This is a genomic window from Streptomyces sp. NPDC055400 (genome assembly GCF_053644375.1).
The window spans coordinates 341,728-570,636 of the sequence record NZ_JBSHLM010000004.1 but is presented as its reverse complement, the minus strand read 5'-3'; the positions used below and the strand labels follow the sequence as shown (position 1 = coordinate 570,636).

Annotated in this window: 192 protein-coding genes, 5 tRNA genes and 3 pseudogenes (2 of these 200 cut by a window edge); 79 read left to right on the top strand and 121 right to left on the bottom strand. The window is 70.9% G+C overall.

Annotated features, from left to right (window positions below):
* The 3 genes from ACWIGU_RS13835 to hrcA all read right to left on the bottom strand — a co-directional run.
* A protein-coding gene (locus ACWIGU_RS13835; protein ID WP_454400457.1) for a nitronate monooxygenase crosses the window boundary here: on the bottom strand, nucleotides 1-699 show its 5' portion. Its footprint begins 375 nt before the window's first position; only the first 699 of its 1,074 coding nucleotides appear in the window; it begins with the start codon at nucleotides 697-699; its stop codon lies off the left edge, out of view.
* A gap of 112 nt (nucleotides 700-811) precedes the next feature.
* Nucleotides 812-1,948, bottom strand: a complete 1,137-nt coding sequence (dnaJ, locus tag ACWIGU_RS13830; protein WP_100594253.1) for a molecular chaperone DnaJ — start codon at nucleotides 1,946-1,948, stop codon at nucleotides 812-814.
* On the bottom strand, nucleotides 1,949-2,965 hold the full coding sequence (gene hrcA, locus ACWIGU_RS13825; protein ID WP_266564353.1) for a heat-inducible transcriptional repressor HrcA: 1,017 nt from the start codon (nucleotides 2,963-2,965) through the stop codon (nucleotides 1,949-1,951).
* Between the two features lie 121 nt (nucleotides 2,966-3,086).
* On the opposite strand from hrcA, the gene ACWIGU_RS13820 reads away from it, so the two are divergent.
* Together ACWIGU_RS13820 and ACWIGU_RS13815 are read left to right on the top strand one after the other, a co-directional pair.
* Nucleotides 3,087-3,818 (top strand): MBL fold metallo-hydrolase, encoded by a 732-nt coding sequence (locus tag ACWIGU_RS13820; protein WP_454400455.1) that lies wholly within the window; start codon nucleotides 3,087-3,089, stop codon nucleotides 3,816-3,818.
* A gap of 34 nt (nucleotides 3,819-3,852) precedes the next feature.
* A complete protein-coding gene (locus ACWIGU_RS13815; RefSeq protein WP_454400453.1) occupies nucleotides 3,853-4,725 on the top strand; it encodes a DUF3097 domain-containing protein in 873 nt (290 codons plus the stop codon).
* A 13-nt stretch (nucleotides 4,726-4,738) separates the two neighbouring features.
* On the opposite strand, the gene hemW is transcribed toward ACWIGU_RS13815, so the two are convergent.
* Both hemW and ACWIGU_RS13805 read right to left on the bottom strand, forming a co-directional pair.
* Complete coding sequence (gene hemW / locus ACWIGU_RS13810; RefSeq protein ID WP_453775392.1) at nucleotides 4,739-5,971, bottom strand: radical SAM family heme chaperone HemW; 1,233 nt, start codon at nucleotides 5,969-5,971, stop codon at nucleotides 4,739-4,741.
* 54 nt (nucleotides 5,972-6,025) lie between these two features.
* Complete coding sequence (locus ACWIGU_RS13805; protein WP_454400450.1) at nucleotides 6,026-7,978, bottom strand: SpoIIE family protein phosphatase; 1,953 nt, start codon at nucleotides 7,976-7,978, stop codon at nucleotides 6,026-6,028.
* A 102-nt stretch (nucleotides 7,979-8,080) separates the two neighbouring features.
* Here ACWIGU_RS13805 and ACWIGU_RS13800 point away from each other — a divergent pair, with 102 nt between their 5' ends.
* A complete protein-coding gene (locus tag ACWIGU_RS13800) occupies nucleotides 8,081-8,380 on the top strand; it encodes a hypothetical protein (RefSeq protein ID WP_454400448.1) in 300 nt (99 codons plus the stop codon).
* A 144-nt stretch (nucleotides 8,381-8,524) separates the two neighbouring features.
* Nucleotides 8,525-8,739: pseudogene (locus tag ACWIGU_RS13795) on the top strand (response regulator); the annotation flags it as partial.
* 256 nt (nucleotides 8,740-8,995) lie between these two features.
* Here the strand turns inward: ACWIGU_RS13795 and ACWIGU_RS13790 are convergent.
* Both ACWIGU_RS13790 and lepA read right to left on the bottom strand, forming a co-directional pair.
* Complete coding sequence (locus ACWIGU_RS13790) at nucleotides 8,996-10,885, bottom strand: AMP-dependent synthetase/ligase (protein WP_454400446.1); 1,890 nt, start codon at nucleotides 10,883-10,885, stop codon at nucleotides 8,996-8,998.
* A gap of 261 nt (nucleotides 10,886-11,146) precedes the next feature.
* Nucleotides 11,147-13,006, bottom strand: coding sequence for a translation elongation factor 4 (lepA, locus tag ACWIGU_RS13785; RefSeq protein ID WP_454400444.1), 1,860 nt, complete (start codon nucleotides 13,004-13,006; stop codon nucleotides 11,147-11,149).
* A 220-nt stretch (nucleotides 13,007-13,226) separates the two neighbouring features.
* On the opposite strand from lepA, the gene rpsT reads away from it, so the two are divergent.
* On the top strand, nucleotides 13,227-13,493 hold the full coding sequence (rpsT, locus tag ACWIGU_RS13780) for a 30S ribosomal protein S20 (protein ID WP_100594244.1): 267 nt from the start codon (nucleotides 13,227-13,229) through the stop codon (nucleotides 13,491-13,493).
* 302 nt (nucleotides 13,494-13,795) lie between these two features.
* Here rpsT and holA read toward each other — a convergent pair whose 3' ends face one another.
* The gene (gene holA / locus ACWIGU_RS13775; RefSeq protein ID WP_116513029.1) at nucleotides 13,796-14,782 is read right to left on the bottom strand and encodes a DNA polymerase III subunit delta; all 987 of its coding nucleotides are present in this window, start codon (nucleotides 14,780-14,782) and stop codon (nucleotides 13,796-13,798) included.
* A gap of 57 nt (nucleotides 14,783-14,839) precedes the next feature.
* Here holA and ACWIGU_RS13770 point away from each other — a divergent pair, with 57 nt between their 5' ends.
* On the top strand, nucleotides 14,840-15,085 hold the full coding sequence (locus ACWIGU_RS13770) for a hypothetical protein (protein ID WP_454400441.1): 246 nt from the start codon (nucleotides 14,840-14,842) through the stop codon (nucleotides 15,083-15,085).
* 99 nt (nucleotides 15,086-15,184) lie between these two features.
* Here the strand turns inward: ACWIGU_RS13770 and ACWIGU_RS13765 are convergent, their stop codons facing one another.
* From ACWIGU_RS13765 to leuS, 6 genes are all read right to left on the bottom strand, one after another.
* Complete coding sequence (locus ACWIGU_RS13765) at nucleotides 15,185-16,066, bottom strand: YceI family protein (RefSeq protein WP_454400440.1); 882 nt, start codon at nucleotides 16,064-16,066, stop codon at nucleotides 15,185-15,187.
* 222 nt (nucleotides 16,067-16,288) lie between these two features.
* Entirely contained in the window at nucleotides 16,289-18,955 is a 2,667-nt protein-coding gene (locus tag ACWIGU_RS13760) for a ComEC/Rec2 family competence protein (protein WP_454400438.1), read from the bottom strand.
* Nucleotides 18,952-20,181, bottom strand: a complete 1,230-nt coding sequence (locus ACWIGU_RS13755; RefSeq protein WP_454400437.1) for a helix-hairpin-helix domain-containing protein — start codon at nucleotides 20,179-20,181, stop codon at nucleotides 18,952-18,954. The genes ACWIGU_RS13760 and ACWIGU_RS13755 overlap by 4 nt, the downstream gene beginning before the upstream one ends.
* Before the next feature lie 130 nt (nucleotides 20,182-20,311).
* Nucleotides 20,312-21,157 (bottom strand): DegV family protein, encoded by an 846-nt coding sequence (locus ACWIGU_RS13750; protein WP_454400435.1) that lies wholly within the window; start codon nucleotides 21,155-21,157, stop codon nucleotides 20,312-20,314.
* A gap of 63 nt (nucleotides 21,158-21,220) precedes the next feature.
* A complete protein-coding gene (locus tag ACWIGU_RS13745) occupies nucleotides 21,221-21,967 on the bottom strand; it encodes a hypothetical protein (protein WP_454400434.1) in 747 nt (248 codons plus the stop codon).
* Between the two features lie 133 nt (nucleotides 21,968-22,100).
* On the bottom strand, nucleotides 22,101-25,001 hold the full coding sequence (gene leuS, locus ACWIGU_RS13740) for a leucine--tRNA ligase (RefSeq protein ID WP_454400432.1): 2,901 nt from the start codon (nucleotides 24,999-25,001) through the stop codon (nucleotides 22,101-22,103).
* Nucleotides 25,002-25,429: 428 nt separating this feature from the next.
* Here leuS and ACWIGU_RS13735 point away from each other — a divergent pair, with 428 nt between their 5' ends.
* Both ACWIGU_RS13735 and ACWIGU_RS13730 read left to right on the top strand, forming a co-directional pair.
* Nucleotides 25,430-26,743 (top strand): cytochrome b/b6 domain-containing protein, encoded by a 1,314-nt coding sequence (locus tag ACWIGU_RS13735; protein ID WP_454400430.1) that lies wholly within the window; start codon nucleotides 25,430-25,432, stop codon nucleotides 26,741-26,743.
* Entirely contained in the window at nucleotides 26,740-28,329 is a 1,590-nt protein-coding gene (locus ACWIGU_RS13730; RefSeq protein WP_454400428.1) for an NADH-ubiquinone oxidoreductase-F iron-sulfur binding region domain-containing protein, read from the top strand. Before ACWIGU_RS13735 ends, ACWIGU_RS13730 begins: the two co-directional genes overlap by 4 nt.
* A gap of 76 nt (nucleotides 28,330-28,405) precedes the next feature.
* On the opposite strand, the gene ACWIGU_RS13725 is transcribed toward ACWIGU_RS13730, so the two are convergent.
* The 9 genes from ACWIGU_RS13725 to ACWIGU_RS13685 all read right to left on the bottom strand — a co-directional run bounded on the left by ACWIGU_RS13725 (nucleotide 28,406) and on the right by ACWIGU_RS13685 (nucleotide 33,746).
* A tRNA-Ala gene (locus tag ACWIGU_RS13725) sits at nucleotides 28,406-28,478 on the bottom strand.
* 135 nt (nucleotides 28,479-28,613) lie between these two features.
* Nucleotides 28,614-28,847, bottom strand: a complete 234-nt coding sequence (locus tag ACWIGU_RS13720; RefSeq protein WP_127831505.1) for a hypothetical protein — start codon at nucleotides 28,845-28,847, stop codon at nucleotides 28,614-28,616.
* 562 nt (nucleotides 28,848-29,409) lie between these two features.
* Nucleotides 29,410-29,482: transfer RNA gene (locus tag ACWIGU_RS13715), tRNA-Ala, on the bottom strand.
* A gap of 97 nt (nucleotides 29,483-29,579) precedes the next feature.
* Nucleotides 29,580-30,257 carry a histidine phosphatase family protein gene (locus tag ACWIGU_RS13710; protein WP_454400426.1) on the bottom strand — a complete coding sequence of 226 codons (678 nt, stop codon included), beginning with the start codon at nucleotides 30,255-30,257 and terminating at the stop codon, nucleotides 29,580-29,582.
* A complete protein-coding gene (gene rsfS, locus ACWIGU_RS13705) occupies nucleotides 30,254-30,712 on the bottom strand; it encodes a ribosome silencing factor (RefSeq protein ID WP_356278657.1) in 459 nt (152 codons plus the stop codon). The genes ACWIGU_RS13710 and rsfS overlap by 4 nt, the downstream gene beginning before the upstream one ends.
* Before the next feature lie 124 nt (nucleotides 30,713-30,836).
* Nucleotides 30,837-32,537 (bottom strand): LytR C-terminal domain-containing protein, encoded by a 1,701-nt coding sequence (locus ACWIGU_RS13700; protein WP_454400424.1) that lies wholly within the window; start codon nucleotides 32,535-32,537, stop codon nucleotides 30,837-30,839.
* A 16-nt stretch (nucleotides 32,538-32,553) separates the two neighbouring features.
* Complete coding sequence (gene nadD / locus ACWIGU_RS13695; RefSeq protein ID WP_454400422.1) at nucleotides 32,554-33,216, bottom strand: nicotinate-nucleotide adenylyltransferase; 663 nt, start codon at nucleotides 33,214-33,216, stop codon at nucleotides 32,554-32,556.
* 47 nt (nucleotides 33,217-33,263) lie between these two features.
* Nucleotides 33,264-33,428, bottom strand: coding sequence for a hypothetical protein (locus ACWIGU_RS13690; protein WP_199841792.1), 165 nt, complete (start codon nucleotides 33,426-33,428; stop codon nucleotides 33,264-33,266).
* A 153-nt stretch (nucleotides 33,429-33,581) separates the two neighbouring features.
* Complete coding sequence (locus ACWIGU_RS13685) at nucleotides 33,582-33,746, bottom strand: hypothetical protein (protein ID WP_199841791.1); 165 nt, start codon at nucleotides 33,744-33,746, stop codon at nucleotides 33,582-33,584.
* A gap of 107 nt (nucleotides 33,747-33,853) precedes the next feature.
* Here ACWIGU_RS13685 and ACWIGU_RS13680 point away from each other — a divergent pair, with 107 nt between their 5' ends.
* Nucleotides 33,854-34,942 carry a M48 family metallopeptidase gene (locus ACWIGU_RS13680; protein WP_454400419.1) on the top strand — a complete coding sequence of 363 codons (1,089 nt, stop codon included), beginning with the start codon at nucleotides 33,854-33,856 and terminating at the stop codon, nucleotides 34,940-34,942.
* An 11-nt stretch (nucleotides 34,943-34,953) separates the two neighbouring features.
* Here ACWIGU_RS13680 and ACWIGU_RS13675 read toward each other — a convergent pair whose 3' ends face one another.
* The 5 genes from ACWIGU_RS13675 to proB all read right to left on the bottom strand — a co-directional run bounded on the left by ACWIGU_RS13675 (nucleotide 34,954) and on the right by proB (nucleotide 39,883).
* On the bottom strand, nucleotides 34,954-36,027 hold the full coding sequence (locus ACWIGU_RS13675) for an SCO2583 family membrane protein (protein ID WP_454400417.1): 1,074 nt from the start codon (nucleotides 36,025-36,027) through the stop codon (nucleotides 34,954-34,956).
* A 101-nt stretch (nucleotides 36,028-36,128) separates the two neighbouring features.
* Nucleotides 36,129-36,716 carry an SCO2584 family spore wall biosynthesis protein gene (locus ACWIGU_RS13670; protein WP_356278673.1) on the bottom strand — a complete coding sequence of 196 codons (588 nt, stop codon included), beginning with the start codon at nucleotides 36,714-36,716 and terminating at the stop codon, nucleotides 36,129-36,131.
* 78 nt (nucleotides 36,717-36,794) lie between these two features.
* On the bottom strand, nucleotides 36,795-38,078 hold the full coding sequence (locus tag ACWIGU_RS13665) for a glutamate-5-semialdehyde dehydrogenase (RefSeq protein ID WP_454400415.1): 1,284 nt from the start codon (nucleotides 38,076-38,078) through the stop codon (nucleotides 36,795-36,797).
* Nucleotides 38,079-38,140: 62 nt separating this feature from the next.
* The gene (locus tag ACWIGU_RS13660) at nucleotides 38,141-38,602 is read right to left on the bottom strand and encodes a hypothetical protein (RefSeq protein ID WP_454400413.1); all 462 of its coding nucleotides are present in this window, start codon (nucleotides 38,600-38,602) and stop codon (nucleotides 38,141-38,143) included.
* Nucleotides 38,603-38,776: 174 nt separating this feature from the next.
* On the bottom strand, nucleotides 38,777-39,883 hold the full coding sequence (proB, locus tag ACWIGU_RS13655) for a glutamate 5-kinase (RefSeq protein WP_454400570.1): 1,107 nt from the start codon (nucleotides 39,881-39,883) through the stop codon (nucleotides 38,777-38,779).
* 370 nt (nucleotides 39,884-40,253) lie between these two features.
* Here proB and ACWIGU_RS13650 point away from each other — a divergent pair, with 370 nt between their 5' ends.
* A complete protein-coding gene (locus tag ACWIGU_RS13650; RefSeq protein WP_454400411.1) occupies nucleotides 40,254-42,341 on the top strand; it encodes a hypothetical protein in 2,088 nt (695 codons plus the stop codon).
* 180 nt (nucleotides 42,342-42,521) lie between these two features.
* Here the strand turns inward: ACWIGU_RS13650 and obgE are convergent, their stop codons facing one another.
* The 7 genes from obgE to ACWIGU_RS13615 form a co-directional block, all read right to left on the bottom strand.
* Nucleotides 42,522-43,958 (bottom strand): GTPase ObgE, encoded by a 1,437-nt coding sequence (gene obgE / locus ACWIGU_RS13645; protein WP_454400409.1) that lies wholly within the window; start codon nucleotides 43,956-43,958, stop codon nucleotides 42,522-42,524.
* 192 nt (nucleotides 43,959-44,150) lie between these two features.
* Nucleotides 44,151-44,405, bottom strand: a complete 255-nt coding sequence (gene rpmA / locus ACWIGU_RS13640) for a 50S ribosomal protein L27 (RefSeq protein WP_100594223.1) — start codon at nucleotides 44,403-44,405, stop codon at nucleotides 44,151-44,153.
* Nucleotides 44,406-44,419: 14 nt separating this feature from the next.
* Nucleotides 44,420-44,740, bottom strand: coding sequence for a 50S ribosomal protein L21 (rplU, locus tag ACWIGU_RS13635; RefSeq protein ID WP_055566950.1), 321 nt, complete (start codon nucleotides 44,738-44,740; stop codon nucleotides 44,420-44,422).
* Between the two features lie 215 nt (nucleotides 44,741-44,955).
* Complete coding sequence (locus tag ACWIGU_RS13630; RefSeq protein ID WP_454400406.1) at nucleotides 44,956-46,308, bottom strand: phospholipase D-like domain-containing protein; 1,353 nt, start codon at nucleotides 46,306-46,308, stop codon at nucleotides 44,956-44,958.
* Nucleotides 46,309-46,527: 219 nt separating this feature from the next.
* Complete coding sequence (locus ACWIGU_RS13625) at nucleotides 46,528-50,403, bottom strand: Rne/Rng family ribonuclease (RefSeq protein ID WP_454400404.1); 3,876 nt, start codon at nucleotides 50,401-50,403, stop codon at nucleotides 46,528-46,530.
* 237 nt (nucleotides 50,404-50,640) lie between these two features.
* The gene (locus ACWIGU_RS13620; protein ID WP_454400402.1) at nucleotides 50,641-51,447 is read right to left on the bottom strand and encodes a TIGR03936 family radical SAM-associated protein; all 807 of its coding nucleotides are present in this window, start codon (nucleotides 51,445-51,447) and stop codon (nucleotides 50,641-50,643) included.
* 46 nt (nucleotides 51,448-51,493) lie between these two features.
* Nucleotides 51,494-53,230, bottom strand: coding sequence for a hypothetical protein (locus ACWIGU_RS13615; protein WP_454400400.1), 1,737 nt, complete (start codon nucleotides 53,228-53,230; stop codon nucleotides 51,494-51,496).
* Nucleotides 53,231-53,334: 104 nt separating this feature from the next.
* On the opposite strand from ACWIGU_RS13615, the gene ACWIGU_RS13610 reads away from it, so the two are divergent.
* Entirely contained in the window at nucleotides 53,335-56,466 is a 3,132-nt protein-coding gene (locus tag ACWIGU_RS13610; protein WP_454400398.1) for a phosphocholine-specific phospholipase C, read from the top strand.
* Between the two features lie 64 nt (nucleotides 56,467-56,530).
* Here the strand turns inward: ACWIGU_RS13610 and ACWIGU_RS13605 are convergent, their stop codons facing one another.
* The 10 genes from ACWIGU_RS13605 to folC form a co-directional block, all read right to left on the bottom strand.
* A complete protein-coding gene (locus ACWIGU_RS13605; RefSeq protein ID WP_227294644.1) occupies nucleotides 56,531-58,465 on the bottom strand; it encodes a TIGR03960 family B12-binding radical SAM protein in 1,935 nt (644 codons plus the stop codon).
* Nucleotides 58,466-58,514: 49 nt separating this feature from the next.
* Entirely contained in the window at nucleotides 58,515-60,011 is a 1,497-nt protein-coding gene (locus ACWIGU_RS13600) for a CYTH and CHAD domain-containing protein (RefSeq protein ID WP_454400396.1), read from the bottom strand.
* Nucleotides 60,012-60,083: 72 nt separating this feature from the next.
* Entirely contained in the window at nucleotides 60,084-61,280 is a 1,197-nt protein-coding gene (gene rodA, locus ACWIGU_RS13595) for a rod shape-determining protein RodA (RefSeq protein ID WP_454400394.1), read from the bottom strand.
* A 5-nt stretch (nucleotides 61,281-61,285) separates the two neighbouring features.
* On the bottom strand, nucleotides 61,286-63,466 hold the full coding sequence (gene mrdA, locus ACWIGU_RS13590) for a penicillin-binding protein 2 (protein WP_454400392.1): 2,181 nt from the start codon (nucleotides 63,464-63,466) through the stop codon (nucleotides 61,286-61,288).
* A 45-nt stretch (nucleotides 63,467-63,511) separates the two neighbouring features.
* Complete coding sequence (gene mreD / locus ACWIGU_RS13585; RefSeq protein WP_454400390.1) at nucleotides 63,512-64,186, bottom strand: rod shape-determining protein MreD; 675 nt, start codon at nucleotides 64,184-64,186, stop codon at nucleotides 63,512-63,514.
* A gap of 12 nt (nucleotides 64,187-64,198) precedes the next feature.
* On the bottom strand, nucleotides 64,199-65,143 hold the full coding sequence (mreC, locus tag ACWIGU_RS13580; RefSeq protein ID WP_454400388.1) for a rod shape-determining protein MreC: 945 nt from the start codon (nucleotides 65,141-65,143) through the stop codon (nucleotides 64,199-64,201).
* A 144-nt stretch (nucleotides 65,144-65,287) separates the two neighbouring features.
* Nucleotides 65,288-66,307, bottom strand: coding sequence for a rod shape-determining protein (locus ACWIGU_RS13575; RefSeq protein WP_059131610.1), 1,020 nt, complete (start codon nucleotides 66,305-66,307; stop codon nucleotides 65,288-65,290).
* A 315-nt stretch (nucleotides 66,308-66,622) separates the two neighbouring features.
* Complete coding sequence (gene ndk / locus ACWIGU_RS13570; RefSeq protein ID WP_100594213.1) at nucleotides 66,623-67,036, bottom strand: nucleoside-diphosphate kinase; 414 nt, start codon at nucleotides 67,034-67,036, stop codon at nucleotides 66,623-66,625.
* Nucleotides 67,037-67,085: 49 nt separating this feature from the next.
* Nucleotides 67,086-67,439: a DUF4233 domain-containing protein gene (locus tag ACWIGU_RS13565; protein ID WP_454400385.1), complete on the bottom strand. Its 354-nt coding sequence runs from the start codon at nucleotides 67,437-67,439 to the stop codon at nucleotides 67,086-67,088.
* A gap of 6 nt (nucleotides 67,440-67,445) precedes the next feature.
* Entirely contained in the window at nucleotides 67,446-68,957 is a 1,512-nt protein-coding gene (gene folC, locus ACWIGU_RS13560; RefSeq protein ID WP_454400383.1) for a bifunctional tetrahydrofolate synthase/dihydrofolate synthase, read from the bottom strand.
* A gap of 133 nt (nucleotides 68,958-69,090) precedes the next feature.
* Here folC and ACWIGU_RS13555 point away from each other — a divergent pair, with 133 nt between their 5' ends.
* Both ACWIGU_RS13555 and ACWIGU_RS13550 read left to right on the top strand, forming a co-directional pair.
* Entirely contained in the window at nucleotides 69,091-70,089 is a 999-nt protein-coding gene (locus ACWIGU_RS13555) for a rod shape-determining protein (RefSeq protein WP_454400568.1), read from the top strand.
* Between the two features lie 117 nt (nucleotides 70,090-70,206).
* Nucleotides 70,207-70,851: a hypothetical protein gene (locus ACWIGU_RS13550; RefSeq protein WP_454400381.1), complete on the top strand. Its 645-nt coding sequence runs from the start codon at nucleotides 70,207-70,209 to the stop codon at nucleotides 70,849-70,851.
* A gap of 108 nt (nucleotides 70,852-70,959) precedes the next feature.
* On the opposite strand, the gene ACWIGU_RS13545 is transcribed toward ACWIGU_RS13550, so the two are convergent.
* Nucleotides 70,960-73,590 carry a valine--tRNA ligase gene (locus ACWIGU_RS13545; protein WP_454400379.1) on the bottom strand — a complete coding sequence of 877 codons (2,631 nt, stop codon included), beginning with the start codon at nucleotides 73,588-73,590 and terminating at the stop codon, nucleotides 70,960-70,962.
* A 186-nt stretch (nucleotides 73,591-73,776) separates the two neighbouring features.
* On the opposite strand from ACWIGU_RS13545, the gene ACWIGU_RS13540 reads away from it, so the two are divergent.
* Both ACWIGU_RS13540 and ACWIGU_RS13535 read left to right on the top strand, forming a co-directional pair.
* The gene (locus ACWIGU_RS13540) at nucleotides 73,777-74,739 is read left to right on the top strand and encodes a hypothetical protein (RefSeq protein WP_454400377.1); all 963 of its coding nucleotides are present in this window, start codon (nucleotides 73,777-73,779) and stop codon (nucleotides 74,737-74,739) included.
* 162 nt (nucleotides 74,740-74,901) lie between these two features.
* Nucleotides 74,902-75,354 (top strand): hypothetical protein, encoded by a 453-nt coding sequence (locus tag ACWIGU_RS13535; protein WP_454400375.1) that lies wholly within the window; start codon nucleotides 74,902-74,904, stop codon nucleotides 75,352-75,354.
* Nucleotides 75,355-75,429: 75 nt separating this feature from the next.
* On the opposite strand, the gene clpX is transcribed toward ACWIGU_RS13535, so the two are convergent.
* The 5 genes from clpX to ACWIGU_RS13510 all read right to left on the bottom strand — a co-directional run bounded on the left by clpX (nucleotide 75,430) and on the right by ACWIGU_RS13510 (nucleotide 80,152).
* A complete protein-coding gene (gene clpX / locus ACWIGU_RS13530) occupies nucleotides 75,430-76,716 on the bottom strand; it encodes an ATP-dependent Clp protease ATP-binding subunit ClpX (RefSeq protein WP_266564255.1) in 1,287 nt (428 codons plus the stop codon).
* Nucleotides 76,717-76,871: 155 nt separating this feature from the next.
* Nucleotides 76,872-77,531, bottom strand: a complete 660-nt coding sequence (locus tag ACWIGU_RS13525) for an ATP-dependent Clp protease proteolytic subunit (protein WP_454400373.1) — start codon at nucleotides 77,529-77,531, stop codon at nucleotides 76,872-76,874.
* Nucleotides 77,532-77,583: 52 nt separating this feature from the next.
* Nucleotides 77,584-78,192: an ATP-dependent Clp protease proteolytic subunit gene (locus ACWIGU_RS13520; protein WP_116513663.1), complete on the bottom strand. Its 609-nt coding sequence runs from the start codon at nucleotides 78,190-78,192 to the stop codon at nucleotides 77,584-77,586.
* 343 nt (nucleotides 78,193-78,535) lie between these two features.
* A complete protein-coding gene (gene tig, locus ACWIGU_RS13515) occupies nucleotides 78,536-79,924 on the bottom strand; it encodes a trigger factor (RefSeq protein WP_454400371.1) in 1,389 nt (462 codons plus the stop codon).
* Between the two features lie 151 nt (nucleotides 79,925-80,075).
* Nucleotides 80,076-80,152 (bottom strand) — tRNA-Pro (locus ACWIGU_RS13510).
* A 141-nt stretch (nucleotides 80,153-80,293) separates the two neighbouring features.
* Here ACWIGU_RS13510 and ACWIGU_RS13505 point away from each other — a divergent pair.
* Nucleotides 80,294-80,364 (top strand) — tRNA-Gly (locus tag ACWIGU_RS13505).
* Nucleotides 80,365-80,441: 77 nt separating this feature from the next.
* Here ACWIGU_RS13505 and ACWIGU_RS13500 read toward each other — a convergent pair.
* Nucleotides 80,442-80,636, bottom strand: a complete 195-nt coding sequence (locus ACWIGU_RS13500) for a hypothetical protein (RefSeq protein ID WP_100594330.1) — start codon at nucleotides 80,634-80,636, stop codon at nucleotides 80,442-80,444.
* Between the two features lie 535 nt (nucleotides 80,637-81,171).
* On the opposite strand from ACWIGU_RS13500, the gene ACWIGU_RS13495 reads away from it, so the two are divergent.
* Nucleotides 81,172-82,320, top strand: coding sequence for an acyltransferase family protein (locus ACWIGU_RS13495; protein WP_454400369.1), 1,149 nt, complete (start codon nucleotides 81,172-81,174; stop codon nucleotides 82,318-82,320).
* Nucleotides 82,321-82,416: 96 nt separating this feature from the next.
* On the opposite strand, the gene ACWIGU_RS13490 is transcribed toward ACWIGU_RS13495, so the two are convergent.
* Nucleotides 82,417-82,863 (bottom strand): HD domain-containing protein, encoded by a 447-nt coding sequence (locus ACWIGU_RS13490; protein WP_454400367.1) that lies wholly within the window; start codon nucleotides 82,861-82,863, stop codon nucleotides 82,417-82,419.
* 227 nt (nucleotides 82,864-83,090) lie between these two features.
* On the opposite strand from ACWIGU_RS13490, the gene ACWIGU_RS13485 reads away from it, so the two are divergent.
* Nucleotides 83,091-84,275: a cation:proton antiporter gene (locus ACWIGU_RS13485; protein WP_454400366.1), complete on the top strand. Its 1,185-nt coding sequence runs from the start codon at nucleotides 83,091-83,093 to the stop codon at nucleotides 84,273-84,275.
* Between the two features lie 163 nt (nucleotides 84,276-84,438).
* On the opposite strand, the gene ACWIGU_RS13480 is transcribed toward ACWIGU_RS13485, so the two are convergent.
* Nucleotides 84,439-85,587, bottom strand: coding sequence for a PP2C family protein-serine/threonine phosphatase (locus tag ACWIGU_RS13480; RefSeq protein WP_454400364.1), 1,149 nt, complete (start codon nucleotides 85,585-85,587; stop codon nucleotides 84,439-84,441).
* A 138-nt stretch (nucleotides 85,588-85,725) separates the two neighbouring features.
* On the opposite strand from ACWIGU_RS13480, the gene ACWIGU_RS13475 reads away from it, so the two are divergent.
* The gene (locus ACWIGU_RS13475; RefSeq protein WP_454400362.1) at nucleotides 85,726-86,964 is read left to right on the top strand and encodes a GNAT family N-acetyltransferase; all 1,239 of its coding nucleotides are present in this window, start codon (nucleotides 85,726-85,728) and stop codon (nucleotides 86,962-86,964) included.
* 25 nt (nucleotides 86,965-86,989) lie between these two features.
* On the opposite strand, the gene ACWIGU_RS13470 is transcribed toward ACWIGU_RS13475, so the two are convergent.
* Both ACWIGU_RS13470 and ACWIGU_RS13465 read right to left on the bottom strand, forming a co-directional pair.
* Complete coding sequence (locus ACWIGU_RS13470) at nucleotides 86,990-87,802, bottom strand: Fpg/Nei family DNA glycosylase (RefSeq protein WP_454400360.1); 813 nt, start codon at nucleotides 87,800-87,802, stop codon at nucleotides 86,990-86,992.
* 141 nt (nucleotides 87,803-87,943) lie between these two features.
* A complete protein-coding gene (locus ACWIGU_RS13465; protein WP_454400358.1) occupies nucleotides 87,944-88,429 on the bottom strand; it encodes a ribose-5-phosphate isomerase in 486 nt (161 codons plus the stop codon).
* A 174-nt stretch (nucleotides 88,430-88,603) separates the two neighbouring features.
* Here ACWIGU_RS13465 and ACWIGU_RS13460 point away from each other — a divergent pair, with 174 nt between their 5' ends.
* Both ACWIGU_RS13460 and ACWIGU_RS13455 read left to right on the top strand, forming a co-directional pair.
* On the top strand, nucleotides 88,604-90,067 hold the full coding sequence (locus ACWIGU_RS13460) for an amino acid permease (protein ID WP_454400356.1): 1,464 nt from the start codon (nucleotides 88,604-88,606) through the stop codon (nucleotides 90,065-90,067).
* A gap of 217 nt (nucleotides 90,068-90,284) precedes the next feature.
* A complete protein-coding gene (locus tag ACWIGU_RS13455; RefSeq protein ID WP_454400354.1) occupies nucleotides 90,285-90,500 on the top strand; it encodes a hypothetical protein in 216 nt (71 codons plus the stop codon).
* A gap of 7 nt (nucleotides 90,501-90,507) precedes the next feature.
* Here ACWIGU_RS13455 and ACWIGU_RS13450 read toward each other — a convergent pair whose 3' ends face one another.
* Nucleotides 90,508-91,086 (bottom strand): biotin transporter BioY, encoded by a 579-nt coding sequence (locus ACWIGU_RS13450; protein ID WP_454400352.1) that lies wholly within the window; start codon nucleotides 91,084-91,086, stop codon nucleotides 90,508-90,510.
* A 265-nt stretch (nucleotides 91,087-91,351) separates the two neighbouring features.
* On the opposite strand from ACWIGU_RS13450, the gene ACWIGU_RS13445 reads away from it, so the two are divergent.
* The 4 genes from ACWIGU_RS13445 to ACWIGU_RS13430 all read left to right on the top strand — a co-directional run bounded on the left by ACWIGU_RS13445 (nucleotide 91,352) and on the right by ACWIGU_RS13430 (nucleotide 95,400).
* Nucleotides 91,352-92,725: an amino acid permease gene (locus ACWIGU_RS13445; RefSeq protein WP_454400350.1), complete on the top strand. Its 1,374-nt coding sequence runs from the start codon at nucleotides 91,352-91,354 to the stop codon at nucleotides 92,723-92,725.
* A gap of 115 nt (nucleotides 92,726-92,840) precedes the next feature.
* Nucleotides 92,841-94,265 (top strand): amino acid permease, encoded by a 1,425-nt coding sequence (locus ACWIGU_RS13440; protein ID WP_454400349.1) that lies wholly within the window; start codon nucleotides 92,841-92,843, stop codon nucleotides 94,263-94,265.
* A gap of 143 nt (nucleotides 94,266-94,408) precedes the next feature.
* Nucleotides 94,409-95,050 (top strand): superoxide dismutase, encoded by a 642-nt coding sequence (locus ACWIGU_RS13435; RefSeq protein WP_454400347.1) that lies wholly within the window; start codon nucleotides 94,409-94,411, stop codon nucleotides 95,048-95,050.
* Nucleotides 95,051-95,181: 131 nt separating this feature from the next.
* Nucleotides 95,182-95,400, top strand: a complete 219-nt coding sequence (locus ACWIGU_RS13430; protein WP_454400345.1) for a hypothetical protein — start codon at nucleotides 95,182-95,184, stop codon at nucleotides 95,398-95,400.
* Nucleotides 95,401-95,403: 3 nt separating this feature from the next.
* Here the strand turns inward: ACWIGU_RS13430 and ACWIGU_RS13425 are convergent, their stop codons facing one another.
* Nucleotides 95,404-96,036 carry a mycothiol-dependent nitroreductase Rv2466c family protein gene (locus ACWIGU_RS13425; protein WP_454400344.1) on the bottom strand — a complete coding sequence of 211 codons (633 nt, stop codon included), beginning with the start codon at nucleotides 96,034-96,036 and terminating at the stop codon, nucleotides 95,404-95,406.
* A gap of 153 nt (nucleotides 96,037-96,189) precedes the next feature.
* Between ACWIGU_RS13425 and pepN (ACWIGU_RS13420) the strand changes: the two genes are divergently transcribed.
* Nucleotides 96,190-98,817, top strand: coding sequence for an aminopeptidase N (gene pepN, locus ACWIGU_RS13420; RefSeq protein WP_454400342.1), 2,628 nt, complete (start codon nucleotides 96,190-96,192; stop codon nucleotides 98,815-98,817).
* Between the two features lie 189 nt (nucleotides 98,818-99,006).
* Nucleotides 99,007-100,137, top strand: coding sequence for a hypothetical protein (locus ACWIGU_RS13415; protein WP_454400340.1), 1,131 nt, complete (start codon nucleotides 99,007-99,009; stop codon nucleotides 100,135-100,137).
* Nucleotides 100,138-100,163: 26 nt separating this feature from the next.
* Here the strand turns inward: ACWIGU_RS13415 and ACWIGU_RS13410 are convergent, their stop codons facing one another.
* The 3 genes from ACWIGU_RS13410 to ACWIGU_RS13400 all read right to left on the bottom strand — a co-directional run bounded on the left by ACWIGU_RS13410 (nucleotide 100,164) and on the right by ACWIGU_RS13400 (nucleotide 103,944).
* On the bottom strand, nucleotides 100,164-101,318 hold the full coding sequence (locus tag ACWIGU_RS13410; RefSeq protein WP_454400338.1) for a serine hydrolase domain-containing protein: 1,155 nt from the start codon (nucleotides 101,316-101,318) through the stop codon (nucleotides 100,164-100,166).
* Nucleotides 101,319-101,463: 145 nt separating this feature from the next.
* Nucleotides 101,464-103,275 carry a TIGR03767 family metallophosphoesterase gene (locus tag ACWIGU_RS13405; RefSeq protein ID WP_454400336.1) on the bottom strand — a complete coding sequence of 604 codons (1,812 nt, stop codon included), beginning with the start codon at nucleotides 103,273-103,275 and terminating at the stop codon, nucleotides 101,464-101,466.
* Nucleotides 103,276-103,488: 213 nt separating this feature from the next.
* Nucleotides 103,489-103,944, bottom strand: coding sequence for an NUDIX hydrolase (locus tag ACWIGU_RS13400; protein ID WP_454400334.1), 456 nt, complete (start codon nucleotides 103,942-103,944; stop codon nucleotides 103,489-103,491).
* Between the two features lie 276 nt (nucleotides 103,945-104,220).
* Between ACWIGU_RS13400 and ACWIGU_RS13395 the strand changes: the two genes are divergently transcribed.
* Nucleotides 104,221-107,538, top strand: coding sequence for a S8 family serine peptidase (locus tag ACWIGU_RS13395; protein ID WP_454400332.1), 3,318 nt, complete (start codon nucleotides 104,221-104,223; stop codon nucleotides 107,536-107,538).
* A 73-nt stretch (nucleotides 107,539-107,611) separates the two neighbouring features.
* Here ACWIGU_RS13395 and ACWIGU_RS13390 read toward each other — a convergent pair whose 3' ends face one another.
* Together ACWIGU_RS13390 and ACWIGU_RS13385 are read right to left on the bottom strand one after the other, a co-directional pair.
* A complete protein-coding gene (locus ACWIGU_RS13390; protein ID WP_454400330.1) occupies nucleotides 107,612-108,334 on the bottom strand; it encodes a hypothetical protein in 723 nt (240 codons plus the stop codon).
* Between the two features lies 1 nt (nucleotide 108,335).
* Nucleotides 108,336-108,857, bottom strand: coding sequence for a sigma-70 family RNA polymerase sigma factor (locus ACWIGU_RS13385; protein ID WP_454400328.1), 522 nt, complete (start codon nucleotides 108,855-108,857; stop codon nucleotides 108,336-108,338).
* A gap of 195 nt (nucleotides 108,858-109,052) precedes the next feature.
* On the opposite strand from ACWIGU_RS13385, the gene ACWIGU_RS13380 reads away from it, so the two are divergent.
* Nucleotides 109,053-110,069: an aspartate-semialdehyde dehydrogenase gene (locus tag ACWIGU_RS13380; protein WP_454400326.1), complete on the top strand. Its 1,017-nt coding sequence runs from the start codon at nucleotides 109,053-109,055 to the stop codon at nucleotides 110,067-110,069.
* Between the two features lie 29 nt (nucleotides 110,070-110,098).
* Here ACWIGU_RS13380 and ACWIGU_RS13375 read toward each other — a convergent pair whose 3' ends face one another.
* Nucleotides 110,099-110,611, bottom strand: coding sequence for a DUF1203 domain-containing protein (locus tag ACWIGU_RS13375; protein ID WP_454400324.1), 513 nt, complete (start codon nucleotides 110,609-110,611; stop codon nucleotides 110,099-110,101).
* Nucleotides 110,612-110,735: 124 nt separating this feature from the next.
* Here ACWIGU_RS13375 and pepN (ACWIGU_RS13370) point away from each other — a divergent pair, with 124 nt between their 5' ends.
* On the top strand, nucleotides 110,736-113,306 hold the full coding sequence (gene pepN, locus ACWIGU_RS13370; RefSeq protein ID WP_454400322.1) for an aminopeptidase N: 2,571 nt from the start codon (nucleotides 110,736-110,738) through the stop codon (nucleotides 113,304-113,306).
* Nucleotides 113,307-113,379: 73 nt separating this feature from the next.
* On the opposite strand, the gene alc is transcribed toward pepN (ACWIGU_RS13370), so the two are convergent.
* From alc to ACWIGU_RS13350, 4 genes are all read right to left on the bottom strand, one after another.
* Nucleotides 113,380-114,528, bottom strand: a complete 1,149-nt coding sequence (gene alc, locus ACWIGU_RS13365) for an allantoicase (protein WP_454400320.1) — start codon at nucleotides 114,526-114,528, stop codon at nucleotides 113,380-113,382.
* 89 nt (nucleotides 114,529-114,617) lie between these two features.
* On the bottom strand, nucleotides 114,618-115,523 hold the full coding sequence (locus tag ACWIGU_RS13360; protein ID WP_454400318.1) for a LysR family transcriptional regulator: 906 nt from the start codon (nucleotides 115,521-115,523) through the stop codon (nucleotides 114,618-114,620).
* Between the two features lie 91 nt (nucleotides 115,524-115,614).
* On the bottom strand, nucleotides 115,615-116,556 hold the full coding sequence (locus ACWIGU_RS13355; protein ID WP_454400316.1) for a DMT family transporter: 942 nt from the start codon (nucleotides 116,554-116,556) through the stop codon (nucleotides 115,615-115,617).
* Nucleotides 116,557-116,596: 40 nt separating this feature from the next.
* Complete coding sequence (locus ACWIGU_RS13350; RefSeq protein ID WP_454400314.1) at nucleotides 116,597-117,583, bottom strand: EamA family transporter; 987 nt, start codon at nucleotides 117,581-117,583, stop codon at nucleotides 116,597-116,599.
* Nucleotides 117,584-117,753: 170 nt separating this feature from the next.
* On the opposite strand from ACWIGU_RS13350, the gene ACWIGU_RS13345 reads away from it, so the two are divergent.
* Nucleotides 117,754-118,254: a MarR family winged helix-turn-helix transcriptional regulator gene (locus ACWIGU_RS13345; protein WP_454400312.1), complete on the top strand. Its 501-nt coding sequence runs from the start codon at nucleotides 117,754-117,756 to the stop codon at nucleotides 118,252-118,254.
* 40 nt (nucleotides 118,255-118,294) lie between these two features.
* Here ACWIGU_RS13345 and ACWIGU_RS13340 read toward each other — a convergent pair whose 3' ends face one another.
* Nucleotides 118,295-119,755 carry an FAD-dependent monooxygenase gene (locus ACWIGU_RS13340; RefSeq protein WP_454400310.1) on the bottom strand — a complete coding sequence of 487 codons (1,461 nt, stop codon included), beginning with the start codon at nucleotides 119,753-119,755 and terminating at the stop codon, nucleotides 118,295-118,297.
* Between the two features lie 137 nt (nucleotides 119,756-119,892).
* On the opposite strand from ACWIGU_RS13340, the gene ACWIGU_RS13335 reads away from it, so the two are divergent.
* Complete coding sequence (locus ACWIGU_RS13335) at nucleotides 119,893-120,465, top strand: TetR/AcrR family transcriptional regulator (RefSeq protein WP_356278827.1); 573 nt, start codon at nucleotides 119,893-119,895, stop codon at nucleotides 120,463-120,465.
* A gap of 134 nt (nucleotides 120,466-120,599) precedes the next feature.
* Here ACWIGU_RS13335 and ACWIGU_RS13330 read toward each other — a convergent pair whose 3' ends face one another.
* From ACWIGU_RS13330 to ACWIGU_RS13320, 3 genes are read right to left on the bottom strand one after another with little or no spacing between them, the layout of a single operon-like run.
* Nucleotides 120,600-120,839, bottom strand: coding sequence for a hypothetical protein (locus tag ACWIGU_RS13330; RefSeq protein WP_100594172.1), 240 nt, complete (start codon nucleotides 120,837-120,839; stop codon nucleotides 120,600-120,602).
* Between the two features lie 20 nt (nucleotides 120,840-120,859).
* Nucleotides 120,860-122,959, bottom strand: coding sequence for a 4-alpha-glucanotransferase (malQ, locus tag ACWIGU_RS13325; RefSeq protein WP_454400308.1), 2,100 nt, complete (start codon nucleotides 122,957-122,959; stop codon nucleotides 120,860-120,862).
* Nucleotides 122,960-123,205, bottom strand: a complete 246-nt coding sequence (locus ACWIGU_RS13320; RefSeq protein ID WP_356278834.1) for a hypothetical protein — start codon at nucleotides 123,203-123,205, stop codon at nucleotides 122,960-122,962.
* 319 nt (nucleotides 123,206-123,524) lie between these two features.
* On the opposite strand from ACWIGU_RS13320, the gene ACWIGU_RS13315 reads away from it, so the two are divergent.
* The 4 genes from ACWIGU_RS13315 (at nucleotide 123,525) to ACWIGU_RS13300 (ending at nucleotide 129,273) form a co-directional block, all read left to right on the top strand.
* A complete protein-coding gene (locus ACWIGU_RS13315; protein WP_454400305.1) occupies nucleotides 123,525-126,500 on the top strand; it encodes a beta-N-acetylglucosaminidase domain-containing protein in 2,976 nt (991 codons plus the stop codon).
* Between the two features lie 97 nt (nucleotides 126,501-126,597).
* The gene (locus tag ACWIGU_RS13310) at nucleotides 126,598-127,164 is read left to right on the top strand and encodes a PadR family transcriptional regulator (RefSeq protein ID WP_454400303.1); all 567 of its coding nucleotides are present in this window, start codon (nucleotides 126,598-126,600) and stop codon (nucleotides 127,162-127,164) included.
* Nucleotides 127,161-127,895 (top strand): ABC transporter ATP-binding protein, encoded by a 735-nt coding sequence (locus ACWIGU_RS13305; RefSeq protein ID WP_454400301.1) that lies wholly within the window; start codon nucleotides 127,161-127,163, stop codon nucleotides 127,893-127,895. Before ACWIGU_RS13310 ends, ACWIGU_RS13305 begins: the two co-directional genes overlap by 4 nt.
* The gene (locus ACWIGU_RS13300) at nucleotides 127,885-129,273 is read left to right on the top strand and encodes an FtsX-like permease family protein (RefSeq protein ID WP_454400299.1); all 1,389 of its coding nucleotides are present in this window, start codon (nucleotides 127,885-127,887) and stop codon (nucleotides 129,271-129,273) included. Before ACWIGU_RS13305 ends, ACWIGU_RS13300 begins: the two co-directional genes overlap by 11 nt.
* A gap of 109 nt (nucleotides 129,274-129,382) precedes the next feature.
* Here the strand turns inward: ACWIGU_RS13300 and ACWIGU_RS13295 are convergent, their stop codons facing one another.
* On the bottom strand, nucleotides 129,383-129,562 hold the full coding sequence (locus tag ACWIGU_RS13295) for a DUF397 domain-containing protein (RefSeq protein WP_454400297.1): 180 nt from the start codon (nucleotides 129,560-129,562) through the stop codon (nucleotides 129,383-129,385).
* Between the two features lie 3 nt (nucleotides 129,563-129,565).
* On the bottom strand, nucleotides 129,566-130,444 hold the full coding sequence (locus tag ACWIGU_RS13290; RefSeq protein ID WP_454400295.1) for a helix-turn-helix domain-containing protein: 879 nt from the start codon (nucleotides 130,442-130,444) through the stop codon (nucleotides 129,566-129,568).
* Between the two features lie 219 nt (nucleotides 130,445-130,663).
* Between ACWIGU_RS13290 and ACWIGU_RS13285 the strand changes: the two genes are divergently transcribed.
* The 3 genes from ACWIGU_RS13285 to ACWIGU_RS13275 all read left to right on the top strand — a co-directional run bounded on the left by ACWIGU_RS13285 (nucleotide 130,664) and on the right by ACWIGU_RS13275 (nucleotide 131,791).
* Nucleotides 130,664-131,131, top strand: a complete 468-nt coding sequence (locus ACWIGU_RS13285; protein ID WP_454400294.1) for an ATP-binding protein — start codon at nucleotides 130,664-130,666, stop codon at nucleotides 131,129-131,131.
* A gap of 62 nt (nucleotides 131,132-131,193) precedes the next feature.
* The gene (locus tag ACWIGU_RS13280; RefSeq protein WP_454400292.1) at nucleotides 131,194-131,547 is read left to right on the top strand and encodes a hypothetical protein; all 354 of its coding nucleotides are present in this window, start codon (nucleotides 131,194-131,196) and stop codon (nucleotides 131,545-131,547) included.
* On the top strand, nucleotides 131,540-131,791 hold the full coding sequence (locus ACWIGU_RS13275; RefSeq protein ID WP_454400290.1) for a hypothetical protein: 252 nt from the start codon (nucleotides 131,540-131,542) through the stop codon (nucleotides 131,789-131,791). The genes ACWIGU_RS13280 and ACWIGU_RS13275 overlap by 8 nt, the downstream gene beginning before the upstream one ends.
* Before the next feature lie 46 nt (nucleotides 131,792-131,837).
* Here ACWIGU_RS13275 and ACWIGU_RS13270 read toward each other — a convergent pair whose 3' ends face one another.
* Complete coding sequence (locus ACWIGU_RS13270; protein WP_454400288.1) at nucleotides 131,838-132,899, bottom strand: mechanosensitive ion channel family protein; 1,062 nt, start codon at nucleotides 132,897-132,899, stop codon at nucleotides 131,838-131,840.
* Between the two features lie 259 nt (nucleotides 132,900-133,158).
* Between ACWIGU_RS13270 and ACWIGU_RS13265 the strand changes: the two genes are divergently transcribed.
* The 17 genes and pseudogenes from ACWIGU_RS13265 to ACWIGU_RS13185 all read left to right on the top strand — a co-directional run bounded on the left by ACWIGU_RS13265 (nucleotide 133,159) and on the right by ACWIGU_RS13185 (nucleotide 152,928).
* Complete coding sequence (locus ACWIGU_RS13265; protein ID WP_100594167.1) at nucleotides 133,159-133,695, top strand: HNH endonuclease; 537 nt, start codon at nucleotides 133,159-133,161, stop codon at nucleotides 133,693-133,695.
* A gap of 220 nt (nucleotides 133,696-133,915) precedes the next feature.
* A complete protein-coding gene (locus ACWIGU_RS13260; protein WP_454400285.1) occupies nucleotides 133,916-135,094 on the top strand; it encodes an ROK family transcriptional regulator in 1,179 nt (392 codons plus the stop codon).
* Between the two features lie 71 nt (nucleotides 135,095-135,165).
* A complete protein-coding gene (locus tag ACWIGU_RS13255) occupies nucleotides 135,166-136,503 on the top strand; it encodes an ABC transporter substrate-binding protein (RefSeq protein WP_454400283.1) in 1,338 nt (445 codons plus the stop codon).
* A 17-nt stretch (nucleotides 136,504-136,520) separates the two neighbouring features.
* Nucleotides 136,521-137,456, top strand: a complete 936-nt coding sequence (locus tag ACWIGU_RS13250; protein WP_454400281.1) for a carbohydrate ABC transporter permease — start codon at nucleotides 136,521-136,523, stop codon at nucleotides 137,454-137,456.
* A gap of 5 nt (nucleotides 137,457-137,461) precedes the next feature.
* A complete protein-coding gene (locus ACWIGU_RS13245; protein WP_454400279.1) occupies nucleotides 137,462-138,373 on the top strand; it encodes a carbohydrate ABC transporter permease in 912 nt (303 codons plus the stop codon).
* A gap of 8 nt (nucleotides 138,374-138,381) precedes the next feature.
* Entirely contained in the window at nucleotides 138,382-139,647 is a 1,266-nt protein-coding gene (locus ACWIGU_RS13240; RefSeq protein ID WP_454400277.1) for a 6-phospho-beta-glucosidase, read from the top strand.
* Complete coding sequence (locus ACWIGU_RS13235) at nucleotides 139,638-140,630, top strand: N-acetylglucosamine kinase (protein ID WP_454400275.1); 993 nt, start codon at nucleotides 139,638-139,640, stop codon at nucleotides 140,628-140,630. Before ACWIGU_RS13240 ends, ACWIGU_RS13235 begins: the two co-directional genes overlap by 10 nt.
* A gap of 231 nt (nucleotides 140,631-140,861) precedes the next feature.
* Nucleotides 140,862-141,233 (top strand): annotated as a pseudogene (locus ACWIGU_RS13230) (DUF3995 domain-containing protein); the annotation flags it as partial.
* A complete protein-coding gene (locus tag ACWIGU_RS13225) occupies nucleotides 141,223-141,735 on the top strand; it encodes an RNA polymerase sigma factor (RefSeq protein ID WP_454400273.1) in 513 nt (170 codons plus the stop codon). The pseudogene ACWIGU_RS13230 and the gene ACWIGU_RS13225, both read left to right, overlap by 11 nt.
* Nucleotides 141,732-142,199: a hypothetical protein gene (locus tag ACWIGU_RS13220; protein WP_454400271.1), complete on the top strand. Its 468-nt coding sequence runs from the start codon at nucleotides 141,732-141,734 to the stop codon at nucleotides 142,197-142,199. The genes ACWIGU_RS13225 and ACWIGU_RS13220 overlap by 4 nt, the downstream gene beginning before the upstream one ends.
* A gap of 237 nt (nucleotides 142,200-142,436) precedes the next feature.
* Nucleotides 142,437-143,879, top strand: coding sequence for a hypothetical protein (locus ACWIGU_RS13215; RefSeq protein ID WP_454400269.1), 1,443 nt, complete (start codon nucleotides 142,437-142,439; stop codon nucleotides 143,877-143,879).
* A gap of 17 nt (nucleotides 143,880-143,896) precedes the next feature.
* On the top strand, nucleotides 143,897-144,901 hold the full coding sequence (locus tag ACWIGU_RS13210) for a glutamate ABC transporter substrate-binding protein (protein ID WP_454400267.1): 1,005 nt from the start codon (nucleotides 143,897-143,899) through the stop codon (nucleotides 144,899-144,901).
* Between the two features lie 83 nt (nucleotides 144,902-144,984).
* Nucleotides 144,985-146,301 (top strand): hypothetical protein, encoded by a 1,317-nt coding sequence (locus ACWIGU_RS13205; protein WP_454400266.1) that lies wholly within the window; start codon nucleotides 144,985-144,987, stop codon nucleotides 146,299-146,301.
* The gene (locus tag ACWIGU_RS13200; protein ID WP_454400264.1) at nucleotides 146,298-148,856 is read left to right on the top strand and encodes a tetratricopeptide repeat protein; all 2,559 of its coding nucleotides are present in this window, start codon (nucleotides 146,298-146,300) and stop codon (nucleotides 148,854-148,856) included. The genes ACWIGU_RS13205 and ACWIGU_RS13200 overlap by 4 nt, the downstream gene beginning before the upstream one ends.
* A 1-nt stretch (nucleotide 148,857) precedes the next feature.
* Complete coding sequence (locus tag ACWIGU_RS13195; protein ID WP_454400262.1) at nucleotides 148,858-150,186, top strand: PP2C family serine/threonine-protein phosphatase; 1,329 nt, start codon at nucleotides 148,858-148,860, stop codon at nucleotides 150,184-150,186.
* 80 nt (nucleotides 150,187-150,266) lie between these two features.
* Nucleotides 150,267-151,619, top strand: a complete 1,353-nt coding sequence (locus tag ACWIGU_RS13190) for a vWA domain-containing protein (protein ID WP_454400260.1) — start codon at nucleotides 150,267-150,269, stop codon at nucleotides 151,617-151,619.
* Between the two features lie 34 nt (nucleotides 151,620-151,653).
* Nucleotides 151,654-152,928 (top strand): FHA domain-containing protein, encoded by a 1,275-nt coding sequence (locus tag ACWIGU_RS13185; protein WP_454400258.1) that lies wholly within the window; start codon nucleotides 151,654-151,656, stop codon nucleotides 152,926-152,928.
* A gap of 11 nt (nucleotides 152,929-152,939) precedes the next feature.
* On the opposite strand, the gene ACWIGU_RS13180 is transcribed toward ACWIGU_RS13185, so the two are convergent.
* Nucleotides 152,940-153,926 (bottom strand): methyltransferase domain-containing protein, encoded by a 987-nt coding sequence (locus tag ACWIGU_RS13180; RefSeq protein WP_454400256.1) that lies wholly within the window; start codon nucleotides 153,924-153,926, stop codon nucleotides 152,940-152,942.
* Between the two features lie 232 nt (nucleotides 153,927-154,158).
* Here ACWIGU_RS13180 and ACWIGU_RS13175 point away from each other — a divergent pair, with 232 nt between their 5' ends.
* The 4 genes from ACWIGU_RS13175 (at nucleotide 154,159) to ACWIGU_RS13160 (ending at nucleotide 161,915) form a co-directional block, all read left to right on the top strand.
* Nucleotides 154,159-154,563, top strand: coding sequence for a globin (locus ACWIGU_RS13175; protein WP_326775709.1), 405 nt, complete (start codon nucleotides 154,159-154,161; stop codon nucleotides 154,561-154,563).
* Nucleotides 154,564-154,734: 171 nt separating this feature from the next.
* The gene (locus ACWIGU_RS13170) at nucleotides 154,735-158,091 is read left to right on the top strand and encodes an FtsX-like permease family protein (protein WP_454400254.1); all 3,357 of its coding nucleotides are present in this window, start codon (nucleotides 154,735-154,737) and stop codon (nucleotides 158,089-158,091) included.
* Nucleotide 158,092: 1 nt separating this feature from the next.
* Nucleotides 158,093-160,867, top strand: a complete 2,775-nt coding sequence (locus tag ACWIGU_RS13165; RefSeq protein ID WP_454400252.1) for an FtsX-like permease family protein — start codon at nucleotides 158,093-158,095, stop codon at nucleotides 160,865-160,867.
* Nucleotides 160,868-160,958: 91 nt separating this feature from the next.
* Nucleotides 160,959-161,915, top strand: coding sequence for an ABC transporter ATP-binding protein (locus tag ACWIGU_RS13160; protein ID WP_454400250.1), 957 nt, complete (start codon nucleotides 160,959-160,961; stop codon nucleotides 161,913-161,915).
* A 40-nt stretch (nucleotides 161,916-161,955) separates the two neighbouring features.
* Here the strand turns inward: ACWIGU_RS13160 and ACWIGU_RS13155 are convergent, their stop codons facing one another.
* The 10 genes and pseudogenes from ACWIGU_RS13155 to ACWIGU_RS13110 all read right to left on the bottom strand — a co-directional run bounded on the left by ACWIGU_RS13155 (nucleotide 161,956) and on the right by ACWIGU_RS13110 (nucleotide 173,794).
* The gene (locus tag ACWIGU_RS13155; protein ID WP_454400248.1) at nucleotides 161,956-162,630 is read right to left on the bottom strand and encodes a hypothetical protein; all 675 of its coding nucleotides are present in this window, start codon (nucleotides 162,628-162,630) and stop codon (nucleotides 161,956-161,958) included.
* The gene (locus tag ACWIGU_RS13150) at nucleotides 162,627-163,067 is read right to left on the bottom strand and encodes an acyl-CoA thioesterase (RefSeq protein WP_100594323.1); all 441 of its coding nucleotides are present in this window, start codon (nucleotides 163,065-163,067) and stop codon (nucleotides 162,627-162,629) included. The genes ACWIGU_RS13155 and ACWIGU_RS13150 overlap by 4 nt, the downstream gene beginning before the upstream one ends.
* Nucleotides 163,067-164,731 carry an energy-dependent translational throttle protein EttA gene (gene ettA, locus ACWIGU_RS13145; protein WP_454400246.1) on the bottom strand — a complete coding sequence of 555 codons (1,665 nt, stop codon included), beginning with the start codon at nucleotides 164,729-164,731 and terminating at the stop codon, nucleotides 163,067-163,069. The genes ACWIGU_RS13150 and ettA overlap by 1 nt, the downstream gene beginning before the upstream one ends.
* Nucleotides 164,732-164,970: 239 nt before the next feature.
* Entirely contained in the window at nucleotides 164,971-165,474 is a 504-nt protein-coding gene (locus tag ACWIGU_RS13140; protein WP_454400244.1) for a hypothetical protein, read from the bottom strand.
* Between the two features lie 121 nt (nucleotides 165,475-165,595).
* Nucleotides 165,596-166,279: pseudogene (locus ACWIGU_RS13135) on the bottom strand (GntR family transcriptional regulator); the annotation flags it as partial.
* A 44-nt stretch (nucleotides 166,280-166,323) separates the two neighbouring features.
* Nucleotides 166,324-167,580 carry a Na/Pi symporter gene (locus tag ACWIGU_RS13130; protein WP_454400242.1) on the bottom strand — a complete coding sequence of 419 codons (1,257 nt, stop codon included), beginning with the start codon at nucleotides 167,578-167,580 and terminating at the stop codon, nucleotides 166,324-166,326.
* A 296-nt stretch (nucleotides 167,581-167,876) separates the two neighbouring features.
* Nucleotides 167,877-169,292: a Cys-Gln thioester bond-forming surface protein gene (locus ACWIGU_RS13125; RefSeq protein ID WP_454400240.1), complete on the bottom strand. Its 1,416-nt coding sequence runs from the start codon at nucleotides 169,290-169,292 to the stop codon at nucleotides 167,877-167,879.
* Between the two features lie 322 nt (nucleotides 169,293-169,614).
* Nucleotides 169,615-170,112 carry a single-stranded DNA-binding protein gene (locus ACWIGU_RS13120; protein WP_454400238.1) on the bottom strand — a complete coding sequence of 166 codons (498 nt, stop codon included), beginning with the start codon at nucleotides 170,110-170,112 and terminating at the stop codon, nucleotides 169,615-169,617.
* Nucleotides 170,113-170,309: 197 nt separating this feature from the next.
* Complete coding sequence (locus ACWIGU_RS13115; protein WP_454400236.1) at nucleotides 170,310-172,136, bottom strand: GTPase; 1,827 nt, start codon at nucleotides 172,134-172,136, stop codon at nucleotides 170,310-170,312.
* Nucleotides 172,137-172,141: 5 nt separating this feature from the next.
* On the bottom strand, nucleotides 172,142-173,794 hold the full coding sequence (locus tag ACWIGU_RS13110; protein WP_454400234.1) for a dynamin family protein: 1,653 nt from the start codon (nucleotides 173,792-173,794) through the stop codon (nucleotides 172,142-172,144).
* A gap of 277 nt (nucleotides 173,795-174,071) precedes the next feature.
* On the opposite strand from ACWIGU_RS13110, the gene ACWIGU_RS13105 reads away from it, so the two are divergent.
* A tRNA-Arg gene (locus ACWIGU_RS13105) sits at nucleotides 174,072-174,144 on the top strand.
* A gap of 83 nt (nucleotides 174,145-174,227) precedes the next feature.
* Here the strand turns inward: ACWIGU_RS13105 and ACWIGU_RS13100 are convergent.
* The 3 genes from ACWIGU_RS13100 to leuC all read right to left on the bottom strand — a co-directional run bounded on the left by ACWIGU_RS13100 (nucleotide 174,228) and on the right by leuC (nucleotide 177,415).
* Entirely contained in the window at nucleotides 174,228-174,719 is a 492-nt protein-coding gene (locus ACWIGU_RS13100) for a recombinase family protein (protein ID WP_454400232.1), read from the bottom strand.
* Nucleotides 174,720-175,369: 650 nt separating this feature from the next.
* Complete coding sequence (leuD, locus tag ACWIGU_RS13095) at nucleotides 175,370-175,969, bottom strand: 3-isopropylmalate dehydratase small subunit (protein ID WP_454400230.1); 600 nt, start codon at nucleotides 175,967-175,969, stop codon at nucleotides 175,370-175,372.
* A gap of 48 nt (nucleotides 175,970-176,017) precedes the next feature.
* Nucleotides 176,018-177,415, bottom strand: coding sequence for a 3-isopropylmalate dehydratase large subunit (gene leuC / locus ACWIGU_RS13090; RefSeq protein ID WP_454400228.1), 1,398 nt, complete (start codon nucleotides 177,413-177,415; stop codon nucleotides 176,018-176,020).
* Between the two features lie 214 nt (nucleotides 177,416-177,629).
* Between leuC and ACWIGU_RS13085 the strand changes: the two genes are divergently transcribed.
* Both ACWIGU_RS13085 and ACWIGU_RS13080 read left to right on the top strand, forming a co-directional pair.
* Complete coding sequence (locus ACWIGU_RS13085) at nucleotides 177,630-179,057, top strand: MFS transporter (RefSeq protein WP_454400226.1); 1,428 nt, start codon at nucleotides 177,630-177,632, stop codon at nucleotides 179,055-179,057.
* Between the two features lie 48 nt (nucleotides 179,058-179,105).
* Nucleotides 179,106-180,326: an MFS transporter gene (locus ACWIGU_RS13080; RefSeq protein WP_454400224.1), complete on the top strand. Its 1,221-nt coding sequence runs from the start codon at nucleotides 179,106-179,108 to the stop codon at nucleotides 180,324-180,326.
* 102 nt (nucleotides 180,327-180,428) lie between these two features.
* Here ACWIGU_RS13080 and ACWIGU_RS13075 read toward each other — a convergent pair whose 3' ends face one another.
* The 4 genes from ACWIGU_RS13075 to ACWIGU_RS13060 all read right to left on the bottom strand — a co-directional run bounded on the left by ACWIGU_RS13075 (nucleotide 180,429) and on the right by ACWIGU_RS13060 (nucleotide 183,996).
* Nucleotides 180,429-180,728, bottom strand: coding sequence for a YciI family protein (locus tag ACWIGU_RS13075; RefSeq protein WP_454400222.1), 300 nt, complete (start codon nucleotides 180,726-180,728; stop codon nucleotides 180,429-180,431).
* 93 nt (nucleotides 180,729-180,821) lie between these two features.
* Nucleotides 180,822-181,817, bottom strand: coding sequence for a class I SAM-dependent methyltransferase (locus tag ACWIGU_RS13070; protein WP_454400220.1), 996 nt, complete (start codon nucleotides 181,815-181,817; stop codon nucleotides 180,822-180,824).
* A 365-nt stretch (nucleotides 181,818-182,182) separates the two neighbouring features.
* Nucleotides 182,183-182,899 carry a response regulator gene (locus ACWIGU_RS13065; RefSeq protein WP_454400218.1) on the bottom strand — a complete coding sequence of 239 codons (717 nt, stop codon included), beginning with the start codon at nucleotides 182,897-182,899 and terminating at the stop codon, nucleotides 182,183-182,185.
* Nucleotides 182,896-183,996 (bottom strand): sensor histidine kinase, encoded by a 1,101-nt coding sequence (locus ACWIGU_RS13060; RefSeq protein ID WP_454400216.1) that lies wholly within the window; start codon nucleotides 183,994-183,996, stop codon nucleotides 182,896-182,898. Before ACWIGU_RS13060 ends, ACWIGU_RS13065 begins: the two co-directional genes overlap by 4 nt.
* Nucleotides 183,997-184,268: 272 nt before the next feature.
* On the opposite strand from ACWIGU_RS13060, the gene ACWIGU_RS13055 reads away from it, so the two are divergent.
* The gene (locus ACWIGU_RS13055; RefSeq protein ID WP_454400214.1) at nucleotides 184,269-185,084 is read left to right on the top strand and encodes an AfsR/SARP family transcriptional regulator; all 816 of its coding nucleotides are present in this window, start codon (nucleotides 184,269-184,271) and stop codon (nucleotides 185,082-185,084) included.
* A gap of 35 nt (nucleotides 185,085-185,119) precedes the next feature.
* Here ACWIGU_RS13055 and fabG read toward each other — a convergent pair whose 3' ends face one another.
* Both fabG and ACWIGU_RS13045 read right to left on the bottom strand, forming a co-directional pair.
* The gene (gene fabG, locus ACWIGU_RS13050; protein ID WP_454400212.1) at nucleotides 185,120-185,824 is read right to left on the bottom strand and encodes a 3-oxoacyl-ACP reductase FabG; all 705 of its coding nucleotides are present in this window, start codon (nucleotides 185,822-185,824) and stop codon (nucleotides 185,120-185,122) included.
* Nucleotides 185,825-185,887: 63 nt separating this feature from the next.
* A complete protein-coding gene (locus ACWIGU_RS13045) occupies nucleotides 185,888-186,946 on the bottom strand; it encodes a 3-oxoacyl-[acyl-carrier-protein] synthase III C-terminal domain-containing protein (protein ID WP_454400210.1) in 1,059 nt (352 codons plus the stop codon).
* A 221-nt stretch (nucleotides 186,947-187,167) separates the two neighbouring features.
* Between ACWIGU_RS13045 and ACWIGU_RS13040 the strand changes: the two genes are divergently transcribed.
* From ACWIGU_RS13040 to ACWIGU_RS13015, 6 genes are read left to right on the top strand one after another with little or no spacing between them, the layout of a single operon-like run.
* Nucleotides 187,168-187,440 carry an acyl carrier protein gene (locus ACWIGU_RS13040; protein WP_454400208.1) on the top strand — a complete coding sequence of 91 codons (273 nt, stop codon included), beginning with the start codon at nucleotides 187,168-187,170 and terminating at the stop codon, nucleotides 187,438-187,440.
* On the top strand, nucleotides 187,433-188,659 hold the full coding sequence (locus tag ACWIGU_RS13035; RefSeq protein WP_454400206.1) for a beta-ketoacyl-[acyl-carrier-protein] synthase family protein: 1,227 nt from the start codon (nucleotides 187,433-187,435) through the stop codon (nucleotides 188,657-188,659). Before ACWIGU_RS13040 ends, ACWIGU_RS13035 begins: the two co-directional genes overlap by 8 nt.
* Entirely contained in the window at nucleotides 188,656-189,867 is a 1,212-nt protein-coding gene (locus ACWIGU_RS13030) for a beta-ketoacyl synthase N-terminal-like domain-containing protein (RefSeq protein ID WP_454400204.1), read from the top strand. Before ACWIGU_RS13035 ends, ACWIGU_RS13030 begins: the two co-directional genes overlap by 4 nt.
* A 57-nt stretch (nucleotides 189,868-189,924) precedes the next feature.
* Nucleotides 189,925-190,905: an AfsA-related hotdog domain-containing protein gene (locus ACWIGU_RS13025; protein ID WP_454400202.1), complete on the top strand. Its 981-nt coding sequence runs from the start codon at nucleotides 189,925-189,927 to the stop codon at nucleotides 190,903-190,905.
* A gap of 23 nt (nucleotides 190,906-190,928) precedes the next feature.
* Entirely contained in the window at nucleotides 190,929-191,588 is a 660-nt protein-coding gene (locus ACWIGU_RS13020) for an HAD family hydrolase (RefSeq protein WP_454400200.1), read from the top strand.
* A 20-nt stretch (nucleotides 191,589-191,608) separates the two neighbouring features.
* Entirely contained in the window at nucleotides 191,609-192,823 is a 1,215-nt protein-coding gene (locus ACWIGU_RS13015; protein WP_454400198.1) for a cytochrome P450, read from the top strand.
* Here the strand turns inward: ACWIGU_RS13015 and ACWIGU_RS13010 are convergent.
* Complete coding sequence (locus tag ACWIGU_RS13010) at nucleotides 192,803-193,135, bottom strand: ArsR/SmtB family transcription factor (protein ID WP_454400196.1); 333 nt, start codon at nucleotides 193,133-193,135, stop codon at nucleotides 192,803-192,805. The genes ACWIGU_RS13015 and ACWIGU_RS13010 overlap by 21 nt on opposite strands.
* 143 nt (nucleotides 193,136-193,278) lie before the next feature.
* On the opposite strand from ACWIGU_RS13010, the gene ACWIGU_RS13005 reads away from it, so the two are divergent.
* The 4 genes from ACWIGU_RS13005 (at nucleotide 193,279) to ACWIGU_RS12990 (ending at nucleotide 196,794) form a co-directional block, all read left to right on the top strand.
* Nucleotides 193,279-194,877, top strand: a complete 1,599-nt coding sequence (locus tag ACWIGU_RS13005) for an MFS transporter (RefSeq protein WP_454400194.1) — start codon at nucleotides 193,279-193,281, stop codon at nucleotides 194,875-194,877.
* A complete protein-coding gene (locus ACWIGU_RS13000; protein ID WP_454400192.1) occupies nucleotides 194,874-195,089 on the top strand; it encodes a LexA family protein in 216 nt (71 codons plus the stop codon). The genes ACWIGU_RS13005 and ACWIGU_RS13000 overlap by 4 nt, the downstream gene beginning before the upstream one ends.
* A gap of 107 nt (nucleotides 195,090-195,196) precedes the next feature.
* Nucleotides 195,197-195,853: a 4'-phosphopantetheinyl transferase family protein gene (locus ACWIGU_RS12995; RefSeq protein ID WP_454400190.1), complete on the top strand. Its 657-nt coding sequence runs from the start codon at nucleotides 195,197-195,199 to the stop codon at nucleotides 195,851-195,853.
* A 50-nt stretch (nucleotides 195,854-195,903) separates the two neighbouring features.
* A complete protein-coding gene (locus ACWIGU_RS12990; protein ID WP_454400188.1) occupies nucleotides 195,904-196,794 on the top strand; it encodes a UbiA family prenyltransferase in 891 nt (296 codons plus the stop codon).
* 5 nt (nucleotides 196,795-196,799) lie between these two features.
* On the opposite strand, the gene ACWIGU_RS12985 is transcribed toward ACWIGU_RS12990, so the two are convergent.
* The 11 genes from ACWIGU_RS12985 to ACWIGU_RS12935 form a co-directional block, all read right to left on the bottom strand.
* Complete coding sequence (locus ACWIGU_RS12985) at nucleotides 196,800-197,108, bottom strand: Dabb family protein (protein ID WP_454400186.1); 309 nt, start codon at nucleotides 197,106-197,108, stop codon at nucleotides 196,800-196,802.
* Nucleotides 197,109-197,149: 41 nt separating this feature from the next.
* The gene (locus tag ACWIGU_RS12980; RefSeq protein WP_454400184.1) at nucleotides 197,150-197,821 is read right to left on the bottom strand and encodes a hypothetical protein; all 672 of its coding nucleotides are present in this window, start codon (nucleotides 197,819-197,821) and stop codon (nucleotides 197,150-197,152) included.
* A gap of 45 nt (nucleotides 197,822-197,866) precedes the next feature.
* Nucleotides 197,867-198,688, bottom strand: a complete 822-nt coding sequence (locus ACWIGU_RS12975) for a thioesterase II family protein (RefSeq protein WP_454400182.1) — start codon at nucleotides 198,686-198,688, stop codon at nucleotides 197,867-197,869.
* On the bottom strand, nucleotides 198,685-199,737 hold the full coding sequence (locus tag ACWIGU_RS12970; protein ID WP_454400180.1) for an acyl-CoA dehydrogenase family protein: 1,053 nt from the start codon (nucleotides 199,735-199,737) through the stop codon (nucleotides 198,685-198,687). The genes ACWIGU_RS12975 and ACWIGU_RS12970 overlap by 4 nt, the downstream gene beginning before the upstream one ends.
* A gap of 22 nt (nucleotides 199,738-199,759) precedes the next feature.
* Nucleotides 199,760-200,860, bottom strand: a complete 1,101-nt coding sequence (locus tag ACWIGU_RS12965) for an acyl-CoA dehydrogenase family protein (protein WP_454400178.1) — start codon at nucleotides 200,858-200,860, stop codon at nucleotides 199,760-199,762.
* Nucleotides 200,850-202,475 (bottom strand): amino acid adenylation domain-containing protein, encoded by a 1,626-nt coding sequence (locus ACWIGU_RS12960; protein ID WP_454400176.1) that lies wholly within the window; start codon nucleotides 202,473-202,475, stop codon nucleotides 200,850-200,852. Before ACWIGU_RS12960 ends, ACWIGU_RS12965 begins: the two co-directional genes overlap by 11 nt.
* Nucleotides 202,472-202,717 carry an acyl carrier protein gene (locus ACWIGU_RS12955; protein WP_454400174.1) on the bottom strand — a complete coding sequence of 82 codons (246 nt, stop codon included), beginning with the start codon at nucleotides 202,715-202,717 and terminating at the stop codon, nucleotides 202,472-202,474. Before ACWIGU_RS12955 ends, ACWIGU_RS12960 begins: the two co-directional genes overlap by 4 nt.
* A gap of 44 nt (nucleotides 202,718-202,761) precedes the next feature.
* Nucleotides 202,762-203,763 carry an iron-containing redox enzyme family protein gene (locus tag ACWIGU_RS12950; RefSeq protein WP_454400172.1) on the bottom strand — a complete coding sequence of 334 codons (1,002 nt, stop codon included), beginning with the start codon at nucleotides 203,761-203,763 and terminating at the stop codon, nucleotides 202,762-202,764.
* A gap of 243 nt (nucleotides 203,764-204,006) precedes the next feature.
* Nucleotides 204,007-204,234, bottom strand: a complete 228-nt coding sequence (locus ACWIGU_RS12945; RefSeq protein WP_454400170.1) for a hypothetical protein — start codon at nucleotides 204,232-204,234, stop codon at nucleotides 204,007-204,009.
* Complete coding sequence (locus ACWIGU_RS12940; RefSeq protein ID WP_454400168.1) at nucleotides 204,231-204,689, bottom strand: helix-turn-helix domain-containing protein; 459 nt, start codon at nucleotides 204,687-204,689, stop codon at nucleotides 204,231-204,233. The genes ACWIGU_RS12945 and ACWIGU_RS12940 overlap by 4 nt, the downstream gene beginning before the upstream one ends.
* A gap of 78 nt (nucleotides 204,690-204,767) precedes the next feature.
* Nucleotides 204,768-205,574 (bottom strand): pyridoxal-phosphate dependent enzyme, encoded by an 807-nt coding sequence (locus ACWIGU_RS12935; RefSeq protein WP_454400166.1) that lies wholly within the window; start codon nucleotides 205,572-205,574, stop codon nucleotides 204,768-204,770.
* Between the two features lie 451 nt (nucleotides 205,575-206,025).
* Here ACWIGU_RS12935 and ACWIGU_RS12930 point away from each other — a divergent pair, with 451 nt between their 5' ends.
* Nucleotides 206,026-206,253 carry a tautomerase family protein gene (locus tag ACWIGU_RS12930; RefSeq protein WP_454400164.1) on the top strand — a complete coding sequence of 76 codons (228 nt, stop codon included), beginning with the start codon at nucleotides 206,026-206,028 and terminating at the stop codon, nucleotides 206,251-206,253.
* Between the two features lie 56 nt (nucleotides 206,254-206,309).
* Complete coding sequence (locus tag ACWIGU_RS12925; RefSeq protein WP_454400162.1) at nucleotides 206,310-206,795, top strand: RidA family protein; 486 nt, start codon at nucleotides 206,310-206,312, stop codon at nucleotides 206,793-206,795.
* A gap of 456 nt (nucleotides 206,796-207,251) precedes the next feature.
* Here the strand turns inward: ACWIGU_RS12925 and ACWIGU_RS12920 are convergent, their stop codons facing one another.
* The 3 genes from ACWIGU_RS12920 to ACWIGU_RS12910 form a co-directional block, all read right to left on the bottom strand.
* Nucleotides 207,252-207,461: a hypothetical protein gene (locus ACWIGU_RS12920; RefSeq protein WP_454400160.1), complete on the bottom strand. Its 210-nt coding sequence runs from the start codon at nucleotides 207,459-207,461 to the stop codon at nucleotides 207,252-207,254.
* Nucleotides 207,462-207,606: 145 nt separating this feature from the next.
* Complete coding sequence (locus tag ACWIGU_RS12915) at nucleotides 207,607-209,565, bottom strand: AMP-dependent synthetase/ligase (RefSeq protein ID WP_454400158.1); 1,959 nt, start codon at nucleotides 209,563-209,565, stop codon at nucleotides 207,607-207,609.
* A gap of 156 nt (nucleotides 209,566-209,721) precedes the next feature.
* A complete protein-coding gene (locus ACWIGU_RS12910; RefSeq protein WP_454400565.1) occupies nucleotides 209,722-210,315 on the bottom strand; it encodes a TetR/AcrR family transcriptional regulator in 594 nt (197 codons plus the stop codon).
* 218 nt (nucleotides 210,316-210,533) lie between these two features.
* On the opposite strand from ACWIGU_RS12910, the gene ACWIGU_RS12905 reads away from it, so the two are divergent.
* Nucleotides 210,534-211,013: an SCP2 sterol-binding domain-containing protein gene (locus ACWIGU_RS12905; protein WP_454400156.1), complete on the top strand. Its 480-nt coding sequence runs from the start codon at nucleotides 210,534-210,536 to the stop codon at nucleotides 211,011-211,013.
* A 23-nt stretch (nucleotides 211,014-211,036) separates the two neighbouring features.
* A complete protein-coding gene (locus ACWIGU_RS12900) occupies nucleotides 211,037-211,999 on the top strand; it encodes an aldo/keto reductase (RefSeq protein ID WP_454400154.1) in 963 nt (320 codons plus the stop codon).
* 27 nt (nucleotides 212,000-212,026) lie between these two features.
* Here ACWIGU_RS12900 and ACWIGU_RS12895 read toward each other — a convergent pair whose 3' ends face one another.
* From ACWIGU_RS12895 to iolC, 11 genes are all read right to left on the bottom strand, one after another.
* Nucleotides 212,027-213,763: an ABC transporter ATP-binding protein gene (locus tag ACWIGU_RS12895; RefSeq protein ID WP_454400152.1), complete on the bottom strand. Its 1,737-nt coding sequence runs from the start codon at nucleotides 213,761-213,763 to the stop codon at nucleotides 212,027-212,029.
* A 133-nt stretch (nucleotides 213,764-213,896) separates the two neighbouring features.
* Entirely contained in the window at nucleotides 213,897-214,037 is a 141-nt protein-coding gene (locus ACWIGU_RS12890) for a hypothetical protein (protein WP_356273370.1), read from the bottom strand.
* A gap of 473 nt (nucleotides 214,038-214,510) precedes the next feature.
* Entirely contained in the window at nucleotides 214,511-215,743 is a 1,233-nt protein-coding gene (locus ACWIGU_RS12885; RefSeq protein WP_454400150.1) for an RNA-guided endonuclease InsQ/TnpB family protein, read from the bottom strand.
* Nucleotides 215,744-216,090: 347 nt separating this feature from the next.
* Nucleotides 216,091-216,963, bottom strand: coding sequence for an ABC transporter permease (locus ACWIGU_RS12880; protein ID WP_454400148.1), 873 nt, complete (start codon nucleotides 216,961-216,963; stop codon nucleotides 216,091-216,093).
* Nucleotides 216,960-219,737, bottom strand: coding sequence for an alpha/beta fold hydrolase (locus ACWIGU_RS12875; protein WP_454400146.1), 2,778 nt, complete (start codon nucleotides 219,735-219,737; stop codon nucleotides 216,960-216,962). The genes ACWIGU_RS12880 and ACWIGU_RS12875 overlap by 4 nt, the downstream gene beginning before the upstream one ends.
* 244 nt (nucleotides 219,738-219,981) lie before the next feature.
* Nucleotides 219,982-221,400: an APC family permease gene (locus ACWIGU_RS12870; RefSeq protein ID WP_454400144.1), complete on the bottom strand. Its 1,419-nt coding sequence runs from the start codon at nucleotides 221,398-221,400 to the stop codon at nucleotides 219,982-219,984.
* A gap of 484 nt (nucleotides 221,401-221,884) precedes the next feature.
* Entirely contained in the window at nucleotides 221,885-223,396 is a 1,512-nt protein-coding gene (gene mmsA, locus ACWIGU_RS12865; RefSeq protein WP_454400142.1) for a CoA-acylating methylmalonate-semialdehyde dehydrogenase, read from the bottom strand.
* A gap of 61 nt (nucleotides 223,397-223,457) precedes the next feature.
* Nucleotides 223,458-225,323, bottom strand: a complete 1,866-nt coding sequence (iolD, locus tag ACWIGU_RS12860; RefSeq protein ID WP_454400140.1) for a 3D-(3,5/4)-trihydroxycyclohexane-1,2-dione acylhydrolase (decyclizing) — start codon at nucleotides 225,321-225,323, stop codon at nucleotides 223,458-223,460.
* Entirely contained in the window at nucleotides 225,320-226,129 is an 810-nt protein-coding gene (iolB, locus tag ACWIGU_RS12855) for a 5-deoxy-glucuronate isomerase (RefSeq protein WP_454400563.1), read from the bottom strand. The genes iolD and iolB overlap by 4 nt, the downstream gene beginning before the upstream one ends.
* A 30-nt stretch (nucleotides 226,130-226,159) precedes the next feature.
* Nucleotides 226,160-227,053, bottom strand: a complete 894-nt coding sequence (locus ACWIGU_RS12850) for a Cgl0159 family (beta/alpha)8-fold protein (protein ID WP_454400138.1) — start codon at nucleotides 227,051-227,053, stop codon at nucleotides 226,160-226,162.
* A gap of 62 nt (nucleotides 227,054-227,115) precedes the next feature.
* Nucleotides 227,116-228,099, bottom strand: a complete 984-nt coding sequence (gene iolC / locus ACWIGU_RS12845; protein ID WP_454400136.1) for a 5-dehydro-2-deoxygluconokinase — start codon at nucleotides 228,097-228,099, stop codon at nucleotides 227,116-227,118.
* 142 nt (nucleotides 228,100-228,241) lie between these two features.
* On the opposite strand from iolC, the gene ACWIGU_RS12840 reads away from it, so the two are divergent.
* Nucleotides 228,242-228,909 carry the 5' portion of a sugar phosphate isomerase/epimerase family protein gene (locus ACWIGU_RS12840; protein ID WP_454400134.1) on the top strand. The gene runs 235 nt beyond the window's last position, so the window shows 668 of its 903 coding nt (coding positions 1-668); it begins with the start codon at nucleotides 228,242-228,244; its stop codon lies beyond the right edge, outside the window.

Sequence of the window (228,909 nt, the reverse complement as noted above, 5' to 3'; positions counted from 1 at the left end):
GGCGTCGGCGCCCGCGGCGAGCACGGCGGCGAGCTGTCCGCCGCGCATGAGTCCGCCGGTGGCGATGATCGGGATCTGTACGGCCTCGCGGACCTGGGCGATCAGCGCGATGAGTCCGATGCCGGATCCGTCGGCCTCCGGGTTGTCCCGGTGGGTGCCCTGGTGGCCGCCCGCCTCGATGCCCTGGACACACAGCGCGTCGGCACCGGCCCGCTGGGCGGCCTGCGCCTCCTCCGCGGTGGTCACGGTGACGGCGGTGAGGGTGCCGACGCGGGCGAGGGAGTCGAGGACGTCGCGGCCCGGGCAGCCGAAGGTGAAGGTGACGACCGGTACCGGGTCGTCGAGGAGGATCGCGAGCTTCGCGTCGAAGCCGTCGTCGAGGCCGCAGTCCGGGTCCCCGAGCTTCGTCTCGTACCAGGCGGCCTCACCGGCGAGCTGGCTGGCGTAGACGGCGACGGCCGCGGGGTCCGCGTACTCGGACTGCGGCATGAAGAGATTGACGCCGAACGGCTGGTTGGTCAGCCCCCGTACCTGCTTGATCTCCTGGTACATCCCGTCGGCGGTCTTGTACCCGGCGGCGAGGAATCCGAGCCCGCCGGCCTCCGACACGGCGGCGGCGAGCTGCGGACAGGAGGCACCGCCCGCCATGGGTGCCTGCACGATCGGATAGTGACAGAGATCGGTCAGCGTGGGGGACATGACCGCATCGTGCCACGTCCCCCGCATCGGACCGAATCGGCCATCACGCGTGGCATGTGCCACGCGTGATGCGGGGGACGTGGTCCCTGCTTCTTGTGTACGCCGGGCTCGGTCAGCGCCCGTTGAACGCGTCCTTCAACCGCGAGAACAGCCCCTGCTGCCCGGGCTGGAACTGCCCCGTGGGCCGCTCCTCGCCGCGCAGCTTCGACAGCTCACGCAGTACCCGCTCCTGCTCCGGGTCCAGCTTGGTCGGCGTCAGGACCTCGACGTGCACGATGAGGTCACCGCGGCCGCCGCCGCGCAGGTGCGTGATGCCGCGCCCGTGCAGCGGGACCGACTGGCCGGACTGCGTGCCCGGCCGGATGTCGATCTCCTCCAGGCCGTCGAGCGTCTCCAGCGGCACCTTGGTGCCGAGCGCCGCGGCCGTCATCGGGATGGTGACGGTGCAGTGCAGATCGTCGCCGCGCCGCTGGAAGACAGGGTGCGCCAGCTCGTGGATCTCGACGTACAGGTCACCGGCGGGGCCGCCGCCGGGGCCGACCTCGCCCTCGCCCGCGAGCTGGATCCGCGTGCCGTTGTCGACGCCGGCCGGGATCTTCACCGTGAGCGTGCGCCGCGAGCGGATGCGGCCGTCACCGGCGCACTCCGGGCACGGCGTCGGCACGACGGTGCCGAAGCCCTGGCACTGCGGGCACGGCCGCGACGTCATGACCTGGCCGAGGAAGGACCGCGTGACCTGGGACACCTCGCCGCGACCGCGGCACATGTCACAGGTCTGCGCGGACGTACCCGGCGCGGCACCCTCGCCGCTGCAGGTCGTACAGACGATGGCCGTGTCGACCTGAATGTCCTTGGTGGTCCCGAAGGCGGCCTCGTCCAGCTCGATCTCGAGCCGGATCATGGCGTCCTGGCCGCGGCGTGTACGCGACCGGGGACCACGCTGGGACGCCGTTCCGAAGAACGCGTCCATGATGTCGGAGAAGTTCCCGAAGCCACCGGCGCCGAAGCCGCCGGCCCCGCCTCCGCCCGCCTGCGAGAGGGGGTCGCCGCCGAGGTCGTAGACCTGCTTCTTCTGCGGGTCCGACAACACCTCGTAGGCGGCGTTGATCTCCTTGAACCGCTCCTGTGTCTTCGGGTCCGGATTCACGTCCGGGTGAAGCTCACGGGCCAGCCTGCGGAAGGCCTTCTTGATCTCGTCCTGGGAGGCGTCGCGGCGCACGCCGAGTACGGCGTAGTAGTCCGTGGCCACTTACGACTCCGCCAGGATCTGTCCGACGTAACGTGCCACTGCGCGTACTGCTCCCATCGTTCCCGGGTAATCCATGCGGGTCGGTCCGACCACGCCGAGTTTGGCGACTGCCTCGCTGCCCGAACCGTAGCCGACCGAGACCACGGAGGTGGAGCTGAGTCCCTCATGGGCGTTCTCGTGACCGATCCGTACGGCCATGCCCGAATCGTTAACCTCACCAAGGAGCTTGAGGAGCACGACCTGCTCCTCGAGGGCCTCGAGGACGGGCCGGATGGTGAGGGGAAAGTCATGTCCGAAGCGGGTGAGATTGGCGGTGCCGCCGATCATCAGACGCTCCTCGGTCTCCTCGACGAGCGTCTCCAGGAGAGTGGAGAGCACCGTCGCGACCGTGCCGCGGTCCTCCGCGTCGAAGGACTCCGGCAGGTCCTGCACCAGCTGCGGGACGTCCGCGAAGCGGCGTCCCGCGACCCGGCTGTTGAGCCGGGCCCGCAGATCGGCGAGAGAGGTCTCGCCGAACGGCGCCGGGCAGTCGATCATCCGCTGCTCGACGCGGCCCGTGTCCGTGATCAGTACGAGCATCAGACGGGCGGCGGCGAGCGAGAGCAGCTCCACATGGCGCACGGTGGACCGCGTCAGGGACGGGTACTGCACCACGGCGACCTGCCGTGTCAGCTGCGCGAGCAGCCGCACGGTCCGGCCGACGACGTCGTCGAGGTCGACGGCGCCGTCGAGGAAGTTCTGGATGGCGCGGCGCTCGGGCCCCGTCATCGGCTTGACCGCCGTCAGCTTGTCCACGAACAGGCGGTACCCCTTGTCGGTGGGGATCCGCCCGGCGCTCGTGTGGGGCTGGGCGATGAAGCCCTCCTCCTCGAGCGCCGCCATGTCGTTGCGCACCGTCGCCGGTGAGACGCCGAGGCTGTGCCGCTCGGTGAGCGCCTTGGAGCCGACCGGCTCCTCGGTCCCCACGTAGTCCTGGACGATGGCGCGCAGCACTTCGAGCCTGCGTTCGCTGAGCATTCGCGCACACCTCCAGCTGTGTCGTCCGCGGCTGGCACTCGGTGCGGCCGAGTGCCAATGGTCTCCGGGTCAGTGTACGGCCGGTGGGTACGGGCCCGGCAAGGGCGCTAGCGTCGGACCCATGGACGACCTGGACTGGAATGAGGTGGGCTGGGAGGAGCTGTCCGCCCGGGCGGGGCGGATCCGGCTGCCGGGCTGGGACTGCACGACGGGCCTTGTGGTGGGCGACGGGGCGGCGTTGCTGATCGACACGGGTTCATCACTTCGTGAGGGTTCGGCGCTGCGGGCGGACACCCGGCGCCTCATCGGCCCGCACGCGCGCGTGACGCATATCGCGCTGACGCACCCCCATTTCGACCATGTTCTGGGCACGGCGGCGTTCGCCGGTGTCGAGGTGTACGGCGCCGCGGGCATCGACACGGTGTTCACGCGGGGCCGCGACGAACTGCGGGCGTCCGCGGTCGCGCACGGCGTGCCGCACGAGGAGGCGGCCGACGCGGTGGACGTGCTCGTCGTGCCGCACCACCGGGTGTGCGGGGAGTGGACGCTCGATCTGGGCGGCGGGCTCCAGGTGCTGCTCGCGAACGTGGGCCCGGCGCACAGCGGGCACGACCTGGCGGTCCTGGTGCCGGGCACGCCCGAGGTCGTCTTCTGCGGTGACCTGGTCGAGGAGTCGGGCGAGCCGCAGGCGGGCCGTGACGCGGTGCCGTCCCGCTGGCCGGCCGCTCTGGGCCGGCTGCTGGAACTGGGCGGTGAAGACGCCGTGTACGTTCCCGGGCACGGAGCCGCGGTGAATGCGGAGTTTGTCCGGGCGCAGCGTGCCGCGCTGGCGGCGCGTTTCGGCGTGTCGTAACCGCACGGCAGTTCGTACTCCTATCGTCTGCACCATGCTCCCACCCGTCTCCCGCCACCGCCCTTCCAACGAGGGCCCTTCGGGCCCGCGGCACCGTCCGTACTCCCCCGACTTCACCCCGCCGTGGAAGAAGCAGCAGGCCGCGCCCGAAGTGGCGGCGGACGTGGATCTCGTGGTCGAGGAGGTCACGACCGGGTTCTGCGGGGCGGTCGTCCGCTGCGAGAAGACGGCCCAGGGCCCGACGGTGACCCTGGAGGACCGCTTCGGCAAGCATCGGGTGTTCCCCATGGACCCGCGCGGCTTCCTGCTCGAAGGCCGGGTCGTCACCCTCGTGCGCCCCGTGGCCGCGGCGCCCGTACGTCCCGCGCGCACGGCCTCCGGGTCGGTCGCCGTCCCCGGGGCGCGGGCGCGGGTCGCGCGGGCCGGGCGCATCTATGTGGAGGGCCGGCACGACGCGGAGCTGGTGGAGCGGGTCTGGGGCGACGACCTGCGCATCGAGGGCGTGGTCGTGGAGTACCTGGAGGGCGTCGACGACCTGCCCGCGATCGTCGCCGCATTCGCTCCCGGGCCGGACGCGCGGCTCGGCGTCCTCGTCGACCATCTGGTGCCCGGCTCGAAGGAGTCACGGATCGCGGCGCAGGTCACCGGCGAGCACGCGCTGGTCGTCGGCCACCCCTACATCGACGTGTGGGAGGCCGTGAAGCCGTCGGCCGTGGGCATCCGGGCGTGGCCCCGGGTGCCGCGCGGCCAGGACTGGAAGACGGGCGTGTGCCGGGCGCTCGGCTGGCCGGAGAACACCGGCGCGGCCTGGCAGCACATCCTGTCGCGGGTACACAGCTACCGCGACCTGGAGCCCGAACTCCTGGGCAGGGTCGAGGAGTTGATCGACTTCGTGACGCTGCCCTGACGGCTGCGCGGGCTCAGTCGACGAGGTCGCGGACGACCGCGTCGGCGAGGAGCCGGCCGCGCAGGGTGAGGACGGCGCGGCCGGACTCGTACGGGGCCGCTTCGAGCAGGCCGTCGGACAGGGCCCGGCCCGCGGCGGCGCGGCCCGCGGGCTTCAGGAGCGACAACGGGCAGCCCTCCAGGAGGCGCAGCTCCAGCAGAATGCGCTCGACGCGCCGGTCCTCGTCCGAGAGGAGCTCGCGGCCGGCGCCGGGCGAACGTCCCTCGGCGAGGCGCCCGGCGTAGGCGCCCGGGTGCTTCACGTTCCACCAGCGCACCCCGCCGACGTGGCTGTGCGCGCCGGGGCCCGCGCCCCACCAGTCGGCGCCGCGCCAGTACAGCTCGTTGTGCAGGCAGCGCCCGGCGTCGGTGGTGGCCCAGTTCGACACCTCGTACCAGTCGAAGCCCGCACCGCCGAGGACCTCGTCCGCGATCAGGTAGCGGTCCGCGTGGACGTCGTCGTCCGTCATCGGGACCTCGCCGCGGCGGATGCGCCGGGCGAGCTGGGTGCCCTCCTCGACGATCAGCGCGTACGCCGACACATGGTCGGGTCCGGCGCCGATGGCCGCCTCCAGGGAGGCCCGCCAGTCGTCGTCGCTCTCGCCGGGGGTGCCGTAGATCAGGTCGAGGTTGACGTGGTCGAAGCCCGCGGCGCGCGCCTCGGCGACGCAGGCCTCGGGGCGGCCGGGGGTGTGGGTGCGGTCGAGGATCTTCAGGACGTGCTGCCTGGCGCTCTGCATGCCGAAGGAGATGCGATTGAAGCCGCCCTCGCGGAGGGTCTCCAGGTAGGCGGGGCCGACGGACTCGGGGTTGGCCTCCGTCGTCACCTCGGCGTCGGGCGCGAGTCCGAACTCGTCACGGATCGCCCCGAGCATGCGCACGAGGTCGTCGGCCGCGAGGAGCGTCGGGGTCCCGCCGCCGACGAAGACGGTCCGCACCTGGCGCGGGTCGTCGCCGAGGACCTTGCGGGCGAGACGGACCTCGTCGACGAGGGTGTCCGCGTAGTTGTCGCGCGAGGCGAGCACACCGCCGGAGCCGCGCAGCTCGGTCGCGGTGTACGTGTTGAAGTCGCAGTAGCCGCAGCGCGTGGCGCAGTACGGGACATGCAGATAGAACCCGAGGGGCCGCTCCGCCGCCCCGGCCAGGGCGGAGGCGGGCAACGCGCCGTCGTCGGGGACGGGCTCACCGTCGGGAAGTGCGGAAGGCATGGACCTATTGTCCCGCAGTCGCGAGGTGGTCCCGCCGGCCGCGGCCGTGAGGACCTACCGGGCCTGCAGTACCAGCAGTGCCAGGTCGTCGTCCGGTGGGCTCTCGGAGAATTCGTGGACCAGGCGTCTGATCCGTTCGGCGAGCAGAGGTGCGGTGAGGCCCGTGCAGCCGGCGAGGGCGTGGGAGAGGCCGTCGCCGTCGTCGAACTGGCGGTGCCCGTCCCGGCGCTCCGTCACTCCGTCCGTGACGCACAGGAGGGTGTCGCCGTCGTGGAGGACGAGGCTCTCGCTGGTGTAGCCGGGATCGTCGACGACGCCGAGGAGCACCTGGGGCTCGGCGGCGCACTCGACCAGGCCGTCGGGCCGCAGCAGGAGCGGCAGCGGGTGTCCGGCACAGGCCAGGGTGCAGCGCATCCCGTCCTCGGTGGGCACCAGCTCCCCGTAGAGCAAGGAGAGGAAGCGGGGCGCGCCCTCGGGTGCGAGGCCCTGGCCGCCCGCGGCGGCGAGCGCGCGGGCAGCCGCGTCGGCCGCCTCCGTGGCGTCGTCGAGGAGGAGCCGGTTGAGCCGGTCGAGGACCTCGGCGACCTGGTACCCCTCGCGGGCGAGCAGCCGCAGCCAGGGCCGGGCGAGGCCGATGACGACGGCTGCCTCGGGGCCCTTTCCCTGGACGTCGCCGAGCGCGAAGCACCAGCGGCCGTCACCGGCGGGGAACACGTCGTAGAAGTCGCCGCCGGGGCCGCCCGCGTCGCGCGGCTCGTACACGAGCGCGGACTCGATGCCGGGGATCTGCGCGACGGCGGAAGGCAGCAGTCCGCGCTGGAGGATGCGGCTGATGGTGGCCTGCCGGGTGTAGCGGCGGGCCGCGCTGACGGCGAGGGCGACGCGGCGGGCGAAGTCCTCGACGAGGCCCGTGACCTCGTCGGGGAAGCGCGTCAGGCCGGCCCGTCCGATGAGGAGGGTGCCCACCGCGCGACCGCCCGCGCTGAGGCGGTAGGCGAGCGCGGCGCCCGTCGGGTCGCCGCCGAGGCTCTCGAAGGGCCACGGCACGGGGACGGCCGCGCTGCGCGCCGCGTCGGTGGGCTGCGGCGGGTCCTTCTCCAGGATGTTGCGGAGCTCCTCCATGCGGTTCTCGCTGGTGTGCCAGACGCGGGCGAGGCGGGGCGTGGCGAGGGCGTCGGTGCCGCGGCCCGCGCGGTCGGCGGCGCCCCGGTCGGGCCTGCCGTCCTCGTCGTCGAGCCAGACGGCGCACCAGTCGGCCATGCGCGGCACCAGCATCTGTCCGGCGAGTGAGGCGACCTGGTCCTCGTCGAGCTGTCCGGCGAGCAGGTCGGAGGCCTCGGCGAGGAAGGAGAGCGCGCCGCGGTTGACCCAGTCCTGGTCGTGGGGGAAGCGGCGCGGCGTGGGAGCCAGTAATTCCGCGGCGCGCAGCCCGCGCTGAAAGGTTCTTGCGCCGGGGTACGCCTCGGGGTCGCCGCCGCGCCGGTCGGCTTCGTCGACGGGGAGGCGGGCCCAGACGGTCTTGGTGCCGGGCTGGTACGTGATGCCCCAGGCGTCGGAGAGAGAGGCCACGAGGCGCAGCCCGCGCCCGCACTCGGGGGTGTCGGGGCCCATGTCGATGCGGTCGCTGCGGACGGCGCGGGCGGGGTGATGGTCGGAGACCTCGATGACGAGGGCGGCGGGCGCGCACGCGCCGTCCGGGTCGTCGGGGTGCCCGGTTTCGAGGCGGCACAGCAGCTCGACATTGGTGCCGGCGTGGACCACGGCGTTCGTGACGAGTTCGCTGAGTACGACCACGGCGTCGTCGGCGAGCCGGTCGCCGCCGCCGGACGTGGCGGCCAGGCCGAGCTCGGCCCAGTCGGCGAGAACACCCCGCACGAAGCGGCGCGCCGCAGCCGGGGCCATCGGGTTTCCGGGCAGCGAGGTCCGCACGACGGCCGGTGCTCCCGGGGGACGGGAGGGCTCGTCGGTGGCGTACGTGGTCTCCCGTTGCAGCGGAATGGACCCCACGGTGCGGCTCCTGTGCAGTTCGGGCAATGACGCCTCAGGCGACACGGACAGAGTGACAGACCGGCCCCGCCCATAAGCACCGAGTTACCGAAGTGGGCCACCATGAGCGAGAACAGTGCTACGCGCGTTCAGGATCCGGGCCGGATCCAGGCCACCGAACTGCATGCGTTTCTGCCCGCGTTGACGTCGGCGCGGGACGGCGACTTCGCCAAGGCCCCATGGCGCTGCGGGGGGATGCCCGGCTTCAAGACCAGGCGTGCGGCGAGCCCAGGCCTGCACCGCACCACGCGTGGCTTCGGTCTCGAAGGCGGCCGCCTGCACCTGGCGGGCGGCCTCGTGCGGAGCGTCGTGTGGTCGCCGGCGGGGACCCCCGCTGGGCCGGTCTTCCGATCGTGGCGCTGACCGCGAGGGCGATGCCCGGCGACCGGGAGAAGTCCATCGCGCGGGGCGCCGACGACTACGTACCGAATCCGGTGGACGTGGACCAGTTGCTCTGGCTTCGCTCGACGAGCCGCTCGTGCGGGCGTGTTCGGGCATGTTCGGGCGCTTCGGGCGCGTTCGGGCGAGGAAGCGATGAAGGCGCTACCGCGCGGGCGGTTCGCCGTCGTCCTTCCTCCTAGGCATCCGGATGCCGGGCATGGACGGCTTCGAGACCGCGGCGAACATCAAGCGGCTCGACCCGGACGAAGGACGTGCCCGTCATCATCCTGACGGGCACGGGCACGGGCACGGACGCGGACACGGACACGGGCTGCGCGTTCCACCGCGAGCAGCGCCAGTTCGATGCGCCGACTTCACGAATGGAGTCGCTCGCGCGCCACTTGGCTCAGGACGCCCACCCCGACGCGAGCGACCTGAGCCGCCCACATCACAGAGAGGAAGGAGACGCCGCGCAACATGAGGCGTCCCTGAACGGGCGCGGGGCTGTGTCTGTACGCGGCTCCGCCGAGCGGGCGCGATCAGCCACAGACTCCCCGCACCCGCCCCACCGAGCAGAGACCGGCAGACGAAAAGCGCTCACGCCTCGCGAGAGCCGGCGTACATCTCGTCGATCAGGTGCCCGTACTCACGCTCGACGACCGGCCGCTTCAGCTTCAGGCTCGGGGTCAGCTCGCCATGCTCGATGTCGAGGTCGCGCGGCAGGAGCTTGAACTTCTTGATGGTCTGCCACTTCTGGAGGCCGAGGTTGAGCTCCTTGACGTAGCCCTCGACCAGTTCGACCGTGGCGGGGGCCGCGACCACATCGGCGTACGACTTGCCCTCCAGGCCGTTGTCCTTGGCCCACTCCAGGATGGACGGCTCGTCGAGAGCGATGAGCGCCGTGCAGAAGTTCCGGTCGGCGCCGTGCACCAGGATGTTCGAGACGTACGGGCAGACGGCCTTGAACTGGCCCTCCACCTCGGCGGGCGCGACGTACTTGCCGCCCGACGTCTTGATCAGGTCCTTCTTACGGTCGGTGATCTTGAGGTAGCCGTCGGGCGACAGCTCACCGATGTCGCCGGTGTGGAACCAACCGTCGGACTCCAGGACCTCGGCCGTCTTCTCGGGCAGCCCGTGGTAGCCCTGCATGACGCCGGGGCCGCGCAGCAGGATCTCGCCGTCGTCCGCGATCCGCACCTCCGTGCCGGGCACCGGCTTGCCGACGGTGCCGGTGCGGTACGCCTCGCCGGGGTTGACGAAAGACGCGGCGGAGGTCTCCGTGAGGCCGTAGCCCTCGAGGATGTGCACGCCCGCACCGGCGAAGAAGTAGCCGATCTCGGGGGCGAGCGCCGCCGAGCCGGAGACGCAGGCACGCAGCCGGCCGCCGAACGCCTCGCGCAGCTTGGAGTAGACGAGCGCGTCGGCGACCTTGTGCTTGGCGCCGAGCGAGAACGGCACGCTGGCCGTCCCGGTCCTGCGGAAGTTGTCCTGGCTGACCTTCGCGTACTCGCGCGCGACCTCGGCCGCCCACTGGAAGATCTTGTACTTGGCGCCGCCGCCGGCCCGCGCCTTGGCCGCGACCCCGTTGTAGACCTTCTCGAAGATGCGCGGCACCGCGGCCATGTAGGTCGGCTGCACGACGGGCAGGTTCTCGATGATCTTGTCCACGCGGCCGTCGACGGCGGTGACGTGCCCGACCTCGATCTGCCCGGAGGTGAGGACCTTGCCGAAGACGTGCGCGAGGGGCAGCCACAGGTACTGCACGTCGTCCGGGCCGACCAGGCCGGTCGAGGCGATGGCCTTCGCCATGTACGACCAGTTGTCCTGCGGGAGGCGCACGCCCTTGGGCCGGCCGGTGGTGCCGGAGGTGTAGATCAGGGTCGCCAGCTGGTCCGCGGTGATCGCGCCGACCTTTTCCTTGATCAGGTCCGGGTGCTTCTCCAGGTGGGCGGCGCCGCGCTTCTCCAGGTCGGCGAGCGTGAGCACCCAGCCCTCGGGGTCCGCGGCGTCCGGCTCGACCCCGGCCTCGTCGATGACGACGACATGCGCGAGGTCGGGCAGGTCGGCCCGGCGCTCGCGGGCCTTGGCCAGCTGGGCCGCGTCCTCGGCGATCAGGACCTTGCTGTCCGAGTCCGCGAGGATGAACCCCGACTCCTCGGCGTTGGTCTGCGGGTACACGGTGGTCGTGGCGGCGCCCGCGCACAGGATGCCGAGGTCGGCCAGGATCCACTCGACCCGCGTGGAGGAGGCGAGCGCGACCCGCTCCTCCGGCTGGACGCCGAGCTCGATGAGGCCGGCCGCGATGGCGTAGACCCGCGTCGAGGCCTGCCCCCAGCTCAGCGATTTCCACTCCTCGGGGCCCTCACCGGAGGCCGATGGCACCGGGTACCGGTAGGCCTCGGTATCGGGCGTGGCCGCCACGCGCTCCAGGAAGAGGGCCGCCACGGACGGCGGACGGTTCTCGATCAGGGTCTGTGTGTCGCTCACGACGTCCTCCGGGGGCCCGCGGCAGTGCGGCGAGACTGGGCGCGGCTGGCTGTTGGCGGCTGTTGTTTAACTGGCGAGTAACTACCGAGCAGTGATCAGAGTAGAGCGCAGTCGCCCGGCGCGTAAGGGGCCGCAGCCTGTCACTTCTTGTCAACAGCCGCTGTACACACAGCCCCCACAAAAGGCCCGCACAACAATGCCGGGAAATCAAGAGGCCCGCCGCACTGACGCGCGACGGGCCCCGGACTGCTGTGACGCGGCCTACTTCTTCTTCGAGCCGCTGTCGTCGCTGGAGAGCACGGCGATGAAGGCTTCCTGCGGCACCTCGACGGAGCCGACCATCTTCATGCGCTTCTTGCCCTCCTTCTGCTTCTCGAGCAGCTTGCGCTTACGGGAGATGTCACCGCCGTAGCACTTGGCGAGGACGTCCTTGCGGATCGCGCGGATCGTCTCGCGGGCGATGACCCGGGAGCCGATGGCGGCCTGGATCGGCACCTCGAAGGCCTGCCGCGGGATGAGCTCGCGCAGCTTGGCGACCAGCCGCACGCCGTACGCGTACGCCGCGTCCTTGTGCGTGACCGCGGAGAAGGCGTCGACCTTGTCGCCGTGCAGCAGGATGTCGACCTTGACCAGGCTGGAGTCCTGCTCGCCGGTGGGCTCGTAGTCCAGGGACGCGTAGCCGCGCGTCTTGGACTTCAGCTGGTCGAAGAAGTCGAAGACGATCTCCGCGAGCGGCAGCGTGTAGCGGATCTCGACGCGGTCCTCGGAGAGGTAGTCCATGCCGAGCAGCGTGCCGCGGCGGGTCTGGCAGAGCTCCATGATCGAGCCGATGAACTCGCTGGGGGCGAGGATCGTGGCCCGTACGACGGGTTCGAAGACCTTGTCGATCTTGCCTTCGGGGAACTCGCTCGGGTTGGTGACCGTGTGCTCGGTGCCGTCCTCCATGGCCACGCGGTAGACCACGTTGGGCGCGGTGGCGATGAGGTCGAGCCCGAACTCGCGCTCGAGGCGCTCACGGATCACGTCGAGGTGGAGCAGGCCGAGGAAGCCGACGCGGAAGCCGAAGCCGAGCGCGGCCGAGGTCTCCGGCTCGTAGACGAGCGCGGCGTCGTTGAGCTGCAGCTTGTCGAGGGCCTCGCGCAGGTCCGGGTACTCCGAGCCGTCCAGCGGATAGAGGCCCGAGAAGACCATCGGCTTCGGGTCCTTGTAGCCGCCGAGCGCCACGGTGGCGCCGTTGTGCAGGGAGGTGATCGTGTCACCGACCTTGGACTGACGGACGTCCTTCACGCCGGTGATGATGTAGCCCACCTCACCGACGCCGATGCCGTCGGCCGAGGTCATCTCCGGCGAGGAGACCCCGATCTCCAGGAGCTCGTGGGTGGCGCCGGTGGACATCATCCGGATCCGCTCACGCTTGTTGAGTTGGCCGTCGACGACTCGTACGTACGTCACGACGCCGCGGTAGGAGTCGTACACGGAGTCGAAGATCATCGCGCGGGCGGGCGCGTCGGCGACGCCGACCGGGGCCGGGATCTCGGCGACGACCTTGTCGAGCAGCGCCTCGACGCCCATGCCGGTCTTCGCGGAGACCTTCAGCACGTCCTCCGGCTCGCAGCCGATGAGGTTCGCGAGCTCCTCGGAGAACTTCTCGGGCTGGGCGGCCGGCAGGTCGATCTTGTTGAGAACCGGGATGATCTTGAGGTCGTTCTCCATCGCCAGATAGAGGTTGGCGAGAGTCTGCGCCTCGATGCCCTGGGCCGCGTCGACGAGCAGGACCGTGCCCTCACAGGCCGCGAGGGACCGCGAGACCTCGTACGTGAAGTCCACGTGCCCCGGGGTGTCGATCATGTTGAGGATGTGGGTTTTGCCCGGGTCCTCGCTCGGGGCCCAGGGCAGTCGCACCGCCTGGGACTTGATCGTGATGCCGCGCTCGCGCTCGATGTCCATCCGGTCGAGGTACTGAGCACGCATCTGCCGCTGCTCGACCACACCGGTCAGCTGGAGCATCCGGTCGGCGAGCGTGGACTTGCCGTGGTCGATGTGCGCGATGATGCAGAAATTGCGGATCAGAGCCGGGGCAGTACGGCTCGGCTCGGGCACATTGTTAGGGGTCGCGGGCACGCAGGGTCCTGTCTCTTGAGGCGCCTGTCGCCTCGGGTCGGATCTATACGTAGGTTCCATCGTCCCACGGACGCGGGGCTGCGCCCGGTTTGGGCCGCTCGGAGCACGGCTGGTAACGTTGACAGCTGTGTCTCATGCCCTCTCGGCGCGAGGCACCTCAAGAGAAATCACCGGCGCGTGGGCGTGAGCTCGCGTGCCTGAACCTGAAAAGGCTCATTTCGTGGCGAACATCAAGTCCCAGATCAAGCGGATCAAGACCAACGAGAAGGCCCGTCAGCGCAACAAGGCTGTCAAGTCCTCCCTCAAGACCGCGATCCGCAAGGCCCGCGAGGCCGTTGCCGCGGGTGACACCCAGAAGGCCGAGGAGCTGACGCGCGAGGCTTCGCGCAAGCTCGACAAGGCCGTCTCCAAGGGCGTCATCCACAAGAACCAGGCCGCCAACAAGAAGTCGGCGCTTGCTTCCAAGGCTTCCTCCCTCAAGGGCTGAGTACCCACTCCCTCACGGGACGGGCACTCCTTTGATGTGATCGCCGGACGGACCCGAGCGGGCCCTCTCTCTCCGCTCCCGGCCGGCACCCCGGATCTGCACGCGACTGCGTTCGCCACGCGGGTGCGGATCCATCGAGCTTGAACCTGAGACCCCGCACGGCTGTCCTTCCCCAGGATGGCTGGGCGGGGTTTTGGCATGTGTGGGGCTTGCGTCGCATGGCATGGCGGCGCAAGTCCCGCGTGGGCCGGGGGCCTGCGGGTGTGGGGCGGGGGTATGGGGCGGCGGTGTGGCTGTGTGGCTCAGCCGCGGCGGGAGCGGGCGGCCCTTGCGATGGTGACCACGGCCTTCTCGAGGGCGTACTCGGGATCGTCCCCGCCGCCCTTGACGCCCGCGTCGGCCTCGGCGACGGCCCGCAGCGCGACGGCCACACCGTCCGGCGTCCAGCCGCGCATCTGCTGGCGCACCCGGTCGATCTTCCACGGCGGCATCCCCAGCTCCCGGGCGAGATCAGCGGGCCGGCCGCCGCGTGCCGACGAGAGCTTGCCGATGGCGCGGACCCCCTGGGCGAGCGCGCTGGTGATCAGCACGGGCGCCACCCCGGTCGACAACGACCACCGCAGCGCCTCCAGCGCCTCCGCGGCGCGGCCCTCGACGGCCCGGTCGGCGACGGTGAAGCTGGAGGCCTCCGCCCGGCCCGTGTAGTACCGGGCGACGACCGCCTCGTCGATGGTGCCCTCGACGTCCGCGCCGAGCTGCGTGACAGCGGACGCCAGCTCCCGCAGGTCACTGCCGATCGAGTCGACCAGGGCCTGGCACGCCTCCGGCGTCGCGGAACGGCCGATCGCCCGGAATTCGCTGCGCACGAACGCCAGCCGGTCCGCGGGCTTGGTCATCTTGGGGCAGGCGACCTCGCGGGCCCCCGCCTTGCGGGCCGCGTCGAGCAGCCCCTTGCCCTTGGCGCCGCCCGCGTGCAGCAGCACCAGCGTGATCTCCTCGGCGGGCGCCGCGAAGTAGCCCTTCACGTCCTTGATCGTGTCGGCCGAGAGGTCCTGCGCATTGCGTACGACCACGACCTTGCGCTCGGCGAAGAGCGACGGGCTGGTCAGCTCGGCGAGCGTGCCGGGCTGAAGCTGGTCGGACGTGAGGTCACGCACATCCGTGTCCGCGTCGGCGGCACGAGCGGCAGCCACCACCTGCTGCACGGCGCGGTCGAGCAGCAGGTCCTCCTGCCCCACGGCGAGGGTGACAGGGGCGAGCACGTCGTCTGTTGCAGTCTTCCTGGCCATCGCGGTCAAGCATCCCACGCGGCACTGACAACGCCCGCCGTGCCGGAGAATGGCCGGGTGACCGACGCGCGACATGTACTGGTGCTGCCCGACCGCGACGCCGCGGAGGAGGTGGCCGAGGAGCTTCCCGACCGGTTCGGCGTCACCGAGGAGCCCCAGCTCGTACGCGACGCGCTGGCCGGTGAGGACGACGCCGAGGACGCCCAGTGGCTCGTGGTGATCGAGGACCCTACCGGCCGCCTCGACCCCGCCTCACTCGACGCGTTCGCCGCGGAGCACGAGGGCTGGCTCGAGGCGCCTTAGCCGCGGCGACATCGGGGCGGCGGCAACTGGTCGGCGGTATCGGGGCGGCGGTTGAGGGCCGACCTTCGAGGGCCGGCCGTCGCGGATGCCGCGGGGGCGTCAGCCCTTCGGGACGATCTGGATGTCGAGCTCGATCTTCACGCTGGAGCCGACCGCCGCGATCCCGCGGGCCAGCATCGTCTGCCAGTTGACCGTGAAGTCGTCGCGGTGCAGCTCCGTGGTGGCGCGGCAGGCGGCGCGGGTCTCCCCCTCCATGCCGTTGCCCAGGCCCAGATACTCCGCGTCGAACGTGACCGTGCGGGTCACACCGTGCAGCGAGAGCGCGCCGGTGATCGCCCAGCGGCTGCCGCCCCTGTGCACGAACCGTTCGCTGTAGAACTCGAGCGTCGGGAACTGGTCCACGTCGAGAAAGTCGGCCGACCTGAGGTGGTCGTCGCGCATCTTCACGTTCGTGTCGATGGACGACGCATCGATCACCACATGCATCGCGGACTGCTCGACCCGCTCGGCGATGCGCAGCGCGCCCGCGAACGTGTTGAACCGGCCGTGGATCCGCGCCAGTCCGATGTGCCGCGCCGTGAACCCGACCGACGAGTGCATCGCCTCGATCTCCCAGTCCCCGGCGTCGGGCAGCGCCGGCGGCTGGGCGACCTGGAGCATGACGTCGCCGAGTGAGGAGTGCGCGCTCTCGCCGACCGAAGCGCTTCCCCGGTACGGCGTGTAGCCCTCCGCCGTGACCGCGAGCCGGTAGTCACCGGCGGGCACGGCCGCGACGAACGAGCCGAACGGGTCGGCCCCACCACTCACGACCGTGCGCCCCATGGCGTCGCTCACCGCGAACTCGGCGCCGCGCACCGGCTCGTTGACGGGGTCGAGCACCCGGCAGCTGACGAATCCCGCACCGGGCGGCACGCTCATCTCCGCGAGGGGGCTCGTTCGTTGAGCCCGGTTCGTACGGTTTCCCAGCCAGCGGCCGACCATGCGCGAGACACCCCAGTGAAGCTTGAGACCACCATCAACGAAGATGCATTCGACCATCGTTGTGGCATTCGGGGCAACACAGGCCCACATCGCGGGAATACCAGAGACTGTTACCGCCTGTACAGAGATGCCTGAATTAGCCATTCCGCTTACCGTTTCGCCAGCTCGGAGGCATTTCTACCGGCCGGTAATGCCGCGGGAGCCGCAGGGGCCCGGCACCTGTCACGACCCACCCGTCACCACACCCAGCCCCGCCCCCTCCCCCGCCCCCTCCCCCGACGCCTTCCCGGAACGGACCGAACCGGGTCTGTCCTGCCCCGATCCGGTGACCGCCAACGCCCCGTCCCGGTCCGTCCGCAGGACCGCCGCTCCACCGGCCCGCAACTCCGCGACCGTGCGCGCCGACGGATGCCCGTACGGGTTGCCCTCGCCGCACGAAATCAGGGCGAGACGGGGCGCGACCCGCCGAAGGAGTACCGGATCCTGGTAGGCCGAGCCGTGGTGGGCGACCTTGAGAACGTCCACGGGTGGCAGGGCCGCCGCCACGGGGGATCTCAACAGGGCGCGCTGTGCCGGTGGTTCGAGGTCACCCAGGAGCAGCAGGGTGAGGCCCGCGGTGCGGACCAGCAGGGTGACGCTCGCGTCGTTCGGGCCGTCCGGGTCGGGAGCGGGTCGCGGCGGCGGCCACAGCACCTGCCATGCGAGCCGGCCCGTCCGCCGCTGCTCCCCCGCGACGGCCCGGGTCATCGTGATGTGCCGAGCGTCCGCCAATCCCCGAACGAAACGCGCCTGTTCCGGCGGCTCGTCGAACCCTGTCGTCTCGATCGCCCCCACCTCGCGCCCCCGCAGCACCCCGGGCAGACCCGCGACATGGTCCGCGTGAAAGTGGGTCAGCAGGACGAGCGGGACCCGGGTGATCCCGAGCGAGCGCAGACAACGGTCGACCAGCACCGGATCCGGCCCCGCGTCGACCACCACCCCGGCCCCCGCGCCCGCCGCGAGCACCAGCGCGTCCCCCTGCCCGACATCGCACATCACCATCCTCCATCCCGGCGGGGGCCACCCCGTGATCACCCGGGTCAGCGGCCTCGGCTGCATGACCACGAGGATCAGGAGCAGCACACATATCCCCATGACCCATGGGGACTTGAGCACCCGGCGGCCCACGAGGACCACGCCCAGGGTGACCACGGCGAGCAGCAGCCCGCCGCTCGGGCCCCCGGGCCAGTCCACGCCTCCGCCGGGCAGTGCGGCCCCCGCGCGTGCGATGTCCGCGATCCATCCGGCGGGCCAGCTCGCGCACCAGGCGAAGACTTTCGCGACCGGCATCGCCAGCGGGGCGGCGGCCAGGGCGGCGAACCCCAGCACCGTCGCCGGCGCGACCGCGAACTCCGCGAGCAGATTGCACGGCACCGCCACCAGGCTCACCCGGGACGCGATGACCACGACCACCGGCGCACACACGGCCTGCGCCGTCCCGGCCGCCGCGAGCGCCTCCGCCAGGCGCGGCGGACATCTCCGCCGCCGCAGTGCCGCACTCCAGCGCGGGGCGAGGGTCAGCAGCGCGCCGGTGGCCAGGACGGACAGCAGGAACCCGTAACTCCGGGCCAGCCAGGGGTCGTACAGCACCAGCAGCAGTACGACCGTGGCCAGTGCCGGGATCAGGGACCTGCGTCTCCCGGTGCCGATGGCGAGCAGTACGACGAGCCCGCAGGCCGCCGCCCTGAGCACGCTCGGCTCCGGCCTGCACACGATCACGAAGCCGAGCGTGAGCGCGCCGCCGAGCAGAGCGGTCGCCCGCAACGGGATCCCGAGCCTCGGGGCGAGGCCACGGCGCTCCGCCCGGTGCGCGGTGCCGGGCGGACCGATCAGCAGAGCGAGCAGGATCGTGAAGTTCGCCCCGCTGACCGCCGTCAGGTGCAAGAGGTCAGTGGCCTCGAATGCCTCGTGCAGCTCGGGCGGGACACGGGACGTGTCCCCGACCACGAGCCCGGGAAGCAACGCGCGGGCATCCGCCGGCAGCCCCTCGGTCGCTTCCCGCAGCCCGCCCCTCAGCTTCCCCGCGAACCGCTGAGCCGTGGAGGGGGCGCCGACGATCCGAGGGCTCTCGTCGCGTCCGACGCGGAGCACGGCCGCGACCCGGCCGCCGCCGGCCGACGCGGGCGCCAGCCCTCCGTGCACAGCCAGCCGCGTGCTGGGCAGGAGTGCCAGCCACGGCGTCCTCCCCGGGGCGGCGCGGTCCACGTCGACGAGGACCAGAACCGGCGTACGCACCCGCGTCCCGGCGCCCGAGGCCCCGCCCCGCCCCGCGTCGCCGACTCTCAGCACATCGGCGGCGATGACGACGGACGAGGGTGTCGCGTGGTCCCCCTTGACGCGAGGACGCGTCAGCCGCGGGTCGGCCGTCACCTCCAACTCGACCGTCGCCCGGGCGAATTGCCGGGCAAGCCCGGGAACGGGACCGCGCGTCAGATCCGCACCGTGCAGCGCGGCCGAGGCCCCGGACGCGGCGACGCAGAGCAGCACGGCGGCCACAGACATACGAGGCCAGGGCGAGAACACTCCGCGGGGACGGCGGGGTGGCGGGGGCCGTAAGTCCGGGGACGGGGGCGCGGGCGGTAGTGGCGCTGGGGATCCCGGCTGGGAGGGTGACTCCGTCCTCCCCTGCCGCCCCCGTGTCGCCCCTCCCAGTAACAACACTCCCGCCACCGCCGCGCAGGTCAGCGCCAGGGCCGTCACCCACGCCGCCGGAGCGTCCAGCGTCACCGCTGCCGTGGCCCATGCCGCGAGCGCCGGAGGGACGAGACGGAGATCCGCCGGGCCCTCCTGCCGGGGGTCGGCGTCACCCGAAGCGGGGTCCGAGGGCGGTGCAACTCCCGTGCCGTTCATGGCCGTACGAGATTCTGGAGGTCGGAGAAACGACGGTCACCGATGCCGTTGACCTCGCGCAGTTCATCGACGGAACGGAAACCCCCGTGCTCGGTGCGGTAGTCGATGATGTGCTGGGCCAGCACGGGCCCGACGCCCGGCAGCGTGTCGAGCTGCTCTGCGGTGGCGGTGTTGAGGCCGATCGGCCCCGCCGCGGCCCCGGTTCCGGCACCCGTCCCGGCAGCACTCGCCGAACCCGCAGAACCGCCCGAGCCGGTCCCTCCGGGTGCCGCCGGTACACCCACGACCACCTGCTCGCCGTCCACCAGCAGTCGCGCCCGGTTGATTCCCGCGGGGTCCACCCCCGGACGGATTCCTCCGGCGGCGCGCAACGCGTCGGCGACCCTGGATCCGGCCGGCAGCCGATGGATCCCGGGACTGCGCACCTTCCCGCTGACGTCCACGACGATCCCCGCCGCGGCCGCCCCGGCCGGCCCGTCCGTCCCGCCCGCAGCCGACGCCCCGGCCGGGGCGGGCGCCGACGGCCCGGCGTCCGGCTCCCGAACGGCGTCGAGCTGACCCGCCGCCCCGTCGGGCGCCGCCGATCGCACGACCTCGGGCGCGCTCACCGGCTGAGCCCGTCCGGTCCAGAAGTGGTGCACGGCGAAGCCCGCCGCCGCGACCAGGACCACGACCAGCGCGATCACGCTCCGCCGCTCGAGCCCGCACCGCGTCTGCATCCACAGCGGCAGCCGCTCCCGCACGGCAGGCCCGGCCCGCTCCCGCCACGAGGGCGTATCCCTCTCGGCCTCGCCCGCCGGTTCGTCCCGCTCCTCCGCGAACTCCCCCGGCGCCACACCCACCTCCGGGACGCCGCCGTCGTCGGAATCGGCATCGGCATCGGCATCCGCCCGAGCCCACCGAGGAGGACGTGAGGACACCGTCCCGGCCCACCGTGGAAGAGATGGCCGCACCCGCTCAGGCGGATCCGGCGAACTCGGCACACCCGGTGGACCGGGCGAAAGACTCGGCGCGCCGGACCAACCCGGCGGCCCACCCCGCCCCTCCGCGAACAACGCCTCCGCCCGCAGCCTCAACGCCTCGGCCGACGCCTGCCGATAGCGCCGCCGCACACGCCTACGCCGCTGCCACGTCCCCGACGCTCCACCCGGCGCCACATCACCGGCAGCCGCCTCAAGCGTCTCCGAACGTACTGCTGTCTCTGAAAGTGCTGATCCAAGTGCCATGCCACGAACGCTAGGCACTCCGCCGAATCCGCGGTGATCTTGCTCAATTCCCGGGGACAACCCACCAGTTGTGGATAACCCCGTCACCCACAAGAACCCCCGGGCTCAGGGCGACGCACCTCGAGGCACCTCACCGAGGCGAAACAACCGCCCCCAGCAACCCGGGCCCCGTGTGCGCCCCGATGACCGCGCCGACCTCGCTGACATGCAGGTCCAAGAGCCCCGGCACCCGCTCCCGCAGCTTCTCCGCGAACGTCGCCGCCCTGTCCGGCGCGGCGAGATGGTGCACCGCGATGTCGACCTCGCTCGTGCCCGCGCGCTCGGCGACGATCTCCTGGAGCCGGGCGATCGCCTTCGACGAGGTACGCACCTTCTCGAGCAGCTCGATACGACCGCCTTCGAGCTGCAACAGCGGTTTCACGGCGAGCGCCGAGCCGAGGAGGGCCTGGGCGGCGCCGATACGGCCACCGCGGCGGAGGTAGTCCAGGGTGTCGACGTAGAAGTACGCGGACGTGGCGGCGGCCCGCTTCTCCGCCGCGGTCACGGCCTCGTCGACCGTGCCGCCGCCGTCGGCCACCTCGGCGGCGGTGAGCGCGCAGAAACCGAGGGCCATCGCGACCATGCCGGTGTCCACGACTCTGACCTGCACCGGCGCCTCGCGCGCGGCGAGTACTGCGGCGTCGTAGGTACCGGAGAGTTCGGACGACAGATGGAGCGAGACGACGCTGGTCGCGCCCTCTTCGGCCAGCTTGCGATAAGTGGCGGCGAAGATCTCGGGGCTCGGCCGGGACGTGGTCACCGGCCGGCGCTTCTGCAGGGCTTCGGCAAGTGAGCGGGTGGAGATCTCGGCGCCCTCTTCGTGGGCCCGGTCGCCAAGGACCACGGTCAGGGGGACCGCGATGATGCCGTGGCGCTCCATCGTCCGCTGCGGCAGGTAGGCCGTTGAATCCGTGACGATCGCGACATGGCGGGACATGAGCTGGAGATTACCTGCCCGGGCCGGTGGACGGCAGCCCGGCCCCGGTGGCCCTTTCACGCGTCAAGTCGTGCTCTCCGGGCGGGCTTTCTTCTGCCAAGGATAGGTGGGGCGCGGGTCGGTGGGCGAGAGCGCCGGCCGGCCGGGCGCCTCGGCCTGTCCGTCCTGTGGAGTCCCTGGCCAGGTCTGATGCGCGGCGGGACGCTCCGGGACCGGGGCCTCGGGCCACGAGGGCGGCGTCTGCGCGGGCCCGGGGGACGGTTCGGTCGTCCAGTGCCGCAGGGCTCCCGCCTCGATGTCGATCTGGGCGCTCAGGGAATCCAGGCCGTCGTCGGCGATCCGGTGGGCGCGGTCCCTGGCCGCCCGGCGCAGGGAGTCGGCCGACGCGGTGATCTGCTCCGTCCGCTTGCGCAGATCGGGCAGGAGCTCGGCGAGATGCGCCTTGTCCGGCTCGGCCTCGAGGCGCTTGAGGTCGTCGTCCAGCTCGTGGCCGTACACGCTGAGCCGGCCGAAGAGGTCCAGCGACTCCTTGAGCGAGGCGTCCTCGGCCACGCGCGCGTGAAGCGCGTCCTGAGTGGACCTCATCGACGTACGCAGCTTGAGCCGCAGTTGCGCGAGCTCGCCTGCAGCGCCCGGCTGCACGAACGTCCGCGCCTTGAGCGTCGTGTCCTCGACGGACCGGCGGGCCTGCGCGACCGTGCGGTCCACTCCCCGCTTGGCGGCGCCGACGACCTTCACCGTCACATACGCGCCCAGGGCCAGGAACAGTACGAACATGAGCGCCACGATCGCGATCACGGCCTCTCCCATGACGCTCCTCCCGACAAGGTCGGCGGTCCGTCCGCCTCTTCCACCGTAAACGGAAAACGCAGGTTGGAGGTTCCAGCGGAACCCCCAACCTGCCCGTAGGGAACAACCCTGATCCGCCTGGACGGAGTGGCTGTCACGCAGGAACGATGTTCACCAGCTTCGGCGCCCGCACGATGACCTTGCGGATGCCGGCGCCGTCCAGCGCGGCGACGACCCGCTCGTCGGCCAGGGCCACCGTCTCCAGCTCCTCGTCGGAGATCGACGGGGACACCTCCAGGCGCGCCTTGACCTTGCCCTTGATCTGCACGACGCAGGTCACGGACTCGTCCACGACATACGCGGGGTCGGCGACGGGGAAGTCCTGGTGGACGACGGAGTCGGTGTGGCCCAGCTTGCGCCACAGCTCCTCGGCGATGTGCGGGGCCAGCGGCGCGACCAGCAGCACCAGGCGCTCGGCCACGCTGCGCGACAGCGGGCCGCCCACCTTGGTCAGGTGGTTGTTCAGCTCGGTGACCTTGGCGATGGCGGTGTTGAACCGCATGCCCTCCAGGTCCTGGCGGACGCCGTCGATCGCCTTGTGCAGGGCGCGCAGCGTGGTCCCGTCGATGGCGGAGTCCTCGGTGTCGACGACGGTGACCTCGCCGCTCGCCTCGTCGACGATGTTGCGCCACAGGCGCTGCAGCAGACGGAACTGGCCCACCACCGCGCGCGTGTCCCACGGGCGCGAGACGTCCAGGGGGCCCATCGCCATCTCGTACAGGCGCAGGGTGTCCGCGCCGTACTCGGCGCAGATCTCGTCCGGCGTGACGGCGTTCTTCAGGGACTTGCCCATCTTGCCCAGCAGGCGGGAGACCTTCTCGCCCTCGAAGTAGTACGCGCCGTCGCGCTCCTCGACCTCGGCGGCGGGCACCGCGATGCCGCGGCTGTCGCGGTACACGTAGGCCTGGATCATGCCCTGGTTGTACAGCTTGTGGAACGGCTCGGCCGACGAGATGTGGCCCAGGTCGAACAGCATCTTCGACCAGAAGCGGGCGTACAGCAGGTGCAGCACGGCGTGTTCGGCGCCGCCCACGTACAGGTCGACGCCACCGGTCGGCTGGCCCTCGCGAGGGCCCATCCAGTACTGCTCGATGGCCGGGTCGACCAGCTTCTCGCTGTTGCGCGGGTCCAGGTAACGCAGCTCGTACCAGCAGGAACCCGCCCAGTTGGGCATGGTGTTGGTCTCGCGGCGGTACTTTCGCGGACCAGCGCCGTCGCCCAGGTCCAGCGTGACGTGGACCCAGTCGTCGTTGCGGGACAGCGGGGTCTCGGGCTGGGTGTCGGCGTCGTCCGCGTCGAACGTACGGGGGCTGTAGTCGTCGACCTCCGGCAGCTCCAGCGGCAGCATCGACTCGGGCAGCGAGTGGGCGACGCCGTCCTCGTCGTAGACGATCGGGAAGGGCTCGCCCCAGTAGCGCTGGCGGCTGAACAGCCAGTCGCGCAGGCGGAAGTTGACCGTGCCGCGGCCGATGCCGGTGCGCTCCAGCCACTCCGTCATGCGCGCCTTGGCGTCGGTGACGCCCACGCCGTCCACGGAGATCTGGTCGCTCGCGGAGTTGACCAGCCGCGCGTCGTACGAGGCGAACGCGTCGTCCCACGTGGAGGTGTCGGTGCCGCGGTCGTCCGAGGGCTCCACGACGCAGCGCATCGGCAGCTCGAAGGCGCGCGCGAACGCGAAGTCGCGGGTGTCGTGCGCGGGGACGGCCATGATCGCGCCGGTGCCGTAGCCCATCAGGACGTAGTCGGCGATGAAGACGGGGACCTGCTCGCCGCTGACCGGGTTGGCCGCGTACGCGCCGGTGAAGACGCCGGTCTTGTCCTTGGCCTCGGCCTGGCGCTCGACGTCGGACTTCGAGGCGGCCTGCTTGCGGTAGGCGGCGACGGCCTGGGCGGGGGTCGCGTGGCCGCCCGTCCAGACGTCGTGGGTGCCCTCGGGCCATGCGGCGGGGACGATCCGGTCCACCAGGTCGTGCTCGGGCGCCAGGACCATGTACGTGGCGCCGAACAGGGTGTCCTGACGGGTGGTGAAGACGGTGATGGCCTCGTCGCCGACGGGGAAGTCGACGCGGGCGCCCTCGGAGCGGCCGATCCAGTTCCGCTGCTGCAGCTTGATCGCCTCGGGCCAGTCCAGGGCGTCCAGGTCGTCCAGCAGGCGGTCCGCGTAGGCGGTGATGCGCATGTTCCACTGGCGCAGCTTGGCCTTGAAGACAGGGTAGTTGCCGCGCTCGGAGCGGCCGTCGGCGGTGACCTCCTCGTTGGCCAGGACGGTGCCCAGGCCGGGGCACCAGTTGACGGGCGCCTCGGAGGCGTACGCCAGCCGGTACTCGCTCAGCACGTCGGCCCGCTCGGCCGCGTTCAGCTCGTGCCACGCGCGCGTGGAGTCCGGTACGGCGCGCTCACCGCTCTCGAACTGCGCGATCAGCTGGTCGATCGGACGGGCCTTCTTCGCCTCGTCGTCGTACCAGGAGTTGAAGATCTGGACGAAGATCCACTGGGTCCACTTGTAGTACTCGGGGTCGATCGTGGCGAACGACCGGCGCTTGTCGTGACCCAGGCCCAGCCGGCGCAGCTGGGACTTCATGTTGACCATGTTGGCTTCGGTGGACGTGCGCGGGTGGGTGCCCGTCTGCACGGCGTACTGCTCGGCGGGCAGGCCGAAGGCGTCGAAGCCCAGGGTGTGCAGGACGTTGTGCCCGTTCATGCGCTGGAAGCGCGCGAAGACGTCCGTGGCGATGTAGCCCAGCGGGTGGCCGACGTGCAGGCCCGCACCCGAGGGGTACGGGAACATGTCCATGACGAACTTCTTGGGCCGGGCGGCCATCGCCCGGTCCGCCTCGGTGTCCCCCGCCAGGTCACCGCTCGGGTTCGGCGCCTCGTACGTGCCGTCGGCGTCCCAGAAGTCCTGCCAGCGTGCCTCGATGTCGGCGGCCATGGCCGCCGTGTAGCGGTGCGGCGCGGCCACCTCGGAAGCGGCAGCGGAATTCGTCTCGCTCATGATCCTCAAAGCTCCATCGATCGTCTCTGCTTACGGAACTGACCGCGCTGGCCAAACAAAAATGCCCCTCGCACAGGAGGGGGCGCCGCGCCGATTCCGATCCGCGATTCGTCAGCGGTCGGGACTGATCAGCGCGGCTCGCTAAGCAGAAGGCGTACGGCACGCATGGCGTCAGGGTACCGCAGGGCCCACACGGGCCGCGACGGGCTTCCCGGGGAGCCCCGCGCAGGGCGCGGGCGGTCCACGGGAAGCCTTCGGAAGGTGCATGGGCCAAGGGTTACTCCGCGTACCGACCTCTATCGGGGCAACACAAAGTCCACACCTCCGATAGATAACAACGAGATAACTCAAACCCCGTACTGGCCGGTATGGGTCGACCTAGAGTGCGGCAGCGGGACCACTTTGCCGAACCATTCGGAGTCGCCCCCATGAACCCTCCACTGAACTCCCCGTTGAACTCCCCGACGAACGGGCAGCCGCTGAATCCGTTCCCTCAGCGTGGAAATACCCAGCGCCCCCGGCGCAGGATCCGCCCGTCCCCCGCGCCCGGCCGGGCGACCCGAGGGGCCCTGTGCGCGGCGGCACTGCTGCTGATACCCCTCGTGGTCCTCGTCGGGAGCGACGCCTTCCGCGCCGCGCTCGACTTCACCACCGGGGTGCTGTCCCTGGTCTCCCTGACGGCGTCCGTCGTCTGGGGCCTGGTCGCCTCCGACCGGCTGTTCCTGACCTCGCGCCAGCGCCTGCTCTCCCAGGGCGTGCACCGGGCCACGGCGGTCGCCTCGATCGGCTTCCTGCTCCTGCACGTCACCGTCAAGCTGGCCCTCGACCATGTGTCCGTGGTCGGCGCGCTGATCCCCTTCGGGCTCGGCGTGACCGGCAGCGCGGGCCTGATCGGCCTCGGCTCGCTCGCCGGGCTCCTGATGGTCACCACCGGCGTCACCGGCGCCCTGCGCAAGGCCTTCGCGTCCCCCGCCCAGATCGCCTCCCGCTGGCGCGCCCTGCACATGCTGGCCTACCCCGCCTGGTGCTCCGCGCTGATCCACGGTCTGTACGCGGGCCGGCAGCCGAAGACGTACGTAGTTGTCCTGTACTGCCTGTGCCTGGTCGCGGTGGGCGGTGCGGTCGCCCTGCGCGCGGCGCCGGGACCGGTCAAGCGCAAGGTCGCCGCCCGCGTCCTCGCGCTCCTCGACGGCGACGGCAGAACGCAGGGCACCCGCCGCAGGGACGTCACCCCGTCCCCGCTGCCCGGCGGCGCCGGCCGCCCCGCACCGTCCAACGCCCGCTTCGACGTGAACCGCGAGCCCCCGCCGCGGCCGCGCGAAAGTCCGCGCCCCATGCCGTCCCCCGGCATTCCACCGCTCCACGAGGCTCCGGCGCGCCCCGCGTTCGAGCCTCGCCCCGCCACCGCGGGCATCGGCTTCTCGGCCGCCTACCGCGCGGTCTCGGCCCCGGTGGACCCGCTCTTCGGCGCCCCGCCCCCCGGGGAGCCCCTGACCCTCCTGGACCTCCAGCCCACCGAGTCCCTCCCGTTCGTCGACCCCGAGCCCCCCGAGCGCTGGCCGGCCCCGTCCCCGCCGCCCCCCGCCCCGGCACCCCCCTCGGCGTACGACCCCACTCTCGACACCCCCTACGGCGGCATCCCGAGCTACGGGGAAGAGTCCGCCACCGAAACGCTGCCCGGCCCGTTCCAGGCCCCCGCCGCGGGCGAGCCCTGGAACACGCCGCCCGGAGGCCTTCAGTGAACACCGCGCTGCCCGACGTCCCCGAAGTCCGCGTCGTCGGTCTCCCCCAGCTCACCTCGGGCTTCGACCTGGTCGAGCGACTCGACCTCGACATGCATCTGAAAGTGCACGGCCCGCTCGAACCGATGGGCGGTGAGCAACTGGCCGCGCTGGCCGGGCAGATATCACTGCGCGGCCGCGGCGGCGCCGGCTTCCCCTTCGCCAAGAAGCTGCGCGCCGTCGCCCAGTCCGCGATCCGCCGCGGGGTGCGCCCCGTCGTCGTGGTCAACGGCAGCGAGGACGAACCCGCCTGCCGCAAGGACACGGTCCTGATCAACCGCGCCCCGCACCTCATCCTCGACGGCGCGCTCCTGGTCGCCGAGGCGCTCGGCGCCCGCACCCTCGTGGTGGGCCTGACCCGCGACTCCACCGAGGCGTCCATGCAGGCCGCGCTCCTCGAAAGGGGCCTGTCCAACCGCCGTGGCGCCCCGCTGCGCGCGCGTGTGCAGCGCAACCCCGTACGCATGGTCACCGGGGAGTCCTCCGCGCTGATCCGCTCGGCGGACGGCGGGCCCCCGGTGCCTCCGGGCCGCAAGGTGCGCGCCTCGGACTCCGGGGTGGGCGGCGCGCCCACCCTGCTGTCGAACGCCGAGACGTTCGCCCAGCTCGCCGTGGCGGCCCGCACCGGACCCGAGCGCTACTGCCGCACGGGCCTGCGCGACGAGCCCGGCACGATCCTGCTGACCCTCTCCGGAGCCGTCGCCCGCCCGATGGTCCTCGAAGTCCCCGCGGGGGTTCCCCTGCGGTACGTGCTCCAGCTCGCGGGCGCCCCGCCGATGCCCCAGGGCGTGCTCACGGGCGGCTACCACGGCAAGTGGCTCGACGCCTTCACGGCGCAGGAGGCGGTGGTCTCCCGCGCCTCCCTGGAGGCCGCCGGGGGCGCGCTCGGCGCGGGCGCAATCCTGCCGATCGGACCGGACACCTGCCCGCTCGGCGAGGCGCTCCGGGTGGCGCAGTGGCTGGCCTCGGAGAGCGCGGGCCAGTGCGGTCCCTGCTATCTGGGTCTGCCGGCGGCTGCGCGCGGCCTGGAGGACGTACTGAACGGCGGCGGCCCCACCGCCCTCGAAGCCCTCCAGCAGGTCACCAGGGCGGTGAAGCGGCGCGGCGCGTGCAAGCACCCGGACGGTTCGGCGGCGTTCCTGGAGTCGACGATCTCGGCGTTCACGGACGACCTCGCCGCGCACGTCCTGGGCGGCGGCTGCGGGCGCCCGGTGCAGGGCGTGCTGCCGCTGCACACGGAGGCGCCGCAGGGCGAGTCCCCCAGCGGCCGGCGGCTCGCGGTGGACTGGACGCTGTGCGAGGGCCACGGCCTGTGCGCGGACATCGTCCCGGAGCTGATCCAGCTGGGCCCGGACGGCTATCCCTCGGTGGCGGAGGCCCCGGTGGCGCGCTATTCGGAGGCGCGCGCCGTACGGGCCGTGCGCCGGTGCCCCGCGCTGGCGCTGCGTATCGAGGAGGACCCGGCAGCGGCTCCGGCCCGCCCGGCCCTGCCGCCCGCGCTCCCGCCGGGCCGCGGACGCAGGGCCCTGGGCAGCGGGCGCGGCTGACGCCCGCGGGACTGGGTGACGGCATACGAAAGCGGGCCACCCTGTTCGGGTGGCCCGCCTTCATGTCCATCTGCTGTGGAGCTAAGGAGAATTGAACTCCTGACCTCCTGCATGCCATGCAGGCGCTCTACCAACTGAGCTATAGCCCCTCGTGTCCATCCGGCGGAGCCGCATGTTCACCGTGTCGCCCGGTTTCCCCGGCGGCGACGCCAACATTACCGGGCACCCGGTGCATCACCAAATCGTTTCCATCTTGGTCCGATTTGCCCGAATTTAAGGCATCCTCAGGCCGTGGCGAACGAATAGAACCGCTTGAGCGTGCAGTGCTCGTCGAGCAGCCGGCCGTAGATCGGCTCGCCCTCCAGTTCCCGATACGTCTCGATCGGGTCGCCTTTTATGATCAGCGCCCGCGCGCACTCCTCGCACCAGTACTGGTAGTCGGGGTTGACCGGCTCCATGTCCCTGACGATGGGCGTGCCGCTGCCGCACCAGTCGCACTTCCTCCTGTGTGACCCCATGTCGATCCGCTCAGCTCCAGCTGTGGCCGCAGGCCGTGCACACGTACGAGATCCCGCCGTTGTCGCCGAGCATCTGCGCGACGTGGAGGGAGCCGCAGGACGGACAGTCGAGGAAAGAGAAAGCAGAGAAAGCAGACAGACAAGACGCAGAAGACGCAGAAGAGGAGGGGGAAGGAACGTGCTGCCCGGAATGGGCTGCTTCGGCCGGTCTCACTGTCACGCCGAGGGGGCGGTCGGCCGCCTCGGTGATGCGCGCGGGCATCGCGTTCTCCCTCCCGTCGGGCCGACTTCGTCGATCGGACGCGGCCCTCTACCGGCCGTCCGATTCTGCCACGGCCGGAGCGTCACGGTCAGCGACGCATGAGTACCGGTCCGGACACGGCGCCGAGTTCGCCCGCTCCGGCCAGCACTTACGCACACACCGACACACGAGGACCACATCCGCAGACCTGTACGCCCCCGGGACACCAAGCGCCTCAAGGCAGTTGGAAAGAGTGTCCCGGGTAACAAAAAATCCCGCCCTTACCCGGGCGGGATCTTCGTGAAGCGGACGCTTCGACTGTGGAGCTAAGGAGAATTGAACTCCTGACCTCCTGCATGCCATGCAGGCGCTCTACCAACTGAGCTATAGCCCCTTGCGTTCTCCCCGCTCTGCGCGGCTGCGAACAAGAAGAACTTTAGCCTGCGACCTGCCGGAAAGTGAAATCCGGCCGTCCGGCCCCCGTCGGGGGCTCAGTCGTCGTCGCCGAGCACCGGCTCCGGGAGCGTGCCCGCGTTGTGCTCGAGCAGCCGCCAGCCGCGTGCGCCCTGGCCGAGGACGGACCAGCAGCAGTTGGAGAGGCCGCCGAGGCTTTCCCAGTGGTGGGACTCGAGACCCAGGAGGCGCCCGATGGTGGTGCGGATCGTGCCGCCGTGGCTGACCACGACGAGCGTGCCGTCCTGCGGCAGCTTCTCCGCGTGAGCGAGCACGACGGGAGCGGCCCGGTCGGCGACCTCCGTCTCGAGCTCGCCGCCGCCGCGGCGCACCGGCTCGCCGCGCTTCCACGCGGCGTACTGGTTGCCGTAACGGGCGATGATCTCGTCGTGCGTGAGGCCCTGCCACTCACCGGCGTAGGTCTCGCGCAGGCCCTCGTCGCGCGTGACGTCGAGGCCCGTGAGCGCGGCCAGCTCGGCGGCCGTGGCGGAGGCCCTGCTGAGGTCGGACGCGACGATGGCGGCCGGCTTCAGCGAGGCGAGCAGCCGGGCGGCCCGGCGGGCCTGGGCGACGCCGGTCTCGGTCAGGCCGATGTCCGTGGAGCCCTGGAAGCGGCGCTCCAGGTTCCAGGCGGTCTGGCCGTGGCGCCACAGGATGACGCGCCGTCCCTGGCCCGGTCCCCCGGCCCGTCCGGCGCCGGCCCCCGCGGCGGTCAACGCAGCTCTCCGCCCAGCTCGCGAAGCTCCTCGGCCTCCTCCGCGGCCTGCGTCGCCCGGGCGTGCTCCGCCGCCTTGCCGCGGGTGGCCTTGGCGTCCGCGGGAAGCTCCAGCTCGGGGCAGTCCTTCCACAGGCGTTCGAGGGCGTAGAAGACGCGCTCCTCGCTGTGCTGGACGTGGACGACGATGTCGACGTAGTCGAGGAGGATCCAGCGGGCGTCGCGGTCGCCCTCGCGGCGGACCGGCTTGGCGCCGAGCTCCTTGTTCAGGCGCTCCTCGATCTCGTCGACGATCGACTTGACCTGGCGGTCGTTGGGCGCGGAGGCCAGCAGGAAGGCGTCGGTGATCGACAGCACATCGCTGACGTCGTACGCGATGATGTCGTGCGCGAGCTTGTCGGCAGCCGCCTGTGCGGCGGTGGTGATGAGCTCGATGGAGCGGTCAGTGGCGGTCACTACAAGGCTTTCCGTCGGCGGGCAGTAATCCCTTGAAGGGATACCCCAAGGGTCTCACGGACCGCCGACGGCCCTTACTGGATTGCCCGGCCGGGGAGCCACGCCCCCGCGACCGGGCGCGCGCCTACTGTCCGCCCGTGTAGTTCTGCCCGAGGACCACGGACACGTCCGCGTTCGCCACGGTCCTCCCCTTGCGCACCGCGCTCGTCGGCAGGCCCAGGGTCTTGGCGACCTCGACGGCGTCCTGCTTGCGGTCGTCGTCCTGGTACGTGACCTGCGACGCGGCCTGGGCCGTGGTGCCCGTCCCGGCGTCGACGAAGGTGTAGCCGCCGTTGACCAGCGCGACCCTGGCCTTCTCGGTGCGGGTCTTCACGCCCGTGGCGTTCTTGATGCCGACGCGTACGGAGGCGTCCTTGCCGGGGTTCTTCACCGTGCCGCCGAGGACGTCCTTGACGACGCTGCCGGTGGCCTGCTCGGAGAGGGTGCCGTCCTGCTGCACGGGCAGGAGCGCGGTCTTGTAGTCGCCGCCCTTGGCCCGGTCGGCGAGCTTGGCGAGGAACGCGCCGAGATCCTTCTCGCCCAGCGAGGGGTCGAGGATCTGGGCGAGGGACTGGACGGTGACGGTGGCGGCGTGCGGGTCGGACGACAGCTTGCGCAGCACGCCCTGCATGACCTGGCCGAACCGCATGAGCTGCGCGGTGTCGGATTCGCCGGGCGCGCGGTAGGTGGCGTACGCGACGGCCATGGGGCCGCTCAGCGTCTGCTGCTTCCCCTTCTTGACCAGGGGGGACGTCGCCTTCTTCCCGTCCTTGCCGGACTTGGCGGCCGGGTCGGGGACATCCGCGTTCGTGTCGATGTCGATGTTGCCGACGAGTTCGACGAGGTTGTTGAGGTACGGGGTGTCGAGCCGCCACGTGCCCTCGACGTCCGTGCCGAGGACCGTGTCGATGGCGTCGCGCGTGCCGGAGGACCCGTCGCCGCCGACGGACTTGCCGAGCGTCGTCGCGCTGCCCTCGTCGTCCGTCAGGGCAAGGGAGTTGGGGAGCAGGACGGTGGTGCCCTGCTTGGTGGTGGTGTTGTTGACGAGCAGCGCGGTGGAGGTGCCGCCGCCCTTGGTGTTGTGCATGTGGACGACGATCACGTCGCGGTTCTGCGGGCCCGCGGTGTCGGCGGCACCCTTGCCGGAGTCCTTGGAGCCGAAGCCGGGCAGCTTGCCCGCGTACCAGAGGTAGCCGACGCCGCCGGTCACACAGAGCACGAGGACGACGACGAGGGCGACGATCCGGCTGCGGCCGCGGCGGCGGGCCTCCTCGCGGCGCTCGGTGCGCGACTCGGTGAACTTCAGCCAGTCGATGACGTCTTCGGAGTTCTCGTCCGGCTCCTCGACGAAGGAGAACTGCTCGGTCCGGTACTCGGGCGCCCCGTCACGCCGGTCGCGCGCGGCGGGCTCGGTCCGGGGAGCGGCCTGCGCCGGGATGTGGGCGGTCGCGGTCTGCTCCTCGACCCGCTGCTGCTGCCCGGTTCCCGCGGCGGTCCCGTAGGGGTCGTAGGAAGGGGGCGGTCCCTGCTGAGCGGGCGCACCCGCCCCGTAGGGGTCGTACGTGTCGTACGAGGGCACCGGCGGCTGCTGGCCGGTGGCATACGGGTCGTAGCCGTAGCCCTGGTCCTGGGACGCTCGCGGATACTCGTACTGCGCAGGCTGCTGGGGCACCTGCCGGTACACGGGCTGCCCGTACTCGTCGTAGCCGACGAGCTCGTACTGGTCGGACGTGTTGGACGCGTCCCCCGAGTAACTGCCCGAGTAACCGTCGTATCGGTCGTTCACCGGTGCCCCTCTCGGCTCACTCGCCGCGGTACAGCTCGCGCTTGTCGATGTAGCGCACCACACCGTCCGGGACCATGTACCAGACGGGGGCACCCTTGGCGACCCTCGCACGGCAGTCCGTGGACGAGATGGCGAGGGCCGGCACCTCGACGAGCGAGACACCGCCCTCCGGCAGACCGGGGTCGGTCAGCGGGTGGCCCGGCCGGGTGACCCCGATGAAGTGCGCAAGGGAGAACAGTTCTTCCGTGTACCGCCAGGTGAGGATCTGACCCAGGGCGTCGGCGCCGGTGATGAAGAAGAGGTCCGAGTCCGGATTGAGCGCGCGCAGATCGCGCAGTGTGTCCGTGGTGTACGTCGGCCCGCCGCGGTCGATGTCGATGCGGCTCACCGAGAACTGCGGGTTCTCGGCGGTCGCGATGACCGTCATCAGATAGCGGTCCTCGGCCGGCGTGACCGCGCGGTCCGTCTTCTGCCACGGCTGCCCGGTGGGTACGAACACGACCTCGTCGAGGTGGAACTGCGCGGCGACCTCGCTGGCCGCCACCAGGTGTCCGTGGTGGATCGGGTCAAACGTTCCGCCCATGACGCCGAGACGCCGCTTGGCGGTACTGATCCGGGCCCGGTCCGGGCCGCCGGCCGGGCCGTTCACCGGGCCGGTAGGCATGTCCTGCTCTCCCATGCGTGCAGAGCCTACTGGCCCGGTCGGGGTGCCTTCGCCGTCAGGGCCTAGCGGTCCCGGTTGAAGCGGGTGACGATCCACAGCATCAGCAGCAGCAGGAACAGGGCGCCGCCGCCGGTGAGGTAGGGGCTGAGGCTCGGGTGGTTGCCGCCGTGCTCGCCGCCCTCGGCGGCGAGGGTGGCCAGCTGGGCAGCGGTGCTGTGGAGGCTCATCGTCAGCAGGACCTATCCGGGTGAGACGGGATGGGGAGTCGGGATCTGGGTGGTGACATGAGGTCTGGATAAAGACTTCCCGCTCATCGTATGCGGGGCTGTCCTCGGCGATCACGCCGACTCTGCCGTACGCGCGTCCGTCCCGCAGCCGTGTCAGTCGTCGCGCTTGTAGCCGCGCAGCAGGAACCAGCCCAGGAACACGCTGCCGAGGAAGCCCACGACGATGACGATGCGCAGCAGATTGCCCGCACCCTGCTGGTCGGAGGCTGCGGCGCTGACCGCCTGGGTGAGCCAGGCTGCGTCGGGTGTGTGCTCCATGGTGTTTCGCTCCTTCAGTGTGCTGCCCCGCCACGGTATCTCCGCCTACTGTGGAGACCTCCTCGGGGGCACAACCGAACACGACGGCACACGAACATGGGGGACGCATGCCCGACGTCAACGACGGCAACGACGGCCAGCGCGAGCACGTACCGAGCAGGCAGCGGCGGCGCTTCGAGGGGATCTCCTCGCGGGCGTACGAGCACCCGGCGGACCGTTCGGCCCTGGTGGCGCTGCGCAAGCTCACCGGTTTCGACACGGTGTTCAAGGCGCTCAGCGGGCTGCTGCCCGAGCGCAGTCTGCGCCTGCTGTTCCTGTCGGACTCGGTCCGGGTCTCCGACGACCAGTTCGCGCACCTCAACGACATGCTGCGGGACGCCTGTTACATCCTGGACCTGGAGAAGGTCCCGCCGATGTACGTCAACCAGGACCCCCAGCCGAACGCGATGTGCATCGGCCTGGACGAGCCGATCATCGTCGTCACGACCGGCCTGGTGGAGCTGCTCGACGAGGAGGAGATGCGGGCGGTCGTCGGCCACGAGGTGGGCCACGCGCTGTCCGGCCACTCGGTCTACCGGACGATACTGCTGTTCCTGACCAGCCTGGCGCTCCGCGTCGCGTGGATCCCGCTCGGCAACCTCGCGATCATGACGATCGTCACCGCGCTGCGCGAGTGGTTCCGCAAGTCGGAGCTGTCGGCGGACCGCGCCGGCCTGCTGGTCGGCCAGGACCTCAACGCCTCGATGCGCGGCCTGATGAAGATCGCGGGCGGCAACCATCTGCACGAGATGAACGTGGACGCGTTCCTCAAGCAGGCCGAGGAGTACGAGGCCGGGGGCGACCTGCGCGACTCCGTGCTGAAGATCCTCAATGTGCTGCCGCGTACGCACCCCTTCACCACGGTCCGCGCGGCCGAGCTGAAGAAGTGGGCCGCGACCCGCGACTACCAGCGGATCATGGACGGCCACTACCCGCGCCGCACCGAGGACAAGGACACCTCGGTCACCGACTCGTTCCGCCAGTCGGCCTCGCACTACGCGGACAACATGCGCAAATCCAAGGACCCGCTGATGAAGCTGGTCACGGACATCGCGGGCGGCGCGGGCGACCTGGGCGGCAAGCTGCGCGGGAAGTTCGGCGGCGGCGACGGCGGCGCGAACACCGGCAACCACGGGACGTCACAGGACGGCGAGTAGGTCCGCGGGGCTCAGAGCGAAGGCTGGGCGCCCGGCGCGAGGGCACCGCACAGTGCGGCGGTGCCGCCCGTGGCGTACGGGTCGGTGCCGGCCGGGCCGCCCTCCTTCGGCGCCTGCCCCGCGAGCAGCGGGTGCAGATGGGCGGCCGAGTCGACGGAGCAGGACAGCGGCCCGGCCTGCGTGTAGCTGACGACCACCTCGGCCTGGTGCATGCGCAGGTCGTCACGGTCGAAGCGGAAGTGCAGCTCGCGGCGGACGGTGAACAGGGACGCCTTCGCGTCGGAACCGGCGCCGGCCGGGCGCAGCGCGTAGACGAAGGTGTGGTCGGAGACGACCTCGAGGGTGTCCGCGTCGGACTCCGTGGCGCGCAGGGTGCCCTGGACGCGGATCCCGGTGTCGGCGAGCTCGGCCTGCTTCGGGTCGAAGCGGACGAGCCAGCCGGTGGCCTCGTGCCGTCCGTCGGCGGCGGGCCGGTCGAAGCTCCGGTCGAACTGGTCGAGCTGCTGCGGGTCGAGCAGGATCCGCACGGGCCGCACGGCCTTCCCGGTGAGCACGTCGGGGTCGAGCGAGGACTCGACGAGATAGTCCTTGACGGTGGTCAGTGCGGCGTAGACCTGGCTCTCGGAGAAGTGCGAAGTGTGCTGATCCGGGGGCAGGTTGATGCCTTCGGCGGCCGTCCTGAACTCGGCGGCGGGGCTGTGCTCGTAGAGCTGGGACACCGAGGCGGCGCCGGGCACCTTGCCCTGCGGCGAGAGCGGGATGACGGTCATCCGCAGCGGTTCGGGCCGGCGGGCAGTGGCGGGGCTCTGGTACGGGTTGCGTACGCCCATGTAGATCGCGGTGCCGAACGCGACAACGATCAGGATGACGAGGATGACGGCCTGCCGGGTGAAGCCGCGGCGCAGTCCGGGGCGCCGGCGTACGGCGGGCGCGTGGTCGGTGATGCGCTCCTGCGCGGAGAACTCCTGGAGCCGGGCAGCGCGGATGAACGACTCGTCGAAGACGACGGATCGGTACTCGTCCTCACCACCACCGCCGGGAGCGCTCTCGGGGGTCCCCTCCGGTGGGTCTCCTGGCTCGCCCATACCTTCAGGGTAGGTCTGCCGGGGGTCCGGTAAACGCCCTGGTACACGACAACTTCCGACAGGTTCTCAACCCTGTGCTCACGGGGTGTACCCGTCCGTGGTCAGGGGGTCCGCGGGGTCGCGGGGACCGGTGGCTGGGAGTAGTCGGCCGAGGCGCTGGGGGCGGTCGGGAAGCCCTTCTCCAGCTCGGTCGTCGCGGGCGGCGGGACCCGGTCCTGGCGGCCGCCCGACGAGGCGCCGCGGTAGACGGCGGTGAAGGCGAGCGCGACCATGCCGATGCCCATGACGAGGGCGAGCAGCCAGGCGACGGGGCGGCGCCAGCGCACCTTCGCGGCGCCGGGGCGCGGGTAGCCGTCCTCGTCGACATCGGGGTCGTAGAGGTCGTCCACGTCCGGGCCGTGGGCGTAGCCGCCTCGCGGGTCGGGGCCGTACCCGTCGTCGTAGAGGTCGTCGTCGACCGCGGAGCCACGTGTGCGGGCCCTTCGTGCCTCGGCTTCCTGGGCCTCGGCGCGCGCCTGCGCCGCGGCGAGCAGCCGCTCGACCGCGGTGGGTTCATGGACCTCGGCGGCTTTCACGAAGTCCTCGTCGAAGACCACGGAGGCGAACTCTTCGTCCGCACCCCCGCGGTCGCGGTCGTCGTCGGGCTCCCAGCCGTCAGGGAACGGCGTGCCCCCCACGTCCTCCGGCACGCGTCCAGAGTAGACCTGGGGGGTCGTTTTGGGCAGTCGGTGCGGGAATTCCCCTTGTTCCCGTCCGCATGCCCGCGACTACCGGGTGTGGCCGTCGCCGGTGACGATGTACTTGGTGCTCGTGAGCTCCGGAAGGCCCATGGGGCCCCGGGCGTGGAGCTTCTGGGTGGAGATGCCGATCTCGGCGCCGAAGCCGAACTGGCCGCCGTCGGTGAAGCGCGTCGAGGCGTTCACGGCCACCGTGGTGGAGTCGACCAGTTGGGTGAAGCGGCGGGCCGCCTGCTGCGAGGTGGTGACGATGGCCTCGGTGTGACCGGAGGACCAGAGGCGGATGTGCTCCACGGCGGCGTCCAGGGAGTGCACGACGGCGGCCGCGATGTCGTACGAGAGGTATTCGGTCTCCCAGTCCTCGGGGGTCGCCTCGACGACGGTGGCCTTGGAGCCCTCGGCGTACGCGAGGACGCGCTCGTCGGCGTGCACGGTGACGCCGGCCTCGGCGAGGGCCGCAAGGGCGCGGGGCACGAAGGCGTCGGCGATGTCCTGGTGGACGAGGAGGGTCTCGGCGGCGTTGCAGACGCTGGGGCGCTGCGCCTTGGAATTGATCAGGATGTCGACGGCCATGTCGAGGTCCGCGTGGGCGTCGACGTAGACGTGGCAGTTGCCGGTGCCGGTCTCGATGACGGGGACGATCGAGTTCTCGACGACGTTCTTGATGAGGGAGGCTCCGCCGCGCGGGATGAGGACGTCGACCAGGCCGCGCGCCCGCATCAGCTCGTTGACGGAGTCGCGGCTCTCCCCGGGCACGAGCTGGATGGCGTCGGCGGGCAGCCCGGAGCCGCCGACCGCGTCGCGCAGCACCCGCACGAGGGCGGTGTTGGACTCGTACGCGGACGAACTTCCGCGCAGGAGAACGGCGTTGCCCGACTTCAGGCAGAGGGCGGCGGCGTCCACGGTCACGTTCGGGCGGGCCTCGTAGATGATGCCGACGACGCCGAGCGGGACGCGGACCTGGCGCAGGTCGATGCCGTTCGGGAGGGTGTTGCCGCGGACGACCGTGCCGACCGGGTCGGGCAGGGCGACGACGTCGCGCACGTCGGCGGCGATGGCGCGGACCCGCTCGGGCGTGAGCGTGAGGCGGTCGATGACCGACTCGCCGGTGCCGGCCTCGCGGGCGCGGGCGACGTCCTTGGCGTTCGCCTCGACGATCTCCGCCGTGCGCACTTCGAGGGCGTCGGCGATCGCGGCGAGAGCGTCGTCCTTCGCGGCCCGCGGCAGCGGGGCGATCGCGCCGGCCGCGGACCGGGCGCGGTAGGCGGCCTGGGTGACGGGGGTCATCGAGTCGTACGGCGAGAGCGAGGTCATATCGGCAGGGTAATGGGCGCGCGAGGGCTGTCCGGCGGCTGTTCCGAACCCTGAGATGTGACCTAAAACGGGTGTACGCCGACCGGGGTGGCCGGCAGGGGTCCGTATCCCTCGGCTATGCGCTGGTGGTACGTGTCGCGGTCGATGACCTCGAGGCCGACGATCTCCCACGGCGGGAGCTGGGAACTCTGGCGGTGCTCGCCCCACAGGCGCAGCGCCACGGCGGCCGCGTCGTGCAGGTCGCGGGCCTCTTCCCAGTAGCGGATCTCAGCGTGGTCGACGGCGTACCGGCTCGTCAGCAGAAAGGGGTGGTCGTGCGCCAGCTGTTCGAGTCCCCGCCGAAGCTCGGCGAGGGGCGCGTCGGCGCCGGAGACGCTGAGAGTGACATGCCAGAGGCGGGGGCCTTCCTCCGTCACGGCGCTCTCCTCCTGCCCGCTGCCCTGGTACGACTCGCCGGCCGCGACGCTGGTCAGTGCCCGCTCCGCCGACCCTCGGGACGTCGCCCCCGGGCGCGCTCGTCTCACGACGGCCTCCTTTGCGCAATGGTCGTGCGGAACTTCCTGTAACAGAGTTGAGCAGGCCAAGCGCCCTCGTGGGGCGGTTTTGGGGAAGGTCCCCCGCGGGAGGCCCGGCTTTCGGCCGTTTACACGGTTTACGCCCGGTGCGGACGCCGGATCTTCACGCATGCGCCGGGGCGGTCAGGGGTGCAGCAGCACCAGATCGTCCCGGTGGACGACCTCACGCTCGTACGCGGGACCGAGCTCGCGAGCCAGCTCGCGGGTGGAGCGGCCGATCAGCTGCGGGATCTCCTTGGCGTCGAAGTTCACCAGGCCGCGCGCGATCGCCCGCCCCGTGGTGTCGCGCAGCTCGACGGGGTCGCCCGCGCCGAACTCACCCTCGACGGCCGCGATGCCCGCGGGAAGGAGCGACTTGCGGCCCTCGACGACGGCCTTCACCGCCCCGTCGTCGAGCACGAGCGCACCCTGCGGGGTGGAGGCGTGCTGGAGCCACAGGAGGCGGTCGGCGCTGCGCCGGCCCGTGCGGTGGAAGTACGTGCCGGTGTCGCGGGCGGCGAGCGCGTCGGCGGCGTGCACCGCGCTGGTGAGGACGACGGGGATGCCCGCGGCGGCGGCGATCCCGGCCGCCTCGACCTTGGTGACCATGCCGCCGGTGCCGACGCCCGCCTTGCCCGCGCTGCCGATCTTGACGTGCGCGATGTCGGCGGGGCCGCGGACCTCGGAGATCCGCGAGCTGCCGGGCGCGGCGGGGTCGCCGTCGTAGAGGCCGTCGACGTCCGAGAGGAGGACGAGGAGGTCGGCGTGGACGAGGTGGGCGACGAGGGCGGCGAGCCGGTCGTTGTCGCCGAAGCGGATCTCGTCCGTCGCCACGGTGTCGTTCTCGTTCACGACGGGCAGAGCGCCCATCGCGAGGAGCTGGTCGAGGGTGCGCGACGCGTTGCGGTGGTGGGCACGGCGGGCCATGTCGTCGCTGGTGAGCAGGACCTGGCCGACGCGGACGCCGTAGCGCGCGAAGGAGGCGGTGTAGCGGGCCACCAGGAGGCCCTGGCCGACGCTGGCGGCCGCCTGCTGGCGGGCGAGGTCCTTGGGGCGGCGGCGCAGGCCGAGCGGCGCGAGCCCGGCGGCGATGGCGCCGGACGAGACGAGCACGATCTCCGTCTCACCGCCGCTGCGGGACTTGGCGAGCACGTCGACGAGAGCGTCGACCCGGTCGGCGTCGAGGCCGCCCTCGGCGGTGGTGAGCGAGGAGGATCCGACCTTGACCACGATCCTGCGGGCTTCCGCCACGCCCTGCCTCATGTCCTGCCCTGCCGCTGACACGTGCGTTTCCCCATCAGTGCTCACCGGCCGTGGGCCTCGTCCCGGCCACGGCCCTGATCCTGCAATCTACGTGAGCGGCACGGCGCGGCGCCTCCGGGTTCCGAGGGGCGGACGGCAGGCTCACGCCAGAGGAATTCCGCCGGAGGCCGCGGAAGGAATCGTTGCCCAGAGCCCTTGGGGGCTTTGCCCCTTTATCCGGTGATTGCTGTCACGAAGGATTGCTAGCGAGGGCGCGAAAGTCATACGGTCAGTGGTCGGCCTTCGTCGAAGAATGCCGCGCACCCCCCGCACATCTTTCCCCCCGCCATCCGATCCCCCCTGCCAGGAGCCCCGCCCAGTGCCCTCCGCCGGCCTTGCCTCCCGCCGCGTCGTGCAGCTCTCAGCGCTCTTCGCGATGTTCGCGCTCTACACGGCCCAGCTCGTCAGCGCGCTGATCCCGTACGTCCCGGTGTTCGTCGCCGCGAGCGCCGCGGGTCTCGCGCTCGACACGTATCTCCAGTACAAGCAGCCCGGCCTGCTCTCCCTCCTCGGCAAGATCCGCTTCGATGTCACCGTCCGGCAGCTGCTGCGCGACATGCTGATCCTGGTCGGTCTCCTGCGCATCGACGGCATCGAGCCGCTGGCCGAGCAGTCACCCCTCACCATCGCGCTGCTCGCCTTCTACGCCCTGCACTTCGTGTGCCAGGCCGTGGCCGTCCTGGTGCGCCGCACGCGCGCGCTGCCCATCGTGACGCGGAACATCGACGCGTCGGAGCTGCGGCTGTCCGCGGCCCCGCCGCGCATCCTGGCCCGCCGCCAGGGTCACCGCCTGCTCGGCTTCGCCGCCCCCGGCACCGTCGGCCTGCTGATCACGGCGGCCACCACCGACGCCCTCTGGGGCATCATCGGCCTCGGTGTCTCGATCGTGCTGCTCGGCGGCGGCACGCTCTATCTAGCGACCTGGCTGCTCCCGAAGAAGCGCGCCCTGAGCGAGCAGAAGGTCATGGCCTGGCTCGACCGCTGGCTGGCCGACTACAAGCCGACCGTCGCGATGTACTTCTCGGGCGGCACGTCGTCCGCGTACCAGGCGAACATGTGGCTCTCCACGCTCTCCGAGGTCGACGGCAAGCCGCTGATCGTGCTGCGCGAGCGGTTCATGGTCCAGAAGATCGACGCGACCGACGTGCCGATCATCTGCTTCCCGAAGGTCGCCACGATGTTCTCCCTGGAGAACTCGACGCTGAAGATGGTGCTGCACCCGGCGAACGCCGCGAAGACCTCCCAGGTCCTGCGCATCCCGACGATCAAGCACGCGTTCATCAACCACGGCGAGAGCGACAAGCTGTCCTCCTGCAACCCGTACGCGAAGGCGTACGACGAGGTGTGGGTGGCCGGGCCCGCGGCCCGCGAGCGCTACCAGCTCGCCGACATCGGCGTCGAGGACAAGGACGTCGTGGAGGTGGGCCGCCCGCAGCTGTCGCCCATCAAGCGCTCCACCGGCGCGCCGCAGGGCACGTACACGACGGTCCTCTACGCCCCCACGTGGGAGGGCTGGGACGGCAACCCGGGCAACACGTCGGTGCTTCTCGCCGGCGAGAACATCGTCAAGCACCTGCTCGCCGACGACTCCGTGCGCCTCCTCTACAAGCCGCACCCGATGACCGGCTCGGTCGACCCGCGCGCGGGCGCCGCGAACGAGCGCATCAAGGCGATGGTCCGCGAGGCGGCCGCGAAGCGCTCCGGCGCGCGGCCCGGCGCCGAGGCCGCCGCCGAGCTGGTGCGCCGTGCGGCGGAGCTGGACGAGCTGACGTCGACCGCGTTCCGCTCCAGCGCGGACGAGATGGAGCGCATGCTGCTCCAGGGCACGCCCGACGGGGGCCGGCAGGCCGCCGTCGCCGAGGCGACCGCCGCGTGGGAGGCCGCGTACTGGGCGTCCTTCCCGGAGTGGGAGCACCTGGTCATCACGGACGCCCGTCCGGCGATCTTCACCTGCTTCAACCAGGCCGACGTCCTCATCAGCGACGTCTCCTCGGTCGTCTCGGACTGGCTGACGAGCGAGAAGCCGTACGCCGTCGCGAACACCTCCGGCATGACCGAGGGCGATTTCCGCGCCGGATTCCCGACGGTCAGCGCGGCGACGATCCTGACGCCCGCGGCAACGGAGGTACCCGCCCTTCTGGCGGCCGTACGCGCCCCGGAGACGGATTCCCACGCGGAGGCCCGCGCGGAGCTCAAGGAGCACCTCCTGGGCCCCTCGGACCCGCCCTCCCTGGACCGCTTCAACGACGCGGTGCGCGCGCTGTGCGACCGGGCCGACGAGCGGCGCGTGCGCATGGAGTCCCGCCTCGCGATGGAGATCCCCGGCCAGCGCGGCACGGACACGGCCGACGAGTTCGCCGAGACCCTGGAATCGGAGCCGGAGTCGGGCGACACGGTCACTGCGTAGCGCTCCGCGCGCAGGCTGAGCATGGGGAAGGCCCCCGGGAGATTCTCCCGGGGGCCTTCCCCATGCTCAGGTGTCCAGACTGCTCAGGTGTCCAGACTGCTCAGGTGTCCTGACTGCTCAGGTGTCCAGAATGCCCAGCTCTTCAGCTGCTCAGCTGCTCAGAACAAGGTGCTGCTGCGACTAGAACGGCTTGAACTCGTCGTACTCCTGCTCCGCGTCATCCCGCTCCGCCTGCTTGTCGCGGCGGCGCTGGGCAGCCGGGCGGGTCTCCTCCATGCGGTGGTCCTCGCCTCGGCGGCCGAGCATCTCGGCGCCTGCCATGACCGTGGGCTCCCAGTCGAAGACGACCGCGTTGTCCTCGGGGCCGATGGCCACGCCGTCGCCCGCGACCGCGCCGGCCTTCATCAGGGAGTCCTCGACGCCGAGGCGGTTGAGGCGGTCGGCGAGGTAGCCGACGGCCTCGTCGTTGTTGAAGTCGGTCTGGCGCACCCAGCGCTCCGGCTTCTCGCCGCGCACGCGGAAGAGGCCGTCCTCCTCCTGCACGACCGTGAAGCCCGAGTCGTCGACCGCCTTCGGACGGATGACGATGCGGGTCGCCTCCTCCTTGGGCTTGGCGGCACGCGCCGAGGCGACCATCTCGGCGAGGGCGAAGGACAGCTCCTTGAGGCCCTTGTGGGCCACGGCCGACACCTCGTAGACCCGGTAGCCGCGGGCCTCCAGGTCGGGGCGGACCAGGTCCGCGAGGTCCTGGCCGTCCGGCACGTCGACCTTGTTGAGGACGACGAGGCGCGGACGGTTGTCGAGGCCGCCGTACTGCTTGAGCTCCTCCTCGATGATGTCGAGGTCGGAGACCGGGTCACGGTCCGCTTCGAGGGTGGCCGTGTCGAGTACGTGGACCAGGACCGAGCAGCGCTCGACATGGCGCAGAAACTCAAGGCCGAGGCCCTTGCCCTGGCTGGCGCCCGGGATGAGGCCCGGCACGTCGGCGATGGTGTAGACGGTCGAGCCGGCCGTCACCACGCCGAGGTTCGGGACGAGCGTCGTGAACGGGTAGTCGGCGATCTTCGGCTTCGCGGCCGACAGGACCGAGATGAGGGACGACTTTCCGGCGCTCGGGTAGCCGACGAGCGCGACGTCCGCGACCGTCTTGAGCTCGAGGACGATGTCCTGGAGGTCACCGGACACACCGAGGAGCGCGAAGCCGGGCGCCTTGCGGCGGGCCGAGGCCAGCGCCGCGTTGCCGAGGCCGCCGCGGCCGCCCTGGGCGGCGACGTACGTGGTGCCCTGGCCGACCAGGTCGGCCAGCACGTTGCCCGCCTTGTCGAGGATGACGGTGCCGTCCGGCACGGGCAGGACGAGGTCCTGGCCGTCCTTGCCGGAGCGGTTGCCGCCCTCGCCGGGCTTGCCGTTCGTGGCCTTGCGGTGAGGTGAGTGGTGGTAGTCGAGGAGCGTCGTCACCGCCTGGTCCACGACCAGGATGACGTCGCCGCCACGGCCGCCGTTGCCGCCGTCCGGGCCGCCGAGCGGCTTGAACTTCTCACGGTGAACGGAGGCACAGCCGTGGCCTCCGTTACCCGCGGCGACATGCAGTTCGACGCGGTCCACGAAGGTGGTCATGGTTCAGTGCCTCCTGGGGGTTCCCCCGGCGAAAGGCCGGAGGAGTACGAAATGTCTTTGCTCTGCGTTCATTGGAAACACACGAAGGGCGGACCTGCTTCCCGATCCGGAAGCCGAAGCTTCTGGCCGGGCAAGCAAGGTCCGCCCTCGCGAAAACGCTCTACGGAGCCTGAGTCCTAGGAACTAGGGGTTTCAGGCGACCGGAACGATGTTCACGACCTTGCGGCCGCGGTGCGTACCGAACTCCACCGCACCGGCGTTCAGCGCGAACAGAGTGTCGTCGCCACCGCGACCGACGCCCGTGCCGGGGTGGAAGTGGGTGCCGCGCTGGCGGACCAGGATCTCACCGGCGTTGACGGTCTGACCGCCGAAGCGCTTCACACCGAGCCGCTGAGCATTGGAATCGCGCCCGTTCCGAGTGGACGATGCGCCCTTCTTGTGTGCCATCTTGTCTCAGTCCCTTACTTCGCAGCCGTCGGGATACCGGTGATCTTGATCGCCGTGTACTGCTGACGGTGACCCTGACGACGGCGGTAGCCGGTCTTGTTCTTGTACCGAAGGATGTCGATCTTGGCACCCTTGTGGTGGTCCACGACCTCGGCCTGCACCTTGATGCCGGCCAGCACCCACGGGTCGCTGGTCACAGCGTCGCCGTCGACAACGAGCAGCGTAGAGAGCTCTACGGTGTCGCCAACCTTGGCAGTGGAAATCTTGTCAACCTCAACGATGTCGTCGACAGCAACCTTGTGCTGGCGACCACCGCTGCGCACGATGGCGTACACGCGGATCTCTCTTTCGCTCGGAACGAACCCCCTGAAGCCAGCCGCTCACACGTGCCCGAGGGCTCATGATGTTCCGGATTGGACGAGCGGCCTCCCCCGGCGGACCGGGAGGTGAGGTGCTCAGGGGTGCGGCGCTCAACAGACGCCGACGGTCAAGGTTACGGGTCACCCGCCGAAAGGGTCAAACCAGCCCCCTTCCGCCGGGTGCGCGCGGGCTACGCGGGCGGCTTCTCACCGTCCTGCGGCAGCGGCTTCACGCCCTTGCACAGGTCCGTGGCGTCGGCCGTGCCGGGCCAGGCGACGTTCCACACGCGGTTGAAGTGGTCGCGGTAGGCGTCCTGCACGGAGTCGTCGTCGACCTTGACGATCGCCTCGTCGTTCTCGCGCAGCGCGGGGCCCGTGTAGTTCTGGGACCCGGTGAAGGTGATCTTGTTCCGCTTGCCGTCGTACATGCCGTCCACCAGAAGGTACTTCGAGTGGATGATGTACGGCGTCGTGAGCTTCTTGCCGGGGTTCAGCGGGTCCCGGTCGTCGTTGAGGCAGCGCAGCGAGGGCCCGCCGCTGGTGTGCAGCGCCTCCCACGTCCCCTTGGTGCCGCCCAGGCTCTTGGCGCTGTCGGTCTCCGCGTACATGAGGCTGACGGAGCAGCCCTGCTTCTTCAGCGAGACCAGCTTGTCGGCGATCTGCTTGCGGGTGACCTTGAAGATCGCGGCCCGGATGACGGTCTTCTTCGCGACGCCGGTCACCGGGTCCTTGTAGGAGCACGCGACGTTGTTGAGGACCGAGTACATCGTGTCGGACTCGTTGACCGTGCCGGCCCGCGGGAAGAAATACGCCTTGTACAGACCGTTGCTGACGGTGCGGTAGTCCCACGTCGACCAGCTCTTGCCGGTCATGTCCGTGAAGTAGTCCGAGTACGCCTCGTACATGACGCCGTTGTTCGGCAGCAGCAGCGCGTCGTTGTAGAACTTCGTGTGCGCCGACGGCGTCGAGTTCGACGTGGTCTGCACGACGACGTTCGTGGCGCCCTCGACCGCGGAGAACAGCCAGAACTTGTTGTGCATGATCGACTGGCCGTACTTGGGGTCGCCCAGGCAGGACTTGTGCGCCGGGCAGAGCGTCACGAAGGACGGGCTCGTCCGGCTGGTGCCCAGGGCGGCCTTCAGCGAGGCGTACGAGGTGTTGGTGGGACGGTCGCTGACGCTGGACTCGTCGAGCAGTATCTGCACGTTGACGCCGCGGTTCTTGGCCGCGACGAGCGCGTCGACGACCGACTGCTCCCACACGTGGTAGACCGCGACCTTGATCACCGAACCGGGCAGCGCCGCGTTCGTCAGCTGGATCAGCCTGGTGCGGATCGCGTACTGCTGCTCCGTCGTGCCGTGCGGGTCGTTGAAGATCGGCCCCTCGGTCCACGTCGGGGTTTCCGCTGCGGCGGTTCCCGTGGACGCGGTGGCCTGGATCCCGGCCGCCGAGAGGACCGTGGCGAGCGCCACGACCTGTCTGGCGCCCTTGACCGGCTTCACGGCACGGTGACGGCCCGTGCCTCTCAGGCGCGCGTGCGCCATTGGTACCCCTCCCCTGTTTCACGGGCCCGCGTGTCCTCCCCGACGCGCGGTCGCGTAATCGTTCCTGTTCACTCGTGCGACTCCATGAGTTTTACAGGTAGTTGACCGGCCTCCAAGAGGCAGGGGGCGGCTCAGTGGTGTGGCGTGACCCGTGACATGCCGACGCCCCCGTGCCGCAGGTGCGGAACGGGGGCGTCGGATCCGGATCTACCGCGCTGCTCAGGCCTCGTCGGCCGCGGCGGAGACGGACGGCTGAGCCTGCTGCTCGGCCGCCACGGTCTTCTTCGCGGCCGTCTTCTTGGCGGCGGTCTTGGTCGCCGCCTTCTTGGCCGTCGTCTTCTTCGCGGCCGTCTTCTTGGCCGCGGTCTTCTTGGTGGCGGCCTTCTTCGCCGTCGCCTTCTTGGCCGTCTTACGGGCCGCCTTCTTGGCGGCGGGCGCCTCCTCGGCGGCCTCGGGCTCGGCCTGCTCCGGCTCGGCCTGCGCCTCCGTGGCCGACGGGACGACCATGACGGCCGCCTCCTCGGACGCGGTCGGCGCGGTGGCCTTGCGCACGGCGCGGCGTCGCGGGCGGGCCGGAGCCGCGCTCTCGACGGGCGCCTCGGCCTCAGCGGCCTCGGGCTCGGCCTTCTCCTCGGCCACGACGGGCTCCGGCTCGGGCTTGGCGGGCGCCGTGACGGTCACCTCGGCCTCGGCGGCGGCGTTCGGCGAACCGGCCGGGGCCGTCGCCTTACGGGTCGCCCGACGGCGCGTACGGCCCTTGGGAGCGGCTTCCTCGACCGGGGCGGGCTCGGCCACGACCGGCTCGGCCACGACGGGCTCGGCCTCGAACTGCGGGGCCTCCACCTGGGGAGCCTCCGCCTTGGCGGTCTCCTTCGGGGCGGCCTCGCCCTTGGGCGCGCCGGCCGGAGCCGACACCCTGCGGGTCGCACGGCGGCGCGAACGGCCACCACGGGCCGCGGCCTCCGCCTCGGCGGGGCTGCTGTACAGCTCCTCGTCGGGCACGAACTCGGGCTCGGCCAGGGCGACCGGCGCCGCGACCTCGGCGGCGACCTCTTCCTCGGTCTCCACCTCCGTCTCGGGCGCCGCCAGCTCGTGCTCGTGCGGGTGCTCCGCGCCGTTGCCGCCACGGCCGCGCTTCTTGCGCTTGCCGCCGCCACCGGCGGACGCGGGCTGCTCCAGGTGGACGATGACGCCACGGCCGTTGCAGTGGACGCAGGTCTCGGAGAAGGACTCCAGGAGGCCCTGGCCCACGCGCTTACGGGTCATCTGGACCAGGCCCAGCGAGGTGACCTCGGCCACCTGGTGCTTGGTCCGGTCACGGCCCAGGCACTCGAGGAGCCGGCGCAGGACCAGGTCCCTGTTGGACTCCAGGACCATGTCGATGAAGTCGATGACGACGATGCCACCGAGGTCGCGCAGGCGCAGCTGGCGCACGATCTCCTCGGCCGCTTCGAGGTTGTTCCTCGTCACGGTCTCTTCGAGGTTGCCGCCCTGGCCGGTGAACTTGCCGGTGTTGACGTCGACGACGATCATCGCCTCGGTCTTGTCGATCACCAGCGAGCCGCCGCTGGGCAGCCAGACCTTGCGGTCGAGCGCCTTGGCGAGCTGCTCGTCGATCCGGTACGTCGCGAAGACGTCGACCTCGGAGGTCCACTTCGAGAGGCGGTCGGACAGGTCGGGCGCCACGTGGTTGACGTAGCCGTGGATGGTCCCCCACGCCTCGTCACCGCTGACGATGACCTTGGAGAAGTCCTCGTTGAAGATGTCGCGCACGACGCGGACGGTCATGTCCGGCTCGCCGTACAGCAGGCTCGGCGAGCTCGTCGAGATCTGCTTCGACTTCTTCTGGATCTCCTCCCACTGGGCCTGCAGACGCTCGACGTCGCGGCTCAGCTCCTCCTCGCTCGCGCCCTCGGCGGCGGTGCGCACGATGACGCCCGCGTCCTCGGGGACGATCTTCTTGAGGATGGTCTTCAGACGCGCACGCTCGGTGTCGGGCAGCTTGCGGCTGATGCCGGTCATCGACCCCTCGGGGACGTAGACCAGGTAGCGGCCGGGCAGCGAGACCTGGCTGGTCAGGCGGGCGCCCTTGTGGCCGATCGGGTCCTTCGTGACCTGTACGAGGACGGACTGGCCGGACTTGAGGGCGGTCTCGATGCGGCGCGGCCCGTTGGCCATGCCGAGCGCCTCGAAGTTGACCTCACCGGCGTACAGCACCGCGTTGCGGCCCTTGCCGATGTCGATGAAGGCGGCCTCCATGGACGGCAGCACGTTCTGGACCTTGCCCAGGTACACGTTGCCGACGTACGAGGTCGCCTGCTCCTTGTTCACGTAGTGCTCGACGAGGATGTCGTCCTCGAGCACGCCGATCTGGGTGCGCTCGCCGTGCTGGCGGACGACCATCACACGCTCGACGGCCTCGCGGCGGGCCAGGAACTCGGCCTCGGTGATGATCGGCACACGACGGCGGCCCTGCTCGCGGCCCTCGCGGCGGCGCTGCTTCTTCGCCTCGAGACGCGTCGAGCCCTTGATGGACTGCACCTCGTCGGCGCCGGTACCGCGCTCCTCCTGCTTGCGGGGCTCGCGGACCTTCACGACCGTGCGCTCGGGGTCGCTGTCGCCCGGCTCGCCGTCGGTGGAGGAGTCACCCGCGCGACGGCGACGGCGACGGCGGCGACGGCTGCTGCTGGAGCCGGACGGGCCGGACTCCTCGTGCTCCTCGTGCTCGTCGGCCTCGTCGGCCTCCTCGCCCTCGTCGGCGTGCTCGGCGCCCTCGTCGGTGTGCTCGGCCTCTTCGTCGGTGTGTTCGTCGGACTCGGCGTCCGCGGCGTCACCACGACGGCGACGGCGGCCACCGCGGCGCCGGCGGCGCGTGGGGCGGTCGCCCTGCTCGTCGTGGTCCTCGTGGTCCTGGTCACCCTCGTCGGCGCCCTCGGGTTCCTCGGCCTCGGCGGGCTCCTCGGCGGCGGCGGGCCGCTGCGGCTCGGCGGCCTGGGCGGCGGGCTGCTCCTCAGCGGCGCGGCCACGGCGACGGCGCCGGCGCGGCGTCTCCTCCGCGACCACGTCGGCCACGGTCACGGCCTCGACGGGAGCCTCGGCCTCGGCCGGCTCCTCCTCCACCGCGGCCTCGGCGGCTGCCGCCGCGGCGGCGCGCTCCGGGGTCTGGAACATCGGCTCGGCGAAGACCGGCGCCTGGAAGACGGCGACGGACGGCCGCGCGGGACGGCGCGAACCCTTCGTGCCCTTGGTCTCGTCGGCGGCGGGCTCGGCGGCGGCGCGCGTGGCGGCCTTCCTGGCGGAGCGCTGCGCAGGCTCGGAGAAACCGACCGCGGCCTTGCGGGTGGCACGGCGACGGGGGCGGCGCCCGCCTTCGGCGTCCTCCTCGGCTGCCGCGGGGGCCTCCGTCTTGGGAGCCTCGGCCTTGGCGGGAGTCTCCGCCTTGGGAGCCTCAGCCGCGGCGGGCTCGGCGGCGGCCACGGGCTCGGCCTGCTCGGGCGCCCCGGCGGGGGCGGTGGAGCGGCGCGTGGCGCGGCGACGGGTGCGCCCGGCGGGCGCGGCCTCCGGCTCGGCGGGGGTCTCTTCCGCGGCCACGGCGGGCGCGGCGGCGGGCTCGGTCACGGCGGGAGCCTCGGCCTGCTCGGGGGTACCGGCGGGGGCGGAGACGCGGCGCGTGGCGCGGCGACGGGTGCGCCCGGCGGGCGCGGCCTCCGGCTCGGGGGCGGTCTCTTCTGCGGCGACGGCGGGCGCGGCGGCAGCGGGCTCGGCCTCGGCGCTCTCGGCTGCGTCGGAAGTCTTGGGTGCGCCGGCGGGCGCGGAGGCGCGGCGGGTGGCGCGCCGGCGCGGGCGCCCGGCGGGTGCGGCGTCCTGCGCGGGGGCCTCGGCGGCCGCGCCTGCCTCGGTCTCTTCGGCCTCGTCGGCGACGGGGTCGGCGGCGGCCGTCACGGCCTGGGCGGTGTCAGCGGCGGCACCCGTGGGCGGGCCCGCGGGGCGCGAGGCCGCACGACGCCGACGGCGCGGCGGCAGGGTGTCGCTGGGGCTGTTGTTGTCGGTTCCCCCGGACGAAGACGTCTCAGTGGGTTCGGTCGGCTCAAGCATGCGGGTGGATCTCCCGTCAGGCTCCCGGGCGCCGCGCCTGGTCCGGTGACGTCCGCGGCTCGCGCGTTCATGCGCGGTGCCGCCGTCCGGGGCGCGGGCGCCGCACGGGAGCTCTCTGTCTGTTCTCGCCGGTTCCGTACGCCATGTGTGCGTACGGCCTGGCGAAAGTCCTTGGGTTCGTGCGCTGCCCGACCCAGGTGGCTCCCGAGTACGAGGGCGGCGCTTCGACGACCGTCCTTACGCGGAACCTGGCACCGGCGCCGTCGCGGCGGCAGCTGCGGCGCTCCCCCCGCTTGCGGGAGGTGCGGCCTCGACTGCCTCGCGGTCGGGCGCGAGCGGGTCGGTCACCGTGCCGGTCTCTTCATCGAAAAGCCCCTGCGCCAGCCTGGTCACCGCTGCGGGGACCGGCGGCGCCAGGTCGGCCACAGCTCGGAGACCGGACAGGACGTCGTCGGGTCGAACGGCAGGCGTCACGTGCCGAACAACCAGGCGCAGTATCGCACAGGCCTTGTCGGTCGGCCTATCAGCCCGGTCTTCGTGCGCCTGCGGGACCTCGGCGGCCTCGAGGCTCACGACGGCGGCGCGGGCGTCGAACGTCCGCATCCCGTTCTTGGTCCTTCGCTGGACCTCGACGGCCTCCGCCGCGACGAACGCGTCCGCGGCGGCCTCGGCCTCAGCGGCCTCGACGCCGTCGAGCCGCAGCTCCCAGACGGATGCGGTGAGCCGGTCGGCGAGGCCCGAGGTGCGGGACTCGACGGCCTCGATGATGTCGAGCCCCGTGGGGAGCGACTCGTCGAGAAGCTCGCGCAGCCTTTCCGGATCGCGCGCTTCGGTGAGCGCGATCTCCAGATACTCGGCTTCGCTGCCCGTGCCGGTGGGTGCGGCATTGGCGTACGACACCTTCGGGTGCGGCGTGAACCCCGCCGAGTACGCCATGGGCACCTCGGCGCGGCGCAGCGCACGCTCGAAGGCGCGCTGGAAGTCACGGTGGCTGGTGAACCGGAGGCGGCCGCGCTTGGTGTAGCGCAGTCGGATGCGCTGCACCGCGGGTGCGGGCGGCGGGCCTTCGGGCTGTCGCTTGCCCAGTGTTCTAGTCCTTCGTGAGTGCGGTCGTACTGCTACCTAGAGTACGTGCCTGAGACGCGCCAGGTTCCCGCCGGTCCTTGACCAGCGCTTGAGGCTCCGCCCGTTTTGCTCCGAAGAGGGCCCTGCGGACGTCGGCCCTGGCCTGGCGCACGCTCTCCCGCGCCGCCGCGAGGGCCTGGCGGGCGGCGACTCCCGCGTCCTTGACCGCCCGGGCCGCGGGCCGCCATACGGAGTCCCGTACGAGGTGTCCCAGCGGGGTGCACACAGTGCGGTACGCCCAGCGCACCGGGTCGACGAAGATCCACCGCAGGAGCCGGCCGAGGAGCCGGCCGACGGCCCGGGAAATGTGTCCGGCGACACGCCACGCGTGGCTGAGCGCGTCACCGGTCTCCCGTACGAGGACGAAGACGGCGCGCCCGACGGGCACGAGAACCCGGCGCCAGAGAGCGACGGCGGGCACGACGAAGATCCACCGTACGAGGGTGACGACGACGGCCCGGATCCCGCGCCCGAACCGTGCGACGCAGGCCCACACGCCACGCGCGAGCCACGCGAGCCCTGACCAGACGCCCCGGCCGAGCCACGCCGGCCCCGCGCCGAGCGCTCGGCCGGCGAGGGCGAGACGGTCCCCAACCAGCTTGAGCAGAAGGGCGGTTGCGCGTCCGGCGGGTGCGAGCACGCGGGTGTGGAGCCAGACCCAGGGCCAGACGGAGAGGGCCTTGGCGAGCCAGATCACGGCGGTCGCCGTGCCGCGCGCGAGGAGAGCGATGCCGCGGCCGAGCGGGGTCAGGGCGTGTGCGTAAAGCCACACCGCGGGGGCTACGACGAGGGCGCGCAGCAGTGCGGTGACTCCTGCTCCCAGGGCGCGGCCCGCCGCGGCGAGGCCGCGCGCCAGCCGGGCGATACAGCCGCCGAGAGGTATGAGCACGCGCGCGTACAGCCACGCCCACGGCCGGACGAGGAGCGCGCGCAGCAGCCACACACCGCCCACGCGCAGACCGCGCCCGACCGCGGTGAGCCCGGCCCGGACTGCGGAGGCGAGATGTGCGATGCCCCGGCCCAGCGAGGCGAGCCCCGCCCCGACCACCCGCACCAGCCACGCGATCCCCCGGCCCACGAAAGCGAGCCCCGCCCACACCCCCCGCCCCAGCCACGCGATCCCGTGCCCGGCAGGTGTCATTACCCGGAGGTACCACCAGGCGACCGAGGCGACGACGCCCTTCCACCACACCCACAGCGCGACGGCCCGCACCCCACGCCCGACCGGCGCGAGGACGTAGCGCCACAGCGCGGCCCACGGCCACACGAACAGCGCCTTGCCGAGCCACGCCAGCGCAACGGTGATCCCCCGGCCGACCGGAACCAGCACACGCCTCCACAACGCCACCCACGGCCACACCAACAGCGCCCCGCCGAGCCACATCAGCGCGGCGCCCACGCCCCGTGCCACCGGGGCGAGTACGCGTCGCCACAGCCACACCCACGGGACCACGAACAACGCGCGGGCCAGTGGGACGAGGCCGCGACGCCAGACAACACGACCGCCGGCGGCGACCGCGTCCCAAGCCAGGCGGATCGGTACGACGAGGACCAGGACGACGATGCGCACCGGGATGCGGATCGCGGCCACGAGGCAGCCCTCGGGCGGGCGTTCAGCGGTCGCGTGCTCCGCTGGCGTCGGATGCTTCTCCCAGTCCATGCCTTCACAGACGCCGGAGCGCGGCATACGGATCCGCGACATGGGAACTTCACGCACACCTCTGGCCACGGTCACTTCTGTCTCGTATTCATAACGGGTCTGGGCCAAACAGGCCGCGTACAGAAGGACGTTGGAGGACACCCCCGATGAGCACGAGCTCGCCGCACCCCGAGGACAGACCCGAGATCTCCCGCCGCACCCTCATCGGCGGCGCCGCGGCCGCCGGAGTGCTGGCCGCGCTGCCGCTGAGCCTGCGCACCGCGCTCGCCGCGCCGGGCAGGCCCGGCAAGCTGGAGGACATCCAGCACGTCGTGGTGTTCATGCAGGAGAACCGGTCGTTCGACCACTACTTCGGCACGATGCAGGGGATACGGGGGTTCGGTGACCGCGCCGCCGTGCGCGGGATCAACGGCAAGCCCGTGTTCCACCAGCCCGACCCGTCGCGCCCGGAGGGCTGGCTCGCGCCGTTCGCGATGAACGCCGCGCACACCAGCGCGTACCAGCAGGGCGCCGCCGCCTTCGGGTTCGGCGACTCGATGAACGCCCGCAACGACGGCATAGCCGACGGCTACGTCACCCGGCGCGGCAGCGGCTGGCTCGGCCAGGGCTACTACGAACCCGCCGACATGCCCTTCTACAACGCGCTCGCCTCGGTCTTCACCATCTGCGACCACTACTACTGCTCGACCGAGACCAGCACCAACCCCAACCGCGAGCACCTGATGACCGGCACCAGCGGCGGCACGGTGCGCGACATCGCCGTCACCGACAACCAGGAACCCGGCTTCGAGTGGACGACCTACGCGGAGCGCCTCGAAGCGGCGGGCGTCAGCTGGAAGACGTACCAGGCGCAGGAGAACTTCGACGACAACGCGCTCGCCTGGTTCAACACCTTCCGCGCCGCCCAGCCCGGTGAGGCGCTGTACGAGAAGGGCATGAAGAAGGTCGGCAACCCGGCGCAGACGAACGACCCGTGGGCGATGGCTGACGCGCTGGTCGCCGCGTTCGCGGAGGACGTGAAGAACGACGCGCTGCCGCAGGTCTCCTGGCTCGTCGCGCCGGCCGCCCTGTCCGAGCACGCCAGCTACGCGCCGCCGCACGGCGAGGATCTGACGGCGCGTCTGCTGTCCGCGCTCGCCGACAACCCCGAGGTCTTCGCCAAGACCGCGTTCATCCTGAACTACGACGAGCACGGCGGCTTCTACGACCACCTGCTCGCGCCCGTGCCGCCGGTCGCCGAGGGCCGCGGCCGGTCGACCGTGACGCCCGACGGCGAGGTCGTGGTGCGGGTCAGCAAGGGCAGCTCGTCCTTCTACCGGCCCGTCAACCAGCAGGGCCAGTACCGCGTGAAGGGTGCCGACGGGTCGCTGACCTGGTCCGACACGCTGCCCGCCGGTGAGACGAAGGCGGCGGGGCCCTTCCCGCTCGGGCTCGGCATGCGCGTACCGATGATCGTCGTGTCGCCGTGGACGCGCGGCGGCGCCGTGGCGTCGACGGTGTGCGACCACACGTCCGTCATCCAGTTCCTGGAGAAGCGCTTCGGGGTGCACGAGCCCAACATCAGCCCCTGGCGCCGCGAGGTCACCGGCGACCTCACCGACGTCTTCGACTTCTCCGGCAAGAACCCGTCGTGGCCCACGCTGCCCGACACCAGCGGCAACCGCCAGAAGGTCACCGACACCGGCAAGCTGCCCGCGCCCACCGTGCCGAGGCCCCAGCTCCTGCCCGAGCAGCAGCGCGGCAGCCGCACCGCCCGCCCCACCCCGTACGACCTGCGGGTCACGCCCCGCGTGCGCGGTGGCAAGGTCACCCTGGACCTCGCCAACCACGGCCGCCAGGGCGCCGTACTCGCGGTGTACCCCGAGCCCGGCATCGCGCCCAAGCACTACACGCTGAGCCCTCAGTCGAAGCTCTCCGACGTGTGGAGCCCCGGCGACAACGGCTACGACCTGCACGTCCACGGGCCGAACGGCGCCCTGTGGCAGCTGCGCGGCGACGCGGCGGGCTCGTACGAGGCGCACCTGGACCTCGCCGACGACGGCCGCGACGCCGACGTCGAGCTCACCAACCACACCCGCACCGCCCGCACGTTCCTCGTCGGTGACCTGGCCTACGGCGGCGGCACCCGCGAGTTCCGCGTCGGCGCGGGCGCGCACCGCACCGTCCGGATCCGCGTGCCGCGCGAGGGCTGGTACGACGTGGCCGTCACCGTCCGCGACGAGCCCGGCTTCCTGAGCCGGTACGCGGGCCGGGTCCCCGGCAGGCTCGAAGGCGTCACCGACCCCGCGATGGGGCTGCCCGACGCGCTCGGCGTCACGGTGTCCCTGGAGGCGGCGTCGGCCACGATCGACGAGGCGATCCTGGTCCCCGGCAAGGCCGCCCGCGTGCGCGCACGGTTCGACGCGACGACCGCCGTGTCCGCGATCGAGGCGCACCCGGTGGTGCCCAAGGGCTGGGCGGTGAAGGCGGTTTCGGCGCCGCCGTCCTCGCTCGCGGCGGGCGCGACGGCGACCGCCGAGTGGGAGGTGCAGGTCCCCGGCGAGCTGTCGGGCACGGCCGCGTACCGGCTGCTGGTGACGGCGCGGGGCCGGTCCGGCGAGCGGTTCGTCCTGGCCGACGGCGAGGTCTCGGCGCGTACCGCCCCGTCCATGGCGGGCCATCTGCTCGGCGAGGACTTCGAGTCGGTGGCGGACGCGCTGGAGCCGGTGTCGGGCGTTGTCGGCTGGACGGCGAAGGCCCCGAAGGGCTGGTCCGTGGTGAACGCGGCCGGTATGCCGCAGGGCACCGCCCGCCTCCAGGGCTGGACGTTCCACACCAAGCGGGCCTGGTCACCGGCGGGTCAGGACCGGGGCGGCTTCGGCCGCGCGCTCGGCGTCGTCGCGGTCGCCGACCCGGACGACTGGGACGACACGGGATCGCCGTCGACGAAGGGCACGTTCGACTCGACGCTGGTCTCCCCCGCGGTCCCGGTCCCGTCCGGCACGTCGAAGCTGTACGTGGCCTTCGACTCGCACTACCGCCAGGAGGCCCCGCAGAAGGCGGCGGTGACGGCGGTCTTCGACACGGGCGAACAGACGCGTCTCCTCTACTACAGCGCCGACGCGACGGGCAACGACAACGCGGGCCACGACGCCGAGAACACCTTCGTGACGAAGGAACTCGCGGTGCCGGCGGGCGCGAAGTCGGTCACCCTGAAGTTCCGCATGTACGACGCGGGCAACAACTGGTACTGGGCGGTCGACCACGTCCGCATGGACGACAAGCCGATCACGGCGTGACATGAGCGAGGGGCCGGGACACCGCCATCGGCGTCCCGGCCCCTCGACTCGCGCTGTTCGTAAGCTACTTGACCACGGTCAGCGGCAGCAGCTTCTTGCCCGTCGGGCCGACCTGAATGTGCGTGTCCATCTGCGGGCACACCCCACAGTCGAAGCACGGAGTCCAGCGGCAGTCCTCGACCTCGGTTTCGTCGAGCGAGTCCTGCCAGTCCTCCCAGAGCCAGTCCTTGTCGAGGCCCGAGTCCAGGTGGTCCCAGGGCAGGACCTCCTCGTACGTGCGCTCACGCGTCGTGTACCAGTCGACGTCCACGCCGAACTCGGGCAGCGTCTTCTCGGCGCAGGCCATCCAGCGGTCGTAGCTGAAGTGCTCGCGCCAGCCGTCGAAGCGGCCGCCGTCCTCGTAGACCGCGCGGATGACGGAGCCGATGCGGCGGTCACCGCGGGAGAGCAGGCCCTCGACGATGCCGGGCTTGCCGTCGTGGTAGCGGAAGCCGATGGAGCGGCCGTACTTCTTGTCGCCGCGGATCTTGTCGCGGAGCTTCTCCAGGCGGGCGTCCGTCTCGGCGGACGACAGCTGCGGGGCCCACTGGAACGGCGTGTGCGGCTTGGGCACGAAGCCGCCGATGGAGACCGTGCAGCGGATGTCGTTCTGGCCGGAGACCTCGCGGCCCTTCTGGATCACGTTCATCGCCATGTCGGCGATCTGGAGGACGTCCTCGTCGGTCTCTGTGGGCAGGCCGCACATGAAGTACAGCTTCACCTGACGCCAGCCGTTGCCGTACGCCGTGGCGACGGTCCGGATGAGGTCCTCTTCCGAGACCATCTTGTTGATGACCTTGCGCATGCGCTCGGAGCCGCCCTCGGGGGCGAAGGTGAGGCCGGAGCGGCGGCCGTTGCGCGTGAGCTCGTTCGCCAGGTCGACGTTGAACGCGTCCACGCGGGTGGACGGCAGCGACAGGCCGATCTTGTCCTCGGTGTACCGGTCGGCGAGGCCCTTCGCGATGTCACCGATCTCGGAGTGGTCCGCGGAGGAGAGCGAGAGCAGGCCGACCTCCTCGAAGCCGGTCGCCTTGAGACCCTTCTCGACCATGTCGCCGATGCCGGTGATGCTTCGCTCCCGCACGGGGCGCGTGATCATGCCGGCCTGGCAGAAACGGCAGCCGCGGGTGCAGCCGCGGAAGATCTCGACGGACATCCGCTCGTGGACGGTCTCGGCGAGCGGGACGAGGGGCTGCTTCGGGTACGGCCACTCGTCGAGGTCCATGACGGTGTGCTTGCTGACGCGCCACGGCACGCCGGACCTGTTCGGCACGACGCGGCCGATGCGGCCGTCCGGCAGGTACTCGACGTCGTAGAACCCGGGGACGTAGACGCCGCCCGTCTTCGCGAGGCGGAACAGCACCTCCTCGCGGCCGCCGGGGCACCCCTCGGCCTTCCAGGCGCGGATGATCTCCGTCATGTCGAGGACGGCCTGCTCGCCGTCACCGATGACGGCGCAGTCGATGAACTCGGCGATCGGCTCGGGGTTGAAGGCCGCGTGGCCGCCCGCGAGGACGATCGGGTCGTCGATCGTGCGGTCCTTGGCCGCCAGCGGGATGCCGGCGAGATCCAGGGCCGTGAGCATGTTCGTGTAGCCGAGCTCGGTGGAGAAGGAGAGCCCGAACACGTCGAACGCCTTGAGCGGCCGGTGCGAGTCCACGGTGAACTGCGGCACCTTGTGCTCGCGCATCAGCGCTTCCATGTCCGGCCACACGCTGTACGTGCGCTCGGCGAGGACGCCCTCGCGCTCGTTCAGCACCTCGTAGAGGATCATGACGCCCTGGTTCGGGAGCCCGACCTCGTAGGCGTCCGGGTACATCAGCGCCCAGCGGACGTCGGAGCTCTCCCACGGCTTGACGGTGGAATTGAGCTCACCGCCCACGTACTGGATCGGCTTCTGCACATGCGGGAGCAAAGCTTCGAGCTGTGGAAAAACCGACTCTGCGGCTTCGGCAGGCATACCCGGGACCTTCGTGAGCTGACAGGGATGACTGTCAAGCGTAACTCGGTCAGGAGACAGCCTTCGCCCACAGCGGCGGCAGCTCCGCCTCGGCCCGCTCGGCGAGCGCCTCCTCGCGGCCGTACAGCAGCCCGTATGTGAAGGAGCTCTCCCCCGCCGCGTGGGCCTGCGCCGCCACGTCGCGCAGCGCCTCGCGCGCCATCACGCTGTCCTGGTGCTCGCCGAGCAGGGTCTGGAGCGCCTTCGCGTGCTTGCCGACGTCCTTCGCCCGGTCGCCGAGCGCGGGCTCCGCGACCTCGGCCGCGTACCGGGTGCGCTTGGCGGCCTTGCGGGCGCTGTGCAGGGCGAGGTCGCGGGCCGGTCCGGGATCCTCGGCGAGTGCCTCCTCGACGTGTCCCGCGAGCCGCTTGTAGTCCCGCAGCACGGCCTTGGCCAGGGCGTTCTTCGGCTGCTTGGCCCGCAGCGGGGGCGCGTCGACGAGAGTGTCGAGGGCGGCGAGGAGCGCGAGGTAGCGCTTGCCGTCGAGAACGGCGATCAGATGGCGGCGTGATCCGGAGCGCCGGGCCCGCGACCAGGTGCGCAGCCGGGTGCGGACGGGGCCGGTGGACAGCTCGCGCGGCAGTTCGTCGAGGGCCGCGGTCAGCCGCTCGGTCAGGACTTCCTGGTCGCGGTCGAGACCGAGTTCACCGGCGAGCCACTTCAGCTCGTCGCCGATCGGATCCGTCACGGCCCGGTCGAGGATCTTGCCGTACGAGCGCAGCGCGCTGCGCAGCCGGCGCGTGGCCACGCGCATCTGGTGCACCGAATCGGGCAGGTCGCGCCGGACGGCGGGGTCGAGGTCGACGATCGCGTCGCGCTGGGCCCTGAGGTAGGCGAGGACGTGGTCGGCGGAGGTCTCGGGGTCGTCTGCGGGCCGGGACGGGCGCGGGCCGATGCCGGTCTCCGTGAGGGCCCGCGCGAGCTTCGACGGGGAGGCCGAGCGGCTCGCCCCGGCCTTGCGGAGCTTCTTCTCGACCTTGCCGAGGAACGCCGGGTCGCCGTCGTCCGCCAGCTCGACCTCGATCTCGGTCCAGGAGGTGGTGCCTGTCCCGCCGGTGAGCCGCTCGGCCCGTACGCCGTCGACGCTGACCTCGGCGAGGAGCGCGCCGTCGGCGTCGGTGAGTTCGTGGATGTCGCGCGAGGAGCGCAGCCGCATCAGGGGTACGAGATCGGCCTCGCGCACCCGGGAGCGCACGAGGCCGGTGAGGTCGCGGGGCACGTCGTCGGAGAGGGGGGCCCGGATCTCGTCCCGTACCCCCTCGGCGAGGGAGACGGGGAGTTTGAGGTGCCAGCCCGCGTCGGCGCCGCCGGTGCGGCGCCGCAGGGTGATCGCGGCGGCCGCGAGGCGCTGGTCGGCCGTGTCGTAGTAGACGGCGTCAAGGTCGACGACGCCTTTGTCGATGACGGCGAAGACCCCGGCGACACGGCTCAGATCCGGCAGCCCGAAACCGTCGCCGGCCACCGGCGCCTCGTACTTACGCTCGATCTCGCGCTTCGTCTCCGCCATGAACTGAATTTAGTCGCGAATCCGGATTCTGGGCAGACCCAGTGGCAGACCTCCGGCAAACCGGGCGCTTCCCTACGCCGACATGGGCCTTTGGACGCGGATCGACTGCAGCAGTCCGATCGCCACCCAGACGGCGAACATGGACGATCCTCCGTATGACACGAACGGCAGGGGCAGGCCCGCCACCGGCATGATGCCGAGCGTCATGCCGATGTTCTCGAAGGCCTGGAAGGCGAACCAGGCGATGATCCCGGCGGCGACGATCGTGCCGTAGAGCTCGGTGGTCTCGCGGGCGATGCGACAGGCGCGCCACAGGACGACGGCGAGCAGCAGCACGATGAGTCCGGCGCCGACGAAGCCGAGTTCCTCGCCGGCCACGGTGAACACGAAGTCGGTCTGCTGCTCGGGGACGAACTGGCCGGTGGTCTGGGAGCCGTGGAAGAGGCCCGCGCCGGTGAGGCCGCCGGAGCCGATCGCGATGCGGGCCTGGTTGGTGTTGTAGCCGACGCCGGCCGGGTCGAGGGCCGGGTTGGCGAACGCGGCGAAGCGGTTGATCTGGTACTCGTCGAGGATGTGCAGCCGCCAGACGGAGATCGCGCCGAGCACACCTGCGCCGAGCAGGCCGAACACCCATCGGTTGGAGGCGCCGGAGGCGAGCAGCACACCGAGCACGATGACGGCCGCGACCATGATCGTGCCGAGGTCGGGCATGAGCAGCACGACGAGCATCGGGACGGCAGCGAGGCCCAGCGCCTGCAGTACCGTGCGGTGGTCGGGGTACTGCTTGTCGCCCGCGTCGACCCGTGAGGCCAGCAGCATCGCCATGCCCAGGATGATCGTGATCTTGGCGAACTCGGCGGGCTGGAGCGACACTCCGCCCGCGGACAGCCAGTTGCGCTGTCCGTTGATCGTGTCGCCGAGCGGGGTCAGCACCAGCAGCATCAGGAAGATCGAGGCGCCGTAGAGGATCGGCACGGCCGTGCGCAGGGTGCGGTGGCCGAGCCAGATCGTGCCGATCATCAGGGCCAAGCCGATGCCGGTGTTCATGAGGTGCCGGATCAGGAAGAAGTACGGGTCGCCCTGGTTGATCACGGTGCGGTTGCGGGTCGCCGAGTAGACGAGCGCCGAGCCGATGAGGGACAGGGCGAGCGACGACAGGAGGATCGGCCAGTCGAGGCGGCGCATCACCGAGTCCCTGGCCATGAGCCGGGACAGGGTGGAGCGCTCGGGTCCGTATCCGGAGACGGAGAAGCCGTTGGTGCCGGCCATGGTCGTCAGTCCCGCCTTCCGGTCACGGGCGTGCCGAAGACCGCGGCCAGCTCCTGCGTGGGGGACGGGCTCGGCTCGGCGGGCTCATAGGGCTTGATGGTCGGCGCGTCGATCGAACCGTCCGGCCGGATCTTCGGCAGGTTCTTCTCCGGCGAGGGCAGCAGGGCCTTCTTCTTGTCGATCGTGCCGTCGGCGGAGACGCCGTACAGCGCGTTGTAGATCTTGCGGACGGCCTCACCGGAGGCTCCGGAGCCCGTACCGGCCTGGGAGATCGTCATGATGACCGAGTAGTCCTTGGAGTACGTGGCCAGCCATGACGTGGTCTGCTTGCCGTAGACCTCGGCGGTGCCGGTCTTGGCGTGCAGCGGGATCTTGTCCTGGGGCCAGCCGCCGAACTTCCATGCGGCGGTACCGCGGGTGACGACGCCGGCGAGGGCGGCGTCCATGCCCTTGTGGGTCGCCTTGGTGATCGGGAGCTTGGCCTTGACCTGGGGCTTGATCTCCCTGACCGTCTTGCCGTCGGCGCTGATGATCGCCTTGCCGATGGTCGGGACGTACTCGGTGCCGCCGTTGGCGAGGGCCCCGTAGATCATGGCCTGCTGGATCGGCGTGACGAGGGTGTCGCCCTGGCCGATGGAGTAGTTGATCGAGTCGCCCTCGCGCATCTTGTTGCCCTCGAGGCAGTTCTCGTAGGCGATCTTCTCGACGTAGCTGCCGTCCTTCTTGCCGGTCTTGCACCAGCTGTCCTTGTTGGCCTCCCAGAAGGATTTCTTCCACCGGCGGTCGGGGACGCGGCCCGTGACCTCGTTGGGAAGGTCGACGCCGGTGGTCTTGCCGAGGCCGAACTGGTGGGCGGCCTTGTAGAAGTAGTCCTTGGGGGTCCCCTTCGGGTTGATGCCGCCGTCCTTCTTCCACTCCCGGTCGGCGAGGCCGTAGAAGACGGTGTCGCAGGAGACTTCCAGCGCGCGGCCGAGAGAGATGGGGCCGAAGCTCTCCCCCTCGAAGTTCTTGAAAACCTGGCCGCCGACCGAGTAGGAGCTGGTGCAGGGGTAGCCGCCGTCCCACTTGTAGCCGGCTTCGGCCGCGGCGGCCGTGGAGACCACCTTGAACGTCGAACCGGGCGCGGACTGACCCTGAATGGCCCTGTTGAGCAGCGGGTAGTCGGAGTTCTTGCCGGTGAGCCGCTTGTAGTCCTTGGCGGAGATGCCGCCGACCCAGGCGTTCGGGTCGTACGACGGTGCGGACGCCATGGAGACGATCCGGCCGGTCTTGGCCTCCATGACGATGACCGCGCCGGAGTCGGCCTTGTAGTTCTCGCCGGTGATCTTGTCGAACTGCTGGCGGGCCGCCTTCATCGCCTCGTTCAGCTCGCGCTCGGCGACGCCCTGCACGCGCGCGTCGATCGAGGTGACGACATTGGCCCCGGGTTCGGCCTTGTCGCTCTTGGCGCGGCCGATGACCCGGCCGAGGTTGTCGACCTCGTAGCGGGTGACGCCGGCCTTGCCGCGCAACTCCTTGTCGTAGGTGCGCTCGAGGCCTGAGCGGCCGACCTGGTCGGAGCGCAGATACGGCGACGAGGTGTCCTTGGCCTTCTCGATCTCGGCGTCGGTGACGGGCGAGAGGTAGCCGAGGACCTGCGCGGTGTTGGCGCCGCCCGGTCCGGCGTAGCGGCGTACGGCCTCGGGTTCGGCGGTGATGCCGGGGAAGTCCTCGGAGCGTTCGCGGATCTGGAGGGCCTGCTTGGGCGTGGCCTCGTCCGTGATCGGGATGGGCTGGTAGGGCGAGCCGTTCCAGCAGGGCTGCGGCGTCTTGGCGTCGCAGAGGCGGACCTTCTCGGCGACGTCCTTGGGCTTCATGCCGAGCACGTCGGCGAGTTTGGCGAGGACGGCCTTGCCGTCGTCGGGCATCTTCATCAGATCCGTGCGGGACGCGGAGACGACGAGGCGGGTCTCGTTGTCGGCGATCGGCACGCCGCGGGCGTCGAGGATGGAGCCGCGCGCCGCGGGGCTGACGACCTGCTGGACGTGGTTGCCGGAGGCCTCCTTGGCGTACTCGGCTCCGTTGCGGATCTGGAGGTACCAGAGGCGGCCGCCGAGGGTGAGCAGGAGGGACAGGACCAGGATCTGGAGGACGACGAGCCGGATCTGGACGCGTGGGGTCCGCCCGGTCTCGGGAATGTTGGTCATGCTGCTCCCCCTCTCAGTGCGTGTACGTGGTGACGTGCGCGGCGGTCACAGTCGCTTGACCCCCTTGATGCGGCCGGCCCGCGCGGTGCGCGCCCTGGCGGTCTTCAGGCGGATTCCGCTGCGCTGGCTGCCGATGCGCAGGCCCGTGCCGGAGGAGAGCCAGCCGGCGGTGACGTCGGTCGTCTTGCCGGCGCCGGGCGAGGAATCGGCGAGCGGATCGTTCTCGGCGCGTCTGGCCAGGGCGATGATGAGCGGGACGGTGAACGGCGCGAGGAGCAGATCGTAGAGCGCGGCCGTGAACAGCAGGCTGCCGATGCCCACATGGCGGGCGGCGGTGTCACCGACGAGGGCTCCGACGCCCGCGTAGAGCAGGGTCGAGCCGATGGCCGCGGCGACGACCGTGATCATCGGGCCGGACGCGGACCTGAGCTGGCCCTTGTCGGGCTTGGCGAGGCCGACGAGGTAGCCGACGACGCACAGGACGAGGGCGTAGCGCCCCGCCGCGTGGTCGGCGGGCGGTGCGAAGTCGGAGAGCAGGCCCGCGCCGAACCCGACGAACGCGCCTCCGACATGGCCGTACACGAGGGCGAGGCCGACGACGGTCAGGAGCACGAGGTCCGGTACGGCGCCGGGCAGTTGGAGACGGGCGAGTACGCACACCTGGACCACCAGGGCGACGATCACCAGGGGGGTGGCGAGCAGCAACCGGTTGAAGCGCATGGGATCCAGCTCCTACTGGTCGATGCCGTCGGTGCCCGCCGCGGGCCCGGACGGCGTGGCCGTGACGGTCACGGTGGGCGTCGGCTTGGGCTTCTCCGGCTTGGGTGGCAGCACCTCGTCGCGCGGATCGGTGCGCGGAGCCTGGACGACCACGCCGACGACGTCGAGCTTGGTGAACCCGACGTACGGCTGCACGTAGACGGTCCGGGTCAGGTCGCCGCCGGCCGGGTCGACGCGTACCACGCGCCCCACGGGCACCCCCGGCACGAACGGCTTGTCGGCCTCGGACCCGAAGGTCACGAGGCGGTCACCCTTCTTGATCTTGGCCTTGCCGTTGAGGAGCTGGACGCGCAGCGGCCGGTCGCCCTGCCCGGAGGCGAAGCCGAGCTCGTCGGTGCGCTCCATCCGGGTGCCGACGGTGAAGTCGGGGTCGTTGGCGAGCAGGACGGTCGCGGTGTTCGGTCCGACGGTCGTGACACGGCCGACGAGTCCGTCGCCGTTCAGTACGGTCATGTCGCGCTTGAGGCCGTCGTCGGCGCCGGCGTCGATGGTGACGGTCCAGGAGAAGCCCTGGGCGGCTCCTATGGCGATGATCTGGGCCCCCTTGATGCCGTACTGGCCGGCGCCGGCCGTCTTCAGCATGGAGTCGAGCTGGCGGACCTTGCTGCGGTTGCGGTCGTCGCTGCCGAGCTTCGCCTTCAAGGCCGCGTTCTCGCGCTCCAGTTCGCTGACGCGGTTGTGCCGCTCACCGGAGTCCTTGACGGCAGCTATGGCGTTGCCGATCGGGTCGACTGCGCTGGAGACGCCGTTCTCCACGGGGCCGAAGACCGTGGCGGCGGCCCGGCGGGCACCGTCGACCGGCGAGTCCTCCCCACCGCGGATGTCCACCGTGATCAGTGCGAACGCGATGGCGATCAGCAGCACCAGGAGCAGCCGGCTCTCTCGTGTGTCCCTCACGTGCGGCGGCCGTGCCTTCCTCAATCGGATTCTGCGGAACCCTGAGGTACCGCAGGTTATGGGGAATTCTTACGCCTTGCCTATATATCAACGATCCGCCGTACGAAGTGGCAGGCACTCGTACGGCGGACCTCTCGCGTCAGGTCATCTGCGCGGCTGGGCGTCCAGCACCTGCTGGAGCGCCTCGAACTCCTCGACGCACTTGCCGGAACCGAGCGCCACGCTGTCGAGCGGGTCCTCGGCGATGTGGATCGGCATGCCGGTCTCACGGCGCAGCCGCTCGTCGAGACCGCGCAGCAGGGCGCCGCCGCCCGTGAGCACGATGCCCCGGTCCATGACGTCGCCCGACAGCTCGGGCGGGCACTTGTCCAGCGTCGTCTTGACGGCGTCGACGATCGCGTTGACCGGCTCCTCGATCGCCTTGCGCACCTCGGCGGCCGAGATGACGACGGTCTTCGGAAGTCCGGACACGAGGTCGCGCCCGCGGATTTCGGTGTGTTCGTCGGAGTCGAGGTCGTACGCGGAGCCAATCGTGATCTTGATCTGCTCGGCAGTCCGCTCACCAAGAAGCAGCGAGTACTCCTTCTTGATGTGCTGGATGATCGCGTTGTCCAGCTCGTCCCCGGCGACCCGGATGGACTGTGCTGTGACGATTCCGCCGAGCGAGATCACCGCGACCTCGGTGGTACCGCCGCCGATGTCGACCACCATGTTGCCCGTGGCCTCGTGGACCGGGAGGCCGGAGCCGATGGCCGCGGCCATGGGCTCCTCGATGATGTGCACCTGGCGGGCACCGGCCTGCGAGGAGGCCTCGATGACCGCGCGGCGCTCGACTCCGGTGATGCCGGAGGGCACACACACCACGACACGGGGACGAGCGAGGTAGCGCCGCTTGTGGATCTTCAGGATGAAGTAGCGGAGCATGCGCTCGGTGATCTCGAAGTCGGCGATCACGCCGTCCTTCAGCGGTCGCACGGCGACGATGTTGCCGGGCGTGCGGCCGATCATCTTCTTGGCTTCGGCACCGACGGCGAGGATGCCGCCGGTGTTGGTGTTGATCGCGACGACGGACGGCTCGTTGAGTACGATCCCGCGACCCCTGACGTACACCAGCGTGTTGGCGGTCCCGAGGTCGACAGCCATGTCACGGCCGATGAACGACATTGAGTTCCCCATCAGGATTCGTCTGGCCTTCCCAAGTGGAGCGTTTGATGGCTTGTTAGGTAGGCGAGGTGGGTGCGAGTGGCGTGGAGGCTTACATCGTAGTCTCGCCTGCACGAACACGGCGCGAGGGTCTTCGCCATTGTCAGCAGATGAATCCCCGCTCCGCTAATGGGGACGTGCCGACGGAGTGTTGCGTTCCCCCAATGGGGGCGCATATGCCAAAAGGCGGCCGAATTTCTCCGGCCGCCCCTGTTCAGCAGCGCTCCGTGACTGACGCAGTGTCAGAAAAAGAACTTTACGGTCTCACGGACCGGACTACACCTGTCCAGGGAAGAAGATCTTCAGCTCGCGCTCGGCCGACTCCTCCGAGTCCGAGGCGTGGATCAGGTTCTCACGCACGATGGTGCCGAAGTCGCCGCGGATGGAACCGGGAGCGGCGGCGATCGGGTCGGTCGGGCCGGCCAGCTGACGCACACCCTCGATGACCCGCTCGCCCTCGACGACGAGAGCGACCACGGGCCCGGACGCCATGAAGGCGACCAGCGGCTCGTAGAAGGGCTTGCCCTTGTGCTCGCCGTAGTGCTGCTCCAGGGTGTCCTGGTCCAGGTTCCGCAGCTCCAGCGCGCTGATCGTCCAGCCGGCCTTGCGCTCGATGCGGCCGATGATCTCGCCGACGAGTCCGCGGCGGACGGCGTCGGGCTTGAGAAGGACAAGGGTGCGCTGACTCATGGTGCGGCTCCAAAATCTTCGTGGGATGCCCGCACGATACCGGGCACGGCTACGCGGCGTTACTTCCGGCCTCGGCCTGGGCGGCCCACCGCGCCTTGGCCTCGTCGATCTTGCGCCCGAAGTGAACGGAGGCCCACCACAGTCCGGCGAAGCAGAGACCCAGGATGAACATCATCGGCACGACGAACCCGCTGGCGACGAGCGCCGCCTGGAGCACCCACCCCAGCTCGATGCCGCCGCGCCGCCCGAGCGCCCCGCACAGCAGCACGGACAGCAGCATGGCGACCCCGCACACGCCCCATACGACGCCGCCCGACAGATCGGGGTCCTTCATGGCGACGAGCCCGGCGAAGCCGATGACGAAGAACTCACCGATCAGGGTCGATGAACACAGCACGCGCACAGCGGATCAGCCCTTCCCCAACAGCAGCCGGGCCTCGCCGACAGTGATCACGGAGCCGGTGACGAGCACGCCGCCGCCGGAGAACTCGCCCTCTTCCTCGGCCAGCGTGATGGCGGCCTCGAGAGCGTCGTCGAGGCGGGGCTCGACCTGCACGCGCTCGTCCCCGAAGACCTCGACCGCGATGGCGGCGAGCTCGTCGGCGTCCATCGCGCGGTGGCTGGAGTTCTGGGTGACGACGACCTCGGCGAAGATCGGCTCGAAGGCCTCGAGCACCCCGCGCACGTTCTTGTCGCCGCTCGCTCCCACGACGCCCACCAGCCGGCTGAAGTCGAAGACCTCGCTGATGGCCTCGGCGGTGACGCGGGCGCCGGAGGGGTTGTGCGCGGCGTCGAGCACCACGGTGGGCGAACGCCTCACGACCTCCAGCCGGCCGGGCGAGGTGGCACCGGCGAAGGCCTGGCGGACGGTGTCCACGTCGAGGAGACGGGCCTGCTCGGACCCGATCCCGAAGAAGGCCTCGACGGCGGCCAGCGCGACGGCCGCGTTGTGCGCCTGGTGGGCACCGTGCAGCGGAAGGAAGATCCCGTCGTACTCGCCGCCGAGCCCGCGCAGGGTCAGCAGCTGCCCGCCCACGGCGACCTGGCGGGAGACGACGCCGAACTCGAGCCCTTCGCGGGCCACGGTCGCGTCCACGTCGACGGCCTTCTTCAGGAGCACCTGGGCAGCGTCGACGGGCTGCTGCGCCATGATCACCGTGGCGCCCTGCTTGATGATCCCGGCCTTCTCCTGAGCGATCTCACCCGGGGTGGAGCCCAGACGGTCCGTGTGATCCAGATCGATGGGCGTCACGACGGCCACCGACGCGTCGATCACATTGGTGGCGTCCCAGCTGCCGCCCATCCCGACCTCGACGACGGCGGCATCGACCGGTGCGTCGGCGAAGGCGGCGTACGCCATCCCCGTGAGCACCTCGAAAAAGGAAAGCCGGAATTCCTCTTTCTGGTCGACCATCTCCACATACGGGGCGATGTCCCGATAGGTCTCGATGAACCGCTCGTAGTCGATCGGCGCGCCGTCGAGACTGATGCGCTCCGTGATCGACTGAACGTGCGGCGACGTATAACGCCCCGTACGCAACTCGAATGCGCCGAGAAGTGCCTCGATCATGCGGGCCGTGGACGTCTTGCCGTTCGTCCCCGTGATGTGGATCGAGGGATAGGCGCGCTGCGGGTCGCCGAGCACGTCCATCAGAGCGGCGATGCGCGAGACGGACGGCTCCAGCTTGGTCTCGCCCCACCGCCCCGCGAGCTCGGTCTCGACCTCTCGCAGGGCCTCGGCCACCTCGGGGTCCTGCGGCCGCGCGGGCACGCCGTCCCCCTGCGGAGCACCCCCCTGCGTGCGGAGGGTACGGCTGCCGGCCTCGATCAGTGCCAGATCGGGGTCACGCTCGGTCTCGGCATCCACGATGTCGTCGAAGCCGTCGGATTCGCCGCTGTCGCGCGGGGGGAGCTCACTCACACCAGCCAGTCTACGGAGAACCACCGGCACGGCCCGGCCCGCACCCCACCTGGCAGCTCAGGGACCTTCGGCCCGTCCGTTTCAGGACCTTGATCCCTCCGGACCACAGCATCACCCTGCAAACTTGGCGATCATGGACATAGGCATCGATCTCGGCACCGCCAACACACTTCTCTACGTACGCGGCAAGGGGATCGTGCTCAATGAGCCCTCAGTGGTGGCGCTGAAACAGAACAAGACGACCGTCGCCGTGGGCACGGAGGCCAAGGAGACGCTCGGCCGGACCCCGGGCTCCATCACCGCGGTCCGCCCCCTTCGCGACGGTGTGATCAGCGACTACGAGGCGGCGGAGGAGATGCTCCGCCACTTCGTCCGCAAGGCGGTCCCGGGCCGCCGCCCCAGGACCCGCATGGTCATCTGTGTCCCCAGCGGAGTCACCCCGGTGGAGCGCCGTGCGATCGTCCACGCGGCACAGCGAGCCGGGGCCCGGGCGGTCCACGTCATCGAGGAGCCCATGGCAGCGGCGATCGGCGCGGGCCTCCCGGTGGCCGAGGCGCGCGGCTCGATGGTGGTGGACATCGGCGGGGGCACCACGGAGGTCGCGGTGATCTCGCTGGGCGGCATCGTCACCGCACAGTCCCTACGGGTCGGGGGCGACCGCATGGACGACGCGATCACGGCCCACGTGCGCAAGGAACACGGCCTGCTGATCGGCGAACGCACCGCGGAGGCGGTCAAACTGGCCATCGGCTCCGCGGCCCCGGCCGAGGAACTCTCCGAAACGGGCACCTTCACGGTGCGAGGCCGCCGGCGGCTGGAAGGCCTCCCCCACACCGCGAAGCTCACCGCCCAGGAGATCCGGGAAGCCCTCGACTCTCCCGTCGAGGCGATCGTCTCGGCACTCAGGGCGACGCTCGAGGAGTGCCCGCCGGAGCTCTCCGGTGACGTCATGGAGCACGGCATCGTGCTGACGGGCGGCGGCGCGCTGCTTCCCGGCCTGGACCTGCGCATGGCTCAGGCCACGGGCATCCCGGTCTTCCCGGCCGAGGCCCCGCTGGACAGCGTGGCGCTGGGCTGCGGCAAGTGCGTGGAGGACTTCGACTCGCTCGAGCGCCTGCTCACGGCGGCGTGAGCGGCCCGAACGGAACGGTGTGCGGGGGCCACGAAGAGCTGACCCGAACCGGGGACGCCGGGAGACCCCCCGGCGCGGTGCGCCCCCGCCCCCGTACGGAGAAGGTCCAATCGCACCATGTGGTACGCACACAACCCCGGCCGACGCGCACTCCAACTCCTGGGCGACGGCGCCGCCCTGCTGTGGATTGCGCTGTGGGCAGCGGCGGCGCTGGCGGCGCACCGGCTGGCACAGCTGGCCTCCCAGCCGGCCCAGCACCGCCCCCGTATCCCGCTCCTCGGCAGCTCGGTGGACGGAGCGTTGCGGGGCGTGGCCCACGCGGGCGACAGGATCGTGGACGCGGCACCGGCCCCGCAGGGCCCGGCGGCCGCACAGGCGCTCGCGGTCCTGGGCGCGGTGGCGCTCTTCGTGATCCCGGTGGGCCTGATGCTCACGGTGTGGCTGCCCCGCCGCATCCGCTGGACGCGCCAGGCCGCGGCAGCGCAGGAGCTGGCCTCGACGGAGGACGGCCGTGAACTGCTGGCGCTGAGAGCGCTGTTGCGCCCGCTGGACGAACTGGCGGCGACGGCGGAACTGCTCCCGGCCGCCATCGGCGGAACCCCGGACCAAGACCCTGACCTGGACCCGGACCTGGATCCGGACCTGGACGTCCCCCCGGACCCCGGTCCCGGCTGCCTCGCGAAGGGCTGGCGGGAGGCGGACCCTGTGGTGCTGGACGCGTTGGCGCACGCGGAGCTGCAGCGCCTGGGGCTGCGTGCATAAAGCCCCTGGCACCCAGAGAATCGCGAAGGCCCCCCGGAACCAAGAGGATCCCGGGGGGCCTTCACCACGCATCAGGCACGTCGGACGCGCCAGGGCACGTCACACGCGTCAGGCCTGAGGCAACCGCTCCAACTGCTGCTGGATACGGGCGATGTCCTCGTCCGCCTTGGCGAGGCGCCCACGGATCTTGTCGACGACGGCGTCCGGTGCCTTCGCGAGGAACGCCTCGTTGCCGAGCTTGCCCGTGGCCTGGGCCTTCTCCTTCTCGGCGGCGGCCAGATCCTTGGCGAGGCGCTTCCGCTCGGCCGCCACGTCGATCGTGCCGGACAGGTCGAGCGCGACCTGCGCACCGGCGACCGGCAAAGTCGCGGTGGCCGAGAACGCGTCGCCCTCGGGCTGCAGCCGCAGAAGCTGCCGGATGGCCGCCTCGTGCGGGGCGAGCGCGGTCCCGCCGAGGTCGAGCCGGGCCGGCACGCGCTGACCGGGCTGCAGGCCCTGGTCTGCACGGAAGCGCCGGACCTCGGTGATGACCTGCTGAAGCGTCTCGATCTCGCTCTCGGCGGCGGCGTCACGGAAGCCACTGTCCTTGGGCCACTCGGCGATCACGAGCGTCTCGCCACCCGTCAGTGTCGTCCACAGCGTCTCAGTGACGAACGGGACGATCGGGTGCAGCAGACGCAGCGTCACATCGAGGACCTCGCCGAGGACTCGGCCCGAGACCTTCGCCTGCTCGCCGCCCTCGAAGAACGTCGTCTTCGACAGCTCGACGTACCAGTCGAAGACCTCGTCCCACGCGAAGTGGTAGAGGGCGTCGGAGAGCTTGGCGAACTGGAAGTCGTCGTAGAAGGCGTCGACTTCGGCGACGGTCTTGTTGAGCCGGGACAGGATCCAGCGGTCGGTCGCCGTCATCTCCTCCGGCGCCGGCAGCGGGCCCTCGACGGTCGCGCCGTTCATCAGCGCGAAGCGCGTCGCGTTCCAGATCTTGTTGGCGAAGTTACGAGAGGCCTTGACCCAGTCCTCGCCGATCGGCACGTCGGCACCCGGGTTGGCGCCGGTGGCCAGGGTGAAGCGCACGGCGTCGGAGCCGTACGCGTCCATCCAGTCGATCGGGTCGACCGCGTTCGGGTTCGACTTCGACATCTTCTTGCCGAACTCGTCGCGGACGAGACCGGTGAGGGCGACGGTCTTGAACGGGACCTGGTCCTCCATGGCGTACAGGCCGAACATCATCATCCGGACGACCCAGAAGAAGATGATGTCGTGGCCGGTCAGCAGGACGTCGGTCGAGTAGAACTTCTCGAGGTCCGGGGTCTTCTCCGGCCAGCCGAGCGTGGAGAACGGCCACAGGCCGGACGAGAACCAGGTGTCGAGGACGTCCTCGTCCTGGGTCCAGCCCTCGGCCTCCGTGCCGGGGATCGGGTCGTCGGGGCCGACGCACACGACTTCGCCGTTCGGCCCGTACCAGACGGGGATCCGGTGGCCCCACCACAACTGGCGTGAGATGCACCAGTCGTTGAGGTTGTCGACCCAGTCGAAGTAGCGCTTCTCCATGTCCTTCGGGTGGAGCGCGACGCGCCCGTCGCGGACCGCGTCACCGGCGGCCTGGGCGAGCGTGTCGACCTTGACCCACCACTGCAGCGACAGGCGCGGCTCGACGGTGGTCTTGCAGCGCGAGCAGTGTCCGACGGAGTGGACGTACGGGCGCTTCTCTGCGACGACGCGGCCCTGCTCGCGCAGGGCGGCGACGATCGCGGAGCGCGCCTCGAAGCGGTCGAGGCCCTGGAAGGGACCGTGCACGGTGATGACACCGCGCTCGTCCATGATCGTCATGGACTCCAGGCCGTGCCGCTGGCCGATCGCGAAGTCGTTCGGGTCGTGCGCGGGCGTCACCTTGACGGCGCCGGTGCCGAACTCGGGGTCGACGTGCGTGTCGGCGACGACCGGGATGGTCCGGTCGGTGAGCGGCAGCTTGATGTGCCTGCCGATCAGGTGCGCGTACCGCTCGTCGTCGGGGTGCACGGCGACGGCGGTGTCACCGAGCATCGTCTCGACGCGGGTCGTGGCGACGACCACCGTCTCGTCACCCTCGCCGTACTTCAGCGAGACGAGCTCGCCGTCGTCGTCCTGGTAGTCGACCTCGATGTCCGAGATCGCCGTCAGGCAGCGCGGGCACCAGTTGATGATGCGCTCGGCGCGGTAGATGAGCCCGTCGTCGTACAGGTTCTTGAAGATGGTCTGGACGGCCTTCGACAGGCCCTCGTCCATGGTGAAGCGCTCACGCGACCAGTCGAGGCCCGCGCCGAGGCGCCGCAGCTGGCCGAGGATCCGGCCGCCGTACTCGTCCTTCCACTGCCACACGCGGTCGGTGAACGCCTCGCGGCCCAGGTCCTGGCGGGACTTGCCCTCCTCGGCGAGCTGCTGCTCGACCTTGTTCTGGGTCGCGATGCCGGCGTGGTCCATGCCGGGCAGCCACAGCGTCTCGTAGCCCTGCATGCGCTTGCGGCGCGTGAGGGCGTCCATGAGCGTGACCTGGAAGGCGTGGCCCAGGTGGAGCGCGCCCGTGACGTTCGGCGGGGGGATGACGATCGTGTACGGCTCCTTCTCGCTGTTCGCGTCAGCGGTGAAGTAACCCCGGTCTACCCAGCGCTCGTACAGCGCCCCCTCTACCTCGGCCGGCGCGTACTGGGTCGGCAGTTCGGTGGTGGGCGCTGGATTCTGCTGCTGAGTGTTCTCGGTCACGGGCCCAGTTTAGGGGCGCGGCAGGGGTGCCCCGAAACCGGATTCCCGTGCGACGCGGCGGCTGCCCCGGCCGTCTGGAACAACCTTTCAACAACATGGCACCGATCCGCCCCCGGGTTCCCCACACACGGTCACCTTCCGCCAGGATGTTCGGAACGCATAAGCATCGGGAGGGGAACCCCAGAAATGAGCTACAACCAGCCGGGCCCGTACGGCGGGCAGCAGCCTCAGCAGCCCGGACCCTACGGCCAGCAGCAGCCGGGCCCCTACGGCCAGCAGCCCCCGGCCGCGCCCCAGCCCGGCTACGGCTACCCGCAGCAGGCCCCGCAGGGCGTGCCGCCGCAGCAGCCCCCGTACGGCCAGCCGCAGCAGCCGTACGGCCAGCCTGGCGGCTACAGCCAGCCCCAGCAGCCGGGCCCCTACGGCCAGCAGCCCCAGGCCCCCTACGGGCAGGTCCCTCCGCCCCCGCCCGGTGGCGGCAAGAAGAAGACGGGCCTGATCATCGGCGCGGTGGCCGTGGTCGCGGCGATCGGCGTGGGCGCGTACTTCATGTTCGGCGGGGGCGGCTCGTCCGTGGCGGACGACGGCCCGCACAAGCTGACGACGCCGGCGACGGTGCTCACGGAATACAAGAAGTCCACGACCGACAGCCAGGACGGCCTCAGCGACAACGACGTCAAGGACGCCGAGAAGAACGGTGTCAAGAACGCGAAGGCCGTCAACGCGGCCTATCAGTCCGCCGATGGGTCTAACCCCCTCGCCGGCAAGTTCCTAAAGTTCATGGGCGTCTATGGCCAGATCGATGACCCGGAGAGTGTCGTCGACTCGATGTTCACCAAGATGAAGGAGCAGTCGACCGCCGACAGCTCGTCCACCGGTGAGCTGACCGGCAGCCCGCAGAGTTTCGACGCCGACGGCGCAGTGGTCAAATGCCAGGAGACCCGCGTCAAGAACGAACAGGGCGACGGCACCTCCGCCTCCGGACCCAAGGAGATTCGGATGCCGCTGTGCATCTGGGGCGACCACAGCACGGTCGGCGTGGTCATCCCGGTCGACATGGCTCTCGCCGCGACGGGCAAGAGCCCGGACCTGAAAGCCGCGGCAGATAAGACCACCAAGCTGCGCGCGGAGGTCCGAGTCAAGGCCTGATGCCACCGGTCGTACCCGAAGCCGCCGACGCAACGCCGATCCGCAGGCTGTGTCACAGCTCACTCCCAATCGAAAGTAAGTGCGCCTTCCGACCTCGCGATGCATGATCACTCAGGGTAATCCCACCTATCGGCCAGCGATTTGCCCAAGTGAAAGGTGAGCATGCGACACAAATACAGATTCTCGGCGCTCCTCTGCTCGGCGGTCGCTGTCGCCGCCATTCCATTGGCAGCAGGACCGGCTGCCGCCGCGGAAGCTGACAGCTCGTGCGCCCTGAAGCACCCCATCCTGGGCCCGATCCCCGTCGTCGGGGAAGTGCGCGCCTCCTGGAACTGGGCCGGCCCCGACTCATTGGCGTCTGTGCACCTGGAAGCCGAGGACACGAAGACGGACAGCGCGCACCCCGTCGTCCGCTTGGTGACTGAGAGGCGAGGCGGAGACATTCACTACTGGTCCTGGCACCACAACACGAAGGGCTCCAACACCACGGACGCGTGGAATACCAGCGCCTCTGACACCGCGGGCATCACCCGCGCGTGGATCCAGGGCGGCCTCTTCGACGGCTCGGATCTACTCTCGACCTGCACAGGAACGAAGAAGGTCAACCCGGACTAGTCACAGCTCTGCCGCACAGACGAGCGGTGCCCGGCACACTTCTGTGCCGGGCACCGCTCGTGAACGTTCCGCCGCCTACGCCGACTTCTGTTCGCCGCTGCCCGAGCCACGGGCGTCCCGCGGAATCAGCGTCGGGTTCACGTTCGAGTGGACGGCCTCTGCCGTGATGACGACGCGGGCCACGTCCTTGCGGGAGGGGACCTCGTACATCACGGACTGGAGGACTTCCTCCATGATCGCGCGCAGGCCGCGCGCGCCGGTGCGGCGCAGGATGGCCTGGTCGGCGATGGCCTCCAGGGCCTCGCGCTCGAAGTCCAGCTCCACGCCGTCGAGTTCGAAGAGGCGCTGGTACTGCTTCACCAGGGCGTTGCGCGGCTCCAGGAGGATCTGGAGGAGCGCCTCGCGGTCCAGGTTGTGGACCGAGGTGATGACGGGGAGACGGCCGATGAACTCGGGGATCATCCCGAACTTCACCAGGTCCTCCGGCATGACCTCCTGGAACTGGTCCTTCTCCTCCAGCTCGCGCTTGGAGTGGATCGTCGCGCCGAAGCCGATGCCCTTGGCACCCGCCCGCGACTCGATGATCTTCTCCAGGCCGGCGAACGCGCCGCCCACGATGAACAGCACGTTGGTCGTGTCGATCTGGATGAACTCCTGATGGGGGTGCTTGCGGCCGCCCTGGGGCGGGACGGAAGCCGTGGTCCCTTCGAGGATCTTGAGCAGGGCCTGCTGGACGCCCTCACCGGACACGTCGCGCGTGATCGACGGGTTCTCGCTCTTACGGGCGACCTTGTCGATCTCGTCGATGTAGATGATCCCGGTCTCGGCCTTCTTGACGTCGTAGTCGGCCGCCTGGATCAGCTTCAGGAGGATGTTCTCGACGTCCTCGCCCACATAGCCGGCCTCCGTGAGCGCCGTCGCGTCGGCGATGGCGAACGGAACGTTCAGCATGCGGGCCAGGGTCTGGGCCAGGAGCGTCTTGCCCGAGCCCGTGGGGCCCAGGAGCAGGATGTTGGACTTCGACAGCTCGATCGCGTCGTCGCGTCCCTGGGCTCCGCCGTTCTCACCGGCCTGGACCCGCTTGTAATGGTTGTACACAGCGACCGAGAGGGCTTTCTTCGCGGCCTCCTGGCCGACGACATAGCCCTCGAGGAACTCGTAGATCTCGCGAGGCTTGGGAAGTTCTTCCCAGCGGACCTCGCTCGTCTCCGCGAGCTCTTCCTCGATGATCTCGTTGCAGAGGTCGATGCACTCGTCGCAGATGTACACACCGGGGCCTGCGATGAGCTTCTTGACCTGCTTCTGGCTCTTTCCGCAGAACGAGCACTTGAGCAGATCGCCGCCGTCACCGATGCGTGCCACGAGGTGCTTCCCCTTCGCCTGGGAGACGCTCGCGTAAGCGGCTCCTGGTGCCTGTATCCGACGGTACCTTGCCGGGCCCCCCGTTCGGGCCCCCCTTGGCACGGTTCACTTTGACGTGAACCGTGCCAAGGAGCGGCAGACGATACAGCGCTGCGTCACGCGACCGCGGAGTTGTTCATCTTCCGGGTGGAGATGATCTGGTCGATCAGGCCGTACGCCAGGGCGTCCTCGGCCGTGAGGATCTTGTCGCGCTCGATGTCGTCGCGGATCTTCTCGATCGGCGTCGTGGAATGCTTGGCCAGCATCTCCTCGAGCTGCTCACGCATCCGGAGGATCTCGTTCGCGGCGATCTCCAGGTCGGAGAGCTGCTCACGGCCGGTGCCGCCGGAGGGCTGGTGGATCAGGACGCGGGCGTTCGGCAGCGCCATGCGCTTGCCCGGCGTACCGGCGGCGAGGAGCACGGCGGCCGCGGAGGACGCCTGGCCCATGCAGACCGTCTGGATGTCCGGCTTCACGAACTGCATCGTGTCGTAGATGGCCGTGAGGGCCGTGAACGAGCCGCCGGGGCTGTTGATGTAGATGGAGATGTCACGGTCCGGGTCCATCGACTCAAGGCACAGGAGCTGCGCCATGACGTCGTTGGCGGACGCGTCGTCGATCTGCACGCCGAGGAAGATCACGCGCTCCTCGAAGAGCTTCGCGTACGGGTCGTACTCACGCACGCCCTGCGAGGTGCGCTCGACGAAGCGCGGGATCACGTAGCGGTTGTCGACCTGCGGGCCGGTGTACAGACCGCTGCCGGGGATGTTGTTCATGGTCGGTGTTCCGTCCTGGTGAGGTGGGCTGGGATGACCGCGTAACCGGGGATCAGGCCCCGGTGCCGCCGCCGCCCGGAACACCCGTAGCGGCACTGATGATCTCGTCGATGAGGCCGTACTCCTTGGCCTCTTCGGCGGTGTACCAGCGGTCGCGGTCACCGTCACGGATGATCGTCTCGACGGTCTGCCCGGAGTGCCGGGCCGTGATCTCCGCCATGCGCTTCTTCGTACGCAGCAGGTACTCGGCCTGGATCTTGACGTCCGAAGCCGTACCTCCGATGCCGGCGGAGCCCTGGTGCATCAGGATGTCCGTGTTCGGAAGGGCGAAGCGCTTGCCCGGGGTGCCGCCGGTCAGCAGGAACTGGCCCATGGAGGCGGCCATGCCCATGCCGATGGTGACGACGTCGTTCTGGATGTACTGCATGGTGTCGTAGACCGCCATGCCGGCCGTCACAGAACCACCGGGGCTGTTGATGTAGAGGTAGATGTCCTTGTCCTGGTCGGCAGCGGCCAGGAGGAGCATCTGGGCAGTGATCTTGTTGGCGATCTCGTCGTCGACCTGCTGGCCTAGGAAGATGATGCGGTCGTTGAGCAGTCGGCTGTAGACCTGGTCGCCGAGGCCACCACCGAGGGACGGCTCACCGGCGGCGGAAGGCATCAGATTCGTCACGTATCCACCTGCTCGTCTCTGACGGCAACGCGCCGTCTCGCGTCTTATCCGGAGGGCCGGGGAACCGCACCTGCACACCGCCCTTCGGCGGCGGCCGCGGGGACTCATCTGCCCTCGTATTCATGGACCCTAACGCGCGGGTCCCTTCGGTGAATCCCGCAAGGGGAACTGTTCGCTGTGAGCGCATGTCGCGCCCCGTCAGGGGCGCGCGGAACCGCGCGCGAGCCCTCCGCCGGGCAGTACCGGGACCCAGGCGGGAAAGGGGCGGGCCCCCAGGGTGCCGCGAGGCGGCGTCCTGGGGGCCCGTGAAGCGTGCGGAGCCGGGATCGGCTCAGGCCTCGTTCTTCTCCTCGGCGTCGGCGGAGGCGTCCGCCTCGACGGTCTCGCCGGCGGCAGCCGACTCGTCCTCGTCGTCCTCGAGGTCGACGATCTCGCCGTTCGTGTCCTTGACCGTGGCGGCCTCGACGACGACCGCGAGGGCCTTGCCGCGGGCGACCTCGCCGACCAGCATCGGGACCTGGCCGCCTTCGACGACAGCCTGGGCGAACTGGTCGGGGGACATGCCGGAGGACTGCGCGCGCCGCATGAGGTGCTCGGTGAGCTCCTCCTGGTTGACGTTCAGCTTCTCCTTGTTGACGAGCTCGTCGAGGACGAACTGCGTCTTGATGCCCTTGACGGCCTGCTCGGCGGTCTCGGCGTCGAACTCCTCGACCGTCTTGCCCTGGATCTCGAGGTACTTCTCGAGGTCGAGGCCCATCTGGCCGAGCTGGTGGTGCTCGAGGTTGTGCTTGCGGGTCTTGACCTCGTCCTCGAGCAGCTTCTCGGGAACGGGGACCTCGACCAGCTCGAGCAGCTTCTCCAGGACGCGCTCCTGGGCCTGCGTGGCCTGGTCGTACTGCTTCATGTTCTCGAGGCGCTTGCGGCTGTCGGCCCGCAGCTCGTCGAGGGTGTCGAACTCGGAGGACAGCTGCGCGAAGTCGTCGTCCAGGGACGGCAGTTCACGAGCGGCGACCTGGGTGACCTTGACGGTGACCTCGGCCTCCTTGCCCTCGGCGGAGCCGCCCTTGAGCTCGGAGGTGAAGGTGGCCTCGCCACCGGCCTCCAGGCCCTTCACGGCCTCGTCGATGCCCTCGAGGAGCTCGCCCGAGCCGATCGTGTACGAGACGCCGGACGCGATGCCGTCCTCGAGCACCTCGCCGTCGACCTTGGCCTCGAGGTCGATCGTGACGACGTCGCCGTCCTCGGCGGCCCGCTCGACCGGGGAGGTGGAGGCGAAGCGCTCACGGAGCTGCTCCACCGACTTGTCGACGTCCTCGTCGCTGACCTCGATGGCGTCGACCTCGACCTCGATGCCGGAGTAGTCCGGAATCTCGATCTCGGGACGGATGTCGACCTCGGCGGTGAAGTTCAGCGTCTCGCCGTCCTTCAGCTCCGTGATGTCGACCTCGGGCTGGCCCAGCACGTTGAGCTCGGCCTCGTTGACCGCTTCGGTGTAGAACTTCGGAAGCGCGTCGTTGACGGCCTCCTCAAGCACGGCACCGCGGCCGAACCGCTGGTCGATGACGCGGGCAGGGATCTTGCCCTTGCGGAAGCCCTTCACCGTGACCTGCTGGTTGATCTTCTTGTACGCCGCGTCGAGGCTGTCCTTGAGCTCCTCGAAGGGCACCTCGATGCTGAGCCGAACCCGGGTCGGGTTCAGGGTCTCCACGGCGCTCTTCACGGTTCGGTCTCCTTGGGGGCTGACTTCTGGGTTCCTGCCCGGTTAAGAGACACACGGGCACGCAGCTTGCATAGTAACGGCAAGCCGGAGCCGTCCCACAACGCGATCTTGAGGAGGCGTTCAACCGCTTGAGACGCTGCTGTTGCGACGCTGGTCGGGGTGGCGGGATTTGAACCCACGGCCTTCCGCTCCCAAAGCGGACGCGCTACCAAGCTGCGCCACACCCCGTCGGTGCGACACGTAGGGTACATGCACGCGGCCGGTGCGGCTCCCGCATTACGAGCGGTGTGAATGCGGTGTGCGGCGAGGGTCCGGGACCCGCTACGATGCTTCCCGTTGCCGCGGTCACCGACCTGCGGCGCGAACGGTGCGGGCGTAGCTCAATGGTAGAGCCCTAGTCTTCCAAACTAGCTACGCGGGTTCGATTCCCGTCGCCCGCTCTTGTGACCCCGGGCCCGGTTCTCATGAACCGGGCCCGGGGTTTTTCACGTCCTGGGCCGGACAGACTCCCGAGCGGTCAGAACTGGATCGAGTTGATCGTGTCCGCTATCGAGTTCAGGAACCTCTGGATGTCGTCGGCCATTCCGGTCGAGGCCAGGAAGAACCCGAACAGGACCGCCACTACGGCAGGTCCGGCCTTGATCGACCCTCCCCGGATCAGCACCACGAGAATGATCGCCAACAGCAGTACCACTGACAGCGAAATGGCCACACTGATCACACCCTAGGTCGGTCCGCTCTCCCGGCCCGGGGGGTACGACCCCGCACACCCCCGCCAGAACCATCGTGCCACCAACACGGCCCCCGTATGCGGCGGGTGACGCATCGTCGGCCACTCCCCTGCGGCGGCGCGCCGGCCCCGCACCCGTGGGGCACATGATCAGCGCGTGTTCCCCGGGCAATTTCGCGGGTCCCCGTGGCCGGTAATTCGGCCTGATCGTTTCCATGCACACACAGCACGTCCACATCGTGGGCACGCGGGATCACGCATGCGTCGTTCGCCGTTAATTCGAATTGTCGCTGGGGCCACATCCGAGGTGGTCGAGTGCGGCCGATATGCACTATTTAATCAGGATGAGAGTGGTCATAACGGACTCATCTGGATGCCTCCCGAAGTCCCGCCGGAAGACCTGCGAAAACTTCGCCATCGCTATGCCGACTTCTCCGAATCGGGGGTACTCGCGCGGTAAGGAGGATTTGGCGTGAGGGTTTTACGAAATACCGCGGGCGCCGCTAGGGTGCCTCAGATGTTCCGCGCTGCCCCCACCCGAGCCCCGCTCCCTGCGGCACAGACGGCCCCCGCCCATCAGCCACCGAATACGGCAGCCGCTCCCCCCACACCGGCCGCCAAGCCCGCGAAACAGCGGGACGCGTTCTTCGACAACGCCAAGTACCTGGCCATCGTGCTGGTCGCGATGGGCCACTCCTGGGAACCGCTGACGGATCACAGCCGCGTCGCCGAGGCGCTCTACATGACCGTCTACACGTTCCACATGCCGGCGTTCATCGTGATCTCCGGCTACTTCTCCCGCAGCTTCGACATGCGGCCCGACCGGCTCCGGCGGCTCATCACCGGGGTCGCGGTGCCGTACGTGATCTTCGAGGTCGCGTACACCTTCTTCAAGCGCTGGGCGGACGACGATCCGACGCAGCCCTTCAGCCTGCTCGACCCCTGGTACCTGACCTGGTTCCTGGTCGCCCTGTTCGTGTGGCGGCTCACCACCCCGCTGTGGAAGATCGTCCGCTGGCCGGTGCCGCTCGCGGTCGCCATCGCCGTACTCGCCTCCGTCTCCCCCGACATCGGCGACGACCTCGACCTCCAGCGCGTCCTGCAGTTCCTCCCCTTCTTCGTGGTCGGCCTGTTCCTGAAGCCCGAGCACTTCCAGCTGGTGCGCCGGCGTGAGGTGCGCATCCTGTCCGTGCCGATCTTCGCGGCGGCCCTGGTGCTGGCCTACTGGGCCGCTCCGCGGATGACGTCGGCGTGGTTCTACCACCGCGACAGCGCGCAGGAGCTGGGCGCGCCGTGGTGGGCCGGTGCCGTGATGACGTTCGCTCTCTTCGGCTGCTCCGTCGTCCTCACCGCATGCTTCTTCGCGTGGGTGCCACGGCGGAAGATGTGGTTCACCGTGCTGGGCGCGGGGACGCTGTACGGCTACCTGCTGCACGGCTTCATCGCGAAGGGCTCGCGGTTCTGGGGCTGGTTCGACGACTACCCCTGGCTGCACACGCCGCTGGGCGAGGTGTTCGTGACGGTCGTCGCGGCCTCCCTGATCACGGCCCTGTGCACTCCCCCGGTCCAGCGCATGTTCCGGTTCGCGATGGAGCCGAAGATGGAGTGGGCGTTCAAGAAGGACGCGGCCGAGGTGGCGCGGGACCGTGGGCGGGTCCGCGCCTGAGGGTGCCGTCGCCGTTTGCCGGGTGCGCGGGTGCGGGTGGCGGGTGCGTGAGGGCTTGTCGCGCGGTTCCCCGCGCCCCCTATAGGGGCGCGTTGCCTACGGGGTCTCGTTGATACCCAGCAGGGCCCTCATCCTCGCGTATTTCCTTGTCAGGCGGTCTCTCGTCGGTGCGTCCAGAGCCGCCAGGCGGGCGGGGTCGGCGTTGTGGGCCAGGTCCGACTGCTTCACCAGCAGCGCGCCAGGAGTGGCCAGAATTCGTTGCGCGTAGGCCTCTTGAGGCTCTCCGGGGCGCTTGGTGAGGGCGAGGACGACGGCCTTCGTGCGGTCCGTGAGGTCCGCCGCGGCCAGCCACTGCGGCGACAGCGCGTCGTCCTCGATCGCGTCGTGCAGCCAGGCCGCCGCGATCTGCTCGTCGTCGCCGCCCCGGGCGCGCACACCTTCGGCGACCGCCTCCAGATGTTCCGCGTAGGGGCGTCCGGCCTTGTCCGTCTGGGTGACGTGGGCCCCGCGTGCCAGGGCCTCCACCTCGGCGAGGGTCAGCATGCGGCCGACCCTACGGCCTGCGCGGGCCGCTTTGATCGAGAGGCCTTGCCCACCATGCGGGCCGCCGGCGGAACGGGGGTGGAGAGAACCCCACTCCGGGCCACGGAAATGGTTTGGTAAGCTAACTATTGACGCGTTCTTGACTCCCTCTTGACCTGAACCGGCCATCTGACCAAGCCAAGAACGGAAGGAACGGACCCATCGGACATGCAGACACCTTGATAGCCATGGGCGGCGCCTTTCTCGCCGCCGCCGTCCTCGCCCGCCTCGGCGGACGCATCGGACTCCCCACCATCCCCCTGTTCATCCTGGCCGGGATCCTCCTCGGCCCGCACACACCCGGCATCGTGCTCGTCGCCGACCCGCACGACCTGGAGATGCTCTCCGCGCTCGGCCTGGTCCTGCTGCTCTTCTACCTCGGCCTCGAATTCCATCTGGACGACCTCAAGACCGGCGGCCGGAAAATGGCCGTCGCCGGCGGCACGTACCTCGCGCTGAACGTCGGCGCGGGCCTCGGCTTCGGATTCGCCCTCGGCTGGGGCACCTCCGAGGCTCTGGTCCTCGCCGGGGTCCTCGGCATCTCCTCGTCGGCGATCGTCACGAAGGTCCTGGTCGACACCGGCCGCCTCGGAAATCCGGAGACCAGGCCGATCCTCGGGATCATCGTCGTCGAGGACGTCTTCCTGGCCCTCTACCTGGCCGCGCTCCAGCCGATCCTGTCCGGCGCGGACAGTCTCGCGTCGGCGGTCATGGACGGCGGCAAGGCGTTCGGCTTCCTCCTGCTGCTCGCGCTCGCGGCGCGCTTCGGCACCCGCATCGTGGGCCGCCTCTTCAACACCAAGGACGACGAGCTCCTCGTCATCTCCTTCCTCGGCGCGGCCGTGTTCGTCGCCGGGGTCTCCGAGTGGTTCGGGGTCGCGGACGCGATCGGCGCGTTCATGGTCGGCCTGATGCTCGGCTCCACCACGTCGGGCGAGCGCATCCGCAAGCTCGTGCACCCCCTGCGGGACGCGTTCGGCGCGATCTTCTTCTTCGCGTTCGGCCTCTCCATCGACCCGGGCGACCTGCCGACGGTGCTGTGGCCGGTCCTCGCGGCCGTCGCGGTGACGCTGGTGATGAACGTGCTCGCGGGACTCGGGGCGGCGCGCGTGTACGGGTTCGGGCCGGGCCCCGCCGCGAACATCTCCACGACGCTGCTCGCCCGGGGCGAGTTCGCCCTGATCCTCGCCACGATGGCGGCGGGCGCGGGCCTGGACGAGCGGCTGTCGCCGTTCATCGCGGGTTACGTACTGCTGCTGGCCGTCCTCGGACCGATGGCGGCGGGCCGCTCGGAGTGGCTCGCGCGGGTCCTTCCAGGGGGGCGCGGGTGCCGGTCTTCGGTGGCTGGTCGCGCAGTTCCCCGCGCCCCTTAGGCATGCGGCTTCGCCGCAGCCTCATCAGCGCCTCTGAGAGGGCGCACGAAGTGCGCATCTCAGGGGCGCGGGGAACTGCGCGACCGGCCAGGACGTATGCCGCACCCGGCAACGAACCGTCACCCGGCAGAAGAGAACCCGTGTCCCGCGCCCCCGCGGAGCGTCACGCGTCTCGGCAGATCAGCAGGAGCGCCCTGTCGTCGTTGACGTCCTTGGCCACCGCTTCGATGAGGTGCCAGGCCGCGCCGTGGAACCCGCCCGAGACATAGCGGTCCGCCTCGCCGGTGAGGCGGTCGATGCCCTCGGCGATGTCCCGGTCGGACGTCTCGACCAGGCCGTCCGTGAAGAGCATCAGGACGTCGCCGGGGCGAAGGGAGCCCTTTATGGAGTCGAACTGGGCGCCGTCGTAGACACCGAGGAGCGGTCCTTCGGCGGCCTTCTCCTCCCAGCGGCCGCTGCCCGCGCTGAGCTGGAGGCCCGGCGGGTGCCCCGCGGAGAAGAGTTCGTAGTCGCCCGACTCCAGGTCGAGGACGAGGTGGATGGACGTGGCGAAGCCCTCGTCCCAGTCCTGACGCAGCAGATAGCCGTTGGCCGCAGGCAGGAAGTCGTGCGGCGGCAGGGAGCCGAGGAGCCCGCCGAAGGCTCCGGACAGGAGCAGGGCCCTGGACCCCGCGTCCATGCCCTTGCCCGATACGTCGGTGAGGACCGCCTCCAGGGTGCGGCCGCCGTTCGTACGGGCCGCGACCACGAAGTCGCCCGAGAAGGACTGGCCGCCGGCCGGACGCAGCGCCATCTCGCGGTGCCAGGCCTTGGGCAGCTGCGGCAGCTTGCTCTGTACGCGGATGCGTTCGCGCAGGTCGAACAGCATCGTGCCGCCGCGCCGCCAGGGCACGCCGACCCGGCTGCGGAACTGGGCGATGAGCAGCCCGAAGAAACCGCAGGCCGCCACGACCAGGACAGTGCCCGGGGTGACCCGGGCGGCGCCCTCCGAGTACGGGCCGAGCCTGACGGACTCCACGATGAGCGCCGCCGCGGCGGCCGCGTACAGGCCGAGGAGGCTGGCCGGGCGCAGCAGCAGTCCGCCCGCCACGATCGGCAGGACGAGCGCCGTCGGGGAACACCAGACCGAGTTGAGGAGGGTGCCGCAGGCGATGAACGGGACCGTGAGGAGCAGGCCCACCAGGGCGACCCAGTCGGAACCGTCGCCGCGGAAGTAGTCGACACCCGATCTGCGCAGGCCGATGCGGGCCCGGTGCAGTCTCATCTTCATCCGGGCCGGAAACGTCTCGGCTTGCGCGCGTCGTCGTGCCATTGCTCGTGGACCTTATCCATCGGCCCAGGGGCTTCGCACGGGAGGTCCCACTTGTCCCTCTTCCAGGCACCTTCCGGCACCTTCCGCGGGCGGGGAAAATCTCTCGCTTCGCCCGCGGTGTCCTGGTAGGGATGCCCTATGACGATGGACGTACGGGTGCTGCGCCAGAACGACTGGCACGAGTGGTACGCGAAGCTGGAGCTGGCCTTCGGAGGGGTCCCCGAAGCGCCCGAGGAACGCGCGCTGTGGGACGACCTCACCGAGTTCGACCGGTCCATCGGCGTCTGGGACGGCGACCGGTGCGTGGGGACGGCGGGGGCGTTCACGTTCGGGGTGACGGTGCCGGGCGGGGCCCGGGTCCCGGCGGCGGGCGTCACGATGGTGTCCGTCGCGGCGACGGACAGGCGGCGCGGGGTCCTGACGTCGATGATGCGGCGCCAGCTCGACGACGTACGGTCCTGGGGCGAGCCGCTCGCCGTGCTCACCGCGTCCGAGCCCGCGATCTACGGCCGGTTCGGGTACGGGATCGGGACGCGGCAGGCGAGCGTGGAGATCGACTCGACGCGGGTGCGGATCAACGCTCCGGAGGGGACGGACGACGTACGGCTGCGGTTCGCCGACGTCGCCGAGGCCGCCGCCGCGTGCGAGGCCGTGTACGTGCGGACGATCGGCACCCGGCCCGGCATGCTCGCCCGCAGTCCCGGCTGGGAGCGGCTGCCGCTGCTCGACGCGCCGTCGGAGCGCGAGGGCGCGTCGCCGATGCAGTGCGTGATGGCCGAGCGTGACGGCGAGACGGTCGGCTACGTCCGCTTCCACAACAAGCCCGAGTGGGACGCGGCCGGGCCCAAGGGCCGGATCACGCTGCGGAACATCGACGCGCTCGACCCGGCGGCGTACGCGGCGCTGTGGCGCTTCCTCCTGGACATCGACCTGACGTCGACCGTCCAGGCGCGCAACCGGCCGGTGGACGATCCGCTGTTCTCCCTGGTCAGCGACATCCGGCGGTGCCAGGTGCGGCTGCGGGACTCCCTGCACGTACGGCTCGTGGACCTCGGCGTCGCGCTGGAGGCCCGCACGTATCAGGCGCCGGTCGACGTCGTCCTGGACGTGACGGACGAGTTCTGTCCGTGGAACGCGGGGCGGTGGCGGCTGACCGGGGACGCCAAGGGCGCGTCCTGCAAGCGCACGGGGGACAGCGAGGACACAGCCGATCTCGCCCTGTCCGTACGGGAGTTGGCGGCGGCCTACCTCGGCGACACGTCGCTGGCGTCGCTGGCGGCGGCCGGGCGGGTGCGGGAGCTGCGTCCTGGCGCGGTCGACGAGGCGGCACTCGCGTTCGGGTCTGTCGTGGCGCCCTGGCTGCCGCACGGCTTCTGAGCGGGCAGCGTGTGGCGGGCGCCGGTCAGCGGGGCGGCTGGCACCCCGGGCACCAGAAGAGGTTGCGGGCCGCGAGTGACGCCGTGCGGATCTCCGTGCCGCACAGATGGCACGGCATCGTGGCCCGCCGGTAGACGTACACCTCGCCGCCGTGGTCGTCCACGCGCGGCGGGCGGCCCATCGCCTCGGGGGTGTGCTCAGGGCGGACGGTGTCGATGCGGTTGTGCCGGACGCCCTCGCGCATCAGCGCCACCAGGTCCGTCCAGATCGCCGTCCACTCGTCGGGCGTGAGGTCCTTGCCCGGGGTGTACGGGTCGATGCCGTGCCGGAAGAGGACCTCCGCGCGGTAGACATTGCCGACGCCGCCGATGATCTTCTGGTCCATGAGCAGTGCGGCGACGGTGGTGCGACTGCGGGAGATGCGGCGCCAGGCGCGGTCCGGGTCGTCGCCGTTCCTGAGCGGGTCGGGGCCGAGGCGGTCGTGTATCGCCTGCTTCTCGGCGTCCGTGATCAGGGCGCAGGTCGTGGGGCCGCGCAGGTCGGAGTAGTGCGTGTCGCTCAGCAGGCGCAGCCGGACGGTGTCCGTGGGGGGCGGGGCCGGGGTCTCTCCGAGGGTGTACTTGCCGAAGAGGCCCAGGTGGATGTGGATCCAGCCGGTTTCCGCGAAGCCCAGGAAGAGGTGCTTGGCGTGGGCGTCCGCTTCGTCGAGGACCAGGCCGTCCAGGAGTGCGGCGCTGTCGGAGAACTTGCCCTGCGGGCTGCGGACGCGTACCGGCCGGCCGGCGAAGCGCTCCAAGTGGTCCTGGGCCAGGCGGTGGATGGTGTGGCCCTCTGGCACGGGTCTTTTTCTCCTGGAGTTGGTGGGGGCGGGTGTGGGGGATTTTCTCCCCCGGCCCGCCCCTTCCCGAAAGTCCTGGGGCTCCGCCCCAGACCCCGCTCCTCGAACGCCGGAGAGGCTAGGGGTGCTCGAGGGGCTGAATCAGCCCTGCGGGTGGTGGGCCGGGATTGCGGGGAGTTCGCCGGTCTCCTCGTAGCGCGACAGCATGTCGATGCGGCGCGTGTGACGCTCCTCGCCCGAGTACGGGGTGGAGAGGAAGATCTCGACGAACTTCGTCGCCTCTTCCTGCGTGTGCATGCGGCCACCGATGGAGACCACGTTCGCGTCGTTGTGCTCGCGGCCGAGCGCGGCGGTCTGCTCGCTCCAGGCGAGGGCCGCACGGACGCCCTTCACCTTGTTCGCGGCGATCTGCTCGCCGTTGCCCGAGCCGCCGATCACGATGCCGAGGGCATCCGGGTCCGCCGCCGTGCGCTCCGCGGCGCGGAGGCAGAACGGAGGGTAGTCGTCCTGGGCGTCATAGATGTGGGGCCCGCAGTCGACGGGCTCGTGGCCGTGGGCCTTGAGCCATTCGACCAGGTGGTTCTTGAGTTCGTAGCCGGCATGATCCGAGCCGAGGTACACGCGCATGGGTCCGAGTGTGGCACGTCCCACCCGGACACGGCGCGGTCGGGTCGGTGTCGCCGTTCGTTTACGGGCAAACCTCTCGGAGGCGAAAATCACGATACGGAGTCAGGCCTTCCGTCCGGTACGTCCCTGGGTTTGAATGCGTGGGCTCGTGACCCGAGACTTAAGGATTCGTCCATGACCTCGCAACCCTCCCTTGCGAAGGCCGACCAGGCGCCCCACAATCCTGGAGATTCACAGCCTGACAACGGTCAGACCGGAAATAACGGTCCCGACCAGCTGAAGGCCGGCCTCAAGAACCGACACCTGTCGATGATCGCCATCGGCGGCGTGATCGGCGCCGGCCTCTTCGTCGGCTCCGGCTCGGGCATCGCCAAGGCCGGACCCGCCATCCTCATCTCGTACGCCCTCGTCGGCCTGATGGTCGTCATGGTGATGCGGATGCTCGGCGAGATGGCCGCCGCACGGCCGTCGTCCGGCTCCTTCTCCGCTTACGCCGACCGGGCGCTCGGCCGCTGGGCGGGCTTCTCCATCGGCTGGCTGTACTGGTTCTTCTGGGTCGTCGTCCTCGCGGTCGAGGCCACCGCCGGCGCGGTGATCCTCAACGGCTGGGTACCGGCCGTGCCGCAGTGGGGCTGGGCCCTGATCGTGATGGTCGTCCTCACCGCGACGAACCTGGCCTCGGTCGCCTCGTACGGCGAGTTCGAGTTCTGGTTCGCCGGCATCAAGGTCGTCGCGATCGGCGGGTTCGTGATCATCGGCCTGCTCGCCGTGTTCGGCGTGCTGCCGGGCTCGGACAACCCGGGTGCAGGGTTCGCGCACCTGACGGACGCGGGCGGGTTCATGCCCAACGGCGCCGGGTCGATCCTCACCGGCGTCCTCATGGTCGTCTTCTCCTTCATGGGCAGCGAGATCGTCACGCTGGCCGCCGGCGAGTCCGAGGACCCGCAGCGTGCCGTCACCAAGGCCACGAACAGCGTGATCTGGCGTATCGGCGTCTTCTACCTCGGCTCGATCTTCATCGTCCTGACGCTGCTGCCGTGGAACGACAAGTCGATCGCCAAGGACGGCTCGTACGTCGCGGCCCTGAACTCGATCGGCATCCCCCACGCCGGTCAGGTCATGAACGTCATCGTGCTGACGGCCGTGCTGTCCTGCCTGAACTCCGGGCTCTACACCGCTTCCCGCATGGCGTTCTCGCTCGGCCAGCGCGGTGACGCGCCCAAGGCGTTCGCGAAGACGAGCAGGAACGGTGTGCCGCAGGCCGCGATCCTCGGATCCGTCGTCTTCGGCTTCGTCGCCGTCTGGTTCAACTACCAGTGGCCGGACACCGTCTTCAACTTCCTGCTGAACTCCTCCGGCGCCGTCGCCCTCTTCGTCTGGCTCGTCATCTGCTTCACGCAGCTGAAGATGCGCGGCATCATCCTGCGCGAGCAGCCCGAGAAGCTCATCGTGAAGATGTGGCTCTTCCCGTATCTGACGTGGGCCACGATCGCGATGATCTCGTTCGTGCTCGTCTACATGCTCACCGACGACGCGGGCCGCGAGCAGGTCGTCCTGTCGCTGCTCGTGGCGGCCCTGGTGGTCGGTTTCGCGCTCGTGCGCGAGCAGGTGCAGAAGCGGAAGAAGGTCTCCGCCTGACCCTTCCGGGAGCTCCCGGAACCGGTTTCGCCCAGCGGCCCGACGTCATCCATGCGGCAGCCTCCGCCGATGACGTCGAGGCCGCTGTCGCGTACCCGGCCGGTGCAGGACTGCCGCTCGGCGTGCGGGCCACGCGGCACGGGCTGCCCGGCGGCTTCGAGGGCGGCGTGCCTCTCGCCACGCGGTGCACGGACGAGGTCGTGGTGGATGCGGCACGGTGCGCGTCTTCGCGGGGACCCGCTGGGACCGGGTCGTAGAGGCGGCCGCCCCGCACGGGCTCGCCCCGCAGCGGATGGGCCGGTCCCCGAACTTCGCGTTCGGCCGCGGCGACCGTACCGAAGGGCTGTACGACGTACAGACGCGGAAGAGGCCCGCCGATGTGAAGGCCGCGTACGGCCCGGCGAACCTCTTCCGGAGGAACTACACCCTCTGACTCGGGGCTACTTGTCGGCGAACTTCCAGGCGGTGGGCAGCACGCCCATCGCCAGGGCCGCCTTCACCGCGTCGCCGATGAGGAACGGCGTGAGGCCCGCGGCGACCGCCTGCGTGAGGGTCATGCCGGTCGCGGCGGCAAGGTACGGCACGCCGACCGCGTAGATGAGCGCGGAGCCGAGGACCATCGTGCCCGCGGTGCGCAGGACCGAGCGGTCGCCGCCGCGCCGGGCGAGCGCGCCCACGACGGTGGAGGCGAGCAGCATGCCGATGACGTAGCCGAAGGAGGCGCCGCCCGCACCGGAGGTGCCCTGGGCGAACCACGGCATGCCGGCCATGCCGACGAGTGCGTACACGGCGAGGGAGAGGAAGCCGCGGCGGGCGCCGAGCGCGGTGCCGACGAGGAGCGCGGCGAAGGTCTGCCCGGTGACCGGGACCGGGGAGCCCGGCACGGGCACGGCGATCTGGGCCGCGATGCCGGTGAGGGCGGCGCCGCCGAGCACGAGCGCGATGTCGCGGGTGCGCGAGGCGGGCAGCAGGTCGGCCAGGACCTTGCCGGGGCGGGTGGAGACGGCAGCCGTACTCATCGGGACTCCGCGGGGGTGAGGGCAGGTTGGGACACCGTGACGCTATCCCAGGCGCTGATCCCCGATCACGGTCACTGCTCGACAAAGGGGGACGGCGGGTGTTGGTGGGCTCTCCACAAAGGGCGTTACCCATGCGCGACTTGGGGTGATGCTCGTCACTGGGGCTGGCGCCGAATCGGCCTGTTTTGCGCCCGAGGCCGGCCGCCGGGGAGACTGTAGGTTCCTGCCAAACCCGCGCGAGCCCCGAAAGCAGTCTGAACCCCCCATGCACGACCAGCTCCCGTCCGAACCCGAACCGCTCGGAGGCGGACTCAAGCAGCGGCATCTGACGATGCTGGGCCTCGGCGGCGTCATCGGGGCGGGGCTCTTCGTCGGCTCGGGCGCCGGGATCGCGGTCGCGGGGCCCGGCATCGTCGTCTCGTATCTGATCGCGGGCACACTCGCGATGTGCGTGATGCGGATGCTGGGCGAGATGTCGGCGGCGATGCCCGCCTCGGGGTCGTTCTCCGTGCACGCGGAGCGGGCGCTCGGCCGCTGGGCCGGGTTCAGCGTCGGCTGGCTCTACTGGTTCCTGCTCGTCGTCGTCCTCGCCGTGGAGGCGACGGGCGCGGCGCAGATCGCCAACGGCTGGGCGCCGGGCGTGCCTCAGTGGGCCTGGGTGCTGGTGTTCATGCTGGTCTTCACCGGGGCGAACCTGGCGGCCGTGAAGAACTTCGGCGAGTTCGAGTTCTGGTTCGCCGCCCTGAAGGTGTTCGCGATCGTGGCGTTCCTGATCCTCGGCACGCTCGCGGTCTTCGGGCTCCTGCCGGACACTGACCCGGTCGGCTTCACCAACCTCACCGGACAGGGCGGCTTCCTGCCGCACGGCTGGCGGGGCGTCATCTCCGGTGTGCTCGCCGTCGTGTTCGCTTTCGGCGGCCTGGAGGTCGTCACGATCGCTGCCGCCGAGTCCGACGACCCTGTGCGCGCGGTCTCGCGGGCGGTGCGCAGCGCGGTGTTCCGCATCCTGTTCTTCTACGTCGGCTCGATGCTCGTCATCGTGACGGTGCTGCCGTGGACGGCGCAGAAGGCGGGCATCAGCCCGTACGTCACCGTGCTCGACGCGATCGGGGTGCCGTCCGCGGGCCAGATCATGAACATCGTGGTGTTCGTGGCGCTGCTCTCGGCGCTCAACGCGAACCTCTACGGCTCCTCGCGCATGGTCTTCTCGCTGGCCGAGCGCGGAGAGGCGCCCCGCGCGCTGCTGAAGGTGAGCGGCGGGGGCGTGCCGCGCCGGGCCGTGCTCGCGTCGGTCGCGTTCGGCTTCGTGTCGGTGCTGCTCAATCTGGAGTGGCCCGAATCGGTCTTCCTCTACATGCTCAACTCGGTCGGCGCGGTCCTGCTGTTCGTATGGGCGCTGATCGCCGCGTCGCAGCTGCGGCTGCGGCGGCTCGTCGAACGGGAGGCGCCCGAGCGGCTCGTGCTGCGGATGTGGGGCTTCCCCTGGCTGACGTGGGTGACGCTCGCCGCGATGGCGGCCGTCATCGGGCTGATGCTGACCGACGACACGGCGCGTCCGCAGCTGCTGTGGTCGACCGGCGCGACCGCGCTCGTCGTGGCCGTCGCGGGAGTGCGGGAACTGCGCGCGCGGCGTGCCTGAGCCTTCACGATGTGTGAGCGTGGTGTCCGTATACCGGTCAGCTGTTCCCTGTACGCGGTGCCGCTGCTCAGACTGTGGGCCTTTCCCCGTCTCGGCTAATGAACAGGGCACATCCATGTCTCGGACGTCCGCGCCGTCGCCCGTCGACGCGCAGCCGATCGATCAGTCGCCGGCCGAGCCGTCGCTGTCACGCGGTCTCAAGCAGCGTCACCTCTCGATGATCGCGCTCGGCGGTGTGATCGGCGCCGGCCTCTTCGTGGGCTCCGGAACCGCGATCGCGGCCGCCGGCCCGTCGATCATCCTCGCCTACGCGATCTCGGGCGCGCTCGTCATGCTCGTGATGCGCATGCTCGGCGAGATGGCCGCCGCGTATCCCGCCTCCGGCTCGTTCTCCGTGCACGCGGAGCGGGGCATCGGCCCGTGGGCCGGATTCACCGCGGGCTGGTCGTTCTGGTTCCTGCTGTGCGTGGCGGTGGGCCTGGAGGGCATCGGCGCGGCGGGCATCGTGCACGGGTGGCTGCCCGGCGTGCCCGAGTGGGCGCTGGTCGCGCTGTTCATGCTGCTGTTCACCGGCACGAACCTGGCGGCCGTGAAGAACTTCGGCGAGTTCGAGTTCTGGTTCGCGACGCTCAAGGTCGGCGCGATCGTGCTCTTCCTCGTCATCGGCGTACTGGCGATCCTCGGCGTCCTGCCCGACGTCTCCGCGCCCGGCATGGACAACCTCACCGGCCACGGCGGCTTCATGCCCAACGGCACGGAGGGGCTGATCGTCGGCCTGCTCGCCTCGGTCTTCGCGTACGGCGGTCTGGAGACCGTCACCATCGCCGCGGCCGAGTCCGAGCACCCGGTGCAGGGTGTCGCGAAGGCGGTCCGCACGGCGATGTGGCGCATCGCGCTCTTCTACGTCGGCTCGATGGCCGTCGTCGTGGTCCTGCTGCCGTGGACGGCGAAGGAGATCCCGACCAAGGGCCCGTACGTCGCCACGCTCGACCACCTGGGCATCCCCGGCGCCGGCCAGATCATGAACGTGGTCGTGCTCATCGCGCTCCTGTCCGCCATGAACGCCAACATCTACGGCGCCTCCCGCATGGCGACCTCGCTGGTCGCCCGCGGCATGGGACCGAAGGCGATCGGCAAGGTCACCGGCGGCGTGCCGCGCGTCGCGGTGGTGCTCTCCGCCGTCTTCGGCTTCGTCTGCGTCCTGCTCAGCTACTGGCGCCCGGACGACGTCTTCGCCTGGCTGCTCAACACCATCGGCGCGATCATCCTCGTCGTCTGGTTCTTCATCGCCTTCTCGCAGCTGATCCTGCGCCGCAAGCTGGAGCGCGAGGCCCCGGAGAAGCTCGTCGTGAAGATGTGGGCGTACCCCTACCTCACGGTCCTGGCGCTCGTCGCGATGGTCGTCATCTTCGTCCTGATGGCCCGCGAGCACGACACGCGCGTGCAGCTGTACTACACGGGCGGCCTGACGGTCGTGCTCGCGATCGTCGGCTACGTCCGCCAGCGCGTCGCACAGTCGCGGGCGGCGACGGCCGCGTAACGCCCTCCCCGCTCACCGAGGACCCCCGGGCCAGTGCAACTGGCCCGGGGGTCCTTCGCGTTGCGCCAGGAACTACTGCTGCTAACCTGCACTTGCACATTACTTGCAATAAGCTCTGCACCACGCAGCCGGAGGACTCGGACATGGCCATCTACAAGCTCCCTGAACTTCCGTACGACTACGCGGCGCTCGAACCGGTCATCAACCCGCAGATCATCGAACTCCACCACGACAAGCACCACGCGGCGTACGTGAAGGGGGCGAACGACACCCTGGAGCAGCTCGAGGAGGCCCGCGACAAGGAGTCGTGGGGCGCCATCAACGGCCTGGAGAAGAACCTCGCGTTCCATCTCTCGGGCCACATCCTGCACAGCATCTACTGGCACAACATGTCCGGTGACGGCGGCGGCGAGCCGCTGGCCGCGGACGGCGTGGGCGACCTCGCGGACGCCATCACCGCCTCCTTCGGCTCCTTCGCCGGGTTCAGGGCCCAGCTGACCAAGGCCGCCGCGACGACACAGGGCTCCGGCTGGGGCGTCCTCGCGTACGAGCCGGTGAGCGGGCGCCTCGTCGTCGAGCAGATCTACGACCACCAGGGCAACGTCGGCCAGGGCTCGGTCCCGATCCTGGTCTTCGACGCGTGGGAGCACGCGTTCTATCTCCAGTACAAGAACCAGAAGGTCGACTTCATCGAGGCCATGTGGCGCGTCGTCAACTGGCAGGACGTCGCCAAGCGGTACGCGGCCGCGAAGGACCGGGCGTTCAACCTGCTGGTCGCCCCCTGAGCCCCTGAAGCGTCCCGCCTCGTGATCGTCTTCTCAGCCTTCGCGACGGCGGGCGGATAAAGGAAAGACCCCCGCGAGGACGTGACTCGCGGGGGTCTTTCGGTAGCGGGGGTCCGGTGGATCGTGGCGGCATGACGAAACCGCAGCCCATGTCGTGCCACTGGTGCAGGTCCCGCGAGACGCACCGCCCGCTGACGGAGAAGGAGAAGGTCTGGCTCCGCGGGCGGATCGGCGAGCAATACGTCGAGAACTACTTCATGTGCACCAAGGGCGACTGCCGCAAGCTCCGCACGGATCGCCAGGAACGCCGGTTCCGGACGCCCGTGGAAGTGCCCACGGACCTCGACTGAACCTCAGTCGAAGACCGGCCCCTGCGTCCGCGTGCGCTTGATCTCGTAGAAGCCGGGGACCGAGGCGACCAGGAGCGTGCCGTCCCAGAGCTTCGCGGCCTCCTCGCCCTTGGGGGCAGGGGTGACGACCGGGCCGAAGAACGCGATCTGCTCGCCGTCCGCGCCGGGTACGGCGATGACGGGCGTGCCGACGTCCTGGCCGACCTTGTCGATGCCCTCCTTGTGGGAGGCGCGCAGCTCGGGCTCGTACTTCGTGCCGTCCCAGTGGTCGAGGAGGGAGGCGGGCAGGCCGACCTCGTCGAGGGCGGCGGCGACGGCTTCCTTCGTGGGGCCCTCGCCGCCGTTGTGGATGCGCGTGCCGAGCGCGGTGTAGAGGTCGCCGAGCACCTCGGGGCCGTGCTCCTCCTGGGCGGCGATGACGACGCGGACCGGTCCCCAGGCCTTCGTCTCCAGGAGCTCGCGGTACTCCTCGGGCAGGTCGTCGAGCTTGTCCTCGTTCAGGACGGCGAGGCTCATCAGGTGCCAGCTGACCTTGATGTCGCGGACCTTCTCCACTTCGAGGACCCACCGTGAGGTCATCCAGGCCCAGGGGCACAGGGGGTCGAACCAGAAGTCGACGGGGGTCTTCTCGGACATGGTTCTCCTCGTGTATTCCGTGTCGTTGACTCACAGCAGGAACGTCCCGCGCGCGCCTGCCATTCCCGGCTGCCGGCCGTCAGGGGCACATGGCAGGATCGGTCCTGTTCGCACCACAAGTGCAGCCAGTCGAGTCACAAGGGAGTGCCGCCCGTGCCCGGAGAGAATCTTTCCCGCGACGAGGCCCGCGAGCGGGCGGGCCTGCTGTCCGTCGACGGGTACGAGGTCCAGCTCGATCTGCGGTCCGCGATCGGCGAGACCGAGGGCGAGGGTCCCCGGACGTTCCGCTCGGTGACCACGATCCGGTTCCGGGCCGCCGAGCCCGGCGCCGCGACCTTCGTGGACCTGATCGCGCCGTCCGTGAACGCGGTGACGCTGAACGGCGAGGACCTCGACACGGCGGCCGTCTTCGACGGGACGAGGATCGCGCTCGACGGCCTGGCCGCGGAGAACGAGCTGGTGGTCGACGCCCAGTGCGCCTACAGCCGCACCGGCGAGGGCATGCACCGCTTCGTCGACCCCGAGGACGGCGAGGTCTACCTCTACACGCAGTACGAGCCCGCCGACTCGCGGCGCGTCTACGCGGGCTTCGAGCAGCCCGACCTCAAGGCGCCCTACCGCTTCAGCGTGCAGGCTCCCGAGGGCTGGACGGTCTGGTCGAACGGAAAAGAGGAGGGGCGCGAAGCTCTTCGTAAGGGTGGCGGTGGGCGACGGGTGGGCGAACTCGTCGACAGCGTATGGAAGTTCGCCGAGACGAAGCCGATCTCGACGTACATCACGGCGATCGTCGCGGGCCCGTACCACTATGTGACGGACCTCTACGAGCGGGTCTTCGAGGACGGTACGAAGCTGGAGATCCCGCTCGGCGCGATGTGCCGCAAGGGGCTCGCGAAGCACTTCGACGCGGACGACGTGTTCCTGGTGACGAAGCAGGGGCTCGACTTCTTCCACGACCACTTCGACTACCCGTACCCCTTCGGGAAGTACGACCAGGCGTTCGTGCCGGAATACAACCTCGGCGCGATGGAGAACCCGGGCTGTGTCACGTTCCGCGAGGAGTTCATCTTCCGCGGCAAGGTGACACAGGCGTCGTACGAGCGGCGCGCGAACGTCATCCTGCACGAGATGGCGCACATGTGGTTCGGCGACCTCGTCACCATGCAGTGGTGGGACGACCTGTGGCTCAAGGAGTCCTTCGCGGACTTCATGGGGACGTTCTCGATGGTCGAGGCGACGCGGTTCACCAACGGCTGGATCACCTTCGCCAACAACCGCAAGGCATGGGCGTACCGCGCGGACCAGCTGCCCTCCACGCACCCGGTCACGGCCGACATCCGCGACCTGGAGGACGCCAAGCTCAACTTCGACGGGATCACGTACGCGAAGGGCGCGAGCGTCCTGAAGCAGCTCGTCGCCTACGTGGGACGCGAGGCGTTCCTCGAAGGCGCGCGGCGCTACTTCAAGCGGAACGCGTACGGGAACACGCAGCTCGGCGATCTGCTGTCCGTCCTGGAGGAGACCAGCGGGCGGGACATGGCCACGTGGTCGCGGGCGTGGCTGCAGACGGCGGGCGTCAACTCCCTCACGCCGCAGGTGACGCTGAGCGCCGAGGGCCGGATCACCGAGCTGGCCGTGATCCAGGAGGCCGCCGAGTCGCACCCCCAACTGCGTCCGCACCGCGTGGCGGTGGGCCTGTACCGCCGCTCCGCCGAGGGAGAGCTGACGCGGTACGCACGCGCGGAGGTGGACGTCGAAGGACCGCGCACGGTGGTGTCCGAGCTGGCCGGCGAGGAGGCTCCCGAGCTGGTCCTGGTCAACGACGACGACCTCACTTACTGCAAGATCCGCTTCGACGAGAACTCGCTGGCCGCCCTGCGCGAGCACCTCGGTGACATCACGGACCCCCTCGCGCGCGCCCTGTGCTGGTCGGCGCTGTGGAGCCTGACGCGGGACGGGCTCATGCCCGCGCGTGACTTCATCGGCCTCGTGCTGCGGTTCGCCGGGCGCGAGAGCGACATCGGCGTCCTCCAGATGCTGCACACCTGGGCGAACTCGGCGGTCACGCACTACGCGGCGCCCGAGTGGCGCGCCGAGGGCAGCCGGCAGCTCGCCGAGGGCGCCCTGCGGGAGCTGCGGTTCGCCGAGCCGGCCAGCCAGAACCAGCTGACGTGGGCGCGGTTCTTCGCCTCCGTCGCGTCCGCCGAGGCCGACCTCCAGCTGCTGCGCGGCCTGCTCGACGGCACCGCGAAGATCGACGGGCTCGAAGTCGACCAGGAGCTGCGCTGGCAGTTCGTGCAGGCCCTCGCCTCCACGGGCGCGGCCGACGAGTCGGTGATCGACGCGGAGCTGGCACGCGACGACACCGCCTCCGGCAAGCGGCACCAGGTGCGCTGCCTCGCGGCGCGCCCGTCCGCGGCGGTGAAGGCGCAGGCCTGGGCGCAGGTCGTCGAGTCGGACGCGCTGTCGAACGCGCTCGTCGAGGCGACGATCGCGGGCTTCCAGCAGCCGGCGCAGCGCGAGCTGACCGCGCCGTACGCGGAGCGGTACTTCGCGGCGATCGAGCGCGTGTGGGAGGAGCGGTCCATCCAGATCGGCATGGACGTGGTGAAGGGCCTCTTCCCCTCGCTCCAGGACTCGCAGGGCACCCTCGACGCGACCGACGCGTGGCTCGCGGCGCACGAGGACGCGGCGCCCGCGCTGCGCCGTCTCGTCCTGGAGGCCCGCGACGACCTGGCCCGCGCCCTGCGCGCACAGGCGTGCGACGCGACGGCCGGGATGTAGCCGCGGCGGGCACAACAGGGCGACTACGGCCGGGAGTTACCGAACGCGGGCACTTCCGGCCGTAACCCGGCGCCCGGCCTGCCCTTCTCGGCAGTCGAACGCCCGTACTTTAGGGCAGGCTTGTCCCTTTTTGTCGACGAGCGTGTAACAGGAGTTAGGAGCCCGGGCGGCGCCGGGAATGGCCGGGTCATGAACCACAACACCCCGCTGTCCCCCCGCCCCCTCCAGCACCTCGACGACTGCCCGCAGCGCGTGCTGAGCGCCGCCCAGCTCAAGGCGCACGGGGTCAACTCCGCGGCCCTGAACGAGCAGTGCAGGCCGGACGGCCCCTGGCAGCAGATCCTGCCCGGCGTGTATCTGCTCCACCCCGGCCCGCCCACCGCCGACGAGCGGCTGCACGCCGTCCTCCTGTACGCGGGCCGTCCCCAGACCCGTACCGCTGTGGCCGTGCCCACGCAGACCACCCCCGACGAGCCGCACCCCCCGCAGGCCGCGCCCCAGACCCCGTACGCCAACGCGATGATCACGGGGCTTGCCGCGCTCGCCCTGCACCGCTTCGTGTCCGCTCCCCCGCTGCTCTCCCTCGACCGGATCGATGTCATGGTGCCGCGCACGCGGCGGCTGCGCTCGACCGGCTTCGCCCGCCTCGTGCGCAGCCACGGGATGCCGACGCCCCAGCGGATCTCGGGGGTGCCGGTGGCGCCGGTACCGCGCGCCCTCGCGGACGCCGTCGCCCAGCTCTCCCAGGCCGGGGAGGTGCGCCGCCTGCTCACCGAGGCCGTCCGCGGCGGGCACTGCGAACCCGCCGCCGTGGTGCGGGAGCTGAACCAGGCCGGGCTCCTCACCCGCCCGCACGTCATCGACGCCGTGGACTCGCTGCTCGCCGAGGGGCGCGCCATCGCCGAGGACCGGCTGTACGAGATGGTGCGCGAGTACGGCCTGCCCGACCCGCTGTGGAACGTGGACCTGCGCCTGCCCGGCGGGCCGCACCTCGGCGGTGTCGACGCGTACTGGCCGGACCAGGCCGTCGCCGTGGAGCTGGACACTTCCCCAAGCTCTCGGCTCCGCTCGAGCAGGGGAGGCCCCAACGCGCCCCGGCACGGGCTGCGCCCGGAGCTCCAGGAGGAGAGCGACGACCTGGAGTGGTCCGAGTACGCCCGCAGGCGCGAGCACCTGGAGCGCCTCGGGATCACCGTCGTCCACATCACGCCGCGCAAGCTGCGCGAGTCCCTCGAACAGCAGGCGACGGTCGTACGGACCGCGCTGATGGCGTCCGCGGACCGGGAACCGGCGGCGTACGTGATGGTGCTGCCGCGCTGAGCGCCGCCGGTCCGCGGGCGCCCCGGCTACTTCCGGCAGTACTCGGCCCGGATCACGGCCTGGCTGTCGCCCGTCCAGTCGCCGTTGAAGTTGAAGGCGAGGCTGTGGCGGCCGTCGGAGGTGGTCACGGCGTCGGAGCTGGAGCCGTGGATGCCGCCGCTGTGCCCCCAGACGACCGTGCCGCAGCTCAGTTTCTGCCGCATCAGGGCGAGGCCGTAGCCGACCTCGGGCTCGCCCTTCTCCGTGGGCACGGGGACGGTCTTTTTCATCTCGGCGAGCTGCGCGGCGGGCAGCAGCCGGCCGCCGAGGAGCGCCGAGTAGAAGCGGTTCAGGTCCGCCGAGTCGGAGATCATGTCGCCGGCCGACGAGGCGAGGGACGGGTTGAGCTCCGTGACGTCGTACGTCTTCCGGTCCGGGTCGTCGGGGAACTTGGAGTAGGCGCGGCTCGCCGGGCGCGGCACGGTGACGGTGGTGCCGGGCAGGCTGGTGGCGCGCAGGTGGAGGGGCTCGATGACGCGGTGGCGGATCTCGTCCGCGTAGGAGTGGCCGGTGACCTCCTTCACGACCATGCCGGCCAGTACGTAGTTGGTGTTGGAGTAGTTCCAGGACGTGCCGGGCGCGAAGTCGGGCTTGTGGGCCATGGCGACCTGCACGAGCTTGCCGGGTGACCAGGTGTCGTAGCGGTGCTTCAGGAAGCCGTCGCGGGAGAAGACGGTCTGCTGAAAGCCCTTGTCCGCCGTGACGTTGTAGATCCCGCTCGTGTGGTTGAGCAACTGGCGGACGGTGATCTTCCTGCCGTCGTGGCCGTGGCCGGTGACGACGCCGGGCAGCCACCGGTCGACGGTGTCGTCCAGGCTCAGCCTGCCCTCGGCCTCCAGCTGGAGCAGGACCGTCGCGACGAACGTCTTGGTGATGCTGCCGACGCGATAGCGGTCCCGGTCGCCGCGCGGGGTGCCCGTCCGCAGGTCGCCGAGGCCCGAAGTGCCCTTCCAGGTGCCGTACTTGTCCGTCGCCTGCCCCGTCACCCCGGGCACGCCCGCCGCGACGGCGGCGTCCATGGCCTGCCGCGTCGCCCCGTGTCCGTCCTTGGCCGACGCATCGGCGAGAGCGGGGGTCGCGAGCGCCCCCGCCGTCACCGACACCACTACGGCCACACCCACCAGGCCGGTACGCACTGACATCCCGTGTCTCCTTCGCCGATGTTCTGCAGCTGTGTGCGCTGCGGTCGACCTGGGGGACTCAGGTGTCACGGGCAGGGGTTGAGGACCATGATCGGGTTGGGCGGGATCAGGCCGTTCTCAGGCCTTGCGTCTCAGGCCTTGCGTCTCAGGCCTTGCGCAGGACGAGTTCCGTGTTGCGGTCGCCGGGGGTGCCGGAGAGGGTGGCGCGGGATCCGGGGGCGTTGAAGGAGAGTTCGCGGTAGAGGGCCGCGAGACCGGTCTGGCTGAGGTCCGTGAAGTCGGTGCGGTGCGGGGCCGCGGACTCGATGAGCGTGGTGAACAGGGAGACCGTGCCGTCGTGGTTGTCGGTGATCTCGATGATGCGGGCCAGCTGCGGGAAGTCGACGTGGGACGCGGTCGAGATCTCCCAGAAGGAGCGGCTTTCGGGGCCCTCGTGCGGGGTGATGGCGTTCTTGTGGCTGTGGCCGTTGACCCAGGCCAGGACGCTCCGGTGGCGGCCGAGGAGCGCGAGGAGCTCGTCGCCGCCGTGCCGGGCCTCGCCGGGGTGGTGCGGGTCCTGGCGGAGGTTGCGCATGGTCTTGCTGGTGTGGTGGCTGAAGACGAGGACGTGGGAGTCCCCGTTCTTCTCGTTGTTCTTGAGCGTGCGCTCCAGCCAGTTGAGCTGGGCCGTGCCGATGGAACCTTCGTAGTGGCCGCCGGGGTCCGTCGTGTCGAGGCTGATGCCGAGGACGTCGTCCGAGACGCGGAAGGCGTAGTACTGGGTGCCCGCGTCGACGTTGGCCTGCGTGTAGCCGTGGCCGTGCGGGCCCGGGCCCAGGTGCGCCGGGTCGAGGTGGGCCTTGAGGTACTCGGCCGGGGTGAAGGGGGCGCGGGACTCGTCCGGAGTGACCGAACGCATGTGGCGGGCCTGGGACTTGAGGAGGTCCTTGAAGGCCTGGCCCTTGGGGTCGCCGCCCTTCTTGACGTTGTCCCAGATCGCCTTGCCCGCGGAGTCCGGCAGCTCCATGAGCTTGCGCCCGCCCACCGCGAACTCGGCGAAGAAGGAGTCGCCGGGCGCGTAGCAGCCGCCGGGCAGCGCGTCGTGGTTGCCGACGGTCGAGTACCAGGGCAGGTTGAGACCCGGGCTGCGCAGCTCGGCGATCGCGGCGTCCAGGAAGCCGTGGATGCGGGGGAAGCCGAGCTGCTTGTCCGCGTCGCGCAGGGCGGCGTCCGGGTGCCAGTACAGCTTGAGGCCGCTGTCCTGCACGCCTTCGTAGCGGCGCGGGTCGCCGGTGTTCGGGGTGATGCGGCCGCCGCTCATCGCCTTGAGGAACCAGTCCAGCTCCGACTTGGCGTTGTTGTCGGTGTTGTCGCCGGTCGTCATGACGAAGTGCAGGGGCGACGCGGTGACGGGCGCCCCGCGCAGCGCGTTGACCCGCTCCACGAGGGAGACCGCCCCGGCGACCGACAGGGACTCCTGGGGGCGCCAGGCGCTCGCGGTCTGCGAGCGCAGGTACTCGTAGCGCAGGGGGTGCTGTACGTCGACCAGGTGGAGGTCGGTGAACTGGACGAACGCGGCGAGCGCGGTGCGGCGGCCCTCACGCCCGGACTTGGCGGACGCGAGGTCGCCGCGGACGACGCGCTGCCAGGCGGGGCCGTCGCCGAGGCGCCGGTAGCCCGCGCCGGCCGGGGCCGCGGCGACGGATCCGAGAGTGGTGCCGCGCGTGTAGGGCGCGAGCGGGGCGGCCGGGGCCCGGCGGGAGACGGCGGCCGGGACGGGTCCCGGCATGGGCGGCGCGGCGGGGCCGGCGGCCGCGCTGCCCGTGCCGGGGCCGAGTGCGTAGCCGATCCCGGCCGTCAGGGAGACGGCTCCGGACGCGGCGAGGAAGGTGCGGCGGTCGAGTGCCGTGGCGATGGAGGCGGCCTTGGCGGCGGTGGCTGAAGCAGCGGTGTCGGCGACAGAGCGTATGCGCGGCATGGCGCGGTCTCCCCGATTGCTAACGCGTCGGCAGTGGTCGCGGGGCGCTCGCCGTGGCAGAACTACCCGCTCGTACTGGATCGTTGGCATCGGGGATGACCTGCGCGTTAACGCGGCGGCAACGGGCAACGCCGATCACGCCACGTGGATCACCGGCCACCCTGCGCGGTCATGAACGCCTCTTGTGCCGTAGAGGAGCCGGTCACTCCGTGTTCACTTTTCGGGGAAGACGTGGCCTGCGGCGGGCCGCTCGCGCCACAGTTGGAGGCCCACGTCGACGAGTTCGACGCGGGCGAGACGGGGCACGTCGTCGAGGGCGTGCCAGGCGGCCATGTCGGTGGAGCCGTTCACTTCGTGGCGCAGTTCGCCGCCGGTGATCCGGCCCTCGTAGACGAGGCGCAGGCCGTGGAAGTCGGCGACGGCGCCGAGCTTGCGCGGGTAGCGGCGCAGGACGGAGTGGACGCCGAGGAGGGTGCCGGGTTCGACCGCGTAGCCGGTCTCCTCGTCGAGTTCGCGGATCACGGTGTCGTACGGGTCCTCGCCGTGGTCCATGCCTCCTCCGGGCAGCGTCCAGCGTCTGGTGCCGTCGCCGGCCACCCAGCGGGCGAGCAGCACCTGCCCGTCCCGTACGCAGACTGCGTAGGCCGCGACCCTCAGTTCCCTGTGCACACGGTGACGTTATGCGGTCCACGGCGGGTCGGGGTGGTGAACGTGCGGGTCGATGACGCGGCGGACGGGACTCCTCGCGGGGCGCGTGTGCCCTGCCCCGCCGTACGCGTTTCCCCGTATGCGCCGCTTTGTCCGCGATGACGTATGGCGGAAGTACGCCATGACCGGATCACGTCACGGGCAACTCTCCCCAAACAGGCGCCACTTACGTAAAGCTGAGCGGTCATCCGGCACCGAATTCCGGACCCTTTCCGACCTTTACGTACAGGGATGCTGATGACCCTCGATCCCCAGCGCGCACCGATAACCGGAGCGAGACGGGCGGCCCGGCTCGCGGCCGCGGCCGGCCTCGTCGCAGCGCTCACCGCGGCCGGGCCGATACCCCTGGCCCACTCCGCGGACGCGGACACCACCCCGTCGGCCGACGCACCCGTCAAGTCGGCCGGTGACAAGCTCGGTTCGTCCGACGCCCAGCTCCTCGACCAGGCCGAGGCGGCCGGCGAGAAGAACGTGACCATGATGGTCGCCACCGCCCCCGGCGCGACCGAGCAGGTCGCGCACCAGCTCGACGCGGTCAAGGGCGGCTCCGTCGGCCGGACCTACGACAAGCTCGGCTACGTCCGCGCCACCGTGCCGACCGCCAAGGCGGACGCCGCGATCAAGGCGGCCGAGAAGCTCTCCTCCGTGCAAGGCATCGACCTGCGCCAGGAGATCGAGCTCGACGACCCGACCCCGGCCGGCGACACCGCCAAGGGCGCGCAGGGCGCGGCCGAGGGCACGTACGCCGCCCCCGGCAAGAACACCCCGGCGAAGAACCCGTACAACCCGTCCTTCGAGACGGGCGCCGTCGACTTCGTGAAGGACAACCCGAAGGCCGACGGCCGCGGCGTCACGATCGGCATCCTCGACTCCGGCGTGGACCTCGGTCACCCGGCGCTCCAGAAGACCACCACCGGCGAGCGCAAGATCGTCGACTGGGTCACCTCGACCGACCCGATCGTCGACGGCGACGCCACCTGGCGCGCGATGGTCACGAACGTGTCCGGCCCGACGTTCACCTACGGCGGGCGCACCTTCAAGGCCGCCGCCGGCTCGTACCAGGTCTCGACGTTCAAGGAGTCCGCCACCACCGGCGGCGACGCCAAGGGCGACCTGAACCGCGACGGCGACACCACCGACTCCTGGGCGGTCCTCTACGACGCCAAGGCCGGCACGGTCACCGTCGACCTGAACGACAACGGTGACTTCACCGACGACACCCCGATGAAGCCGTACAAGGACGGCTACCAGATCGGGTACTTCGGCAAGGACAACCCGGCGACCGACGTCGTCGAGCGGATCCCGTTCGTCGTGGAGATCCGCAAGGACGTCCCGATGGACCCGTACGGCGGCGACTGGGTCGGCAAGAAGGCCGACTTCGTCAACATCGGCGTCATCGAGTCCGAGCACGGCACGCACGTCGCGGGCATCACCTCCGCCAACGGCCTGTTCGGCGGGAAGATGAGCGGTGCAGCGCCCGGCGCGAAGATCGTCTCCTCGCGCGCCTGCACCTGGTCCGGCGGCTGCACCAACGTCGCGCTCACCGAGGGCATGATCGACCTCGTCACCAAGCGCGGTGTCGACATCGTCAACATGTCGATCGGCGGCCTGCCCGCCCTCAACGACGGCAACAACGCGCGCGCCTTGCTCTACAAGCGCCTCATCGACGACAACGGCGTCCAGCTCGTGATCTCCGCGGGCAACTCCGGCCCCGGCGCGAACACCATCGGCGACCCCGGCCTCGCCGACAAGGTCATCTCCGTCGGCGCGTCCATCTCCAAGGAGACCTGGGCGTCCAACTACGGCTCAGGCGTGACGAAGTCGTACGCCATGATGCCGTTCTCGTCGCGCGGCCCGCGTGAGGACGGCGGCTTCACGCCGACCATCACCGCGCCCGGTGCCGCGATCAACACGACGCAGACCTGGCTGCCGGGCTCCCCGGTCGCCGAGGCGGGCTACAGCCTGCCGGCCGGCTACTCGATGCTCCAGGGCACCTCGATGGCGTCCCCGCAGGCCGCGGGCGCCTCGGCCCTGCTGCTCTCCGCCGCGAAGCAGAAGCACATCGCGCTCACCCCGGCGAAGCTGCGCACGGCGCTCACCTCGACCGCGAAGCACATCAGCGGCGAGCAGGCGTACGCCGAGGGCTCCGGCCTCATCGACATCGTCGACGCGTGGGACTCCATCAAGGACGGCGCGAGCGCCCACACGTACACGGTGAAGGCCCCGGTCGACACCGCGATCGACTACGCGCTCAAGGACCCGGGCTTCGGCACCGGCATCTACGACCGCGAGGGCGGCCTCAAGGCCGGCCAGAAGAAGACCTACGACGTCACCGTCACGCGCACGTCGGGCCCGGACCGCGCGGTCCGCCACGAGCTGTCCCTCAAGAACAACTCGGGCTCCACGTTCCGCATCCTCGGCGACGACGACGTGTACCTGCCGCTGAACAAGCCGGTCACCGTCAAGGTCCAGGCGGCGCCGCAGAGCGCCGGACTGCGCAGCGCCGTCCTCCAGGTGGACGACCCGCGCACCGAGGGTGTCGACCAGCAGATCATGGCGACCGTCGTCGTCGCGACGCCGCTCGCGAAGCCGTCGTACACGTTCTCGGGCTCCGGCTCCGTGCAGCGCAACAGCACGAAGTCGTACTTCCTGACGGTCCCCGAGGGCGCCAAGTCCCTGGAGGTCGCGATGAGCGGCCTGGCCGACAAGAGCCAGACCCGCTTCATCTCGATCCACCCGTACGGCGTCCCCGTCGACGACACGTCGACGCCGAGCTGCTACCCGAACTACAACCCGGCCAACACCTGCCGCCCCGACCTGCGCTCGTACGCGGACCCGCAGGCCGGTGTCTGGGAGATCGAGGTCGAGGCGCGCCGTACGTCGCCGCAGCTCGACAACCCGTACAAGCTGGACGTGGCCGTGCTCGGCGCGGCCTTCGACCCGGCCGTGCAGACCGTCCCCGAGGCCAAGGTCGGTACCCCGGCCGCCGTCTCCTGGAAGGTGACGAACACGTTCGCCGCGCTCGACGGCAAGCTGAAGGGCGGTCCGCTCGGCTCGTCGAAGACGGCGCGTCCGTCCGTCAAGGAGGGTGAGACGCAGACCTCCACGGTCGTCGTCCCCGCGGGCGCCGAGCGCCTCGACGTCGCCATCGGCGGCGTCTCCGACACGGCCGCCGACCTGGACCTGACGGTCTACGACCAGGACGGCAAGGTGGCCGGGCAGTCCGCCGACGGCGACTCCGAGGAGGCCGTCAGCATCAGCAAGCCGGCCGCCGGTACGTACACGGTCGAGGTCGTGGGCTACTCGGTCCCGTCCGGTTCGACGGAGTACGACTACCGCGACGTGTTCTTCTCCCCGACGCTCGGCCAGGTCAAGGTCGACGAGGCGAAGTCCGTGAAGCTCGGCAACGGTGACTCGACCCAGGTCACCGCCGAGGTCGTCGCCGCGGCCGCCGCGCCGGAGGGCCGCGAGTTCTTCGGCGAGGTGCAGCTCCTGAACGGGCGCGGCACGGTCGCCGGGCTCGGCAGCGTGAAGATCGAGAAGGTCACGCCGTAACGGTGACCGGATAACGGGAAGGGCGGGCGTCCGTACGGGCGCCCGCCCTTTGCCGTCCCGTTCGTACGACGCGTCACACGCCCGGGCCGGGCGCCTGCGAGCACTTCAGGGCGCGGGAGCCGGGCAGCGCGTTGACGACCATGTCGCGCAGGGACGCGCGGTCCCCGGCTTTCGTGGCCCAGTTGTCCGGGTACTCCCCTCCCTTGGGAATGCTGATCAGCGTGCGGTCGCCCGGCTTCAGGCGCGGGTCGACGTCGTGATCCATCAGGAAGGTGACCTTCTGCGGTCCCTTGGCGGGCTTGTAGTAGCGGGTCGCGGTCAGCGTGATCGTGTCGCGTTCCGCGCCGGGAACGGGCTCGACCCGGACGACGGTGCCCTCGACGATGAGCCGCGAGCACGCCACGAAGCCCTCGGGCGTCACGTCCGCGCCCTGCTTCCCGCTGTCCGAGGCCCCGCTGTGGTCCGCCGCGGACTTGTCGTCGGCGGCGCCGCCGCCGGGGGCGCTGACGCCCAGCCACACGAGCCCGCCGAACAGCGAGGCCGCGCACGCGGCGGCGAGCGCCCCGAAGGCGACGGCGAGGGGCCGGCGGCGGGGCCGCGGGGCGGCCACCGGCGCGGGGCGTGGCTTCTCCCGCGCGGCCAGCGCGTCCCCGATCCCCCGCACCTGCTCCGCGAGCAGCGCGACATCGGCCACGGCGGCGGCGTGCGCGGCCACCGCCTCGGGGCCGGCCGCGTCCTGATCGGGCAGCGGCTCCCCCGTGAGCGCCTGCATCAGCGCCCGGTCCTCGTGCTCCATGTCACACCACCTCCCCTTCGCGCAGCCGCGCCCGCAGCATCCGTACCGCCGTGTGCAGCCTGCTCTTGACCGTGCCCTCAGGGATGCCCAGCTCCTCGGCTATCGCCCGCACCGGGAGATCGGCGTAAAAACGCAGCACGACGACCTGCCGCTGGGGGTCCGGCAGCTCGTCCAGGCCCTGCGCCACGGCCAGCGAGAGGACCCGCGACTCGGCGCCGTCCTCCGCGCGCTGCTCCTGGCGCAGGGAGGCCAGGCGCTCGCCGAGCCGTTCCTGGCGGCGGCGGGCCCGGTGCCAGTCCATCGCGAGGTTCGAGGCGACGACGACGGCCCACGCCGACACGTCGCGCGGCGCCTCGTCGCCCCGCGCGGCCCGTTCAAGGAGTCGCAGGCGCACCTGCTGCACGCCGTCCTGAAGGTCGCCGTGCGGTACCCCGCCGAGCGACAGGACGGCCCGCACCCGGTCCTCCTGTGCGGCATCCAGCGGATCGGCCGCCTCCGCGCGGCGCGTTCTTCTGCGCAGCAATGCCCCTCCCCTCCCCCTGGCTCTCCCGCGTTTCCCCTAGGACGCCGGGGCGGCCGGAAACGTTCGCACCGTGAGACAGGGATGAATGTGGCGTCCCGCACCCCGGACAATGGATTGGACAAGGCTGCCGGGGACAGACGCATCATGGAGCGGCACCCCCGCTGTTCTGTTCGTGTACGTACGGAGGAAACCCCTGTGAAGGTCGGAATCGTCGGAGCCACCGGTCAGGTCGGCACGGTCGTGCGCAAGATCCTCGTCGAGCGGGACTTCCCGGTCGACGAGCTGCGCCTGTTCGCCTCGGCCCGCTCGGCCGGGACGGTCATCGACGGTGTGACGGTGGAGGACGCCTCGACGGCCGACTACACGGGCCTCGACATCGTCATCTTCTCCGCGGGCGGCAGCACCTCCAAGGCGCTGGCCGAGAAGGTCGCGGCCCAGGGCGCGGTCGTGATCGACAACTCGTCGGCCTGGCGCCGGGACCCCGAGGTGCCGCTGGTCGTCTCCGAGGTCAACCCGCACGCGATCGCGAACCGCCCCAAGGGCATCATCGCCAACCCGAACTGCACGACGATGGCCGCGATGCCGGTCCTGCGTCCGCTGCACGAGGAGGCCGGCCTCGAAGCGCTGGTCGTCGCCACCTACCAGGCGGTCTCCGGCTCCGGCCTCGCGGGCGTCGCCGAGCTGCACGGCCAGGCGCAGAAGGTCGTCGCCGAGGCGGACAAGCTCACGCACGACGGCTCCGCGGTCGAGTTCCCCGAGCCGCAGGTCTACAAGCGCCCCATCGCGTTCAACGTGCTGCCGCTGGCCGGCGCCATCGTCGACGACGGTCTGAACGAGACGGACGAGGAGCAGAAGCTCCGCAACGAGTCCCGCAAGATCCTCGAGATCCCGGGCCTCAAGGTCTCCGGCACCTGCGTGCGCGTACCGGTCTTCTCGGGCCACTCGCTCCAGATCAACGCCCGCTTCGCCCGTCCGCTCTCCGTCGAGCGCGCCACGGAGATCCTGTCCGGCGCCGCCGGCGTCGAGCTCTCCGACATCCCGACGCCGCTCCAGGCCGCGGGCCAGGACGCCTCGTACGTGGGCCGTATCCGCGGTGACGAGACCGTGGAGAACGGTCTGTCGCTGTTCGTCTCGAACGACAACCTCCGCAAGGGCGCCGCGCTGAACGCAGTGCAGATCGCGGAGCTGGTGGCGGCCGAGCTAAAGGGCTGACGCCCGCCCGCCGCGGACGCGCGGCGGTTCTACCGCGGCCTGCGCACCTCGAACTGGAAGCAGCCGTACTCCAGGGCCCGCACGTGGACGAGCGCCACGTGCGGGTCTTCGAACGCCTCGGCGAACGCCGCGTCGAAGCCGGCCGTCGTGTCCTCGGGGATCTCCAGGAGGCGCCCGCCGACGATGTGCCCCTCGGCGTCGTAGCGGCGCACGGTGCGCAGGGCGCCGGGCCGGCCGAAGGGGTAGCCGCCGGCGTCCGCCGCCGGTCCGTCGCAGTCGTCGGCGTGGATGAAGACCGGGCCCTGCTCGTCGTACGCGCCCGGGTGCGCGCCCGTGGCCTCGCTCCAGCGCCGAAGCGGCGCGTACGAGACGAGCGCGATCCGCTCGCCGGGCTCGACGGAGCGCAGACAGCAGCGCAGCGGGGACCCGACGGCCGCGTCTTCGGTGGCGGTGAACGCGACGCAGGGGCGGCCCGCGTCGTCAGTGTCCCGCAGCTCCTTGAGAGTGGCCGGTGCGATGGGCTGTGCGGTGTACGTGGTCATGTACTCCAGGCTCGTCCCGCGCGCGCGGGTTCACCGGCGGAAAACGGACATCGCGCTCTCCGCTTCCCTCGTGGAAGGATGACCGGAACATCAAAAACGTAGACCGGATCTAGGAGATGACCGCGTGCCTGGCACCAATCTGACCCGTGAAGAGGCGCAGCAGCGGGCGAAACTGCTCGATGTCGAGTCGTACGAGATCGATCTCGACCTCTCGGGAGCGCAGGAGGGCGGCACCTACCGGTCCGTGACCAGCGTGCGGTTCGAGAGCGCCGAGGCGGGCGCCCACACGTTCATCGACCTGGTCGCCCCGGCGGTCCACGAGGTCGTCCTGAACGGGAATTCGCTCGATGTCGCCGCCGTGTTCCGCGACTCGCGGATCGAGCTCAAGCACCTGGAGGCCGGGCCGAACGAGCTGCGGGTCGTCGCGGACTGCGCGTACACCAACACGGGTGAAGGTCTGCACCGCTTCGTCGACCCGGTCGACCAGCAGGCCTATCTGTACACGCAGTTCGAGGTGCCGGACGCGCGCCGCGTGTTCGCGTCGTTCGAGCAGCCGGACCTCAAGGCGACCTTCCAGTTCACGGTCAAGGCGCCCAGCGGCTGGACCGTCATCTCCAACTCGCCGACTCCGGAGCCGAAGGACGACATCTGGCGCTTCGAGCCGACGCCGCGCATCTCTACGTACATCACCGCGCTGATCGTCGGCCCGTACCACTCGGTGCACTCCTCGTACGAGGGCGCGGACGGGCAGTCCGTGCCGCTCGGCATCTACTGCCGCCCCTCGCTCGCCGAGTTCCTCGACTCGGACGCGATCTTCGAGGTCACGCGGCAGGGCTTCGACTGGTTCCAGGAGAAGTTCGACTACGCGTACCCCTTCGCCAAGTACGACCAGCTCTTCGTGCCGGAGTTCAACGCGGGCGCGATGGAGAACGCGGGCGCGGTCACCATCCGCGACCAGTACGTGTTCCGTTCGAAGGTGACGGACGCGGCGTACGAGGTGCGCGCGGAGACGATCCTGCACGAGCTGGCCCACATGTGGTTCGGCGACCTCGTGACGATGGAGTGGTGGAACGACCTGTGGCTGAACGAGTCGTTCGCCACGTACACGTCGATCGCCTGCCAGGCGTACTCGCCGGACAGCCGCTGGCCGCACTCGTGGACGACGTTCGCGAACTCCATGAAGACATGGGCGTACCGGCAGGACCAGCTGCCCTCCACGCACCCGATCATGGCCGAGATCCGCGACCTCGACGACGTCCTCGTCAACTTCGACGGCATCACGTACGCCAAGGGCGCCAGCGTCCTCAAGCAGCTCGTCGCGTACGTCGGCATGGACGAGTTCTTCCAGGGCGTGCAGGCGTACTTCAAGCGCCACGCGTACGGGAACACGCGCCTGTCCGACCTGCTCGGCGCGCTGGAGGAGACCAGCGGGCGCGACCTGACCGCGTGGGCGAAGGCCTGGCTCCAGACGGCCGGCATCAACATCCTGCGCCCGCAGATCGAGACGGACGCGAACGGCGTCATCACGTCCTTCGCCATCCGGCAGGAGGCGCCCGCGCTCCCCGCCGGCGCCAAGGGCGAGCCGACGCTGCGCCCGCACCGCATCGCGATCGGCTTCTACGACCTCGACGACGACAGCGGCAAGCTGGTGCGCGTGGAGCGCGTCGAGCTGGACGTCACGGCCACCGAGCTGACCCAGGTCCCGCAGCTGGCCGGCAAGCGCCGCCCGGCCGTGATCCTCCTCAACGACGACGACCTGTCGTACGCGAAGGTCCGCCTGGACGAGGAGTCGCTCGCGTTCGTCACCGAGCACCTCGGCGACTTCGAGTCGTCCCTGCCGCGCGCCCTGTGCTGGGCCTCGGCCTGGGACATGACGCGCGACGCCGAACTGCCCACCAGCGCCTACCTGGAGCTGGTCCTCTCGGGCATCGGCAAGGAGACGGACATCGGCGTCGTGCAGTCCCTGCACCGCCAGGTGAAGCTGGCCATCGACCTGTACGCGGCCCCCGTGGGACGCGACGCGGCGCTGGCGATCTGGACCGAGGCGACGCTGGCGCACCTGCGGGCGGCGGAGGCGGGCAGCGACCACCAGCTGGCGTGGGCCCGCGCGTTCGCGGCGACGGCCCGCACGCCGGAGCAGCTCGACCTGCTCGAGGCGCTCCTCGAGGGCTCGCAGACCGTCGAGGGCCTGGCCGTCGACACGGAGCTGCGCTGGGCGTTCGTGGAGCGGCTCGCGGCGGTCGGCCGCTACGACGAGGCGGAGATCGCGGCGGAGTACGAGCGGGACCGGACCGCGGCGGGCGAGCGCCACGCGGCGACGGCCCGCGCGGCACGCCCCACCGAAGAGGCGAAGGCGGAGGCCTGGGCGTCGGTCGTCGAGTCCGACAAGCTCCCGAACGCGGTCCAGGAAGCGGTCATCGCCGGCTTCGTCCAGACCGACCAGCGCGACCTTCTCGCCCCGTACACGGAGAAGTACTTCGCCGCGGTGAAGGACGTCTGGGAGTCCCGCTCCCACGAGATGGCCCAGCAGGTGGCGGTCGGCCTGTACCCGGCGATCCAGATCTCCCGGTCCACCCTGGACGCAACGGATTCCTGGCTCGCCACCGCCGAACCGAACGCGGCCCTGCGCCGCCTGGTGTCGGAATCGCGGGCGGGCGTGGAGCGTGCGCTGCGGGCGCAGGGGGCTGACGCGTAGCACTCGCAGGCACGGCGCAAGGCGCCCGGCACCGGATTCCTCCGGTGCCGGGCGCCTTCGCGTGTGCGAGCGATCAGCCGTTCAACTCGGCGTAACGGGTGCGCAGTTGTTCGCGGCCCGTTTCCGTCAGGGAGCCGTGCAGGCGCATCCGGGCCACACCGCCGTCCGGGAAGGCGTCCAGGCGTACGTGGGTGGCTACGGCCTGGGCGGCGAGCTTGAAGCGGTGGAGGGTGTCGGGCTGGAGGCGGGTGCGGGGGATGATGTCGAACCATTCGCCCGTGTCGCCGTTGCGGCCGCTCAGGGCGATCCAGCCGGCCGAGTTCCCCTTCAGGTACGCCGTGTCGATCTCCACCGCGCGGATCGCGCCCTGCGCGGCGAGGCGGAAACGGACCCAGTCGTTCGTGCCGTGCACCCGGCGCCTGCGGTTCTCCCAGCCGTCGTCCATCTTGCGGGACGTGCCGGGCAGGATGATCTGCGTCGGCGAGGAGTAGAACTTGTCGGACGCGTCCTCGTACGTACCGCCGTTGAGGACCGAGACCAGGTCGAACGTGCCGAGCAGGTCGAGCCACTCGGGGTCCGGGACCACCTCGCCGTGCACGCGCAGGCGGGCCACACCGCCGTCGGGGTGCTGGCAGAGGCGCAGGTGCGTGTAGCGGCGTTCCGACGTGATCGTGAAGCCGTTCGCCGCGTGACCGCGCACCGGCGTCGGGGCGATCAGCTCCTCCCACTTCACGTCGGCCGCGGTGACGTCCTCGGGGCTCGGGGAGCCTTCCACGCACGCCGCCTGGACGCTGACGCGCTGCGGGTAGTTGCCGCGGAAGTGCGCGGTGTCCACGACGATGCCGCGGATCACGCCGGGCGTGCCGAGCCGGACGATCGCCCAGTCGTGGTCCCCGGGCGCGGGGAAGGGGGACTCGGCGGTGCCGCGGCGGCGGCGGGTCTCCCAGCCGTCCATGATCTTGCCCTTGTGCCCGAAGTGCTCGGGGTCGAACACCGCGGGCTCGCGGACGAGGAGGTTCTCGCGCTGGGCGAAGAACTCGTCGTTCGCGGCGATGACTCCCGCGCCCAGGCGCCGGTCGGCGAGGTCCACCAGCTCCGCGTAGCTCTCGGTGTCGCCGAAGTGGCGGTAGTCGGCGTACGGGTCGCCGCCGGAGTAGGGGGCGGCGTCGTTGGCGTGCGGGTCCTCGTGGGCTTCGAGCGGCGTGGCGTCAGATGTCGTCATACGTCCACTGTCAGACCCGCCGAGCCCTTAGGTCCATCGAAACTTTTCGACATGTACGTTCAGGTGAGCTGAATGGTCCGGGTCGGCCCTCAGCGCTCCGCCGCGGCTTCCCTCAGGGCATCCAGCACCCTCGACACCCCCGGCGCCCCCTCCGAACCCCTGCGCACCGCCGCCACCACGTGCCTGACCGGCCGGTCCTCGCCCAGTGCGCACATCACGACGCCCTCCCGGCCCGCCGCCGCCATGCGCGGGACCAGGGCGATGCCCATCCCGGCCTCGACCATCGCCAGGATCGCCGTCCAGCCGGCCGCGCTGTGCGCCTGCTCGGGCACGAACCCGGCGGCCTCGCACGCGGCCCGCGTGATCTCCGACCAGGGTCCGGAACCGCCGAAGATCCAGTGCTCGCCGGCCAGCTCGGCCAGGCGCGGGGCCGCCGCTCCCGCCAGCGGATGCCCGGCGGGCAGGGCCACGTCGAGCGGGTCGGCGAGCAGCGGCACCCGCGTGAACTTGGGGTCCCGTGCGGTGGGCGCGTGCGCGGCGAGCGAAAGGGCCAGGTCCACGTCACCGGCCGAGAGCAGCTCGTACGCCTGAGCGGCCTCGGCCTCGCGCACGCGGACCGCGATCCCGGGGTGGGCGGTGCGCAGGGCGCGTACGGCGGGCACCACCAGAGCGGGCACGGCCGTGGAGAACGCGGCGACCCGCACCTCCCCCGACTCGCCCTGCAGATACGCGTCCAACTCCGCGTCGGCGCGCTCCAGTTGGGCGAACACGGCTTCGGCGTGCCGCAGGACGAGGTGGGCGGCGTCGGTGAGGCGTACGCGCCGCCCGTGCGCCTCAAGGAGCGGCACGCCGAGCTGTTTCGCCAGGTTGGTCAGCTGCTGCGACACGGCCGACGGGGTCATGAGCAGCGCCTGCGCGGTGGCCGTGACGGTCCCCCGGTCCCGCAGGGCCCGCAGGATCGCGAGCTTCTTGATGTCCCAGTCGGTGGCGCGCATGGGGTCAACGTATCCGGGTCTCGCGCCGGGTCGCGGAGCCTGGGGGGTATCTGACAATTCCCCGTGGACGCCGCGACGCCGCGGGGAATTGTCAGACACCCCCTAGGGCCACCCCCGCCAGGATCAGCGCCATGCACGCGATCTGCAGCCCGCCCATGGCCTCGCCGAGGACCGCGTACGAGAGCAGGGCCACGCACACCGGCTGGAGGTAGTAGATGACGCCGGCGCGGGCCGCGCCGATCTGGGTGATCGCCTTGTTCCACGCGAAGAACGCGACGGCGGACGAGACCACGCCCACGTACAGGAGGGGCGGGACCGTCGCCGCCGTCGGCTCGAAGCCGCCCTGGACGGCGAGGCTGACGAGGAACACCGGCAGCAGCATCAGCGCGCCGAGCACGAACGTCGCGAAGAGGAACGCGGGCCCGCCGATCTCCGCCGGCCGGCGCCGCAGCAGTGCGCTGTACGAGCCGAAGCAGACCGCCGCCGCGACCACCCAGAGGTCGCCCGCAGTGAAGTGCGGCGCCAGGGAGCCCTTGCTGACCAGAAGCAGGACACCCGCGCACGCGAGGACCGTGCCGGTCACCCGGCGGGCCCCGAGCCGCGCCCCGCCGAGGCGTTCGTACGCCGCCATCAGGACCGGCGACGCGGCCATGATCATGCCCATGTTCCCGGCGGACGTCGTCATCGCCGCCTGGTTGACGAGCGTGTTGTAGACGGTCACGCCGAGCAGCGCGGCGAGCGAGAGGAAGCGCACATGGGCGCGGAGCAGGGCCCGTTGCCGCCAGGCGGAGCGCGCGGCGAACGGCGCCACCGCGGCGATCGCGATGATCCAGCGCCAGAACGCGTGCTGGACCGGGGGCACGCTGTCGTGCAGCGCGCGGGAGGTGACGAAGCTGCCCGACCAGACCACCGTGGCGAGCAGCGCGAGCGCGAGGCCGGCGCCGAGCCCGGTGCCCGCACGGCGCGCTCCTGCTCCTCCACCTCCCGATGCGGCCTTCTCGGCGCTGGTGGTCGTCCGGTCCAGGACTGCCATCCCGTATCCCCTCCTGAGCTGCGGTCTCTCTACGACCCCACTACCGTCGCAGCTCCCCACCCGTCAGGTCCATCGAAACTTTCCGGTCATTCTCTTCAGCAGAACTGAAAGATCGAGAGGGGGAGGGGGAGCCGGCGGCGACCCGGGACGGGCGCTGGCCCAGCAGCGTCGCGCCGAACGCCAGTGCCATGCCCACCAGCTGCACCGGCGTCAGCGCCTGCCCGAGCGCCGCCCAGCCGATGACCGCCGCCGTCAGCGGCGAGAGCGGGCCGAGGAACGTGACCTGCGTCGCGGTCAGGCGGCCGATGCCGCGGAACCACAGCCAGTACGCGACCGCCGTGTTGGCGAGCGCCAGGTACACGTAACCCGCGACGGCCCGGCCGTCCAGCGCCGGGGGCGCGCCCTCGACGAGGAAGGCGAGCGGGGCGATGAGGAGGCCGCCGGCCGTGAGCTGCCAGCCGGTGAGCGCCAGGGGGCCCACCCCTTCCGGGCGGCCCCACCGCTTGGTGAGGACCGTTCCCGTGGACATCGACGCCGTGGAGGCCAGCGCCGCCAGCGCGCCGACCGGGTCGAGCGCGCCCGCCGCCTTGAGGACGACGAGACTGACGCCGAGCGCGGCCGCGATGCCGGTCAACAGCGTGCGCCGCGTGGGGCGTTCACCGAGCAGGAGCGCCGCGAGGCCCGCGACGAAGAGCGGACCGATCGAGCCGACCACCGCCGCCATGCCGCCGGGCAGGCGGTACGCGGAGAGGAAGAGGAGAGGGAAGAACGCGCCGATGTTCAGCGCGCCGAGGACCAGGGACTTCCACCACCAGGCGCCGCGCGGCAGCGTGCGCGCCAGCGCCAGCAGGAGGAGGCCCGCGGGCAGCGCCCGCATCAGCCCGGTGAACAGCGGGCGGTCGGGTGGCAGGAACTCCGTCGTGACCGCGTAGGTCGACCCCCAGGAGATCGGAGCCAGAGCGGTCAGCGCGATCACGGCACCGTTGCGCTTCTTCAGGATGTTCGCGTTCGTCGTGTGTGTCGTCATCGCGTTCGTCTTCATCGAGCGCCCCCGCGGCGAAATGGGTTGGAGAAGAAGTAGCTTCGTGGCAAGTAGCTTAGTCGCAAGCTACTTGTCGTCAAGCTACTTTTCTCAGAGTTACTTTCAAGTGAGCTACCTTCTTGCGACCTACCGGACCCTGGTCGCATACTCGCCGCATGAGCAGCAGCAAGGACGCCGTCGACGCGATCGTCGACCAGTGGGCCGAGGTCAGGCCCGATCTCGACACCACGGCGATGGAGGTCTTCGGCCGGGTCTACCGGATCTCTCGCGCGATGGGCGACCGCATCGACAAGACGTACGCGCGCTTCGGCATCGGGCGGGGCGAGTTCGACGTCCTCGCAACCCTGCGCCGCTCCGGCGACCCGTTCACGCTCTCACCGCGCCAGCTCTCGGCGACGCTGATGCTGACGACCGGCGGCATGACCGGGCGGCTCGACAAGCTGGAGCGGCGCGGGCTGCTGCGCCGCTCGCCCGACCCGCACGACCGCCGCGGCCTCCAGGTGACCCTCACCGACGAGGGCAGGGCGCTGGTCGACGAGGCGGTCGGTGCCGGGCTCGCCGTGCAGACCGAGGCGCTCGCCTCACTCGACAAGGAGCAGGCCGGGCAACTCGCCGGCCTGCTGCGTCAGTTGATGGCGGGCGCACAGCCCTCCTGAAGCCGGACCGCCACCCGATGTTCCGGCGCCGGCCGACCGTCTACGCCCGGAACGCGTACGAGTCGATGCTGTCCGGGATGCCGGCCGAGACGGTGCCGCCGTCCACCGGCTCGTCGTCCGACGCCCAGGCCACGTAGCCGTCGGGGCGCACCAGGAGTGACGTGCGGCGGTCGCTCGCCCAGTGGGTGACGGCACAGCGGTCGCCGCCCTTGTCGTGGGCGCCCTCGGGGACGATCAGGACGAACGTGCCCTGACGCAGGGCCTCGTAGAGGCGGCCCTCCTTGAGCGCGACATCGGGGACGCGGGTGCCGACGAGGCGGTGCGCGCCGCGCGGGGCCGGGTAGGCGACGCCGATGCCGGTGAGCCGGCCGACCATCCGGGTACGCGCGGGGCGGACGCGGCCGAGGAACGCGGTGAGGGCGGCGCGGGCCGCAAGCGTCCAGGGGCGGTTGGCCATCGCGAGCCTGACGATGCCGCCGCTGCTGCGCAGGACGGCCTTCCCGACGGGGTGGCGCTCGGCCTCGTAGGTGTCCAACAGGGCGTCTCCCGCGTGCCCGTTGACGACGGCGGCGAGCTTCCAGCCGAGGTTGGCGGCGTCCTGGAGGCCGGTGTTCATGCCCTGGCCGCCGGCCGGGGTGTGGACGTGCGCGGCGTCCCCGGCGAGCAGGACGCGGCCGACGCGGTACGCGGGCGCCTGGCGCTCGTCGCTGTGGAAACGGGACATCCAGCGGGCCTCGTGCATCCCGTAGTCGCGGCCGAGGGCGAGGCGGGTGACCTCCTTGATCTCGTCGAGGTCGAGGGGCGCGGACTCGGGGACGTTGCGCGCGCGGTTCCAGCCGATGACGCGGTAGTAGCCGTCGCCGAAGGGGGCGATGAAGGCGAAGGCGTCGCCCACGGCGTTGACCGTGAGGACGTTCTCGGGCTCCTCGGCGAGCAGCACGTCGGCGAGGACGACGGAGCGGATGACGGACTTGCCGGGGAAGGGGAGCCCGACGCTCTCGCGTACGGCGCTGCGCATGCCGTCGGTGCCGACGACGTACGCGGCCCGCATCGTCGTCGGCTCGCCGTCCCCCGCACGGACCTGGAGCGTCACCCCGTCCGCGTCCTGGGTGAGGCCGGTGACCTCGGTCTCGTACACGAACTTCACACCCGCGTCGGTGGCGCGCCGCTGGAGCGCGGCCTCGACCTCGTACTGCGGCAGGACCAGGAGGTGCTGGAAGCGGGAGGGGAGGTCGCTCAGGTCGACGGCGAGGCGGCCGAAGAGGCTCAGCGTGTCGAGGGCCTGCCCCTTGGCCTCGATGCCGTCGGCGAGGGCGCGGGCGTCGAGCTGCTCCAGGGTGCGGGCGTGCAGGACAAAGGCCCGGGAGAGGTTGCTGATCTTGTGGGGACGCTTCTCGACGACGGTGACGGGGACGCCCGCGGCGGCGAGGTCGCCGGCGAGGAGCAGGCCGGTGGGGCCGGAGCCGACGACGATCACGGTGCGAGGAGCGGTGCCGTTCATGGTGGCCTCCTGGTGCCTGCGAGCCCAGGTCGGTTGTACCCGGTCACTCGTTGCCAACGCTTGTTGGTCAACGCCTGTTGGCAAATCTAGAGGCGCGGCTCTGGACTGTCAACAGGTGTTGGCCTACGTTTGTTGGCATGACAGGAACCACCCGGCAGGCACGCCGCTCGGACGCCACCCGCACCGCGATCCTCGCCGCCGCCCGCGAGCGCTTCGCCGCCGACGGGTACGAGCGGGCCACGATCCGCGCCATCGCCAAGGACGCGGCGATCGACCCGTCGATGGTGATGCGCTACTACGGCAACAAGGAGGGTCTCTTCGCCGCGGCCATCGACCTCGACCTGCGGCTTCCGGACCCCGGGGAGATCGCGGCCGACGACATGGGCCGCACCCTCGTACGGCACTTCCTCGACCTGTGGGAGGAGAACGAGGTGCTCACCGCGCTGCTGCGCGTGGGCGTCACCAACACCGCGGGCGCCGAGCGCATGCAGGACATCTTCAGGAAGCAGACGCTGCCGCTGGCCCTGCGCGTCTGCCCCGACCCCGCCGAGGCCCCGGTGCGGGCCGCGCTCTGCGCGTCACAGGTCCTCGGTCTCGCGCTCACCCGTTACGTGCTGCGCTTCGGCCCCGCCGTCGGGCTCAGCCGCGACGAGACGGTGGAGTGGCTGGCGCCGACCCTCCAGCGCTATCTGACCGCCGAGCGGCCGTAGGACGCCCGGCCGGACGTCGGCTGAACTCCCCGCCGGGCGACCGCGGAACGGACCGGGAACGCACCGAGGGCGCCCCCGGTGCGCGGTGCACACGAGGACGCCCTCGGCAAAGACGTGAGTGAGAGGTGCGGTGGTCAGCCCTGCTTCTGCGGCTTGCGGGACTTGTCACCGACGATCACGAGGCCGGCGATCACCAGGAACAGCACGATCGGCGCCACGACATAGAGGCCCAGGGTCTCGATGACGGAGAGGCCCTTACCGGGGTCGTCGCCGTCGTCGCGCGCCAGCGCGAGCGCGGGGGACGTCATGAGCAGCATCATCAGCGTCGTACCGGCAGCCAGGGCGCCGGCGCGCAGGGCGTTCTTCTTGTCCACGGTGCAAACGTAGCGAACACCTAAACGGGCCGCGCGCCCGGGGGTGCCGTACGGGGCAGTCCGGACCGCAGGACCTCGATCAGCGCGTGCGCCCTCGGTGAGGCCGCGAGCTCCTCGAAGGTGACCGGACGGCCGGTGGCGTCGGCGATCGGGAGCCGCCAGTTCGGGTACTCGTCCGAGGTCCCCGGCAGGTTCTGCGGGCGCCGGTCGCCGACCGCGTCGGGCAGCCAGACGCCGACCATGCGGGCCGGGGTGAGCAGCAGGAAGCGGTGGACGGCGCGGATCTCCTCCTCCTCGGACAGGCCCTGCCCCCCGCCGCCGGGCAGCAGGCCGAGGCGCGCGAACAGGGCGGTCCACTCGGCGACTTCCGCCGTGGCCTCGGCCTGTTCCCGCGCGAGCGGACGCCCGAGGAGGCCGAGTCTGTCGCGCAGCCGCACATGGTCGCCGGTCAGCCGGGCCGCGGTGGACGGCAGGTCGTGGGTGGTGGCGGTGGCCACGCAGTCCGTACGCCAGCGCTCCGGCGGCACCGGGCGGCCCGTGCCGTCCCAGTCGCGCTCGAACCACAGCACGGAGGTGCCGAGCACGCCGCGCGCGTGCAGGGCCTCGCGGACGCCCGGCTCGACGGTGCCGAGGTCCTCGCCGATCACCAGGGCGTCGGCGCGGCCGGCCTCCAGGGCGAGTACGGCGAGCATCGCCTCCGCGTCGTAACGGACGTACGCCCCCTCGGTCGGCGGCTGTCCGGCCGGCACCCACCACAGCCGGAACAGGCCCATGACGTGGTCGATGCGGACCGCGCCCGCGTGGGCGAGCAGGCCGCGCAGGAGCGCGCGGTAGGGGGCGTAGCCGGCGGCGGCGAGCCGGTCGGGGCGCCAGGGCGGCAGACCCCAGTCCTGGCCGCGGGAGTTGAAGGCGTCGGGGGGCGCGCCGATGGACATGCCCGCGGCGAAGATGTGCTGCTGGGCCCAGGCGTCGGCGCCCTCCGGGTGCACGCCCACGGCCAGGTCGTGGACGAGTCCGACGGGCATGCCCGCGTCGAGCGCGGAGCGCTGGGCGGTGGCGAGCTGGGCGTCGGTGAGCCAGGCGAGATGGCTGTGGAAGTCGACGCGGTCCATCAACTCGGCGCGGGCGTGGGCCGTTTCGCCGGATCCGGGGTCGCGCAGGGGCTCGGGCCAGGTGTGCCAGTCGGGGCCGTGCCGCTCGGCGAGCGCGCACCAGGTGGCGTGGTGGTCCAGGTCCGCGCCCTGCTCGGCGAGGAAGTCCCAGTAGGCGGCGCGGCGGCCGGGGCTGAGCGGGACGCGCACGACGAGGTCGAGGGCGCGGCGCTTGAGGTCCCACACGGCGTCGCGGTCGATCAGGGCGCCCTTGTGCAGGACTCCTTCGCGCAGCCGGGCGGCCTCGGCGAGCAGCTCGCGCACGCGGTCGCGGTCGGCGTCGGGCAGATAGGCGTACTCGGGGATGTCCTCGACGCGCAGGTGTACCGGGTCGGGGAAGCGGCGCGACGACGGGCGGTACGGGGAGGGGTCGGTGGGTCCTTCTCCGCGGGGTACGGCCGCGTGCAGCGGGTTGACCTGCACGAACCCGGCTCCGGCGGTGCGGCCCGCCCAGGCCGCGAGGTCGGCCAGGTCACCGAGGTCGCCCATGCCCCAGGATTTCGCCGACAGGAGGGAGTAGAGCTGCACGAGCAGCCCGTACGTGCGTTCGCCCGGGGTGCGCACGCGCGGCGGGGCGACGATCAGGTGGGCGTCGGCCGTTGCCCCGTCGGGGGCGGTGGCCCGCAGCCGGTGGACTCCGAGGGGTACCGGTCCGGTTGGCCGCCAGTCGTCGACGCGTTCACCCTGCTCGGTGGCCAGCTCGAGCGTCACGCCGTCGGGTAATTCCCGCGCCCAGGCCGGGGCGGGCTCCCCGGACCACAGCACGACCGTCGGCGGCAGCAGCCACGCCGCGGTCTGCGCCTCGCGCGCGGCCAGCGCGTCCCGTACGGACTCCGGGGTGCGCGCGTCGACACCGAGGGCGGCGAGGACGGCGACGAGCGCGGCGTCCGGGGCCTCGACCGTGCGACCGGGCGACGGCGAGTAGGACGGGGCGATCCCGTGCAGCGCGGCGAGCCGGGCCAGCGTCACCTAGGCCCCCGAGGCGTCCAGGCCTGCGACCGGACCCGAAGGGGTCGGCTCGCTCGTGAGGGGTGCTACGTCGATGAGGGCGGGCTCGCTGGTCAGCGGCTCCGTGTCGGCGAGGGGCGGCTCGCTGGTGAGGGGCAGTTCGGCGCCGAACGCGAACTCGTCCGGCAGCGGCAGGGCGGGGGCGGGCAGGATCACGTCCGCCTGTTTGGACAGGGCCGAGAGCAGAAGGTGCGCCGATGCGGCCATGAAGGCCTCCTTTTCGCGGTTCTTCGCGGGTCTTGTCGTCGATCTTTTCGTGGGCGACGGTCTCGGCAGCTCTACCCAGCGAACGCGGCGGCAGACATGAACGGCCCGACAACGTGTTACTGGTCACATTCTGTTCCATGGGCGGGACTCGGCCGGTGAGCGGCGCGATTCACCCCCTCCCGCCACTCCCGGCCGGGCAATTGCGGCACAACGGCCACTCCCGTTGACACTCCGACCCGGCAAATGGTGGGCTCGGTTGCCACCCTGGGACACCCATGACCGGTCCCACCACCGAGCCGAGACCAACGAGGAGTGAGCCGTGCAGCTCCGGCGTCACAGGAAGGGGGCGGCGGCCATCGCTGTCGCCGTCATCGCCAGTGCGCTCGGGGGAGCCTCCGGAGCGGCGGCGGCCCCGCCGGGGCCCACGCTCTCCACGGGTGACCGGGACAGCGACACGGGAACGCCCGCGGTGTGGCCCCGGCCGCAGTCGCTGCGCACCCCCTCCGGCGCGGAGTCCGTGACCGTGACCGACGAGGTCGTCCTCGTCACCGGCCGCGGCGCCGACCAGTACGCGGTGGACGCGCTGCGCACCGTGCTGCGCGGGGCAGGCGCCCGGCACATCACCGAGGTCGACGACGAGAAGGCCGTGCCCGGCGGTCCCGCGCTCGTGGTGCGGATCGGCTCCGTGGCCGCCGGGACCGCGTCCGGTGACGGCTGGGGAGCGGCGGACGCCCGCCCGGGCCGCGGACAGGGCCTCGAGACGGCGCTCGGCGCTCTCGGCGCGTCGGCCCGCAAGGACCTGCCGTCCGGCGGGTACCGGCTCGCCGCCGGGCGCACGGACGGCCGGGACACCGTCGCCATGGAAGGCGTCGGTGGCGACGGCCTGTTCCACGCCGTGCAGACGTTCCGGCAGCTGGTGAACGGGCGGAAGGTCGCCGGGGTCGTCGTGCGCGACTGGCCGGGGACGGCCGTGCGCGGCATGACGGAGGGCTTCTACGGCACCCCGTGGACCCGTGAACAGCGGCTCGACCAGCTGGACTTCATGGGACGCACCAAGCAGAACCGCTATCTGTACGCGCCGGGCGACGACCTGTACCGGCAGGCGCGGTGGCGCGAGACGTATCCGGCCGACCAGCGCGATGACTTCCGGGCCCTTGCCGAGCGGGCGCGCGCCAACCACGTGACGCTGAGCTGGGCCGTGGCGCCCGGGCAGGCCATGTGCATGTCGTCGGACGACGACGTCAGGGCCCTGAACCGCAAGCTCGACGCCATGTGGGCGCTCGGCGTGCGGGCTTTCCAACTGCAGTTCCAGGACGTGTCGTACAGCGAGTGGCACTGCGAGGCGGACGCGAGGACGTTCGGCTCGGGGCCGAAGGCCGCGGCGCGGGCGCAGGCGCGCGTGGCGAACGCGGTGGCGCGGCACCTCGCCGCGCGGCACCCGGGCGCGGGGCCGCTGTCGCTGATGCCGACCGAGTTCTACCAGGACGGGTCGACGGAGTACCGCGGGGCGCTCGCGGGCGGGCTCGACGACTCGGTCGAGGTGGCGTGGACGGGCGTCGGCGTGGTCCCGCGCACGATCACCGGGCGCGAACTGGCGGGCGCGCGGGCCGCGTTCGGCTCCGGGCACAGCCTCGTCACGATGGACAACTACCCGGTCAACGACTACGCGCAGGACCGCATCTTCCTCGGCCCCTACACGGGCCGCGATCCCGCGGTGGCGATGGGTTCGGCGGCGCTGCTCGCCAACGCGATGGAGCAGCCCGCGGCCTCCCGCATCCCGCTGTTCACGACGGCGGACTTCGCGTGGAACCCGCGCGACTACCGCCCGCAGGAGTCCTGGAAGGCCGCGCTCGACGACCTGGCGGGCGGTGACGCGCGCACCCGTGAGGCACTCGCCGCGCTGGCGGGCAACGACGCGTCGTCCGTGCTCGGCGAGGACGAGTCCGCGTATCTGAAGCCGGTGCTCTCCGGCTTCTGGGACTCCCGTACGAAGGTGCTCACCGACCGCGCGCGGTACGAGGCGGCGGCGAAGAAGCTGCGGGACGCGTTCACCGTGATGCGGCGGGCTCCGGAACGGCTCGAGTCCACGCCGGTGGACTACGAAGTGCGGCCCTGGAGCGACCAGTTGGCGCGGTACGGGGAGGCCGGGGAGACGGCCGTCGACATGCTGGACGCGCAGGCCCGCGGCGACGGGGCGGCGGCGTGGCGGGCGGCGCGGCTCCTGGAGCGACAGCGCGCCGGTCTGGAGTCCCGTCAGGTCACCGTCGGCAAGGGCGTACTTGACCCGTTCCTCGACCGGGCGCAGAAGGCGTACGCGGCGTGGGCGGGGACGGGTCGCGCGGACGCGACGCGTGACGGGGAGGCGAAGCTGCCGCGGGCGCGGCGGCTCACGGCGGTGACGGTCCTGGCCGACCCCGGCACCCACGGCACCGTGCAGGTCCATGTGCCGGGCGAGGGCTGGAAGTCCGTCGGCACGCTCGCCGGCAGCGGGTTCACCGAACGCAGGCCGAAGGACGTGAGGGCGGACGCGATCCGGGTGTCCGGCGCCTCGAAGGGCGCCGTGCGCCATGTCGTCCCCTGGTACGCGGACTCCCCCGACGCCTCGTTCGAGCTGGCCCGCACGGAGCTGGACGCGGAGATCGGCGGCGGCGCGCGGCGGGTCACGGCACGCCTGACACCGCAGCGGCCCGGCTCCGTGGAGGGGCGCCTGAGCGCGGAGGGCCCGCACGGCATCGAGGTGACGCTGCCCGCGCAGGCCTCGCTCCCGCGCGGCACGCAGGTGAGCGCCCCGGTCGACATCACGGTCCCGGAGGGCACTCCGGCGGGCACGTACGACGTGCCGGTCAGCTTCGCCGGCACGACGCGCACCGTGTCGGTGCGGGCGTACCCGCGTACGGCGGGCCCGGACCTGGCCCGCGAGGGCAGGCCCTCGTCCTCGGCCGACGAGACCACGGACTTCCCGGCGTCCGCCGCGAGCGACGGCGACCCGGAGACCCGCTGGTCGTCCCCCGCCGAGGACGGCGCCTGGTGGCAGGTCGAACTGGCGAAGCCGGTGCGCCTCGGCCAGGTGGTGCTGCACTGGCAGGACGCGTACGCGAAGGGCTACCGCGTCCAGACGTCCGCCGACGGAAAGTCGTGGCGCACGGCCGCGACGGTGAAGGACGGCCACGGGGGCCGCGAGTCGGTCCGCATGGACGCCCGCGACACCCGCTTCGTCCGGATCCAGGGCGACCGGCGGGCCACGCGGTACGGCTATTCGCTGTGGTCGGTGGAGGCGTACGCGGTCGCCGAGTAGGCCGAACCGGAATCTGACACCCCCACTTTCAGCACTCTCGGACGAAGACGCGGTCAGCTATGTACTCAGTACATATACCGAGTACATACTGGCGATCATGAGCACCCGCCACATCCTTCTCGGGCTGCTCGCTGGAGGGCCGAGCCATGGCTACGACCTCAAGCGGCGCTACGACGAACGATTCCCGCAGGCCCGCCCGCTGGCCTACGGGCAGGTCTACACGACCCTGCAACGCCTGGTCCGCGACGGCCTCGCCGAGGTCGAGGGGACCGACTCCGACGGCGGCCCGGAGCGCACGCTGTACCGGTCCACCGAGGAAGGCGGCCGTGAACTCGCCCGGTGGTCCGGGGAGATCACCCCACCCGCACCCTTCGTGACGAACGAGATCTTCGCCAAGGTCGTCGTGTCGATCCTCGTCACGGCGGCGCACGAGAAGCCCGGGGCCGGTGAACCGGTCGACCCGGCCGCCCTCCTGCGGGCCCAGCGCGCCGCCCACATGGTCCGGATGCGCGAGCTCACCGCGCTCAAGTCCGACCCCGGAGCCGATCTGACCACGGTCCTCTCCGCCGACTACGCACTGGCCCATCTCGACGCCGACCTGCGGTGGATGTCCACCACCGCCGCCCGGCTCACCACCCTGACCGCGGAGGTCAACGCAGCATGAGCACGCAAGCCGAGCAGCCGGCGAACGGGGCACCGATCCTCGCCGCCCGCGGCCTCACCAAGTCGTACGGGAAGAGCGAGGCCCTGCGCGGCGCCTCCGTCGACCTGCGCGCCGGCGAGATCCTCGCCGTCACAGGCGCCAGCGGCAGCGGGAAGTCCACGCTCCTGCACTGCCTCGCCGGGATCGTCCGGCCCGACAGCGGGTCGGTGTCGTACGGCGGCGAGCAGATCGACCGGCTCCACGAGGAGCGGCTCAGCGAGCTGCGGCGCACGGACTTCGGCATCGTGTTCCAGTTCGGGCAGCTCATCCCCGAGCTGACGGTGCTCGACAACGTGGCGCTTCCGCTGCTGCTCGCGGGCACGAAGCGGGCCGCCGCGCACGCGCGTGCCGACGAGTGGCTGGAGCGGTTCGGGGTACGCGGCCAGGCGGCCCTGCGGCCGGGCGAGATGAGCGGCGGGCAGGTCCAACGAGCCGCCCTTGCACGGGCGTTGGTGACCGGGCCGCGCATCGTCTTCGCCGACGAGCCGACGGGGGCGCTCGACTCCCTCGCGGGCGAACAGGTCATGGCCGCGCTGGCCCGCACGGCCCGCGAGACCGGCGCCGCGGTCGTCCTGATCACGCACGACGCACAGGTCGCGGCCTACGCGGACCGCGAGGTGCAGATGCACGACGGGGCGGTCCAGGAGCAGGAGCAGGCCACGGTGTCCGGGGCGGTACGCCATGACGTCTGAGAAGGTCGACAAGGGCACGCTCCGGGGCGCCCTTCGCCTGGCCCTGGTGCTCGCCCGCGGCTCCGACCGCCGCGAGTGGTGGCGGATCGCGCTCACCGCGCTCGGCGCGTGCGCCGCCACCGGGTTCTCGCTCGCGGCGGTCGCCGTGGGCACCCTCCGCGGCCACATCTCCTTCACGATGTGGCACGGCCTCCTCAATCAGCCCGGGCAGCGCCGGGGCCTCGCTGTGGCGCTGGTGATGCTGCTCGTGCCCGTGCTCGGGTTCCTCGGGCAGTGCGCCAGGATCGGCGCCGTGCACCGGGATCGACGGCTCGCGGCGCTGCGGCTCGCGGGGGCCGGGCCCCGGCAGGTTCGGCGGATCGCGGCAGCGGAGTCGGGCCTCGCCTGCCTCGCCGGATCGCTGTTCGGCGCCGCCGTCTTCGCCCTGATGGCGTACGGGGTCGGCCGCAGGCCTGATCCTCTCGCGTGGATCGGGTTCCCGGCCGCCGTGCTGCTCGTGCCCGTCCTGGCAGCCGGTGTGAGCGCGTACGCGCTGCGCCGTGTCATCGCCTCACCGCTCGGCGAGGTGCGCCGGGTGCGGCCCCACCGGGGTCCGGGTGTCCTGCTCGGCCTGCTGCTTCCCCTGCTGCTCCTCGTCGCAGGCGTTTCGGTCCTCGTCCTGGAGGGCACTCGAAGGCGGCCGGGGGCCAGTGCGCTACCCCTCTTCGTGCTCGCCATCGTGCTCATCACCGGCGTGGGCTCGATCTGGCTCGCCGGAGCCGCTGCCCGGTTCATGGGCCGACGCCTCGCCCGGCGCACCCCAGACCCTGCGGTGCTCATCGCCGCCGAGCGCCTCCGGGACGACCCGTGGGCCGCAGCCCGAACCCATGCCGCGCTGCTCCTGGTGACGGTCGTGGGTGTCGCCTTCGCCGGCATCCGCGAGATCCTTATCGCCACGCTGGACGCCTCGGAAAGGGCCGGCACCCTCGGCATGGGCCGCGGCTTCTACACCACCGGCATCAATCTCGCCGGGGCCGCCGTCCTGATCGCGCTGGCCATCAGCCTCGCGGGTCTCGCCGTGGGCAGTGCCGAGTCCCTCGTGACCCGTCGCCGCACGCTCGCCGCGCAGGCCGCGGCCGGGGTTCCGCTCAGGGTCCTGTCCCGCACGGTGCTCCTGGAGACCGCGCTTCCGCTGGCCCCGGCACTGCTCGTCGCGGGCGCCGGAGGTGTCGCGGTCTACGTCACGTACGGCGTGCTCGTCGACGAGGGCAACCCGGTGATGCCGCTCATGCCGCTCCTGATCCCTGCCGCGGTGTTCGGGGCCTGCCTCCTGGCCGCGGCCACCTCCCTGCCCCTCCTGCGGCGCTCGCTCCACCCGTCGGAACTACGGGTCGCCTGACCAACCGGTACCTCGTACGCGGCCCACGCACGACAGCCGAGTGACCAGGTGACACAAAGGCCCGGATCGTTGTCAGGCAGAAATGCCTTCGATCCGGGCCAGCGCCTTGTCAGCCCAGGGAGGCCGTGAAGTCGGCCCAGGCGGTGGGGGTCAGGCGGAGTATCGGGCTGTCGGGGTCTGGGTCCTTGGAGTCGCGGACGGCGACGGTTCCGGGGATGTTGCGGGCGACTTCGACGCATTCGCCGGCGGAAGTGCTGTAGCTGGACTTCCTGAAGGTGAACTCGGCCATGGGTCACATCTCCTGACGGATGCTGTCGATGAGCTTGACGGCGTCGTGCTGGGCGAGGCTCAGGCGTGCCGTTCGGTCGAAACGCTGGCTGTACTCGGCGCTGTCGGACTCATTCTCCACCCACACGGTAGAGGCGAAGGTGTCCACGTGGACAACGTCCACCGCCTCACTCTCGGCGAACGAGATGATGTTGAACGTGCCGCCGACGCACGGATGTCCACCCGCATGGAACGGGAGGACTTGGAGGCGGACGTTCGGGAGTTTCGCCACATCCAGCAGGTGTTCCAGTTGAGCGCGCATGACTGGCGAGCCGCCGACGAGTTGCCGCAGCGCCGCCTCCCAGACAACGGCATACACCTGGAGCGGCCGATCGCCGTCCAGACGCTCCTGGCGACGCATGCGAACCTCGACGATGCGCTCGATCTCGTCAGGGTCCTCCCACATGCCATCGCTGACAGCCAGGGAGCGGGCGTACTCGGCCGTCTGGAACAGGCCAGGAACCAGGGCGAGTTGCAGAGTGCGGACCCGGCTTGCAGCATCCTCCATGGCGATGTACTCCGCGAGCGCGCCCGCGTTTGGCGAGTGTTGCCACCACCCCTTCGCCTTACGCCGCTCGCGGTCCAGCTTCGCCAACTCCAGGAGGCGGGCGACGGACTTGCGATCGATCACGCCGTAGAACTCGCACAAAACTCGGATGTCCGGGTCGCGCATCGGGACCCATCCGCGTTCCATCTTCACGACCTTCGAGTTGGTCGCATTGATGGCCTCGGCGGCCTGCTGCTGAGTCTTACCGGAGAGATCACGCAGGCGCAGTAGCTCACTGCCGAGCCTTCGCCCAAGGGCCGTTGACACTCGATTGCCGAGTTGAGCCGATCGATTCACGGCCCCAGTGTCGCTCCTCCGGCGCCAACTCGTCGATGACCTTCACTCTTTGGAGACAAATGTCTCCGAGTCCGTTGCATCCGTCTCAATCAGCTCGCTACGGTCAGTACTCAACCACCCACCCAGCGAAGCCAGTTGGCGGAAGTGCACCGCCCTGCCCGTACGCAGGAGCGGCACAGCCACCGCCAACTCGCCGACCGCACAAGGAGGTGCGAGTCCATGGCCGAACCCGAGCCCGAACCTCAAGCCGTTCCCCCGCCCGTTTCGCTGCACGAAGACGTGCTCGACTACACCCCGACGTCGCGCAGCGTCCCCCTCGCCCGCAGACGAACCGCGAGGCTCGTCACCGAGTGGGGTCACCCCGCCCACGCGGGAGACGCGGCACTTGCGCTGTCCGAGTTAATGACGAACGCCCTCCTGCACGGCAGCCTCCGCGACCGCCTCATCCGCGTACGGGTCTCCCTGACCGCCGCCACGCTCTGTGTCGAGGTCAGCGACCCCAGGGGCGAACGCCTGCCAAGATCGCGCCCCGCGGACGGAACGGATCAGTTCGGGCGGGGGCTGCTCCTTGTCGGGGCGCTGGCCGACCGGTGGGGGTGCGAGCCGCGAAACGGCCCCGGCAAGACCGTCTACGCGGAGTGGCGTCTGAGTGACGTGACGTATCCGCTCGTGAGCGAGAGGGAGTGACAGGAATGGCGCTAGCGTGGGCAGGTGCCGAAGCGGCACTCGATGAGCGGAAGGGGCGACCGATGACTGTGCCGTACGCGGACGGGGGCGCTCCGCTGATTCCCCGGCCCGAACTCACCCTTCCGGCGCTACGCCAGGCAGTGGCGACCGTCGCGCCGTCCCGCCTTCCGGAGTTCTTCGAGGACCTTCAGAGGGCCTTCGTACGGGCCGGGGACGAGGACAGCGTGGTCCCGATCCGGATGTTCTACCGGCAGTGGGGCGTCATCGTCGAGATCGAACGCCACCCGGAGACGGCTCGTCGTCTGCATGCCGCCGAGCAGGCGGTGAACAGCCCGGACCCGGAGGAGCGCGACCGGGCCGTCCGCGAGGCAGGCGACATCGTGCGCGCCGCCCATCGCGAGGTAGCCGGTGTCTGACTGGCGCTGGGAGTGCTTCCGCGACGACATGCTGGAAGGCCTCCCTGGTGAGGCGCGAGCCGAAGCCGAACGGCTCGCCCTCGAGATCGCCGTACGCGAGTCCATGGTCTTCCTGGAAGGACCCGCCTACACGGGACCGGGTCCCGGGGTGCGTACCGAGAGCAGGGGGCGGCTCATGCTCGACTACCTGACGGACGTACGAGGGGAGCGGATCGTGCTGGTCCAGGTCACCTGGTTCGGCTGATCCGGGACCGAGCAGCCCCGCCCCCTCGCCTGTCCGCGTGCCGCGCCTACTTCGACAGATTCGGCGGCTGGATCGGGGAGGCCGCGAGGGACTGCGGGGACGTGCTCGACGCGTAGGCGGACGGGGCCGAGACGCCGGCCGTCGGGTCGGCGGTGACCTCGTCGCCGGCCTGCAGGGGCAGGCGGCCCACGATGCGGATCCCGGCCTCGTCGAAGGCCAGCTTGATGCGCCAGCGCAGCTCGCGCTGCACGGTGAGGGACTTGCCGGGCATGGTCTTCGCCGAGACGCCGACGACCATGGAGTCGAGGAGCACGCTGTCCAGGCCGAGGACCTCGACCGGGCCCCACAGCATCTCGTTCCAGGGCTCGTCCTTGCTCATGGCGACGCCGACCTCGATCAGGGTCTCCTTGACCTTGACCAGGTCCTCGTCCGAGCGGACGGTGACGTCGACGTTCGCGGTGGCCCAGCCCTGCGAGAGGTTGCCGATGCGCTTGACCTCGCCGTTGCGGACGTACCAGATCTCGCCGTCGGCGCCCCGCAGCTTCGTGACGCGCAGGCCGACCTCGACCACCTCGCCCGAGGCGACGCCCGCGTCGATGCTGTCCCCGACGCCGTACTGGTCCTCGAGGATCATGAAGACGCCGGACAGGAAGTCCGTGACGAGGTTGCGGGCGCCGAAACCGATCGCCACACCCGCGACACCCGCCGAGGCGAGCAGCGGGGCCAGATTGATCTGGAACGTGCCCAGGATCATCAGGGCGGCTGTGCCGAGAATCACGAAGGAGGCGACCGAGCGCAGCACGCTGCCGATGGCATGCGAGCGCTGCCGGCGGCGCTCCACATTGACCAGCAGGCCCCCGAGCGCCGTGCCGTCGACGGCCTGCGCCGTGCGGTTCATGCGCTCGATGAGCTTGGTGATGGCGCGCCGGATGGCCACTCTGAGGACCACGGCGACGACGACGATGAGCAGGATGCGCAGGCCTGTACCCAGCCAGGTGGACCAGTTCTGCTCGACCCAGCTGGCGGCGTTCGTGGCCTGCTCCTGGGCGTCCTTGAATGTGGTCGGGTCCGAGGACGGGTCGGACGCCGACAGGACGGACAAGATCACGGCAGAAACCTCCAGGCATAGCGGCCGCCCGCGAAAGGCGAAGTTACGGGCAGACCCACCACACTAACGGGGCATTGTGTATGGATCGTTGTCATGTTCGAGGGAGAGGCGGTCCTCACCTGGGGATGTAGGGGGTGTGGTCGAAAACACTCCCAGCCCGTTACCGGGACATGGTGGCGCTTGTGCAGGCCATGAGGGGAAACTGACTACAGATCGTCCCGGCGCGAGCCACGCGCCGCCGGCGTACAAGGAGGCATCCGTGCCGCATGTCCTGGTCCTCAACGCGTCGTACGAGCCACTCGGCGTCGTACCGCTCCGCCGCGCGCTCGTTCTGGTCCTCGAGAACAAGGCCATGTGCCTCGAGGAGTCCGGCGCCTATATGCACAGCGCAACCTGTACTGTCCCTGCACCCAGCGTGGTCCGCCTCAAGCGGTTCGTCCGGGTCCCTTACAGGGGGCCCGTTCCTCTGACCCGGCGGGCGCTGTTCGCCAGGGACGGCGGGCGGTGCATGTACTGCGGTGGCGTCGCAACCAGCGTCGACCACGTCATTCCCAAGAGCCGCGGCGGCCAGCACGCGTGGGAGAACGTGGTCGCGTCCTGCCGCCGCTGCAACCATGTCAAGGCCGACCGTCACCTGGTCGAGATCGGCTGGCGCCTGCGGCACAAGCCGGCCCCGCCGACCGGGCTCGCCTGGCGCATCATCGGGACCGGGCATAGGGATCCGCGCTGGCTGCCGTACCTGCAGCCGTTCGGCGCGGACGAGGCCCTGGCCCGGATCGAAGGCATTTCCGCCTGACCATCGATCCGGGTCTTCGCGTTTTTGGGCTCGCGTCACCAGGTGGCCGTACGTCTCCCGGCGTACGGCCACTACGCGTGCCCGGCGGCGGGCCCGGACGGCGTGGGTAACGACTTGGCTGCCTGACGGCCGTCGGCTATTGACGCCCGCTTCACCCACGGCTTACGTTCCTCGCACATCAATAGGAAACCTTCCTAACAGTGCTGCGAGGAGACAGGTCATGGCCGGTACGGCCCCGGGAATCCCCGGTACCCCGAGCGTCCTGCGCGCCATGAACGACCGCGCGGCCCTCGACCTCCTCGTCGCGCACGGCCCGCTGACCCGCACCCGGATCGGAGAGCTGACCGGCCTGTCCAAGCCCACCACCTCCCAGCTGCTCAGCCGGCTGGAAGCGGTGGGCCTGGTGCGCACCACGGGCAGCCAGACCGGCCGGCCCGGGCCGAACGCCGTGCTGTACGAGATCCACCCCGGCGCCGCCCACATCGTGGCCGTCTCCGCGGACCCCACCGGGATCACCGCCGTGGTCGCCGACATCGCCGGCGCCGAGCGTGGCCGCTGCCGTATCGAGGCCGTCGCCGTCGCCGACGACGTGCGCAACCGCACCGCCCAGCTCGTCGCCGAGGCCTTCGACGGCGCCCTGCGGCTGGCCGGGCTCGGCCACGACGACATCACCGCCACCGTGATCGGCACCCCCGGCGCCATCGACCCGCACACGGGCCAGCTCCGGTACGCCCCGCACCTGCCGGGCTGGCACTCGCGCACCCTGCTCGCCGAGCTCGCCGAGGTCCTCGGCACCCCGGTCTCCATCGAGAACGACGTCAATCTCGCCGCCATCGCCGAGCAGTACGAGGGCGCGGCGCAGGACCACGACGACTTCGTACTGGCCTATGTCGACGAGGGTGTCGGCGCGGCGATCGTGCTCGGCGGCGTGCTCCTGCGGGGCGCGACCGGCGGCGCGGGCGAGATCGGCTACATGCCGCTGCCCGGCGCCCCGCTGGCGCGCGGCGGCGAGGAGGAGATCGCCGGGGAGGACGCGGGGGGCGGCTTCCAGAGTCTGGTCGCGGCTCCCGCCGTGCGGCTGCTCGCCGGGGGCGCCAAGGACCTCGGCGAGGCCCTCTCCGACCCCGCCGTGCTCGACGAGGTGGCCCGCCGCCTGGCCACCGGGCTCGCCGCCGTCGTCGCCGTCGTCGACCCCGAGCTCGTCGTCCTGTCGGGACAGGTGGCCCAGGCCGGCGGCGAGGCGCTGCGCGTCCGCGTCGAGGACGAACTCACCGGGCTCGCCCTGCCGCGGCCCCAGCTGCGCATCAGCGATCTCGACGACGACCCGATCCTCACCGGCGCCCTGCGCTCGGCGCTGACCCAGGCCCGCGACATCGTCTTCGACACCAGCAACGTCTGACCCCACTCCTCCCTCCCTCCCCCACCTCTCGTCACTTCCCCCAACTCCCGTACAGGTAAAGGACGTTCGCCATGCCGCGATGGCGTATACCCCTGCGGGCGCCCCTGGCGCTCGCCGCGGCCGGACTGCTGCTGTCCGGCTGCGCCAACCCGAGTGTCGGCAGCGCCGACGACGACCCGGCGAAGCCCGTGACGCTGAAGTTCTGGCACGGCTGGTCGGCCCCCGGCGAGGTGAAGGCGATCAACGACTCGATCGCCCGCTTCGAGAAGCTCCACCCGAACATCGAGGTGAAGGCCACCGGCAACGTCACGGACGCCACCATCAACCAGGCACTGCGGGCCGGCGGCGACGAGGCCCCCGACGTGGTGACCTCGTTCACCACCAACAACGTGGGCCAGTACTGCGACTCCGGCATGTGGGCGGACCTCGACCCGTTCATGAGGAAGAGCGGCCTCGACAAGGCGAAGGTCTTCCCCAAGACCCTCCTGGACTACACGAGTTACGACGGCAACCAGTGCGCCCTGCCGCTGCTCGCCGACGCGTACGGGATGTACTACAACAAGGACGCGTTCAAGGAGGCGGGCATCAGCCGGCCGCCGCGGACCATGTCCGAGTTCGAAGCCGACGCCAAGAAGCTCACGAAGCGTGCGGGCAGCTCCTACAAGCGCGTCGGCTTCATGCCGAACTTCCGCCTGTACCAGAACAGCCCCGACCGGCTCTTCGCCCAGTGGGGCCCCACCTACTTCGACGCCAAGGGCGGCTCGCGGCTCGCGAAGGACCCGGCCACGTACAAGTTCTTCGACACCGCCCACCAGCTCGTCGAGGCACAGGGCGGCTACAACGCCCTGGAGCGCTTCCGCACGTCCTTCGGCGACGAGATGTCCACGCAGAACGCGTTCATGAACGGCAAGCTGGCGATGCACCTCGACGGCGAGTGGCGCGGCCTGATGATGAACGAGGCCAAGGTCGGCTTCGACTGGGGCGTGGCACCGCTGCCGGTCCCCGACGACCAGGCCGGGACGTACGGGCGCGGCTATCTCACCGGCACCGTAGCGGGCATCGCGCACAGCAGCAGGCATCAGAACGCGGCCTGGGAGCTGGTGAGGTTCCTGACCGCCGACACCGATCAGGTCGTCGCTTTCGCCAACGCGATCCACAACGTGCCGTCCACGTTCGCCGCCCTCAAGTCGCCGAAACTGGACGCCGATCCGACGTTCCGCACCTTCCTGGACATCGCGCAGAACAAGTACAGCCAGGTCATGCCGCCCTCCACCAACGGCGGCATGTACGTCACCTCGCTGCAGGACTTCTCGTACTCGGTCGAGGCGGGCAAGGTCCACGACCTCAAGGCGGGGCTGCGCGAGCTCGACCGGCAGATCGACGCCGACACCCTTCAGTCGAAGAACTGAGGAGCGGGAGTCCCATCATGGCCTTGACCCTGTCCAGTCCCGCGCGGCGCAGACTGCGTACGCTCGGCTTCCTCTCCCCCTGGCTGATCGGCTTCAGCGTCTTCTTCGCGTACCCGCTGATCGCCACCGTCTACTTCTCGTTCATGCACTACAACCAGATCCAGAAGCCCGACTTCGTGGGGCTGCGGAACTGGACGTACGTCTTCGAGCAGATGCCGCTGTTCGGTCCCGCCCTGTGGAACACGCTGTGGCTGGTCGTCGTGATGGTCGCCCTGCGGGTGGTGTTCGGGCTCTCGCTCGGACTGCTCATCACGAAGATCAAGACCGGCGCCGGCTTCTTCCGTACGGCCTTCTACCTGCCGTACCTGGCCCCGCCGGTGGCGGCGACCGTCGCCTTCGTCTTCCTGCTCAACCCGTCGACGGGACCGGTCAACGAGGTCCTCGCGCACCTCGGCATCACCGGACCGAACTGGTTCAACGACGCCGCCTGGGCCAAGCCGTCCCTGGTGATGCTCTCGCTGTGGGGCATCGGCGACCTGATGGTGATCTTCATGGCCGCGCTGCTCGACGTGCCCAGGGAGCAGTACGAGGCCGCGGAGCTGGACGGCGCGGGCGCCTGGTCGAAGTTCCGGTACGTGACCTGGCCGTCGATCACTCCGATCGTCATGTTCGCCGTCGTCACCGGCGTCGTACAGACGATGCAGTACTACACACAGGCCCTGGTCGCCGGAAAGATCGCCTCCGGCGTCTCCATCGGCCCCGGCAGCGTCATCCAGCCCGGCTACCCGGACCACTCGACGCTCACCGTCCCGCAGCTCGTCTACTCGATGGGCTTCCAGAACTTCAACACCGGCGCGGCGTGCGTCCTCTCGCTCGTGCTCTTCGCCATCGCCATGGCCGTGACCATGCTGCTCATGCGCAAGCGCGCGGGCCTTCTCGCGGCGGAGGACTGATCCAGATGACGACTACGACACTCAGCCCCACCCCGACCGCGGCTCCCGCGGACGCCCCGCCCGCGCGTGGCCCCGCCGCCGCACGCGCCCGCCGCAAGCGCGTCCTGCACTGGATCGCCGTGCACAGCGTCGCGATCGCCGTCGCGCTGCTGTTCATCCTGCCGTTCGTGTTCGTCTTCCTGACGTCGGTGATGAGCGACAGCCAGGCGATGAGCGGCGACCTGTGGCCGGACTCCTGGCACTGGGAGAACTACAAGGCCGTCTTCGAGACCGACGGCTTCCTCGACTGGTGGAAGAACTCCCTGCTCTACGCGGGCCTCGGGACCCTGTTCACCGTGTGCTCGGCGATCCCCGTCGCGTACGCGCTCGCCAAGTTCCGCTTCCGCGGCCGCCGGACGGCGATGATCCTCGTCATCTCGACGATGATGCTGCCGCCGCAGGTCATCGTGATCCCGATGTACCTGGTGTGGGCCCAGCAGTTCCATCTGTCGGGGACGCTGTGGCCACTGATCATCCCGATGGCGTTCGGCGACGCGTACTCGATCTTCCTGCTCCGGCAGTTCCTCCTGACGATCCCGAAGGAGTACATCGAGTCGGCGAAGGTCGACGGCTGCGGTGAGCTGCGGACCCTGCTCAAGATCATCGTGCCGATGGCCAAGCCGGGCATCGCCGCGATCGCGCTGTTCCAGTTCTTCTATTGCTGGAACGACTACTTCGGGCCGCAGATCTACGCGGCCCAGAACCCGGCGTCCTGGACGCTGTCGTACGGCCTCGAGTCCTTCAAGTCCGCACACAGCGTCAACTGGAACCTGACGATGGCCGCGACACTCCTCGTGATGGCGCCGGTCTGCATCGTCTTCTTCTTCGCACAGAAGGCCTTCGTCGAAGGCGTCACCCTCACCGGAGTAAAGGGCTGAGAACCGATATGAAGCTCGCTGTGGTCGGCGGAGGCTCGACCTACACCCCCGAACTCATCGACGGATTCGCGCGGCTGAGGGACACCCTGCCGATCGAGGAGCTCGTGCTCGTCGACCCGGCGGCCGACCGCCTGGAACTGGTCGGCGGCCTCGCGCGGCGCATCTTCGCCAAGCAGGGCCACCCCGGAGTGATCCGTACGACGAGCGATGTGGACGCCGGTGTCGCCGGCGCCGACGCGGTCCTGCTCCAGCTGCGCATCGGCGGTCAGGCCGCCCGCAACCAGGACGAGACCTGGCCGCTGGAGTGCGGCTGCGTCGGCCAGGAGACGACGGGCGCGGGCGGCCTCGCGAAGGCGCTCCGCACGGTGCCCGTGGTCCTCGACATCGCCGAGCGGGTGCGCCGCGCGAACCCGAACGCCTGGATCATCGACTTCACCAACCCGGTCGGCATCGTGACCCGCGCGCTGCTCCAGGCCGGGCACAAGGCCGTCGGTCTGTGCAACGTCGCGATCGGCTTCCAGCGGAAGTTCGCGCGGCTGCTCGACGTGACGCCGTCGCAGGTCCACCTCGACCACGTCGGCCTCAACCACCTCACCTGGGAGCTGGGTGTCCGCCTCGGCGGCCCGGACGGCGAGAACGTGCTGCCGCGCCTGATCGGCGAGCACGGCGACGCCATCGCCGAGGACCTGCACATGCCCCGCGCGATCGTGGACCGCCTCGGGGTCGTGCCCTCCTACTACCTGCGCTACTACTACCAGCACGACGCGGTCGTGCGGGAGATGCGCACGAAGCCGTCACGCGCCTCCCAAGTCGCCGCGATGGAGCGGGAGTTGCTGGAGATGTACGGCGACCCGGCGCTCGACGAGAAGCCGGAGCTGCTCGCCGGGCGGGGCGGTGCCTTCTACAGCGAGGCGGCCGTGGACCTGGCGGCGTCCCTCCTGGGGGGCGGCGGCTCCCCGTACCAGGTCGTCAACACGTACAACAACGGCACGCTGCCGTTCCTGCCCGACGACGCGGTGATCGAGGTACAGGCCGCGGTCGACGGCAAGGGCGCGACGCCGCTGGCCGTGCCCGCGCTCGACCCGCTGTACGCGGGCCTCATCGCGAACGTCACCGCTTATGAGGACCTGGCACTCGAAGCCGCCCTGCGCGGCGGCCGCGACCGTGTCTTCAAGGCGTTGCTCGCACACCCGCTGGTGGGCCAGATCGACTACGCCGAGCAGCTCACGGACCAGCTGATCGCCCACAACCGGGAGCACCTCGCGTGGGCCTGAGCTCTTCTGTGCACGGCTGGGTGCTGGCGATCGACGCCGGCAACAGCAAGACCGACGTCGCGGTGGTCGCGGCCGACGGCACCGTCGTCGGCACGGCCCGCGGCGGCGGGTTCCAGCCGCCCAAGGTGGGCGTCGGGGCCGCCGTCGACGTCCTCGCCGAGGCCGTCGACCGCGCGCTCGCCGAGGCGGGCACGACCACGGTGGGACACGTCTCGGCGTGTCTCGCCAACGCCGATCTCCCCGTCGAAGAACGGGAGTTGGCGGCGGAGCTGCGCACGCGCGGCTGGGCCGCCTCCGTCGACGTACGCAACGACACCTTCGCCGTCCTGCGCGCCGGGCTCCTCAAGGACTCCGAGCCGCGCGGTGTCGCGGTCGTGTGCGGCGCGGGCATCAACTGCGCCGGGATGCTGCCCGACGGGCGCACCTCCCGCTTCCCCGCGATCGGCAAGATCTCCGGCGACTGGGGCGGTGGCGGCGGCCTCGCCGAGGAGGCCCTCTGGTACGCGGCGCGCGCCGAGGACGGCCGTGGCGAGAGAACCGCCCTGATGCGCTCCCTGCCCGCGCACTTCGGACTGCCCTCGATGTACGAGCTGATCGAGGCACTGCACCTGGGCCGCATCCCGATGGAGCGCCGGCACGAGCTGACGCCGGTCCTGTTCGCGACGGCGGCGGACGGCGACCCGGTGGCGCGCGCCCTGATCGACCGCATGGGCGACGAGGTCGTGGCCATGTCCGTGGTGGCCCTGGACCGGCTCGGCCTGCTCGACGAGGAGACGCCGGTGCTCCTGGGCGGCTCGGTGCTCGCCGCGCGCCATCCCCAACTCGACAGCCGGATACGGGAGAGGCTCACCGCGCGCGCCCCGAAGGCGGTGCCGCGCGTGGTCACCGCGCGCCCCGTCCTGGGCGCGGCGCTGCTCGGCCTCGACGCCGTGGGGGCGGACGAGGACGTGCACGCGCGCGTGCGGGCGCACTTCGGGGGCTGAGTTCGGGGGCCGAGCCGATCCCGGCTCGCGGTCCCGGCTCGCGGGGAAAGCCGCCGGAAAAATGACGGGGAACGTTTCGCCGGAACACGTCCTCTGGAGGGTGACGGTCACTCATCGCACCCTCCGGAGGACGCACCCATGCCCATGGACCGCACCGCCCGCCGCGCCGCCATGCTCGTCGCCTGCGTACTGAGCTGCGACGGCCTGCTGCACCTCTGATGGTCGACCGGGTCGACCTGGCCCGCGCACGACGTGACGAGCCTGTCGTACGCCGTCCTGGGCGCGGACGTGCCTTTCACCCCGCCCGTCCTGCTGCCGCTCGCCACCGTCCTGTTCACGGCGAGCGGCGTCGTCGTGGCCCGCGCGCGCCGGGACCGCCCACACGTCCTGCTGCGCCTGGGCACGTGGGCCGTCGCCGCCGGACTGTCCCTACGCGGTCTCGCGGGGGTCTACTGGCTCTTCACCAAGGATCCCGGCACCGCGTTCTACTGGCTCAACCTGGGCGCGTATACGCCGCTTTGCGCGGCCCTCGCGGCGGCCGCCGTCAGGGTCGCCCGGCCGGAGCCCGTCGCGCACAGGGAAGATGCCGTACGTGTCCGATGACGACGACAGAGCCGCGACCGCACGGCTCGTGCGGGCCGCCCAGCGCGGAGACACCCTCGCGATGGCGCGGCTCCTCGACGAACTCGCGCCCTACGTAGGGCGGATCTGCGGCCCCATCGCACTGGACCAGGGGGCGGACGCGGCCCAGGAGGCACTGGTCGCCGTGTTCCGTTCGCTGCGCTCGCTCAAGGACCCGGCGGCCCTGCGCGGCTGGGCCCGGGCCATCGCCGTGCGAGAGGCGGTCCGCATCGCGCGGCGCTCGGCACGGGCCGTGACCGCCGACCTGAGCACTCTGCCCGCGCGCGGCGACCCTCAACTCGCCGCAGACATAAGAGATGTACTGGACCGGCTCTCCCCCGAGCACCGCGCGGTGCTCGTCCTGCGGGACGTGGAGGGCCTCGACGAACGGACCGCCGCCGAGCTGCTCGGCGTGCGCGTCGGCACGGTCAAGTCCCGGCTGTCCCGAGCCCGTGACACCTTCCGGAAGGCGTGGACCTCATGACGCAGCCCCCTCAGCCGCAACAGTGGCCCCACGCCGGCCTCGACCCCGTACGGAGGCTGCACGCGCTGGCCTCAGGCATCGGCGGCGCCCATGTCACCGAGAGGCGCGTCGGCGCCCCGTACGCGCGCGTGTGGGCCCTTCTGGGCGACCTGGAGGGCGAGTTCGGGCGGATCGCGCCCGACATGCGGGGACTGCGCGTGGTACGCCGTGAAGGAGACCGTGTGGAGGCGCTGGCCGTCAGTAAGTACGGGATGCGGGCCCGCCTGCGCGGGGTGCACAGGCCGGGCTGGTGCTGGCTGCAGAGCCGGTTCCTGCTGGTGGGCGTCGCGGCGGCGCCTGACCGGGACGGGACCCGCGTCGCGTTCACGGGCGGGGTGCGGGTGCCGGGGCGGGCCGCGCTCGTGCCGTTGGGGGTGCGCGCCGAGGGTCGTCGCAGCCTGGACCGGCTCACCGCCCTGCTGTGACCGGCGCGCGGGGAGGGAACCGATCGGATTCGCCTCACGTGTTCAAGGGCAGGGGCTGCACGACGGCGTGCGAGGGGGCGGTCGGTCCGGTGTGTTCGCACGTCGATTCCGAACAAGATCCAGTCAATGGCTGTGCGGATGTCGGTCCCTGCGGCAATACTTGCGGCCGTGCACCTTCGCCCGCGCTCCCCGCACGCCGGACGGAAGTGACGGACCGATGACCACGGGGGAGGTCGAGTGAACAACCCGCCGAACGGCAGCGCGGCGCCACCGGGGACGGTCGGCGCGCCCACGATGCCGTCCGTGCCGCCGCAGGTGCGGCCGCCGCACACGCAGGGCCCGGAATCCGCCGCGCCCGCGCGCGGCACCGCGTGGGCGGAGGGCGTCGACCGGGTCCGCGCCGCGGCGACGACGGAGCCGGGGCGCCTGCGCATCATCGGCGCCGTGCTCGCGCTGCTCGTCGTCGCGTTCGGCGCGGTCACGGCCTGGCAGATGACCGACCGCTCGGCCGCCGCGGACGACGTCCTGCACAGCAGCCAGCCCCTGAGCGCCGACGCGGCGGACATCTACCGCTCGCTCGCCGACGCCAACACGGCGGCGTCCAGCGGGTTCCTCGCGGGCGGCCAGGAGCCGGCCGAGACGCGGGACCGGTACGAGAAGGACATCAGCACGGCCGCGGCCAAGCTCGTGACGGCGGCGGCGAACTCGGAGCCCGACTCCCCCTCCACGGCCGCCATTTCGAAGCTGAACAAGCTGCTGCCGCAGTACAAGGGCCTCATCGAGCGCGCCCGGGCGAACAACCGGCAGGGCTTCCCGCTGGGCGGCGCCTACCTGCGGTACGCGAACGAGACGATGCAGGAGCAGATGCTCCCCGCGGCCGAGGACCTGTACAAGAAGGAGAACGAGCGGCTCCGCTCGGACTACGACAGCGCCACGCCCTACCCCTGGGCCGCGATCGGCCTCGGCGTCGTCGCGCTCGGCGCGCTCGCCTGGGCCCAGCGGCGCAACTACCGCCGGACGAACCGCGTGCTCAACCACGGCCTGGTCACGGCGACAGCCGCGTCCACGGTCGTCCTCCTCTGGCTCGTCGTCGGCCACAGCGTCGCCCGCGCGGGTCTCCACGAGTCGTACGACCACGGGGTCCGCTCGCTGAACGTGCTGCACGACGCCCGCATCGCCTCCCTCAAGGCGCGGGGCAACGAGAACCTGACGCTGGTCAGCCGCGGCGCCGAGACCGTCGAGGTGAAGGGCGTGACCAAGGACGCCTTCGACGTGGACTACCGGAACCAGATGAAGACGCTCGCCACGAAGCTCGGGGACGCGACGAAGCTCGCCGACGACAGCAATGGCAAGCGGCCCGTCCTGGCCGCGGGTGACAACATGCGGGTGTGGCAGGACCGCCACAAGGACGCCCGCGAGCAGGACGACGCGGGCAACTACCAAGGGGCGCTCGACAAGGTGATCGGCTCCGCGCAGGACAAGCCGACCCGCGAGTGCTTCGACAACGTCGACAAGGAACTGCAGTCCGCCCTGACGCACGAGCAGGCGGAGTTCCAGCAGGCGGCCACCGACGGGCGCGGTGCGATGACGGGGCTCCCGGTGGGCGCCGCCGTACTCGCCGTCCTCGGCGCGGCGGGCGCCGTGCTCGGCATCGGGCGCAGGCTTTCGGAGTACCGGTGAGAGGGGGCGGGACAGCGATGAGCGCACGGCGTACGCGGATCAGCCTGCGCGGCTGGGGCGGTGTGGGGGCCATGGCGGTCGCCTGCGCCCTGACCGCGGTCTTCGCGCTGCTGCTCCCCCTGACCCGGGGCGCCGGCGGCGACGGCAGCACGGGCGTCGGCGGCCCCGGTCTGGCCACGGGCGTGCAGGCCCGAGCGGACGACTGCACCGAACCGGAGCGCAGCCTCTCGCCGTCCGGGAGCGAGTCGGGGGCGGCGGTCAAGGCCATCAAGAAGCGCGGCTACCTCATCGTCGGCGTCGACCAGAACAGCTACCACTGGGGCTACCGCGACCCGAACAAGAAGTCCAGCGAGCTCGAGGGCTTCGACATCGACCTGGCGCACGAGATCGCCCAGAAGATCCTCGGCGACCGCGACCTGATCCGGTTCCGCGCGATCCCGACCAACCAGCGCATCCCGGCGATACAGCACGGGAACGTCGACATGGTCGTCCGCACGATGACGATCAGCTGCGAGCGGCTCAAGGACGTCGCTTTCTCCACGGCGTACTTCCAGACCGGGCAGCAGGTCCTCGCTCCCAAGACCTCCTCGATCACGGGGTACGACAAGTCGCTCGCGGGCAAGCGGATCTGCACGGCGGCCGGCTCGACCGCCTTCGACCGGCTCGACGCGGACCGCAAGGCGGGCACGCTGGCCCCCGGCGCCGACATCTCCACGACGGTGCCGAACCAGCTGGACTGCCTCGTCAGGCTGCAGCTCGGCGAGGTGGACGCCGTGGTCACGGACAGCGCGCTCGCCGCGGGCCAGGCCGCGCAGGACCCCACGGTCGAGCTCAAGGGCACGCCGTTCACCAAGGAGTTCTACGGCGTGGCGATGAAGCGGGGCACGGACGACCTGGTACGCCGGGTCAACCAGGTCCTGGAGGACTTCCGCAAGGACGGCGGCTGGCAGGACTCGTACGACACGTGGCTCAAGGACGGTCTCGGCGCGGCCTCCGGGCCGCCCGCACCGAAGTACAAGTAGCCCCGGCCGGGCGCTGCTTGCGGCACTTGCACAGCGGCGGCCGGCGGCAGCCGGTGGCATCGATGTGAACGGAGAGGTGATCGATGGGCGTCACGGGACCCCCCGGTCCGGTGATGGACCGGGACGAGGTGGACCGTGCGCTGGCGCGGCTCGGCGCGGAGCACGAGGCGATCGAGACGTCGCTGTTCGCCCTCCAGGACCACGCGGGCCGCAGACTCCTCGAAGGCGCCCGGCTGACCGGCACCACCCAAGAGCGCTGGGCCGCCGCGGACCAGGCGATCACCCTGCTGTGGACGTACTTCGACGCGTACACGGCCGCCCTGCGCTCCGCCCGTGAGATACGGGCGCGGCGCCGCTGGTCGAGCCGTGAGGACCTCGTCGAGCTGACCGAGCTGCTGCGCGGCGAGAGCGTGACCGTCGCCGGAAGCGGACCCTCCACGCCCGCGTCGCTCACCGGTCCCGCCCGGCTCAGCGACCGGTTCACGCTCGCCGGCCTGGTCGAGCGGATGAACGACCTGTACGCGAGCTCGCTCGACATGGTGGTCGCCGCCGACGCCGTCTGGTCGGCGCTGCCCGCCCGTATAGACCTCCTCGCCGCCGAGCTGGGCCGCACGCGTCAGCTCGCGCACTCCGTCGGCGTACGGCCGGGTGAGCACCCCTCGGGCGACGATCTGGAGCGGATCACGCACGCGCTGACGCGGCTGCGGGAGGACGTCGTGTCCGATCCGCTGGCGTACTGGCGTTCCGCACCCGGCAGTTCGGCGCCCGGCGGCGGCCGGCCCGACACGACGGCGTACGACCGTGAGGCGCAGGCGCTGGAGGAGGTGCGCCGCGAGATCGACGCGGTGCTGACCGTGCGGCAGGACGCGGAGGTCCGGCTCGGCAGGCTGCGGGACGTCCTCTCGCGCGCGGACCGCACGCTCGCCGAGGCGCGGTCCGCGCGCGGCGAGGTGCTCGCCAAGATCGCCGCGTTCGAGGTGCCCGCGGTCAGCGGCCCGCCGACGGCGCTCCAGGAGCAGTTGGCGACTGCGGCCGAGTACCGCAGATCCGCCCAGTGGCACCGGCTCTCACCGCTTCTGGAGACCCTGGAGACGAAGGCCGAGGACGAACTCCTGCGGGCGCGCGAGTCGTTGACCGAGGTCACACAGCCGCTGGCGGTCCGTGCCGAGCTGCGCGGCCGTCTCGACGCGTACAAGGCGAAGGTGGCGCGGCTCGGGTTCGCCGAGGACCCGCTGCTCGTGGAGCGTTACGACGCGGCCCGGCGGATGCTGTGGAGCGCGCCCTGCGATCTGCGCGCGGCCGAGGACGCGGTCCTGCGGTACCAGCGGGCGGCCGCCGACGTATTGGTCCCGCGGGTGCCCGAACAGGGCGGTCCCGCCGACCGGAGGGGGGAATCATGAGCGAGCAGCGGCAGTGCCAGCGTCCCGGGTGCGTGGGTTCGTACGAGGACGTGGGCGGCGGGGAGCTGTACTGCGACACCTGCGGTCTGGCCCCGGTGGTCTCGCCGACGGGCCTGGTGGGGTCGACGCCGACGGGCGTCACGGGCGGCGGCCGGGGTTCCGACAGCTCCAGTGCGCGCAGCAGTTCGCGGTCGTCGCGGGCCAGCTCGCGCTCCTCGCAGTCGCGCCGGTCGGTCTCGGGCCGGCTGTCGCGCTCCCTGTCGGGACAGTCCGGTTCACAGGGGTCCCGGTCGGTGTCGGTGCGCAGTTCGGGCGCCTCGGCCGCGTCGTCGGGCCGCGGGCGCCTCGGCGTCGGCCTGGTCCAGGTGCCGGACGTGCCGCGGCCCGACCCGCGGGCGATGGTGCAGGAGAACCCCGAGGTTCCCGAGCGGAAGCGATTCTGCTCGCGCTCGGACTGCGGGGCGCCGGTGGGCCGCGCGCGCGGCGAACGCCCGGGCCGCACGGAGGGGTTCTGCACGAAGTGCGGCCATCCCTACTCGTTCGTGCCGAAGCTGCGTACGGGCGACATCGTGCACGGCCAGTACGAGGTGGTGGGCTGCCTCGCGCACGGCGGGCTCGGCTGGGTCTATCTCGCCGTGGACCGCGCGGTCTCCGACCGCTGGGTCGTCCTCAAGGGCCTCCTCGACACGGGTGACCAGGACGCCATGGCGGCGGCGATCTCGGAGCGGCGCTTCCTCGCCGAGATCGAGCACGCGAACATCGTCCGCATCTACAACTTCGTCGAGCACCTCGACCAGCGCACCGGCTCCATGGACGGCTACATCGTCATGGAGTACGTGGGCGGCAAGTCCCTCAAGGAGATCGCCAACGGGCGCCGCACCCCGACCGGCAAGCGCGACCCGCTCCCGGTCGAGCAGGCCTGCGCGTACGGGATCGAGGCGCTGGAGGCCCTCGGGCACCTGCACAGCCGCAACCTCCTGTACTGCGACTTCAAGGTCGACAACGCGATCCAGACGGAGGACCAGCTCAAGCTCATCGACATGGGCGCGGTCCGCAGGATGGACGACGACGAGTCGGCGATCTACGGGACCGTGGGCTACCAGGCCCCCGAGGTCGCGGACGTCGGCCCCTCGGTCGCCTCCGACCTGTACACGGTGGCGCGCACACTGGCCGTCCTGACCTTCGACTTCCAGGGCTACACGAACGTCTTCGCGGACTCCCTGCCCGACCCCGACAGCATCGAGGTCTTCCGCACGTACGAGTCGTTCTACCGGCTGCTCGTACGCGCCACCGACCCCGACCCGGCCCGCCGGTTCGCGTCCGCGCAGGAGATGGCCGAGCAGCTCACCGGCGTACTGCGCGAGGTCGTGGCCCTCCAGACGGGCCGTCCGCGGCCTGCGCTCTCGACGCTGTTCGGGCCCGAAGTCAAGGTCACGGACACGGAGTTGTTCGCTCAGCTGACGGGCGATGTGTCGCGGTTCGGGGTGCGGGCGGAGCCGGTGCGACGGAAGGGACGGGCCGCCCTCGCACCCGCCGTCGCGCCGGGCAGCGCGGCCTCCGCGCTCCCCGGCGCCCCGGGTGCCCCTGGCGCCCCCGCCGCGCTGGTGAAGCCCCTCGACGCCGCCGCCACCGCGCTCGCGCTCCCCGTGCCGAGGGTCGACCCCGGCGACCCGAACGCCGGGTTCCTCGCGGGGCTCATGGCGTCCGCGCCGGGCGAGCTCATCACCGCGCTGCGCGCCGCGCCCGCCAGCTCCTTGGAACTGCGCCTGCGCGAGCTGCGGGCCCGCCTCGAAATGGGTGAACTGGTCTCCGCCGCCCACGCGTTGGCGGAGCTGGAGGCACAGCACCCGGACGACTGGCGGGTCGTCTGGTACCGCGGGGTCGCGGCGCTCGCGACCGGCGACCACACGAACGCGGCCCTGTCGTTCGACGCGATCTACGACGCGTTCCCGGGTGAGCCCGCCCCGAAGCTCGCGCTCGGCGTGTGCGCGGAGGTGCTGGGCCAGCTGGACAACGCGGCGGAGTACTACCGCCTCGTCTGGGCCACCGACCCCAGCTATGTGAGCGCCGCGTTCGGCCTGGCCCGTGTGCAGCTCGCCGCGGGCGACCGGCACGCCGCCGTGCGCACCCTGGAGTCCGTACCGGAGTCGTCGATCCACTACACGGCGGCCCGGGTCGCCGCGGTGCGGGCCAGACTGCGGCAGCGGATGGCGGAGCCGGCCGCCGCGCACGGGCCGCTGCTCGACGACCTGACGGCCGCGGCGGGCCAGGTCGAGGCGCTGGACGGGTTCGGCCTCGACGCGGTGCGCCGGGAGCGGTTGTCCACCGAGGTCCTTGGTACGGCGCTCGACTGGGTACTCTCCGGTAATCAAGGTTCCGCTCCGCGCCAGGGACCCGTGACGACGCTGGTGCTGGGGAACGACCTGGACGAGCGGGGGCTGCGTCTCGGCCTCGAGCGCTCGTACCGGACACTGGCCAGGCTCGCTCAGGTTGGCGAGGAGAGGATCGAACTGGTGGAGCGGGCGAACCGTTACCGTCCACGGACGTGGGTGTGAGTTGATGTCGCAGATGCCTCGGCCGACGGCCATGTCGACGTGCCCCAGCTGCGAGGAGCCCCTCGAGTCGGGTGACCGCTTCTGCGGCGCGTGCGGGTACGACCTGTCGGCGGTGCCGGCCCCGCCGGACGACCTGCCGACGGTCACCCTGAGCACGGACGGCGCGGTGCCGGCGGCGCATCCCGCCGTGGACTGGCCCTCCGCCCCCGAGCTCGACAGCTCCGACACCCCGGCGCCCGTGCATCTGCCCACCGACCTCCAGGGCACCGACTCGGGCGGCTCCGAACTGCCGTCGGCCGTGCGCTTCGACGGGGTTCCCGAGCAGGCCGGTGAGTCCGCCGCCGGCGACTACACGCTGCCCGCCCCCGATCCCCGTACCGCGCCGCCCGAGTCACTCGCGACCCCGCCCGCCGGCACGAAGCTCTGCGTGGCGTGCCGCGCCGGGCAGGTCGACCGGGACGGCTACTGCGAGAACTGCGGGCACGCGCAGCCGCGCGAGCGCGATCACATGGAGCAGGAGCTGGGCGCGGTCGCCGCGGTCAGCGACCGGGGGCTGCGCCACCACCGCAACGAGGACGCGTTCGCGATCGCGTCGGCCGCGCTGCCCGACGGGACGCCGTCCGTCGTCTCGATCGTCTGCGACGGCGTCTCCTCGGCGACCCGCCCCGACGAGGCGTCCCTCGCCGCGTCGCACGCCGCGAGCGAGGCGCTCCTGGAGTCCCTGCCGCGCGGCACGCATCCTCAGCAGGCCATGCACGACGCGATCGTCGCGGCGGCCGAGGCGGTCAACGCCCTGGCTCAGGAGCCCGGTTCGGCCCGTGAGCACGCCCCGCACCAGAACGCGCCCGCGTGCACACTGGTCGGCGCGATCGTCGCCAAGGACCTGCTGATCGTCGGCTGGGTCGGCGACTCGCGCGCCTACTGGGTGCCCGACGACCGCACGGCCCCCGCGGCCCGGCTCACCGAGGACGACTCGTGGGCGGCGCAGATGGTCGCGGCGGGCCTGATGAACGAGGCGGAGGCGTACGCGGACGAGCGCGCCCACGCGATCACGGGCTGGCTCGGCGCGGACGCCTACGAACTGGAGCCGCACACGGCCTCGTTCAAGCCGGACCGTCCCGGTGTGGTCGTGGTGTGCACGGACGGGCTGTGGAACTACGCGGAGGCCGCACAGGAGATGGCCGGGGTCATCCCGGCCGACGCGGCGCACCGTCCGCTGCACAGCGCCCAGGTCCTGGTGGGCCACGCGCTCGACGGCGGCGGCCACGACAACGTAACAGTGGCCGTGCTGCCGTTCCCCGTACCGCCCGCGGGGGCAGGATCGGCGTAGACCGGGCGGCGCGGGGAAGCCGCCCGGCCGTCGGGGAAGTTCCACGCAGGCGCACGAAGGTGCAGGGGGGACCAACAACCATGGCCAAGTTCTCTAAGTCGAACGTTCCGCAGTTCTCGGTCGACGTCTACCAGAACGAGTTCCTGCCGGAGGGCGGCCGCGAGGTCAACGCGATCGTGACCGTGACGTCGACCGGCGGCGGCACGGTCGGCGGCGCGGTGGCCGCTCCGCAGTTCTACGCCGCGGGCCGGGGGGCCGACGCGGCGGTCGCGCTGATGGTCGACTGCTCGGGCTCGATGGACTACCCGCCGACGAAGATGCGCAACGCCCGTGACGCCACCGCCGCCGCGATCGACGCTCTGCGCGACGGTGTGCACTTCGCCGTGATCGGCGGGACGCATGTGGCGAAGGAGGTCTTCCCCGGAGGTGGCCGGCTCGCGGTCGCCGACGCGCAGACCCGCGAGCAGGCCAAGCAGGCGCTGCGCAAGCTGTCCGCGGGCGGCGGCACCGCGATCGGCACCTGGCTGCGCCTCGCCGACCGGCTGCTCTGGGCCGCCGACGTCCCCGCGTCCTCGGTGCGTCACGGCATCCTGCTGACCGACGGGCGCAACGAGCACGAGTCGCCCGAGGATCTGAAGGCCGCGCTCGACGCGTGCGCGGGCCGCTTCACGTGTGACGCGCGCGGCGTGGGGACGGACTGGGAGGTCAAGGAGGTCACGGGGATCGCCTCGGCCATGCTCGGCAGCGCCGACATCGTCGCGGACCCGGCGGGCCTGGCCGCCGACTTCACGCGGATGATGGAGACGGCGATGGGCAAGGAGGTCGCGGACGTCGCGCTGCGGCTGTGGACGCCGCTCGGCGCCGAGATCAAGTTCGTGAAGCAAGTGGCGCCCACCGTCGAGGAGTTGACGGACCGTCGCGTCGAGGCGGGGCCCCGGGCGGGCGACTACCCGACGGGTTCGTGGGGCGACGAGTCCCGCGACTACCACGTGTGCGTACAGGTCCCGAACGCCGAGCTCGGCCAGGAGATGCTGGCGGGCCGCGTCTCGCTGGTGATCCCTGGGGCCGACGGCGGCGTGCAGAACCTGGCGCAGGGACTCGTACGGGCCGTGTGGACGGACGACATGACGGCGTCCACGTCGATCAATCCGCAGGTCGCGCACTACACGGGTCAGGCGGAACTGGCACAGGTCATCCAACAGGGTCTGGATGCCCGCAAAGCGGGCGACGCGGACGGGGCGACGGCCAAGCTGGGACGCGCGGTGCAGCTCGCCGCGGCCTCCGGGAACGCGGATACGGCCAAACTGCTCTCGAAGGTGGTGGACGTGGTCGACGCCGCGGAAGGTACTGTTCGATTGAAGGCCAAGGTCGCCGAGGCTGACGAAATGACCCTCGAGACCCGGTCCACGAAGACTGTCCGTGTCAAGAAGTGATGACGTAGCGAAGTAACGGAGGGGAAGCGCCGACATGCCGACCTGCCCGAACGGACACCAGTCGGGTTCCGACGACTGGTGCGAGGTCTGCGGTCACCGCATGGCCGGTGCCGTACCCCCGCCCCCTCCGCCGCCGCCCCCGGCCGCCGGTTACGGCTACCCCCAGGGCGGCCAGACCCCGCCTCCCGGCTACGGCTACCCGCCGCCGGCGAACGCGGGGCAGCCCGCTCCGCCGCCGCCCGGCGCCGGCCCCGAGCTGTGCCCGCAGTGCCGCACGCCCCGTGAGGGCGGCGCGCCGTTCTGCGAGGAGTGCCGGTGGAACTTCCTGACGAACACGGCCACGTCCTACACGCCGGCCGCGCCGAACCCGCCGATGCCCGGCGCCGGCCAGGGGCCCGGCCAAGGTCCCGGTCAGGCTCCCGGTCCGGGGCAGGGCCCCGGTCAGGGCCCCGTCGGCCCGAACCCGGCGCTCCGCTTCCAGCAGCAGCCGCCCGGTCCCGGTGACTCGTTCGAGTACCAGGGCTCTCGGCCCTCGCAGATGAACCGGCCCGCCGAGCCGATCCCGCCGTTCGGCGGCGACCCGGCGCCGCAGGGCCCGCCGCCCCCGCCGGGCCCCCGCACGGGTGGCGCCCCGCAGGCGTTCCAGCAGCCGGGTCCGCCCGCCCCGCCCGCGTTCCCGCAGGAGACCGGCCGCCCGCAGGGCCCGCCGCCTCCCCCGGGTCCCTCGGGCCCGTCGGGTCCGTCCTTCGGCGGCGGTGACGACTGGGTGCTCTCACCCCCGTCGGCTCCGGCGCAGCAGGGTGCGGGTCCCGGTGCGACCGAGGCGCCGGGCGGCCCGCAGGGCTTCCCGCCGCCGCAGCAGACCCAGGCCCCTCAGACGCCCCAGGGTTTCCAGCAGCAGCCGGTTTCCTGGAGCGCGACGATCGGCCCGGACCGTGAGTACTTCATGGCGATGATGCACCGCAGCGGGCCCGAGGCCTCGGGCCTGAACCTGCCGGCGTACTCGCCCGAGCAGCAGCGCCGCCTCACCGGGAACCAGCTGACGATCGGCCGTCGCCGCCACTCCACGGGCGACACCCCCGACATCGACCTGTCGGTGCCGCCGGAGGACCCGGGCGTCTCGCATCAGCACGCGGTGCTGGTGCAGCAGCCGGACGGATCATGGGCGGTCGTCGACCAGAACTCGACGAACGGCACGACGGTCAACGGCGGCGACGAGCCCATCCAGCCCTTCGTCCCCGTGCCGCTCCAGGACGGCGACCGGGTGCACGTGGGCGCCTGGACGACGATCACGATCCACCGGGACTAGCCGCTCCGCAGCTACATCCGGTCCGGCCGCAGGGACCAGGCGTACGGCCCTTCGGGGTCGTCCAGCCAGGCCCACTCGTGCTCGCCGCTGACCGTGATGCCGAACCGTTCCCGCACGGGCCGTCCCTCCCGCTCCCACAGGGCGAGGGCCTCGTGCGGGTCGAGCCGGCCCGCGGTCAGCGAGAGCAGGAACCGGAACAGGTCGTCGGCGAGGACCCTGCGGGGCAGCCCGCCGATGTGCTGCACCGGTTCCTCGCCCTGCGTCGCTCCGCGCAGGGGCACGAAGTAGGCGGGCGTGTGCAGGAAGCGGCCCTCGGCGTGGCCGGCCTCGCTCACCGTGAGCAGGATCAGACCGGTCGCGAGGGGCGCCAGGATGCGCGCCCCTGGCCTGCACTGCGCGGGCCAGGCACTCGGCACCGCCCGCAGCGCGCAGGTCGCGATGATCCGGTCGTACGGGGCGTGCTCGGGGCAGCCGTTCGCACCGTCGCCCGTGACGACGGCCGGCCGGAGACCCGCCTCGGCGAGGTGCCGGCGCGCCGTCTCGGTGATCTCCGGGTCCAGGTCGACCGTGGTGACGTTCTCGTCGCCCGCGCGGCGGGCGAGCAGCGCGGCGTTGTAGCCGGTGCCCGCGCCGATCTCCAGGACGCGGTCCCCCTCGTGTACGTCCAGCTCGATGAGCATCCGTGCCATCAGGGACGGCTGGCTGCTGGACGAGACCAGTTCCCCGTCGCGGACCCGGGTGGCGAGCGGCTCGTCGGCGTAGGCGCCGCGCAGCCAGCGCTCGCGCTGCCGCGGGTCGGGGTCCTCGCGCCACAGCCGCCGATAGCCGGTCGGCGCCGGAAGGTAGTAGTAGGGCACGAACACATGGCGCGGGACCTGCTCGAACACCTCGCGCCAGGCCGGGTCGCCGTCGAAGGCCCCGCTCACGGCGATCTCCCGCGCGAGCGCGGCCCGCGCCGCCTCGGCTCCCGCCTCCGGGTCCGTGCCCTGTGCGCCCATACGTCCACTGTGCTGTGCCTGCGACGTAAGAGCGAGCCCCCGTCCGGGGTGTACTCCGGTGCTGGACGGGCCGGGCCGCCGGGCGTGCAGGCGGGCAGGGCCTAAGCCTCAAGTCCTCGTCCCCGTCGTCTGAGACGATGGACACGTGCTGCATTTCCCGGGGGACCGCCCCGGGACCCCCGGCCGGAAAGGCATCGGGGTGACCCGAGCGAGAGTTGTGAGGCCCACCGACGTGACCGAGATTCCGCGCGGCACGCTCCAGGAGCAGACCTTCTACGAGCAGGTCGGCGGCGAGGAGACCTTCCGGCGCCTGGTCCACCGCTTCTACGAGGGGGTAGCCCAGGACCCGCTGCTGCGGCCGATGTACCCGGAGGAGGATCTGGGTCCGGCCGAGGAGCGCCTCACGCTGTTCCTGATGCAGTACTGGGGCGGCCCCCGTACCTACAGCGACAACCGGGGCCATCCGCGGCTGCGAATGCGGCACGCGCCGTTCGCCGTGGACCGGGCTGCGCACGACGCGTGGCTGCGGCACATGAGGACCGCGGTCGACGAACTCGGCCTGTCCGAGGAGCACGAGCACACGCTCTGGAACTACCTGACGTATGCCGCGGCTTCGATGGTGAACACGGCGGGCTGATACGCCGCTGTCCGGTACGCCGGTGTCCGGTATGCCTGTGTCCGGTACGCCGTTATCCGATGCGACACCCCCGATATGCGGTTCAAACCTCTTCCCCAACTCCGTTCGCTCTGAAAGCATCCGGACAGACTTTCGGGGGATGTGCAGCGCAGAGCGGGTACGGGGGCAGGGGTGTCGGGATTTGTCCTACTCAGGGTGCGCGCGCACCGGTTGCTCCTGACCGCTGCGCTTCTCGCGGTCCTGCTGACGACGTCCGTTCTCGCGATGCTCAGCGCCTTCTCGGGTGCGATCGGTGACGCCGCTCTGCGCAACAGCCTGCGCACCCGCGACGCCGCGACCACGGCGCTGACGGTCAAGGCCGATGTGCCCGCCGAGGGCCGCGAGGCGGCGGACGCCGAGGTCCGCTCCGGAGCGCGGGACATCTTCGGCGGGCTGCCGGTGAGCGTGCAGACGCTGATGAGGTCGGGCCCGTACGCGCTGCCGCGCTCGCTCCAGCCGCCGGCCGACCGCTCCGGGAACCCCGACCTGACCCAGTTCGCGGCGCTGGAGCGCGGCGAGGTCCGCATCACGAAGGGCCGCGCCCCCGAGGCGGCGCAAGGATCCAAGGCCCCACACGGATCCAGGACGCCTGTCGAGGCCGCGCTCCCCGAGGCCGCCGCCCGGCAGCTGAAACTGCAACCCGGCGACAAGCTCACGCTGAAGGACCGCTTCGGCGGCCCCACGGTGTCGGTCGTGCTCACCGGCGTGTATCAGCCCGTCAGGCTGACCGCCCCCTACTGGAAGCTCGACGACCTCGGCGGCCGCGGCATCCAGAAGATCTCCTTCACGACGTACGGGCCCCTGCTCACGGCCCCCTCCGTCCTCGCGACCGGCCGGGTCTCCGCCGGGAAGTCGGCCTGGCTGGCGTCCGCCGACTTCTCGTCGGTGACGACGGCGGACATCGACGCGCTGCGCTCCGGCGCCCGTGAAGGCACCAAGGCGCTCCTGCGCGAGAAGGCGCTCGCGGGCACGACCGGGGTGAACACCTCGCTGCCGGAGACCCTCGACCGGGCGGAGCGCGCCCTGCTCGTCTCCCGTTCCACCCTCCTCATCGTCGCGCTCCAGCTCGTCCTGCTCGCCACGTACACGCTGCTCCTGGTCGCCCGGCTGCTGAGCGCGGAGCGCACGGGCGAGACGTGGATGCTGCGGGCGCGCGGCGGTTCGCGGGCCAGGGTGACCTCGCTCGCGGCGATCGAGGCGCTGCTGCTCGCGCTGCCCGCGGCCGTGTGCGCGCCGCTCCTCGCGGGCCCGCTGATCCGGCTGCTGTCCTCCTGGGGTGCCCTGTCGCGGATCGGGCTGCGGCTCGACGTCGGGGCCGGCCGCGGGGTGTGGCTCGTCGCCGTGGCGGTCGCGGTGGGCTGCGCGCTCGCCGTGACGGTGCCCTCGCTGAGCGCCGCGGGTCCCGAGCGCGGCCGCGCCAGGTCGCTGCCGGCGCCGCTGCGGGCGGGCGCCGACGTCGGGCTCCTGGTCATCGCGGCCGTGGCGTACTGGCAGCTGGACCGGCAGACGTCCGGTTCGGGCACGCTCAGCAGCGACACCTCGGGCACCCTCGGCATCGACCCGCTCCTCGTCACGGCCCCCGCCCTGGCCCTGCTCGCCGGTACGGTCCTGACGCTGCGGCTGCTGCCGCCCGCCGCGAAGCTCGCGGAGCGGCGCGCGGCCGGCGGGCGCGGGCTGCCGGCGGCGCTCGCGGGCTGGCAGTTCAGCCGCCGCCCGCTGCGCGGCGCGGGCCCCGTCCTGCTCCTCGTACTCGCGGTCGCCATGGGCATGCTGGCGATCGGGCAGGGCGCGTCCTGGAACCGCTCGCAGGAGGACCAGGCGGACTTCCGGGCGGGCGCCTCCCTCCGCGTCCTCGCGCCGGGAGGCGGGCTCGGCCAGGCCGGCGTCTACGCGGCGGCTCCCGGCGTACGGGACGCGGCGCCCGCCGTGCGCGCCACGATGCCCCTGAGCGGAGGCCGGGAAGCGACGCTCCTGGCCCTCGACACGGCGCACGCCACGGACCACTTGATGCTGCGCGACGACCTGTCGGAGAAGTCCCCTTCGCGGCTGCTTTCGTCGCTGCGCTCCGGCGCCGACGAGCGCTCCCCCGGCGTCGTGCTGCCCGCCGACGCGACCGGCGCCTCCCTCACCCTGCGCCTGAGCACGCCCGCCCGTCCGCACGACGCCTCGCCCTCCGATGTGAAGGGCAGCGTCACCGCGACCGTCGAGGACCGCTACGGAATCCCGTACCAGGTGTTCCTGGACGACCTGCCCGCCGACGGGCGCGCGCACCGGCTCGCCATGAGCCTCGGCGGGGGCGGCTCCATCTCCCTCGACCGGCCCGCGACCCCGCTGACCCTGACCGGCCTGGCCCTCGACATGGACCAGCCCGTCACCGAGACGGTGAAGCACCGCCTGACGTTCGAGGGACTGCGGTCCGTGAACGCGGCGGGGGCGCTGCAGTCGCTGAACCTGGGCACGCGGTGGCGGGCGTCCGTGCAGGGCGGCTCGGAAGAAAACGGTGGCACCCGGCCCGGCGCCCCGGTGCTCGAACGCCCGTCGGGCGGACAGGTGGCGCTCAGGTTCGACACCGGGCTCAATCCGCTGATCGTCCCGTTCGGGGCGCAGCCCAGCATGAGCGTCCTGCTCACCGCGAAGCGACCCGCGGTCAAGGAGGTCACGGCCGTGGCCACCGACCGCTTCCTGCGCTCGTCCGGCGCGAAGGTCGGGTCCACCGTCGCGGTCCCCGTCAACGGCTCGCCCCTCAAGGTGCGGATCTCCGCGAGCGTACGCGCCCTGCCGACCACGGGACCCGAGGCCGGCGCCGACACCACGGCCGGCGCGGGCGCCGGCCCCAAGTCCGCTGACGGGGGCGCCCTGCTGCTCGATCTGCGCGTCCTGAACCGAGCGCTCACCGACCGGCACAAGGAGCCCGCCCTGCCCGGCGAGTGGTGGCTGAGCACCGAGCCCGGCCGCAGTGCCGAGGCCGCCGCCGCGCTGCGCGCCCGCCCCGACGCCGCGCCGGCGCAGGTCGTCGTGCGGTCCGAGATCGCCGCGTCGCTGCGCGACGACCCGCTCGGCGCGGGCCCGCAGTCGGCGCTCGCCGCGGCCGCCGTCGCCGCCGCTCTCCTCGCCGCGGTCGGGTTCGCCGTGAACACCGCGGGTTCGATGCGCGAGCGCGGCAACGAGTTCGCGATCCTGCGGGCTCTCGGCGCGCCCCGGCGCCAGCTCGCCCGCCTCGTCGCCGCCGAGCAGGGCATCCTGGTCGCGCTCGCCCTCCTGGTGGGACTGGCCCTCGGGACGTTTCTCACGAGAGCCGTGGTGCCGCTCGTCGTACTGACCGGGCAGGCCGTCCAGCCGATGCCCCGGGTCCTGGTCGAACTGCCGTGGGGGCAGGTCCTGTTGCTCCTCGCGGGTGTCGCGGCGACGCCCGTCCTGATCACCGTGGGCCTCGCCCTGCGCCGGCCGCCGGACGCCGCCATCGCACTGCGCCGCCAGGGGAGTGAGTGACATGACGCCACCGACTGTCGCCCCCTGGGTGCGCACCCGTCTGCGCACCGCGCCCGGCGCCGCCTGGGCGCTCGCGCTCCTGGTCGCCCTCACGTCCTTCCTGGCCGCCGTGTTCCCGCGGGCCGTCGATGACTACGAGGACGCGGGCCTGCGCCACGCGGTCTCGGCCGAGGCGCCCCCGCGCACCGTCCTCACGCTCACCGCGCAGGCCGGCTCCGGACAGGAGTCGGTCGCTCGGGACGAGCTGATGCGCTCCGAGTCCATGAGCACCGCGTACGAGGACGTCCTCGACTCCCTGCGCGCGCCGCTCGCCGTGGACAGGGCGCAGTCCTCGTACGGGCTGCGCACCACCACGCTGCTGAAGGCGGACACCGACATGTGGCTGCCGCGGCCCGACGGGCTGCCCGCCGAGTTCACCCTCTCCGCGCAGAGCGGCCTCGCCCGGCACAGCACGGTCGCGGCGGGGCGGCTGCCGCGCGCGGCGGGCGAGGTCACCTCGGAGACGACCGAGGTGGAGGGCGCGGTGACGACCGCGACCGCGAAGGCGCTGCACATCAAGCCCGGTTCGGTGATCCATGTGCCCGCCCTGATGAAGGGCTACGTGTCCGTGCGCATCACCGGTGTCCTCGAGGCGCGGGACCCCAAGGCGTCGTACTGGGCGGCCTCTCCGGCCCTCGCCGCCCCGTCGCTGCACCAGACCCACGGGAGACCTCCGTCGGATTTCTGGGTCGGCGGGCTCCTCCTCGCGCCCGACGCGGCGCCCGCGCTGCTCGGCACGGCCGGCGACCCCGAGCGGTTCTGGCAGCTCGCGCCCGACCTGGGCTCCCTCGATGCGCGCACCATGCCCGCCCTCAAGTCCGCTCTCGCCCATACGGAGGGCGGCCCGGGTCTGCTCGCGGTGCGCGTGGCCACGGGCGGCGACACCGAGGTCGCCACGGGACTCGACGAGTTCATCACCCGCTACCAGGAACTGCGGTCCCGTATCGGCCCGGTCGTCTCCGTCGCCGCGTACGGCACCGGCACGGTGGCCTGCATCGTGCTCCTGATGGCGGGGGGCCTGGCCGCCGAACGGCGCCGTGCGGAGTTCACCGTCCTGCGCTCGCGCGGCGGTTCGGTGCGCGGGCTCACCGGGCGGCTGCTCGCCGAGACGGCGGTCGTGGCGGTGCCCGCGGGCGCCGCCGGACTCGCGCTCGCGCTGGTCGCGGTCCGGCACGGCCGCTGGCAGCCCGCCGTGCTCGCGGCGGCCGGGGTCGTCCTGCTCACGTGCCTCGCGCTGCCCCTGCGGGCCGCCGCCGCGCACCGCCGCGTCCGGGTGGGCGGCGCGCGCGACGACCTCGCCCACGCCCGCCCCTCGCGCCGCCGCACGGTCGCCGAACTCACCCTGCTCGTCCTGGCCGTCGCGTCCATCGTGGCGCTGCGCCGCCGGGGGACGGCGGACGGCGGGGACAGCCTGGTCGCGCTCGCGCCGGTCCTGGTCGGGGTCGTCGCCGCGTTCGTCCTCGTGCGCGTGTATCCGCTGCCGCTGCGCTGGCTGGCCCGCCCCGCCGGGCGGCTGCGCGGCGTCGTCGGCTATCTGTCGCTCGCGAGGACGGGCCGCGCGACGGCCGGTGCCGGTACGGCGGTGCTCCCGCTGCTCGCGCTGCTCACGGCGCTGACGACGGCCGCGTTCGGCGGTTCGGTCCTCTCGGGGATCGATCACGAGCGGGACCGGGCGGCGGTTCTCGCGACCGGGGCGGACGCCCGCGTCGAGTCCGGCTCCGCGCTGCCCACCGCGCTCACCGGACAGGTCAGGAAGATCCCCGGAGTGCGGGACGTGTCGCCGCTCACGCTGCGGTACGACGCCGAGCCGGAGGACGGCCGGCGCCAGGTGCCGCTCGCGGCCGTGGACACGGCGTCGTACGCGCGCCTGGCCGCCCGTACGGGCCTCGGGGTGTTCCCCGCCAAAGCCCTGACGACGGACGCCGCACGGCCCGGCACCGCCGATTCGCCGCTCCCCGTACTGGCCTCCCCCTCGATGCGGGACGTCTTCGGGACCGGGCCGTTCTCGCTGGTCATGGACGGCGAGGACATCGTGCTGCGCGTCTCCGCGGTCCGTACGACCACGCCCGCGCTGTCCGACGACTTCCTGGTGGTCGACCGGACGGCCCTGGCCCGCCGGGCCGGCGTCGACCGGAAGGCCAACCAGGGCATCGCGGCCCGCTACCTCCCCAGCTCCCTCCTCATCACCGGCGACCGCATCGACGGGCCCGCCCTGCGCAAGGCCGCGGGCTCCGAGGTGTCGGTGCGGCTGCGCACCACCGAACGCGCCCGGTACGTCGACTCGCCCCTCCAGACCGGCGCCGCCCGCGTCTACGCGGCGGCCGTCGTCATCGGCGCGGGCTACGCGGCCCTGACCCTGCTTCTCGCCCTGGCACGCGCCGCCCCCGAACGCACCGCGCTCCTCGCGCGCCTGCGCACCATGGGCCTCACCCGCCGCCAGGCCCGCCGCCTCCTGGTCCTCGAAGCGCTCCCCCAGGCCGTGCTCGCCGCGGCGGGCGGCGCCCTCACGGGGTGGGCCGCGATCCGGCTCCTCGCGCCGGGCCTCGACCTGACGGGGCTGGCCCTGGCGTCGGCGGGCAGCGGGGGCCCGGTGGCACAGCTGCGCACCGACGCCCTGTCGCTCCTGCTGCCCGCGCTGTGCGTCGTGCTGCTCGCCACGGCCGTGGCGGCCGGTCAGGCCTGGTGGACCGGACGGCGGGGATTCGTACGGGAGTTGAGAGCGGGGGAAACGTCGTGAACCGATGCGGGCAGCAGGCATACGCCTACGACCTCACGGCAGCAACAGGATCAGCCACGGCGAGGGCCGAAGGGACACCGGGAGAGACCTCATGACCACCACCGACCCCACCCTCGCCGATCTCGAACGGCGCGCCGCGGACCGCCGCGACCGGCCCGCGTACGGCCATGACGCCCTGATCACCTGCGACCGGCTGGTGCGGATCTTCTCCACCGACGGCGTCGAGGTACAGGCCCTCCAGGGGCTCGATCTCCTGGTGCGCGAGGGCGAGTTGATGGCTCTGGTCGGCGCGTCGGGCAGCGGCAAGTCGACGCTGATGAACATCCTCGCGGGGCTCGACGAGCCGACGGCGGGAGCGGCGAAGGTCGCGGGCTGCGACCTGCTCACGATGGGTGCGAAGGAGCGCCTGCGCTACCGCAGGGACATCGTCGGCTTCGTCTGGCAGCAGACGGCCCGCAATCTGCTCCCCTATCTGACGGCAGCTCAGAATGTCGCGCTCCCGATGCAGTTGAAGGGCGGCACCAAGCGCTCGCACAAGTCCCGGCGGGCCGTGGAACTCCTCGATCTGCTGGGGGTCGGAGACTGTCGCGACCGGCGTCCGCAGGCGCTGTCGGGCGGCCAGCAGCAGCGCGTCGCCATCGCGGTGGCGCTCGCCAACGAGCCCTCCGTCCTGCTCGCCGACGAACCGACCGGCGAGCTGGACTCCCACACGGGCGAGCAGATCTTCGCCGCGTTCCGCACGGCGAACGAGGAGCTGGGCACGACCATCGTGATCGTCACGCACGACCAGGCCGTCGCCTCCGAGGTCCGCCGCACGGTCGCCATCCGCGACGGCCGCACCTCGACGGAGGTCCTGCGCCGCACGGAGGTCGACGCGGCCACCGGCCAGGAGTCCCTGATCTCGCGGGAGTACGCCATGCTCGACCGCGCGGGCCGGCTCCAGCTCCCCGCGGACCACACGCGGGCGCTGGGGATGCGGGACCGGGTGCTCCTGGAGCTGGAGGAGGACCACATCGGGGTGTGGCCGGACGACACCGAGCCGGGCTGATCCTGATCCGTACGGGGAGGCAGGTGTCCGGCGCGGCCGGTCAGACGGGTGACACGGAGAGGCCGGAGATCCCGTTGCCGCGCCGCAGCGCCACGGAGCCGTAGGCCGTACGCAGCCGCAGCCACGAGCCGCTGCTGAGAAGGTCGAGCGCGTCCCCGCGGAGGAATCCGAGGGACTGGGCCGCGTGGGCGGCGCGCACCGGAACCCCGGTGTCGCCGATGGTCCGCGACCAGATCTCGCGCCCGGTCCGGTCCAGTTCGGCGCGCGTGCGCGCGTCGGGAGCCAACTCGTCGACCCGCGCCTTGAACTCGGCGACAGCGGCCCGTACGAGCCCGCGTACGACGCCCACGTCCGGGAAGCCGGGAACCAGCTCCCAGCCGCCGCGCGGGGGCAGGACACCGGCCCACGGAGGACCGGTCACCGCGGCGGGCACGCGCGCGGTCCCGGCCCGCTCGTCGATCGACTCGAGCAGCTCACCGGCCGACACGGTGACGTCCAGCGAGCTGTCAAGACCGTACTCGTACGGCTTCAGGAGGCGGGCCGTGCGGATCGCGAGGACCTCGAACGACGGCGGCCGCCCGAACACGGCAAGAGCCTGTCCGCCGGCCTGGAGCCGCACGGCGGCGGCCCGGTCGTAGTGCACGAGCCGGCCGAGGAAGGCGGCGAGGTCCGCCCCTTCCCCGGCGTCGGCGAAGTGCAGCACGGGTGCCGTCATGCGGCCAGCGCCCCCGAGCCGCTGTCGGCACTGTCGTCCATGTACTCCTTGAGGTAGGCCTTCTCCTCGGCGGTGATCCGCCGGGGCCGCTGCGCCTCCAGGTTGAACGGCACGACCACGGTCGAGGCCCGCACGTAGAGCTGGTCCTCGTCCTTGATCTCGTACGCGATCGTGAGCGACGCCGCGCTGATCTTCGTCACCCACGACTCGATGGTGACCGGCGTGTGCCGGTGCACCAGGGGGCGTACGTAGTCGATCTCGTGGCGGGCCACGACGGACCCGCCGGAGAACGACGGCGACCCGTCCCCGGGCGCCAGCTGGAACATGAAGTCGATCCGCGCTTCTTCCAAGTACCGCACGAAGACAGCGTTGTTGACATGCCCGAAGGCATCCATGTCCGACCAGCGCAGAGGGCAGGCGTAGATGTGACGCACGATCAGCCTCGCGTCAGCTTCTTGTACGTGGCACGGTGCGGGCGCGCGGCGTCCGCGCCGAGGCGCTCGATCTTGTTCTTCTCGTACGACTCGAAGTTGCCCTCGAACCAGTACCACTTGGAGTCACCCTCGTAGGCGAGGATGTGCGTGGCGACCCGGTCCAGGAACCAGCGGTCGTGGGAGATGACCACGGCCGCGCCCGGGAACTCGAGCAGCGCGTTCTCCAGCGACGACAGGGTCTCGACGTCGAGGTCGTTCGTCGGCTCGTCGAGGAGCAGCAGGTTGCCGCCCTCCTTGAGCGTCAGGGCGAGGTTGAGGCGGTTGCGCTCACCGCCGGACAGGACGCCGGCCGGCTTCTGCTGGTCCGGGCCCTTGAAGCCGAAGGCGCTGACGTACGCGCGCGACGGCATCTCGACCTGGCCGACGTTGATGTAGTCGAGCTCGTCCGACACGACGGCCCAGAGGGTCTTCTTCGCGTCGATGTTGGCGCGGCTCTGGTCGACGTAGGAGATCTTGACCGTGTCGCCGACCTTGATCGAGCCGTTGTCCGGCGTCTCGAGGCCCTGGATCATCTTGAACAGCGTGGTCTTGCCCGCGCCGTTCGGACCGATGACGCCGACGATGCCGTTGCGCGGCAGCGTGAACGACAGGTCGTCGATGAGGACCTTGTCGCCGAAGGCCTTGGAGAGGTTCTCGACCTCGACGACGATGCTGCCCAGGCGCGGGCCCGGCGGGATCTGGATCTCCTCGAAGTCCAGCTTCCGCATCTTGTCCGCCTCGGCGGCCATCTCCTCGTAGCGGGCGAGACGGGCCTTGGACTTGGTCTGGCGCCCCTTGGCGTTGGACCGCACCCACTCGAGCTCTTCCTTGAGCCGCTTGGCGCGCTTCTCGTCCTTGCGGCCCTCGACCTTGAGGCGCGCGGCCTTCTTGTCGAGGTACGTCGAGTAGTTGCCCTCGTAGGGGAGCGCACGGCCGCGGTCCAGCTCGAGGATCCACTCGGCGACGTTGTTCAGGAAGTAGCGGTCGTGGGTCACGGCGACCACGGCGCCCGCGTACTTGGAGAGGTGCTGCTCCAGCCAGTTCACCGACTCGGCGTCGAGGTGGTTGGTGGGCTCGTCGAGGAGCAGCAGGTCGGGGGCCTCGATGAGGAGCTTGCACAGCGCCACGCGGCGCTTCTCGCCACCGGACAGGTTGTTGACGGGCCAGTCGCCGGGCGGGCAGCCCAGGGCGTCCATGGCCTGCTCGAGCTGCGCGTCCAGGTCCCACGCGTTGGCGTGGTCCAGGTCCTCCTGGAGCTTGCCCATCTCCTCGAGGAGGGCGTCCGAGTAGTCGGTCGCCATGAGCTCCGCGACCTCGTTGAAGCGGTTGAGCTTCTTCATGGTGTCGGCGGCGCCGTCCTGCACGTTCTCCAGGACCGTCTTCGCCTCGTCGAGCTGCGGCTCCTGCATGAGGATGCCGACGCTGAACCCGGGCGAGAGGTAGGCCTCGCCGTTCGACGGCTGCTCGAGACCCGCCATGATCTTGAGCACCGTGGACTTACCGGCACCGTTGGGACCCACGACACCGATCTTCGCGCCGGGCAGGAAGTTCAGGGTGACGTCATCCAGAATCACCTTGTCGCCGTGCGCCTTGCGCGTCTTGCGCATGGTGTAGATGAACTCAGCCAAGAGAAACCGTCCGGCAATCGATGTGTGGGCAGATACACCCCATCTTGCCTGACGTCCATCCCTGGATGGAAACCCGTATGCGCCTGAGGCCCTGAACTGGGCGTTCGACCCCAGTCCGTCACAGCAGAGCCGTCACTGTTGGTCGCCATTGGTCACCCTCGGGCAACGTCGCACGGCCCAGGGACGGCCCAGGATCGCCGGAGACGTCGCAGCGGAAACAGGTGTGGGCCTTACGTGAGCTAGTTCCATACGTGCACGACCGGGGCTCCTTCCAGCGGGAGGCGGTCGCGGTACCACTCCGATTCCAACCACTCCTCGATCACGAAGAGCGGTCGCGACAAAAGCGCTTCCCCAACCCGCTGAGCCCTCAGAAGCAGCCCAAGATCAGTCAGAGCGAGGGAGTCATCGGACGTGTACAGCAAGCAGTTCCCGTGCTCGGCCGCGTGGTCCAGGAGAAGCTGGTGCGCCTGCTCGGGGTCATGGCCGTCCAGCGCCCGGCCTGCGAGGAAGGCCTGAGGGCCGAGCACCGCATCCAACGCCACGCACGCCAGCCTGCCCTCGCAGTAGAAGACCTTCACCCCGTCGGCGAAGTTCTCCTGCTCGTACGGGCCGCCTACCTGTTCCTGCGGGGCGGAGACCCCGAGCGCGACTGCGACGTCGGCCGAACTCATCCCGAATCGCAAGGGCCCCACACCGACCTCGGGCGCCCACTCCCAGCGCTCCCGTGCACCGTCCGCCGCCATGGCCCCCGCCTCCCTCATGGATGGCTCACAGCCATCCCCGATTTCACCCCGGACCTTGGTGCCCGCTCAGGGCTCGAAAAGCCAGCCGAGGAACTCAGTCACACCGACGCTGCTACGGACCCTAGTGAGGGCTGACCGGAATCTCGTAAACGATCTCGCACAGGGCGGCAGGCACGACGATGTCAGCCGTCTCCACTGGCCGCCCTTGGTCGCTGTAGTACGTCCGCCGAATGTGGGTCACCAGAGCGGACTTCTGGATACCGAGAAGTGAGGCTTCCTCTACGCTCGCCCGCCTCGGCTCCGGCTGCTCGACGGCATGGCTCACGGTGACGCCGATCTGCGCCATCCGGTTCACGACTCCCACACCGGCATGGGGCCCACCTTCGGGGAGAACGACGAGGGTCCCCGCGGTGAGGTCGTACGGCTCCCAACTCGTCGACAGCTGCACAGGCCGACCGTCGGCGAGAAATTCGTACACGGTGCGGACGCAGAGATCCCTCTCGGCGACTCCGAGTCGAGCCGCGATCTCGGCGGGCGCCGGCACCTTGGCTTCGGTACGGCTCTCCCAGTCACCCTGCTTGCCCGCGGCCTTCATGTCCGCGCGGAATGGGGAGCCGTCGGGCTGCTCACGCGCTGCAGATCGGACGACACGCACGCGCTGACGTGGTGCGGCGACATACGTTCCGGATCCCGCACGGCCTTCCAGTACGCCCTGGGAGATCAGCAACTCCTGGGCCCGGCGGATCACGTTCTCACCGACGCCGCACTGTTCGGCGATCTGGGCGCGGGAGGGAAGCCGGTCCCCCTAGGGCACTGAGCCCTGACGGGTTCCGCCGTCGGACGCCGCACTCAGAGCACGCCCACCAGCACGATGACCAGGGCGGGCAGTGCGATGAAGACGGTGCCGAGGTAGACGGCGAGGACCCACCGGTGCTCGGAGGCGATGCGGGCGAGGTTCTCGGCGCAGAACAGCGGTACGGGGCGCAGGAGCGGTATCACGTAGATCACGACGATCGCGAAGAGGTTGTAGATCAGGTGCACGAAGGCTGCCTGCAGGCCGATCTTCGCGTCCTGTCCTACGCCTGCGAACGCCGCGAAGACCACCGTGAACGTTGTACCGAGGTTGGAGCCGACGACGACGGGATACACCTGCGCCGGTGTCAGGATGCCTGTTCCGGCGAAAGGGACCAGCACGGACGTGGTGATGGTCGAGGACTGGGTGAGGACGGTTACTCCCATGCCTGACGCCATGGCGAGGTAGGCGTTGCGGCCGACGGCCTTGATCAGAATGTCGCGGGCCCTGCCGACCATGAGCAGTTTGAGCAGCTTTCCCAGGTAGCGAACGGCGACCAGGATCAGCGCGGCGCCGATCACGATGGTGAACAGCGGACCGAGTGTGCTGCTGACGTGCGAGGTCGCGTGGATCACTCCGTGTTCCACCGGTCTGGTGGCCGCCCGGATGAAGTTGAAGTGGGCTGGGTTCGGCAGCCAGTCCGTGCCGTAAAGCGCATTGGTCAACGACCCGCTGATGTGTTCCAGCGGATGCCAGATCAGCTCAATCGGGAAGAAGATCAGCAGCGCGAGCCAGTTGTAGAAGTCATGGACGGTCGAGGCGCCCAGCGCCCTGCGGAACTCTGTGCGGTCGCCGATGAAGGTCAGTGCGACCAGGCTCGTCGTCACGGTGGTGCCGACGTTCGCGCCCAGAACGATGGGGATCGCGCCCTGGATGGGCAACGCGCCCGACCCTACGGCGGTGACGGCGATGGCCGTCGTCGTGGTCGACGACTGGATCAGGACCGTACCGAGAATGCCGACGCTCAGCCCGACCCACGGGTGTGAGGCGAAGGCGAACATGGTGTGCGCCGCGTCGCTGCCCAGCCCCGCAAAGCCGCGACTGATGATGCTTACGGCACAGATCAGCAGGTAGATCAGCCCAGCGACACCGCACCAGCCGAGGGCTTTGGTCCATGCGGGCAGCTGGACGGCTGCGGCGCCGCCCTCGGCCGCGGGGGCCGTGAGCGCCGAGCCGGCAGAAGGGGTTCGCCCGGAGACATCACCCTTTTTGTGGCTGTTGTCCGGCCCGTTGTCGGATGTGGCTTCCGCCATAAACCAAGGCTACGAGCTCCTGACGAGGGGCGCGTGCAGCTGAGCGCCGTACGTGTGCGACGGACGGCTGATGCCGTCAGCGACTGCGGTTCCTCCTGACCACTCGCCTCAACCCACCACCCTGCCCAGCCCCCATCCCGTCCGCCGTCGACCCACACACCGTGGAGCGGGCGTGGTTCATGGCGTCCAGGTGGAGGCGTGCGTCACTCTTGGTGACGCTCCGGGTGCGGCCGGGGACGCATACGGCCCCGGCCGCCGTGGAGGCGTGCCGGGGCCGGCGTCGGGCGAGGTGGGGGTCAGTCCTGGGTCGGGGCCTTCTTCTTACGGACCAGGAAGACCGCGCCGCCGCCGATCACCACGAGGGCGATGGCGATGCCCGCGATCAGCGGGGTGGCGTTGGAGCTGCCGGTCTCGGCGAGGTCGCCGGCCTGAGTGCCGGTGCCGCCCACGGAAGCCGGGCTGGGCTGCGACGACGGCTGCTCGCTGCCGCCCGTGGTGCTCTCGGTCTTGCAGTCGAGGACGCCCTTGAAGCGCTCCTCGAAGCCGTTCGGACCCTTGATCGTGAAGTCGTACGCCTGGTCCTCCTGCAACGGGATCGTCACCGTCTGCGACGCACCCGCCGCGATCGTGTGCTCGATGCCCATCAGCTTGAACGTGAACGCCTCGTCGCCCTTGTTGGTCGCCGTGATGTCCACGCCGCCCTTGGCGCAGTTCTTCTGCGCCGACAGCGCGGGGGCCGCACCCTTCTTCGCCCAGTTCGCCGTGGCGGTCGCGGAGACCGTCGACTCGCTGGAACCGGCGAGGATCTGCGTCTGGCTGCGGGTCTCGGAGGCGAAGGCCCGGCCGACCGGCACGGTCGTCGACGCCTGCACCGTCAGTGCTGCCGTGCCGTCGGCGGCGTCCTCGGGGACGTCGAAGAACAGCTGCCCGCCGTCGGCGGCGGACGTCACGGGCTTGCCGTCCTTGTCGACGACCTTGACGCCGCTGGCGGCCGCGTCGGCGGGCGGCGTCACGCTCACGCTGTCGGCGTTCGTACGGACCGTGACCGGGCCGAGCCGGTCACCGGCGCGGCCGGAGACGGCGGAGGGCTCCAGGTTCAGCGAGGCCTTCGGCTCGGCGACGGGCTGGGCGCTCTTCTGCAGGTAGTCGGCGAGCTTCTCGGCCGCGGGGCTGACCGCGTCCACGTCCGCGCCGTCCGAGTAGCGCCAGATGGCGACCTGGGTGCCGGCCGCGGCGTCCTTCTCGGTGAGGCTGCCGGCGCCGGCCTTGCGGGCCAGCTCGGCGAGGTCGTTGACCTGGGGGTAGGAGTTCTGCAGGATCCAGCGGATCTTGCCCGCGTCCGCGTTCCCGTTCAGCGACGTGCCGCTCCAGGGGGTCTCCTGGTACTTGGCGTCCCGCTGGGTCGGGTTGTGGATGTCGATGCAGTACGTCTGCAGCGTGCCGCCGTTGTCGACGGACATCTCGAACAGTCCGGCGGAGACGGGCTGGTCCTTGCCGTTGTCGTGGATGACGGCCCGACCGTAGGTCTTGAGCCCGCCGATCGTGGCGGTCGCGCCGCCCTGCTGCTGGGGGACCTCGTCCGCAGAGGCCGCGCCGGCGCCGGATATCGCGGCGGTGGCCACGAGCCCGGAGACCAGGGCCGCCGCGGCGAGGCGGGCGGCGCCCCGCCCGCGTGGGGTGACCGCCGACAACACAGATACCGCAGAGAACACAGAATTCCCCTTCAGGCGGGAGACATTGGCACGAGGGGGGTGACGTCCCGCCGACAGAACGATGTGTGAATCAGACGCTTGAGCAGACATCCGAATCAATGGCCCCGTGGGCTACGCCCGGCATCCTAAGGAAGCCGCGCACCACAGTCCCCAGGTCAGAGCGGCACGAGAGCGATCCGACTCGGAATCGTTATCGCCGCTAATGATTGCAGCCCTGGCTTATCGACAAATCAACGGCACGGAACCGGTGTTCATTCGCAGATAAGCCGCACTTCGGGCCGCATTCGCCACGCGCCTCGCCCTGAGGGCTCAGCGGTCCGTTTCAGCCGACGGCGGCCGGTTCTCGCTGTTCACTCTGTTCGCTCTGTTCGCCTTGTTCACTCTGCTCCTTGGGTTCGCCATCTCCTTGCGGCTCGATCTCGAACGACAGCTCGTCGCCGTCCGGTTGGCGCCCCGGCCGGGTCTGCCGGCTCCGCCGGAACGCGGTCGTCCCGCGCGACAGGTCGTGCCCGACGGCCGACGCCTGGATGTCCGCCGACGTCCAGTGCTGCCCGCCCCGCTCCTCGTCCCGCACCCGCAACCTCCCCTGGACCAGCACCGGTTCGCCGATGGACAGCGAGCCCTGCACGTTCGTGCCGAGCGTGCCCCACGCCCACACCGTGAAGAAGTTCGTGTGCCCGTCCACCCACTCGTTGCGCACCCGGTCGAAGCGCCGGGCCGTCGCCGCGAGCCGGAACCGCGCCACCGGCCCCTTCGGCAGCTCCCGGTACACCGGCGTCGTCGCGACGTTACCCACGACCGTCACCGTCGTCTCGCTCATGTCGGTCCACCCCTCCCCTGCGCACGGACGCGTGCGGGCCCGTCCCGCACGGCCTCGTCCGTACCGCGTTCCCGGTCGGTTCCGGGCCGCGATCTCAGAGTGCCTGTGCCGGGACGAGCCCGCTGGTGCCTGTGTTCTACCGGCCAGTTGTGGAAATCCCCGTCACCCGGCCAGGTGGCGGCTCACGTCCGCGGGGGTCACCCCATCACCTTCGCGTACTGCTCCCGGACCTCCCGGTACCGCAGCAGCTCGGCGGCCACCGGATCGAGGACGCGGGCCCGCCCGGCCCCCGCCGCCGCCTCCCGAAGGCGCCGTTCCGCGTCGAGCCCGTAGCGCCGCGCCGGCCCCTTCGCCGCCATCCGGCACGACCACTCCACACACGGTCCGCCGATGATGCCGCACAGCATCAGCAGCACCGGTACTCCGAGGTTCGGATCGAGAACCCCGATGATCTGCCCCAACAGCCACAGCCCGCCGACCACCTGAACGATCGTCATGGAGACCTGGGCGAGGACCGCGACCGGCCACCAGCCGGGCCTCGGCAGCCGAGGCGGCGGCGACCCCGCCGAGACCGCCAGGTCGTCGAGCGCCTCCGGGAGCCCCTCGGCCCCCCGCGTCGCCGCCTCCCGCACCGCCTGGCCCCATGGCCGCGGCAGCCCCGCCGACGCCCGCTCACCCACGATGCGCACCGCGTGCTCCACGCGCTGGCGCGCCGTCGCCTCGTCGTCGCAGGGCGAAGGCCTGACCGTCAGCGTGTCACCCGGGCTGCGCCGGGACTCGTACCAGCGCCAGAGCCGCAGCCAGGGGGTGCCGCACGCCTTGTTGGCGTTGCGGCGCCAGGCGCGTTCGGCCGCCTGCCCCGCGGCCTCGGCGCCCACGGCGTCGGCGAGCCGGTCGGTGAACTCCTCGCGGGCGTCCTCGCTGAGCCCGCTCTTGCGTCCGGTCGCGTACACGGGCCGCAGCCGCAGCGCCGCCGCGTCGATGTCGGCCGCGATCCGGCGGGCGGCGGTGCCTTGTTCGCGCGTGAACTGGTCCAGGGACTCGCGCAGTTCATCGACCCCGTCGCCGGTGAGGGCGGACAGGGAGAGTACGGTCGCGCCCGGTTCGCCGTGCTCGCCGAGCGCGATGCCGTCCTCGTCGAGCAGGCGGCGCAGGTCGTCCAGTACGAGGTCGGCGGCCTCGCCGGGCAGCCGGTCCACCTGGTTCAGGACGACGAAGGTGACCTCCGCGTGGCCGGCCAGGGGCCGCAGATAGCGCTCGTGCAGCATCGCGTCGGCGTACTTCTCGGGATCGACGACCCAGATGACGGCGTCGACGAGCGCGAGGATCCGGTCGACCTGCTGACGGTGCTCGACGGCCGCCGAGTCGTGGTCGGGCAGGTCCACCAGGACGAGCCCCTTGAGCGGCGCGTCCACGTTCTGGGGACCCTGGCCCTGGAGCGGGCGGCGGCGCAGCCGACCGGGGATCCCGAGCCGGTCGAGGAGCCCCGCGGCGCCGTCCGTCCAGCTGCACGCGATGGGCGCGGAGGTGGTGGGCCTGCGCAGTCCCGTCTCGGACAGGGGCACACCCGCGAGGGCGTTGAAGAGGGTCGACTTGCCACTGCCGGTGGCGCCCGCGATGGCGACGACGGTGTGCCGGACGGAGAGCCTGCGCCGGGCGGCCGCCTCGTCGAGCACCTGGCCCGCCTCGGCGAGGGCCGCGCCGTCGACGCGGGCCCGGGAGAGCGCGACGAGTTCGCGCAGCGCGTCGAGGCGCTCGTCCAGCGCCCCGTCGGCGCCGTGCAGCTCGTCCTCATGGCCGTACGGGCCGGGTACCGCCTCCACGTCGAAGACTCCGGAGTCCACGACGCGCCGGGCGATGAGCCCGTCGTCCCAGGCGCCGCCGCCGGAGCCGTCCGTGTCCTCCAGGGGCGGATCCACGCACCGCCCTGCCGGTTCCGTGCCATCGGCGTGCTCGGTGTGGTCCGTGTGATCGATGTGATCGATGTGATCGATGTGATCCGTGTGGTCCCTGACGGCGGTCACCGCGGTCACCTCTCCTTCTGCAGTACGGACAGCGCGGCGATCAGTTCGGCCTGGGACTCGGGATGTACGCCGAGTGCGTCGAGCGGCGCGAGCCTGCGGTCGCGCTCCACGGCGAGCACCTTGTCCAGGTATTCGGTGAGCAGCCGCCCGCCCCGGTCGCGCAGGCGCAGGGCCCCTTGGGCACCGATGCGTTCGGCGAGGCTCTCACCGGCGCTGCGGGCGCGGTTCCCGCCGAGGAGGGCGGTGGCAAGGAGGGCGGCGACGAGTTCGGTGTCGGGCGGCGGAGTGATGTCGAGGATGCGTACCTGTTCCTCCGCGTACTCCTCGAGCATGCGGCGCCAGCGGCGTACGGCCATACCGATGCGGTGTTCCGCGGTCTCCAGGTCGGGGTCGCGGTCGGCGAGTCCGTCCGCGGCGCCCGCGGGGTCGCGGTGCCAGGCCTCGTCGATGCGTTCGTCGGCGGCGGTGACGGCGCACAGGAGGAGCGCGCCGAGGCTCTCGGTGAGCGCGTCGAGCAGTTCGGCCGGCGCGCAGTCGAGGGGGTAGCTGCGCCACCGCTTGAGGGCGTCCCCGGCGAGCACTCCGCCGCTCTGGAGCCGGGTGCGCACGCGCGCGTGCTCCCTCGCGTACGTCTCGTCGACGGTGGCGGTGAGGCGCAGGGCGGCGGCGTACTGGGAGGCGACGGCGCCCGCGAGTGCGGGGGTGCGGACCCGGAGGGAGTCGATGACCCCGTTGGCGGTGCGGGCGATGGCGGCGCAGCGGGCAGTGGGGTCCTGCACGCGGTGGCTGAGCCAGGCGCGCAGCGGGGCGACCGCGGTGGCCGGCAGGAGGCCGCCGCCGCCGGTGGACTCGGGCAGTTCGGGGACGGTGAAGCGCGGTACGTCGCCGAGTCCGGCCTTGGCGAGCAGGGCCCCGTACTGGCGGGAGACCTCGGCGACCATCTGGTGGGGCACGCGGTCGAGGACGGTGACGAGGCTCGCGTTGTTCTCCTTGGCGCTGCGCAGCAGGTGCCAGGGCACGGCGTCGGCGTAGCGGGAGGCGGTGGTGACCATGATCCAGACGTCGGCGGCGCTGATCAGCTGAGCGGCGAGCACGCGGTTGCGGGCGACGAGGGAGTCGACGTCGGGCGCGTCGAGGAGGGCGAGCCCGCGGGGCAGGTTGCCGGAGGTCTCGACGCGCAGGACGTGCTCGTCGTCGTCGGCGGGGGCGGCGGCGCCGAGCTCGATGTCGTCGGGGCGGCGGGGCGTCCATACGCGGGTGAGGTCGGGCAGGACGCGGGCGCCGGAGAACCAGCGGTGGTCCTCGGGGTGGCACACGAGTACGGGGGTACGGGTCGTGGGCCGCAGCACACCGGCCTCGCTGACTTTCCGCCCGACGAGGGAATTGACGAGGGTCGACTTCCCGGCGCCGGTCGACCCGCCGATGACGGCGAGCAACGGGGCTTCGGGGTCTTTCAGCCGGGGCACGAGATAGTCGTCGAGCTGCGCGAGGAGCTCCACCCGGTTGGCACGCGCACGCGGCGCCCCCGGGAGAGGGAGGGGAAAGCGCGCGGCGGCGACACGGTCGCGCAGCGCGGAGAGTGCGTCGAGCAACTGAGGCCGTACGTCCAAGGTCACCACATGCGAAGAATGCCCAATTTTGGCGGCTTTCTGAAGCATATGGACGTCTCTGCGCGCCGATGCGGCCCATCCGGTCCATGGGACGGAAGGGACGACTGGGGCACAGGCATAACGAGTGCACAACACCCGGGGCGTGAGGCGCCAAAAGCGGTGCAGGATTCGTACCTGCCTGCGATTATCAGGACCGCTTCACTGAACCTCCACATCGTGCCACGGAGGCGAAGCAGCAGGGACAGGGATCCGGGAGCCCTATCCTTGGTCCCGGCAAGGTCACGGATCTCCCCCACATCCGTCCCGAGCCACCGGCCACACACCGGCCCCCGTAGCTCAGTGGATAGAGCAGGCGCCTTCTAAGCGCTTGGCCGCAGGTTCGAGTCCTGCCGGGGGCGCAACACAAATGGGAACGGAAACGGCGCCCGTGGGCCCCGGTCCCATCGCGTCTCCGGCCATGCGGGCCGTGGCGTCGATCGTGTCACCCGTGAGCACCACGCGGCAACGAACGCTGTTGGCGGGCTTGTCGTAGTGCATCTGGAGACGGAAGGCCTCGAACATCCGGCGCCGCATCGAATCGGGCAGCGCGGCGATCTCGCGATTCCTCGATGGGGTTGTTCTTGCCGCCGCGCGTCTTGCGGGCACGGCGGTTCCAGACCATGTGGCCAGTGACTTTGGGGTTGGTGAGGATGTCACGGACGTTGGAGGCCGTCCAGAAGCCGACCGCCTTGGCGGGGTCGGGCGGGATCGGGGCCGGGTGGGTGGCGAGGTCCCCGTTGAGGCGCTCGGCGATCGCCTTTCGGCTGAGGCGTTCGACCACACGCCACTCGAAGATTTTGCGTACGACCGGGGCGCGGAGGGGGGCCGGGAGCAGGCGGGTCTTGGTCTTGCCCTCGCTGCGGCGGGCGGGGACGGGGTGGGGGATGCGGTCGGCCACGTATCCGTAGGGCGGTTTGCCGATGTCGTGCAGCACGGCAGCCGACTCGAGCAAGGCCGCGTGCTCGCCCAGGATCGGAGCGAGGCTTCACCCTCCCCGCAAGCACCCGCGCCACGACAACGCGTACGTCGCTTCCATCGTGACCCGCGCCCCGGGGAACCGCACGTGACGCCCGTTCCCATCTGTGTCGCGCCCCGCCCGAGGGCAACACGGATGAGACGGATGAGTCTGCCTGGCAGGAGACCGCGCTCGGCTACGCTGCGAACTCGGACTCCCAGTCCGCGTCCCAGCCGTACGGGGCGAGGGGATGCGGGGAAGCCGAACCCGAACGAGAAGAGCGGGACAGGGGAGAGGGTGACAAGGGGTGACCCTTCACACGGGTGGCCCCGGCGGTGCGCACTCGTGCGCGAAAAAGAGTGCGGTCAGCCGGCGGCCACGAAGGGGGCTTGACGAACTTCCGGATGCGGGCAGCGCCCGTCGCAACCACAGCCGTCGGTCAACACCTCCCGGGTCACACAACGCCAACGTCAATGTCTCCGGCCGCTCGCGGCAGCCGGACGACCGGACTCGACCACAGGCCAGCCATGCCGACGGCCCGCCAGCGGCTTTCTCCCGGCCGCGCCGAAGAGAGTCCCGGGACCGGGCACCGTACGGGTTCGGTCCCGGTCGCATCTCTCCCGTGGCCCTCAGACCCGTGCCGGAAGCGTCAACGGCGTGAAATCTGGGCGCCGCGTCTCGTACTCCTCGATCTCTGCGATGTGCTTCATCGTCAGCGAGATGTCGTCCAGGCCTTCGAGCAGCCGGTGCCGGGCCACGTCGTCGAACTCGAAGTCGAACGTCTCCTCGCCCGCACGGACCTGGCGCTCGACGAGGTCGACGGTGACCTGAGCCTGCGGGTCCGCCTCGGTCAGCGCCCAGATCCGCTCGATCTGCTGCTGGGGCAGGATCACCGTGAGCAGTCCGCGCTTGAGTGAGTTGCCGCGGAAGATGTCCGCGAAACGGGAGGAGACGACCACCTTGAAGCCGTACTCCTGCAGCGCCCACACCGCGTGCTCGCGCGAGGAGCCGGTGGCGAAGTCGGGCCCCGCGACAAGGACGTCGGCGCCCTGCCGCTCGGGGTGGTTGAGGACGAAGTCCGGGTCGTCGCGCCAGGCGGAGAAGAGACCCTCGGCGAAGCCGGTTCGGGTGACGAGCTTCATGAAAGAGGCCGGGATGATCTGGTCGGTGTCGACATTGGAGCGCCGCAGCGGCATCACGCGGCCGGTGTGAACGGTGAACTTCTGCATGGGAGTCGGTCCTTCTTCAGCGGTACGAGGCGGGGTCTGCGGTGCTCGTCAGCCCAGATCGGCGGGGGCGGTGAGCCGACCCGTGACGGCGGTGGCCGCGGCGACCGGCGGAGAGACCAGGTGAGTGCGTCCACCCTTGCCCTGACGTCCCTCGAAGTTGCGGTTGGAGGTCGAGGCCGAACGCTGGCCGGGGGCGAGCTGGTCGGGGTTCATGCCCAGGCACATCGAGCAGCCGGCGAACCGCCAGTCGGCCCCGGCCTCCGTGAAGACCTTGTCGAGCCCTTCCGCCTCGGCCTGCAGCCGTACCTTCGCCGAGCCGGGCACGACCAGCATGTTCACGGTGGCGGCGACCTTACGGCCCTTGAGCACGTCGGCCGCGGCCCGCAGGTCCTCGATGCGGCCGTTGGTGCATGAGCCGAGGAAGACGGTGTCGACGGCGACGTCCCGCAGCGGGGTGCCGGCTTCGAGGCCCATATAGGCCAGGGCCTTCTCCGCCGCCGCCCGCTTCTCGTCGTCCTCGAAAGAGGCCGGGTCGGGGACGCTCGCGCCGAGCGGGGCGCCCTGCCCCGGGTTGGTGCCCCAGGTGACGTGCGGCGTCAACTTCGTGGCGTCGATGACGACTTCGCGGTCGAAAGCGGCGTCGTCGTCCGTACGGAACGTCCTCCAGTACTCGACCGCACGGCCCCAGTCGTCCTCGGACGGGGCGTGCGGGCGGCCCTTGAGGTACGCGAACGTCGTCTCGTCGGGGGCCACGAGACCGGCCCGCGCGCCTGCCTCGATGGACATGTTGCAGACGGTGAGCCGGCCTTCCATGCTCAGCTGCCGGATGGCCTCGCCGCGGTATTCGATCACGTGCCCCTGGCCGCCCGCGGTGCCGATCTCGGTGATCACCGCGAGGATGATGTCCTTCGCGGTGACACCGGGCGGCGGGGTGCCCTCGACGGTGACCGCCATCGTCTTGAACGGTGTCATCGGCAGCGTCTGGGTGGCCAGGACGTGTTCGACCTGCGAGGTGCCGATGCCGAAGGAGAGGCAGCCGAAGGCGCCCAGGGTCGAGGTGTGCGAGTCACCGCACACCAGCGTCATGCCGGGGTGGACCAGGCCGAGTTGGGCGCCGACGACGAACACGATGCCCTGATCGGGGTCGCCCAGGGAGTGGACGCGTACGCCGAACTCCTTGCAGTTGGCCCGCAGGGTCTCCAACTGCTTGCGCGAGACCGGGTCCTCGATCCGGGTGAGGCTCGTGGTGGGGACGTTGTGGTCCTCGGTGGCGATGGTGAGGTCCGGGCGGCGCACGGGACGGCCGGCCTCACGCAGGCCGCCGAAGGCCTGCGGGCTGGTCACCTCGTGCAGCATGTGCAGATCGATGTGGAGGAGGTCCGGCTCCCCCGGCGCACGCCGCACCACATGCGCGTCCCACAGCTTCTCGGCGAGTGTCCGTCCCATGGCCGTCCGTCCCATCATGCTCGTATCACTATGCGAGACGTCTTGTCTCAACTGGCAAGCACCCTAATCCACTTGACCGAGTGATCAACAGCCACTCTTGTCTCATACTCCGGGATTTTTATCTCGACCTGCAGACTTCACGCCTCTGACCTGCATACATTCGAAACCTAAAAGACGATCTCAAAGTTGCGACCGCCCGAGAAGGGAGAGGCCCATGCGCAACACAACGGGCTTCCTGGGCATCTGCCTGGGCTATTTCGCCGTCATCCTCGACGGCAGCGTGCTCAACGTGGCGATCCCCGACCTGCGCCACGACCTGGGCGCCTCCATGGCCCAGGCCCAGTGGGCCATCAACGGCTACACACTCGTCCTGGCGGCGCTGCTGCTCGCGGGAGGCTCGCTGGGTGACCGGTTCGGCCTGCGCCGCTCGCTGTGCACCGGGCTCGTACTGTTCACACTCGCCTCCGCGGCGTGCAGCCTCGCCCCCTCCCCGGCCGTGCTCATCGCGGCACGCGCGGTGCAGGGCCTGGGCGCGAGCGCCCTGCTGCCCGCGACCCTCGCACTGATCCCGCATGTCTTCCCCGACAAGTCGCGCCGCGAGAAGGCCGCCGTGGTATGGGTGGCGACCTCCGCGATCGCCGTCGCCGCCGGGCCGCTGGTCGGCGGCGCGCTCGTGGACTCCTTCGGCTGGCGGAGCATCTTTCTCATCAACGTGCCGGTATGCACGGCGAGTTGGATCGTCGTGCTGCTCTGCCTGAAGCCGAGCGAGCCGGGCACCGCCCGGATCGACCTGCCGGGCCAGCTCCTCGGCATGAGCGCGCTCGGCCTGATCACCGGAGCCCTCATCGCGGGCGGGGCGCTCGGCTGGTCGGCGCCGCTGACCCTCGGCCTGTGCGCGGCGGGTGTGGCAGCCGGGGCGTTCTTCACCGTCGTGGAGCGCCGCGTGCGCTCCCCCCTTCTGCCGCTGTCCTTCTTCTCGCACCGGATGCGCACGTCCGCCCTGCTCAGCCTGGGAGCCACCGGCTTCCTCTTCTACGGGGCGCTGTTCGTGATGTCCCTCTACTTCCAACAGGCCCGCGGCTGGACCCCGGGCACCACCGGCCGGGCGCTGCTCCCGATGACCGTCGGCACGGTACTGGCCCCCTTCTTCCTCTATCGGCCACTGTCCAAGCGCTTCGGACACCCGGTCATGATGGTCACCGGCTTCACGACGATGCTGCTCGGCGCCCTCACCCTGTACGGCACCGACGCGTCGACGCCGTACCCGCGCATCGCCATCGGCACCTTCCTCATCGGCTGCGGGTCCACCTTCACCCCGTCCGCCGCCGCGTCGATCGTGGTGTCCAGCACCCCGGCCGAACAGTCGGGGCTCGCCTCCGGCGTACAGAACACACTCCGCCAGAGCGGTGGGCTCGTCTCCGTCGCCATCTTCGGCTCGATCCTCAACACCTCCGACTTCACCGGGCGGATGGGGGCGGCCCTCTCCGTCATGACGGTGGCCGCACTCCTCGGCATCGGCACCGGGATTGCCGCCGTCCGCGGCGCGCGGACCACCGGTCAGGGTGTTCCAGAGGCCACAGGAGACGCCCCGGTGGCCGCATCGGCCGCCGCTGACAGCACGTCGCCTCCGGGCCGTTCCTGATGCCCGCCGTCGAAACCACAGAAGAGAGCAGAGAAAGGACCCCCCTCCATGCGGCGCTGGCTCATCCTTGCGCTGGGCACCGGGGCACAGACCGTCGCCTGTGTCTTTGTCTACGGACTGCCCTACATGTCCGACGAGTTGCGTCGTGACGGATCCCTGAGCCTGAGTCAGGTCGGCCTCGTCGTCGCCTGCCCCACCGCGGGCCTGGTCCTCACCCTGGTCGCCTGGGGCGCGCTGGCCGACCGGATCGGCGAACGCATCGTCATCACGGCAGGACTGACGGCGACCGCGGCGCTCCTCACCCTGGGTACCCGGGTGACGGGCCTGGTCCCGCTCGGCCTCCTCTTCGCCCTGTCAGGGGCCGCCAGTGCCTCGGTGTACGCGGCCAGCGGCCGCCTCGTGATGGGCTGGTTCTCCGCCAAGGAGCGCGGCCTGGCGATGGGGATCCGCCAGACGTCGACGCCGCTGGGCATGGGGGTCGCGGCGCTGTGCATCCCCTGGCTCTCGGAATCCTTCGGAGTACGGGGCCCAGGGGTCTTCTGCGCCGCACTGTGCGCGCTGTTCGCCCTCCTGGTGGGCGCCCTGACGGCCAACCCGCCGCACGACCAGCAGAGTTCGAGGGCGAAGCCCGAGGAACGGTCCGGCAATCCCTACCGCAACCCTTCCCTGTGGCGCATCCACGGAACGAGCGCCCTGCTGTGCGTCCCCCAGTTCACGGCGAGCGCGTTCGCCCTGGTCTTCCTGGTCGACGTGCGCGGCTACGGCGCCGTCGCGGCCGGGCAGCTCCTCGCCCTCGCCCAGGTTCTCGGCGCCCTCTCCCGCGTGGTGGCGGGCCGCTGGTCCGATCGTGTCGCCAGCCGCGTACGCCCCATGCGTCAACTGGCGTATGCCACGGCCGCGGTGCTCTGCCTGACCGCGCTGGGCGCGGTGTGGCCCACACCGGCCTCCGACGCCCTGCTGGTCATCGCCTGCGGAATCACAGCGAGCACCAACGGCCTGGCCTTCACCGCGGTCGCGGAGCTCGCGGGCCGCTCCTGGTCCGGCCGCGCCATGGGAGTCCAGAACACCGGCCAGAACCTGACGGCCTCCCTGACGCCGCCCCTGATCGGCGCCTTGATCGGCGCAGCGGGCTACGCCGCGGGGTTCGGCCTGGCAGCGGTCCTCGCGGGGGTCGCGGCTCTGGCCGTGCCGGTGCCGAGGCGCGGACGGTCGGCCGAGCAGGCACCAGGCGACTCCGGACAGGTGGAGCCCGCCAAGTCATCGGCCTGAAGCGTAGGTGAGTTGAACGCGTTGATGCCCGTGTGAGCCCTCCGGGTGGGGGGATCACACGGGCATCATTCGTGCGCGCGAGCGGCAGAAAGCCGCGGCGCGTCAGAGGTCCGACAGGTCCAGGGGGCCGGCCAGCGACGGCTGGCAGCGCGTGGGCTCGAGTTCGATGATCTCGTGCTTGACCAGCCCGGCCACGAGGTAGGGGTCCTCGCTCATGATGGTGTCGAGCTCCTGCCGCGACACACCATGGGCGAGGATGAATCCGCCCGTCGCGGGGACCCGGCGTCCGCCGAGCTGGAACACGCCGGCGGTGAAGTGACGGTCCACGAATTCGTAGTGCTTGCCGCGGAGTTCCACGACCTCAGACTCCGGTGCGAGGTAGGTGAGCAGAACCAGAAACATGCGCACTCTCCAGTACGAGAAGGGACGAGAACGTCGTGACACCGGGGGCGCGCCCGTCATAGGCGTACCCCCGGTGTCACGACGGATGGATCGTCAGGCCGTCTTCTGCGCCAGCAGCAGCAGTCCGCCCGGGGTGTTGGGGTGGACCGTCCGCTTGATCTCGAATCCGCCGCGCTCGAACGCGTCGCGCCAGCCTTCCTCGCCGAGCAGCCCCTGGCCCATGAGCGCGTGGATCAGGGTGAACTCCGGCGTGAAGACCTCGGCGCTGGCTCGGTCCCGCTCGGGCGGCATGACCTCGGCGGCGAGAATGTGCGCGCCGACCGGCAGGCGGCGGTGCAGGACCTTCAGGTACTCCACAAAGGCTTCCAGGCCCTTCTCCAGGACCTCGTGCATGAAGAAGAAGCCCACGATCAGATCCACGTCCTCCAGGCCGGGGATGGCCTCGGCGTCCGAGGCGTCGGCCTCGACCACGGTGACGGACTTGCTCAGCCCGGCCGCCTCGACCTCGTTCTTGGCCTCGATGATGGCGTCGGAGCTGATGTCCACGCCCAGGCCATCGGCCCCGTTGATGCCGCAGATGCCAATCAGGTTCCGGGCGTTGCCGCAGCCGAAGTCGGCGGCCTTCTTGAAGTCCAGGTCCTTCAGGATCGAGTGGACGTACGGCTTGAGGTCCTCAAGACCCAGGTCCGCGGAGGAGACCGCGACGATGCGGCCGTCGCGGACGATGTCGTGCCCGTACTTGTGGGTGCCCGACACCAATTCGCCGAAGCGCCAGAACGGTTCGCCGAAGCCGCCCGCGATCCAGTAGATGTAGCCACGGTCGCGGAACAGCTCGACGCCGTACGGGCTGAGTCGGTAGACGTCCCCATCGGGGGCTACGACCCCCCGGTCGACGAGGTAGTGCAGGGTGTCCTTGGCCAGTTGCTCGTTCTGTCCCACATCCTCGACGCGAAGGCCGCGGTCCTCCAGGGTCTTGAGGACGCCGGCGTCGTCGAGCGAGGCCAGCACAGAGCACAGAATGTAGCCCTGCAGCAGGTCGAAGGCCGGTCGACGGGGCACGCCCTTGGTCTCGAAGTCTCCCAGTGCCATGAGGTTCCTTCTCTCGGATGTATGTGAACGGGTGAACTGTGTGAGCTGCGACAGCTGCGTGGTTCGCGGGGATACGGGGATCACGTGCGCTGCGAGGCGCGCGGGGATCACGCGTGATGCGCTGCCCCCGCACCCTCGTGTCGCGCCGGCGATGACGGAGTTCCGTACGCCGCGGCCGGCGACAGGACGGCGGTGCGGCCCGTGCGTGAGAACCCGCGGCGGCGGTTGCTCGCCCACTCGCGTGTCCGCGCGGTCGAGCTCTTGCCCCGACTATCCCTCCCCCCTTGATGATCTTCCAATACTTGAGACCATCTATCTCGCATCGTGATCACAACGGCGTGCCCGGCGCTCCGGTCAGCCCGGGGCTAGCGGCGCATCACTCCCATGGCGATCCCTTTGTTCACGGCGTCCAGCCGGGAGTTGGCGTCCAGCTTGGCGAAGGTGCTGCGCAGATGTCGCTTGACGGTGGCTTCCGCGATGCCGAGCCTGCGCCCGATCTGACGGTTGCTCATCGCTTCCGCGACACACAGCAGGACCTCCTGCTCCCGCGGCGTCAGCGCACCGCCGGCCTCCGTCGCGCCGCCCTCGTCCCGCGGCCGCGGTTCTTCGAGGTAGGCCTGCGGCTCGGGCAGGACGCCAGCGGGAGGCAGCGGCGAAGCCACTGGAGGGGCCCCCTGCGGGATATAGACCACCTTGCCGCCGGACATGGCACTGCGAACGGCGGTGAGCAGGAATTCGTAGGGTGCGCACTTATGAACGAACCCCACCGCGCCTTCGCCTATGAGCGACTGCACGAGGGGGGAATCGTCGTGCATGGACACCACGATCACCCTGGCGCTCGGCAGAACAGCGTTGATTTCGTGGAGAGTCGCCGAAATGCCGGGGCCGGGCATCTCTAAATCCAGGAGAATGACGTCCGGTTGAGTCTCTTCGATCAGTCGCACGGTCTCCGGGCCGTCGGATGCCTGAGCAACCACGGTGAGATCGGGTTCGCGCTGGAGCATGGAGCACAGAACCTCACGGAGCATCGTGTGGTCGTCAGCGGCGAGAATCCGGATCCGTTTCGCAGACGGCTCGCTCATGAAGCGGCCCGAAAGGCAGGCCCCGCCAAAGTCAGTGGAACGCTGAAGCGCACACAGGTCCCCACCCCGGGGCGGCCGGCGATGACGGCGTCCCCCTCCAACTGCCGTACACGTTCCCTGATCGACGCCAGTCCGTTGCCCTCCTGCCCCGGTGGCAGCGGGGTCCGTAGCCCGACACCGTCGTCGCGCACGTAGCCCTGCAGCCGTCGAGGACTGACGTTGATGTCCACCTGCACGCGCTTGGCCTTCGCGTGGGTGAAGGCGTTGCGGAGGCATTCCCGGGTAACGAGGAAGACCTCTTCCGCGCAGGCGTCGGACATCCAGCTGGGGTCGCCGTTGACAACGATGGCAACGGCCGTGTCGCCCGGCCGCGCCAACTCCGCGAAGTCGTCGAGCCGTGCCTTCAGCCCCCGGGAGGGTTCCGCCGCCCGCAGTCCGCTGACGAGCCCACGGGTCACGGCGAACGCCGCTTGCAGCGCGTTCTTGGCGTTGGCGACCGAGGGGGCCGCCGCGGCCGGGGCGCTCTCGGCGTCGAGGCGTTCATGAAGTTCGAGACAGCGCAGCGCCAGACTCAGATTACTGCCGATGCGGTCGTGGATGTCACGGGCCAGTTCGGTGCGCCGCGAGACATTGATCTTGCCGACGTCCTCCAGGAGGAAGGCGTCGTAGCCGGTGAACCCTGCGCGTACCCGCGCACCCACGCTCTGGTGCAGCACCTGGACACCGCTCAGGAGCCGGGATGCGATCTCACTGTCGGGCAGGTCGGACACCATGTCCGGCAGCCTCTCCAGAGCCGCACTGATGAGAAGGTGCGAGGCTCGCACGGATTCGGCGACCGGAACCTCCTGCAGGGCCCTGCGTGCGCCGAGCAGAAGGGATACGAATTCGGCGTCGGAGCTGTAGTCCAGCTTCGATTCTTCGGAGTGGAGCGCTCGATAGCAGTCGGAAACCGCCGACCTCGCCTGGCGTTGGCATTCCTCCCATATTTCCTCGCTCATGACGAGTGGGCTGGCCACTTCCTCAAGAAGGGAGCGGTAGCGGGAGACCACCTGGTCCGCTATCTGCCTTTCTTTCTCCGCACTGCGAAATGACGTCATGCTTACCCCCCTTCGCCCGCTACCCCGGGCCGACCAGGGCAGCTCGCCGGTGCGATCACACCAGCTCAGAGGAGTGAAGGCTAGCAAGAAGGGGCAAGTGTCGGAGATCACAGAAGCCTCCGGGAGGGGCTCATCACCGCCACATACGGCGATGTTCATGCGGCGTACCCCTACGCTCCCAAAGTGCTATTCACCGAACGGAGTTGATGCTCAAGAATGTACCTCGTTATGTCCGCATCCGCTCCCCGCGGAACGTTCTGGAGGACTTTGGGATGAAGCAACGAAACGGCGCTACTTTGACCATTTCGGTCCTGGGTCCGCTGCAAGTCACGGTGGACGGTACGAGTCACCTTCCGCGCGGCCCGAAAGCCGGTCGCCTGCTCGCGCTGCTTGCGCTGCGTCCGGGGCGGGCGGTGCACACGGACGAGTTGATCGACGAGTTGTGGGACGAGAGCCCGCCTGCGGCCGCTCCAGGGATCCTGCACACGCATGTGTACAACCTGCGCAGACAGCTCGACCGGATCCTCGGAACCACGGCCGCATCGGGCGAGAGGAGTCTCGCGACCACGGCCAACGGCTACCTGTTGCGCGTCCCGGCCCAGGCCGTCGACGCGTGGTGCTTCGGCTCGCTCGTCGACCATGCACGCCGCCAACTAGGCGCAGGCCGACCCGACATAGCCCGCGAGGACGCCCGGCTGGCGCTGTCCATGTGGCGGGGGCGGCCACTGGCCGGCTTGGCCACCGGCCGGAGCCTCCTCGCGGAGGTGGCCCGTCTCGAGGAGCTGCGGATCCAGGCGCTGCGCGTCCGGGTGGAGGCGCAACTCGGGGACGGGGCGCACGCGGACGCGGTACCGCAGCTGCGCGCGCTTGTCGCCGCGCACCCTCTGGACGAGTGGTTCCACACCCGTCTCGTCGAGGCCTTGTGGCTCTCGGGCAGGCGGAGTTCAGCTCTCGAGGCCGTCCACCACGTGCGCCGACTCCTCGCCGACGAACTCGGGCTCGGCCTGTCACCCGAACTGGAAGCCCTCCATTCCGCGGTGCTCGGTGCCTCGAGCCGCACGCCGACGGCGCGGCTCGCCCCGGCCTGAAGAGGCCGGATCCCCGTCAGGCCCCGTCAGCCATGTCAGATCCCCATGCCGATGCCGCCGCCCACCGGCAGCACGGCACCGGTGATGTACGAGGCCTCCTCACTGGCAAGGAAGCGCACCGCCGCCGCGACCTCCTCCGCGGTTCCCGGCCGGCCCAGCGGGGTCATGCGCATCGTGTCCTTCATGCGTCGTTCGGACAGTCCCTGGGTCATGTCGGTGTCGATGATGCCGGGCGCCACGACGTTGACTGTGACACCGCGGGACCCCAACTCCCAGGCCAGGGAGCGCGCGAGGCCCACCAGTGCCGTCTTCGTCGCCGCGTAGTTGGTCTGGCCGGGGGAACCCAGGAACCCCAGGGCCGATGACAGGAGCACGATCCGCCCCCGCCGCTGCGCGAGCATGTGGGACGCCGCGGCCCGCACGGTACGGAACACCCCGCGCAGGTTGGTGTCCAACACCTCGTCGAAGGTGGCATCGTCCATCCGCAGCAGCAACGTGTCACGGGTGATCCCGGCGTTGGCCACCAGTACCTCGGGGGCTCCCTCGGTGGCGGCCATCTCGGAGAAGGCCGCGTCGACCGACGCCTGGTCCGTCACCTCGCAGTGGACCCCGCTCAGTCCCGAAGGTGTCTCACCGCTTCGGTGTCCGACGGTGACCCGGTCGCCGTCGGCAGCCATGGCCCTGGCGATGGCCAGGCCGATTCCGCGGTTCCCTCCGGTGATGAGGACAGAACGTGACATGGGTGTTCCTCTCGCTTTCGGCGGCTGTGAAATGGGGTGCTGGAGAAGGCAGCTGGGGTGCCGTTACGTGCGCGGGGCCTCGACCAGCAGGCAGGACCAGGTGAAACCGGCGCCGGCGCTGTACACCAGGGCGGCCTCTCCGGGGCCGAGCAGCCTCAGGGCGACGAGCTCGGCCAGGCCCGCGAGGGTGTCCCCCGCGCCCAGGTGTCCTGTGCCCCGGCCGAAGTCCACAAGCTCGGCGCTCACACACTCCGAGAGCACCCCGCGCCACCCTTCCGTCAGAGTCTTCTCGCCGAACCGAGGCAGTACGGCGTAGCGAAGACCCGGATCGTCGGGGGCCAGGCCGGCCTGCCGCAACGCGCTCAGTGTCACGGTCCTCACTGCGGCGCGGTTGGCCCGCTCGAACGGCTCGATGCCGTGGTCCCTGAGGTAGGCGCGCTTGGTGGCACGCATGTCCACGGCGTCACGCAGCGACCGGGGGTGTGTCCCGAAGGGGTCACTTCCACGGTGCATGGCCTCAAGGCGGGGAGCCGCCACCGTGGCGAACCCCCGCAGCACCAGGGCGTCGTCGGGCTGCGCCGGAGCACGCAGCACCGCCGCGGTTCCACCGTCCCCGTACACCACTCCGAAGTCACTGGCCCAGCGGTCGAATCCCGGTCCGCAGAACCGGTCGGCGGTGGTGACCAGCGCGTAGCGGACCGCTCCGGAGACCGCGGCGGTGTCCGTGCTCGCGGTCAGGCAGGCGGCGGCCAGAGCGAGCGCGCCGGCCCCACCGTTGCACACCTGCTGGACACCGATGGGGGTCGCCGCGAGTGCTCCCAGCCGGGCCGCGATGTAGTGCGCGGGCGACCACAAGTCGTGGCCCTGGTAGTACATCCAGGCATGCAGCAGCGTCCCGATCTCGGCGGGATCCACGCGGGCGTCCGCCAGCGCCGCCGCGGCCGCCCGCACCGCCATGTCGGGTGGTGCGGTCCCGGGCGCGGAGGGCACCGCAGGGTGCCCCAGTTCCTTCGCCTGCCGCTGCCGCAGACGCCCGTCCCGTACGGCTTCCTCGGCCTTCTCCGTGCCCTCAGGCAGCCAGAGCTTCGCGGACACCAGGCCCACGGACTGCGCCAGTCTCATTCCTTACCGTCCTTCCCAGACCCGGGGACACGCTGCCGGACCGGCCTCAAAGCGGTCTCAAAGAGCGCTCCAAGAACGGCGCATACGACGTTGGGAGCACTCCGCGGGCTCCTCGTGCTACGCCTTAAGGAGCGTTGTCCAACCCCTCTGAACAGGGCTTTCATTGCCGGAGTCACACGCCGTCCCGCCATGGGGCGGCACCCGACGATGAAGGAGCAACCATGACTGTGCAGACCGTCGCCGAGCCGCTGCGGGAGAAGGTCCGCGAGATCGTGGCCGACGTGCTGGAGGCCGAGGCCGCCGACCTCACGGACGAGAGCAGCTTCGCCGATGACTTCGACGCCGACTCCCTGCTCGTCATCGAGATCTTCTCCCGCTTCGAGCGTGACCTCGGCATCAAGATCCCGCAGGACGAGCTGACCGAGCTCGACGACCTTCCGACCGCGTACGCCCTGGTGGAGAAGCACGTGGCGGCGGAGGACGTCCGTGCCTGAGCACGGCCGCCGCAGAGTCGTCGTCACCGGCCTCGGGGCCATCAGTTCGCTGGGGCACGACGCCGACAGCGTCGTACACGCCATCCGGTCCGGGCAGTCCGGGATCGCCCCCGTCGAGCAGTTCGACTCCGCGGGATTCGAGCATCTCCTCGCCGGAGAGGTCCGGGGCTTCGACCCCGCGCTGCACCTGAAGTCGGCGGACGCCCCGCACTGGGGCCGCAGCGCCCAGTTCGCCGCGGCGGCGGCACGAGGGGCGGTCCGCGATTCGGGGATCTCACCGGAGTTCCTCAGCCAGGAGCGCACCGTCAGCTGTTTCGGTACCACGAACGGCGAGTCGCAGACCATGGAGCGCCTCGCCGCCCAATGGGTGGAGGGCGCCGGGGAGCAGTTGGATCCGCGCCTCGTACGCCAGGTCGACCCCGGCAGGATCTCCACCGCGGTCTCCACCGAACTCGACCTCGGCGGCGCAGCGGTGACGTTCGGAACCGCCTGTGCGGCGGGGAACTACGCCGTCGGTTACGCCTACGACCTGATCAGTACCGGTGAGGCGGACGCGGGCCTGTGCGGCGGGGCCGACGCCTCCAACCGTGCCACCCACGCCGGCTTCCACCGGCTGGGAGCCCTCGCCGACTCGGTGCCGCGGCCCTTCGACGCCGACCGAGACGGCATCGTCACCGCGGAAGGCGCGGCGGTCCTGCTGCTCGAACCGCTGGACACGGCCGTCGCCCGTGGTGCCCGCATCTACGCGGAGGTGCTCGGGCACGGCATGAACTGCGACGCGCACCACATGACGAACCCTCATGCCACGTCGATCGCCGCGTGCATCCGCAGCGCCCACGAGCACGCCGGGATCACACCGGACACGGTGGACTACATCTGCGCCCATGGCACGGGGACCCGCGCCAACGACTTCACCGAAGTGAACGCCGTACGCGCGGTGTTCGGGAATCACATACCTCCCATCAGTTCGGTGAAGTCGATGCTCGGTCACACCATGGGGGCGGCCGCGGCCTTCGGCGCGCTGATCTCCTGCGCCGCTCTGCACCAGGGATTCCTGCCGCCCAGTGCCACCCTGCGCCGGCAGGACCCGGCGCTGGGCAAGGGCATCGACACGGTGCCCGGCATGGGCAGGGACGCATCGCCGCGCGTCGTGCAGAACCACGGCTTCGCCTTCGGCGGCAACAACGCAGTCACTCTCTTCGGGAAGGTCGCCGCATGAACGTGTCCCCGTTGCTGGAACGGCCCACGGCCACCGCCCCCGCCCTGCTGCGGGGCCGGATGATGGCGGCCCGCCCGGTCAACATCGTCGGCGCCGGCGTGTTCAGTGCCGCGGGCCCCGGCCTGGCGGCTCTGCGCGAGGCGCTCCTGCACGCGGACAACGCGCGGGGGCGCACCGCGGCCGGGACGGTTTCCGGACCGGACGGAGATCCGCTGCCCCCGATCGCGACGCGCCCGGTCACCGGTTTCGATCCCGCGTCCGTCCTCGGGTCGCGAGGCCTCAAGCGCCTGACCCGCACCGACCAGTTGGCCATGGCAGCGTCCAACGTCGCCCTGGCCGAGGCAGGAGAAGGGCCCGGCACACGCCACACCGGCCTTGCCTTCGGCACCACCGTGGGCAGTTCCCAGGCACAGACCGCCTTCCTGCGTGACACGTACGTGCAGGAGCGGCCCTATCTGGTCAACCCCTCCGACTTTCCCGGCACCCTGATGAACTCGGGCTCCAGCAAGACCGCCATCAGGCAGTCTCTGACCGGGGTCAATGCCACCGTGTCCGGCGGGCCCCTGGGCTCCGTCCACGCACTGCGGTTCGCCCGCAACGCACTGGCGGCAGGGCACGTACGACGCATGATCGCGGGCGGTGTCGAGGAGCTTTCCACCCCGGCGGCATGGGCGTGGTACCGCAGCGGTCTGCTGCGCCCCGGAGCCTCGCTCGGCGAAGGCAGCGCGGCATTCGCTCTCGAACTGCCCGGTCACCAGAGCCCTCAGCCGCACGCCGTGCTCGGTCAACTCCTGGCCTGCGAGGCGGGTTTCGCCAGCCCGTACATCACCGACCCGGCGCGAACCGGCCCGCAGGCCGTCGCACGCCGACTCGTCCAGGTCATCCGCTCGACGCTGCTGCGCAGCGGACTCACCGTCGAGGACATCGCTCTGGTGTCCCTGGGGGCCAGCGCACGCCGCGGTTGGTCGGCGGTCGAACAGAGCGCTCTCACGACGGTGTTCGCGGAGGTACCGCGGCCCCACCGGCTCCGTACGGATCAGGTGTTCGGCGAGACGGGCGGTGCGAGCGCGGCGCTGCAGCTGGCCGCCGTGCTCGCCCGCTGGCAGGACAGGACAGCACATACCGGCGAGCGCGCCGCCATCATCACCTCGGTCGGTTCCGACGGATCGGTCGGCGCCATGGCCGTGTCGCGTCACGCACGCGGCTGACCGCACGGCCCGCCACCGACGCGGGCCGCCCACCGGCCGAAGCCAGCAGAAGGACACATGGACACCATCACCGCGTCTCGAGGTCATGCCGCCACCACGGCGGACCTCTCGGACCTCTCCTACGACCGGACCGTCTCACGCGCACTCGTGCACCGCTGGTCGCTGTCCGAGGTCTTCCTCACCGACCACCGCAACACCGACGACCGGCGGTTCCTCGCCGCCGCGCAGCTGCCGCTCAGTCACTCCTATTTCCGTGACCACCTAGGGGCCGAGGCCCTGCACGACCCCCTGTTGATTCTGGAGGCCTGCCGCCAGTCGGTGACCTGCGCCGCCCACGAACACCAGGGTGTGCCTCGCTCGACCACCTTCATGGTGACCTCCTGGACCCTGGACATCCCGGATCCCGCGGCCCTGCGGTGCGGTGAGCGCCCCGGCGAACTCGCCATCCAGGGCGAGGTCACCGACCGGCGGGAGCGCGCGGGGCGCCTGCGTCGCGTGGTCTTCGCCATGGAACTCGCCCTCGACGGCGTCTTTCTGGGGACCCTGACCATGGACGTCACCTGCACACCCACCGATCAGTACCATGCCTTGCGGCACATGCAGCGGGGCAGTGAGGTGCCCACCGCCTTCACCCTGTCCGGGGACCCCACGGGCGTACCGGCGGGGGCCGACGACCTCGCACGGATCGATCCCGGCAACGCCGTTCTCGACGACGTCCTGCTCCAGGACGGTTCCTTGACCGCGGTACTGAGCCGTCGGACGTACCGCAATCGGAGCATGTACGACCACCCCTACGACCATGTGCCGGCCATGGTCTTCAGTGAAGCGGCGCGCCAGTGCGCGCAGTTGCTGACCGGTCCGCATACCGAGGGAAGGCGCGTCCTGCGTCTCGCCGGCGAGTTCCAGAAGTTCGCCGAGCTCGACGGGGAGGTGCTGCTCGCCGCCCGTGCGCAGGACGGCGACAGCGGCCCGTCGTGTCTCATGGCCGCCACTCAGGACGGGGCCACCGTGGCCTCCGTGTCCCTGCTCCTCGGCTGACCGTCCCACCACCAAGGATTCTTATGCAGCTCCCCATGATCTGGTTCGACTTCGGCGGCGTGCTCTCCCCTCCCCTGGAGGAGATCTACATCGCCTACGAGAGGAAGACGGGTGTCTCCCCGGCGCAGTTGAAGGCTGCCATCAAGGCCGTGGCAGACGAGATGAACGTCCCCACCATGGCCCCGGTGGAGACGGGCCTGCTCACGGAGCCGGAGTGGGGCAGCCGGTTGCGTCGCCTGCTCACCGAGCTCAATCCTGGCATCGACCTGTCGCGGGCCGAGCTGGAGGCCTTCGGCCGCCAGTGGTTCGACGGCATCGTCGCCAACCCCGACATGGTGACTGCCCTGCAGACCCTGCGGGACAACGGCTTCAAGGTGGGCATCCTGTCCAACAACGTGGCCGAGTGGGCCCCGCACTGGAAGCGGATCATCGCTGGTGTCGGCGAGGTCGACTGCCTCGTCGACTCCAGCGAGGTGGGCTGTCGCAAGCCCGATCCGCAGATCTTCGACATCGCGGTGAAGTCCGCCTCCGTGGCGCCGGGCGACTCCGTCCTCATCGACGACGTCGAGGAGAACTGCGCGGCGGCGGAGCGGGCGGGCTGGCGGGCGGTGCGCTTCCAGGACAACGCTCAGGTCGTCGCGGAACTCCGTGCCATCACCGGACTGTCCGACCTCGCGCGATGAACGACGGAGCCACCTCTACGATGAGCACCTCGCTGGACATCTCCCCCGCGACGCGGGTCTGCGTCACCGACATCCCCGGGCTCGATCCGGAGCCCGCCTACACACCAACTGCGCTGCACTCGGCGGGCGGTGTCCCGCTGATCACACTGCCGACGGGGCACAGCGCCCTGCACATCACCCGGTACCAGGACGTACAGAAGGTCCTGACGGACACCACGTTCGCCCGGACCGAGACGAACGTCGAGGACGGCCCCAGCTTCTTCCCGACGATCATGCCGCCGGAGCTGCTGCTCAATCTCGACACACCCGACCACGCCAGGATGCGCCGGTTCGTCACGGCGGACTACAGCGCCGGAGGGGTGGAGAAGCTGCGGGACAGCGTCGAAACCCTCATCGGGGAACGCTTCGCGGCCCTGCGCGCGCAGGAGCGGCCCGACCTGTTCGGCACGGTTCTGGATCCACTGCCCCTCACCGTCAACTGCCGGTCGCTGGGCATCCCGGAGTCAGACATTCCCGACTTCCGGACCTACTCCCGCACGGTGCAGATGGCCCCGTGGGACGACGTCCCGCACCTGCTCGACCACTTCTGGAAGGCGTACAACTACGTCACCGACCTGGTCACCGGGGCCCGCCCCGTGGTGCCGGGCGGGATGATCGACCGCTTCGTACGGAACCGGGACCGGACGGAGCCCCCGCTGTCGGATCAGGAACTGGTCGGTCTGCTGTTCGCATCGGTGCTGGGCGCCGACCAGAACGTGCTGTCCGTGCTGACCAAGGTCGTCTATTCGCTGCTCTGCGCCCCGTCGCTCTACAGCAGGCTCGTGGCGGAGCCGGAGCTCGTCCCCAAGGCGGTCGAGGAGCTGATCCGGCTGATACCGCTCGGCACCATCTCCACCTTCCCGCGGGTGGCGCGGCACGACGTCGAGCTCACCGACGGCCGCATCATGGCGGGCGACCTCGTCTACGCGGACGCCTTCGCGGCGAACCGCGATCCCGAGGCCTTCGCCGACCCGCTGGCCATCGACCTGGACCGGGAGGACAAGCGGCATCTGCAGTTCGGCTACGGGATGCACCACTGCATGGGTGCGGCCCTGGCCCGGCTGCAGATCAACGCCCTGCTGTCGCACCTGGTGCGGGAGTTCCCGACCCTGACCCTGGACGCCGATCCGGCCGAACTGCCGTGGGACCACGGCACGCTGCTGCGCCGGCCGACGTCACTTCCGGTGCGCTGGTAGGTCGGGGTTCGCACGGACGAGGTCCAGGAGGCCCGGGAATCGGGTCTCCAGGTCCTGGTGGCGCAGGTGTGCCTTGCGGCTGTTGCCGCGGTCGACCTGCCGGATCAGGCCCGCCTCCCGCATGATGCGGAAATGGTGACTGAGCGTGGACTTGGAGAGGTCGAAGCCGAAGGACGAACAGTTGCGTTCGGCGCCCACCTCCTCCCGTAGAAACGTGGAGATGACCTCGTAGCGCAGCGGGTCAGCCAGTGCGCTGAGCACCGTGCGCAGGTCCATCCCCTCGCGGCTGGGGTGGCCTTCCTCGTCGGGCATCTCCCTCTCCCGTCCACGATCTCGCCCGGGTTTCACCCCCGAGTCGAAGGTTCTACTTGCATCGTACCTCCCCACCTGCCAGTCTCAGGTTCGGAAAATTTCTAACCTAGGGCCGACCGCCGGCCCCCTTTTGGAGTTCACTCATGTCAGCAGTCACCGACGCCGCACCGGACTCCCCGGCCGGTTCGCCTTCCACAGGCCCTGACGGGGCGCCGGCCAAGAGCCCTCGGCAGGCGCTCACCCTGGTCGCCGTCCTGCTTGCCGTGTTCGTCGTCCCCACGTCGATCTCCGGTACCGGTGTCGCGCTCCCGTCCGTCGCGACCGGACTGCACGCGAGCGCCGGTCCCGTGCAGTGGGTCGCCAACGCCTTCAACGTGGCGTTCGCCTGTTTCACGCTCGTCTGGGGCTCCATCGCGGACATCATCGGCCGCATCAAGGCGTTCGCACTCGGCGCCGCCGTCTTCACCCTCGCCTCCGTCGGCAGCATCTTCGCCGCGAACATCTACGTCCTCGATGCCGCCCGCGCCCTCGCGGGACTCGGCGGAGCCGCGATCTTCGCCTGTGGCAGCGCCATCTTGTCCACCGTTTTCGACGGCCCCGCCCGCGCCAAGGCCTTCGCGCTCTTCGGCACCGTCGCGGGCATCGGCATCTCCGCCGGTCCGTCCATCTCCGGCGCCCTCGTGGAGAACGCGGGCTGGCGTTGGGTTTTCGTCCTGCACGCGGTGGCCCTCGCCGTCGTCCTCGCGCTGGTGCCCGTTATCGCGCGCCACATTCGTGAGGAGCGGCAGGAGGGTGCCCGGATCGACGTACTGGGCAGCCTCGTGTTCATCGTCGCGATGTTCCTGCTGACCTGCGGCATCGTTCAGGGCTCGCAGTGGGGCTGGGGCAGCGTGGGCGTACTGGCGCTGTTCGTCGGGGCGGTCGTCGCGCTCGTCGTCTTCACCGCGGTGGAAAAGCGCCGCAAGCAGCCCATGCTCGACCTGGCGCTGCTGCGCAACCGCCGCTTCGTGGCGCTGTGCCTGGTCCCGATCGCCGGTTCCTTCGGCTTCGTCACCATGCTGACCTACCTGCCCAGCTACCTCACCGCCGTCGGCGGCTACAGCACCGGCACCGCTGGACTGATCATGGTCCTGCTCACCGTCCCGATGCTGATCTGCCCCCTGCTCGCGGCCCGGCTGGTCTCCCGCGGCATCCCCGCCATGCGGATCATCTACGTCAGCATCGTGTGCCTGATCGTCGGCGACCTCGGCCTCATGCTCTACTCACCCGAGGTCTCCGTCGCCACCGTCGCCTTCCCCATGCTCGTCACCGGCGCGGGCATGGCCCTCGCCGCCGGCCTCGTCGACGGACAGGCGCTGGAGATGGTGGCTCCCGAGCAGGCCGGCATGGCGGCCGGGTTCCTGAACACCCTGCGACTGGGCAGCGAAGCCGTCGCCGTCGCCGTCTACGCCTCCCTCCTGGCGACGACCATCTCCTCCAAGGTCCGTGACGGAAGCGGCTCGTTCCCCTTCCACGGCGACTCCGGCGCTCTCGCCGGGCAGGTCTCCGTCGGCGACGTCAGCGGCCCGGTCGGCCGGATGGCGGCGTCCAGTCGCGACGCCTTCGAGGACTTCCTCGTCAACGCCTACGACGGGGCGTTCCACAACGTCCTGTGGATCCTTGCCGCGACCTGCCTCGTCCTCCTCGTCGTCATCGCGTCGATGCTGCGCGGCTCCGAAGGTCGCGATTCGGCAGCGGAATGACGAACGAGGCCCCCACCGAACGGCAGCAGCAGATACTGCGTGCGCTTCGGAGCCGGGCCACCAAGGACAGGAACTCACCCTCGCTCCGGCGCATCGCCGCGACGATCGGCCTGTCCAGCCCGGCGACGGTCGCCTACCACCTGCACCGCCTGAAGACCGAGGGCCTTGTCACGCACACGAACGGGTGCCGGCGACCCGCCCGCCACCGCTGAGCGACGCGCACGCCAGCCCCGGCCCAGGAAACGCCGCGAAGGCCACCTCCGCCGCGGAGGTGGCCTTCGCGACACCCCGCGCGGGACACGAGAGTAGGGATGACCCGGTGCACAGCACGACAACGGTCGTGGTGGCACGTCCGCTGCCAGGCCTCGCGGGCGTGCTTCGCCTGGGCGGGGACGCGGCCGCCGAGGACCTCCACGAGGAGGAACGGGACCTGCTGACCCGGATACCGGAACGCCGCCGACGGGACTTCGTCCTGGGGCGCCGAGCCGCCGCGCACGCGCTCGCCCAGGTCGGGCGCGAGGGCGCGGTGGTGCGCGAAGGTGCCGCACCCCGTTTCCCCGACGGCGTGCACGGGTCGATCAGCCACTGCCTCGGCAGGGCGGCGGCAAGCGTGGTGACGATCCGTCAGGACATGCTCGCCCTCGGGGTGGACGTGGAGCGCGTTGGACGCCTCAGCCCTTCCGCGGCCCCACTGATCTGCACCGAGCGCGAACAGTCCCGCCTCGGGAACCTTGGATCCCCTTTGCTCACCACGGTCTTCTCGGCGAAAGAGTCGATATACAAAGCGCTTGGCCGACTCGCCATCAGACGCACCCCCCTCGTGTTTCACGGGGTCGAAGTCACGTTGTGCGGCAGCCGGATTCAGATCGCGGACACAGGTGGACTCCTGCTACCAAACGAGGCCATCGAGGGAGAATTCTGGCGAGTGGGAGAATACGTCTGGACTATGGTGTGGGTCTGGTCACGCCGCACCTGAACCATGCCTGTGACCTCGGACGCCTCCTCTCCGTCGCATATAATTGCAGCATGCATACAATCGACATCACCATAAGACGCCCACCAATTGCGCACATCATTCAGCATTCTTTTGCCGAATCACGCCCAGTCGTTCAGTTTGTATTCGCCCTGCGATTTATTGTCGGAGTCCTGTGCGCGGTACAGCTGTCCGTCGGGGAAATCACTTGGGCAACTGCCGCCGGATTGGTCGCCTGGATCTGTGTCGCGGTGTCCGCGTACGTGCTCAACGGCGTGATGGATGTGACCGAGGATCAGGCGAACGGTTCACGCAGGCCCATCGCTTCAGGGCGCCTTCCGGTGCGGTCCGCTCTCGTCGTCGTCTGGGTGACGGCCGGGGCCTCGCTCATCATGGGCGGGATCTCCCACGTGTGGTGGCTGGCCGCGATCTTCGCCGCGCTCGGCTGCGCGTACTCGGTGCCGCCCGTGGCGGCGAAGCGCAACAGTGCGACAGCCGGAGCCGTCGTGCTCGGGATGGGACTCGCGACCTACATGGCCGGGGCGGCCGCGACCGGAGGCCGGATCACCGCCGGCGGTTTAGCGTTCTTCCTCGCGATGTCCCTGTGGATGGGCCTCGTCGGCGCCATCTCCAAGGACCTGAGCGACGTTCACGGGGACGCCATCAGCGGTCGGCGCACGCTGGCCGTGATCAAGGGCGAGCGCTTCGCCCGCCGGTTCGCCGCCGCCGCGGCGACCGTCCTGGGGGTCGGCGCGGTACTGGCCTCCGTCGAGCTGGAGCCGGTCACCCTGTGCGGCTCCGTACCGCTTGCCGCCGGGGCGCTGTGGTTCGTGGCCCGGTGTCGGCGCCGGACATCGAACCCACGAAGCCCGTACCACGCGTTCATGGGGGCGCAGTACGCCGCCAACGTCGGCATGTTGGCCGGACTGCTGCTGTTCCGCTGACCCCCCTACCCGGCCGTCGGCAGCGCATGGCCGCCTTCTGTCCCGTACTCGAAGACCAGAAGCTCACCGCAGGCCGCAAGTTCCTCCCTGATGGGTATGTGCGCCGGGTGGTGCTTCCAGACCTCGATCGACTCGGCATTCTGGAAGGTAAGGACAAACATGCGGTCGTACCCCAGGGCGCGGCCACCGTGGTCGACCGCCGTCTCAATACGGAGCAATCCCGGTACCTTGCCACGGAGCCGCTCGAATGAGTCCAGAACCTTGTCGACCCGCTCGGGTGTGGGGGAACTGACCATGACGATGCGGTTGATCATTGACGAGAACCTCCTGCGGATTACGGAACGCGGACCTGGCCCTAGAGCGTGAAGTGGACCGGGAGTTCGGTGGCGGGGGCCGATTCGTCGTCGAAGGGGGGCGGGGCCCAGGCGCCCAGACGGGACGTGGTCTCGCCCTTGATCTCCTCCAGGTGGCAGATGATGTTCAGTGGCCAGCCACCGTTGCGGAAGAGGTATGTGTCCATCAGCGTGGGGTGCTGGCTGAGCTTCTGGCCGGCGGCGTGGTCGGGCCAGAAGCGATGGACGTCGGCATGCATGTGGATGGAGCCGAGGAGGTCGAGGCCGCGCGACTCCACATCCCGTGTGATGCGCAGGAGCTCGGCGGGATCGCACCAGTAGCCGCGGCGGCCGTTGGTGTACGGACTGCCGAAGCACGGCACGATGACGTCTGCGAACTCCTCCAGTACCACCGGGTCGCTCTCACGCACATTGCCCGCCCACTGGAGCTCGCTCACGTGGAAGCTGTCAGCGGTCATCCTTCCGACGAGCAGCGCCCAACATCGGGGCAGGTACTGCTCCTCGCTCGCGGACCTGGAGGAGTCCCAGGCCCTGTGGTACTGGGCCGCCGCGTCCTTGAGGAACGGTTCCAGGAGCTTGGGGTTGATGAAGACGCCGGACGCGGCCGGTGCGTGCCGGTCGCTCTGCTGGGCTTCCTGCGCCTCGTCACGGGGCGCAAGGGTGGATTTGGGCATGCGTGTTCCTCACTGGTCTCAGGGGGCTTTGGGTCCTTGGGTTCTTCAGGTCGACAGCGCGGCTGCTGCCACGGGGGCCAGGTCCGCCAGTCCCTCTCGGTAGAAATGACCGCCCTCCGGCCGTACGAGAGTGAAGCCGCCGTCCGCCACGTTCCGCCACGCGTCAACCTGCTCGACGCGCACGGCGGGGTCTTCGCGGCCGACCACCGCCACGACGGGGCAGCCCACCGCGCCCCGTCGCGGAGGCGGGCGCCGGGTGTAGGAGGCCGCCGTCTCGATGTCGGCACGCATCACCCGGGTGAGTAGGCGGCGGGCGACCGAGGACGCGGCGAGTTCGGTCGGCACCCCGCCGAGCTCGCTGAGTGTCCGCCAGAGCGTGCCGTCGTCGGCGGCGCTCAGGGCGAGCGCCGCCGGGGTGTGCCAGGGTGCGGCGGCTGCGCTCAGGATCAGCAGCTCCGGGCCGTGGCCCACGGCGTGCGCGGCCTGCGCCCAGGCCGCCGCGGTGAGCGCGCCCATGCTGTGGCCGAGCAGCACCCAAGGCCGTCCGTCGGCCGGCCGGCAGGCCGCGTCGAGAGCGGAGACGAGGCGCGCCATGTCGGAAAGCGGACGTGAGGTCGTCATCTGGCGGCCGTGGCCGGGGAAGTCGACCGGGCACGCCCGATACCCGGGCGGCAGCGCATCGGCCCAGCAGTCCCCAGCCGGCCCGCCGAACATCGCCGCCGAACCGCCCGCGGGCGGCAGCAGGAAGAGCGGGGTCACACCGTCGGGCGGGAACCCATCGGGCATCCAGCGACGTGCGTTCGCGGCGGCGGGCCGCACGGCGTGCTCGGCGGCCGGGGCCCCGCCCGGCGTCGTGCGGTCCGTCACGGCAGGCTCCGTGCGATCTGCATGAGCAGTGCCTCGTCGCTTCCGCCCGCCAGGGCGAGTCCGTGGGCATCGCGCAACACGCGTTCCGCCACGGCGGACGGCTTTCGCCGCATCGCCTGCTCCGCGACACGGCGCAGCAGCCGACCCGACCGGAGCTTGGCGGAGGCCGCCTCGCGCGGCGTGCAGGTGGCCTGCGCCAGGTGGCGTACGGCCCGGGCGCCTGCCGCCTGTTCACACAGCAACTCGTCCCGCAGGACGCGGACTTGGCTGTCGTGTGCGAGCCACGCGGCCATCGCCGTCTGACGGACGGCCAGCATGACGCGCTCGTGCACCCAGTGGCGCATGAGAGTGAGCAGGCCGCTGCCGGGAGCTCCAGCCGCGGCTTCCCCAGGCAGCTGTACGTGGTCCAGGCGAACACGGCCCACCAGGCCACGGTGCCCGAAGGTCGACAGCGAATCCACGCCGACACCGGGGGTGCGGGCCGGCACCCGCAGGAGAGTGTGTCGGCCGGGAGCCCGTTTCGCGAAGCGGGTGTCACGGGCGAGGACGAAGAACTCGTCCGCGAAGGGCGCGTTGCTGATGAACCACTTCTCGCCCCGCAGCGTCGCCCGTCCGTCCTGCTCGTCGCGCTCGACGATCGTCGTCATGGCGTCGAAGTCGAGTCCGCCGCCCGGCTCCGTCACGGCGAGCGCCGTGAGGTGTCGCCCTTGACGCGCCGCGGCCACCGCCGGGTGGCCACTTGCGCAGACATGCGCGAGCAGTCGGCTGCCGACCTCGGTATGCGTGAGTACGACCGCCCCGGCCGGCAGCGGCGCCAGCGTCTCGTGCAGGACGGCGGAGAACGCGACCGCGCGCGACGGATCGGCCCCGATGACGGGGTCGAGCAGCCCCGCACCGCCGAGGGCTGCGATCGCTTCCCTGGCCGGGGGCAGCAGTTGGGTGTGGTCCCAGGCCTCGGCGCCGAAGACCTCGGGGTTGGCACGGATCAGTGCGCGGACACTCTCGCGGTACTCGTCGAGGGCGGGCCGAGGCACGGACGACGTACTCACCGCAGTGGTTTCCTCACGTCTCTCAACACGCGTCATCGAGCACCTCCGCGGTTCGTCGACCTTCAAGGCCCCTGACCGACGCCAATTTCCTGCTGCTCAGCAGGAGTTCCTGGAGTCGGCTCCCCGCCTGCTGGCCCGCCGCCCCGCGCAGGTGCAGACAGTCCGCGGTGGTGTCGCGCAGCAGCCGGGAGGCGAGGCGCTCCGCGGCGGCTGCACCTCCCCGAGCCCGTTCTTCTCCCGCCGCCTCTCCCCCGGCCGCCTCTCCCCCGGCACACACCCCCGCGTCTTCGGAGGCGAGCGCGTCGATGAGGGCGCGCACACCATCGCCGCGTGCCGCGAGTTCGGCAAGGCGGAAGCTCACCGACTGGTGCTCGATCAAGGGGCGGCCGAACGAGTGACGATCACCGGCATGCCGTACGGCCTGCTCCATGAGGTGCTCGGCAGCGGTGAGCTCGTAGGCCGCTAGGCAGAGGCGGGCGCCGTCGGTCGCCTCGTCGTCGACGGTCACCACGCGGCCCTCCGGGACCAGGACCCGGTCCAGGACCAACTCTGTGGTGGGGTCCGCCGAGTGCAGCGTGACACCTTCGGCACGCGCGGGCACGATGCCGGCGCGGACCACGCCATCCCCTGCGCCCACCCCTTTCACCGGCAACGGAACCAGGAACGCATCGAGTCGGTCTGCCGCGCAGTAGCCGTACACGCGGCCGGTCAGGCGGATTCCGCCGGGCACAGCGGACGCCGCGACGGTGGACGCCGGGGAACCGGTCAGCGGGTGGCCGAAGACCCGGGTCCCCTGCCGCGCGAGCAACAAGTCGCTCGTCAGGGAACCCGAGTCGGTACGGGCGAGGGCGGGCAGGGCCAGTGCGCAGTGGGCAGCCACGGCCGCGGCTTCGAAAGGTGTGAGCAGATCGGCGAGGCTCCTGGCGAGCGCGAGCGCCACCGAGGCGGCGGGGCGACTCCCGGGGCCAGGATCCAGCAGTCCGGCAGCGCCCAGCGCGCCGAGCACCGCACGTACCCCGATGCCATCGGGTCCGCCGTGCGCGGCCTCCAATTCGAGCAGGGCGACGGCGGCGCGGGTACCGAGGTCGTGCGCGTCGTCACGGGGACATGTGTCAACACGCATGCTCGGACACCCCCTTGGAAGACGGCAACGTGGGCGAGGAGGACAACGTGGACGACGTGAACTCGGGCACTGCCGTCCAACCACCTTTCGCCAGAGTCGCTTTGACGGTCTTCACATCCGGTTTGCCGTTCGAGAGAACGGGGAGGTGACTCAGCTTCGCGTAGGCGCCAGGCAGCATGTACGCAGGCAGCAGCTCGGCCGCATGCCTGCGCAGTTCGTCGGCGTCCGCCCCGGTCGCCGGCACCAGCAAGGGCCGACCCACGTCTTCCCCGGAGGCCGGGGCATCGGCCCACAGCACCGCACACCACAGCTCCTGTCGACCGCTCCCGTGCGGCCCGGGTGCGACGAAGGCGCGGGAGACCCGGGGGTGCGACTGGAGCGCAAGGGCGATCTCCTGGAGATTGACCCGGTAACCCCGGTGCTTGATCTCGTCGTCGCGGCGGCCCGCGAAGGCGACAGAGCCGTCGGAATCGCGACGGCCGAGGTCACCGGTGCGGTAGAAGCGGGTGTCGCCGATGTCGATGAAGGCGCGGGCCTCCTCCTCGGGGCGGGCCAGGTATCCATTCATCACCTGGTCGCCCGCGATCAGGATCTCGCCGGGGCCGTCGGTGGTGACGTCGTCGCCCGCGAGGAAGCGCACCGTGATGCCCGACAGCTCCCGGCCCAGCGGGTAGGCCTCGGTCCGGTCCGGCTCGTACTCGGCGATCAGGTGCGCCACGGCGAGACACGTGGCTTCGGTGGGGCCGTAGCCGTTGATGACGGTGAGTCCGGGCGCGGCGGCGAGCCACGCGTTCACCGCCCGGGGGTCGAGCACTTCCGCACCTGTCATCAGGCGCCGTAGCGAGCTGATGTCCCGGCCCGCGAAACCCCGGGTCCCGGTGGCGACCAGCGCGAGGGTGGACCCCACGGCCGCCAGGTGCGTGATGCGTTCCCGCTCGATGGTGCCCGCGAGCCGCGCCGGCAGCGGCACGTCCGGCCCGATGCGCACGGACGCCCCGCACCACAGCGGGTAGAGCAGGTCCACTACGGACACATCAAAATGAAGCGCCGAGGTGTTCAGGCACCGTGCGTCCGGTCCCGCCTCCAGCAGCGGGTGCACGGCCCGCAGAAACGCCCCGAGCGCCCGGTGCGAGATCTGCACCCCCTTGGGGTGCCCCGTGCTGCCCGAGGTGTAGAGGCAGTACGCGACGGAGTCCTCGTCACGCTCTTCCGGCAGCGGTCCGGACCGCTGCCCGGACAGCTCACGGAGCCCCAACGCCCGCACGCCGTCCGCCTTCCAGGGCACATCGACGTCGTCGTCATGGAGCAGGACCCGGCATCCCGCGTCCGCGAGCAGCCCCGCGAGCCGCCCTGCCGGAGCCTTCGGGTCCAGTGGTACGTACGCACACCCTGCCCGCAGCACGGCGAGGAGTGCCAGGACCGCGGGCACACTCTTCGTACCGAGGACGGCGACACGCTCGCCGGGGCGGATCCCCAGGCCCGCGAGGCCTACGGCGGCGCGCTCGACGCTGTCGACCACGTCCCGGTAGGAGAGCGTGACGTCACCGCTTCTGAGGGCGACCGCCGTGGGCCGCTCCGAGCCGTGCCGGGCCACCGCTTCGAGGAGACCGCTCATCGCAGCCTCCGCCGGTCGACGAGCCCGCACAGCGTGTCGAACTCGCCGAGCTCGTCGAAGTCCGAGTCGTCCGTGCCGAGTTCGATGCCGTAGGCCTGCTCCAGTACGACCGAGAGCTCGACCAGGTCGAGAGAGTCGAGCTGCAGCGCGGCCCGGCCGGTGAGGAAGTCGGCTGCCGGGCGTCCCTTCAACCGGCCGACTGTCTCCGCCAGTTGTTCCCGCACAGCGTGCAGAGCGGACATGGGTGACTCCTTGCGGGGAAGTGGGTGAACGTGCGGCGGTCGGGTCAGGCGCCCGGCGTGGAGGACTTCAGGCGCTCGTCGAGATAGCGGGCCGACGAGTTCAGGCGCCAGAGGGCGCCGCGCGCCATGCCCTCGCGCATGTAGGCGGAATCGGCGGCGGGGACGAGCACGTTGTGGAACCAGCCCGCGGCGTGCTGCGAGTCGATGGTGATGTGCAGCTTGTGGTAGGTGATCCCGACCTCGGGCAGCCCGAGCCGCTCCCAGGCACCGACGACCTGGACGAAGCGGTCCGGCGCGAACCACTCCGTCATGCCAAGGAAGCCGACGGCCTGCGGGTAGTACTGGCGGTAGCGGCACAGCAGGACCGCCAGGTTGCCGGAGAGCAGGGCCTCGGCACTGAGGGCGTTGTCCAGCTCTTCCTGCGTGATGTCGAAGACCTCGTAGATCTTGTTGAAGAGGTGGGTGTGCACCTCCTCGGCGTTGCCGTTGCCCATCTCGTCCCAGTAGTTGCCCGCGATCTCCAGCTTGGCGGGGCCGTCGGTGCCGACCTGCATCAGGGCGAGCAGGTCGTCGAAGCGGCCGTCGACGACGGACTCCTGGATGACGTACGTGCGCAGATCGTCGGCCGACGCCTGGTGGCGAATGAAGTCCAGGTAGTACGGGTGCTTGTACGCGGCATGCGACTTGGCCTGCTCCTTGAGCCAGGTCAGGAAGGACTTGGGCGCGGTGGGCGCCGAGGCTATGAGACCCGGGTCCACATGCCGGTCCTCGGCCGCGATCGTGGCCACCTCCAGCATCCGCGTCACCTCGTGGACCACGACGGAGCCCTCGGCCGTGAGCGCCTCGGGGAGCCGGGTCAGCAGGTTGTACACGCGGGCCAGCAGCAGTTGCTGAGCGTAGAAGGCATCCCGGTCGCCCGCAGCGGCACGAGTGTTGAGGACCTCGACGGCCTCGGTCAGCTCGCGGCGCGGGGTGCCGGCCAGGGATCGGTCGACCAGGTCGGCGGGGTGGTCGAGCCAGGGACAGAATCCGTCCACGAGAGCCATCGGGCCATGTTCCGCAAGTTTGCCGAACTCCCTGGGCAAGGCGTTCAGGGAAGTGGGCATCTGAGCTTCGAACGATTCCGTCGAGGCCTGTACAGACATGGAAAGCTCCTCGTCAGAGATCCCGCAGGGAAACGTCGGGAACCGACCCCGGCAAGATCGTTTGCATAACCTGCCGGAAGAAAAGCAGACCAGAGCAGAAGGCGTCCAGAGAGTGAGACCAACTGTCCCACCTTCTGAAACAGTTTAATTCCCTTTGATCGAACGCGAGTTCAGCGCCCGGTCGGCTCCATATGCCTGCATACGCAAACCCGCCTCCACCATGGACACGGCGGCGCACAGACGCCTGCCGATACCGTCCGCACGCAGAGCGAGATCGGGGCCGCCCGAAACGGCCACGGCCAGCGCCGGCCCGTCACCGGGGTGGAGGGCCACCGGCGCGGCAAGGCAGGTGACATGGGCACGTGTCGTCATCCGGGCCCCTGCGCCGGTGGCGCACGACGCGCCCCGTGACGCGCGTCGAGCACCACGTCAACGGCGTCTCCGCAGGCCTCCTCCACGTGGCCCACACGCACGACACGGCGCAGGCCCGAGAGCTTGTCGGCGCCGGCCACGCACTCCCGGGCGTCGCCGACCCGCCGATAGACGTGCACGCTTTCACCGGTCGCGGCGTGCAGCAGGTCCACCGCACGCGCCGCCAGGCCGAGCAGCAATTCCTGATCGGCGAGCGCCCCCAGCTGAAAGGCGCGACCACCGAGTCGGTACACCCCCGAATCGTCACGTCTGAGCATGTCCTGTCTGACCAGTGCGTTCAGGAGGCGAAACGCCGTAGAACGAGAGACTCCGGCGACCCGGGCAAGCTCCCCGGCACTTCCCCCGCCACCCGCCGCCGCCTCGATCAGAGCCACAGCCCGGTCAAGTACCTGCACGTGCCGACCTCCGCGGTCCACCGCCGCCCGATCCCCTGCTCATGGGCGCGGTTCAGTTCTGGAGGAACGCAGCAGCGATCATCGGGACCACCGGGCATCCGGGAATGCCGTGACCACCGTGGCTTCGGCGGGCAGCGAATCAGCCACCTGCCACGCGGCCGCCCAGCTCGCGGCCGCGTCGGGGCCGGCACGCAGTCCCGTCTCCCGCTCCAGTCGGGCGTGGGCGACGGCCGGCACCGGGACGGGAGCGGACACACGCTCGGCCCCGGGCACGTACGCGCGCAGAAACGGCCTCATCGGTTCGGCGCCGTGCACGCCGTCCGCCCGGTGTCCGCCGGCCGGAGCGACGGCGACCGTCCGCACCCCAGGATGGCAGGGCCTCAGGGCACGGGAGACCCCGGCCAGGGACGCCCCGGTACGGACCGTGGCGACCCATGCGGCCAGGGGGCGCCCGCCCGTCTGGCTCAGGATCTCCGCACCGGTTCCGTACTGGTGCGTCGCGACAGCGGCGGTGTCGCGCAGCGGGTGCAGCAGGGTCCTTCCCGGGTCAGCCATGGCGATCCGCAGCGCGCGGTCGACCAGCGCGGCGCCGCCGCCCCGGACTTCGACCACATCGACCGCCATGCCACCCGCAGCGACGCTCCCCTGCGGGACGGCGCAGCGAATCGGCACGCCGGTCAGCCTCGTCAGCCGGTCCAGGGAACGGACCAGTCCGGGGTCGTCCGCGTAACTGAGCAACCGCAAAGGCTCCGGGTCGTCCGCGTACTTGAGAGCGGCCTTGACGAAGAGCGCGTAGGCCACCCGCCCCTGCGCGCAACCACCCGGGCCGACCGATTCATGCTTGGCGAGGATCCTGGCGCCGCCGTCCGGTGACGGTACTTCCACGAGCGGAGTCGCATCCGCCGCAGCCAGGAATTCGCGCAAGCGGGGAAAGCGCTCAAGAACTGAAGTGTCATCGGGTGGCGGAACCACGGGCGCCAGGGGGCGCTCGAAGGCGACACGATTGAACGCTGTCAACTGGCTCGGGAAAGAATGTGGTTGACGGGGCCTGGCGAGCGTTGGCGCGTTCATGCGGCCACTATGCCGAGCAAGACGGGTGGCAGCACCCTCCGGGAGCAACTGTCTCGCATGCCGGATCATGTGCGTTCACCAGCTCCTGAGAAGACATCAAGCCCTGTTCATAAGCGTGCAATTGACAGTGCGCGCACCAGATCCTCCGCGTCTCAGACTTCAAGATCATTACTCGGACGCTGGTCGGCCCGTCCGCCACAACCATATGGTCAGGCCTGCCCCGGCCCCATGGGGAGCCATTCGTCCAGGACAGAGGAGAGCGGACATGCCCGTCGTTACGATCCAGGTCATCGACGAAGTCACTCCCGAGCAGAAACAGCGCATGGTCTCGGGCGTCACGGACCTGCTCCACGACGTCCTCGTCAAGGACCCGGACCGCATTTACGTCATGGTCCAGGAAGTCCCCCTGGACAACTGGGCGGCAGGCGGAATTACCGTGACGGAGCGCCGTGCCGCCGGGGTCGACGGCCTGTGCAAGTGCCCGGAGCACTGACCGTCGGACGGCGGAGCACAAACCACCTGACCTTGTGCGGTCGGAGGAGAGACGGGATGGACCCGACGCAGACAGAACTGCCCCCACCGCCGAGGCCGGTGGCGCTCTACACCCCTTTCGCCGACAGCGGCGAATTCACAGCGGTATCCGGGCAGGGGCCGGTCACGACGGCAGGCGGCTTGCTCTGCCGCGGCGGCCTGGGACGGGACTTGACCCACGAGGAAGTTGCGCGAGCCGCAGAGCTCGCGATGACGAACGTGCTCGCCGTCCTCCAGTCGCGGCCCGGGGGCATGAAGCGCCTCGAATCCGTGCTCCGTGTGCTGATCGCCGTCGCGTGCACGCCAGATCGCGGCGGCCAACTACAGCCGGTCGCCGACCGGGCTCTGGCGGTCCTGGCCGACGCCCCCCATGTAGGCGGCTCCCGCCCGGCGTGCACGATCATCGGCGTGCCGGCCCTGCCCCTGGGAATCCCGGTGGAGATCGAGGCGCTCGCGCGAGTCCGCATGGTCGCGGCGGCACCTGCGCGGCTTCCCGGAACGTGAGGCCTCCCGGCGGGCGAGTGCGGGGCCACTGCCACGGTGATCGACGTCGCCGCCGCGGGCAACGCGATTGCGCCGCTGGTGACGCGGTAAGCGGATGCCGGGCGAAGCCAACCTCCCCCAGCCGGGTCCCCAACAGACCGGACTCCTCGGGGTGGTCCGTGCGGAGAGTACGTCGCTTCAACGACGATCCGCGCCCCGGAAAGCCGCACGTCACGCCCGTTCCCATCTGTATCGCGCCCCGCCGGGGGCGCCGCGCTCAGGCCCTGCTTCGGTAGGGCCTTTCTGCTGCGCAGGCGGTGCGCTGGGCACGACACGCCGAACCCTCCCCCTCCCGCCCCCGGAGACCGGACTGAGGAATTCCCCGGCCGCTTCAAGCCGCCATAGATGTCCCGCATCTGCCGATCGGCGCAGCGGGCCCAGGCGGCGGGCGGCACGGGGGCGCTGCTGCCGGCCCGCTCAGCGACGTGGGCTCGGCGCCTTCCCCGCCCGCCCTGCGGGGTGCCTGCCCGTCAGGAGTGCGTCCGCGCCGGCCGGGGGCGCCGTGGCGCGCAGGTCGTGGACCATGCTCTGCGCGGCGTCGGACATGGCGTCCGGTGTGTAGCGGAGCGTGATGCGCGCGTCGTTGCCCTCGAAGGCCGTGGGGGTCGCCGAGGCCACGCCGTCCATTCCCGTACCGTCACACTTCCCAGCGACGCCGCGACGCTTATGCGCGCCGAACTCATTTCCGGCCGCACCGCAGACCGCCCCCGCCCGGTCCCGCACCCGCCCCGGTCACGGTCACGGTCACGGTCACGGTCCCCGCGGCGGGTGGTCAGCCCCGGTAGAGAGCCTCGATCTCCCGCTCGTACGCGGCCGCGACCGCATGCCGCTTGATCTTCAGGGAGGGCGTGAGCAGCCCGTTTTCCTCGGTGAACTCGCCTTCCACCAGAACGAATTCACGGATCGACTCGGCCCGCGAGACGGCTTTGTTCGCGTAGTCCACGGCCTCCTGCACCGCCGCGATCATCCGCGGATCACGGACGACATCGGCCATCGGGGTGCCGGCGGGCATCTTCCGTACGGACAGCCAGTGCGCGACCGCCTCCGGTTCCAGCGTGATCAGCGCGCCGACGTAGGAGCGGTTGTCGCCCACGACGATGCACTGGCCGACCGGCGGGCGGCTGCGGAGCCGGTCCTCCAGGACGGCCGGCGAGACGTTCTTGCCGCCGGAGGTGACGATGATGTCCTTCTTGCGGCCGGTGATGGTGAGGTAGCCGTCCTCGTCGAGGGCTCCCAGGTCACCGGTGGCGAACCAACCCCCGTCGAGCACCTCCCCCGTCGCCTCTGGGTTGTTCCGGTATCCGCCGAACACGATGCCGCCCTTGATGAGGACCTCCCCGTCGTCGGCGATCCGCACGGCCGTGCCCGGCACCGGGAGGCCGACCGTCCCGGGGCGCGGGGCGAGCGGCGGGGTGATCGTGGCGGCGGCGCTGGTCTCCGTGAGGCCGTACCCCTCGTAGATGAGGATTCCGGCGGCGTAGAAGAAGAGGTTGAGGCGCCGGTCGAGGGGGGAGCCGCCGCTGATCGCGTAACGCAGGCGTCCGCCGAGCTCCTTGCGCACGCGGCGGAACACCAGCAGGTCGTAGAGGCCGCGGGCGAGGCGGAGACCGAGGGACGGGCCGCCCTTGCCGTCGGGGCCCATGCCGTCGGGGCCCTTGCCGCGGCCGAGGATGCGGGCCATGTGCGCCTCGGCGTAGTTCACCGCGATCCGGTCGGCCCGGTCGAACGACGCGCCGCGGCCGAGCTTCTCCGCGGTGGCCCGGCCCGTGTCGTGGATCTTCTCGAAGAGGTACGGCACTCCGACCACGAACGTCGGCCGGAACGAGCGCAGTTGGGGCCTCAGCTCGTCCGGCTTGATTCCGGGGCAGTGGCCCAGTTCGATACGCGCGAGCATGCAGGAGATCTGGATGGTGCGGCCGAGGATGTGCGCCAGGGGCAGGAACAGCAGCGTCGAGGCCGCCTGTCCGGTCACCTCTTTGAAGATGGGGTGCAGCAGCTCCACCGTGTTCGCGGCCTCGGCGTGCAGATTGGCGTGGGTGAGGATGCAGCCCTTCGGCTTCCCGGTGGTCCCGGAGGTGTAGCAGACGGTCGCGACGGTGCCGGGGGTGAGGGCGGCGCGCCGCTTGGTCACCTCCTCGTCGTCCACCTCCCTTCCCAGGGTGGCGAGTTCGAGCACCGCGCCCGCGTCCAGCTCCCAGCAGCGCGGCTGCTCCTCCTCGGGCAGCGCGGCGAGCGCGGCCCGCGCGGTGGCCGTGTTCCCGGGGGTCTCGGTGATCAGGTGGCGCGCGCCCGAGTCCCGTACGATCCACTCGATCTGCTCGGCCGACGACGTGGCGTAGACGGGCACGGTCTGCCCGCCGGCCGCCCAGACGGCGAAGTCGAGGACGGTCCACTCGTAGCGCGTACGGGACATCAGGGCGACGCGCCCGCCGGGTTCGAGGCCGCCCGCGATCAGGCCCTTGGCCGCTGCGGTCACCTCACGCGCGAAGGCCGCCGCCGTGACGGGACGCCAGTACTCGCCCTCCCTGCGCCGCAGGACCACGGCGTCGGGCGCCTCGGCGGCGTTCGTGAAGGGGATGTCGGCGGGTGTGCTCCCGCCGGGGTCCGCGGCGAGGGCGGCCGTGCGCGCCTCGCGCACGGTTCCATGCTCGTCCTTGACGGTCTCGACGGTGACCCGGTCCGTCAAGTCGCTGCGCTGCTGTGCCCGTTGAAGATCCTTGCGTACGCCCATGACGGCTCCAGGTCGCGGCTGACGTGATCCCTGCGTCTCGCTCGTCCCACACAGACTTGCAGACTTACCCGGGCGTCAACTTACCCACGCGTAACGGAAATTCAATGGGCCGGACACGATCAGCCGACGTGAGCGGCCCAGGGTCGGCCCCGGTGGTCAGGTGTCGCGCGGGGTCCAGACCTCGCCGTCGAGGACGTGCCGCATCCCCACCCACACCATGTTCATCAGCCGCAGCGCGATCGAGTCCGGCGACTGGCCGGGGTGGCGCTCCATCCAGTCGGTGAGTGAATCAGCGGCGCCGACGAGCGCGTGCGCCACGAAGCCGGCGTCCTCGGCGTCGAGCAGGACTCCCCGGCCGCTGTCCGCGATGCCGTCCCCGACCAGGCCGGCCACCTCGGCCAGGACGGCCCGCCGCGCCTCGGCGACCCCGGCGGCGATGGCCGTGCTGAGCCCGGAGGCCTGCCGGTGCAGGACGACCCAGGAGTCACGGTGTCCGGCGACGAACGCGAAGAACGCGGCGAGGCCCGCGTACAGACGCTCCTCGGGCTCGCCGCCCGCGCGCGCCGCCCCCTGGAACGCGGCGACGAGCCGGTCCGACTCCCGGCGCAGGCACGCCAGGAAGAGACCCTCCTTCGAGTCGAGGTAGAGATAGACCATCGGCTTGGAAACGCCCGCGAGTTCGGCGATCTCGTCGACGGACGCGGCGTGGTAGCCGCGCTTGGCGAAGACGCGCACGGCGACGTCGATCATCTGCTGCTCGCGCTCGCGGCGCGGGACACGGCGCCGGCGGCCTGCGGGGACGCCCGGACCGTCACCCTGCGCCCCGGGACGCTTCGTGAGCCGACCGTGGCCTTCTGTCGGATCGGCCGTTGTACCCGTCACGCTTGTCAGCCCATCTGCCCCGGCCGTAACCTTACCGATTGGTAAGTTTACTGAATGGTAAGCAGTTTCGGCACACGGAGGGTTCCATGGGCGAGGGCCCCAGCACGCGCGACGGGATTGCCGGCCTCGACTTCTCGGCGGTCACGCCCGAGCGTTTCGCGAAGATCGTGAAGGGCCTGTCCGCCAAGGAGATCGACGCGATCGCCCGGGACGGAGAGCTGCGGGCACGCATCCTGAACGAGGTCTTCGCGCGCATGGAGCGGCAGTTCAGGCCGGAGACGGCGGGCTCGCTCCGGGCGCTGATCCGCTGGAAGATCACGAGCGCCGGTGACCGGGAAGAGGCCGTGTACGAGACGGCGATCGCGGAAGGGACCTGCACGGTCACCGAGGGCCGCTCGGACGCCACGCCCCGCGTCACGCTCGCCATGGGCGACGCGGACTTCCTCAAGCTGGTCTCGGGCAATCAGAGCCCCGTCATGATGTTCATGATGCGGAAGGTCAGGATCACCGGCGATGCCGCGCTCGCCGCGGCACTCAACCGCTACTTCGACACCCCCAAGCCGTGAGTGGGCGGCCTACGCTGCCCACTGTGACTACACCACCGCACGCGCGCACCGACCAGGACCGGCTGATCTACGGATGCATGGGGCTGGGCGGGAGCTGGGATTCCGCGCCCTTCCGGCCCTCCGACATCGACGCCGCCGAGGCCGCCGTAGAGGCGGCCCTGGACAGCGGCATCACCGCGTTCGACCACGCCGACATCTACCGCGACGGCAAGGCCGAGGCCGTGTTCGGCGAGGTGCTCGCCCGGACGCCCGGGCTGCGCGAGCGCATCACCGTACAGACGAAGTGCGGCATCCGCCTCGCCGACGGCGACCGTCCGGGGGTGTACGACCTGCGCGGCGCCCGCATCGTGCGGTGCGTCGAGGAGAGCCTGACCCGGCTGCGCACCGACCACGTCGATGTCCTGCTGCTGCACCGGCCCGACCCGCTGGCTGACCCGGGCGATGTCGCCAAGGCCCTCACCTCGCTCCAGGAGCAGGGCCTCGTACGGAGTTTCGGCGTCTCCAACATGAGTGCCCATCAGATCGCGCACCTCCAGTCGCACCTGGACTTCCCTCTCGTCGCCAACCAGCTGGAGATGAGCCTCAAGAGCCGGGACTGGGTGGAGGCGGGGGTGCTGGTGAACACGCCCGAGGCCGCCGCGAACGGCTTCCCGCCCGGCACCCTGGAACACTGCGCCGAGCACGGGATCCGCCTCCAGGCGTGGGGCCCGCTCGCCCAGGGCAGTTACACGGGCCGCGAGGCGACGCCCGCCGAGTACGCCACGGCACGACTGGTCGCCGACCTCGCCGAGAAGAAGAACACCACCCCGGAGACGATCGTCCTCTGGTGGCTCCAGCGCCACCCGTCCCGCATCGCCCCGGTCATCGGCACCGCGAACCCGTCCCGCATCCGAGCCTGCGCCGACGCCGCCCGCCGCGCCCCCGAACTCACCCACGAGGAGTGGTACGAGCTGTGGGTGACGGCCCGGGGGGCGGCGCTCCCCTAGGGCCTGTCGTCAGGGCAGGCCCTAGGGCTAAGCGCTGCGCAGCCGCGCGTACGCCCCGCCCCGGGCGAGGAGTTCCCCGTGCGTACCGCACTCCACGAGACGGCCGCCGTCCACGACGAGAATGCGGTCCGCGTCCGGCGCCAGCGCCAGATCGTGGGTGATCACGATGGTCGTACGGCCCGCCATCAGCCGGCGCAGCGGCTGCACCACGCGTCGTGCGGCCAGCGCGTCGAGTCCGGCGGTCGGCTCGTCGAGAACGAGGACGGGGGCGCCGCGCAGCATGGCACGGGCGATCGCGATGCGCTGCAGCTGACCGCCGGAGAGGGCGGCGGTGCCCGGAGCGATCCGGGTGTCGTAGCCCTCGGGCAGGTCGCTGATGAACTCGTGGGCGGCCGCGTCCAGTGCGGCCTGCCGGATCTCCCGCTCGCCGGCGCCCGGGAGGCCGCAGGCGATGTTCTCGCGGATGGTGCCGTGCAGGATCAGGGTCTCCTGGGGCAGCAGGGCCACGTTCTCGCGGAGGAACTCCAGCGGTACGTCGATGAGCGGCACCCCGTCGAGGCGTACGGTCCCCGCCGTCGGGTCGTAGAAGCGCAGCAGCAGCTTGGAGAGGGTCGACTTGCCTGCTCCGCTCTCCCCTGTGATCAGGACGAGCTCGCCGGGCTCGGCGGTCAGTGACACGTCCGTCAGCGATTCCGCGGGAGCGTCCGGGTAGCGGAAGGAGACTCCCTCGAGGCTGATCCGGCCGTGCACGGGCCAGGCCGGCCGGGGTGAGACGGGGTCGGTCACGGCGGGCTCGGCGTCCAGCACCTCCTGGATCCGTTCCGCTCCGGCCGTGGCGGCGGTGAGCGTGAGGCCCAGCTGCCCGAGGCTGCGGACCGGCGGATAGAGGTAGCCGATGAAGGCCGCGAAGGCGAGCAGGTCGCCGAGCGTCATACGGCCCGCGGCGATCTCCCAGGCGCCGAATCCGATGACGGCCAGCACGCACAGCGTCTCGACGACCTCGACGAACTGCTCGTACAGCTCGCTCGCGCGGACGCCGCGCACGGAGGCGCGCAGCCACGCACGGGCCTCCCGGTCGAGCCGGCGTTCCTCCTCCCGGCGCAGGTTGTAGGCCTGGGTGAGGACGACATTGCCGAGGGACTCCTCGACGACCGAGGTGATGGCGCCGTCGGCGGTGCGCTCGTCGCGGGCCGCGGACCTGATGCGGCCGGCGAAGCGGCGGGCGGCGATGAGGAAGGCCGGGGCGAGCAGGAAGGTGACGAGGGCGAGGTCCCAGCGAAGCCAGAGGGCGGCGGCCGCGTAGAAGACGGTGGAGAACAACGCGGAAACGGTGCCGACCACGCCGGACACCACCATCTGTTCGATGGCCTCGACATCACCGGTGAGGCGCTCGACGAGATCGCCCTGCCGGTGCTTCTGGAAGAAGTGCGGGGGCAGCCCCTGCACATGACGGAACGCGCCGGCGCGCAGCCGCAGGACGAACCGCTCCGCGGTCCATACCGCGAGCGAGTTTCCGGCATACCCGACCGCGGCGCCGATCACGGCGACACCGAGCCATTGCGCGGCGGGCACCCAGAACGCGGAGAGCGATCCCGCAGCCAGCGCGTGGTCGGTGAGATTCGCGAAAATCAGGATCGAGGCCGTCTCGGCCAGCGCGGCGACCACGACGCAGACAATGATCAGGACCAGCCATCTGCGGTCACCACGCGTCAACGGCCAGAAACGCCGGAACGCCTGACGCGCACCCGTGCTTTTACGCTCCACCAGATCCGCCAACTCCACCAACTCCCCCGACCCGTCCGACTCCTCCGGATTTCTCAACTCTCTTTGCCCGAACCGGGAACACGGCCGAGGCGGGCCCCCGGCACACGCCGGGGGCCCGCCTCCACGGCACGGTTCAGCAGTCCTTGCCGGCCTTGTTGCCGACCGGACGGCGGCGGGGCTGACGCTTCGGCTTGGGCGCGGCCTGGTGTGCAGCGGCCGGCCTCGCGCCGGGCTTGCGGGTCTTCTTGACGGGGGCGACCTTGTGGAAGCTCATGAGGGTTGTCCCTTTCTCGGTGACGCTTTTCTGTTTGCCGTAAGCCCTGTTCGGCTTCGACACGGAAAACATTACGCGGACCCCGGCCCCGGAATGGCCATATTGGATGAGAACTCGATCAGTTGCGTCTGAGTCCAATTCTCATCACCCTTCAGGAACAGAACCACCATTCACACAGAATTTACGCCGATCCATTCGGCGGCCAATTCTTCTGCCTCGATATTCACCCAGAACTTACAGGGCGAAATGACAGTTTCTCCCATCCGCAGGAGACTCAGATCTTCAGTTCGTCGGCCCTGCGTATCGCTTCCGCGAGCTGCCGCACGTCCTTGTCCGCCGCTGAGCGTGACAACTTGGGTCGAGGCCCCCTGTCCGGCGACCGCTTTCCGTGACCCTTCAGTCCCCCGATCGCGAGCCGATCGCGCGTCAGCACTTTTGAATGCTCTCCTCCCTGAGGGGAGGGGATTCCTGGCTCAGGCTGCCGGGCGGAACTGCGTTCCGTCCGGTCTTATGCCCTCGGCACCAGCAGGGTTCAGACCTGCCCTGTTGAGCATCACGCGGGCGGAGTTCTTGTCTCTGGGTGAGACGGCTCCGCAGGCGGTGCAGGTGTAGGTGCGTTCACCCAGCGGCAGGGCGTGCTTGGCTCTCGCTCCGCACTGTCCGCAGTCCATCGTGGTGTACGCGGGATGGACGAGGTGGACGACGCGCCCGTACTTGCAGGCCATCTCCACCAGTGCCTGCTTCGTGGCGCCGATGGCGGCGTCCGCGGCCTTCCTCACCATGCTCGACCTGGCGAGGAACTTCGGCTTGAAGTCCTCCACCGCCAGCTCGTCATGATCCTGGACGACCTTCTTCGCCCACTTCCTCGCTGTGTCCTGGCGCTGTCGGGCCGCCTTCTTGTGCGTCTTGGCGCGCAGTCGTTGGGCTTCCCGGTAGCCCTTCGAGGCGGCCTGGCCCCTTTGCGGTTTACGGCGGGCCATCATCCGGTCGTAGCGGGACACCTTCGCCTGGGCCTGCTTGCCGTGTTCGGGATGCGGCAGGTCATGGGTGTCGGAGGTGGTGGTGGCGATCTCCTTCACGCCCCAGTCCACACCCAGCACCCGCCCCGTCGACACCAGCGGCTCGCGCGGGGCGGGGACAACGAAGCTCGCGTACCAGTGGCCCAGGCTGTCCCGGTACACCCGCACCGAGCCCGGCTCACCGGATAACGGGCGCGACCAGACCACGGTCACTACAAGGCCGCCCGCCAGATGTAGACGGCCGTCTTTGAGGCGGAAGCCGCGCTTCGTGTAGTTCAGGCTCGGGCTCGTCTCACGCTTGGCCTTGAAGCCGGGCATCCCCGCCCTCAAGGACACCGGCAGGCGCTCCTTGACGTCCTTGAGCGCCTTCGCGCGGGACTTGCCGAAGTCTCGGACGATCTGCTGCTGCACCACCGACGCCCCGGCCGCCAGCCACGGTGTGCCCGCCCGCGCACCGGTGAGCATTCGGTCCAACTGCGCTGGACCACACGTCTGTTTGGCCTCGGGATGTGTCTTGCTCTGAGCGTGTACGGCCTTCGCCTTGGCCACACACTCGTTCCACACCCAGCGGCAGCGTCCCCACTCCGCCTCCAACACAGCCCGCGCCGTCGCCGACACCCGCAGCCGGAAGGTGTAACGGGCATTCCCGTCGGCCGCGATCTGCTCGCCCGCCGTATTGGCTGCCACCCACCTCACCCCTCCGGCCCGCCGTGCCGATCCGTAACGCTGCCTACGCCAGGACCGTATGTGCGAAGAGCGCACGCCCGTACCCCAAGTCCGCCACCACCACCCGCATCAGCGATCAAGGGAACACGCGTTCACTGGGCCGCCGTCCTGGGGATCTGAAGCGGCGACACTCCGCGTGATACACCCAGGACGCTGCCTCACCGGCGCAAGCGCCGGGGCATCCTCGCGAGAGCCAGGCGAATGTGACGTCCGAGACGGCCGGAACGAGCAGTCGGAGGCGTTGCGGATGAATCTCGACGCGGCTACGGAGGGGGCCCGCCGAGGCCGGAAGGTGATCGTCCGGAGACCTACGAGACGATGTCCTTGCGCCGGAAACCCCTGAAGGCCAGGGCGAACAGGATGACGGCGTACGTTACCGAGACGGCCGTCCCCTGGATCATGCCGCCCCACTCCGGGCGCGGCTGGATGGCGTCCGCCCACGCGAACTGCCAGTGCGCGGGCAGGAAGTCGCGCCAGTGGCCGAGTGCCGTCACCGCGTCGAGCACATTGCCCACGATGGTGAGCCCGACCGCGCCGCCGACCGCGCCGAGCGGCGCGTCCGTCTTCGTCGACAGCCAGAACGCGAGCCCAGCGGTGACCAGTTGGGACACGAAGATGTACGCGATCACGACGAGCAGCCGCTGCGCCGCGGTGCCCGCGGAGAGCGCGCCGCCGGTCGGGATCTCCAGCGGGCCCCAGCCGTACGCGGCCGTGCCGACCGCGAGGGCGACGACGGGGAGCAGGACCATCGCCGCGAGGCTGAGGGCGAGCGCGACGGTGAGCTTGCTCCACAGGAGGCGGGCGCGGGGTACGGGTGCCGCGAGGAGGTAGCGCAGGCTGGACCAGCCGGCCTCGGAGGCGACCGTGTCGCCGCAGAACAGGGCCACGGGGATGACCAGCAGGAACCCGGCCGAGACGAACAGGCATGTCGCGGCGAAGTTGGCGCCGGACGCGGTGGCCGTGTCCATCAGCGTCACCTGGCCGTTGCGCGCGCCCGGGTCGCCGCCGATGGCGAACGCGACGGTCAGGACGAACGGCAGCAGGGCGAGGACGGCGCCCATGACGAGCGTGCGGCGCCGCTTCAGCTGGCGTACGGCCTCGACCCTCAGGGGCAGGGTGCGGCGCGCGCGGTATCCGGGCGCAGCCTCTTTGGGCTCCGTGGACTCGACGAGCGCGGTCATCCGGCTTCGCCTCCGATCAGGGTCAGGAACGCGTCTTCGAGGCGGCGGTGCGGGCCGAGGGAGGCGACCGGCACGTCCAGACGGACCAGCTCGGCGAGGAGTCCGGCGGCGGCCGTCTCCCGGTCGGCGGAGGGTGGCATGAGGGCCGCGGACTGTGCCGGACCGTCGGGTGCCGCCACCGCGGTCGCCGTGGCAGCCGCCGCCGGAACCGTCGCCGGGACGTCCGCGTGCGCGGGAGCCGCGAGCCGTACCAGGAGTCCGCCGTCCGCGCGGGCCGCCGACTCCACGTGGGGCAGCGCCTCCACCTTCTCCATCAGCGCGTCGGAGATGTCCGCCGCGAGGCCGACCAGGAGGGTGTCGCCGGCGCCGATGATGTCGGCGACCGGGCCCGCCTGCACCAGGCGTCCGCGGTCCATCACGACCAGGTGCGTACAGGTCTGCTCGACCTCGGCGAGGAGATGGCTGGAGACGATGACGGTGCGGCCCGCCGCCGCGTACCGGATCATCACCTCGCGCATCTCGCGGATCTGGGGCGGGTCGAGGCCGTTCGTCGGCTCGTCGAGGATGAGGAGGTCCGGCATGCCCAGCATGGCCTGCGCGATGGCGAGCCGCTGGCGCATGCCCTGCGAGTAGGTGCGCACCGCGCGGGCGAGGGCGTCGCCGAGCCCGGCGATCTCCAGCGCCTCGTCCAGGTGGGCGTCCTCGGCGGGGCGGCCCGTGGCTGCCCAGTACAGCTCCAGGTTCTCGCGGCCGGACAGGTGCGGCAGGAAGCCCGCGCCCTCGACGAACGCGCCGACCCGCGACAGGACGGGCGCACCCGGCCTGATGGCGTGCCCGAAGACGCGGATCTCGCCGCCGTCGGGCCTGATGAGGCCCATGAGCATGCGCAGGGTCGTGGTCTTGCCCGCGCCGTTCGGCCCGAGGAGGCCGAGGACCTGGCCCTTCTCCACGCGGAAGGACAGGTCACGGACCGCGTACCGGTCTGCGGACTTCGCGTACTTCTTGCTCAGGTCGGTGATCTGGAGCGGGACTTCGGCGAGGTCCGGGGCGGGGGCTCCCGTGCTCGCGCGGCGGCGGCCGGTGAGCAGCAGGGCGAGCGCCGCCAGGACGCCGGCGAGGGGCAGCCACCACACCCAGGCGGGCAGCGGCGCGGCGGCCGTCCGCACGGCGGGGGCGGTGGGCACGGACAGGTCGCTCTTGAGGGAGACGGTGTACGTGGCGGGGTGCGTCGGGGACGCGTAGCCGAGGTCCGTGGAGGACAGGACGAGGCGCAGCCGGTGGCCCTTCTGCACTTCGTGGTCGATGGCGGGGAGCGTGAGGGTGACGTCCTTGCCGCCGTCGGCTCCGGAACCCACCACCCTTATGGGTGAAGCGAGTTGGGAGGGCAGCACGGGCTGGGACCCGCCGCCCGGCCCGACGTCGTACACCTTGCCGAACAGGACCGCGTCGTCACTGTCGGAGGCAACGTGCACCGTCACCTTCGGGGACCCGGTGATGCGCAGGTCGTCGCGCAGGGGCGCCGAGTCGAACCGGGCGAACTGCCCGGGGAAGTCGAGGGAGAGGCCGACGCCGAGGGAGGACAGCTGACCGAGTCCACCGCCGCCGCCCCCTCCGAGCCCCGGCAGGTTCGAGATGGCCGGCGGGCTCGCGCCGGCGGGATTGGTGACGCGCTGCTCGCGCCCGGTCAGGGGCACGCGCCGGGGGTCGTTCGCGAGGCCCGGGTACGTGTCGCCGCTCGCGCCGCGCAGCTGGGCGGCGCCGTCGGTGGAGTCGATGCCTCCGGTGCGGGTGACGCGGAAGGCGGGGCCGGTGTCGGCGCCCTTGTCGTCCTTCAGATAGCGGTCGAACCAGGAGTCGACGCGGGCTTCGACGCGTCCGGTCTCCCGGTCTCCGCCGTCGTGCCCGCCCGCGATCCAGTCGACGTCGACGGGCGCGCCGTTGGCCCGGATCGCCTGGGCGGCGGCGTCGGCCTGGCCGAGCGGGAACAGGGAGTCGGTCTGGCCCTGCGTCAGGAGCGTGGGCACCTTGATGCGCTTGCCGACGGCGACCGGCGAGCGCTCTTCGAGGAGTGCGCGGGCCGCGGCGTCCGGCTTCCCGGCCTCGGCGACCCGCTCGTACATGCGGCACAGCTGCGGCTCGAACCGGTCGCAGCCGCCGCCGGTGTTGATGAAGAGCCCGGCCCAGAGCTTCTTGTAGACGCCCTGGGGGAACAGCGCATCGGCGAGGTTCCAGTACGTGATCTGCGGGGCGATGGCGTCGACCCGGTCGTCGTATCCGGCGGCGAGCAGCGAGACCGCGCCGCCGTACGAGGCGCCGGTGACGCCGACGCGCGGGTCGCCCTTCTTGTCGAGCTGGACCTCGGGCCGCTTCGCCAGCCAGTCGATGAGCCTGGACGCGTCGGCGACCTCGCCCTTCGGGTCGTTGAGCCCGATCTTGCCGGTGGAGCGGCCGAAGCCGCGCGCCGACCAGGTCAGCACGGCGTATCCGTCGCGGGCGAGGCCCTCGGCCTGGGCGCGCAGCTCGTCCTTGCTGCCCCCGAAACCGTGGGCGAGCAGGACGGCGGGGCGGCGCTCGGAGCCGCGCGTCGTGAAGTACGACGTGTCGATCCTGGCTCCGCCCGTGTCCATCACCGTGTCGCGGCGCTGCACGGGGGGCGCGTCGTCCGAGGCGGCCGCGGCCATCGATGGACCGGCGCCCGCGAGCACCACGAGGGCAGCGGCGGTGGCCGCCCACCGCCGCTGCCTGGCCCGCGGACCGGTCAGTCGTAGATCCATGCGTCAACGGTACGGGCGATCGCCGACATCGGGGGCAGCCCCCGGTCTGAACCGCCGGACCTCCCTGGGGAGTAGGGTCCCGCCCCCGCGTACACCGTTCGCGGTACGAAGCGTCGTGCGGAAATCCGGCATCCGCCGTGCGCGCACCGTCGACGAACTGACTGCTGCCGGGCCCCTGTTCGACGGGCGCGGCCCTGCCCCTTCGGCCCCGTGGCCACTCGTGCGAGCCGAGCCCGGGTGATGCTCAGGCCTGCGAGTCCTCGGGGATCGACACCAGCCAGCGGGTTTCCTTGCGCGGCCGCAGGTAGAGCGCCCAGTAGAGGGTGGCGACGGCGGTGATGCCGCCGGTCCACAGCAGGTAGGAGACCTCCTGCTGGCTGAGGATGTAGGCGAGTACGGCGATCAGGACCACCGGCACCGCGGGCCACAGCGGCATGCGCCAGGCCGGCTGGTCGCGGTGGGAGCCGCGGCGGGCGAGCAGCGCGGCGACGGCGACCAGGAGGTACATGCCGGTGACGGAGACGCCGGTCACGCCGTACAGGGTGTCGAGGTTGACGAAGCACAGGGCCGCGCCGGGCACGCCCACGACGAGGGTCGCGACCCACGGGGAGCCGAAGCGGCCGAGCTTGGAGAGCGCGTTGTTGACCGGCTCGGGCCAGGACTTGTCGCGGGCGGAGGCGAACAGGACGCGGGAGTTCTGGATGACCATGACGATGCCCGCGTTGATGATCGCGAGGGCGACGCAGAGGCTGACGAACGTGCCGACGGCGGAGTTGGACCAGGCCTCGACCATGCCGCTGATGTCGCCACTGGTGAGGGCGGCGAGGTCGGGGGCGCCCATGGTGATGGCGACGACCGGCACCAGGATGACCACGGTGGAGATGGCGAGGGTCAGGAGCACCGTGCGAGCCACGTTGCGGCGCGGGTTCTCCAGCTCCTCGGAGAGGTAGACCGCGGTCGAGAAGCCCTGCGTGATGAAGAGGGCGATGGCGAGCCCGGAGATGATCAGCATCGCGGTGACGGTGTCGGTGTGGCCGCCCGCCCCGGTGACGTGCAGGTCGACGAGGGATCCGGCGCCGCGCTCGGAGTGCGAGAAGCCGAGGACGGCGACGACTCCGGCGGCGATGACCTCGAGGACGAGGAAGATGCCGGTGATCCAGGCGTTGGCACGCAGGTCGAGCAGGCCCGCGAGGGTGGCGAGGAGCATGACGCCCGCTCCGGCGCCGGCGGCCGGCAGATGCACGAGCGGGGCGAGGTAGTCCGCGGTGCCCATCGCGATGACGGGCGGCACGATCATGACCACGAGCAGCGAGAGCACGAAGACGAGCCAGCCGGCGAGGCGGCCCGCGAGCGTCGACACCATGGCGTACTCGCCGCCCGCGCTGGGGATGAGGGTGCCCAGCTCCGAGTAGCAGAACGCGACGGCTATGCACAGCAGCGAGCCGATCCCGATGGTGAGCGCGGTGGCGGTGCCGAGCGAGGAGAACAGGTCGGGGACGACCACGAAGAGCGTGGAGGCGGGCGTCACGCACGAGAGCGTGAGCAGGGTGCCGCCGACGACGCCGATGGAACGCTTGAGCTTCTGGGGACTGGCCGTGTTGCCGAGGGGAGCGAGGGGCGCCTCGGTGACGGTCGTGGGGCTGGTGCGAAGCGTGTCGGACATATGGGGAGCGGTTCCGATCGACTCGTGCGGCAGATGTTTCCGATACTCGGGCCGGGAGCGCTATCGCCTCCGAAGGGCTGTCGCGATGGGGGTTTGTTCGTCCGCTCCCGGCGCGTCATTGCACCGTGCGAAATCCGGAACGTCAACGGCCGTTTAGCTGCGGATTCCGCACCGGGCTCTTGATCCAACTACGGCCACTTCCAAGCCGGTTCGACGCAATAGATGGATTCCATCAGGTCGTCCGGATTAATGACCTTGCTTTCCCAGGTGAACGGACGGTGTCGACTGGGACATCCGATACATCCCCTACGTACGGGAACCGCAGCCCGCGCTCCGAAGTCCGTCCAAATCCGTCCGCACTCCGGACACTCTCCCGGCGCCCCGGGCGCACACACAGGTGCATACAGAGACGCATACGGAGGCACACACAGAGGTGCCCCGGCCGCGCTGCACAGCGGCCGGGGCACCTGGTGCTGCTGTTGACTCAGTGGTTGCGCGGGAAGCCCAGGTCCACGCCCGCGGGGGCGTCGGACGGGTCGGGCCAGCGCGTGGTGACGACCTTGCCGCGGGTGTAGAAGTGCGTGCCGTCGTTGCCGTAGATGTGGTGGTCGCCGAAGAGCGAGTCCTTCCAGCCACCGAAGGAGTGGTAGCCCACCGGCACCGGGATCGGCACGTTCACGCCGACCATGCCCGCCTCGATCTCCAGCTGGAAGCGGCGGGCGGCGCCGCCGTCCCGGGTGAAGATCGCGGTGCCGTTGCCGAACGGCGAGGCGTTCATGAGCGCCACGCCCTCCTCGTACGTGTCGACGCGCAGCACGCACAGGACCGGGCCGAAGATCTCGTCCCGGTACGCCTTGGCGGTCGTGGGGACGCGGTCGAGCAGGGAGAGGCCGATCCAGTGACCGTTCTCGTGGCCCTCGACCGTGTAGCCGGTGCCGTCGAGGACGACCTCGCAGCCCTCGGCCGCGGCACCGGTGACGTAGGACGCCACCTTGTCGCGGTGCGCGGCGGTGATGAGCGGGCCCATCTCCGAGGCCGGGTCGTTGCCGGGGCCGATCTTGATCTTCTCGGCGCGGTCCTTGATCCTGGCGACGAGCTCGTCGGCGACGGAGCCCACGGCCACGACGGCCGAGATCGCCATGCAGCGCTCACCGGCGGAGCCGTACGCGGCCGAGACCGCCGCGTCGGCGGCGGCGTCCAGATCGGCGTCGGGCAGGACCAGCATGTGGTTCTTTGCGCCGCCGAGCGCCTGCACGCGCTTGCCGTTGGCGGAGGCCGTGGTGTGGATGTGGCGCGCGATCGGGGTCGAGCCCACGAAGGACACGGCCGCGACGTCCGGGTGCTCCAGGAGGCGGTCCACGGCGACCTTGTCACCGTGCAGGACGTTGAAGACGCCGTCGGGCAGACCGGCCTCGGAGAGCAGCTCGGCGATCTTCATGGACGCCGACGGGTCCTTCTCCGACGGCTTCAGGACGAAGGTGTTGCCGCAGGCGATGGCGAGCGGGAACATCCACATCGGCACCATGGCCGGGAAGTTGAACGGCGTGATGCCGGCGACGACGCCGAGCGGCTGGCGGATCGACGACACGTCGACGCGCGAGGCGACCTCGGTGGACAGCTCGCCCTTCAGCTGCACGGTGATGCCGCAGGCCAGGTCGACGATCTCCAGGCCGCGGGCGACCTCGCCGAGCGCGTCCGAGTGGACCTTGCCGTGCTCGGCCGTGATCAGCTCGGCGATCGCGTCGCGGTTGGCGTCGAGCAGCGCGCGGAACTTGAAGAGGATCGCGGTGCGCTTGGCGAGGGACGAGGTGCCCCACGTCGCGTACGCGGCCTTGGCCGAGGCGACCGCGGCGTCGACCTCGTCGATGTCGGCGAAGGCGACCTGCGTCGTGACAGCGCCGGTCGCGGGGTCGGTGACCGGGCCGTAATTGCCCGAGACACCCTCGACGGTCTTCCCGCCGATCCAGTGGTTGACGGTCTTGACGTCGGTCGTCATGAGGGCAAGCTCCTTTGGGGTCCTACGGGTGTTTCGGGTTTTTCAGGTGTTTCGCGTTCTTTCACAGCCGGCGGCGCCGAGCGGTGACGTGCCGGTCGTACTCCTCGCGGGCCTTGACCGCCGACGGTCGCGTCGCCGTCTCGGCCACGGGCACATCCCACCACGCCTGCGCGGGGGGCGCGCCCGACACTGTGTCTGCCGTTTCGGTCTCCACGTAGACACATGTGGGACCGTCCGCCGCACGCGCCGCCGCGAGGGCTTCCCGCAGATCACGGACGGTTTTCGCGCGCAGCACCGTCATACCGAGGCTGGCCGCGTTGGCCGCGAGGTCGACGGGCAGCGGGGCGCCCGTGTACGTGCCGTCGGCGGCCGGGAAGCGGTAGCCCGTACCGAACCCCTCGCCGCCCACGGAGGCCGAGAGTCCGCCGATGGACGCGTACCCGTGGTTCTGCAGGATGACCATTTTGACCGGAATGTTCTCCTGGACGGCGGTGACGATCTCGGTCGGCATCATCAGATACGTGCCGTCGCCGACGAGCGCCCACACCGGGCGGCCGGGCGCGGCGAGCGCCACGCCGATCGCGGCCGGGATCTCGTAGCCCATGCAGGAGTAGCCGTACTCGACGTGGTACTGGTCGCGGGACCGCGCGCGCCACAGTTTGTGCAGGTCACCGGGGAGCGAACCGGCCGCGTTGATCAGGATGTCGTCCTCGGTGACGAGTTCGTCGAGCGCGCCGAGCACCTGCGGCTGGGTCGGGTGCACGAGGTCGTCGTCGGCCGTGAAGCAGGCGTCGACGCGGTACTCCCAGCGCTCCTTGTCGTCGGAGTACTCCATGACGTAGGAGGGCTCCGCGCGGTGGCCGCGGAGCCCGGCCGTGAGCTCCTCCAGGCCCGTGCGGGCGTCCGCGACCAGGGGCAGGCCCGCCATCTTGTGGCTGTCGAAGGCCGCGATGTTGAGGTCGAGGAAGCGCACGCGGCCGCCGAAGAGGGTGCCGGACGCGGTCGTGAAGTCGGTGTAGCGGGTGCCGACGCCGATGACGAGGTCGGCGGTGCGGGCGAGTTCGTTCGCGGTCGCGGTGCCGGTGTGGCCGATGCCTCCGACGTCCGACGGGTGGTCCCAGCGCAGGGAGCCCTTGCCGGCCTGGGTGGACGCGACGGGGATCCCGGTCGCGTCGGCGAACTCCTTGAGCGCCTCCTCTGCGCGGCTGTGGTGGACGCCGCCGCCCGCGACGAGCAGCGGCCTGCGCGCGGCGCGCACCGCACGGACGGCCTCGTCCAGCTCGCGCGGGTCGGGCGCGGGCCTGCGCACGCCCCACACCCGCTCGTCGAAGAACGCATCGGGCCAGTCGTACGCCTCGGCCTGTACGTCCTGCGGCAGCGCGAGCGTGACCGCGCCCGTGTCGACCGGGTCGGCGAGGGCGCGCATCGCGGCGAGGGCCGCGGGGATCAGTGCCTCGGGCCGGGAGATCCGGTCGAAGTAGCGGGAGACGGGGCGCAGGCAGTCGTTGACGGACACGTCGCCCGCGTAAGGGACTTCGAGCTGCTGGAGGACGGGGTCCGCGGGCCGGGTCGCGAAGGTGTCGCCGGGCAGCAGCAGGACGGGCAGGTGGTTGATGGTGGCGAGCGCGGCGCCGGTGACGAGGTTGGTGGCGCCGGGCCCGATCGACGTGGTCACGGCCTGCGCCGAGAGCCGGCCGCTCTGCCGGGCGAAGCCGACGGCCGCGTGCACCATGGCCTGTTCGTTGCGGCCCTGGTGGTAGGGCATGTCGTCCGCGTACTCCAGGAGGGCCTGGCCGATCCCGGCGACGTTCCCGTGCCCGAAGATGCCCCAGGTCGCGTCGATCAGGCGGCGCCGCTCGCCGTCGCGCTCGGTGTACTGCCGGGACAGGAACCGTACGAGGGCCTGTGCTGTGGTGAGCCGCGTCATCGGTATCCCTCCGTCAGGTGATCGGGGTGGAAGCAGATCCGCCACTCCCGTTCCTCGCCCGGTCCCGCCATCACGTTCAGGTAGTACATCGTGTGTCCCGGCTGCGCGATCGACGGACCGTGCCACCCGTCGGGGACGAGGACCGCGTCGCCCGTACGGACCTCGGCGAGCAGGTCGGTGCCGCCGGGCCTGGACGGCGAGACGCGCTGGTACCCGTACCCGCCGGGCCCCTCGATCTCGAAGTAGTAGATCTCCTCCAGCTCGGTCTCGAGACCCGGCCGGTGCTCGTCGTGCTTGTGGGGCGGGTACGAGGACCAGTTGCCGCCGGGCGTGATCACCTCCACGGCGATGAGCTGGTCGCACGCGAAGGCGTCGGCGGACGCGAAGTTGCGCACCTGGCGGGCGCTGGTGCCGGAGCCCCGGTGCTCGACGGGAACCTCCGGCGCGGGGCCGTAGCGGGCGGGGAGCTGACGCTCGCACTTCGCTCCTGCCAGGGCGAAGCGGCCTCCCGCGCCGGAGGCGATCTGCGCATGGGCGTCGCGGGGCACGTACGCGAAGTCGCTGACCCCGCCGAACACGCTCTCCCGGCCCAGCAGTTCGATGATCCGGCCTTGCGTGCGCACCGTGCAACCACCTGTCAGGGGCAGCACGATCCATTCACTCTCGCCGGTGTCCAGGTCGTGCGTTTGTCCGGGCCCCAGTTCGATCACTCGCAGCCCCGCGCGGGACCAGCCGGCCCGCTCGGGGCCGACGGCCAGGGCGTAGGGCCCGTCGGCGGCGCTGCCCCGCGGCAGGTACGGGTTCATGGGGTCCTTCGCGTTCGTCACCGTCCCCTCCTACAGCAGCGACGCGGCGGTGTCGACCGCGCCCGCCACATCCCCGTCGGCCGGGTAGAGCAGCGAGCGCCCCACCACCAGGCCCTGCACGGTGGGCAGTTGGAGCGCGTGCCGCCACTTCTCGTACGCCGCGTCCTGGTCGTCCGCGGATCCGACATCACCGCCGAGCAGCACCGCGGGCAGCGTCGAGGTCTCCATGACGCGCGCCATGTCGTCGGGGTTGTCGGTGACGGGCACCTTGAGCCAGGTGTACGCGGAGCTGCCGCCGAGGCCGGAGGCGATGGCGATGGACGTGGTGACGGCCTCCGCGCTCAGGTCGCTGCGCAGCGTCCCGCGCGCAGGGTCGCGGTGGCACAGGAACGGCTCGACGAACACGGGCAGGCGAAGCTCCGCCATCGCGTCGACGGCGCGGGCCGCGGACTCCATGGTGCGCAGCGAGCCCGGGTCGTCGTAGTCGATACGCAGGAGCAGCTTGCCGGCGTCGAACCGCAGCCGGTGCAGGTCCGCGGGCCGGTGTCCGGTGAACCGGTCGTCGAGTTCGAAGGAGGCCCCGGCGAGCCCGCCGCGGTTCATCGAGCCGAGGACGACCTTGCCGTCGAGCGCGCCCAGCAGGAGCAGGTCGTCGAGGATGTCGGCGGTGGCGAGCACCCCGTCGACGCGGGGCCGCGACAGGGCGAGGCAGAGCCGTCCGAGGAGGTCGGCGCGGTCGGCCATGGCGAAGGGCCGCTCCCCCACGGCGAGGGCGCCGCGCGCGGGGTGGTCGGCGGCGACGATCAGGAGGCGCCCGGCGTCGTGCGTGATCAGCGGCCTGCGCGCCCGCCGCGCCGCCGCCTCGGCGACGGCGTCGGGATGGCGGGCCCGCAGCCGCACCAGCTCCAGGGGATCGACGCGCACCCCCCGGCCGCTCCGCTCGCGAACGTGTCCCGGGCTGCTTGCGCCGACCTTGCCCGCCCGGCTCATCGGACCTCTCCCGCCGTGAGGGCGGCCGCTACCTCTTCGGGGGTGGGCATCGCCGACGAGCATTCGAGGCGGGACGCGACGATCGCGCCCGCGGCGTTCGCGTACCGCATGACCTGCTCCAACTCCCAGCCGGCGAGCAGTCCGTGGCACAGGGCGCCACCGAACGCGTCGCCCGCCCCCAGACCGTTGAGGACGTCGACGGGCAGCGGCGGCACCTCCGCGTACTCGCCGTCCTCTCTCATGGCGAGTACGCCCTTGGGTCCTTGCTTGACGACGGCGAGGCGCACCCCGGCGGCGAGCAGCGCCCGGGCCGCGGCGGCCGGTTCGCGCTCGCCGGTGGCGATCTCGACCTCGTCGACGTTGCCGACGGCGACGGTCGCGTGGCGCAGGGCCTCGGCGTAATGAGGCCTGGCCTGTTCCGGGTCCTCCCAGGCCGCGTCTCCCCAGAGCGTCGGCCGCCAGTCGAGGTCGAAGACGGTGATGCCCGCCTTCGCCCGGTGCGCCAACGCGGCCAGAGTCGCCGAGCGGCTCGGCTCCTCGCTCAGCCCGGTCCCCGTCATCCAGAACACCCGGGCCGCCCTGAGGGCGTCCAGGTCGAGTTCGGCGGTGTGGATCTGCAGATCGGGCGCTTTGGGCAGGCGGTAGAAGTAGAGCGGGAAGTCGTCCGGCGGGAAGACCTCGCAGAAGGTAATGGGCGTCGGCAGGCCTGCCACGGGCGTGACCCAGCGGTCGTCGACGCCGAACTCCCGCAGCTTGCGGTGCAGATACTCCCCGAAGGGGTCCGCCCCGGTGCGGGTGACCGTCGCCGTGCGGCGCCCGAGCCGGGCCGCCGCCACCGCGACGTTCGACGAGGAGCCGCCCAGGAACTTGCCGAACGTGTCCACCTCCGCCAGCGGCACGCCCGTCCGCAACGGATAGAGGTCCACGCCGATCCGGCCCATCGTGATGAGGTCGTACGGCTCGCCGGGACTGGGCTGCATACGGATTCCCTTCGGCGGGGCGCGCGCCCCTTCGGCGGTCTCAGGCTCAGGTCTAGCCCTGCCACAAGACCCTGTCAACATTTTGTCCGGACATTCGGACCACGTCTTGACACTCGTCCGCGGCGCCCTGAAGGCTGGCTCCATGACGACGATGTCACCCCGTATCCGCATCGGCTCGGCACCCGACTCCTGGGGCGTGTGGTTCCCCGACGACCCCCGCCAAGTCCCCTGGCGGCGCTTTCTCGACGAGGTGGCCGAAGCGGGCTACGAGTGGATCGAGCTCGGCCCGTACGGCTATCTGCCCACGGACCCGGCCGTGCTCGCCGAGGAGACGGGACGGCGCGGCCTGAAGGTGTCGGCGGGCACCGTCTTCACGGGCCTGCACCGCGGCCCCGGCGTCTGGGACGCGACATGGGAGCACGTCTCGGCCATCGCGGACCTCACGCGCGCGACCGGCGCCGGGCATCTCGTCGTCATCCCCGCGTTCTGGCGCGACGACAAGACGGGCGAGATCATCGAGGACTCCGCGCTCACCGCGGCGCAGTGGCGCGACCTGACCACGCAGACCGAGCGGCTCGCCCACGAGGTCCGCGAGCGGTACGGCCTGCGGACCGTCGTCCACCCGCACGCCGACACGCACATCGACTCCGAGGAGAACGTCGCCCGCTTCCTCGACTCCACGGACCAGGACCTCGTCTCGCTCTGCCTCGACACGGGCCACTACGCGTACTGCGGGGGCGACAGCGTCAAGCTCATCGAGACGTACGGCGAGCGCATCGGCTACCTCCACCTCAAGCAGGTCGACCCGGC

Bases quoted from the DNA above. Each gene is read 5' to 3' on its own strand.
- ACWIGU_RS13015 (WP_454400198.1), top strand. From the start codon at position 191,609: ATGAGCACCTCGCTGGACATCTCCCCCGCGACGCGGGTCTGCGTCACC.
- ACWIGU_RS12920 (WP_454400160.1), bottom strand. From the start codon at position 207,461: ATGGACGGCGTGGCCTCGGCGACCCCCACGGCCTTCGAGGGCAACGAC.
- ACWIGU_RS13360 (WP_454400318.1), bottom strand. From the start codon at position 115,523: ATGCGCGCCACCGACTGGGACATCAAGAAGCTCGCGATCCTGCGGGCC.
- ACWIGU_RS13555 (WP_454400568.1), top strand. From the start codon at position 69,091: ATGGACATAGGCATCGATCTCGGCACCGCCAACACACTTCTCTACGTA.
- ACWIGU_RS13300 (WP_454400299.1), top strand. From the start codon at position 127,885: ATGACGTCTGAGAAGGTCGACAAGGGCACGCTCCGGGGCGCCCTTCGC.
- nadD (WP_454400422.1), bottom strand. From the start codon at position 33,216: ATGGGAGAGCAGGACATGCCTACCGGCCCGGTGAACGGCCCGGCCGGC.
- ACWIGU_RS13245 (WP_454400279.1), top strand. From the start codon at position 137,462: ATGACGACTACGACACTCAGCCCCACCCCGACCGCGGCTCCCGCGGAC.
- ACWIGU_RS13200 (WP_454400264.1), top strand. From the start codon at position 146,298: ATGAGCGAGCAGCGGCAGTGCCAGCGTCCCGGGTGCGTGGGTTCGTAC.
- ACWIGU_RS13085 (WP_454400226.1), top strand. From the start codon at position 177,630: ATGCGCAACACAACGGGCTTCCTGGGCATCTGCCTGGGCTATTTCGCC.
- ACWIGU_RS13130 (WP_454400242.1), bottom strand. From the start codon at position 167,580: ATGGCGGAAGCCACATCCGACAACGGGCCGGACAACAGCCACAAAAAG.
- ACWIGU_RS13800 (WP_454400448.1), top strand. From the start codon at position 8,081: ATGAGCGAGAACAGTGCTACGCGCGTTCAGGATCCGGGCCGGATCCAG.
- ACWIGU_RS13060 (WP_454400216.1), bottom strand. From the start codon at position 183,996: ATGACGTCATTTCGCAGTGCGGAGAAAGAAAGGCAGATAGCGGACCAG.
- ACWIGU_RS12990 (WP_454400188.1), top strand. From the start codon at position 195,904: ATGCATACAATCGACATCACCATAAGACGCCCACCAATTGCGCACATC.
- ACWIGU_RS13675 (WP_454400417.1), bottom strand. From the start codon at position 36,027: ATGGGCGAGCCAGGAGACCCACCGGAGGGGACCCCCGAGAGCGCTCCC.
- ACWIGU_RS13395 (WP_454400332.1), top strand. From the start codon at position 104,221: ATGACCCTCGATCCCCAGCGCGCACCGATAACCGGAGCGAGACGGGCG.
- ACWIGU_RS13000 (WP_454400192.1), top strand. From the start codon at position 194,874: ATGACGAACGAGGCCCCCACCGAACGGCAGCAGCAGATACTGCGTGCG.
- ACWIGU_RS13820 (WP_454400455.1), top strand. From the start codon at position 3,087: ATGGACGACCTGGACTGGAATGAGGTGGGCTGGGAGGAGCTGTCCGCC.
- leuS (WP_454400432.1), bottom strand. From the start codon at position 25,001: ATGAGCGAGACGAATTCCGCTGCCGCTTCCGAGGTGGCCGCGCCGCAC.
- ACWIGU_RS13065 (WP_454400218.1), bottom strand. From the start codon at position 182,899: ATGAGCGAGCCGTCTGCGAAACGGATCCGGATTCTCGCCGCTGACGAC.
- ACWIGU_RS13600 (WP_454400396.1), bottom strand. From the start codon at position 60,011: ATGGCGGAGACGAAGCGCGAGATCGAGCGTAAGTACGAGGCGCCGGTG.
- ACWIGU_RS12880 (WP_454400148.1), bottom strand. From the start codon at position 216,963: ATGACCGCGCTCGTCGAGTCCACGGAGCCCAAAGAGGCTGCGCCCGGA.
- ACWIGU_RS12960 (WP_454400176.1), bottom strand. From the start codon at position 202,475: ATGAGCGGTCTCCTCGAAGCGGTGGCCCGGCACGGCTCGGAGCGGCCC.
- ACWIGU_RS13340 (WP_454400310.1), bottom strand. From the start codon at position 119,755: ATGAACGGCACCGCTCCTCGCACCGTGATCGTCGTCGGCTCCGGCCCC.
- ACWIGU_RS13205 (WP_454400266.1), top strand. From the start codon at position 144,985: ATGGGCGTCACGGGACCCCCCGGTCCGGTGATGGACCGGGACGAGGTG.
- ACWIGU_RS13250 (WP_454400281.1), top strand. From the start codon at position 136,521: ATGGCCTTGACCCTGTCCAGTCCCGCGCGGCGCAGACTGCGTACGCTC.
- mrdA (WP_454400392.1), bottom strand. From the start codon at position 63,466: ATGACCAACATTCCCGAGACCGGGCGGACCCCACGCGTCCAGATCCGG.
- ACWIGU_RS13690 (WP_199841792.1), bottom strand. From the start codon at position 33,428: ATGAGCCTCCACAGCACCGCTGCCCAGCTGGCCACCCTCGCCGCCGAG.
- ACWIGU_RS13815 (WP_454400453.1), top strand. From the start codon at position 3,853: ATGCTCCCACCCGTCTCCCGCCACCGCCCTTCCAACGAGGGCCCTTCG.
- fabG (WP_454400212.1), bottom strand. From the start codon at position 185,824: ATGTCACGTTCTGTCCTCATCACCGGAGGGAACCGCGGAATCGGCCTG.
- ACWIGU_RS13605 (WP_227294644.1), bottom strand. From the start codon at position 58,465: ATGCCTGCCGAAGCCGCAGAGTCGGTTTTTCCACAGCTCGAAGCTTTG.
- ACWIGU_RS12930 (WP_454400164.1), top strand. From the start codon at position 206,026: ATGCCCGTCGTTACGATCCAGGTCATCGACGAAGTCACTCCCGAGCAG.
- ACWIGU_RS12890 (WP_356273370.1), bottom strand. From the start codon at position 214,037: ATGAGCTTCCACAAGGTCGCCCCCGTCAAGAAGACCCGCAAGCCCGGC.
- ACWIGU_RS13630 (WP_454400406.1), bottom strand. From the start codon at position 46,308: ATGGCGCACGCGCGCCTGAGAGGCACGGGCCGTCACCGTGCCGTGAAG.
- ACWIGU_RS13055 (WP_454400214.1), top strand. From the start codon at position 184,269: ATGAAGCAACGAAACGGCGCTACTTTGACCATTTCGGTCCTGGGTCCG.
- ACWIGU_RS13120 (WP_454400238.1), bottom strand. From the start codon at position 170,112: ATGAGCGAGACGACGGTGACGGTCGTGGGTAACGTCGCGACGACGCCG.
- ACWIGU_RS12875 (WP_454400146.1), bottom strand. From the start codon at position 219,737: ATGGATCTACGACTGACCGGTCCGCGGGCCAGGCAGCGGCGGTGGGCG.
- leuC (WP_454400228.1), bottom strand. From the start codon at position 177,415: ATGGGACGGACACTCGCCGAGAAGCTGTGGGACGCGCATGTGGTGCGG.
- ACWIGU_RS13220 (WP_454400271.1), top strand. From the start codon at position 141,732: ATGACGCAGCCCCCTCAGCCGCAACAGTGGCCCCACGCCGGCCTCGAC.
- ACWIGU_RS13425 (WP_454400344.1), bottom strand. From the start codon at position 96,036: ATGTCCGAGAAGACCCCCGTCGACTTCTGGTTCGACCCCCTGTGCCCC.
- ACWIGU_RS12925 (WP_454400162.1), top strand. From the start codon at position 206,310: ATGGACCCGACGCAGACAGAACTGCCCCCACCGCCGAGGCCGGTGGCG.
- ACWIGU_RS13155 (WP_454400248.1), bottom strand. From the start codon at position 162,630: ATGACGGCACCCGTGCTGCACTTCGCCGACGCCGGGGAAGGGGCGGAC.
- ACWIGU_RS13025 (WP_454400202.1), top strand. From the start codon at position 189,925: ATGGACACCATCACCGCGTCTCGAGGTCATGCCGCCACCACGGCGGAC.
- holA (WP_116513029.1), bottom strand. From the start codon at position 14,782: ATGGCCAGGAAGACTGCAACAGACGACGTGCTCGCCCCTGTCACCCTC.
- ACWIGU_RS13435 (WP_454400347.1), top strand. From the start codon at position 94,409: ATGGCCATCTACAAGCTCCCTGAACTTCCGTACGACTACGCGGCGCTC.
- ACWIGU_RS13430 (WP_454400345.1), top strand. From the start codon at position 95,182: ATGACGAAACCGCAGCCCATGTCGTGCCACTGGTGCAGGTCCCGCGAG.
- leuD (WP_454400230.1), bottom strand. From the start codon at position 175,969: ATGCAGAAGTTCACCGTTCACACCGGCCGCGTGATGCCGCTGCGGCGC.
- iolD (WP_454400140.1), bottom strand. From the start codon at position 225,323: ATGACGCGGCTCACCACAGCACAGGCCCTCGTACGGTTCCTGTCCCGG.
- ACWIGU_RS13045 (WP_454400210.1), bottom strand. From the start codon at position 186,946: ATGAGACTGGCGCAGTCCGTGGGCCTGGTGTCCGCGAAGCTCTGGCTG.
- ACWIGU_RS13750 (WP_454400435.1), bottom strand. From the start codon at position 21,157: ATGTCCCGCCATGTCGCGATCGTCACGGATTCAACGGCCTACCTGCCG.
- hrcA (WP_266564353.1), bottom strand. From the start codon at position 2,965: ATGCTCAGCGAACGCAGGCTCGAAGTGCTGCGCGCCATCGTCCAGGAC.
- ACWIGU_RS13495 (WP_454400369.1), top strand. From the start codon at position 81,172: ATGTTCCGCGCTGCCCCCACCCGAGCCCCGCTCCCTGCGGCACAGACG.
- ACWIGU_RS13735 (WP_454400430.1), top strand. From the start codon at position 25,430: ATGAACCCTCCACTGAACTCCCCGTTGAACTCCCCGACGAACGGGCAG.
- ACWIGU_RS13295 (WP_454400297.1), bottom strand. From the start codon at position 129,562: ATGGCCGAGTTCACCTTCAGGAAGTCCAGCTACAGCACTTCCGCCGGC.
- ACWIGU_RS13345 (WP_454400312.1), top strand. From the start codon at position 117,754: ATGAGCAGCAGCAAGGACGCCGTCGACGCGATCGTCGACCAGTGGGCC.
- ACWIGU_RS13540 (WP_454400377.1), top strand. From the start codon at position 73,777: ATGAGCTACAACCAGCCGGGCCCGTACGGCGGGCAGCAGCCTCAGCAG.
- ACWIGU_RS13445 (WP_454400350.1), top strand. From the start codon at position 91,352: ATGCACGACCAGCTCCCGTCCGAACCCGAACCGCTCGGAGGCGGACTC.
- ACWIGU_RS13070 (WP_454400220.1), bottom strand. From the start codon at position 181,817: ATGGCACTGGGAGACTTCGAGACCAAGGGCGTGCCCCGTCGACCGGCC.
- ACWIGU_RS13520 (WP_116513663.1), bottom strand. From the start codon at position 78,192: ATGCCTTCCGCCGCCGGTGAGCCGTCCCTCGGTGGTGGCCTCGGCGAC.
- ACWIGU_RS13010 (WP_454400196.1), bottom strand. From the start codon at position 193,135: ATGCCCGACGAGGAAGGCCACCCCAGCCGCGAGGGGATGGACCTGCGC.
- ACWIGU_RS13075 (WP_454400222.1), bottom strand. From the start codon at position 180,728: ATGTTTCTGGTTCTGCTCACCTACCTCGCACCGGAGTCTGAGGTCGTG.
- ACWIGU_RS13285 (WP_454400294.1), top strand. From the start codon at position 130,664: ATGGCCGAACCCGAGCCCGAACCTCAAGCCGTTCCCCCGCCCGTTTCG.
- ACWIGU_RS12910 (WP_454400565.1), bottom strand. From the start codon at position 210,315: ATGATCGACGTCGCCGTGCGCGTCTTCGCCAAGCGCGGCTACCACGCC.
- ACWIGU_RS13615 (WP_454400400.1), bottom strand. From the start codon at position 53,230: ATGTCGCGGATCCGTATGCCGCGCTCCGGCGTCTGTGAAGGCATGGAC.
- ACWIGU_RS12955 (WP_454400174.1), bottom strand. From the start codon at position 202,717: ATGTCCGCTCTGCACGCTGTGCGGGAACAACTGGCGGAGACAGTCGGC.
- ACWIGU_RS13490 (WP_454400367.1), bottom strand. From the start codon at position 82,863: ATGCTGACCCTCGCCGAGGTGGAGGCCCTGGCACGCGGGGCCCACGTC.
- ACWIGU_RS13190 (WP_454400260.1), top strand. From the start codon at position 150,267: ATGGCCAAGTTCTCTAAGTCGAACGTTCCGCAGTTCTCGGTCGACGTC.
- ACWIGU_RS13040 (WP_454400208.1), top strand. From the start codon at position 187,168: ATGACTGTGCAGACCGTCGCCGAGCCGCTGCGGGAGAAGGTCCGCGAG.
- ACWIGU_RS13450 (WP_454400352.1), bottom strand. From the start codon at position 91,086: ATGAGTACGGCTGCCGTCTCCACCCGCCCCGGCAAGGTCCTGGCCGAC.
- ACWIGU_RS12980 (WP_454400184.1), bottom strand. From the start codon at position 197,821: ATGCCCAAATCCACCCTTGCGCCCCGTGACGAGGCGCAGGAAGCCCAG.
- ACWIGU_RS13440 (WP_454400349.1), top strand. From the start codon at position 92,841: ATGTCTCGGACGTCCGCGCCGTCGCCCGTCGACGCGCAGCCGATCGAT.
- ACWIGU_RS13355 (WP_454400316.1), bottom strand. From the start codon at position 116,556: ATGGCAGTCCTGGACCGGACGACCACCAGCGCCGAGAAGGCCGCATCG.
- ACWIGU_RS13405 (WP_454400336.1), bottom strand. From the start codon at position 103,275: ATGCCGCGCATACGCTCTGTCGCCGACACCGCTGCTTCAGCCACCGCC.
- ACWIGU_RS13575 (WP_059131610.1), bottom strand. From the start codon at position 66,307: ATGTCGTTCATCGGCCGTGACATGGCTGTCGACCTCGGGACCGCCAAC.
- ACWIGU_RS13755 (WP_454400437.1), bottom strand. From the start codon at position 20,181: ATGGCACTTGGATCAGCACTTTCAGAGACAGCAGTACGTTCGGAGACG.
- ACWIGU_RS13305 (WP_454400301.1), top strand. From the start codon at position 127,161: ATGAGCACGCAAGCCGAGCAGCCGGCGAACGGGGCACCGATCCTCGCC.
- ACWIGU_RS13665 (WP_454400415.1), bottom strand. From the start codon at position 38,078: ATGACCTCGCTCTCGCCGTACGACTCGATGACCCCCGTCACCCAGGCC.
- ACWIGU_RS13240 (WP_454400277.1), top strand. From the start codon at position 138,382: ATGAAGCTCGCTGTGGTCGGCGGAGGCTCGACCTACACCCCCGAACTC.
- ACWIGU_RS13415 (WP_454400340.1), top strand. From the start codon at position 99,007: ATGAACCACAACACCCCGCTGTCCCCCCGCCCCCTCCAGCACCTCGAC.
- ACWIGU_RS13180 (WP_454400256.1), bottom strand. From the start codon at position 153,926: ATGGGCGCACAGGGCACGGACCCGGAGGCGGGAGCCGAGGCGGCGCGG.
- ACWIGU_RS12915 (WP_454400158.1), bottom strand. From the start codon at position 209,565: ATGGGCGTACGCAAGGATCTTCAACGGGCACAGCAGCGCAGCGACTTG.
- ACWIGU_RS13210 (WP_454400267.1), top strand. From the start codon at position 143,897: ATGAGCGCACGGCGTACGCGGATCAGCCTGCGCGGCTGGGGCGGTGTG.
- ACWIGU_RS12965 (WP_454400178.1), bottom strand. From the start codon at position 200,860: ATGCGTGTTGACACATGTCCCCGTGACGACGCGCACGACCTCGGTACC.
- ACWIGU_RS13375 (WP_454400324.1), bottom strand. From the start codon at position 110,611: ATGACCACGTACACCGCACAGCCCATCGCACCGGCCACTCTCAAGGAG.
- ACWIGU_RS13335 (WP_356278827.1), top strand. From the start codon at position 119,893: ATGACAGGAACCACCCGGCAGGCACGCCGCTCGGACGCCACCCGCACC.
- ACWIGU_RS12945 (WP_454400170.1), bottom strand. From the start codon at position 204,234: ATGACGACACGTGCCCATGTCACCTGCCTTGCCGCGCCGGTGGCCCTC.
- ndk (WP_100594213.1), bottom strand. From the start codon at position 67,036: ATGAGTCAGCGCACCCTTGTCCTTCTCAAGCCCGACGCCGTCCGCCGC.
- alc (WP_454400320.1), bottom strand. From the start codon at position 114,528: ATGACGACATCTGACGCCACGCCGCTCGAAGCCCACGAGGACCCGCAC.
- iolC (WP_454400136.1), bottom strand. From the start codon at position 228,099: ATGCAGCCCAGTCCCGGCGAGCCGTACGACCTCATCACGATGGGCCGG.
- rodA (WP_454400394.1), bottom strand. From the start codon at position 61,280: ATGGCCGGCACCAACGGCTTCTCCGTCTCCGGATACGGACCCGAGCGC.
- ACWIGU_RS12985 (WP_454400186.1), bottom strand. From the start codon at position 197,108: ATGATCAACCGCATCGTCATGGTCAGTTCCCCCACACCCGAGCGGGTC.
- ACWIGU_RS13005 (WP_454400194.1), top strand. From the start codon at position 193,279: ATGTCAGCAGTCACCGACGCCGCACCGGACTCCCCGGCCGGTTCGCCT.
- ACWIGU_RS13550 (WP_454400381.1), top strand. From the start codon at position 70,207: ATGTGGTACGCACACAACCCCGGCCGACGCGCACTCCAACTCCTGGGC.
- ACWIGU_RS13165 (WP_454400252.1), top strand. From the start codon at position 158,093: ATGACGCCACCGACTGTCGCCCCCTGGGTGCGCACCCGTCTGCGCACC.
- ACWIGU_RS13680 (WP_454400419.1), top strand. From the start codon at position 33,854: ATGCCCGACGTCAACGACGGCAACGACGGCCAGCGCGAGCACGTACCG.
- ACWIGU_RS13030 (WP_454400204.1), top strand. From the start codon at position 188,656: ATGAACGTGTCCCCGTTGCTGGAACGGCCCACGGCCACCGCCCCCGCC.
- ACWIGU_RS13765 (WP_454400440.1), bottom strand. From the start codon at position 16,066: ATGGTCGGCCGCTGGCTGGGAAACCGTACGAACCGGGCTCAACGAACG.
- ACWIGU_RS13720 (WP_127831505.1), bottom strand. From the start codon at position 28,847: ATGGGGTCACACAGGAGGAAGTGCGACTGGTGCGGCAGCGGCACGCCC.
- iolB (WP_454400563.1), bottom strand. From the start codon at position 226,129: ATGAACCCGTACCTGCCGCGGGGCAGCGCCGCCGACGGGCCCTACGCC.
- ACWIGU_RS13320 (WP_356278834.1), bottom strand. From the start codon at position 123,205: ATGGCCGCATCGGCGCACCTTCTGCTCTCGGCCCTGTCCAAACAGGCG.
- ACWIGU_RS13475 (WP_454400362.1), top strand. From the start codon at position 85,726: ATGACGATGGACGTACGGGTGCTGCGCCAGAACGACTGGCACGAGTGG.
- ACWIGU_RS13255 (WP_454400283.1), top strand. From the start codon at position 135,166: ATGCCGCGATGGCGTATACCCCTGCGGGCGCCCCTGGCGCTCGCCGCG.
- ACWIGU_RS13535 (WP_454400375.1), top strand. From the start codon at position 74,902: ATGCGACACAAATACAGATTCTCGGCGCTCCTCTGCTCGGCGGTCGCT.
- ACWIGU_RS13390 (WP_454400330.1), bottom strand. From the start codon at position 108,334: ATGGAGCACGAGGACCGGGCGCTGATGCAGGCGCTCACGGGGGAGCCG.
- ACWIGU_RS13280 (WP_454400292.1), top strand. From the start codon at position 131,194: ATGACTGTGCCGTACGCGGACGGGGGCGCTCCGCTGATTCCCCGGCCC.
- obgE (WP_454400409.1), bottom strand. From the start codon at position 43,958: ATGACCACCTTCGTGGACCGCGTCGAACTGCATGTCGCCGCGGGTAAC.
- ACWIGU_RS13260 (WP_454400285.1), top strand. From the start codon at position 133,916: ATGGCCGGTACGGCCCCGGGAATCCCCGGTACCCCGAGCGTCCTGCGC.
- ACWIGU_RS13460 (WP_454400356.1), top strand. From the start codon at position 88,604: ATGACCTCGCAACCCTCCCTTGCGAAGGCCGACCAGGCGCCCCACAAT.
- ACWIGU_RS13760 (WP_454400438.1), bottom strand. From the start codon at position 18,955: ATGAACGGCACGGGAGTTGCACCGCCCTCGGACCCCGCTTCGGGTGAC.
- rpmA (WP_100594223.1), bottom strand. From the start codon at position 44,405: ATGGCACACAAGAAGGGCGCATCGTCCACTCGGAACGGGCGCGATTCC.
- ACWIGU_RS13350 (WP_454400314.1), bottom strand. From the start codon at position 117,583: ATGACGACACACACGACGAACGCGAACATCCTGAAGAAGCGCAACGGT.
- mreD (WP_454400390.1), bottom strand. From the start codon at position 64,186: ATGCGCTTCAACCGGTTGCTGCTCGCCACCCCCCTGGTGATCGTCGCC.
- ACWIGU_RS13685 (WP_199841791.1), bottom strand. From the start codon at position 33,746: ATGGAGCACACACCCGACGCAGCCTGGCTCACCCAGGCGGTCAGCGCC.
- ACWIGU_RS13160 (WP_454400250.1), top strand. From the start codon at position 160,959: ATGACCACCACCGACCCCACCCTCGCCGATCTCGAACGGCGCGCCGCG.
- ACWIGU_RS13080 (WP_454400224.1), top strand. From the start codon at position 179,106: ATGCGGCGCTGGCTCATCCTTGCGCTGGGCACCGGGGCACAGACCGTC.
- ACWIGU_RS13485 (WP_454400366.1), top strand. From the start codon at position 83,091: ATGGGCGGCGCCTTTCTCGCCGCCGCCGTCCTCGCCCGCCTCGGCGGA.
- ACWIGU_RS13020 (WP_454400200.1), top strand. From the start codon at position 190,929: ATGCAGCTCCCCATGATCTGGTTCGACTTCGGCGGCGTGCTCTCCCCT.
- ACWIGU_RS12905 (WP_454400156.1), top strand. From the start codon at position 210,534: ATGGGCGAGGGCCCCAGCACGCGCGACGGGATTGCCGGCCTCGACTTC.
- ACWIGU_RS13625 (WP_454400404.1), bottom strand. From the start codon at position 50,403: ATGCTTGAGCCGACCGAACCCACTGAGACGTCTTCGTCCGGGGGAACC.
- ACWIGU_RS13185 (WP_454400258.1), top strand. From the start codon at position 151,654: ATGCCGACCTGCCCGAACGGACACCAGTCGGGTTCCGACGACTGGTGC.
- ACWIGU_RS12870 (WP_454400144.1), bottom strand. From the start codon at position 221,400: ATGTCCGACACGCTTCGCACCAGCCCCACGACCGTCACCGAGGCGCCC.
- ACWIGU_RS13465 (WP_454400358.1), bottom strand. From the start codon at position 88,429: ATGCGCGTGTACCTCGGCTCGGATCATGCCGGCTACGAACTCAAGAAC.
- hemW (WP_453775392.1), bottom strand. From the start codon at position 5,971: ATGCCTTCCGCACTTCCCGACGGTGAGCCCGTCCCCGACGACGGCGCG.
- ACWIGU_RS13410 (WP_454400338.1), bottom strand. From the start codon at position 101,318: ATGTCAGTGCGTACCGGCCTGGTGGGTGTGGCCGTAGTGGTGTCGGTG.
- ACWIGU_RS13610 (WP_454400398.1), top strand. From the start codon at position 53,335: ATGAGCACGAGCTCGCCGCACCCCGAGGACAGACCCGAGATCTCCCGC.
- ACWIGU_RS13525 (WP_454400373.1), bottom strand. From the start codon at position 77,531: ATGAACAACATCCCCGGCAGCGGTCTGTACACCGGCCCGCAGGTCGAC.
- ACWIGU_RS13745 (WP_454400434.1), bottom strand. From the start codon at position 21,967: ATGGGAGAGGCCGTGATCGCGATCGTGGCGCTCATGTTCGTACTGTTC.
- ACWIGU_RS13480 (WP_454400364.1), bottom strand. From the start codon at position 85,587: ATGGCACGACGACGCGCGCAAGCCGAGACGTTTCCGGCCCGGATGAAG.
- ACWIGU_RS13110 (WP_454400234.1), bottom strand. From the start codon at position 173,794: ATGCTTCAGAAAGCCGCCAAAATTGGGCATTCTTCGCATGTGGTGACC.
- ACWIGU_RS13140 (WP_454400244.1), bottom strand. From the start codon at position 165,474: ATGGCGGCGGACGGTGCACGGGAGCGCTGGGAGTGGGCGCCCGAGGTC.
- mmsA (WP_454400142.1), bottom strand. From the start codon at position 223,396: ATGACGACCGACGTCAAGACCGTCAACCACTGGATCGGCGGGAAGACC.
- ACWIGU_RS12950 (WP_454400172.1), bottom strand. From the start codon at position 203,763: ATGGCTCTCGTGGACGGATTCTGTCCCTGGCTCGACCACCCCGCCGAC.
- ACWIGU_RS13310 (WP_454400303.1), top strand. From the start codon at position 126,598: ATGAGCACCCGCCACATCCTTCTCGGGCTGCTCGCTGGAGGGCCGAGC.